Genomic DNA, 230,686 nt, shown 5'->3' with positions numbered 1-230,686 from the left:
ATGGAACCTTCACACCAAGCGCACACGCGGTCAGCGGGATATTTTTGCAGAGTTTGCATCATTTTTTCGCCTTCTTCAGCATATACAGACTCATGCCCAAATCTATAGATTCCGGCAATTGCACTCACGTTCTCCCCCCTTTTCTTTTCCGATACTTGATAATACTTCAGACGCCCAGCGCCCGAACTTACGGGCCAATAAATGGGACCGGAACCCTTGGCTTGGGCGCTGATAGCTTTGGAGCTGTGCGATCAGCCGGTTCCGTTCCTCAAAGCTATGTGCCAGTCTGTTTTCCAGTGATTGAATTCGTCGATCACTCACGATCTGTGCCATATCCATCCTTGCCGGGTTGTGAGGTGCAGTATGACAGGTTGCATTTGTCATGAATTCTTTGTTATCTGCATCCCGATCTTCCAGCATCCGATAATCTGCCTTCCATTCAAAGCCACTTTGTTGGAGGAACTGGTGTGTACGCCGACTCAACAGCTCTACATCCGGGTCATCCTCAAAGCGGACTCCAGTCATCTGCTCAGCCTGTTCCAGCGCTTCTCCGTAACCAAGCTGCCTAAACAAGCGAGCTCCAATACTTCTGCAATACAGTTCAATTTCCATTGTACTCAATAGATATTGCCAACTATGTACCGAATTCTGATGCGCCTGTTCATGCTCCATGACAAACGGATCACCCGCTCCCATGCTATAAAAAAGATTGGATTGGGGCGTATCCGCAAAGTTCCCGTACCTTTCCATCCCAGGCTCATAATAGATCTCCAGAAAATGACACAGCTTCTCAATCTCCATCCTTGGATTGGCTACGAGCTGTTCATACATCAGCGGGTATGCAAGTGGATGAGGTGTGGCAAAATAATGAGCGTACCGGAACAAACCAACCGTAATATCTGTCATTTTCATATTAAAATGCGGACTTCCCAGTTCCTTCAGCAGGTGAAAGTTCCCATTTCGGAGCTGATTGACCTTTTTAAACGAGGCCACGATGGACAAAGGATTGCGGATAAGCCACACTCGACGGGCAGCCGGGAACAAACGGTCTACAAATTCAAGCACTGTATAGTAACGCGGTGATTTGTCGATAAGCATATCAGCGGTCGTCCCTTGAAGCAGGCCATTATATATTTCAAGTGCATACGAACGAGCGGCCTGCTCCAATACATGTGGAGGGACCATACCTTTAAAAAATTGCCGGAGTATTCCTGTTCCTCCATATGGCCGTGCATGTGACTGAGGAAGATCATATAAACTGAGCAGAAACCACATTTCCTGCGTGGCAAACAGACGGGAATGGTTTTGCAAAATGGCAGTTAGCAGCGAGCTTCCACTTCGAGGGACACTCAACAGAAATACTAGCTTTCCGCCCTGCTTTTCAATCAAGCACACTCCTCCTCTACCTCTGCTCAAGACGTTTTAATAGATACATATCGTATTTTTATTATAATTTATGATACATAATGTATCTTGTCAATCCCTTTGATGGATAAATTCTGTGCTGCACGCTCATGTTAAACCTTATGTAGATGTAGAAATGCTGCCAGTTGTCTGTAAATAATGATCTTGCTGCATGTTAACCAAAGGAGCATAGCACTATGGGACGAGCTGTTAAAGGTACGATTACGATTGAAGGTCATGAAATTGCGATCACAAACCCGGATAAACCGCTGTGGCCCGAAGCAGGTGTAACTAAGGCGCTATATCTTCGCAAGCTTGCGGTATTGGCCCCCTACCTGCTCAAATATTGTCATCAGCGTCTATTGACTGTCATCCGTTGGCCACATGGTATTCATGGGGATTTTTTTTATCAGAAAAATGCCCCACATCCTCGGCCAGACTATATTGAAACCGCTCTGCATGATGGCATTGAGTATATCGTGCTTGGCAAGCTGCCCCAACTACTCTGGCTCGGTAATCAAGCTGCGTTGGAATTTCATCCCTCTCTGCACAGAACAGGAAGCCAACTGCCCTGTGAATGGATGATTGATCTAGATCCATCCAGAGAAGTCGAGCCACGTATTATGGAGGCCGCCTCCATTGTAGGCGAAGTATTGGCTTCGCTTGGGTTGGACTCTGTCCCCAAAACCTCCGGGGCCACAGGTGTACAAATTATCGTCCCGATCCGTACAGGCATCACCTTTGACGAGCTACGCAGCATCGGACTGTTGGTTGGACAATTTGTGACGGAAAAGCACCCGCATCTGTTCACACTGGAACGGTTAAAGAAGGATCGTGGAACAGCCATCTATTTTGATTACTTGCAGCATTATCAGGGAAAAACCCTAGCCGCTCCTTATACTCCTCGGGCACGTCCCGGTGCTACGGTCTCGACTCCGCTAACCTGGGAAGAGGTACGGCAAGATGTGTCACCACTTGATTACCATTTGCTAAATATTGAGGAACGGTTAAACCAGGTAGGCGACTTGATCGACAAGGTGCCTCCCCAGCCCGTAGAGGACCTCCTCAAACATATGCGCTCCAAAACACACCCAACCTGATCCATGCTTTGAAGCACAAAAAAGGGGACGAACCCCGCAGCCATAGGCTGAGAAATTGTCCCCTTGCGCTAGTGTATTCCTTTTTTCTTAAAACGTCCGCCCTTCACATCGTGAATATTACCAATTGCAATGAAGGCGTGCGGGTCCCAATCCTCAACGATGCTCTTGAGCTTCGCTTCCTCCAGTCGGGTAATGACGACGAAAATCACTTTTTTGCTCTCGCCTGTAAAGCCGCCTTCACCTTCCAGGTAAGTTACCCCCCGTCCAAGACGGTCCGTCAGGGCATCTCCGATATCACGGTATTTATCACTAATAATCCAGACCGATTTGGACTGATCCAGACCCTCAATTGTAATATCAATCATTTTCATAGCAATATAATAAGCAATCATGGAATACAGGGCATTCGGCCAACCGAATACAAAACCCGCACTTCCCAGAATGAAAATATTAACGAACAATACGATCTCACCGACCGAAAAAGGAGTTTTTTCGCTGACGAGAATAGCCACGATCTCTGTCCCATCCAGCGAGCCGCCGGACCGAATCACAAGACCCACTCCCACGCCGAGAATGACACCCCCGAAGATAGCGCCAAGCAGCGGTTCCCCAGGCGTCAATGCACTTACATTGTGAAGTAACGCAGTTCCGATGGACATAACGACGATGCCGAATAATGTGGATAAAGCGAAGGTTTTACCGATTTGTTTGTAGCCGATAAGTAAAAATGGAAGGTTCAACAGGGTCAGGAAAATACCGAGCGGATAACCAGTAATCTTGGAGGCCATAATGGAAATACCTGTAACGCCGCCGTCAATAACGCCGTTAGGAACTAGGAATATTTCCAATCCCACGGCCATCAGCGCTGCACCAACCACGATCATGGCTGCACGCTGCAATAAGCGTTTTACTTTGTTCTTTGGATTAGCTGGAATTTTGCTGATCTTGGTCAACTCTCCGGTTACATCTGTGATCTCAGACAGATTTTGGACTTCCTTGCTCACTACACTCATATATAAATCCCCCCGTTACAGTATGGTATATTGGACCGAAAAAGGGGCTGCTCTCCGCAGTCCCCTCTCCTTTACGGCGCTTAGTTATGTGATTAGTATATCATAAAACTGTGATTTTGCGCAAAAAAGTTAGCAAAGAGCACATAAATCACAATAAAGCGGGATTATATTGATAAAAACGGCGAAAACCGCCTCTAAAGGAGGGGAGAGAGCATGCGAGTTAGAATTTCAGCTATTTTTTGAGATCGAGGGCGTCTGCGGAACACGTTCAAATCTATTTTGGAAGAGTTGGAAATGTCCTCTACAAAATCTGCCGATAGCCGTTCCAACGCCGAAGTTGCAAAAAGTACAGCGGTCAACTCAAAATTATAGAAAAAGCTACGCATGTCCATATTGGCGGTCCCAACCGAGCCGAGCAAATCGTCCACAATCACCACTTTAGCGTGAATAAATCCTTTTCGATATTGGTAGAACTCCACTCCTGCCTCCAGCAGTTCTTGCACATAGGACAGTGACGCCAGGTGGACCAGTTTCGAATCTGATTGGTAGGGAATAATAATTTTCACATCTATGCCGCTGACGGCCGCCAGCTTCAGTGCCTCATAAATCCCCGGATCGGGAATAAAATACGGCGTCGTTATCCAAATCCGCTTTTTGGCAACCGTAAGCGCTCCAAAGCACAATTCCTGAATCGTATCCCATACCTGATCGGGCCCACTGCTCAAAATCTGTACTTCCTCATCCCCTGTGCAGGTATGTGGAGGAAATAAATTCACGTCCATTAGCCTCTCCCCCGAAGCCAGCTTCCAATCGCTAAGAAACACATTTTGCAGAAAATAAACGCCATCTCCTTCAATCTGCAAATGCGTATCCCTCCAAAATCCCACTTTGGGGTACTTTCCGAGATAATCGTCGCCTACATTGATTCCCCCCACAAATCCGATCGTGCCATCCACCACCACGATTTTCCGGTGATTGCGATAGTTAATCCGGCGGTCCAGCGTGGCGAAAAACGGCGGTAGAAAATAATGAAATTCGACCCCAGCCTCATTACAGGTGCGAATAAATGAATAGGGTAAATGGTAGCTCCCTACGCCGTCCACAATGAATCGTACCTTAACTCCCTCGCGTGCCTTACGGATCATGACCTCCTGAAATTTTTTCCCGATTTCGTCTGCCCGAAATATGTAAAACTCCACATGGATATGATGTTGTGCCTGTTCCATCGCTTTCAGCATGGCGTCGAAAGTCTCTTCCCCGTTCGTCAGCACACGTGTACGGTTGCAGCCAGTCAACGGGTTTTCCGACATACGAATCAACTGGTTAAACAGACGCTCCTGATGCTTGAAATGGGGATTGTGCATTTGCTCTACATTTTCAATCACCTTGGTTTGCGCCCACAGATGTTCACGGAATTCACGAAATAGCTGCGATCCTGCTTTACGAACCACTTTACGCTTCTGGTAATCCTGAGCAACAAAATAGTACACCACAAAACCAATAAGCGGGAAGCAAAACAAAATAAAGAGCCAGGCTACCGCTTTGGACGGCTTGCGAAATTCAAAGAGCAGAATCGTCCCGGTCTGAAAAATAAAAATAATTAAAACCAACAGCAACCACAGCATGTCTAAGCCTCCTTATATATCTACGTTTTATACAAAGCTCCAATTTTTTTGACATGTTTGCCTCTTAAGCTGAATAGATAGTAACCAAGCACTATAGGAGCGATGTCCGGAAAGGAGCGATTATGAAAAAAGGAAGCCTAAATCGCCGGATGACCCTGCTTGTCATTCGGGATGCACAGCAACCGCCCAAGCAGCTACAATGCTCCGCAGCCGCTGTCATTCTCGTCCCGACCCTTGTGATCGCATCAATCTCTACGCTCGTGATCGGGCTGCAAATCCGTTCTTCCCATATTATTTCCCAAATGGAAACCAATCTTGCTGTCCAGAGTTTGCAGATGGAGGTCACGGTAGCAGACAAAGACGCAGCCATTGGGCGACTGCGGCAGGAAGTCATGGAGCTGACGAATCAAGCCACCAGTATTCGTGAACGTCTCCAACGTGTAACTGAGCTGGAACAACAAATGCAGCAATTCATTCGTAAACACGGAAATTCCTCCAGCGCAAGCAGCAATAAATCAACCATCACTCCCCTCTCCTGGGATGCTTCCGGCCATACCGGCGGTGAATTGATCGCAGTGCATGAAAATACAGCTCTTCTAGCCCGCCAGGCCATGGATGATTTTCAGGAAATCGAAGCTCTGCTGGACACAGTGGAGCGCACGGTTCCGCGCTCTATTCAACAGGCAAACGCCGTACAGCAGAACCTGGAGCGCCAACAAGCCGCGCAGCTGCTCCAGACCCGAAGACTGGCACTTGCTGAACAAGGCAGGCCCTCCATTTGGCCTGTTGGTTCGCGGCGCATGACCTCCAGTTTCGGCTATCGCAGCGACCCATTTACAGGGAAATCCGCTTTTCACTCAGGCGTGGACATTGCCGGTCAATCCGGTGATCCTGTCTATGCAGCAGGGGCAGGCACTGTGCTGGAGGCCGCTTCCAGCGGAGCTCGCGGCAAGTGCATCATCATTCAGCATCCAGACGGACTTCAAAGCTGGTATATGCACCTAAGCGGTATGCAGGTGGCTCCGGGGGACCGTGTTCACAAAGGACAGACCATTGGCCTGCTGGGAAGTACCGGGAGAAGCACAGGACCTCATCTTCATTTTCAGATCGTCAAGCATAACCAACCTGTTGATCCATTGCTGTATGTACAATAAGGGTTTTGCAAAATACCGACAATAAAGGATTGGAGGAAAACGATCATGTTCAAGGAATCCAAAAAAAAGCTCTCCACCCCGGCGACGACGGATACACTGCTCGCGAACGGCACCAGCTTTGAAGGTACGATTGAGGCAGAGGCCAACATTCGCATTGATGGTCATTTTCAGGGCGATATCTACAGCACTCGCACTGTCGTCATTGGAGAATCAGCAGTTGTACGTTCGGACATCATTGCACGGGACGTCATTCTTGCCGGCAAGGTATTCGGCAGCATCACCACAGAAGGACGGCTGACCATTACATCAACAGGCGAACTGTACGGAAATACGGCGACCCCTACATTGGTCATTTCTGAAGGCGGCGTACTGAACGGCACAAGTCAAATGAACCAAACTATGGATGCAGAGTCGCCAGCTGCTATAGATAAATCAGAGGATGAAAATCAATCCAGTTTCAGCCAAGACATAGAGGACAGCCAAGCCTCCCTACAACCTGAAGCGGGATAGGGCCGGCTTATACTCCTATATATCCAGTACATCCTCCAATCACTCCATAATATCCTCCACTCTGCGTTCCAAAAATAAATGGTACACCTTGCGTATGACGATTTTGCCGCACATATATAATGGAATAACCAAAATGATACCCAAGATCCCGAGCAGGTCGCCACCAACTAGCAATAAAATGACGACAGTCAACGGATGAATGTCCAGCTGCTTGCCAAAGACAATCGGCGACAGCCAATTATCCTGAATTTGCTGTGCAACGATCACCACCACCAGCGACCAGAGCGCCATGGAAGGCGATTCGAGAAATCCAATGATAACCACTGGTATAGAAGCAGCTACTGCCCCCACATAGGGAATAAAATTAAGGAAAATCGAAATAACGGCAAGCAGCAAGGCATAAGGCAAACCAATAATCAAAAATCCAAGGAACATCATCAAGCCCAACGCGACATTGATCAGCACTCGACTGACGATAAAGCTGCTGAGCGCACTATCAATATCCTCCATAACTTCCAGCGCGTCCTTGTGATATTTTTTAGGAAAGAAGTTAAGCATTTTGGGGCCAAACTTGCTTCCTTCCTTCAACATGTAATACAGCAATATGGGAAAGGTAGCCAATACGATAAAAAAGTAGGACACGAACGATACCAGCTTTACCGAATAATCTGACAGCGTTGAAAAAGCTTCGTTTAACGTATCTGACAGTTGTGACAGCGGGTCTTCACCCGGAGGCAGTACTTGTCTCAAGGATTGATTATGCCGCCATTGGCTCAATTGATCAACCAGACTTTTAATAAGCTTCGGCGCGTTCTCAAATAAATTGGTTACCTGATCACGGAGCGTAGGCCACACTCCCCATGAGAAGAGGAACAGTAACACGCCAATAACCAAATAAATCAGCAATATGGAAATTGAGCGTTTGATTTTTCTCCGTTCCATGACATCTACAATCGGTCTCAATAAATAATAGAGGAAAAAAGATAGCATCAACGGTACAACCAGCAAGCTGACCAAGGATACAAGAGGACTGAATATAAAGCTTACTTTGGTGCCCAAGTAAATGATAAGCAATATCATGACGATTCCTGAAGTCAGACGAAAAAAACGATTATTTTGCAGCATATCATACGCCCCCCTGTTCTGTTTCTCTCTACTTCTTTAAACGCAAACCGACCCTATTGATTGATTCTTGCTGAAAATAGATTACAATATACCCACACTTACAGAATATGTAGCAAAAATGACATAGATACTGAATAAAACAGTGCCAACATAGCAAAAAAGGAAGTCCAAATGGCTAGGCATTGGACTTCCTTTTTGTGATCTCAGCATTTTGCCAAAATCCTCGTGTCATTCAATCACACATGCTAAGAGATACGTGTTTAGGTGGAGACATCGCGTTTTACAAAAACCACCCAGGCAATCGCGATAAAAACCACATAATAAGCGGCCAGCACAGCGAGCGAAAAGGTTAGATTGGAACTTACTGTACCCGGCGGCATATCTAGATATTTTTTCAGATCCATATGCGTAAAGAGTACGTATTTGGTCCATTCAAAACGATCTGTGCTGAACAAGCCAATAGAGTTATACACCGTTTTGGTGAACATCATAAACAAGGACAAACCAATCGCCAAAGCGCTCGAACGAAACACCGCGGATAACATAAATGCAAAAGCCATGGTCACGAATAAGGCGATATAGCTATACAAGAAGTTCAGCGTTACGTAAGATATCGGATCACTGAACAGCGGAACAGAGCCCGCTGGTGCGTCCTTCGATAACATCAGCCAGGAGGATAGCGTAACCATCAAGACCAAAACGATTGTTCCAAGCAAGCTGAACAAAATCACCGATATATACTTGGACAACAAAATTTTGCTGCGAGTCCAAGGGCGAATGAGCAGCAACTTAATCGTTCCCCATGTAAATTCGCCAGCCACCGAATCAGCAGCTACAATGACCGTAAACGTCGTATTGAGGAAAAATGTAAACAACGTTGTCAATGCGATGCCATCCCACACACTAACCTGATCAGAAACTAGAGAAATCAGCATCGGAATCACAGCGGTGATGACCGCCAGCAGCCCCAGCATGATCCATGTGCGCACACGCAAGTAGATTTTAAGATTTTCATTATGTACCAGCTTGAAGAAATCAGCCAATGGCCCCGCCTCCCGTCACTTCCAAAAATTGATCTTCCAACGTACGGGCAACCGGGCGAATCGCATACACCTTGACTCCATTTGCAGCCAGCAGACTGTTCATCTCTGCAATCTGTTCCCGCTCCAGGTGAAGCAGTAGTTGATTGCCTTCGACGCGCCCTGCTCCAGCAAGCGTATAAGCTTGCTCAGCATCATTGACTTCAAAAGCAATTTCCGCCGTCTGCACTTCTCCCTCTGTATTCTTCAACTGCTTAATATCAACCAATCGCCCGCTCTGAATAATGGCCACGCGATCGCACATCAGCTCCATTTCGGACAACAAATGGCTTGATACAAACACGGTAATTCCTTCGGTACGGGTCAATTGACGCAAATAATCCCGCAGTTCACGAATACCCTGCGGGTCCAAGCCATTGGTCGGCTCATCCAGCACAAGCAGCTTCGGTCGATGTAAAATCGCCTGAGCTACCCCGAGTCGCTGCCGCATCCCGAGCGAGTAGGTTTTGACTTTATCATGAATTCGGTTTCCGAGTCCCACCAGACGAATCGCTTCGTCTATACGCTCTTGGCTCACCCCGGGAGACATTCGCGCAAAATGCTGCAAATTTTGATAGCCTGTCAAAAACTTGTACATCTCCGGGTTCTCAACAATCGCACCGACATGGGAAACAGCCTTTTCGAAATCGGTATTAATGCTGTCTCCGCAAATATGAATATCACCCTTGCTGATCGAAATCAGGCCAACCATCATACGAATGGTGGTCGTTTTTCCTGCACCGTTCGGTCCGAGGAAACCAAATACCTGTCCTGCCGGAACCTCCAGTGTCAGATTGTCCACGATCGCTTTTGAGGAAATGATTTTACTCACACCCTCCATCCGTATGACGGGAACCTGCCCTGTCGCTTGCTGCATGCTATGAAACTCCTTCCACCCGGAGTGAAGCTGTCATCCAATTTACTGTACATTTCCGGTTTTGGAAGTATTGTACCATATTTATCCTGTCAGAAACACCTTTGGGAGCACCTTATCACGTCTGTTCCTTCTCCTTGTATATCCAAAGCACTCTCCACTCCTCATCTTCCTGCGTCACATAACAAGGCTGTACGATATCAAAAGTACCGAATCGGGTCTTGTAGTGCTGAGTGACCGTAATGCGGTAGACCTTCCCTAAATCTTCCCCATTCGAATCGGTACGAATGTCATATTCAGCCTGCGGCTCCCCCAGTTCAAACGTAAACGTATCTGTCCCCATATCCTGCATAAAAACGTGCGCACGCTGCTGCACATACGTGGACTTCTCGAATTTCTTCTTCATTTGGGAATGAAAAAGCTCCCATGAGCCGCCAAAATTCCCCGATTGCTCCATCGTGTAGAACTCGTTCAGCGCTTCTACGGCTTGATCCCCTTCCCCCGTAGACATCACCCCACGCAGACCCATCCACAGCAGCCATAGCAATCCACATATAATTACAAAATACATTAGCTTACGGACGAACGCCGAAGCCGCTCTCCTTCTAAGCAGCACACCTGTCCCTCCCTCTGTCGGACTATACCGAATACTCTACAGATGTATGTGGGACAAGGTGAGTTTAGAAGAGAATAACGGGTCTTGCTGAGGACACCTGTCTGCTTAAGGTCATGTCTAAGGTGATGCGGGAGTGGTGAGCAAATGCTTCTCCAGCACTCCATGGATACGTTGGCGTTCCTGCTCATCTACGATGTAATAATACACACCTTTGATTTTGCTCCCATGTCCCTTTATCTCAACAGTATCCGTCTGCTTAAGAGACGGGCCGATCCGGGTCAGAAAGGTCTTCATATCGTCAAAGCTAATGTCTGTGCAAATCTGCTCGCCCGCTGCCTCCAGTATCGGTTTCACTCGCAATAGCCCTTCCTTGCTGATGGACTGGGCAAGAATTTGCTTGAGCAGCTCTCGCTGGCGAGCGTTTCTCCCGAGGTCCCCACGCGGATCATCAAATCGCATACGGGCATAGGACAATGCTTCAGTTCCGTTCAAGTTCAAATTCCCCTGCGCAAAATGATGCCCCTCATACTGAAAATCAAGTGGATTGTAGACCTCTACTCCTCCCACAAGGTCCACCATTTTCGCAAACCCTTCCATATTCATTTGTACATAGTAATCTATCGGGTGATTCAAAAAATGCTCTACCGTACGGATCGACATATCAACGCCCCCAAAAGCAAACGCGTGATTGATTTTGTCCTCACGCCCTCTACCGACCAACTCTGTTCGCGTATCACGCGGAATGTTGAACATCAACATCGAACCATTGGCGGGATTCACAGATAGAACGATCATCGTATCCGATCGTCCTGGATCGTGCGGTCGCCGATCAACACCCAGCACCAGCACGGTGAACGGCTTGAACTGAGAGATGGCTGCCGGATTGGGTGTACTTGATCCAGTGTCTGTACCTACGGAGCGCCCTGCTCCGCCCGTTGCAAGGGTAGAGACCGCTCCGGGCTGCACGATGCTGCGCGGATGATACATCGCATTTGCCGCTGTTTTAAAGGAATGATACACATAGACGGTATAGGCGGCACCTCCTACAACCAATAACGCCACAGCCCCCAATGTCACCTTCAGCCATCGTTTCATACGCAGCCTCCCTTTACGGATTCACTACAGACTGATGACGATCTATATCCAGATTGTTCATCTGTGGCCTGCCGACAGAATAGTATGCAAAGGCAGATTGTCTGATTTGTTCTTCGCTGTACACATTGCGCCCGTCAATCATAATGGGATACTTCATCAGCTCGTTCAGCTCACCCAGTCCGACCTCACCAAACTCCTCCCATTCCGTCAAGAGACATAATGCATCGCATCCTTCTGCTGCTTCTCGTGCGCTATCGGCCCACTTTATTTCCGAGCTGTCCAGTAATCGGCGGAAGTTAGCGGTAGCGATCGGGTCATATGCACGAATGTGTGCCCCTGCCTCCAGCAGCGACTGTATGATATCCAGCGCCGGGGCATCTCTTACGTCATCTGTATTTGGTTTAAAGGCCAGCCCCCATATGCCAATCGTAGCCCCTTCCAGCTCACCCAGTGCCTCTTTCAGCTTGCGAATCACGTTAAAACGTTGTCCCTGATTCACCTCTACCACGGATTTCAGCAGCTTAAATTCATAATCCACGTTGCCTGCAATTTGAATTAAAGCCTGCGTATCCTTGGGAAAACACGAACCACCATAGCCGATACCAGCAGACAAAAAGGAGGAACCGATCCGCTGATCCAGTCCCATACCGTGTGCCACGCGTGTAACGTCTGCACCCACCTTTTCACAAATATTCGCAATCTCATTAATGAACGAAATTTTGGTCGCCAAAAAAGCATTCGACGCATACTTAATCATCTCGGCCGAATGGATATCCGTGGTTAAAATATTCGTTGTCAGCGGCTCATGCAGAGTAGTTAGCACTGCGGATACATGCGGATCGGAAGCTCCAATGACGATTCGATCAGGCTGTAGGGTGTCCATGACCGCCGAGCCTTCTCGTAAAAATTCAGGAACCGAAGCGACACCAAAAGGATAGTTCGTGCGGCTAGCGATCCAATTTTGAATACGCTCGTTCGTTCCGACAGGCACCGTGCTTTTGGTAACTATGATCTTGTAGCCATTCATGGCAGCTGCCACCTCGCACGCTGCTTCTTCAATATAAGACAAGTTGGCTTCGCCGCTCGGCAATGAAGGCGTACCCACCGCCAAAATAACAATTTCAGCTGCCTGCACTGAAGCTGCGGTATCTGTTGTAAAGCTTAGCCGGCCCTGCTCGACATTATCTTTAATTAGAGCCTTTAAGCCTGGTTCATAAATCGGTACTCCGCCTGCACGTAGCTGACGAATTTTGTCTTCATTCTGATCGATACAGACGACGTTATTGCCAAGCGCGGCAAAACAGACCCCTGACACCAGTCCGACATACCCGGCACCTATAACACATAGTTTCAAACCAATTCCCCCTTTTACATGCTGTCTCATTTCACTGTACTTTTGCCCTGCTTCACTTCTCTACGCCTCTCCCTGTATGCCGATTATGATAGAGCGTGAGCCTTTTATTATGCCGATAGGATTTGAGAAAACGATAGATATACATTGGATTGTTATAGGCATACCTCTTCCATAAACGCTTTGGCTCACAGAGCAGACGGTACAGCCACTCCAGTCCCAACCTTTGTATCATTAGCGGCGGTCTGCGAACCTTGCCTGTAATATAGTCAAAGGCAGCCCCTACTCCAACCATCACGCCACGGATACGATCCTTGTTGCGATGCATCCAGATTTCCTGCTTCGGACAGCCCAGACTGACGAATATGAGATGCGCACCTGAAGCATTGATTTCCTCAATGATCCGCTTCTCCTCCTCTGGCTGAAGTTCACGAAATGGCGGTGAAAAGCTGCCCGCGATACGAATTCCAGGGTAATCCTGTCCTACCCTGTCTTTTAAGCTATCCAGCGTATCCGGCGTACTGCCGTAAAAATATACGCTCACCTCCGTTTGTGGCGCACGTTCGCACAACTTGAGCATCAAACTGGGACCATCTACTCGATCCTGACGCTCGAACCCGTACAGCTTGAGTGCCCATACCAGTGGCATACCGTCTGGAGTACACAAATCAGCCTGAGTGAGCGCTTCGTGGAACTCGAGATGATTCCCGGCTGTGACAATGGAATGGGTGTTGCAAATACATACATAGCTGTCCTTTCGTCCGACTGCCCATTGTTCCAGCGTATGTACCGTCTCCTGAAACGTCAGCGCTGCAACATCTGTGCTCGCAATCCTTCCGACTCTATACTGGGGCAGCTGCTTCATCATCACATTCCTCCATGGCCTCGCTATATATCGCCAGCAGTTGCTTCACATTCACTTCTTCCGTATAGTGTGCTGCATAGTTTTCCGCCACCTTCTGTCTCATAGCTGCATAGTTCTCATAGGCTACTGCACGGCGAATCACGGTCTTTATATTTTCCAGATCATCATGTTGAAAATGGAAACCCGTCACTCCGTCCTCCACGATTTCCTCCAATGCGCCGATTCGGCTGCACAATACCGGCGTTCCCACGGAATAGGACTCTACAATCGTCATCGGAAAACCTTCATACCAAATGGAAGGCACCATCACATACATGGCTCGGCTCATACAATCCAGCACCGTGTCTCCATCCTGCTTGCCGAGAAACCGAATGTCTTCCTGCGAATAAGCAGCAGCCAGTTCAGCCTTTTGCGGACCATCGCCAATGATGACCAGTCTCAATCCACCTCGATCTTCCAGCTGTGACCAGGCTTGCAACAGATTGCGAACCCCTTTTTCAGCTGAAATCCGGCCCACGAACAACAAATAACGATCATTGGGGTCATACTTGGCTTTGACTGTTTGATGATGGATAAAATTCGGTTTTACTGCGATGCGATCCAGCGGAATGCCGCTTTCAGCAAATTTGTCCCGTGCAAACTCCGTCAGCGCAATATAGCGACTTACCTTGTGCTGCCATGTGCCGATCAGCTCATTGAACTTAATCATCGCCGCCACCGGAATCGTCTGCAGCTGTGAGCCTCGGTAACATCCATGACGGATGGAGTGCAGCAGCGTGCCGTGCAGGCATTTTTCACAAACTTCATTCCCTCGCATAAAAGTTGCCGCCGGACAAATCAGCCTGTAATTATGCAGTGTCTGGACAACCGGAACCCCCAGCCGTTCACAGGCATGATAGACCGATGGGGATATGACCGGGAAAAAATTATGCACATGTACCACATCCGGTTTCACTCGCAAAAGCAGCTCTTTGATTCTTTTGAATTCTGGGAAGGACCAGGCTGCCTCTACCGCCAGCTTTGCCATGTTGGCCAATCCTTTGCTTTGAATGCTGTCGTTATGCACATAGTAATGCTCCGTCTCTATTCCTCTGGAACGCAGCATAGCCGATTCCTGCTCGACAACCTTGTCTTCTCCCCCACTTTGCTGGTAAAAGTTATGGATGATCAGTACTTTGCTTACAGGCGGGGTCATTCGTCTGCTAACCTGTTGACTCACGTGGCCGCCCCACTTTCCTGTGTTGATTGCATAGCGTGATTGGAGCTTATGGGTTTGATCCGCTGCTGGCTTATGATTTCATCCGCAATCCGATCCCACGACATACGCTCGAGCGTAAGAAACGCTTTCTCGGCCAGACTTCGTCTAAGCCCAGCATCATCCAGCAATGTGCCTATACGACCAGCCCATTCCTCCTCCGAAAAGCTTCTCAGCATCACTCCGCTCACTCCGTCCTCAATCAAGGTAACCGAGCCACCGTTCATCGAAGAAATAATCGGGACACGGAACAGCATGCTTTCCAGCAGCACCATGCCAAAAATATCGTATTGGGTCGGAAACAGCATCACATCCGCTGCTCCGTAAATCTGCCACAGATGACGTTGCTCCACTCTTGGAAAATGTATAATACTATCCGTCAACCCCAGTTGCTCAGCATAAGCCCAATAACGATCCGTATCTATCTTTCGTCCATCCCCAACCATTAACAAAAGGCAGCCGGGATGCTTTTGGAGTACTCTTTTGAACGTATTCAGCATAAAACGTATATTTCTCCGTTCCTCCAGCACACCGACATACAGCAACACCGGGCGATTACCGATCCGACGCAGTTCATTCGCAACCTCACGGTTTTCCTCACGCTCTCCGCTTTGGTCGTCACTGTTGAATCCTTTCTCTACATTGCTGCGGTCCAGTCCGACCCCAATCGTTATCACGTTGTCAAAGCCTTTATTCTCCAGATAGCGCTTGGCAAGATCGGATTTGACATAGGTTCGGCGTAGAGACTTTGTCACCTTAGGCAGCAGCATAACATCGTACAGTTTGCGGATCAGCGCATGCGTATTATCCCGGTATGGACCGTGATACAGCGCCAGCTTATCGGGACATTTGCGGGAAAGCAGGTAGGTCATGATCTGGTTGTATTCTGTAGTAATAACCAGATCATAAGCTGCCAGAAAAGAATCTTTGAGAACATCTCTGTAGATGCTGTTGCTTAAAAACTTGAAACCGTGCAGCCAGATAATGCGCAAGGTGCAGCCTGCGTGACGATAGACTTGTTCCAGATGGGTCTCCTTACGATCGTTGTAGTAAACAATATCGCAATCGTAACCTTTACGGACGAGCGCTTTGCCCAAGCCGACTTCCTGCAAATTGTATGAGGCTCCATTCACCTTGCTGGCAAAGTTGCGAAGATACAATATTTTTGGAATCATCATCAGTACTCCTGCCATTTCATATTGGGTGAGTTATGGCACGCGGGGGTTAGAGTCCGCTACGCGGATGGATCATTCTTCCGATCGCTGTTATCCCCGGATTTCATCTGATTTATATAAACCCTTTAAAGGGTAAAATCCGGGGATAAAGGCGAACGCTATCGCTTCTTCAGAACGATTCCATCCACTCCGCTGCTGACCGCCGTTTCCATAAAGTCACCCCATCTTAAAAAAGGGAATGCTGTGCATGAAGTGCCATCGCTGCGGATATACGCGTGCGAATGCATGCAGGGCGTTGACTTCGTCAAACGACTTGTAAGCTTGGCACGTTATGGCACGCTCACAAGCAAGCATGGCTATACTACTGCTAGGCTGACCAAGATGCCCTAACTAGGCTTGATTTTGCATGCCGTAAGCACTTATTCATCAAACTCTTTCAGCTTGAGAGAGGACTATACAGAGCATTAATACACCGGCATACATGCCCGGCGTGAAGTTCGCTGCGATAGGGCGAAGCTATTGCCAGGCGGCTCTTACCCTCCCCCACCTTATAGGCTGGGGGAAAATCTTTTTTGGCGGCGGTGGGTAGCGGAGGGTAAGGATTTGAAGCTGGAGAATCGTCAGCGTTCGCCTCAAAGCTTTCCGAAGGAAAGCTCGCTTCGAAAGCATATTCCCCGTGGGATTCCGCTCTCTATAGGGCTTTATTCAACCTAAGGAATCCCTCGTCAACAGCGATCGGAAGATCAAATCCTTCCCGTAGCGGCCTTTCCCCTCCAACTTGAATGTTCCCCCTGCCGTTGTCTTTCCTCCATCATCTGCATATTAAAATGGTCTGCCCCTTTAAGCTGGGCGGCTGCCATATCCGCCACCAAGCTCACGCTCGATTCCATCGGTACAAAGCGATATTTGTAGGCTGTAAGCCGATGATCCGTTTCGTGAAATAAAATGTCCTGGGCATAATTTCCCCATCGGTCTTTAGGCATCAAATCAATCGTCATACCTGCATGTGCAGAAGGCAGCAGCATATTGGAGCCATGAATACCAATGACTAATCGGCTGGCTGCGTATACCTCGCATACCCGCTTTTCACTATCCCGATCGAAGCGTGAGACGCGCTCGTCAGCAATCCATGCTGGGAAGCTTCCCGTGCGCCCAAGTCCCGCAACTGTAAAGCAATGATCAGGGAAGCTTTCTCTCAGTCTGCGGAATAGTCCAATGATTTTGCTGCGTTGATGATAAATTAGCGGTTTTAGGCCACGTTTGAGTTGTGGAAATTTTTGCACTGCTCTGGCAATATGATGGCTGCCGCTCCACAAGCGGTCTTCCCTCCATACAAAGGTAATGCGTGGGTCCGACTCACGTTCCTCGTCATAACGAGTGACACCTGTAAATTGCTCAATTTCAAACTGGCTGGGATGTGAATATGCCGGGCTGACATACACCTCATCAAAACGTATCAATTCCTCAATCATCCGATGATGTAGCAGAGGATAAAAGTTTCGCGCCTTGTTGAACGGGACATCGACCGTCCAAATTTCAGACACATATGCCGGCACCATCCACTCCAGCGATTTTTGCACAATAACGATGATCCCCATTTCCGGTGATTGCTCGTATTCGCGCTGAACATTCAGCAGCTTGAGCAACGCATGACCATATAAATAATCTATAGTGTTGATGATGATCACCCGCGAAGAAGCTTTCATTTTATGCACGGTCATACCAACTGCCAAATCATAGGATGGATTCATCAACGATTGCCGCAGAGGCTCTCCGAGCCATTTTCTTGACTTCGCATTACCGGTCAGGATATAGTCAGGCATTTCTACACGATAAGGTGAATACGTCGCATGACCAACCCTCATGTCCTCGAGATATTCACGTCCGCAACCCTCACACTTAGTACTGACACATACGTGGATTCCCTGCCACAGCACCTCTCCAGCACGTAACGTGTCTCCACAATGCGGGCACTGTTCCTCATGCCGAACAAATGGTTTAATCGGTATCATGATTGTTCTCTCCAACTCTCGGTACTGTAATATGAACATGCCAGAAGGTCAGGATTGACTTCATCATCCAACCCAAATTGGCTTTGACTTCCTTAAACAACAAATCCAATAGAAATACAGATATCGTAAAGGACAAAATCGTCGCCACTAAAGACCCTCGGACACCAAGCCATGGGATCAGCGCGTAATTGAAAGCTATATTCGTAACCGCACCTATTATCGAGGTCAGCAGCGTGTATTTGAACAAATTTTCATTGGTGATAAACAAGCTTTTGGCGACACTAAAGTTGGTGAAAAATAGACGAATCGCAAACAGTGACAACAGCGAGCCTGCTTCAGCAAACTCTCTCCCATACAGCACAACGACTACCCATTGGGATAGAAAAAATAAGGGGACTGAGGTCACAAGAAAGCATATAAACATCAGCCGATACACGTTAGATAACGTCCGTCTGTATTCGTCGCTTCCTTTCTGCTTGGAACGCGTCACCACCGGGGCATAAGCTGTCGTTAGCACGACCGGGATAAAGCCCAACACCTCGATGAGTCGGAGTGCAACGGAGTATTGCCCGACAGCCTCGTTTCCCAACAATTCTCCGATAATGACCTGATCAATTCGTGCCTGTACATATACAGCAGAGGAGGACAAAATAAGCGGCCAGCTGTGATCCATGATTCGCCGAGCAGTTGCGATGCGGAACGTCCACTTGTTCACACGCCGCCCTTCCTTATGGAAGAAATACAGCAGTAGCAGGCTTCCCAGCAGAAACTCTCCATGAGCACACAACGCCACTGCCCAAACTGGAATACCGGACAATAATAGAATGATTTTGACGGTGGAACCGAGGACAAAGGCGGTATTCTTGGCAACAACCGTATATTTGGACAACATCTGCGCACGGAACCAGTAGTCGATAATATCAAACAACTGAAATACCGAGGCCGTAGCCAGGATCAGATTGATTAGCCGTACTGAACTGTCTTCCGGTCTGAGCAGTGAAATAAAGGAATAAGACAGTACAATCGCTACCAGAGTACCTAACAACTTCAACAGAACTGCCGTACCCAATAGCTCGTGCTCATCTTTGGGGTGTTTGACAAGATCGCGTACTAATATAGAATCAAAGCCAAGGGTCGTGAAAATCAGGAACATCCCGAAAAAGGATTCCGCATAATTCCATTTTCCCAGTTCCTCTGGTCCCAACACTCTCGCCATGATGATACTGACTGCCAGCCCGAACACCATGCGAATCATTTTGTCACCGAACAGCCAGGAGGTATTCACCAGCAAGCTTCTGCGCGGTTTGGCACGTTTCTTGACTAATGTCATAGGTTCTACTCCATCTTGAAAAATGACCTTAAACATTGCTTTATGATCTGTTGATCTGTCATACAGCTGAAATCATGTACAACGAAGAGACCCCCCGGCCAGGCGGGCGGCCTCTCCACCTCTTACACGACGACAGAAGCTTCAACTGCAGCCTGCCTTTTTACACGCTCCAAGTCTGCATCCACCATCATACGAACGAGCTGGTCGAAGCCGACTTCCAATCGCCAGCCCAGCTTTTCTTTCGCCTTGGCACAATCGCCAAGCAATAGATCTACCTCTGCCGGTCGAACAAATTGCGGATCAATCACCACATAATCCTCGTAATTTAAACCTGCATGAGAAAAAGCAATTTGCAGCAGTTCACGCACAGAATGCATTTCTCCTGTAGAAATCACGTAATCATCTGGTCGATCCTGCTGAAGCATCAGCCACATCGCCTTTACATAATCCCCTGCAAAACCCCAGTCTCGCAGTGAATCCAAATTCCCCATGCGCAGTTCCTGCTGCAATCCCAGCTTGATACGAGCTACTGCATCCGACACTTTGCGTGTTACAAACTCCAGCCCTCGGCGAGGTGATTCGTGATTGAACAAAATACCGGAGCAAGCAAACATATCAAAGCTTTCGCGGTAGTTGACTGTAATCCAATGGCCGTACACCTTGGCTACACCATAAGGACTACGTGGGTAAAATGGGGTCGTTTCTGTCTGCGGCGTCTCCAGTACCTTACCGAACATCTCGCTGCTTGAAGCCTGATAAAAGCGTGCATCCGGCTTGGCAATTCGAACCGCCTCCAGCATATTGGTAACAGATAATGCTGTGATTTGCCCTGTAGCCAAGGGCTGCGGCCATGAGGCCGCTACAAAGGATTGAGCAGCCAAGTTATAGACCTCATCCGGGTCGGACTGACGGACGGCTTCGATCAGTGAAGCCAGATCGGTCATATCACCGGAAAGCCAGTGAATGTCATTCTGGATATGCGCTACATTTTCAAAGTTCGGCGTGCTGGTTCGTCTGCGCACCCCGTACACCTCATAATCCTTGGACAGCAGCAACTCAGCCAGATAAGACCCGTCTTGTCCGGTAATCCCAGTGATCAGCGCTTTTTTCATTCCAATTCCCCCACCGTTATTTATTGTTCAACCAGATCCAGACCTTGAAACGCCTGGTATACAGACCTTAATCCTTCTTCTAGTGAAATACGCGCCGACCAGCCCAGCCCGGAAATCCGGGATACATCTACCAACTTACGCGGCGTTCCGTCAGGAACGGATGTATTAAAAGTAATTTCGCCCTCATAGCCGATTACATTCTTGACTCGTTCAGCCAGCTCACGGATGGAAATATCCTCACCCACACCGATATTTACAATCTCATTTCCCTCATAGTTATTCATCAGAAATAGACAAGCATCAGCCAAATCATCCGAATGAAGAAATTCTCGCCGAGGCGTACCGGAGCCCCATACTTCTACAGTCGGAGATTGATTCAGCTTTGCCTCATGAAACTTGCGGATCAGCGCAGGCAGCACATGAGAGGTTTGGAGATCAAAATTGTCGCCCGGACCATATAAATTCGTAGGCATCACCGAAATAAAACGGGTTCCATACTGACGGTTGTAGGACTGACACATTGTAATCCCGGCAATTTTAGCAACCGCATAGGCCTCATTGGTAGGCTCAAGCTCACCTGTAAGCAGATATTCTTCTCGCAACGGCTGTGGAGCAAATTTGGGATAGATGCAGGTAGAGCCTAGAAATAACAGCTTGCTTACATTCTTCCGGTATGCCGCATCAATCACATTTGTTTGTATAAGCAAATTGTCACGGATAAAATCGGCCGGATATTCGTTATTTGCCAAAATCCCGCCCACCTTGGCTGCTGCCAGAAATACATAATCCACGGGCTCTGTATCAAAAAAATGATCTACGGCCTCTTTATTGCGCAGATCCAGCTCACGGCTTGTGCGAGTAATAATATGACGATATCCCGCTTTCTGAAGCGCTCGGACAATAGCGGAACCCACCAGTCCATTGTGCCCTGCCACATAAATGTTGGAATGAAGCTCCATCCTTCTCTCCTACCCCTCTTTATTAAAATTGACTTTAATAAGCATCCTTGGAGCCCAGCAGCACACGAAATGTTTTCAGCATGATGATCATATCCGTGCGGAAACTGCATCTAGATATGTACTCCAAATCCAGTTCTACCATCTGGTCAAAGCTTAGATGATTGCGACCGCTGATCTGCCATAGTCCGGTGCAGCCCGGTGTAACCGTCAGACGCAGCTTATCCCTCATGGTGTAATCATGGACTTCTCTTGGCAATGGGGGTCTGGGTCCTACAAGGCTCATATGCCCACGCAGTACATTGAAGAGTTGCGGTAGTTCGTCGATGCTCGTTCTGCGAAGAAAGCGACCCACACGGGTAATTCGGGGATCGTCCCGCATTTTGAACATCGCACCCTCAATTTCATTTTCCACCAGCAATGCAGACAATCTGGCTTCGGCATCAGACACCATGGAACGAAATTTGATCATGCGAAACGGTCGCTCATGTTTACCAATACGTATTTGATAAAATAATGCACTTCCTTTGGGGTCCTCCAGCTTGATCAACAAAATGACGAGCAGAAATACCGGGCACAGTACGATGATTCCAATAAAAGACAGTATAATGTCCATACTTCGCTTCACGAACGGATATACGCTCCATCCTTGTCGTCGTTCAAGCCCATGAGCGACCGAATATACATCTACTGACGCGCCCAGCACTTTGGCCTCGTTCGAGCGGGAAGAAGACACGTCTCATCACCTCACTCCTTATTGATAAATATTATATATTCATTGTTAAGAGAATTTTATATACTTTTATTTTCCCCGATTTTTCATGTCAGATTGCGTTCCTCCATACCACGCTCGGCGCGGCGCTTCACGTTATTGAGCACTACACCTAGAATGCGCGCCTTAACTCTTTCTAAATTTGCCTTCGCCTTCTTAACGACATCCTTTTTGACCTTCCCTGCCTGTACTACCAAAATGACACCATCACACATAGCACTTACAATGAGGCCATCCGGAAAAGGCAGCAGGGGTGGCGTATCCATCAGAATCACGTCATAATGTTCTTTTAGCTCAACTAGTAGAGCCTTCATTCTACGGGAACTGAGCATCTCGGACGGATTGGGTGGATTCGGTCCAGCTGTGATTGCATGCAGATGATCAATCCCGGTTTCCTGAACCACATCCTGCCATGTCTGTTGATTGGCAAGTACCCGTGTCAGCCCTGTATGATTGCGCAAACCAAACATATGATGCAAGGAGGACCGACGCAGATCCATATCCATAACCAGCACCTTTTTTCCCTCTTGCGCATAGGTTACAGCCAAATTGCTAATCGTGACTGTTCTGCCTTCACCCGCCTGAGCGGACGCCACCATCATCACCTCAATCGGCTCGTCTATAGAAGAAAACTGGATGTTAGTGCGAAGCATGCGGTACTCCTCCGACACGGAAGACTGAGCATGCAAGGATGTAACGAGCTGATTATTGATTAATCGCGGCATATTGTCCCTCACCTACCTGTTTAGGAGTTGTAGTAGAGCTGTCAGAGCGTCTATCTTCTTTTTTCATTTTTGTAATCAGGGATAGGGTAGGCAGGCCGAGTTCTTTTTCAATATCCTCCTCATTTTTAAATGTATCATCCAATACCTCCAGCAAAAACGCCAAGCCTATGCCCAGTAATAAAGAAATGGTAAAAGCAATAAAAATTTGTATGGCGGGATTATTGTTCACGGGAACTGCTGGGTCATTCAGACTGGCTTCGCTTAGGATGGTGACATTGTCCATTTTCATGATAGAGGGGATTTGCCGTTTAAATACTTTGGCTACCGCATTGACGGTTTTCACAGCCTTCGTATACGATAAGTCGCGGACTGTAACATCCATGACCTGTGAATCACCTGCGGTGTTTACTCTTAATTTTTGCGCCAAAGCTGACGGAGTAACCTTAAGATCGGGGAAGCTGGCGACCACCTGATCCATAATCGCCGAGGAGATCATAATTTGCTTATAGGAGTTCGTTAGAGCTATATTGGTTTGCACCACACTGTAATCGACGACACCTGCACGGTCCGGTCGTGGCGTCTGATTAATAATGAGCTTGGCGGTAGCTTCATAAACCTGCGGGGTAAAATATACATTTTTTATGCCTACTACAGTACACACCAGCAGTACAATGCTACCAATCAACCACATTCTTTTGCGGATCAAACGGATGTACTCTTTCAACTGCACAAGACCAGTCCTCCCTGCTTGACTTGTTTTCGATGAATAACGCTTGTACTGATCCTCTGCATGACGGGGAAAAGAACGATGCATGACCCTCTAATCTATAGTAAAATGTTGTATAATAGCGCATAGAGGGTCTAGCCAGCGAATAAGCACACAATGCTCAATCATCGTTGGCCTCTTAAGGGTATATAAATGAAGATATAAGTGAAAACTATGAAATAAGGATACGTTATGTAACTTACATAATTAATTTATGATACAAATTGTATCTTGTCAAGCGCAAAATTGCTTTTCTTACCTTTCTTAACCTTGCCTTCAGGAGGAAAAACAGATGAATTATGGAACCCGCATCGCTGAATTACGAGAACATAAGGGATTAAAACAAGAGGAATTAGCGCAATCCCTCGGAATTACGCGGGCGGCTCTTTCTCACTATGAAAAAAATAGACGCAAGCCAGACTTTGAGACCCTGACCAAGCTCGCTGATATTTTCGAGGTAACCATCGATTATTTGGTGGGACGTACGAGCCACCCGACAGCCATATTGGATTCAGATGTGAGGGAATTTGTGGATCAGCTTGAACTGTCAGACGAGGATATCCTGCAACGTTTTAACCTGACGATTGACGGACGCACCTTGTCTGAGGAAGAAGCCAAACGTTTTATCGCGTTTGTTCGAATGGAACGAATGATGGAATAAAGAAAGCGCCGCTGCTTGATGTTTGGCTTAAGTAGGACCAGCCACTGAAATTACACGCGCTTGTCCTTCTGGCACTTAGTTCTATCAGCGTCTCCCTCCATCCATTCTGGTGTCGTGATACCACATTGGAGCAAAATGTTCCGGATGTCCAAGTGGATGGCTGCTTTGCCTGCTTTCCGTGCGTTGTCTCGAAGAAGAGGGCCATTCCCCCCTAATTCTGTTTCCTTGTTCATTCAGCACTAACCTCACTTTATTAGTCTTGGTCGCCGGAAAGAAAGAGATTCCCTACAAACCATGTATGTATAGTCATGAACAAAACTATTATATATGAATACATACCTGCAATGTTGTCGTCTTATGACGAGAATATTAAAGGATTTTCTTATTTTTTTCTCCATTATACGTAAAGTATTGGCAATTCAGAACGATTTACAAATAAAAAAGAACCTGTCAGGTCCTATTTTCTCCTGATAGGTTCTTTTTTGCTTTCTTTCGGAATGGTGTTAGATATTCATTAGGTAAGGTCCTACATGCATTCCGGTGTAACTAAGCGACCTCGGCTGCCTGAGAAACCTGAGTACCTCCGGTCGCTCGGACTTTGTAGACGTAATGACTTCCAGCTTTTACAGTGCGGTCCGTATACGTGCTTCCTTCTACTTGCGAGGCAATCACCTGATAGGCACCATCTGTCCGATCAGCACGCAGCACATCATAGGAAGATATGCCTTCTGCTTGAAGCCAATTAATCTTTACCACCCCATCCTGAATAGAGGCTGCTTTCACCTCAGTTGGGGCAGAGGCCGTGGTTTGATCTGTACTTTTTAATTCCAAAATATATTGTACCGATTCGCCAGGGCCCAGCTTTTCTTCAAAATCAAGGGCAGGAGAAGCCTTCAGCCCTGATATGGAACGCTGCGCCTGACTGTAGGTGGAACCCGCCCCAAAACGTTCCCCCGTGTACAAGCCAGCTTTCGGCATCGTCACCCGTACACGAACGGTCTGCGTAGTGGATTCGAAATTCACTAGGTTCACCAGCAATTTGTTCGAGGTAGCGCCGCTACCTGCCAGCGGTTTAAGCTTGGACGTATCCACCGCGCGAACATAGACCATCTTGTCCTTGGTCTCCTCTGGATTCAACATTGTATAAGTCAGTGGTTTACCATGCGTGGCATAGGCTAGACTCAAGCGTCTCATAATCTTAACGCGAGTGTCCTGTCCTTGCCCAAACGGATAAATTTCCGTGTTAGCCGGGTTGTGACTTTGCAGATCAAAACCCGTTTTAAACAGTGTGTAATCCTTATAAAAAGCAGCGTGCTGGATAAACATATCGGCAAACCCGATTTGCGATCGCATAATCCGATCGAATGCAGCTGCTTGTGGCTGACTAGCCCCGTAATCAGGATTGTCTCGATGCGTATCGTTAGTACCGAACTCTGTGTTTAGCATCTTTTTCGCCAGTCCGTTGCTCGAACCACCGAAGGTTTTCAAATTCTGAACGAAGCTGCCCCCGCCCTCTTCATTATACGATTCACCGTAGGCGTGTCCGTTGGTCAGGTCGGTGACTTCCTCTAGCTGTTTACGCTGCGCTGGGTCCCGTTCCCATCCATCCGGATCACCGCATTTTTGCGTGCCTCCGGTTTGATTTTTGCACGCCTTGGTAGAGTATGTCGGCCAGTAGGCCCAGCCCGGCGCTACGGTTTTGAGATGCGGTGCCAATTGCTTGCCTTCCGTATTCAACCATTTAGCCACAGCCAGGTCTACCGCCTTGGAGCGATTAAACAATCCAGGTTCGTTATCTACTTCATAATATTGAAGGTATGAACCGTATTTTTTTACATAATCACGCAACTTTTGCTTGGCCGTCTCTGGCAGAGTACCATCTTTTTGTAGCTTAATATCACCTGTGTATAGATACAATGCAGACGATTGCATATTATACTGCTTTAACGTTTGATAGTAATCATCCACGTCTGTGCATGCCTTCCCTACATTACTGGCACAGGTTACCCTCATGACGTTGCCGCTATAGGCAATTCCCAGCCATTTGAGAACGTATGGTAGATGCTTAACTGCACCCTGATCATAATAAAATTCTTTATTATTCACATTCGTACCAGTCAGTATATATTTCCCATGTACCGGTTCGGCCGCAGGGGAAGCTAACGTCTCCAAGCTCAAGTCATCCCAAGTCCACCACACATTTTTATCTTCCGCAGAGGAGCAGTATAGGCAGCGCGCTGTCTTTAGCTTGAGTACGTTAACACCGCTTTGCAATTGTTCTTTGGGGATGTACAGCTCGTAGTTGTTTTTGAAATTATAGGTACTCCCAGTACCGGATACCCCGGCAATCTGAATGATTCCGGACAACTGATGATTTGAGAAGACAGCCATCTGCGGCACAGCTTTGCCCGCATCCAAAATCCGAACACGGAATATCATACCATTGGGAGGAACCTGATTCAGCTTATATTGAAGTGTTAGTTCTGGATTCGTGGATGCATTCAAACCGGGAGGAATATCTCCACTGCTGAGCAATACCGGAACTGTTGTACTCTCTGCTTCCGACAACGCCGAAAATGCTGCTTTAGCAGATGATTCGGAAGAAGCTGATGCTGCAGAAATATCGATATTATCCCTACCGACCACTCCTTTAAATTCCGCTGAGGAGTCATCCCTCTGACCCAGCTTCCATACTGGACTGGCCGCCGCTACCTTATCTGTCTGCAATTCTACACTTTTTGAAGGCGTGTATATAAACCAAGCGATCATGGCTAGAGTTGCGACCCCTAGTAATCCGGATAATACGACCGTATACCTATGGGTCAACCATTTTTTCATCATATGATACACCCTCTCTCCTCAAAATTTTTGACCGGGAAAGAGTATCTATCAAGGAAGAAACAAAGCGTTTCCGGGAACCACCGCTTTCGCTTCATGCTGACTTTCCCACATCAGACGTGCCATCGCATCGCCTTTTTCATCATAGTATTCCACTTTTAGATCTACCATTTTACCTGCTTCCAAAGCAATACTGCCTTTTCGCTCTGTCCAGCTTTGTTTGAACCAACTATCGATCACTAACTTGCCGTCTACCCATACACGAATACCATCATCGGATATGGTTGTGAACGTATAGGTCTCGCAGTATTGTGGCTTGATTTTACCCGTCCAGCGAACCGAGAACTGGTCGGCATTTACCTTTGGATCAGCAGCAATGGCGCGCCAGTTGTAGTCCAGCTTGCTGTCTGTACGGATCAAAACAGGACTGCCGCTCAAATTCATATTGTTGAAATATTCGCCCCGCAGCCCGTTCACATATACTACATCAGGAACGGAAGGAGGAGTCGGAGCTGGAGGAGCAATCACTACTGGTGGAGCTGGGAGAGGCTCACTTTGTCCCTCATCCGGTAAGGTCGGTACATCTGTTCCGGGTTGTTGGATGGCCTCCAGCCCATTTTTCACATCATCCCGTGTCAAACTCTTCGCATCGTTCATATAATCCTGTATTTGAGTGGTTGTGTTATTCTCGGTCAGCATCTTGCCCCAAGTCATGGAATACACCCATTTTGGCTGAGCCTGCAACACCTCAGAACTAGGTATCTCACCGTGCTCGCCAATGGCAATCGGCTTATTCCGTGCCAACTCGAGCAGTCCTTCATAATGACTTTGCTTAAAATCATTGTTGTAGATGTCTACTGCCAAAATATCCACTTTGTCATCCCCCGGATATTTTGGGGTATACGGGACAGTGTAGGAATTGGGAGCATTGGGACTCCACACCCACAGCAGATTGTTCAATTGATGCGTGTTAACAAAACGGTCGTACATGATATTCCATAGCTGATTGAAATTGTTTTTGTTTCCCCACCAGAACCAGTCACCATTCATTTCGTGGTAAGGTCTCCACAATACCGGAACCCCTGCATCACGAAGTTGCTTTAACGATACAGCGACCTTATCCAGATCGGCAATGAGGAGGTTATACTGCGTAGTGCCTGGCGTGACGTATTTATTGAACTCCGCCTGACTTACTTTGGCCTGCACATTGGCCCAAGTCAGCGGTCTACCCGGCAGCGCTTCATGAAAAGTCATCGTCACAATGCCACCTGCTCTGCTCCAACGAATAGCGCTATCGACGACATTTTTACGTTGTGCTGCTTCTGTAGCGTCAGATTGACCAGAGATGGCTCCCATCTCATAGCCGTGCAGACCCACATACGCCTGGCTGATTTTTTGGACCTTGTTGCTTAATTCATCTGGACTTTCCAAATAATCATGCTGACCAGTGACTGTTTTCTTTCCAGAGATGCTGAGTAAATAATTGTATAGTTCACGGGCCTGAGTACAAGCGTCCGAATTAACAGGTTGTAATGAAGCGGCATTCACCACAGACAGAGAATCACCAAATCCGACGGGAAACAAAGAAAAAATTATAACTACGGGGAGTACATGACGTATCAGTCGATACAGAGGAATAAAATTGAATCTCACTTTTGCTCTTCCTTTCGGTAGCCAGGCTGCCATCCTTACGGGAAGGCCCTTTAGCTTTGCGTACCTGCCTTTCGACAGGGCTGCGTTTATCGTTGGAAGGAGTTTGGATTCCTTCTTAACCTAAGTATCGACTTTTTTTTACCAAAATTTAATAGGTCATGTTCATGAATTTACAGGTTTTCGCCCAATTTCGACAGTTTGGGCTATAAATTTTCATCAAATCTTCTTTATTTCGTTTTTACGAAAACGATTATGAGATAAATTGATGACGGGCAATTTCATTCCAATCCATGCAAAAGCGTACAATATCCTCTTCAACCAACTCAGAGCCAGTCTGCACCTCTATAAAATCCACATCGGTTACAGCCAAAATACTATGCTTGGTTCCTTCAGGGATACGGACTACGTCACCGGCCTTCACTTTGTGCAGCTTCTCATTCAAAATAATTTCCGCTTCGCCGCTAATAATGGTCCAGATTTCGCTTCGTTTGAAGTGAAGCTGGTAGCTGATATTTTTACCTTTGTGTACGCGGATTCGTTTGGTCAGTACCTCATTACCCTCGTCATACTTTACATAGTCTACAACTCGATACTGCCCCCAACGACGTTCTTCATACATTGGACGCTGATCATGAGCCTTGAGCACTTCCTTGATGCGTGGGCTTTCTGCCTTATTGGTCACAAGAATACCATCTGGGCTAGCGGCTACAATCAGATCATTCGTTCCAATGATCGCTACCGGAATGTCCAGCTCATTAATAAGGCTTGTATTAACACAATCCTCCGTTACTACACCTCTGCCCACTTGCTGATTAGACATTTCTTCTGTGAGCGTATTCCAGGTGCCCAAATCCTTCCAAAAACCATCATAGGGAAGAACAACAATGTCTTTTTCCTTCTCGACTACTTCGTAGTCAAAGCTGATTTTTTCCAGAGACGCATATTGCTTTTGCATTTCTTCATAATTCAGCGGCAAACCCTTGGATGCCAGGATATCCAGCAAATAGCTTAATTTGAATGCAAAAACCCCGCAGTTCCATAGAGCATTGCGTTCAATCAGACGCTCCGCCTGCTCCCGGTCGGGTTTCTCTTGAAAATGGCTCACTTCGCGGTAGCCTGTGCTACCTTGAGTGGCATCGTTTTTCGGAATAATATAACCGTATTTCTCTGAAGGATAGGAAGGGACAACCCCGATTAATGCAAGCTTGCCTTCGCTCTCCTGAAGTGTATGTTCCAGTTGGGCAACGGAAGCAAAGAAAGCATCCTCTACATAAGGATCTACAGGCAATATAGCTATAATTTCATCAGGCGAAACACCCGCAATGGAATATAGATAAGTCGCTGTCAGCGCAATCGCAGGAAAGGTATCTCTGCGTTCCGGCTCAACTATGATGCGCGTATTCGGTCCGACCTGACTCTGGATCATTTCAACCTGCGCTCTCCCTGTCGCAATAAACGAGGATTCGGATAATCCGTTGTCTCCCAATTGTCTCCATACCCGCTGCACCATGGATTCCGAAATCCCTTCCGGGCTCTCCAGTACCTTCAAAAATTGTTTGGAACGGGAATCGTTGGATAACGGCCATAATCTTTTACCGGAACCACCAGACAAAAGTACGAGCTTCATAACTCTCCACTTCCTCTCTATTATGTGTGGGTGATCGTTCTGATGATGAGTTGCTACCCGCTACGGTATGGATTTGATCTTACGATCGCTGTTGCCGTGGGATTCTTCGGATTGTGTAAGACATTTATATGTAAGAATCCCACGTCAAAGGCGAACGCTCCGCTTCTCCAGATTCAAATCCATTCCTGCGCTACTCAAAAATGCATCATATCGATCATACCTTGTGGTGCAAAAGGCACGACCGGACATTATTAAGTCTGGTCAGCCTGTTAAAATCTCACACTTTCGGGGCTTGCAAGCTTCTAGTAATCGAGGTTTCGTAACGCCTTGCCAAGATTGCTGCGACAACCGCAATGGCGTCTTTGCTCTACAGGGGGCGCCGCGGTATAGCGCATGGCGCCTTAATCGGAAGGAGCGGCTTCAACTATGCCGCTCCTTCTGATACGCCCTTCTACTCCCATCCCATAAGGTGGGAGATTAAACATCGTGACTTGGTGCGGCAAAAGCAGCGGAGCGGGCAGAATTGTTCTGAAGAAGCGTCAGCGTTTGCCTTTATCCCCGGATTTTAACCTTTGAATGTTTAATACAATCCAGAAAATCCGGGGATAACAGCAATCGGAAGAACAATCTGCACGCGCAGCGCCTTCAGCGCCTCCCACACTGCCACAGCCACTTTTTATTCGGTCACTTCTGTCACTTTTTAAACTTCCACTTTATCTCTGTTCCATCCACTCATCCGCGGACGACCCACGGAGTAGTATTCCAGTCCAGAGCCTTGAATCTGTTCCTCGGTGAATACGTTACGACCGTCAATCAGAACTGGCTTGTGTAGAATAGAGCCCAGTTGCACGAGATCAACTTCTTTGAACTCTTCCCAATCCGTCAGCAGGCACACAGCATCGCTTCTTTCGGCGGCTTGCTGCGGGGAGGAGCACCATAAAATATTCGGGTGATCCACGCGCTCCTTGAATTTATCCATCGCAATGGGATCATACAGCTTGACAATAGCACCTGCCTGAATGAGCGTTTCTACGATTTCCAGTGCTGGAGCTTCGCGGATGTCATCTGTATTAGGCTTGAAGGCGAGGCCCCAAATGCCAATCGATACGCCGTTTAGCTGACCCAGCGATTCACGCAGCTTGGATACAATCATAAAGCGCTGGTCAGTGTTCACCTCGACCACCGATTTTAACAACTTAAATTCATAGTCTACATTACCCGCAATTTGGATGAGCGCATTCGTATCTTTCGGGAAGCAAGAGCCCCCGTATCCGATCCCTGCTTGCAGGAAAGAGGAACCGATCCGTTTGTCCATGCCCATACCTTCTGCCACACAGGTAACGTCCGCGCCAACCTTTTCGCAAATATTAGCAATCTCGTTAATAAACGAAATTTTAGTTGCCAAGAACGCATTGGAGGCATATTTGATCATTTCAGCACTGCGGATATCGGTCACATAGATTTTATCCGTGAATACCTGATGCAGAGTGACCATTGTTTCACGCAAACCTGTATTGTCCAAACCAATAATGATGCGATCTGGATGAAGCGTATCATTGATGGCTGAGCCTTCTCTCAGGAACTCCGGCGCGGATACAATATCAAAAGACAAACTCGTATGTCGAGCCACTACATCCTTAATCTTTTCGTTCGTTCCGACAGGTACGGTACTCTTGGTCATAATAATCTTGTACCCGTTCATGGCTTTGCCGACATCGGCAGCCGCCTGTTCAATGTAAGACAAATTCGCCTCGCCGTTAGCCAGTGAAGGCGTACCTACCGCTAAAATAACGATATCCGAGCGACGTACCGCATCGGCCAAATCGGAGGTAAACTCCAAACGGCCAGCTTCCAGATTCAACGCGATCAATTCCTCAATACCCGGTTCATAGATCGGAGATTCTGCCCGGTTCAACATGTCGATTTTGTACTGCTCCAGATCGACACAAATCACCTCATTACCTTTTTGCGCAAAACACACACCCGAGACGAGTCCAACGTATCCAGTACCGATTACAGCCAGCTTCATTCCGTTCATCCTCCTTTTAGAAAGTTCACATAGGCTTGTTCTACATACTTTTTCAATTGATCCTTGAAGTTATCTTCATCAAATTTGCGGGCATGGGTAATGATATCGTCCACATTCCATGCATGTTGCTCGACCTTTGCGACGGCCTCCAGCACATCGTCTACTTGATGCTTGCGGAAAAATACGCCGTTCACATGAGGAACAATCGTATCCAGCGCTCCCCCGCCCTGAAAAGCGATAACTGGCCGTCCAGCCGCATTCGCCTCCAAAGGCGTAATACCGAAGTCCTCTTCCCCCGGAAAGACAAGCGCCCGGCATTCGGCCATCAGCTTGTTAACCTCTTCGTCCTCAAGCCTGCCGAGGAACTCAATGTTCGGGCCAGCCATGGCTTCGAGTCGTTTACGATCTGGTCCTTCGCCAACGATGCGCAGCTTGAGACCGTTACGTTTGAATGCCTCGATCGCGAGATCAATACGCTTGTAAGACACCAATCGGGATACGATCAGATAATAGTCACCGATGCTTGTAGCACGTTTAAAACGGGATGTATTGATAGGAGGGAAAATAACATCTGCCTCCCGTTGGTAATAGTGCAGAATTCTCCGTTTGACGACGGAAGAATTGGCGATAAACTGGTCTACGTTGCGAGAAGTTTTGGCATCCCATGTTTTCAGCCTGTTCATGTACAGCTTTAGCATATTTTTGAGCAGGTTGGATTTGGACTGCCGGGCCATATATGTATCGTAATCCCAGGCAAACCGCATCGGTGTGTGACAGTAACAAATGTGAAACGTATGTTTGGGTACCTGGATGCTTTTCATAAATGCGCTGCTGGAGCTTAAAACAATGTCGAAATCCCTAAAATCAAAATCACGGATAGCGATGGGATACAGCGGCAGCACTCCTTTGAAATTGGTCTTCACTCCTGGGACGTTTTGTAGCCAAGTGGCTCTAATGTCCGCATCCTTCAAGTTGCGCGACAGGCGCTCGTCGCTGAACACCGTTGTGAAGATGGGAGCCTCCGGATACATATCATGGAATACCTCTACTACCCTTTCCGCTCCGCCCATTTGGATTAAGTAATCATGTGCTATCGCTATTTTCATCTGAATCATCCTTTAACGCGAATGTCGGTCAGACTCCTGCCAACAAACCCTTATAGTAATGAACTATATCCTTAACAGTGTTCTCGATGACAAAATGCTTCTTGACCCGTTCCATCCCTCTCTCACCCATCTGCTGACGTTCCTGTGGATGCTCCAGCATCCAGCGGATGGCTTCTTCCAGCTTGGCCGGGTCTCCCGGTTCAATGAGCAGCCCGGTTTCATTAGGTACCACCGTTTCCTTGGGACCACCTTCGTTTGAAGCGATCACTGGCAAACCTGCAGCCATGCCCTCAATAATGACTTGACCGAATGGCTCCGGTGTAATGGAAGTATGAATTAGCAGGTCACAGCGCTGCATCAGTCCCTGAATGTCATCGACGTGTCCCATCAGATTGACGTTGGTCAACCCATATTCGCGCATCGTGGATTCCAATCGTTGTTTGTATTCCTCTTCTCCGAACAACGCATCTCCAGCCAGCCAGAATTTCACACGCTGATCTGGTAAAAAAGAACGTGCCGCTTCCAATAAAATATGTTGTCCCTTCCATTCCGCCAATCTGCCGACCAATACGACGTTAAACGAGTCATCGCCACGCAAATGCGCAGCCGAATCACGAGCCGTAATTGCTTTGGCAAAAGCGGAGTAGACGACGAGCGTCTTTTTGTCCGGGGGTAATTCCAATGCACTCAGCGTGGATTTGGAATTGGCAATCACACCGTTAGGCAAAAAGCGGGACATCAGCCGAATCCCTTTGGCTACAATCGGCTTCAGATACGGCGGACCGATGTGGTCACGGATATGCCAGATCAACGGCAGCTTCGCCGATTTGGCGGCTACTGCACCATACAGTGCAGACTTGAGTGAGTTTGTGTGCACACACACGACTTTTTCCTCACGCAGCAACGGCGCGAGTTTTCTGCCGTAAGCCAGCAACCGAAAGGCTGCTGCAGGCGCACCCAGATTAACAGCATTTCGTCCTCGATTGCGAATCGAATCATCTAGTGGAACGATGCGTACATCAATATCACGCTGCCGAAGCCGATCCGCCAAATCGCCCTCCTCCGCCAAAATAACGAGCGGGTCGATATGTTCCCCAATATTCGTCAGGATGTTATACAAAGCGACTTCGCCGCCGCTCCATCTTGCCGTATGGTCAATATAAGCTACTCTCATCATTTCGCCGCCGCCTTTCTGTCAAGGACCTGTCGGAACACCTCTTCTACCTGCTCCGCTACATGTCCCCATGTGTATCTGCTCAGGACATGGTCCCGGCATTCCCGTGCATTCGGTAGAAGTTCACGATGATCCAGCACACGCAGCAGCCCAGCAGCAATGGCTTCACTGTCCGTCCCCTGGAACAAAAGCTCAGGACGGAATCCTCTTAAGATTTCCTTGTTGCCGCCTACAGGAGTGGCCAGCACCGGTAGTCCCGAGGCCATCGCCTCGACTGTAATCAGACCGAAACCCTCTAGTGCCTGTGTTGGCACAACGAACAGGTTCGAGGCTTGATGGTACAGGGGCAGCTCCTCATCCGACACATAACCAAGCAATCTTACGTGATTATGAAGATTGTATTCCGCCACCTTGGAAGCCAATTCCTCCATCAAGGGGCCCTTCCCACCAATCAGCAACAGATGATCAGGGTGTCGCTCGGTTACTCGCCGCCATGCTTCGAGCAGCTGTAGCAGTCCCATGCGATTAACAAGACGACGAACGGTTAGCACAATCGTCGCATTTTGCGGCAAATTCAGCCGCTTCCGTACGGCCTCCTGATCCTCTGCCGGATGGAACCTTTCTACATTCGCCGCACCAGGAATAATATGAATTTTACTAAGTGGAACTTTATAATGCTCGTGTAAAATATCCCGAAAAGTCTCGCTTAGCACTATAAATTTATCCGCCAGACCATAAGCCTTCATTTCAATGGATTTGGCCAACGTCGTTTTAAGAAAATGCTTAATTCCCTGTCCTTCAATCTTCATTTCCTCCGTCCACGGTCCGTGGAAGGTGGTAACGACCGGGATTCCTCTTTTTTTCGCCTCCAGTGCCGGTCCGACACTATAGGGAGCAAAGTGGGAATACAGCACATCTATCGGTTGCTTGTCGAACAGTTCTGCTGCATATTTTTGCATCAGCTCTCGACGCTTCCAGATGGATTGCTGCTTGCTACCAATTGAATGAATACGAATACGTTCAGGCGCCTGAGGCTGCTCATCACTACAGATTAAAGCATCCAGCGTATTGCGCTCTAGCGTAAGCTGCTCACAGATGGATTTGAAATATGTGTTGAGACCTCCTGGCTGCAAGGACGGCCAGCTCAGCCCGGTTGCCGCAATACGAAATCCGTTATTGTACGACATAGCTGGTTTCTCCTTTCTGCTCGGTTTGTCCGCCATCCACAACTTCAATCTTTTTTCGCCGCTTGGTTAACTCATAATGCTTGAAGCAGACGAGAAACTCATACATCACCCAGAAAACGGCTACGGCAAAACCCGCCAACCCCTTGCGGTATAAGCCTTGAACAAAATACTTCTGTACAAAGCGGGCAGGCGGTCTCCACAACAGTCTGGTAATCCGAAAGGATCTTCCTTTGTTAAATGCCGTCTCTGCTTCCAGATCCGTATATTTGTTAAAACGGGTCATATGATCGCTGATGCTGCGGAAGCCATAGTGCCATAACACGCCCTCCAGATTGATGATCTGGGAAGAGGCTACATCCGGCATTTCATGAACAAGACTATTCGTAATGCCATAAATTCGCCGATTGTACAAACGAACCAAATACTCGCCTTTGTTCATCCATTTGCCGAGAAAATCGCCAATGCGAAATACAGAATAGGCTTTGGCCGGATCGTGGAGCGTTTCCTTTACTTTCAATAAGTCACCAAGCAACTCTGCATCCACTACTTCGTCTGTATCAATCAGGAAAATCCAATCAAATTCCGCTTTATCAACACCAAACATGCGCTGTTTGGCATAACCAGGCCATGGGTTGGAAAACACCCGACAGCCCAATGATTCAGCTACCTGAATCGTATTGTCTTTGCTCCCTCCGTCAATGACGACGATATCGTCCGCAAAGGGCTGACAGGATTTAATGGCGGCTGTAATTCGAGTGCCATCATCCTGAGCGATAATAACTACGGATATCCGGTTGTCCGCGGGAACGCTAGACATGTGGTTCATTAGCGGGTGCCTCCTTCTTTATCTAACCGTTAACTGGCTTTTTCCGGATGTAGTGTGACATCGTTGATCGGAGCCATTGAAAATCTTGTTTGGAAATAAGCAGTCTTGGAATTTTCATTTTTAGAACGAACTTAACATTACATAAAATGAAAACGAACCGTAAAATCCCCGAAGACAGCATTGCTATCCCTGCACCCGTCAATCCATATCTCGGCACGAGTATGGACAGCAATGGAATGACGAGCGCCAATCCGACACCCTGTAGAATGGTAACCAGTTTGGGCTTACCCAGCGCCATAAATTGTTGTGCCAGCACCATGGTACCTCCACTGATAGCAACCTCAAGCACCAGAAACCGAAATACCGTAAGCGCTTGTTTAAACTCTTGACCATATAACAATGTAAATACGAACGGAGCAACCAGCATTAACATCACCGCAGCCAAAAAGGTTGCCGTTGAAGTCACTCTAAATGCCCGGAATGTTATGGCCACTGCCTCTTCCTTATCCAGACCAGAGGCTTTGGGAAACAACACGACAATGATCGAGGTTGAAAATACATTCACCATCCGGGCCAGGCTGACCGCTACCGCATATAAACCGAGATCAGCAGGTCTGAGCAGACCTGCAATCAAAATCTGGTCAATGTAAGTGGAAACCTGCCCCATGAGATCATTCCCGTATGAACCCATACCGTAGGTAAAGAGATTTTTAAATTGCGTCCAGCTGTTCTTCACCTTTGGTTTGTACAGCCGAATCATTCGTATCGTGACACCGATATAGATCGGCAAGCCTGGCAGTAAGTAAGCCAATGCTGAGGTGTACGGATTCATCGTCCCCGTCAGGATCAGAATCGCCAGACCCAGCAGTGTACTTAGTGGTACCAGGTACCGGAATAAATTGTATTGTTTATATTCTGAGCGAACTTGAAGCAATGCATTATTGATCTGTGAAATCGCTATGAGCGGACACATCATCATAGAACACTGCGCGAAAAGTATGACCGATGAAGAAAAAGAGCGCAGCCAATAAGGAATTAGAAATACTCCGACGAGTGTCGCCATTCCCCCGAATACCGTAGCCAGCAGCAAGGCCAGACCATACAGCTTACCCGTTTCCTCAGGTTTCCTTTTGGCATTGTAAATCAATGCAGATGGAACACCGAAGCTCATGCAGAAGGCAAGAAATTGGGACCAGTTCACCATCGCTGTCTGTTCTCCTCGTCCAGTAGGACCCAAGAATCGTGCCGTCAGCACACCAGTCAGCATATTCACGACGAGAATCAGCATACTGAATATCATCGTTTTTACTGCTGCAGAGCTGTTATCCTTGCTTTTGGCAAACCGAATCACCGTGGACCATAGTGTCCGGACAGGTGCGGATAATGCTTGTAAGTTTTGCACAGCCTTTACCTTCTTTCCGCGATGACATCTTTTGCCCATAGTCCTATTCCGATCATCATCCAGATCAAATAGCCGCGCATACCGGGGAAACCATTATCCGATATGAGACTGGCTACAGCTCCGGCCCATGTAGCCAACGCCAGTCTGATATAAGGCTGACTGGAATTCCGTTCGGCAATACGGACGAGAAGGCGCTTGATGATAACGAACAGACCACCGAAGAAAAAGAATGCTCCGCAAATACCGAAGGTGAGGAAAATGGCAATATAACCATTATCCATAATCCCAAGTTCACCGAGATCGCCGCCGTTATCAAGCTTGGTTCCGATACCTACACTCCCGATCCCCTGCCCGACCGGATTGCTAGTAATCGCCGGAAGCATTGTATGCAGTAGATCCAAACGTTCATTGTACGAATGATCCTGTTGAATATCTGTCAACGTCTGCATGCGAGCCACCAAACCTTCTGCCCCCGGAAGTTTTGGAACGATGATATAGAGAAGAAGGCCGACGATAGCAAGTTGAAACAGGGTCTTCCACTTTCCTTTGGAGGATGAGCTGAGAATGTAAGCCAGCAACATGACGAATGCAATCAGCCATGCTGAACGTACGAGCGTGACCAAGAGACAAACGACTGTTAGCAGGACTCCAATCCATCCCAAAGTGCCTCGCCACCGTTTCTCCATCAGCATTGGTACAAGTGCCATTGCCAGGAAAATAGCGCATGGGCCAGGCGAGTTCATGGAAGAAAACACTCTAATTTGAAGCGGTTCTGGCACGCCAATGGAATTCATTTCCACATGATTCATCCAAAATGCATCCCAAGGAGGCACCGTCAAGTACTGAATAATGCCGTATATCGCTACTAGAACAGCAATGTTGGCGTATGAATACAGCAGTCGGTCCAGCTCCTTGGCTTTCATAGGCTTAATCGCAAGATAAGGCAATAGAAGCAATGGAACCACATAATTGGCCAAATCATAAGCAAAAACAATACCATTTTTGAATAACCCGACCACACTTCCGTAGGCCAACTCTATGCCGAAAAATACAGCAATCCGGGTTAATGGCTTTTCCGCCAGATGAATACCCCGCAGCACAGGAATGATCAGCATGCTGCTTACCAGCAGCGGCGCCACGCTCAATAAGGAAACCGAGTGATACGTTCCCTCCAACCAATCTGCAATGCGGCGGATTTCCGGGCCTACTGCCCACACCACCAATGTGTAAGAAATCAATAGCCGTGATTGCAAGATCGCCAGCAGGAAGGCTGGAAAAACGATCGCCAGCAATATGGCTCCCTGCTGGCTCGTGGTGGGATTCATCTTGGCGCTGACAAATCCGATGGCGAGTGGTAGCATACAAGCCAGCACCCCCATGCCGATCATGCCGATTCCACGCCGACTTCCTAGCCAGAAGGAAATCTGCTGATCTGCCAACCGACTCATGTTTCTCACCCCTGGCCTCCCTTCATCCGCTTCCGCTTGAACATCTCTTTAAACAGCAGAACGAGGAACTGGGAATCCTCAATCAAATATCTTTTCCACAATCGTTTAGGCTCCTGAGACAACCTCCAAAACCATTCAAATCCTGTCTTCTGCATCAGCTCCGGTGCTCTCTTTACATTTCCCGACAGGAAATCAAAGGTCGCTCCCACCCCAATCGAAACTGGAGCGCGGTAAGTCCCATAATATCTGTAAATCCATTTTTCCTGCTTCGGTGCTCCTACACCTACAAAAACGATGTCTGGGCGAGCCTCTTGAAGCAACTGGATAATGTATCTGTTCTCCTCTTCGTTTTTCTCAAAACCATAAGAAGGAGAATAGCAGCCTACTACATTCATGTTTGGATAGGATTCCTGGAGATTAAGCATAGCCTTCTCAGGAATACCGTCAGCTGCACCCAGAAAAAACAAGCGATAGCCCCGATCCTCAAAAGCCTCTCCCAGCCGGGTGAACAAATCGGACCCTGACACTTTTTGTTTGAGGGGCTTTTTCAGCAACTTAGACGCCCAAATGATAGGCATTCCATCGGCCACTACAGCTCCGGCATCCGAATATACCTTGCGGAATTCATCATCCTTACGAAGCTTGATCACATGATCGACATTACAGGTCAAAATGTAGGAATGACGCTGATGCTCAATAGAAGTATCTATAAATTCGAGTAGATCATTAAAATCGTAATTATCAAAGTTGACATCGAACATGTTCACTCTGCTCATCGTATCACTTCTCTTTGCGAAAATCGGTTTGAGTAGATGTCTGGTATAATGCGTTCAAATACCAGCAAAACGGAATAATCATCTGAACCGTCGACAACGTATTATCTGAAAACGAGTAGATCAAAAAACCTGCAATTAAAGTTGCAAAATAAGGTTTGATAGACTTGGCAAGTGACCGGTAAATGAGAGCGAACACGATCAGTAATGAAAGCATTAATAGCCCGCAACCGATATATCCGGTATCAAAATAAAATCGTATATACTCGTTATGCGGTACAACAAAACCATTGAATAACGTCCCGTCGTTCGCAACCGTTACCGCGCCAAGGCCTCTGCCTGACCAAGGGTAATCATGTACTCTGTTCAAAAAATATTCCCATGCCTCCGAGCGTCCCGATAGGTCAATGCCTGTGTCGGTCTCCCGTTCGAAGGAGCGTTTTTTTAAATTGTTCCATTGTAGGGCCACCGCCCCCAGAGCAACCAAAAACGATCCGGCCAGCGGTAGCAAATAATTGACTTTTCCCTTGAGGTACTGACGGGCAATATCAAACAGATACACAGCAAACATTAATAACAATGCCAGAATCGGCCCACGTGTACCGGTGGCGATCAGGATTAGAAAGTTCAGGGCCAACACCGTGTAATAAAAAGCAGCTTGCCTAGGTTTGCGCTTGACCTCAATCAGAGAGACGGCAATTCCGAGAAAGGAGAGCATTGCCAAATGCGGCGGTATGTTCGCTCCTTGTACTCTGACTGCGCCCGTAAATTCCACATCCGTAAATGAGTGCAATCCTAAAACCTGCAAGCCTAATCCAATGACCACACTAATAATCGGCAACAGGCTAATCAGTCGAATATGCTTTTCCGCCACATCCTTTTTCCACTGGATCAGTAAAAAAAAGAAGGGCAGTGATAGTCCCACGAACGCCTTGACGGCAATCGAGGTCGTTAACAAAGGCAGCCATGCTGAAAATCCAAATGTAATCCCCAGCATGATCACCAATGCCCAAACTGGATAACTGAACTTGAGACGAATGCCATACACGAGCATGCAGGGCACTAGCAGAGCCAAAATGCCCAATTTGTACAATGACAATATCTCAATGCCGAACACGCCACCCTGATACAGAGAATCGACCGAGACCGCTGTGCTTAGCAAAACCGCATAGCTAATGCGCTCTGGATGATGGATAGAGACAGCCAACAAAAGCAGTAAGCATACCGCCGCAATACTGACCACAGGTTGATAGGTAGCTGCAATTCCTACAGCAAGAGCGCCTAGTAGAAAAATAAAAACATGCTGTATCGTGTTTATTCTGGAAGTCCAAGGATAGTTACTCATGTTCAATCTTTCACCCCGCAGCTGACTCGCTTTTCCGGTTGCGCAGTGTATCCAGCGTTCCGCGGATATTTTCAAGCCTGCACCGGTTTAACAGCTTCCTGCCCTCAGTACGTGCCAGCAGGGAATCCACCGTGATGTATAACACTTTGGCTGCCACTTTTGCCATCAGCACCGCGTTGCCGCGCAGACCTGCAGCCTGAGCAGCATTAGACATGCCCTGACAATAGTAGCGATTCAAAATCCATTCTCTCGTTAAGCGTGAAGCCGGAACAAAATGTTCTACCGCCATGTGCGGATGATACATAATCGTTCCACCATTTTTACGGATTTGCTCGAATACCCACGATTCTTCACCAGATAGTAGGATATCTCCCTTTCTGCCCAAGTGAAGCGGGAACATGACGGCGGCGAAAGCCGTTTTGCGCATAGCCATATTCGCTCCAAATGGATTCAGGCCCGCTGGATATTCCCGAACGGATTTCCCCAGATCAATAATCGTGTAAGGCAGTTCAAGCGGCCCTGTCAACCAGTTCGGGCGTTCCGTCTCAAACTTAGGATCAATCTTCCCACCCATAGCCGTCAGCTCGGGATTGTTCCCAAAGGCCGACATAATCGTTTGCAGCCATGTAACACACGGAATTGCATCATCATCCAGAAAAGCAATGACGTCTGCTTTTGATAACGTAATGCCAGCATTACGAGCGGCAGACAGTCCTTGTTCGCGCTCATAATGATACCGAAGATGAATATGCTGACCATGCGCAACGGTGAATCTTTTGATCGTCGCTGCTGTATGATCGGTGGATCGGTTATCGACCACAATGATCTCAGCCAGTGCAAGGTCTTCCAGCTTCAGTAGAGACATTAACGTTTTCTCCAGCAGGTCCGCCCGGTTATAGGTGCAAATAACGACGGACACTGCGGGACATCGCTTAAATGCATCCATCAGTAAGCATCCTTGGAGAACAGCATTTTAACGCCTGTTTTCATGATGATTTTCAGATCAAGCCACGTATTGCGAACATGAATATACTTCAAATCCATTTGCACCATTTCTTCGAAGCCTACACTGTTACGTGCGCTCACCTGCCAGTAACCCGTACATCCCGGTGTTACAATCAGGCGCTGCTTGTCATAATCGGAGTATTGCTCAACCTCACTGGGCAATGGCGGACGCGGACCGACTAAAGTCATGTCTCCAACCAACACATTCCACAGCTGCGGAATCTCATCAATACTCGTCTTGCGCAGAAAACTGCCAATTTTCGTGATCCGAGGATCGTTTTTAATTTTGAACATGGCGCCGCTCACTTCATTCAGCTCCATCAGGTCCTTTTTCAGTTCCTCGGCATTGGACACCATTGAACGGAATTTATACATATCGAATAACTTCTCATTCTTGCCCACCCGAGTTTGCTTGAAAAACACACTTCCCTTTGGGTCTTCGAGCTTAATCAGAATGGCCACCACTGCAAACAATGGAAGCAAGACAATTAAGCCCACGAAAGACAGCAGCATATCAAGGAGGCGTTTTGTGACCAGGTAGGACGTTTTATCCTGAATTTGTGTATTTCCGTATGGCATGTAAAACGCTTTACCTGACATGACAGCCTCGCCATCCTCCGGTAAATTTTCCATGCTCATGCTGACGTACCTCCTCTCAACCCGCTGTGGTTGCTTTCTCGGTTTTTTTCAGCCATTCATTCATGGCCTCCATAACCGGATACTTCAAATCATCGCTGGCAAGTGCAAATTCAAGAGTGGTTAAAATATATCCAAGACGTTCACCTACGTCATAACGCGTGCCTTCAAAGTCGTAGGCGTAAACACGTTCACTCTGATTTAGCTTTTGGATCGCATCCGTCAACTGAATTTCGCCGCCAGCTCCTTTTTCCTGAAGATCAAGATATTTGAAAATTTTCGGCGAGAACACATAGCGACCCATAATAGCCAAATCGGATGGGGCTGTGCCTGGAGCCGGTTTTTCAATAAAATTATTCACTCGGTACAATCGTCCGTCCTGTTGGTCCGGTTCAATGATGCCATACCGGTTTGTGAATTCCTGTGGTACCCGCTGCACACCGATCACAGAGTTTTGCGTTTCCTCATATTGATCCATCAGCTGGCGCAGGCAAGGTTTTTGACCTGTTACGATATCGTCGCCCAGCAGCACACCAAATGGCTCGTCCCCGATAAAGCGTCTTGCGCACCATACCGCATGTCCAAGACCTTTGGGTTCTTTCTGGCGAATGTAATGAATTTCCACACCTGAAGAACGCTGTACTTCCTCCAGAAGCTTCAGCTTACCGTCCTCGAGCAGTTTGGATTCCAGCTCAAATGCGTTGTCAAAGTGGTCCTCAATGGCACGTTTACCTTTACCCGTAACGATAATGATGTCCTCGATACCAGAAGCAATCGCTTCTTCCACGATATATTGAATCGTAGGCTTATTGATAATCGGGAGCATTTCCTTAGGCATTGCTTTGGTGGCAGGGAGGAAGCGCGTTCCCAATCCTGCTGCTGGAATAATGGCCTTTTTCACTTTTTTCATCATCGCACTCATTCTCCTTGCTTCATCGAATTTTGGTGTTGCTTACTTCACCTGATTCATCACAATTCCAACCAGCGTCGCGCTAGCCTGCTCCATGAGTTGCTTCGTTTTGCGTAGATCTTCCCGTTTGGTCCGGCCATGTTTGGCAACGAGAATCACACCATCCGTCAAGCCTGCAATCAGGCGAGCATCCGTATAATTCAGCGCTGGCGCCGAATCGAGTAATATGATGTCATATTCACGTTTGAGCTCTTCCAACAGCTCTGCCATACGTTCGCTACCGAGCAGATCTGCTGCGTTATACAGACTGTCCCCACCAGGAACAACTGATAGTTCCAGTCCACCATGCCTAACGATAGATTTGGAAGAAGCCCCACCGCGCAAATAAGCCGATAGACCTCCGGTATTCTCCATTCCGAATATCTCGTGCAGCGCTGGTTTATGCAGATTGCAATCCACCAGAGCCACCTTCTTGCCTTCTTGAGCAAAGGAAACTCCGATGTTGGCGATCATTGTTGTTTTCCCCGCTCCGCTTTCCGGCGAGGTTAACAAAAGAACCGTCCCACGGTCCTTTTGCCCGACCACCTGCTGCCGGATGTATGTACGGAGGGATCGAAATGATTCCGAGATATACGATGATGGATTACTTTCTGTAATCAACATGTCATTCAATCGCAGCATATTTACGCTCCCCTACCCGTTCTTTGGAATTTCCGGCCACTCCATCGATGTCCTTCTTGCGAATGACGGGAATCGATGCAATTACCGGAATGCCGATGTCTGCATCCGCTTCTTTTTCCGTGCGCAGCGTGCCGTTAATGCTTTCCAGGAACACAATCGTGCCCAGCGCAATCATCAGCGATACGAGAAAACTAATCGCAATATTCATGAGCGGATTCCCATTAATCGGGTCAGGATTGGCTTGCGGGTCCGCTTCATTTAAAATTTTCACATTATTTAATTCCATCAATCCCGGAACCGTCTGCACGAATTTCTGGGTTACTGCGTTTACAACCGCTGCGGCCTGGGGATAATTCCCTGCCTCAAACGTCAAGCCGATTACCTGACTTTTATCCGAGGATTTAATTTGCAGCTTCTCTGCCAACTTTTGCGACGTCAAATTGAACTCAGGATGAGTCGCTACCACAGCGTCCATAATTTTAGGTGAAGTGAGAATTTGCTTGTAGCTTTCCACCAAATTAAGACTTGTGTTGACGTCATTCAGATTGTTACTCCCCTGCTTGGCGGAAATATGATTAACCAGCAGTTGGCTTGAAGCGGAGTAGACTGGCTTTACGACATTGTCGCTCACAATGTAAGTCGTTACACATGAGAGAATGACAAAAATCGCAATCAGCCACAATCTTTTTTTGATCAGGACTAGATAATCCAAAATGGTTTTCTCCACAAAAATCCTCCCTCCCATACAATTTCTCTTCTTATTTTAAGTATGATCTAATTGTAACAATCCGTTGTATTAACGACATGGAACCGAACGGCACTTTCTCCCTCACTACAGAGGAAGGGGGATGTATACTTTTGGACACGGCATGGTATACTTTTGTACCATACTTTGTCGATTATGGTAAATACACAAGAAAAAATCCTCAAAACCACCAAAGTTGGTGATTTTGAGGATTTCTCTATACCACTCGCATATTGAAACTACTGCGTAGCTTATGGGGTTAGCGCATCATCATATTGGTTGGCTCGTACTTCGCTAGACCAATCGCATTGGCATATAATGCTGCCTGCGTACGATCTGCCAGTCGCAGCTTGGCCAAGATCTGACTGACATGCTTTTTGACGGTGAACTCACTGATAAATAACCGGGATGCTATTTCACGATTGCAAGCCCCTTGTCCCAGCTCGACCAGCACTTCCTTTTCCTTGGGTGTCAGGTCGTCCGTGAGATTGCCAGCATCTTCACGCAGCTTATTTTCGAGAATAGCCGGATCATAATATTTGCGTCCTTTGTTGACAAGATGAATCGCGTAAATTAGTTCCTCAGGCAAAGCCTCCTTAAGCACGTAACCGTCCACAGAGGCTTCCTCCGCTTTCAGAAAATCTTCACGTGTTGCAGAAGAGGTCAGCAAAATAAATTTGCTTCTGAACCCGCGTCCGCGCGCTATCTTGATAATATCCAGACCTGATTCATCAGCTAATTTCAAATCCAGCAGCACCAAATCCGGATCCGTTTCCTCGATCACCGCAAGTGCTTCCTGTTGATTCTGGGCCTCTCCCGCGAACTGAACATTGGGCTGCATGGATATAACCGCAGCGAGTCCTTTCCGTACTAAAGGATGATCATCGACAATGACAATTTTCATGATTCGGCCTCCTGTCTACAGTTCAGGATTTGCATAATCCCTATGTATCCGATTGTTACCGCAGATTTTGTATTGCAGAATGTTCACACATTGTATTCAAGGATTTTGTAAAATCCTCATTCATAAGCATTTACCGGAATGGACAATCGGATCTGTGTTCCCTCTCCGATTCGACTTGAAATATCAAATTCGCCTCCCATCGATTGAGCTAAATATTCCATATTCATCATGCCCAGGCCCCCGCCTGCACTGACCGCCTCACCTCCTGCTACCATTCTCGCCGTCTCAAACCCTACTCCGTCGTCATGAATAGACAGTCTAATCACTTGGGGCGTCAATTTTAACTTCACATCAATTCGCTTGGCCAATCCATGACGGATTGCGTTCCCCGCCGCTTCGGAAATGATGCGGAACAAAGCCTTTTGGTACAAATACGGAAGTGAATAATGATCACCATGGATGTCAAAATCAATTTGTACATGGTTCAGCTTGGAGAGTGTATGCAGATGACTTTTCACCGTCCCCAACCAAGTTGATCCTCCGCTTTTTTTCGAGCTTAGACTATGAATTGCCCCCTTCAGCTCTCTAACCGCTTGGTTGGCCGATTGCTGAATTAATTCAATTTGTTCCTCCACCTGCTCCTTAGGCTGATGGCACCAAGTCTGCCGGAGAGAATGCGTTGCATACACAATACCAAAAAGACTTTGTGAAACATTGTCATGCATTTCATTTGCAATCCGGTTCTGCTCATTCGTCACAATCAACTGATTCTCAATACGCTCCAGCTCATAGCGTTCCAAAAACACAGCACTCAGCTCAGCTAAGAATATCAGTTGTTGCACAAGCCAGCGTCTTCCTGTCAAACTTTGATCCGGTCCCAGCTTAAGGCCAATCGTCGCTACAAAGCGGGTCGTCATCGGTACGGTGATCATGAGAAAGTCGCCCCATTCCGGTAGATGTCTGAAAAATGGTTCGCGCTCTTCCCTGAACTCCTCCCGGTAATTCTCCAGTTCCTCGAATAGCTGTTCCTCTTCCTCTACCGTCCAGCCTGTTTGGCTGCTTGCCGGCGCATCTTCCTCCTGACTATCCAGCCAGAAAAATGCACGGCTCTGCTTGGTTAACTTGACAGTGTAATCCGAGATGACCTGACCTAGATTTAATGCCTCATTATGGCTGGTCGTCTCCATGATGTGGTAAATCGACTTGATATGATCCATCGTCTCATTGGCTTGTTCTTTAGCCACCTTCAGTTCGTCCTTCATGACGCGAATAACCTGCATTGCCATAGTGGTTACGATCAATACCAGAAACAGATTAATGTTCTGCAATATAAGATCCCACAAAAAATATTGACCTGGTGTAAAAAAGATATAACAAAATGTAAGCACCAAACCGATATAAGAAAGTAGGAGCGTCCAGCTGTACCTCATAGATAGATGAGCACAAGCTACCAGCATGGGAGTAATCACATACCATTTGAACGGGCTATTGATCCCTCCGGTCGGGAATAACAGCAAAATGATCCCTGCGGTTTCTAGTGCAATACTGCATTTCAATACCATATCATGAAGTCTGTATTTACGGTAAATCCAAGTAAATGCTGTAACGGATAAAAATAGAAAAACAATCAGTAATAGCTTTTGCCATACCATTAATCTAGATGTTTCGAACAGAAAAACAAGTGATGTTAAAGATAATGATACATAACGGTATAAAAAAATCATTTTGTCTTCTGCTGACTTCTTCAACTTCATCCTGTCACCCTATTCTGTGTTTTGAAGGGACGATGGGCATATTAGGTTTGTTTGCGTACTCTAAAAAAATCATAACCAATCCAAAAATAAATAACAAGACATAAACTCTTACGTAAACGGTTACATTCCAAAAAAATTGGTACTTTTTATAACATATTTACCGTTTCAGGAAAACATTTTGGGGGTAATGTCAGAATTTATGACGTTTGTCAAGGTAATAAATCACATTTTTATCAGTCTAAAAAAAGGACTTGCTGGCACCGCCGTGACTATAACAGCGGTATTCAGCAAGTCCTTTTTAGTGAATTTGGCGGTCTGCTTTTTAGCCCCCGGTACGCGCCAACTCACGCATATTGGCTTCAAATGCTGCCAGTAGAGCTTCATCCCCGCTCAAACCGGTCGCCTCTTCTTTTTGGATCTGTTCAACCATACGCTTGTAATCCTTTGGAATCACCCGTACAAATTGCTGAATCGCAGTCTGCCATTCATCCAAAATACGTTGTCCTGCTTCACTGCCCGTGTAAGTGACATGGCGCTGAATCAAGCCGCGCAAATCCGCTGCTTCTGCAGGGTCCTCCACATCTTCCAGCAACACCATCTCCAGATTACAACGGCTCAGGAACGTTCCCTCAGGATCATAGACGTATGCAATACCTCCGGACATCCCGGCTCCAAAGTTCCGTCCGGTTCCACCCAATACAGCTACACGTCCGCCCGTCATGTATTCGCAGCCATGATCACCAACGCCCTCAACAACAATACGTGCGCCGGAATTCCGAACGGCAAAGCGCTCGCCTGCGATTCCGTTAATATAAGCTTCACCACTGGTCGCTCCATACAAGGCTGTATTTCCGATAATAATGTTCTCTTCAGCCTTAAAGGTCGCTTTGTGAGATTTCTTTACAATAACTTTACCGCCAGATAGCCCTTTACCGACATAGTCATTGCTATCGCCTTCGACGCTCAACGTGATACCTTTCGGAATAAAGGCTCCGAAGCTCTGACCTGCCGATCCAATGAAGTTAAAGCGAATCGTATCCTCAGGCAGACCTGCCGCTCCATACTTACGTGTAACCTCGCTGCCCAGAATCGTACCTACCGCCCGATTCACGTTAGTAATAGGCAAGGTACCCTCCACAGGCGTTCCGCTCTCCAGTGCTTCCGCAGCCATCGGTAAGAGCTTCTGCATATCAAGTGTTTCTTCCAGACCGTGGTTTTGGCGCTGTACGCGGTAACGTACACTTCCATCTTCCAACTCAGGAACATGCAGCAGCAAGCTCAGGTCTACGCCCTTCTTCTTCCAGTGCGAATCGGCGTTCACGGTATCCAGACAATCCGTACGGCCAATCATTTCCTGGATCGTGCGGAATCCCAGCTCCGCCATAATTTCACGGACATCTTCTGCGATGAAACGCATAAAATTCACCACATGGGCTGGATCACCCATATAATTTTTGCGCAACTCTGGATTCTGCGTAGCCACACCCACCGGACAGGTATCCATTTGGCATACCCGCATCATAATACAGCCCAACGCTACGAGCGGCGCTGTGGAGAAGCCGTATTCTTCCGCACCCAACAGGGCAGCTACGACCAAATCACGTCCAGACAGCATCTTACCGTCTGTCTCCAGTACCACGCGGTCGCGCAGGTTGTTCAGCATGAGCGTCTGATGCGTCTCAGCCAGCCCCAGCTCCCAAGGCATACCCGCATGGCGGATGGAGCCTTGCGGGGAAGCGCCTGTACCACCGTCATAACCGCTGACCAGAATAATGTCAGCACGGCCTTTGGCTACTCCTGTAGCAATCGTGCCCACACCTACCTCTGATACCAGCTTTACGTTAATATCAGCACGTGGATTGGCGTTTTTGAGATCATAGATGAGCTCTGCCAAATCCTCGATAGAATAAATATCGTGATGCGGTGGTGGCGAAATCAGGCCTACTCCTGGCGTTGAACCGCGTACCTCGGCGACCCAAGGATACACCTTGCGTCCTGGTAGTTGCCCACCTTCGCCCGGCTTCGCGCCTTGCGCCATTTTAATCTGAATTTCGTCGGCATTCACCAAGTAGTTCGACGTGACACCAAATCGGCCAGATGCCACCTGCTTGATCGAACTGCGACGTGAATCACCATTAGCATCCGGGATGAAACGCGCAGGGTTTTCCCCGCCCTCACCCGTGTTGCTCTTGCCACCGATCCGATTCATCGCAATCGCCAAATCTTCATGCGCTTCCTGGCTAATGGAGCCAAAAGACATAGCCCCTGTTTTAAAGCGACGCATAATCGATGCAGCAGATTCCACTTCATCCAGCGGCACAGGCTCACCAGCAGGCTTCAATTGAAGCATGGAGCGAATCGTCAAATGTTGTTCAGATTCACCCTGTACCAGCTTGGTATACTTCTTGTAAAGCTCGTAGTCTCCCGAGCGAACCGACTGCTGGAGTAAATGCACTGTTTGCGGGTTAAACAAGTGCTCTTCTCCATCGTTGCGCCATTGGTATTCGCCGCCCGAATCGAGCACCTTGTCATTGCCGTCCTTATCAGTGAAAGCACGGTTATGGTGGGCCAGCGCTTCCATCGTCACTTCCTCCAGACCAATACCGCCAATGCGGGAAGGCGTCCATGTGAAATAACGGTCAACGAAATCCTGCTTCAGACCTACGGCCTCGAAAATTTGCGCTCCACGGTACGACTGAATCGTGGAAATACCCATTTTGGACAATATTTTAACGACACCCTTGGTTGCCGCTTTAATATAATTTTTAACTGCTTTTTCGTGCGAGATGCCGCGCAGCAAGCCCTGTTGAATTATGACATCCAGCGTTTCAAACGCCAGATACGGATTAACCGCGCTCACACCGTAGCCCAAAAGTACCGCATAATGGTGAATATCTCTTGGCTCCCCGGATTCCAGCAAAATGCTCACACGTGTGCGTGTACCCTGCTTAATCAGATGGTGATGCAGGCTGGAAACAGCTAGCAACGCCGGAATGGCTGCATTTTCTGCGTCCACTCCACGGTCAGACAGAATCAGAATGTTATGACCTTTGTCAATGACACGGTCAGCCGCCTCAAACAGTCCTTCCAGCGCCTTGTATAAGCCCTCAGCACCTTCTTTTGCTTCAAAGAAGATCGGAATGGTCATGGATTTGAAGCCTGGACGGTGTACGTGACGAATTTTAGCAAACTCTTCATTCGACAGCACCGGCGAATCCAAACGAATCTGGCGACAGCTTTCCGGTTCTGGGTGCAGTAAATTGCGCTCTGGTCCAATCGTCGTTGCAGTTGACGTCACTATTTCTTCACGAATGGCGTCAATCGGCGGGTTGGTAACCTGAGCAAACATTTGTTTAAAGTAATTGTACAAACGTTGCGGACGGTCAGACAATACCGCCAATGGAGCATCATACCCCATTGAGCCAATCGGTTCCGCACCTGTAAGTGCCATCGGCTCCAGAAGTTTGCGTAGTTCTTCAAACGTATATCCAAAAGCGAGTTGCAACTGATTTACATTTTCATGTTTCGGCTCTGGCTGCTCCAGTGCTTCAGGCAGATCATCCAGATCAATCAAATGCTCATCCAGCCACTGCTGATAAGGTTCTTCGGATGCGATACGTTCCTTTAACTCTTCATCAGAAACGATGCGGCCTTCTTGAGTATCCACCAGGAGCATACGCCCTGGACGGAGACGATCCTTATAAAGCACATTTTCAGGAGCAATATCCAATACGCCCGCCTCAGATGACAGTGCAATCAGGTCGTCCTTGGTCACATAGTAACGTGCAGGACGCAGGCCGTTGCGATCAAGAATCGCCCCGATTTGGATACCGTCTGTAAACGCCATCGCAGCAGGTCCGTCCCACGGCTCCATCATGGTGCTATGATATTCATAAAATGCCCGCTTCTTCGGGTCCATGGTCTCATGCTTGTTCCAAGGCTCAGGTACCATCATCATGGCTACATGAGGAAGCGAACGTCCACTCAGATACAGAAATTCCAGGGTATTATCAAACATAGCTGTATCCGAGCCATCTGGGTTGATGACAGGTTTAACCTTCTTGATATCGTTGCCAAACGCTTCGCTTTCAAACTGTGCCTGACGCGCATGCATCCAGTTTACGTTGCCGCGCATGGTATTAATTTCACCGTTGTGAATCATAAAACGATAAGGATGCGCACGGTCCCAGCTCGGGAACGTATTCGTACTAAAACGGGAATGGACCAGCGCGATCGCCGATGTCACCCGCTCATCCTGCAAATCCAGATAAAATTTACCTACCTGCTCGGTTGTCAGCATTCCTTTGTATACAACCTTGCGACATGACAAACTTGGAATATAGAACGACTCACCATTCATATCCTCTTGGTTATAGCGAATAGCAAGCTCTGCACGTTTACGAATGACATACAGTTTCCGTTCAAAATCCAGTTCTTCCTTCAAATCGCTACTGCGGCCGATGAACACCTGACGTACGCCAGGTTTAGCTGCTTTTGCCGATTTACCCAGCATTTCGTCATACGTTGGTACATCGCGAAAGCCCAGACAGTTCTGGCCCTCGTCCACAATGATTTCTCTAAGCTTCTGCTCATGCAGCTCACGAACTTTTGGATCATTGGATACAAAAAGCATACCCACGCCATATTGTCCGGCCTTAGGCAATTTGAAGCCCAATCGCTCCGCTTCCTCTTGAAAAAACAGATGCGGAACCTGAATCATGATCCCTGCTCCGTCACCGGAGTTTGGTTCACTTCCCTGACCGCCCCGATGCTCCATGTTTACGAGCATGGTCAAAGCCTGACTTACAATATCGTGCGATGGTTTTCCCTTGATGTGGGCAACAAAGCCCATGCCGCAGGCGTCTTTTTCGAATTGGGGATCATATAGTCCCTGTTTGGGTGGTAAACCTGTCTGTCTCATGGAACGCAACCTTTCTGTTATAAAGTCATGCTGGCCTGAAATACAGGCGGCCGAATAGAAGACAGTGGCAACAAGAGGTAAATCAAAGAACAACTACGAGGAATGGGGGACAAAAACATAAGACGTATTCAAGGCGGTACGGTCCGCCGAATGCGCATGTTTTTCAATAATTATGCAATGGCTTGACTTGAAAAACACGTCGATTCCACTGATGAATCTAATTAGTTCTATCATTTTATCATTGACCTATTGTGTTAGCAATTCAAAGTTTTTATGGTTGTGATAATAAATCTTTTACATTACAGCTTCAACGTACCAATGCAAAAATATATCATTTTTATGTATAAATATTCATTAAAAAAGTCAGCCTTTTCTATTCCCAAGGAACAGAAAAGGCTGACAAAGGAGTTTAATATACATACGGACCATCATGTACATTCCCGCAAATCGATAAACCGTATTAAAATTCGAGACTTTCGCCTGGCTTCAATGCTTTCCCTTCAATACCTTCTTTATGAAGACGGTCACAGAAGCCGTCTCCATCCTGCTCTATGCCGGGAAAAGTATTGTAATGCACCGGTATCACGCGGCTTGCCCGTAGCCATTTCGCTGCCAGCAAAGCATCCTCCGGTCCCATTGTATAACCATCTCCGATCGGCAATACTGCGGCATCAATGGAGTTGGTTTCTCCAATGAGACGCATATCGCCAAACAAGCCGGTATCCCCTGCATGGAAAAATGTTTTGCCTCCCATAGTCAATAAAATCCCCGCAGGCTCTCCCATGTAGATGGTTTGTCCGTTCACGGTCAAAGAGGAACTGTGGAACGCCAGCGTAAATTTCACATGAAAACCGTCAAATTGGTGACCACCACCCAGATTCATACCGTGAGCTTTGGTTCCCAAGGATGCACAATATTCAGCCAGTTCCGCCACCGCAATTACAGGGCAATCATTGCGCTTGGCAATTTCAACTGCATCACCAAAATGATCGGCGTGACCGTGTGTCAACAGTACTGCATCCACCTGAATATCTTCGGCCTGTACGGTTGCTTTAGGATTCCCCGTCAAAAAAGGATCGATAATAATCCGCTTCCCCTCTGCCTCCACCAACACAACTGAATGTCCATAATATGTGATTTTCATAACATTTACGCCTCCTTTGTCACTTTTATTATTTAGGTTACTTTCCTTTACCTAATTATACCTCTTTTGCATACCTGCTTCACCTGCGCACACAAAATACGCTCACAAAGCTGAACCCTGTTGTTTAGAAAGGGCTGTTATTTGTCGCTCATGGGATTTATACCAAATGCTCATTTATAAAAGGTATGATGACCGATAGTTTTCACCTTGGTACGCGAATGATGAACCGTAAGGTCCTGGGCCAACGTAAGCGAAAGGAAAAAACAGGTGTTATCAGGCACGGCTTTATGGCCATTCAAAGCGGCCGTAACTGCACGTATGCAGTCCTGGTTAGGCTGAACACGACGAAGACGCCCGTTCGCAACCGGACTAAATTGCGCTTTTTGATAAATCACTGCCTGAATCGTATCGGGAAATGAGGCTGACCGCAGCCGGTTTAAGACAACGTTGGCAACTGCCACTTTGCCTTCGTACGGTTCGCCTTCTGCTTCTGCCATCACTATTTTTTGCAGCAGGAGCAGTTCTTTAGCGGAGACAGGATAGCTCCAGGTAGACAACGCCTTGTCATCCTGAGTGAGCATTTTTGTCTTCGTAAAGTAGATGGTTGTAGGAGGGGTTAGGATTGCGGACTTGCTATGCTGGACCTCAGGCTTTTTCTTGCCTGTAACAGCGTTATTCCGAGCTTGTTCCACCTGCTTCATCTGGGAAGCGGGTAACGGAGTCGGCATGATTTCTTTCCAGCTTGGCTGCCCATGAGCAGCGACAAAGATGGGGCTTGTCCTGTTTGACCCGTTATGGGTCCCCATCCTGTCGCCATATGTAGGAACCGAAGTGTTCCCTGACCAGCTCAGAGATTGCATAGGTGCATTTTTATGATTATTCTGTGTTTGCTGAACCTCAGCGTAGAGGCCTATCCCCAATATACAAACAAGCAGCACACTCAAAAGAGGTGCAAACCAACGATGTTCTTTAACGATTTCCATAATGTTCCTCCCGTTAACTTTAAGCACATTCCTCAGATATGTAACCCAAAATGCGCTTTTTGAATAACGCTGAAACACTATATCACTAAATTCGCTGATAGATCAAGGGTTTCACCTCATTAATGGGAATGTTTGAATTATTTGGTACATCGGTTTTTGTCCCATTCGGGTTGCATATAATACAAATTCCCCCACTTCCCAAGGCTCGCCGCTTCGGTCATCTGACTGCCACACAGACGCTGAAACAGGCTCCCCTCCTGTATATGAACGTGCTACAGTGATATGAGGTCGATAAGGTCGTTCCTCGGGTTTAAAACCCAGCGGTTCGGTAGCTCGAAGTATGGACTGGTACAGCAGATCCAGTGACTCTCGCTGCCCGGTCACTCCCCTCCATAGTACACGCGGAAAATCTTCGCGTCCAAAAAAGCCTGCTTCACCCATGCCAAGCGTGAACGGGCGATGCTCAGCTCCAGCATGAACTAGAGCCTGCTCAAGTTTTGGAATAACCGAATTCGCCACATCACCCAGAAACTGAAGTGTCACGTGGTAATCTCTGAAGTCACTCCATTTGCGGAAAGACAAATTACTCAAATCCTGCTCTACCCAATGACGTAACTTCTTCTTGTGCTGGTCCGGGAGAGCTATCGCTGTAAAGAGTCTTTGCGATTCATTTTTCATCTACCTCTTCTCCTTTCTTAACGAATATCCCGTGGATATCCCAAAAAGTAGCTGTTTGGTTGGTCCCCAATCAGGGTAAAGCCACTTGTTGTTATATATGATGACACCGCGGGCTTGTTTCTACCCTTCTTATGCAAATTTCCCGACAATCTGTTATCCTTGAAGGGATGGTTCGCCAGAATATATTGGAAACTCCAAGGAATCAAACATCGAGGAGGCTATGAATCATGGGAAGCATTTTAAGTTTACATCAATTGACGGATGATCAAAAAAAACAGGTTCGTGCAGCGGCTCCAGGCTACGAATTGATTATTGGCAAAGCCCAGGAATTGGAGACTGAACAGATCCGTGAGGCCGAGGTTATTCTAGGCTGGTCCAAGCATATTGCCGAGGAAGCATTACATCCAGACAGCAAGCTAAAGTGGATACAAACCTGGTCGGCTGGGATTGATAAGCTCCCGCTTACCGAACTGGAAAAGCGCAACATTGCACTCACGAATACAAGTGGTGTACATGCGATTCCAATTACAGAGCAGATCTTTGGAATGCTGCTATCGCATACCCGTTATTTACAGCAAGCGGCTCTCTTGCAGCGTCAGAAAACATGGCAGCCACCGGAAGGTCAACTGACGGAATTACGTGGCAAAACGCTGTTGATTACAGGCGTTGGCGAAATTGGCCGTGAAACCGCTCGGATTGCAGAAGCCTTTGGCATGCGAGTGATCGGGGTTCGCCGTTCCGGCAAGGAAGCTCCCCATGTAGAACACATGTACACAAACGAACAACTACATGAAGCATTGGGCGTTGCGGATATTGTGGTTAATATTTTGCCATTCACTGAAGAGACCCATCACTTCTTAGACGAAAACGCATTTGCAGCGATGCGTAAAGGCGCCTTCTTCATAAATGTCGGTCGCGGCAAGACTGTTCATACAGATGCGCTGGTACGCTCGCTGGAACAAAAACATATTGCTTTTGCCGGACTGGATGTATTCGAGGAAGAACCGCTACCTGCGTCACATCCACTGTGGGGTCTAGAGAATGTCCTGATTACGCCGCATATTGCAGGGGATACAGACCGATATGCTGAACGAGCGGTAGATATTTTTCTCACTAATTTGAAAGCCTATGCTACTGGTCAGAAGCTGCCACTGAATTTGGTTAACTACAAAACTCAGTATTAACAAGCTACTTACAGATCCAGATTTCCCGACTCATACCTGTCTTATAGATACGGCATTGCTCCATAACGGTCCAGCCTGACTCGGATAGCAATGTTGCCATCGGCTCCGTGCTCACAATCACTGCCCGCGCGGCCAGGCGTCTCAGACTGCGCAGCATCTTTTTTTGTTCGTCAGCAGGGAGCACGGAGCACAGGTTATAAGGCATATCCAATATAGCTGCATCATAATTACCTGTGAGCATGTTCATATCCCCCAGTTTCACCAGATCTTCTTCATATCCAAAATGGCGTAAATTCACTCGTGCCCCACGCACCGTCAACGGGTTGATATCACAGCCGCGAATATCCTTGCCCATACTCAATGCCTCAATCATTACATTGCCCATACCACAACACGGGTCCAGCAGTTTCAAGGAGTCTGACTTTCCCTTAGATGCAGTTATATCCGTTGCTGCTAAATTCACAAGTGCTCTAGCTACCAGAACGGGTAGTCCAGTAGAATAGTTTTGCGGCTTCTGACGACGCTCCTGCCACGATCTGTCGCTATACTCGCACATGCCCATCAGCCACCGTTCTCCTAATCGTATGACTCCTAGGATTACATCCGGTGTCTTCATTTGCGCCTGCCCCTGAATACGTGCACCAATCCGGCGTTCTATCTCGCGCCGCTCGTCATAATCAGCCTCATTGTCCCCTTCTTTAAGGCACAGCACCTTAAAGGTCTTTCCTTCCTCAAGCTGTAACATGGAAGCTGCCTCGCATAGCTCCTCCAGCGTGTCCGCCTCGATGATGATATCCAGACGAAGATGGATAAACGGGCTGATCCCCGGCTCCAGCCGAAGATGGGACGACAGCATGGAACTATGCACAGGCTGTTGACCGAACAAGCACTTTAGTTCCAAAAGACACAATTCACGCTCGGTCTCATGACACGCATAGGTATATATGTAGCGAGGTTTCATTTTATCTGTATCGATTTTGTATTTATTCATGTCAGTTCTCTTTTCATCTTTTCATTTGGAATCAAGACTACAATTCACAGCCTCCGCTATTAGTCGGTAGGAATGAAGCCGCTGCTCATAATCGGGAATGGGCGTGACCAACAGAAACTCATCATTATTATATTTGATCTGCAAGCTACGCAACCGTTCGGCAATAACCGATGGTGTTCCCACCAGCCAACTGGCTCGGATCGCTGGATCGCCTAATGAAATCTGAGCAGCCCATTGCTGCGCCAACTCATCTGTCGACGCACATACTGCTCCTACAGCAACCATAGTACGGGGCTTGTCCATCCGTGTGGACGGTTGAAAGCTAGAGCGGTAAATGCTTAGCATTTCTTCCGTTTGCTGTTCACTCATAAATTGGCCGAATACATAGCCCGTTGAATACTGCGCAGCATATTCGGCACTTTTTCGGTTGGTACCCAGCATCCACAGCGCTGGCGGCTGTTCTGGCATTGGACGGGCAAACACGGGGATCTGTTCATATTCATATGTGCCTTCCAACAAAGCCAATAGAGCTTCCATCTTCTGTGGCAGCTCAGTCACATGTTGAAGAAAATTGCCGCTTAGTGCCATCGAAGCATGAGGCCCCCCGCCAGGGGCCCTCCCCAGACCCAATTCGACTCTGCCTGGATATAGAGCAGCCAGCAGATGAAACCATTCGGCGACCTTGACTGGACTATAATGCGGGAGCAATATAGCCCCCGCCCCCAGTTGGATGGTCGTCGTCACCGCCCCGATATGAGACAACAGCACTTCCGGACTGGAGGAAGCCAGCCCCTCCATATCGTGATGCTCGGAGGTCCAGTAGCGTGTATATCCCCATGCTTCCGCCTGTTTCGCCAGCTTTGCCGCCCATTGAACTGCTTGCTCCGGACGATTGCCGGGCAGCAGCGGTACCATATCAAGCACACCGAGATTCAACGAGTTAGTAGCTAAAGACTGAGGTTGCATATACGCCTTCTCCTCTCCCTTCTATCCGTTCTAAACAAGTTTCTTCTACTATATAGGGTTAAATAAAAACGTTAGTCCAGGTCATAAATGGAACCTACCTTCAGGCCATATAACTCATTATAAATTTTTTCAGCAAAAGCATCAGTCATGCCTGCAATATAGTCAATGACCATATGCTCCCATGTCCAGATTGGTTTGGCCTTGGCCTGGTCTCGCTCGTAGCGCTGGAGCCAATCGGTCGGAATAATGGACTTGGATGTTTCGGGGTCCAGAAAAGCCAACCATAACCGTCTAAGCATCCATTCACTGCGTTTTTGCAGACGCTGTACGCGCAGATCGCGGATCATGGTGACCCAAGCAAAGCTTTTTAATACACTCACCGTGCGCAGCATATCCAAATCCTCGCTTCCATCCCGTACGAAGGTTACCTTTTTCCAGTTTCCATCATCAATTACACCTAAGCTGCTGACAAACAGGCTGACCCAGTATGCTTTGACCTCCCGGCGGGTGCGAGAATAATCGTGTTCACATATCGGCATCTTCCCATTCCACACCTTCAAAAATTCGCTTAGTACCGCTGCGACCTTCTGCTCAATCTCAGCCAGTTGCCAGCCTTGCCAGAAGCTATCCTCCAACGTAGTGATTTTTTCCGTGATCAGACGAATTAAATATGGGTCATATAAGAAATGCTCGTGCACCTCAATTTTCCCTGCCTTAATCCCATCCTCCAAATCATGCGCGGAATAAGCAATATCGTCGCACAGATCCATGAGCTGGGCCTCCAGCGTTTTTTTACCGTCAGGGATGCCCCAATCCTCGCGGATCGAACGTATATATTCCCACTCATGCAGGTACAACCCTTTTTTGTTCAGAATCCCTGGATACGGGTATTTGTTGATTCCGAGCAATACAGCGTCCGACAAATTCAAACCATCCACATTCTCACGCTTCTCCAAAAACATAATCAGCCGAAAATTGTGCGCATTCCCTTCAAAATGCTCATAAATTCGTCGCTCGCGTGCATAGGCCTCAAGCCCACGCTTGGACTCTGGCGTAAAGCCACCAGCAGCTGATATCTTTTCTACCTTCGTCTCAATCAGTTGATCCAAAATCCCGTCCAGCACCTCTTCTCCCTTGTGTCCGAACGGTGGATGCCCAAAGTCATGCGCGATCGAAGCACACTCCACCACCTCAGGGTCAATGATCAGTCCTGCGTTATCCGCCTGTTCCAACTCTACCTCTGGATGACGGCGCAGCAAGCTTCGTGCCGCCTCACGCGCAATTTGCGCTACCTCCAACGAATGTGTCAGCCGTGTGCGATAATAATCTCCTGTGCCTGCGCCAAATACTTGTGATTTACCCTGCAACCGGCGGAAGGTCGGTGAATGGATCAATCGAGAATAATCTCGTTCATATGCTGCCCGTGAAGCGTCGCTCCGTGTCTGCTCCGCAAATTGTCGATGCTCTCTCTTATTTTGCCATGTCATAAAGCCCACTCCCTACGTACTCAATTGGAGTGATTATACATTTTTTTCACGCCTCAGGAAAGTTCACATGACTTACGGAGAAGATTGCAAACCATAGCGGGATGAATCGAAGTACACTAAACGTAAACAAAGTCATATAAAAAGGTGTTCCCCAGCTACCAGATTCAGGGAACACCTCTTTTCTTCAATTTAAATAGAAGTATATAAGTAAAACTAAAAAATGTGCATGGAAAACGGTGTAGACGGAATGATGCTGTTTATATACCTCGCTATTTTTACCCTAACGCTTCGCTCTTGGGTCCAAAACATCCCGCAGGCCATCACCCATCAGATTAAAGCCCAATACGGTCAGCATGATAGATATCCCCGGAAAAATAACTGTCCATGGCGCATTTTGGATATATTGCCGCGAATCGGACAACATTTTGCCCCACTCGGGCTCAGGAGGTTGTGCACCCAAGCCCAGAAATCCGAGCGCTGCTGCTTCAATAATGGCCGTTCCGATCCCCAATGTTCCTTGTACGATGATCGGCGTCAGGCTATTAGGCAAAATATAACGGAGTATGATTCGCCGATTATTAGCTCCAAGCGCTCTGGCAGACGTAATATACTCCTCCGTTTTGACACTCAGCACCTTAGAGCGAACCAATCGTCCATACGTTGGCACATTGACAATGGCAATGGCGTATAACGCATTTTCCAACGAAGGCCCCAGAATGGCCACAATAGCAATTGCCAGCAAAATCCCCGGAAATGCCAGTAAAATGTCGAATAGGCGTGAGATGATCATATCAGCCCATTTTCCATAAAATCCAGCAATTAATCCTAAGGCAGTTCCTACAATCATGGAACCAATAACGGACAAGAAACCGACCCATAATGAGATTCTGGCGCCATACAGCGTACGAGTCAGCAAATCACGACCAAGATCATCGGTACCGAACCAATGCTCTGCGGAAGGAGGCTGCAAGCGGCTCACCAAATTTTGCTCTTTATAGTCAAAAGGAGCAATCCAGGGCGCGATCAAAGCAATGATGACAAAGAAGATAATAATGCTGAGACCGACGAACGCCATTTTATTGTGACGGAAAGCTCTCCACGCGTCTCTCCAAGGGCCCGACACCACAGGCAAATGCGCCAATGTATTGCGTGTTGTCGGTATGTTATTGGGTTCGATTGAAAATTGTGACATCGGACATGCTCCCCCTTGACCAATTGACGACTTGATTACTGATAACGAATACGCCGGTCGAGAACAGCGTACAGCAAATCGACAATCAGATTAATGATGACGAACAGGAACGCAATGATTAGAATTCCGCTTTGGATAACCGGATAGTCACGCGAGCTGATCGCTTCAAAAATGTACCGTCCGATGCCGGGCCAGGCAAATATGGTCTCTGTCAGTACGGCGCCTCCCAGTAACGATCCGGTCTGAAGACCGATGACAGTAAGCACAGGGATCGCAGCATTTTTAAGCGCATGTTTGTACACGACTTGAAAAGATGCCAGCCCCTTCGCCCGAGCCGTGCGGATATAGTCCGCATCCATCACCTCCAGCATGCTGGAACGGGTAATACGCGCTATGACCGCCATTGGAATCGTTCCCAGTGCGATACTGGGCAGGATCAAATGCTTGATGACGGTCCATACCTGATCCATACGTCCACCTATGACCGCATCAATCACGGCTAAATGTGTCACAGCTTCCACCGGATCACGAGAATTCATACGTCCAATGGAAGGGAGCCAATGCAGCTTATTAGCAAAGATCCACTGCTCCATCAAGCCCAGCCAAAAAATCGGCATCGATACTCCGACCAGGGCAATGACCATGCTGACATAGTCAAACCAAGAGTTACGCTTCCAGGCACTTACGATGCCTGCATTCATACCCACGACAACGGCAAAAAACATGCTTGCTACCGTCAACTCTAGCGTAGCCGCCAGATAAGGGACCATTTCCCGGGCAATCGGCTGCCGGGTACGAATGGAATCGCCCAAGTCCCCTCGTGCCAGCTCACTTAGATAGGTCCCATATTGCTGTAACCACGGCTTATTCAGCCCTAATTGCTCACGCAGCGCCTGTTTGGACTGCTCCGTGGCCTTGTCCCCCAGTATTGTTTCCGCCGGATCACCGGGAATAGCATGAATAATCGAAAACACGATAAGCGTCATCCCCAGCAATACGGGAATCAATATGGCCAGTCTTTTTACAATATATGAGTTCATATGCTATTCACCGCCTACTTGCGTTTGGGCTATTCAAAATAAATATTACCGTACGCTTCAATACCTGCCGGACAAGGTACAAAACCCTTAAGATTGGCTTTGCCTGCCATCAACGGCGTGCTGTGAACCAAGGGAATCCAAGGTGCATCTTGTTTAATAATGACTTGTGCTTGTTTATACAATTCCGCACGCTTATCTTGATCAACCTCAACCTGCGCCTTTACCAGTATTTTGTGAAGTTCCTCATTCACATAAAAACTGCGGTTATTGCCTGGGATCGTGTCCTTGTCCAGCAATGTGTAAAGGAAATTATCCGGGTCGCCATTGTCCCCGTTCCATCCCAACATATACAGATCATCCTTCTCTCCAGCTTTAAGATCATCCAGATACGTAGCCCATTCTGGAGATTGGATATTGACTTTGACTCCTATTTTTTCAAAATCAGCTTGAATGGCCTCTGCTACCTTTTTGCCGTCAGGCATGTATGGACGAGATACAGGCATTGCATAGAAGGTTAGCGGCTCTGGAAGTCCGTTAGGGAAACCCGCTTCCGCTAGCAAAGATTTAGCCTTATTTAGATCATAAGTGTAGTCCTGAATGCTTTCGTCATATCCCCATAACGTAGGCGGCATCGGATTGACTGCAGGCTTGGCCTCGCCCGCAAACAATGCATCAATAATGGCCTGTTTGTTCACTGCGTGATTCAGTGCTTGCCGTACCTTGGGATTACTAAATGTCTTTTTCTTTAAATTAAATCCAATGTATGCCACATTAAAGGAGGGACGTTCGATTTTTACCAACTCACTGTTACCTTCTAACTGCTTCGCATCATCCGGATTCAAATCTTCCATCAGGTCAATTTCCCCGTTTTGCAAAGCATTAAATCGCGCAGTGTTGTCTGGAATGGAACGAACGATGACCTTAGCCAACTTTGGCTGTCCTTCTTTCCAATAAGTAGGATTCTTTTCCAAGGTGATCGTATCGTTACGTTTCCATTCCTTAAATACAAACGGCCCTGTGCCGACCGGATTATTTTTAAAATCAGCCTTTTTCTCCTTAATAGCCTTGGGACTTGCAATACTAAAGGATGGCATAGCGATATTTTGTAAAAAAGGAGCCTGCGGCTTGTTCAGTGTAAACTGGACGGTATTCGCATCCACCGCTTTAACCTCCTTAATCACTCTGCTTCCATCAGGCCCAAACATAGAATCATAATAGTCAAACGAGTCACCCTCAAATTTGTATGGACTTTTTGGATCAACCCAGCGGTCAAAGTTAAATACAACTGCTTCTGCGTTAAAGTCACTTCCGTCATGGAATTTTACGCCCTGACGCAGCTTGAACGTATAGACAAGTCCGTCCGGTGATACTTCCCAGCTCTCTGCGAGCCCCGGCTGAATCTCCGTGGTACTTTCCTTGTATTCCAGTAGTGTATCGAACACCTGTATTCCGATTTTTAACGACTCGCTTTCAGTCACAATGGCAGGATCTAATGCCACGGAATCTCCGCCACGCCCATAGATCAACGTGTCTTGCGCGCCTTCTCCCGCTCCACCTGGCGGTTGTCCTGCTTCTGGTTTTGCTCCTTCACCTGATCCCCCACAACCGGAAAGCACCAAAACCGTTCCTAGCGCAAGTACCAGCAGTACGGCCCAGATCTTGTGTTTTACGTACTTTTTGCTCATGCAGCGAACCCCTTTCGCACCTTATATATTGTTAATTCGTTGATACCGGATGAATACCAATTCCTTTGGATTGGCATGACAAGCTTGTCCTCAAGCTGTAGTCCCAAGTTCCGAGTTCATCAAATAGGTGTAATAGTAGGGAAGGTATGTAGGTTATGGACAGGCTTTTTTTGAAGGATACAGGCACAGAAAGCATTTATAATCTAGTGGTGTTAGAGATGCAGTAGGGTAGTGGAATAGATGTAATATCATAAAAAGGAAGAGGATTGTGTTAGGTCATGGAGAATGTGTGATAAATACTCACAGGTAGTGAATATTAGTTTCATACAAAGTTGATTATTGGATACTTTACTATAAAATCTGGAAGCAGACAAGGGGTTTTTTCATACATTACCATATGTTTTTATACACCATGTTAATTAATATTACAAATCAACTCACACGTTCATATCAAATAAAAGCTCCTGCCTGTGGTCCTCAACCTTCAGGCAGGAGCATGTTTTTACCTCAAAAATGTATTCAGTACCAAACCTACAGATACGGCTTGAGCGCCTTTTACGATGGAAAAATGATCGCCAGGCACTTTATGGGTATACATTTCCCCCCTACAATACATTTCCCATCCTTTATATCCTAATTCCCAGGTATGTTCTGAAATAAACAAACATACAGGGGCTGTTACAACTCGATCTGGCCGGTAAATATGCTGCATTTTTACCCAATGATTTACGCTTTTAAAGCGTTCTAGTAATTCATTCCGTCCCAACTCATGGAATTCAGGCAGCAAGGGCAGTACACTGGCTGGAAATGCTCGCTTCCACAGCGATAAATCCAAAGTCTCTTCCATTCTTTCCAGCTCTTGAATATGACGGTCCCAGTGATCTTCCTTGCCGTACTTCAAAGGTGGCAGTGTGTCTAGAATTGCCAAGAGCTCAACACGTTCTTCCTGCTCTTCCAATTGGCGGGTCATTTCAAAAGCAATCGTTCCCCCCATACTCCACCCGGCAACATAATAAGGACCTTTCTCTTGAATACTTTTGATTTGATCTACATACCGATGTGCGGCTTCTTTCATTCCAGCTGTTTTATTTCTAGCAAGAATCGAAGCATCCATTTTTATGCCCCAATAATTCCATGTAGCCGTAAGTTCGTTTACCAATTCCATGTAGCAACTGACATCCAAGCTCCCATCATGAATGAAAAAAAGGTGCTTATCCTGCGATGTACCTGGCTTTAAAAGGACTAGCGTATCTGCTCTGGCCGGAAACTCACTTTTCGCCCTTCCATTCAATGCATCTGCCAGTTGACGAATGGTAGGGTAAGTAAATAATTTGGTAAGCGGCAGGTCGATTCCCAGCTCACGCAAAACCAATGAAACCAGCTTGGTAGCCTTGAGCGAGCTCCCTCCCAGGGTGAAGAAATTGTCCATTACCCCGATGCGATCCATGGGTAGGTTCGAGGGCAGAACCATCGACCAGATGCGAACCAGCTCCTGTTCCAGTTCATTACAAGGAGGGACATATTCATTTTCCCGCAGTGCTTCAAGATCAGGCTCCGGCAGAGCATTCCGATCCACTTTGCCATTCACATTCAGTGGCAAACGAGAAAGCCGAATCAAACAGGCAGGAATCATGTAATCCGGCAAATACGTAGCGAGCTCCAGTCGAACTTCCGCCTGTGACATTTCTACATCGGAGACAAAGTAAGCACAGAGGTATTTGATCCCATCGTTGTGTTGGCGAACAAGAACGACTGCTTCCTGAATCCCCTCGATGTGCGCAAGCCGAGCCTCAATCTCGCCAGTTTCAATACGGAAGCCCCGAATTTTGACCTGGTGGTCCATGCGACCCAAAAATTCAAGCGTTCCATCAGCCAGCCAGCGGGCGCAATCTCCGGAACGGTACATTCGCTCTTCCGGCAACCAGGGATGAGTAACAAATTTGGATGCCGTTAATTCCTCACGAGCCAAATAGCCACGTGCTAGTCCTTCACCGCCAATACACAGCTCACCCGGCACACCAATGGGCTGTAGTTGATTGGACGCGTTCAAGATATAGACCTGCGTGTTGGCGACAGGCTTGCCAATCGGCACGTTATGGTCATAGTCTTCTTGAATCGTATGAAACGACGTAAAAATTGTATTCTCCGAAGGGCCGTACGCATTCACAATCGTTAAATCCGGCTGTGCGGCACGAAGGAGCTTCATATGCTGGGGAGACAAGGCATCTCCTCCAGTCATGATCAGACGAAGTCCGGTGAAGATGGATGGTTTATCATCAATCAGCTGATTTAGAAGCGGGGCTGTAAACCATGCCATGGTGATTTGATACTGTGCCATCCTCATTCCGAGTATGTCGGCAGATAAAAGCTCTTCTTTTTCAATGAGATACAAGGTTGCTCCACTCAGCAGCGTTCCCCACAATTCATAAACCGACACATCAAAGGCCAGGGAACACGTCTGCAATATTCGATCCTCTGGCGTAATCTTCAGCGGTCCCGGCTCCAGTACCAGGCGGGCAAAGGATTGATGTTCAATCATTACGCCTTTCGGTTGTCCTGTTGACCCTGAAGTATAAATAATGTACATCACATTGCGCGCCTGATTGTTGTCCTCCAGATTACAGGACTCTCCCGTATATAGACTCGGGTCTGTGAGCAGCAGCGTTTCCGCCTGAGGAAAACGTCTGGTGCTGGCAGTTGGTAGAAGGCATATTTTCGCCTGGCTATCCTGTAAAAGGTATTGAATTCGTTCATCCGGGTAGAGCGGATCAATCGGCAAATAAGCAGCCCCCGCCTTCAAAATAGCCAATATACCGACAATCATTTCCAGCGCAGGCGTAGCTAAAATTCCAACTACATCCTCAGCCTGAACCCCCTTTTGCCGTAAAACCCGAGCTAATTGATTAGCACGTTCATTTAATTCCTCATACGTCAGTTGCTTTTCTTTCCAGTTCACAGCTGGATGGTCAGGCGTCCGTATCACTTGCTGTTCGAATAGACGATGGATGGGTACTCCATGCAATTTTTTTTCATATGCATTTTTGCTGCTGGTCTGATTAAAAGTATGAAGGAGAACAGTGCGTTCCTCTTCTGTAACCATATCAATATCTTCAATCCGAATATCGGGTTGTTCGCCAATGATCTCGACAATTCTGGCAAAATGCCGCAGCATGCGGCTGGCGCTTTCCTCCTTAAACAACGCTTTGCGATATTCCAATTCCAGCCCTATACCCTCCTGCATTTCGTATGCATACAAGGTGATATCAAATTTTGAGATTTTATGCTCAAAGCTATAAGGAGAAAACGTGACCTCTGTTGCAGGCACGACAGGCTGCGGTACATTTTCCAATACAAAGCATGCATCAAATAAGGGATTGCGGCCGCTGATTCGTTCAGGATTGACCTGCTCCACCAGCATATCAAAGGGATAGTCCTGATGATCAAAAGCAGCGAAGGTTCGGTCTGCCACTTCTTCCAGAAAAGCAGAGAACTGCTTGCTTCCCAGCGGCTTCTGGCGCAAGGCGAGCGTGTTCACGAACATGCCCACAATCCCTTCAAACTCTGAATGAGTTCTTCCAGCGACAGGTGTTCCGATGACCAAATCCTCCTGCCCGGCATATTTGGATAGAAGGATGCTGTATGCGGCGAGTAGAACCATATACAACGTAACATTGTGCTGCAAGCATAATGCCCGCAAGGAGTGAGCTGTATCAGCTTTAATAGAAAACGGTACAACCCCGCCGCTGTAATCGGATCTTAGCCCTTTTCCATCCGTAGGCAACGACAGCAGCGGGACATCTTCTGTAAATTGGTTCAACCAAAATTCACCCTGCTTCTGAATATGAATGTCGCTTAATTGATCGTTTTGCCAGATCGTATAATCAACATACTGAAACTCCAATGGAGCAAGCTCCTGCCCGTGATACAGAGCCATCAGCTCTTCAAATATAATGTTGATGGTTACCGCGTCTGCAATGATATGGTGGATATCAAACAGGAACAGGAGCTCCTCATCAGCCAAGGGTACTAGCTCAGCCCGCCATAGAGGGACTTCATGCAGGCTGAATGGACGGATAAACTCGTTAACAAGCTTATCCGTACTCTGACCCGAATGTTCTCTATAAGGGATGGATACGTCAATGGATTCATGGACGAGTTGCAAAACCTCACCGTCCTTTTGTAGGAACGATGTTCGCAAGCCTTCATGACGTTCTGTCAGCCTACACCATGCCCTGTACAATCGCTCCTGCTTCAGCGGGCCTTTAATCATTCGAATGCTGGGCATGTTATAGATGATGTTAGGTCCGAGAAGATCATCTATCAGATATAGCCGCTTTTGCGCCGAAGATGTTTCATATCCTTCATAATGCATGATGCTAAATCTCCCTCCGTCGGCGTTCTTTTTTCTCTACTTTTACCGATGACAGTGCATGCTGCTGTACAGGGACGACTTCCTTTATTAGCTTTCCAGCGCCCCGAAGTATGTTGCTAATCTCCGTTTCCTCTGTTTTAAAAAATTCAATATTTAATGGAACAGATTCATGAATCTGCTGGATAATTTCACCGTTGATCACATCAAATGTTGTCCTAAAAGCTTCATGACGCTGAATAAGCGCTTGGAAGGCTTCTTGAAGTTTGGCGATGTCCAGCTCTCCTTCCAGCATAATAGCGCCTGGTAGGTTGTAACTCAGATCCTCTGGATTCAGCTCGTGCATCATAAAAAGACGCATTTGAGCAGATGAGGCTGGATAATAGGCACTCGGAGCGGCGGCAGGAATCAAGGAACAGACCGTCTCTTCAACCTCGTGATGGTATTCAATTCTTCTGGAGCTTATGAGATCCGAAAGTTGTCGAATGGTCGGAGCTGCAAAAAGATCTTTTAAAGTCATCTCAATGGCCAACGTTTGACGCACACGCAAAATAAACTGGTGAGCCAGCAACGAGTCTCCACCGAACTCAAAGAAATGATCATCTATACCTACTGCACCTGTTTTGAAAATGTCCGCCCACAACAGGACCAGCTTCCGTTCCATTTCGTTACGTGGCGGTGTAAGCTCTTTGCCGGAAGGCAGCTCTATCCCCAAGGCATCTAACGCCTTACGGTCCAGCTTTCCGCTTGAACCAAGGGGCATGTTCTCGACCCTCATAAAACGTAAAGGGATCATATATTCCGGCAATCGTTCCAGCAAAAATGCCCTTAAATCTCGAACGGTACAGTCGCTTTGCACAACCAGATAAGCGCACAAATACTTGTTGCTCTGCTCATCTATCCAATCCAGCACGGCTGCCTGTTGAATCGCCGGATTTTGCAAAAGAGCTGTTTCAATCTCGCCCGTCTCAATTCGGTAGCCCCCGATTTTCACCATTTGATCCGACCGTCCCAAGTAAACAATCTCGCCGCTAGGCAGCATACGGGCAAGATCGCCTGTACGATAGATTCGCTCACCCGGTACAAAAGGATTGGGAATAAAACGCTCTGCCGTAAGTTCATCCAGATGTACATACCCGCGTGCCAGATGGCGCCCTCCCAGACAAAGCTCTCCTACCTGTCCCAAACCTACCAATGCCAGTTCCTGGTTTAGGATATAGGCCCGAGTATTGCCCACGGGTCGTCCGATGGAAATCGGACCTTCCGGGGATACAGATGTACACGTATAGGCTGTTGCAAACACACTGGCTTCCGTAGGTCCATACAGATTTAGTAATTTTGCCTCCGGGAACTTTAAATTAAAGTTTCGCACTTGCTCCTGGCCTAACGGTTCGCCCCCTGACATGACCCAACGCAAAGTGGCTGCCTGAAGCGTATCCTCGACTGAAAGCTCTGACAAAAACATCTGCAGCACAGTAGGAATGAAGAAAGCCACCGTAACCTGATGCAGGTGAATGGTATCCAGCATTTGACGGGTATCCGTTTCTGCACCAGCCTCCAGTAATACCAATCGCCCTCCGCCCATAAACCAGCTGAACAGTTCGACGATGGAACCATCAAACGTATAGGATGCTTTTTGCAGCACTGTGTCCTGCTCACTTAATTCAAGCTGTTGTGCTAGCCATACCACTCGTGAACTAAAGGCGTGGTGTTCCACCATTACCCCTTTGGGCTGCCCGGTTGAGCCGGAGGTAAAGATGACATAGGCCAGATGATCAGGCTGAATGGCAAGCTCTGGATTACCGCGTTCTTGCTGATCCTGACACAATAAATCAACGTCGATGACCCGCTGAATTTCTTCATCCATCCAGTTGTCATGGCAGCGCTGATGGGTCAGAATCCACTCGGCACCAGCGTCTGCCAGGATATAGCGAATCCGTTCCTTCGGATCGGCTGGATGGATGGGAAGATATGCCGCCCCTGCTTTTAACACGCCTAACAAAGCAACAATCATTTCCGGTGAGCGCTCCATAACTATAGCTACTACTTGCTCTGGCTGGGTGCCGGAGTCCAGTAAAGTATGTGCGACCAGATTCGCCCGCCGATTCATTTCCTGGTAGCTGATCTGCTGTTGACCGGAAATGAGAGCGATCTGTTCAGGGTTACGACTTGCTTGATCCTCAAAGTATTGATGCAATAGCTTTATAGATCCCATATCCATCTCTGTCTGGTTGAAATCGTGGACGAGCGTCTTCCATTCTGCCTCACTCACTGAATCCGAAAGTGCAACCGCAAGCTCATTCGTCCAGCCCTCTTCCTTATGGACACTTGCGGGCTCAAGCTCTTTCTCTTGGTAATGCTCATTCGGGTTAACAGCCACCTCTTCTATTCGAAGTTCTCCAATCTTTTGCTGTGGATTGATAAGGATCGAACGTAAAATTTGAAGATATTCCCGGCTCAAGCGTTCAACCGTCTCCTCAGTAAAGAGATCTACATCGTATTGAAGGATACATTCGATATGCTGGTCGGTCATGGCTGCGGTAAATGTTAAATCAAATTGTGCTCCTGTATATTCCACCTCATCACATGGGGTCAATTTCAGGCCAGGTAATTCCACGATGGTACGGGAAGACTCGTTCAATATTGCAAACATGGTATCGAACAGCGGATTACGGCTTGTTCGACCAGCCAAATTCAGCTTCTCAACCAGTTGCTCAAATGGATAGTCCTGATGCTCAAAAGCCTGAAGAGAATGTTCCTTGACCTGCATTAAAAATTCCTGCACCGTCATGTCCTTATTCGGCGTGTTGCGAAGGGCTAACGTATTGACGAACATACCCACCAGGGGACTCAGACTCGCATGGGTTCTGCCGGATACCGGAATACCGACGATAATATCTTCCTGCCCGCTGGCTTTGGCCAGCAATAGGTTGTAGACCGCCAATAAAACCATAAATACTGTGGCATTTTGTTGCAGGGCAAAGCGTTTTAATCTCCACGTCCATTCCTGATCCAGCTCAAAATGAACGGCTCGTCCCTCACCTCTTCTCTCATCGGGGCGTGAATAATCCGTAGGCAATTGCAGTTCTGTAATTTCCCCTTGAAAAAGCTCCAGCCAAAACTGCTCCTGCTGCCGGAATTCCGCACTGTTCATAAATTCACGTTGCCACACAGCGTAGTCTTTATACTGGATCATCAATTCCGGCAAGTTCATACCACCGTATAAACGAGCAAATTCCTCGACGATAATTTCTTGGGAAAGACCGTCCGTAATAATATGATGCATATCAATGAACAGCAAATGATGGTTTGCGGGCTGATGAATAACCTGAATGCGGAACAACGGCTTTTGTCGGAGATTAAAGGGCTTAATTAATCCGTTTTGTTCCACTACTATTCCATGTTCACGACCCGATTGAATTTCCTCGATCCATTTCGCTAACCCTTGAACCGTGCCTGCCCGGAAGAAATCACGCAGCGACAGACTTACATTCCATTCTTGATTAATAAGATAGACCAGCTTGGTTGCCAGTAAGGATTGTCCACCCAGCAGGAAAAAATCATCCTGTGTACCAATCTGCTCCCGGTGCAGGATTTCCGACCAAAGCTCAACCAGACGCTCTTCTAAAAGTGTAGCTGGCTGTACATAGGTCGTACCGACCTTGATGCTTTCATTTACCTGCGGTAAAGCATGACGATCGATTTTTCCATGGTGTGTTAACGGGATTTCATCGACTCGAACAAAGTAAGACGGAATCATATAATCAGGCAAGGTTGCCGACAGATGGGCCTTCAGTTCTGCCACCGATAACTCCTGATCCGTCACGATGTAGGCGCATAGCTCTTGCATACCTGGTAGAACTTCCTGCACCAGCACAACCCCATCCTGTATATGCGGGTGCTGGAGCAACGATTTTTCAATCTCGCCCGCTTCGATACGGTAGCCCCGTACTTTAACCTGCTGATCTTTTCTTCCTAAAAATTGAATTTGCCCATCTTCGAGGTATCTGCCCAGATCACCCGTTTTGTACATACGCTCGCCTGGTATCCATGGGTTTGCTACAAACTGCTGTTCCGTCAGTTCGGGGCGGTTCATGTAGCCGCGTGTAACCCCTCGACCTGAAATACAGATTTCACCGGGTACCCCGATAGGCATAACATCCGTACCCCTGCGATTCATGATGTATACCGCAGCATTGGCAACAGGTCGTCCGATAGGCAGCGGATGAACATCTGGAGTATCCGGCACACGATAATAGGTCGCACAGACGGTCGCTTCTGTCGGTCCGTACGTATTGTAGACCTTTGCGGAGCGCAACAACTGGGTAACATATTCACTTTTCAGCACATCCCCACCGCTAATATAAACACGAATATGCGGGAAAGGGGGCAGTTGATTCAGCTCATTCAAAATAAATGGCGAGGCACTGACCACGGTCACTTGCTGCTGGCGAATGAACTGATTGAGCAATTGGATGTCCTTCAGTTCATCCTGAGAAACCATAGCCAGCGTTCCCCCTGCTGCCAATGTAGGGTATATTTCCTCCACGGATGCATCAAAGGTAATGGCTGCCTGCTGGAGCACCACATCTTCAGCCGTTAAATGGAACTCATGCTGAAAAGCCGTGATATAATTCGTTACATTTCTGTGCTCTACCATCACACCTTTGGGCTTACCGGATGATCCCGACGTGTACAAAATATACGCCAGATGGTGAGAGGCCAGAAGCTCCTTGCCCGCCAAAGCTATATTATCCGCATCTCCGCTGTACAAGGCCGGATCACTTACATCAACGACAGCCCCTGTAAAACGAAGTGAGGTTATGCTGACACTTTCCACAGAAGTTAGGAGCACAGTTGCGCCACTGTCCTCCATCATGTAGGCCACCCGCTCCGTCGGATGTTCCGGGTCCATAGGGACATAGGCTGCTCCTGCTTTAAGTACAGCAAGCATGCTGGTCAGCATATCCAGCGAACGGGGGACCAAAATACCAACAGCTTGGTCTGGTGCCAACTGATAGGCAAGCAAGTGCCGCGCTAGCTGATTCGCTCTAGTATTCAATTGTCTGTATGTCAGTGAATGCTGCCCATAAACGGCAGCAATCCGATCAGGGTGCTGTTCAGCCTGTTCTTCAAACCACTGGTGAACCAGCTTTTCCTGCGGATAATCCACCTGGGTTTGATTCCACTCGTACAGGGATCGCTGCTTTTCTTCCGCATGATTCATGGAAATGAGGCCAATCGGGCGTGTAGCATCCGCAACGACTTCTTGTAAAAGATTTTCGTAATAAGTGGCAAGTCGACGTATGGTCTCTTCCTTGAACAATTGGGTCGCATATTCAAAGTGAAAACGCAGCCTGCCTTCATTTTCAAGCCATATGACCGTTAGATCAACTTGTACAGCCTCCATTTTAGCTTCCAACGGAGTAAAGCAAAGCCCGTCGATGCTCATCGGTTCCCCCTTAAAGTTCTGGGAAATAAACTGAACATCAAATAGCGGATTTCGGCTCCGGTCTCGCGGCACGTCAAGCTGATTCAGCAGCATTTCAAAGGGATAATCCTCATGCTTATATGCTTCAAGCGCATGTTTCTTAACCTCCTGCAAATAGGTCGAGAACGGCTTATCTTCGGATGGTACAGTCCGCAGGGCCAGTGTATTGATGAACAGCCCAATCATGTGCTGAGTCTCTTCGGATTGACGGCCTGCGCTTGGCGTGCCAATGATGATATCTTCCTGATTCGCATATTTTGCCAATAATGTACTATAAACAGCGTACAGAAGCATAAAAAGCGTAACCCCGTGCTGTACCGCTGTTTCTTTTGCCAAAGCTGTTAGTTCCTCGCTTAGCTCAAATGTATAAACATCCCCGGCATTGCTCATTTGCGCGGCCCGCGGCTCATCTGTAGGCAAATCAAGTACAGGCAGCGTTCCCTTAAATACGTCCAGCCAGTATTCCTCCTGCTTTTTCATCTCGGCACTGTCCAGACGCTGATTTTGCCAAAGTATAAAATCGGTATATTGCATAGGCAGTTGCGATAGATCATATCCCGAATAGCCCTGTATCATTTCACTTAATAAAATACCAATTGAGGCTCCATCGGCTGCAATATGGTCAACATCACACAAAAAGAGGTGAACATTCTCCTCCAGCTGGACCAGCTTTGCCTTTAAAAGCGGCGCGCAATTCAGATCAAAGGGACGGATAAATTCGTCCACATACGCCTCCAACTCGCGCCCATCCCCTTCACTATATTCCAGCGAAAAATCTACCTCTGGATACACGATCTGTACCAGTTCGTTATCCCGCAGTTCATAAGCGGTGCGCAGAGAACTGTGACGCCGAATCACCGCATATATGGCTTCCTCCAACCGATGATGATCCAGATCACCCGTGATGGTCATCGCACTGCATAGGTTGTTCAAAGTACTGTGCCCTGCCATCTGACGCATCATATAAAATCGACGCTGTGTCGATGAAGCAGGATACACCTCGCGTTGTTGCGGCGGACGAATAATCAGATTTGAGCCGGCTGATCGGGGTGAAGGCAGCTCCGTTTCTGCCAGAAGGGGCTGCTTCGCTTCTCCATCCGTATACAGGGCTAATTCGTGGACCGTCATATAATTGAAAATATCGCTGATATCCACTTTTGTAGACAAGCTCTGATTCATCTGCCCCACCATTTTACTGGCAATCAGGGAGTCTCCTCCCAGCTCATAAAAGCTGTCATAGATGTTCAGTTCATCAAGCCCCAGCACATCCGCCCATATGCTCGCGATCACCTTTTCCGATGAGCTGTATTCTCCTGTCCCTCGACCATGCAGCTGTACAGGACGACGCACAGCATCGGATGACATGACCGCATGATTATGTAGAAGCCGACGATGACGTTCCAAAATAGCGCGCATTTCATGAGATAAGCCGAAAGGAATGGCAGTAGAATCGAGTGCGGCCACCTGAGCATAGTGCAAGCCACCCACAATGACACGCGAAACGGGATGAAGCAATAATTGTTCAAGAGCGGCCAGTCCTTCTTGTGTGGACAGAGCATGGAATAAGCTCTCCTGGAAATCAACCTTGTGCTCAAAAGCCATCCCGGTTTCCTGCCAAGGAGCCCAGTTTATGGAAAGTGTGCGATGGCCGGATTGATTCCGCCACTCGGCAAAGGCATCCAGATAAGCATTGGCCGCCGTATAGTCGCTTTGTCCTGGTCCACCCGTCAGCGAAGTGACGGATGAAAAAAGAATAAAAAAGTCCAGTGTATCCGAAGCTGTAATTCGGTCAAGCACATGTGTGCCTGTTATCTTGGGAGCCAATACCTCGTTGAAGCGGTCCTGACTCTTGAGCGCCATATAACCGTCTCCTGCCACACCCGCAGCATGGATGATGCCGTGAATAGCCCCATACTTGTGGCGAAATTCATTCATGGCTTGCTTCATAGCCGCCTCGTCAGCTACATCGACAGCATAATATTCTACCTGAGCTCCCTGCCGCTCCAATTCCAGCAAGGCGGTAATCGTATTCAGCATTCTTGTATTCATATTTGGCTTTGAACTCTGCCTAAAGTTTGGACTGATGTTCGAATCTGCGTATGCAATGGTTTCCCATTGCTCTTTGGGTGGCAATGGTGTGCGACCCAGTAATCCCAGCGTGACCTTCCCTTTCGTAGCAAGCCATTGGCCGACTGCCAACCCCAGCCCGCCAGTACCACCAGTAATAACATAGACTCCCTGCGGTCTGATCGTAATCGGGTCAGCCTTACTTTCCGTCAAATCCACGGGCTCAATTTGCTCTACATAACGTTCTCCGTTACGCCAAGCGGTCAGAAATGTATCATCATTTCCGTGCCATAAGGAGTGAGTGATGTCGGAAATCCGGGTGTTCGTATCTATATCAAGACAACGGCAAGTCAAATCGGGATATTCCTGACCGATGACCCGGGCCAGTCCAAACAAGCCCGCATGTTCCGGCTTTAATTCATTTTCCAATCCGTTCACTTGATAAGCCTGCTCAGCGATCACTGTCAGTTCCTGAACAGCAGGCTTGGTCTGTGTGATTGCCTTGGCCAGATGAAATAGCTGAACCATAGACTGCCCGCTCCAGAGATATATCAGTTTCTTAGCGTTCCGGCATCGCACCTCTGTCAACAGGTGTATATGATCTTCCTCGGTACCATTAGAAAAGTAAGCATGGTCTGACAGTTTAGCGAAGCTGACTCCCCGCTTTACTTCGACCACATCATACCCTTCTTGGGCCAACTGTCCACGCAGCGTTACACCGATCGGACGGTTATCTGTGAATAATAAAATCGTTTCCAGCGGTGCGGAGAATACCGAATTATTTGTGGTTCGGGTTGCTGTGTCTGCTTCATGCCCGGCATATGCCTGTTCTTTCTTTTTCCACACAAGCTGATGATATTTATGATGTTCTGTGTACCGATTTCGTTTGAAATCCGCCTCGTGCACTCGTTTGACAGCATAGTCTTCAATTTCCACCAGTACCTGACCTTCAGCATCCAGAATGAGCACATCTACCGTTAAAATTTCTCCACTTTCTCTAACCTTGCTTTTTTTACGCAGATAGCTGTAAAAATGCTGTGGGAGTGAGTCGTAAATACGCAGCTTTTGATATGAAAATGGCAAGAACAGACCATTTCCCAAGCTCTGGCTTGCTACCCCGACTGCCACATCCAACAAAGCCGGATGGAGCACGTATTGGTTCAAGTCCATATGATAGGCTGCGGGCAGCTCCAGTCTAGCCAGCACTTGGTCTGTTCCAATTGCAATCGTCCGCAATGTCTCCCATCGCGGTCCGAATGAAAAGGCGGCGGCTGCTTCAGCATGATTTTCGCCCACTACTACTTCCTGGTCGTTACATTCAGTTCGAATATCGCCCAGACTCATAACAGGGTGGCTAGCCTGTACAAACATCGCCTGCCCCTGTGCATGCCTTACCCATTGCTGTTCCCACGGCTGAGCTGAGAGTCCCGTTCGGCTTATCACCTTAAACGAAAACGTCTCACCTTCCCGTTGCAAAATGGTGTGTACTTCTCTTTCTTCCTCTACTTCCAAAATGAGCGGAGAAATAAACTGAACGTCATACAGTTCCAGCACCTTGCCTGGACGCTTGTATTTTTCCAGCCCTGATCTAACCATTTCCAGATAAGTGGTTCCCGGTACAATACAGCTTTCCATTATCTTGTGCTCGCTTAGTACCCAATGACTCCCCACAGAGAAGCGTGTCAGATAAATATCCTGTCCCTCGGTTTCTGCCAAACAACGATCCAAAAGCGGGTGCATTTTTTCCAACTCTGTGAATTTACGAACTTGGGAAGCTTGCGAGGCTATAGCTTTTTCCTCTACTTCCACCCAGCATCGCTTAGGTTCAAAAGGATAGGTGGGAATGCTTCGTCTGTGGCAAGCTTTGCCTTCATATAACCTCTCCCATTCCACATCTGCCCCCTCAACATACATACGGCACAGAGAATTCAGGGTGTGAAATTCGATTGGAGACTGGGTCAGTTTCTCTTGGGCTGAAGCTGTCAGATTTCTGGCTTCCTCCAGCGTAAGCTCACCCGCTTCTTTTTCCTTTTGGGCAGATACCACCTTATGACGTCCAAAATATACGCCCGGTATAAGCTCTCCTTGTTGTGCTTGTCCGCTGAAGCCGAAGGCAGAGGTCTGAATCTGGGCCAGTTTTGCCCCCAGATCAGCCCAGTCTTGGCACAAAATCGCCAAACGATAGCTATGGTGCCCCCGTCCCGTATTGGCGGTGTAACAAAGATCGCGTAACGGATAGGCTTGGGGTTCTGTGACATATTGCTGATATTGCTTCACATAGGCTGCAAGCACTGTTTCATTTTTGGCGGACAACGTAAAAAGCTGAATCGTCTCTGCGGTTCCCTGTCCCAACTGACCACCGTCCTGCATATCAGCCCAAGCCGGGGCTTCCTCCAGAACGACATGACAGTTCGTACCACTCAGACCGAACGAGCTTACTCCGCAGCGTCGCGGAAAATTCTCCTTAGGCCAAGATTGCAGCTTATCGTTCACATATACAGGTGAATCAATAAAGCTGATGTCCGGGTTCGGACAGGTGAAATGTAGGCTCGCCGGGATTTCTGCATGCTTCAAAGCAAGCACTGCCTTTAAAAAGCCCGTGATTCCCGCACTGTTATCCAAGTGACCCACATTAGTTTTGACTGAGCCTATAGCACAAAATTGCTTCCGGTCGGTATACTGCCGAAAGGCTCTCCGTATACCATCAATCTCTACTGGATCACCCAGCTTGGTGCCTGTTCCGTGAGCTTCGATATATGTAATGGTATCCGGGTCAATCCCAGCATCCTTCCAGGCCCGTACAATGACATCCTCTCCGGCCAGCGAATTGGGCGCCGTAATCCCGGCGGAAGTCCCGTCATTGTTCACAGCACTTCCTTTAATGACAGCATAAATATGATCGTGATCCTGAATGGCCCGCTTCAAGGGCTTGAGCAGAACAGCAGCTACACCTTCTCCCCCGCCTGTGCCATCCGAAATGCTATCGAATGTTCTCGTCCGGTCATCCGAGGAGCCTACCCCCAGCCCCCCGCCTTTTCCCTCTTTTACAGGCACGAGTGTAACTTTTACTCCCCCAGCAATCGCCGTATCGCAATCCCCGTGCCGCAAATCCCGACAGGCTAGGTGAATAGCTACCAGAGAAGAAGAACATGCTGTATCCACCAACAGACTGGGTCCTTTTAAGTCCAATAGATAGGCAATTCGACTGGCAATCATAGAATGGATATTGCCTGGAATCGCTGAGGAAGCTAAGGAAGGCGCCATTTCTGCTACAAAACGCTTGTACTCCTCGCCAAAATCACTACTGTAGCCCACATAGACTCCCGTCCGGCTACCAGAGAGCTTGTTGCCCCCGTATCCCGCATCTTCGATCGCAGTCCAAGCAGACTCCAAAAATAACCGCTGGTTCGGGTCCATTAACCGTGCTTCTGCTGGAGAAAGTTGAAAAAAGGGATAATCAAACTTGTCGATCTCCTCCAAAAACCCACCTTCATTTAGTGCCGTTTGTTCATTCAACAGTCCGACTTGGAAGAGACTCTCCAGCTCCTTTTTGCGACTGGCAGGAAAAGGACGTATAGCGTCCTGCCCCGCCCGTAGAAGCTCCCAAAACTGAGCTACATTTTCACTTTCGGCAATTTTGCAGCTCATTCCGATGACTGCAATATCCGAATCTCGCAGCTCATTGACCGCGATCGGACCTGCATCCAGAAAATCTTGTTCACTAAATTGAAGAGCCGCCAGATTGAATCCTGTTTTGGTCATCATCGTACCCCCTTCCGTTCCTCATGTTCGCTGCAATTAGCTGACCTGAAACGCGGGAAATAATTCGCGTGTATGCGTATTGCTGAAAATTTGCTCAAACCGCTCAGCCCGTTGTTCCGCAGGCGTTAATTTAGTTTCAAAAATGGACTTTAGCTTGTCCAGAGCTTGCTGCATTTGTTCAATCGTCGGCTCGGTCCCGGTCGCGATCAATTGTTCGCGCATGTTTTGCAATTCTTTATATGGAACAACTACACCCTGCTCATATTCATCATTGTTCCAGTTCCGATTTTGGGTTGAAACAGCAATCGCGATGCAGGAGGTCACCAGCCCCAACCCATCCGGCTTGCACTCCATATCAGCATTCCGTAGTAATTCCAGACCGGAGGGATGCTCAAAGGCAAAGGATTGAGCTGTGGAAGTGATACCTGTCATTAAATTTCTCAGCACAGTTTTGGGACCGATTTCTATAAAATGATTCACGCCCTGATTCAACATGTATTGAACGCTTTTATACCATTGCACAGGCTGGGCCATCTGCGACGTTAGGTTAGATATGATATAACGACGATCCGTATAGGGTGTCGCTGTAACATTAGAGAGAACAGGCCATTGAAAACGGCCATAATCATATCTCTCCAGCTCATCCCGAAACTTGCCCGCAGCGCTCCGCATTAAATTCGTATGGAATGGAAAGCCCACCTTAAGACGAACCGTTTTGATTCCTCTACGGTTTAATTCCTCTTTGGCCTTTTCCAGCGCGGGAGTATGGCCTGAAATTACAAGCTGCTCGGAGGAATTATAATTTGCAATGCCGACCGACACACCACCTGAAGAGGCTTGCTGGCACACCTCCTCCACCTCACGCTCATGACTCCCGACTACCGCCAGCATCGCTCCTGCACCGGGAGCGACGGCTTCCTGCATCAGAATACCTCGCTGACGTACTATTTTCACCGCATCCGAAAAAGCAAGCGCCCCTGTACTGACCAATGCCGAAAATTCTCCCAGACTGTGACCCGCTACCAGGGATGGCGCAAGCTTCAATTCCTGCATCAGTACACGATAAGCAGCAATGCTCACAGTCAAAATGGCGGGCTGCGCATTAGCGGTCTGAGTCAACTCATCCATGGAACCTGTGAAACATAGGGACTTCAGATCAAAGCCTAATGCATCTTCGGCCTCTTCAAAGGTCTCTCTCGCTACTGAATATTCATCGTATAAGCTTTGACCCATGCCTACATATTGGGAGCCTTGTCCCGGGAATAAAAAACCTAATTTTTTCATCGTTCCATCCTCCTTATAGTAGGTCAGCAATCTTGTGCAGGACGTGGACATAGGCTTTCATCAATTGTTCTGCCCAAGTCTTGTTTAGTTTTCCAGCTTGATATTCGCACAGGAACCGTACCTGCTCTGCACGCACATCCATATAAATCACCCAGTCCAATTGTCGGGTCACTTCATGTCCCGCTGGCGTGTGATTCAAAAACACACAAGGGTGAAAAGCAGATGGATCGGCGTTTCCTCCCCCATTCGGCAACATGACGGGGATTGGGTAAAGATCTGTCTCTTTCGCTTTTTGGCGATGACTCGCAACCTCTTTGCACAGGACGCTAAAATCATCATTTTCCATCAATCGTACACGCAGTGGATACAAGCTCTCCCCGGTAGGCTGTACAGCCGTGTAAACAGAAGGTTCACGTTGCATTGATGGTTTATTGGGATATAGGTGTCCTTCCCCGATAAGCACTATAAGCTCAGGCTGACCTGTCATTTGTGACAATACATACGTATAAACGGCCAGTAGCAAGTCTGATAGGGCAAAATCCTGACGCCAAACGGCTTTCTGCAACACGGTCAGCAGGTCAGTAGGTAAGGTAAAAGTGAACGTAGCCTGACCATCTGCCCCTCCAGCTGCTCGCATCGCTTCATTCCACGGAATAGAAGGTAACGGTTCGACCAAATAACGACGCCAGTAGCGCTCCTGACGCTCATAGCGTTCTTGTTCTGCATCTGTCCATACTTGTTCTTTTTGCTGTTGTTCCAGAAAATCGGAAAGTCTCGCAATCGTCGGATAGGCGAAGCAGTCCGCCACATTGATTTTCCCTGGATAGATTTGCTGGAGACGAACATTCATTTGAATGAGCAAAACCGAATTGCCCCCCAGCTCAAAGAAATTATCGTGGATGCCAAGTTCGCTTCTGTGCAATACTTCTTCCCAAATCCGGCTGACCTGCAATTCCACCTCTGTAGCAGGTGACGCATATTCCACTTCGAGAAGAGGGCGGTTATGATCCGGCTTAGGCAGCATTCGACGGTTTATTTTTCCATTCGGCGTTAAAGGCATCTCCGACAACATAATAAAATGCGACGGAATCATATATTCCGGCAGTCGGGCAAGCAAATGATTACGCAGCTCACTCACCGATAAAGTCTGTTCGCCTATCCAATAGGCACAAAGAGGGCTGCTCCCCTGTTCATCCGATTTGTCCTGAATGACTGCAGCTTCCCGAACGCTGGGATGAGCCAGCAGCGCTTGTTCAATTTCCCCTAGCTCTACCCGGTAGCCGCGGACTTTGACCTGATCATCCATCCGGCCCAATACTTCAAGCTCGCCCTGATGCATCCATCGCGCCAGATCTCCAGTCTTAAACATTCGCTCACCGAATCGGAACGGATTAGCTTTGAACTTCTCCGCTGTCAGTTCAGGGCGCTTGTCATAACCGGCTGACAGCCCTTTGCCTCCAATCCAGAGATCACCCGCTACAAGATCAGGTACAGGCTGAAGCTGACCATCCAGGATATATACTTGTGTGTTCGTTATCGGCGTACCCACGGTCACTCGCTCCTGCTGGGTAAGCTCCTGCACAGTTGACCAGACTGTAGTTTCAGTTGGGCCGTACATGTTAAATATGCGTGCAGTCGTCATATCCTGTGCCTGACGTAGCAGCGACTGTGGTAAAGCCTCGCCTCCCACCATCATGATCTGCAATGTGTGCAGACCCTCTTGGGCTGCCGGGTGCATAAGCAAAAGCTGGAGCCGCGAAGGTGTCATTTGCAGCAAATGCGGGCCTGTTCGGCGAATAGCTTCCAGGAGCAGTTCAGCATTAGCCTGCTCTTCTCCCGTAGATAACACCACCCGTAGCCCCTTCGCCAAAGGCAGCAACGTTTCCAATACAAAAATATCAAACGCGGCTGTCGTTACCGAAAAGAAGGTCTGTCCTTCAGCAAACGGAATACGCTCGGTAATCCCATAGATCAGGTTAACGATAGCTTCCTGACGGATCATCACGCCTTTCGGGTTTCCAGTCGAGCCTGAGGTGAAAATCATATACGCCAAGTCATTGGGTCCCGGTTGTGTAATCTCCAGCCTTTTTCCATCCTGTCGATATATATTCTCATCATTCAATGAGATGACTTCGCCTCTAAAATCAAGTCCTTTCAGTAACGTGTCCCGACTTATAAGCCATTGCGCTCCGCTCTCTTCCAGCATGTAGGCAATGCGGGCCGCAGGATAATCGGGGTCGATCGGCAAATAGGCGGCTCCTGCCTTTAAGATCCCGAGCATCCCTATCAGCAAATCTACTGATCGTTCTAGCAGCAAGGCAACCACCGTATTCACGCCCGCTCCTTTGCTACGCAAGGTTCTCGCCATCTGATTGGACAGCATATCGAGCTCACCATAGGTTATACGGCGGTCCCCACATTCTACCGCTATGGCATCCGGTATCCGTGCAGCCTGCTCTTCAAACAGATGATGCATCAGCTTGTCAGCCGGAAGCGCAAACTCAGTCGCATTGCGAGCGACAAGAATATGCGATTGCTCCGCAGAAGTCAGCAGGCTGGCAGCATATAGAGGACGGTCTGGCTGTGAAGCCAGTTGAGCCGCCAATTCAATGAAATGCTGCGCCATCTGGCGAACAGTCTGCTCGCTGAACAGTTCCGAGCTGTATTCAAAGGTACAATGCAGACCAGCCTGTCCATCATCGCCTTCATTCTGGGCGATCGGCTCCACGACGGTCAGCATCAAATCAAATGAAGCAAAAGAGCTTTCCAGTGGATAAGGCTTTACTTGTAGCCCTGGTACCTCCCTGCTGACATCCATAAAGTTTTGCAGCCGAAACATGGTGTCAAACAGCGGATTGCGGCTTAAATCCCGTTGAAGATGCAAGCGATTGACAAGCATATCAAAGGGGTAGTCCTGATGTTCAAACGCGTTCAATGCATTGTCTCTAACCTCGTTCAAAAACTGCCGGAAGGTCTTTTCCTGTACGGGAGCATTTCGTAACGCAAGTGTATTCACAAACATACCGAGCATCCGTTCCAGCTGAACATGTGATCTTCCGGCTACTGGCGTACCGACCACGATGTCCTCCTGCCCACTGTAGCGGGACAAGAATACATTGTATGCTGCAAGCAAAACCATAAATAACGTGGCGCCACTCTCCATGGCCAGCTCTCGCAAGCTTGTTGCACTTGCTGAAGGAAGGCTAAATTCTAACGAGCCTCCAGCAAAGCTCCGCTGTTTTGGTCTTGGATAATCTCCTGGCAGATTCAGAAGCGGGACTTCCTGTCCAGTGTGCTGCTCATCGAACAATCCCACCCAGTATGCTTCCTGTTCTTTCAGATGTTCCCCGCTGAGCTGTGTATGCTGCCATGCAGTAAAATCTTTATACTGAATGCGCGGTATCTCCAGATGGCTTCCTTCCATTAGGGAGATAAACTCATCAATAAGCACTGTCGCAGATATACCATCAAAAATAATATGATGTACATCCAGCAGCAGCACGTGGCTCTGCCCCGCTAGTCGAACGAGCATTACTCGTAAAAGCGGGGGCTGTTGCAAATCAAACGGACGCAAAAACGATTGCTGAATTCGCGGCATATCAGCCGCCGCCCCTTCGGTATATTCCATTTTCCAAGCCACGTCTGAGTGAATCCGTTGTACTACCTCACCCTCCAGTAAGGTAAACCCCGTCCGAAATAACTCATGGCGGAGTAATAATGTATGAAAAATACGCTCAAGCTGCTCTCGCTGGATCACTCCCTCCAATTGCCAGGCAGTGAACACGTGATTACTCAAGCTTTCTCCTTCCAGCTGATGCAGTACATATAATCGTCTTTGAGCGGCAGAAACGGGGTAATATTCCTGCTCAGGCAACGGTTCGATAGAAGCCGCATGAACAGAGGTCTTCTGACGAAGTAAATCTGCCAGCTCACGAATCGTTTGATGGTCAAAAAGTTCTTTGAACGTCACATTCACTTGCAAGCGCTCCTGAATCCGGTAAATCATTTTTGCCATCTTGAGCGAATGTCCACCCAACGCAAAAAAGGGGTCCTGTACACCCACTTGCGCTATATCCAAAATTTCTCCCCAAATGGCGGACAATTCTTGCTCCATATCGTCTCTTGGGGGTACATATTCTGTTCCAGCGAGACTTCTTCCCTCAGGCTCCGGCATATGCTTACGGTCGATTTTACCGTGAGGGGTCAAAGGCATAGCTTCGAGCGGGACTAACAAACCGGGAACCATATAGTCTGGAAGCCGTTCCTTTAGATATTCGCGCACCTCTTCTGCCGTTATTTCGGACGACTGCAATGTGTAGTATCCAATCAATCCGGTTCCGGTTTCCTCAATATGCGCAATCACTGCTGCCTCACGAATACATGGAAGACTGACCAGCGCCTGCTCAACCTCTTTCATTTCGACGCGAAATCCACGTACCTGAACCTGGTCGTCCTTACGCCCAAAATACTGGAATTGTCCGTCCGGCGTCTGACAGCCCAAGTCTCCTGTCCGATAGAGCCGTTCTCCAGTCAACGGATGCGTAGTAAAGGCCTTGGCTGTCAAATCCGGCTTGCCCCAATATCCGCTCGCGAGTCCTGTCCCGCCGATACAAATTTCGCCTTGAACATGGTACCCAGCAAGCTGTCCGTCCTGATCCAGCACATACACACGAGTATTCGCAATCGGAAATCCCAGCGGAATACGTAATGTACCTTCATCTGGCTTGCGCTGAATGATATGCTGGGTCGCATAGATAGCCGATTCCGTCATGCCGTACAGATTGGCGATTTTAGCTGTGCAAAAAAGGGAATACCATTCCTGCACGACGTTCACCGGAAGTGCTTCGCCCCCGTTAAAAATCCACTTTAAATTGGGCAATGGATGAGCTTCTCCCGCACTGCGTACAGCACTTAAGAAAACACTCATAAGCGCGGGAACAAATTGAGTGACTGTTACCTTTTCCCGCTTCATAAATGGATATAGCTGTGCAGGGTCCTTGACGATATCAGTGGGTACAATGGTTAATTTGGCTCCCACCATCAGCGGCCAGAACCATTCCCACACCGAGTCTGTGAAGCTGGTAGACGTCTTCTGTGCGATGACATCGTCTGCCCCCAGAGCAAAGGTATCCTGCAGCCAAAATAATGTATTCAGCACAGCCTTATGGGTCATCATCACCCCTTTGGGCTGTCCCGTCGAGCCGGATGTGTACATGATATAAGCGAGATCATCCTCGCCTGGAATGTTTTCCAAACCTAGATCATGAACGGGGATGTCTTGCACCTTAACAGGAATAAATGAAGCTTCATGTCCTCGCACCTCACGCAGCCTAACGATCCACTCCGATTCTCCCCATACCGTTTCATCCAGACAAATGACGGTTTCAATGCTGGCAGGCAAATGGTTTAACATCCGCCCGAAATAGCGTGTATCCGTAACAAGCACGCGGCACGAGCTGTCGTTGAACATATACTCTATTCGTGATTGCGGATAATCGGGATCAATGGGCACATAGGCCCCGCCTGCCTTCATAATCCCCAAAATAGCGGTGAGCAATGGTACATCCCGATCTCCCATTATGGCAACCAGCGAGTTGGGGCGAACTCCATAACGGCTAAACAATTGGCCCAATTGGTTGGAACGAAGGTTCACTTCCTCATAGGTCACCGCTTTGCTACCGTCCACGACACCAACTGCATGAGGGGCACGAGCAACCTGCTCCTGGATACAGGATGTAATCGTGACTCCAGCCGGATACGTCTTCTGTGTATCATTAATGCGGTTCATTTCGGTCCGTTCCTCTACCCCGATATAGTCCATTTTCCAAACGGGCTGCTCCGGCTCCTGAATGGCACCTGCAATAATATTACGGAAGTATGCTCCAATCCTGCGCATCGTTGAAGGTGTAAATAGATCCGTTCCATAGCTGAGTGAGATGACCATTTCGTCGTTCACCGACTCGACAATCACAGTCCAGTCAAATTCATTCGCTTCCGCACCATTCCCTAGCTTGATTCGCTCCATCGGGATTCCCCCGAAGTTCTCTTCACTTTTAGACCCAGCTGCAAAATTAATCAGAACGTCAAACAGCGGAGCACGATTCAAGCGACGCGGACGGTTCAATACCTGCAATAGCTGATCAAAAGGATAGTCCTGATGGGCATATGCTCCTGCGCATTCATCTTTGACTTGCTGTAACAATTGGGAAAAAGAAATGTCACGTGAAAGTCGATTCCGAAGCACAAGCGTGTTTACAAAAAAACCGATCAGATTGCGCACCTGCTTTTGATTCCGCCCCGCCACAGGAGTACCGATAATAATGTCCTCCTGCTGAGTTAGTCGAGCCAATAACACATTCAGACTGGCCACGATCGACATAAACATGGTGGTTCCGTACCTACGATTCAACTGCTCCAAGCCCGCGCATAATTCCGCATCCAGAGTGACCTTTTCTACTGCTGCCGGAGCATTCCGGACGGTTGGACGCGGGAAATCCAGTGGTAATTGAAGACTTGGTAATTCGCCATTCAATCGGGATTTCCAGTATTGCTCCTGTGAGTTTAATTTTCCGGTAAGCACCTGCTGATTTTGCCAGTGTGCATAATCAATATACTGAATTGGCAAATCTGGCAAACGGAGGCTTGTTCCTTGCTCCAACGCCTGATAAATATGGAATAGTTCCTGGAAAAACAAATCCATAGACCAACCGTCTTCAATCATGTGATGCATACAAATATGAAAAATATAGTCATCTTCCGCCAGTTTATAGATCTGTGCCCGCCATAACGGACTTTGCTCCAGATCAAAAGGCTGATCCATCATGGTCTGTATTTCTTTTTGCACCTCTGCCCACGCTGTTTCTTCCCCTCTGTCCGACACATCCGAGACAGGCACGTTTAAGGTCATTTGCTCCAGCACCACTTGCTTCGGCACACCCTCGACCACTGTAATCACTGTACGAAGGATAAAATGCCTTTCAACGATGATATGGAGGGCCTGCTGTAAATACGCGGTATTCACGGCTTGTCTGATCCGAACGGCTACCGATTGGTTAAAGGCGCTGCTCTGAGCGTCCAGTTGGGACTGAACCCAGAACCGCTTCTGCCCATGAGACAGATCATAGGTCTGCTTCTCTCCCATGTCTAAACCTCCATCTTGTACATTATTCGAGGATAGGCTACTGCTTTTCGTATAACGTTTCATTGCACCAGACATATCGGGTTCCGTTCCACTCGGTTGCAGAACGCACATCCGGGAAAAAACCGCTGCCAAGCAGATTGGCACTGGTATTGCACAGGACTGGAATACCGCTTAATTTCTCGTACGCATGCAGCAAATCATAAATTAGCGGATTGTCCTGCCGACTTACTGTTTGCAAGCGTGCTGTGCCATCCAGATGACGGATTGCCGGAATGCGTTCCACCCATTCGTCACGCAGCATATGGTCAAACAGCATATACGGATCGCGGGTTCCTGGCGAAAAAATAGCAGGCGCATGCTCCTCTATACAGATTGGTGAGACCGGACGATAGTCCTCCCGTTGCTTAATGGCATTCAGGCGGTCTTTCATATCCGGTCGAACGGCAGCTGCCAGTATACTGCGATTCCCCAGCGCACGTGGTCCCAGTTCCGCCCGATCATTCAGCACGACAACCGGCTCATCTGTCGTATGCAGCAGCTCTGCGAGCTGTGACACCGTACAAGCACGTGATTCCCAGCCTTCCGCTGGATCATTTTGGATGACCATCGGCCCGCTGTATACAGACCAATTCAAATGGGGATGACCTGTCTGATGAATCATCTCACAACAAGCAGCACCAATGGCCGAGCCTGTGTCATTCGTAAATGGAGAAACAAACACATCATCAAATAACCCGCTTTCTCGAATCGCACTGTTCCATTTAATATTCAGAGAACAGCCTCCTATAAAGCAAAAGTTCTTTGTTTTGCGCCCATGCTTGGTCACACTCGCCTCCAGCGAGGTTACAAGAAGCTGCTCCAAATACTGATGGAAAGACGCCAAAGCGTCTGCATGCGGAATATGATGCTCATCTACATATCGCTTGATTTCCTGGGAAAAGGTCCAGTTAAACTCCATGGAGGGTGAAAAATGCCGCGCATACGTCAACTCAAACTGTTCGAGCAGCTCTGAACGTACCCGCCCCTTGGCTATATAGGCCATAACCTTGCCCGCTACCGAAAGATCATCCACACGTGGTCCTTGTCCTCCGCGAAGGAAAGGCTCAAAGTGCAGCGAAAACAGTGAATAAATGTTGCCGATGTACATGAAGAGAGGGCCCAGGTTTTCTAATCTTTCGTTCGCTGGATCAAAGTAATAAAAACGCGGGTACATACCTCCATCGTATACAAGCGCGTAAGACGGCTCCTTGTTCACCGCATAAGGGCTCGCACAATAGGTGCTGGCGATATGTGTGGTTGCATGCATATAGCTGGTATAATCGAAGGATTTCTCTCCAATAACAAGTCCACTGCCCGAATAGGCTTGGAGTGCGTCCGCTGAAAGCGATACTTCGCGGTAAGGCGCAACCGAAAGGGACAACTCCTGCCCATGAGAACGCGTATCCACCCTGCTTTCCTTCAATCCGGCCCAGCCGTCAATAACAAACCGATCCACATCTGCCGAGGTATAGCCATGCAGGTTAAGTGCTTCTTCAACAAAATCTAAATCAGGAATTTCGCTGTAGCGTTTGTTGTTATTGAATTTTTCAACTTCATAGCTGAAAATAAGCTTGTTATCCTCAATCAAGGCTACACTACCATCATGCGTTAATTTCAGTCCGCAGAATAACATGTTCCTTTCACTCCTCACCTGTTAGCCCAACACAAACCCGTTTTATTGTTCAGCCTCAGCAAAATGACGTGGTAATACCGGAATGATATCTTCCTCTTCAGAACTGCTGCGATTGGATTCATCGATCCAACTTCCCAGCCCGGCCACCGTCGGCTCCTGAAAAAAGACCTGAATCGGCACATCTATGGCCAGCTGGTCTTTGATTTTAGCAATGACACTCATCAGCATCAGTGAATCTCCATTTTCAAAAAAGTCCTGGTGTATGCTAATTTCCTCATGTCCTAGCACCTCGCCCCAAATCTGACCTAGCTTCCGTTCTGTTTCCGAATAGACCTCTCCGTCACGGCCGATCAAGGTCACTTGGATGTGAGACTGCATGTACACTCCAGTGTTCGCAAGCTGTGACTTGGGCTGTAGCGTATGAAATAGCTCTTCCTCAAAAGAAACAAATTTAGCACCCAGCTTCACATTTCGCTGAATCATATCGTTCAGAGCTTCATTAGAAGTAATGAACCGCTTCAGCTCCTGATAGGACTCCAGCAGATGGCTGTAGACTTCTGACTCTTGCTCGTTATGTCCCTGTGCTTGCTCTGTAATTTCCTTTGTTAAGTCTGGGGAAAAGTGAACCTTGAGCAGCGTCAGCACTTGAGCCAGCTTCTGGCTGCGAATGTTGGCGATGACCGCTTGGGTCAGTTTATATTGCAAAAGCCGATCAAGCAGCTTTCCATAGTCCTCGGACGAAATCGGCTGAGATAACATCCGTTGATCCATCAGTTCGTTCGGTGTATCCCCCATCTCCAGATCCGACCAGTTGATCGCCATCACTTCCATGCCGCGACGGCTCTGATAGTGGGCATACTGATCCAGAAATGCATTCGCAGCAGCATAGCTGCCCAAACCTGCGCCTCCCAGTTGCGAAGCCACTGACGAGAACAGAATGTAAAAGTCCAGCGTCTGCTCCTTGGTCACCTCGTTCAACACCCATGTTCCGGTCACCTTGGCTTCCATGGTTCGCTGAAATGCGGCGGTATCCATCTGCTCCAGACGAATTTCCTCCAAATGCATCGCGGCATTAATAACCCCATGAATTGGACCGTAACGTGCTTGTATATCCTCAACGACCTTCTTCATGGAAGCCAGGTTCGTGATATCTGCTGCGTAGTAGCTAACTTCGGAGCCAAGGCTTTCAATCTCCAACATTTGGCGGATTTTCTTCACAACCGCAGAAGTGTCCGGTCCTACAGCTCGTTCCTGCCAATTTCCCCGGTCTGGAAGCTCTGTCCGATTGACCAGCACTAGCTTTATATTGGCCTGGCGGGCAAAATAGCGGCAAGTCTCCAGTCCTACCGAACCGGCTCCCCCGGCTATCAAATAGACACCGCCCTCGCGTAGCGTAATTTTGCGGCGTGGAAGGGCTGCAAGCACCATCCGTTCCAGCTGTTGTGTATACCGCTGACCGCCACGCCATGCTGAACCTTGATCTGCTTCATCCCGATTCAATTCCAACATGATTTCCCGAGCGATGTCGGAATTCTCCCGTCCGATCGTTTCTACATCCATACAGCTACAACGGTGCTGGCTATATTCCTGTGAAACGACCTTCATCAATCCCCACAGAGGCGCTTTTTCCGGGAACACATATGTATCCTCCGCTACGACCAGCTGTGCGTAGTTCGAGACGACTTTGATTTCTAACGAGCGATGAATCGAACTTGCTTGCACTGCCTTCATTAAATAAAAAAGACTTAAAACTCCTTGCTCCTGACTTTCATTCAAGTCATCGAGTTGTCGCATGCGACTGCGAATTTCGGTACATGTCCACAGATGCACGATTCCGGTAAGCTCTGCTCCTCCTTGCGTTTCGGTCTCTGCCACGGCTGCAAGCAGCTTGGCATAATCCTCCGCAAAGCCGGGACGAATCCGATAATGTCCCGGATCTACGGCCGAAAAAGCAGATGCAGCCTCTACAATGATCGGCGTTTCTCCTTGGGCCTTCATCAACTCACCAAGTGAATCAGCTATCCCTTCTTCATCCCCAAGAATAAGCCAAGATTTCCCGGCAGAAGGCCGCTCTGGGAGGGTAGAATCCGTGAGAGGACTGGCTATCCAATTCAGTTCATAAAACCAATGATCCACCTGTTTCTCCGGTTCAGATTTCATGGCTGGAGAAGTCGCTTCGTGCTCTAGCGCATGCTCGGGAATATACTCCACCCAATGCCGCTTGCCTGAAAATGGATAGACAGGCAAAGGAACACGGCGCCTTTGCTCCAAATCATGCAGGGCAGCCCAATTGATCTCGCTACCTTGCATATATTCATCTACAACCTGCTCCAGACTGGTGTCGGGCTGCACCTTAAAGCTTTTCTCTTCACGGGTTGTCAGACGGGTATAATAAATCCTCTCTCCCGCCAAAGCTGGACGCACAGCTTCATCTGCGTTTGCAAAACGCTCTATCCCTTCTCTAAGCTCATCAAGGCTTGTAGCTACAATTGCAAGCCGATAAGCATAGTGCCCGCGTCCCTGATTGCTTGTGAAACAAATATCTGGCAGTGTATGAGTTGTACGGTCCAAAAAAGTACGGTAACGGTCAACCAAAGCATTGAAGGAAGCTTTGCTCTTGGCAGACAACGTAAATACGTACGGCACGTCTTCTACACTGGCGGACAGGCTCCGCTCATCCTGCTCATATTCTTCTAATATGACATGGCAGTTGGTCCCTGCCAGACCAAAAGCACTGACCCCCGCCCGCCGTGGTACTCCTGCCTCCGTCTCCCATGGAACCAGCTCTGTATTCACATATACAGGCGATTCGATGAAATTAATGTGCGGATTCGGCTCGTTAAAATGTAGGGTTGCCGGAATCTCCTTCTGTTGCAACAACAGCACCGTTTTGATTAGACCCGCAATACCAGCTGCGGTGTCCAAATGACCGATGTTTGTTTTTACCGCACCCAGAGCACAAAAATGCCGCTTGTCCGTGTAGCTGCGGAAGGCATTGGTAATGCCTTCGATCTCAATCGGATCACCTAGACGAGTTCCTGTACCGTGAGCCTCGATGTAGGTTACTGTTTCAGGGGGTATGCCCGCATTGCGCCAAGCTTCCTTCATCAGCTCCGTCTGAGCCAAGGCACTTGGGGCGGTAATACCGTTGGACTTTCCATCTGAATTCATGGAACTCCCTTTAATAACGGCGTAGATATGATCCCGATCCTTCTTGGCCTTTTCCAGCGTCTTCAGTACAATGACTCCAAATCCCTCGCCCCAGACAGTTCCATTCGCTGCAGCATCGAAGGTACGAGCGACAGAATCAGGAGAAGCAATGCCGATATCCACCAGCCCCTCGTCTACAGGAAACAGGGTTAGGTTTAGTCCTCCAGCTACAGCCATGTCGCAGTCTCCTGTAATCAGCCCTTTAACCGCATGATGTACAGCGGCCAAAGATGCCGAGCAAGCAGTATCAATCAGATGACTGCCGCTGGCGAGATTCAGCAGGTAGGCCACCCGACTGGCTACGACTGAAATGGTATTGCCGGGCAAAGCATAAGGCTCCATGTTCTGAATCAGCTGCAAGTAGTCGGCATCCGTATCCCCTACGTACACTCCGGTACGTGAGCCATACAATTCCTTTTCGGCGTATCCAGCATCCTCCAGTGCTTCCCAGGTAACTTCGAGGAAAATGCGCTGCAAAGGGTCCATACAACGGGCTTCCGCTGGCGTGATATTAAAATATTCTGCATCAAAACGGTCAATATGGTCCAAATACGCTCCTCTGCGATACTTAATCTCAGGGGCATATCGTTTACCTTTAAAATAATCTCGAATAGGCCGATCTACATCCGACTTGCGACTTTCCGGAAATTCTCTTACGGCATCCATGCCGTTTACGAGATTATCCCAAAATTCATCCGTTCCATTCGCCCCCGGAAAACGGCAAGCCATCCCCACAACAGCAATATCATCGACTTTTACCGTTTTGGCCTCATTTTCGAATAGCTCTTTTAGCATCGGCAGAGCTTCTGTTTTGGAGAGATATTTTGCAGCCACCTGAGCTAGCAAGTAATTCTGAACCCGTTTCATATGTTATCCCTCCTTCAGATGGTCCAGCGCCCGTATAGACTGGCTTACATCCAGTGAGCCATCTTCAATTTGATCCAGCAGGCTCATGAGATCCTGATCCAGCTGTTCGTCATCCTTGGACTGATTTTCAAAATGATTCATATACGCCGCAATCGTAGGATAGGAGAACAGCTCAGCGACCGTCGCCTTGCTGCCCAGCGCGTGTTGCATCTTACGATGCAGTCGAACAATCGAGATGGAGTTGCCGCCGATTTCAAAAAAGCTGTCATGGATGCCGACGTCCTCCGGACTTATATTTAAAATTCCGGCCCAGATTTTCGCCAGCATATGTTCTCTCTCGTTACGGGGCGCCACATATGCGGTTGAACGATGAACTCGCCGCTCCGGCTGTGGCAGATTTTTGCGATCAATCTTTCCGTTAGGAGTAAGCGGCATCTCCAGCAGTTCCATAAAAAATCCTGGAATCATATACTCAGGCAATAATTCACGCAGGTGAGTTGTCAGATCATCCACTTCAAGCCCTTTTTCCAGCGATGTAAAATAACATAAAAGATTGGTTACACCAAACTCATCAGTTTGGGCAACTACAGCCGTTTCCTTAATCCCTGGAAAGACAGATACAGCCCGTTCCACTTCTTTCAGCTCTACGCGATATCCTCGCACCTGAACCTGATCATCCTTACGTCCGCTGTACTCCAGGATGCCATCTGGTCGTAACAAGCCCAGATCTCCCGTACGATATAATCTTTCACCGGTTTTGGGATGCTGGGTAAAAGCCTTGTCGGTGGCTTCCGGCTTATTCCAGTACCCCGCCGTCAGACCAATGCCGCCGATACAGATTTCGCCTTTGACCTCAAAGGGGCACAACTGCCCCTCCTTGTCCAAAATATAGACATGCGTATTCGCAAGCGGCCTGCCCAATGGAATACTCAACTCACCTTCAGCCGGAGATGCGTCAATCAGGTAACAGGTTGCATAAATAGCTGACTCGGTCATGCCGTAAATGTTGGCAATCTTGGCTTCCTGGAACGTGCTGTACCAGTCTCGCACCCCATTGACGAGCAAAGCTTCGCCTCCATTGAATACCCACTTTAGTTCCGGCAGCGGATGGTCTGTCTCATCGGTCGGAATCGCATCCAAAAAGAGACTCATCTGGGCTGGAACAAACTGGGTAATGGTAACCTTGTCATCTCGCAGCTGTTCATAGAGCCTTTGTGGATCTTTGACCGTATCCGAACTGAAAATGGACAGCTTGGCTCCATAAATCAAGGGCCAGAAGAACTCCCATACCGAGTCGGTGAAGCTGGCGGAAGTCTTCTGCGCAATCACATCTGCTGCGGCCAGACAGAAAGTATCCTGCAACCAAAAAAGCGTGTTCAGCACAGCCTTATGCGTCATCATGACTCCTTTGGGATCTCCCGTGGAGCCTGAGGTGTAAATCAGATATGCCAGATCATTTTCACAGGCAGGACAGTGCCATGAAGCCTTTCCCTGGTGCTCCCAATCCGATCGTTGATACACAGTCAGCTTATCTGTTTGCACCTTTGTTTCGTCGAGGCAGACAGCGGTCGTCATACTCTCCGGCAAATCTTCCAGCATCGTCTGCAGTTTGGCAGACTCGGTGATCAGCACACTGCAGGCACTGTCGCGCAGCATATATTGAATCCGTTTTTTCGGATAATCCGGATCAATAGGTACATAGGCCGCCCCTGCTTTTAATACACCGAAAACAGCCACCAAAAGCTCAATTCCCCGTTCCGCTACCACCGCTACCCGCTGGTTAGGCCGCACACCTACTGCGTACAGTAGGCGGGCCATTCGGTTCGCTTGTTCCTCCAGTTCGGCATATGTGATGGAAGAACCATATTCTTCGATAGCAGTATGCTGAGGGGTTTTCGCGACCTGACGGACAAACAAATCAGGAATCGTCAGCTGTTCCTCATAAGCCTTGCTGGTCTGATTCATCTCCGCAATGACGCGTTCCTCATTTGCCGATAGAATTTCAAATGCATCAAAATCTAGATCCATAGGAGCTACTCCTGAACCGGAATTGCAGCAGATCCAGCCGATTGACCTACCAAGCTATTTGTGAAAAAGTCCACTAATCGGTCTATGCCTTCGTTGTATCGCGTTGTAGAGTAGGACAGGCGCAGCATTTTCGGCAATCCAAAATCAGAACCCGGCACTGTCGCCACTTGTTTGGCTCTCATTATTTGTTCCGCCAGCTCCAAACTTGTCTCAATGCCGTGCTCGTCCATGTATTTCTCACAATCAAGTGTGAAGTAAAAGCTACCTTGAGCAGGAATGGCACGTACGAGTGGAACCTCATTGAACCGCTCCACCGTATAATCCCGTCTTGCTCTGTACAGGCTGACCAGTTGCTCAATCTCTTCGGGATGCGCCAATGCTTCGAGCGCGCCAAACTGCACGACAGGGTCAGCTGTCAACAAGGTATGATGCTGTATGACCGTGAGCGGTGTGACCAGCTCGTCAGGAACGATACAGTAGCCAACGCGCCGACTGTACATCCGGTATCCTTTGGAGAAAGCATTCGTCGTAATAAAAGCTGATTTGGTATCCGTCAGCTCCAGTACCGAGGTGCTTCGTTCATCAAAGCAAACATTGGCATAAATCTCATCATTAATGACTACAGCCTGTCCGTCGATGATTTCATCAATGGCGTACAGTTCTTCTTTCGTTAAAATATTGCCTAACGGATTGCCAGGCGAATTAATTACCACAATTTTGGTTTTATCCGTGAAGTTTTCCCTGAAGGAATCCAGATCGAGTGCCAGCGTATCCAGATTAATATCATAGTAGCGAACGTTCGCCCCTACCAATTGAGCGCAGAAATGATACAGGGAATAATACGGACGCGGCAGCAGTACCTCATCCCCTTCTTTCGCTAATAAATAAAACAAATTCCGGAACAAGGCACTGGTGCCCACATTAATCAAGATATTGTTAGGGTTAATATCCAGATCGTAGGTTTTCTTGTATTCCTCCGCCAAAGCTTCCTTTAATTCCGGCAAGCCCGGTGGGAATACAAGCGAGCTTTTTTCAAAGGTATCTAATGCATCCTTCATCGACTGAATAATATCCTCGTGCAAAGGTAGCTCGGATTTTCCCAAGGTCATCCGAATGACCTCCTTGGAGCCGTTTTTCTCAAATTCATAAGCCATTTGATCCAGAACGAACATTAAAAACCGATTGTCGTAAAATTCAATAGATGATCTCAATTCCATTTGTAATTGCCTCCTTTGAATGAAACGCACGTTAATGGGATACTTTGGACAGGCTAGACACACTACCAGCAATGGTCTTGATTATTTTGTGATACCTCTCCAACATAGAGTGAACATAAGAAGATTCCAGCAAAGCGGTATTCCACCTCAGGGAACAGGTCAGTCCGGTTGTTAATCTCACAACAGACAGTTGCAGTGCTGCTGGTTCTGAGGGATATACACGTAATCCCACTTCCCCTATCACAGGTAAAGAGCTCGTGCAGTCCTCTTCGCAAAAGATGACGTTAAAACGGGTTGAATCCTCCGCCCCGCTCTTCAACACATTAGGGTCCAGCAGCAAATGAAACGGATATAAAACGGCTTGAAGTGCAGCTTGATGCTTGTCCTTCACTTTTTCTAGCAAAGGATTAAACGACGAAAGCCCCTCCATTGAAACTCTGACTGGCACAGGATGCTGGATGCGTAAAGGTACTCCGCTCCCCTGCACCGGATGTCCCTCGGGATGAACGACATGGATCAAAAGCTCCTCCGCTTGCGTCAATTGCCGCAGCAGCAGGAAATAACAGGCGAATAAAATGTCTGTAACACTACTATCATGACTGGAGGCAAAAGTGTGCAGAGCCTCAGTCTCCTCTGTGGCGAGGGTCAACTCGATGGAATCCCATTCAGACGTTGCAGAAGCATCTTCTCCTCGTTTGAACGGCAATCCGATTTGAGGAAGCGGATTTCGTAAAGCTTCGGTCCAGTACGCTTTTTTCGGCTCCAAATATCCTTCCTGCAACAACTGATGCTGCCAATAGGTAAAGTCAATCTGCGGTATGGGCTGAAATGTGTGGACTGCATCCACTACCGAATCCGTAACAGCGGCGGAATAGCGGATAAACAGTCGTTCCAGCCAATCTTTCATGTCCAGACATTCCATTAGTAATGGATGAACAGCCACGATCAATTGGCACCGTTCGTTGTTGTCACACCCCAAGCGAACCCGATACAGCGGCCCTTGTCGTGGCTCAAACGGGTTACGATACTCGGCAGCCACACTAGAATCCGCCCAAGAAGCTGCATCCTCCTCTATGACATCCGTGAATGTGTAATCCAACGGAAGATGTGTCTTCACCTGCTGAGTCGGCTCGGAGATCTCTTCCCTGAAGATTATTCTGAGCGTACTGTGTTCGGCTTGCAGTTCTTCCAACACCCTGACAAATAACGTCTGATCCACCTTGCCTGTCCACGCTGCACAAACGATCACATGAGGAGTTGATCCCCGATGTCGCCATAACTGCTTTTGGTAAAAAGATAAAGGATGCCACTCAGCCTCTGGTCGCGGACAAATCGGAGGAATCGCAAAAGTGGAGTCCTTTGCTCGTCGTTTCCGCTTCATGTTGTCCGCTTCCTCAGGTGAAAAAATCCGGTACTCCGCCAAAGCTTGTTCAGGCTGGTCCAGAATCTGGTCGATCAGGCTGAGCAAGTGTCGTGCAAGTGTAGTGATTGTCTGTTGGTGAAACAACCGGGAATAATACTCAAAGGTGCAATTTAGCTCTCCCTGCATCCCTTGAAAAATGTCGAGCTTCAAATCCATGGTTGAGCTGTGTTTGGCCCAGTCCACCATGTCCAGCGTCACATCTCCCATCGTAAATTGGGTCCTCTGCATCCCCTGATTATGTAAAATAAGCATGGTGTCAAAAATAGGGTTGCGTGAAAGATCACGTTTCTGATCCAGGTGCTCCACCATCTTTTCAAATGGATAATCCTGATGATCATACGCAGCTATAGTCCGATGAGCCACCTCCTTTAAAAAGTCTGTAAAGCAGCGCTCTCCTGCCGGAGTATTACGAATAGGCAAATAGTTCGTAAAAAGACCTATCGTATGCTCTACCCCCGTATAACGTCTTCCAGCAATGAGAGAACCTACAATGACATCCTCCTGCCCTGTGTATTGATACAGCAGCACATTGTATACAGCCAGAAGTGTCATATATAGCGTAGCCCCGTGTTCTTGTCCCAGGGCTCGCAAGCGGTCAGCAGCTACCTTGTCAATCGTGAACGAATACATGCCCCCTTCAAAAGTCATCACAGGCGGCCGTGGATAATCACTGGGCAGATTCAGAACCGGTAGTCCTGCCTCCCGCCCTTCCGTTAACGTCTTCAGCCAAAATTTCTCCTGTTTCAGCAACTGCTCGCTGTGCAGAAAAGCATTTTGCCATACTGCATAGTCCTTATACTGAATACGTAGCGGTGGCAAGCTCTGCCCGCTATAAAGACTGGTAAATTCCCGAATGAGGATTTCCATGGAAACACCATCTGAAACAATATGATGCATGTCAAACATCAGCAAATGCTTGTCCTCTTCATCACGCTGATCCGTTAATCGCAGCAAGCATACACGAAGTAAAGGCGCCTCTCCCAAGGAAAACGGCTGTACAAATTCTTCCATCAGCTTTTGCACATCGGCTTCTTCTGAAGCCACTCCCAGTGATATCGCAAGCTCAGCTTCCGGAAGAACACTTTGCACAATTTCATCCTCTGCGACATCAAACACTGTCCGAAAGGATTCATGACGATGAATGATCGCAGCAAATGCGTCTTTTAAGCGCTCCACGTCCAAACGCCCAGTGATCATAGCCGCTCCGGGCATGTTGTAGCTCAAATTATCTTCTGCCAGCTGCTTCAGAATAAACTGACGCCGCTGTGCGTTGGATACGGGGTAAAATGCTTGTGGAGACACTGGTTCGATAGACGGGTAATCCGTTGTTTCTCCTCCTGAAACAAGCTTGGCAAGCTCACGAATACAAGGGTGTCCAAACAAATCAACCAATGTAATTCTCGTGTGGAACACCTGACTGATGGCTGTAATCAGATCCGTAGCCAGCAGTGAGTCTCCACCCAATTCGAAGAAATCAGCATCTATAGAGAGCTCGTCAATACCCAAAATCCGTCCCCAAATGCGTGCCAGCCTGTCTTCCGTTTCCGTCGGAACATACCCATCACGAAAGGAAACACGTACTTCGTTATAGGCTGTCAACTGTTCGTTACGACCACGGCTTCGACGTTGGATCGGCGGCTCTACCCAGTAGCGCTGCTTGTCCCAGGCGTATGTAGGCAAAGGAACTTTGACACATCCGTCTGCCGAATAATCCTCCAACCAGCGTCTGTTCTCTCCGTTAACATATCGCCGGGCAATCATTCGTGCATCTGTATCCAGCGTCATTTCTGCCAGGGGCAGGGGCTCGCTATATATAGTGCAAAAAATCCCCTGTTGCTCCAGCCCTGTTCCATCCTGACAGACCAATGCGTTATAAGCCTGGCGCAGCTTTGAGCAAAGACTGATCCGATCCGAAACTGGAATTGCCAATCGATAAGCATGATGCTCTCTGCCCGTGTTCAGGACATAACAGATATTTTCCAAAGACGGAATATCGTCACTCTCCAAAAAATCAATATATCGGGCAGTCAATCTTCGCAGTGAATCCTCACTATATGCCGAAAGCGTAAATACTCGTTCCTCACTGCAAGGTACATCGGAGGACGATGATAATGAGGGCCTGCTGACCGGATACTCCTCCAGCACCACGTGACAATTTGTACCGCTTAATCCCCATGAACTGATACCCGCTCTCAGCGGAATCCCGTCCTCACTTCGCCAATCAGCTAGCTTTGTATGAATATAGACCGGAGAACTATGCAAGTTCATCAACGGATTGGGATACGCAAAATGCAGGGTAGGCGGAAGTTTTTTATGCTGTAAAGCCAGAATCATTTTAATTAGCCCTGCCATGCCCGAGACCGAATCCAGATGACCGATATTGCTTTTGACTGAGCCGATTCCACAAAATTGTCTTTTTTGCGTATACCTGCGAAAAGCATTTGTAATCCCTTTGATTTCAATCGGATCTCCAATTTTGGTCCCTGTTCCATGAGCCTCAATGTAAGAGATCGTCGACGGATCAATGCCTGCACGCTTCCAAGCCTCTACAATCACTTCTTCCTGGGCTCGGGCATTCGGGGATGCCAATCCGTTGGAAGCACCATCCTGATTGATAGCACTTGCTTTAATCACCGAGTAAATATAATCGTGATCCTTCTCAGCTTGTTCCAGTGGCTTGATTAGAACAACGCCACAACCTTCACCCCATCCCGTACCATCGGCATCAGCGTCGAAGCTGCGTGATTGTCCTTGCGACGAGGTGATCCCAAGCCCTCCCGGTTCCAATCTGGTGGGTAAAGCGCCAATGGCTACTCCGCCCACCAAAGCCATACTGCAATCTCCAGCAAGCAATCCTTCACATGCAAGATGCAAAGCGACAAGAGAGGAGGAGCAGGCGGTCGCTACACTGAGTGCAGGCCCAGATAGATTCAAGGCATAAGCCAGACGGCTTGCGATCACGGGCGGAAAATTCCCGACAAAAGCGGTGGATGAATCACTTTCGATCAGCTCCTTGTACCTCGCTTCACTATAGCCGACATATACGCCCATCCGTGAGCCACGGATACGTTCTCCGCCATAACCTGCATCCTCAATGGCCTCATAGCCGGTTTCCATAAACATACGCTGCTGTGGGTCCATATATTTGGCTTCCCCTGGAAGAATATTAAAGAATGCAGCGTCAAACGTATCTATTTCGTCTAGATAGCCTGCTGGCATATACGGCCCTTGATTGTGTTCATCCAAAAAAGGACGGATCAGTTCCAAACGTGAGCTTGGAAACGTTCGTATCCCATTCAGACCATGAACCAGATTGTTCCAATATTGCTCCTTGGTATCTGCTTGCGGGAATCGTCCAGCTACGCCGATGATGGCTATATCCCTGTTGCGGTTTATCCCCTCGTGGACTGCAGACGATGACGCAGCTTTGAGCTGAACTTGATATTGCTTGATCAGAGAATACGCATGCTCTTCAGATAATTCCTGTTTGGCTACAAGCTGCAAAATGGCTTCAACAAACGTATCCCTCATATGCTTTCATATCCTTTCATAGCCTCATCCACTGAAATAGCGTCCTCCTTTACCCGCTTGATCAGACTCCGCAAATCCTCATCCGCATGGTCAAGGTCAGAAGCTTTGACCGATGATTGCGGGCCTTCGGTTATCACTTCTCTCGTACTGGCAGCAAGCCTGCCTTCTATAAATTGCGCCAGCTGTGAAACTGTACCGTATGAGAACAGGTCTCCGGCCTCCACTTCAGGATCAACCCGTTCATTCAGAAGACTCAGCACTTTTAAAATAAGCAGGGAATCCCCACCAATTTCAAAAAAATGTTGACTCACATCAATTTCCTCGTATCCCAGCACCTCGGCCCAAATTTGAGCAATCTGCTGTTCCAATTCTGTGTAAGGTTCTGTCGATTTCCCTTTCAGACTGACCTTCACATCTGTCACCAAACGGTTAGGCTTGACGAATGACGGAGCTCCTACCTCCTTAGTGGATTGCGGTACAGCTCGATGTCGATCCGTCAGCATATCCGGTGCAAGCTGAATTTTCATCATCGGCGCCCATTCACGGAGCTTCTGTGTATCAAACTTGCCAATAGCCACTTGATCCAGCGGACAAGACAAGCTCATGTGGAAAGCAGCCAGTGCATCCGGTACAGGCATATAATCCATACAGCCTGGTCCTGTAAGTCCCTCCCATGCGTACCAGTTGATTGCCAACGTCGTTTGCCCCCGCATGTTCCGCTGTGCGCTGAAGGCATCCATAAAAGTGTTGGCAGCCGCATAATCACCACCGCCAGCTCCGCCCCATAGCGAAGCTACCGAAGAGAAGAGAACGAAGAAATCTGTCTCTTGCTCAGCAAGAAGCTTATCCAGTACTAACGTGCCATGAATTTTAGGGCAAAGTACCTTCCTAAAGTCATCCCTATTCTGAACTTCCAGCGGCCGGCTGGTATCGCCGCTAGCTGCTGCGCAATGAACCACTCCTTTAACGGGGCCAAAACGAGCTTGCACATCTTCAAAAATCAGCTGCACCTGCCTAAAATCAGACACATCTCCCGCGTAGTAATGGACCTGTGAGCCGTGTTTTTCCATATCTACAAAGGCTGACAACTTACGATAAGTTGCAGCATCAGCTTGTCTTTCCACCGGATCATTTATAATTTGTGACCAATGCTCTTTTTCCGGCAGCTCTGTCCGATTCAGAATGACCAGATGGATCGGGGCTTGCTGGGACAAATACCGGCAGACCTCAAGTCCCAAGCCTCCTGCACCACCAGTCACGATATACACCGCACCCGGACGAATGGTGACGGAACGCCGAGCTGGAATATTCGGATGATTCCGGGTATCCGGGGTGCTTACCATGTCCGATTCCAGACGAGCCATGCCTTGGATATATCGTTCCTGACGGATGACAACGAATGAGTCTGTTTTATTTTCTTGCAGCTCGGTCATGATCAGATCCGCAACTTGCTCCCTTGTGTGATGGATCGTATCAACATCCAGTCCGAAACATTGCAATTGTGGATGCTCCTGAGAAATAACCTTCACTAAACCGTGAATCGCAGATTTTTCAGGTGATATATACTGTTCATCCGAAATCCGCTGTGTAAAGTTCGAGACCACTCGCAAATCGAGCGTTTCATGTAAGCCCTGATGCAGTAATGCTTTAGTCAGAAAATAAAGGCTATAAACACCTGACTCCAAAGCAACATCAACAGTTTCAATATTGACTGGAATTAACGGGAGATCTGTGCAAGTCCAGAGATGAACGATTCCGTTCAGGTGCTGATTACGTTGTCTCAGTTCACTCATGAGTTGAAGGTAATCTGCTTCTACCCCTGCCCGGATGGTGTATTGATGATGGCTCTGTTTTTCAAACATTTGCCCCGTCTCTACGATCACCACCTGATGACCAGAATGCGCCAATCGAAGCGCCAGCTCGTCACCAATTCCCAGCTTGTCTTTAAAGATTAGCCAGTTCCCCTGAGCCAGTGCACCTTCTCTTGTCTTCTTCAGTTCTTTTGGAGTCCACCGAACACGGTACATTAAATCTTCGATTGTACTTACCTGTGCTTGTTCACTCATTCGACCGATAATCAGTGCGGTCTCCGCCTTGTCCCGGTTTGACAAACGCACAGGGAAGGTCCGTACTTCCGTGAATTGCTCTTCCTTCAACAACTGCTCCCATGTTTCCGTCGGAACCAGTGGAGAATCCTTTCGTATATCCTGATCTTCGAACAGCCACCATCCCTCTGTCATTCCCCACACGAGATTTTCCGCAGGCTCGTTCTGCACCTTTTCGATCATAAACAGGGCTCCACCAGGGGCAAGTACCTTTTTCAACTGGGACAAGGAGGTTCGCAAACGGCTCGTGGCATGAATCACATTCAGACCAATAATGATATCAAACTGTTCCGGCACAAAGCCTTGCGCCAAAGGATCCTCTTCAATATTAAAAGTCTGATATTGAACAAACGGATACGCTGCAAACTGCTTTTGTGCTTCCAAAATGATGCCTCGTCCCAAATCGGTATAGCAATACTCCACTTGGTGACCTGCTATAGCTGGAAAAAGGACCTTACCCACCGTTCCCGAGCCAGCCCCGACTTCCAGAATGCGGAGCCGTTTTCCCGCTTGTGCTAAAATATGCTGCCTTAATGCGTCCAGCGCCATCGTCTCACACAGATCGCCCAGGGTACGTCCCTGATTGGCAAAGCCCTCCAGAAATTGCGGTGTGCCATCGGGAAACAGTACACTCAAAGGCGATCTTTTCCCCGTTAATACAGCCGGATAGGCGTCCAGACAATACTTCAACACCTTGAAGGTTCCAGCAAATGCCGGATATTGCTCGATGTATTGGGTACATAACACCGACAGGTCGGGAACTGACTGATCAACGGTCAGCATTATATTTTCACCGTCCAAGCGGACGTGGCCCTGCTTCTCTACGAAACGCAGCATGAACCGGAAGAGACGCTGATATGTGGAGGTGATCCCTATCGTATGCAGCATTTCAGACTCTTTGTATACTTTTCCAGGTTCTGTGAGCGTCCCCCATTGCCTGAATAGTTCGATGATAAGCTGGGCCGCAAATTCATCAACCGCCTCTTTATATCCCTGGACTACCGCGAATCCGCTCTCCTCCAATAACCGTTCACCGAATTGAAAAACCATCTCGGTAGCCTGCCAGAAATCAGGAGCTCCCTTCTGCGTGTCAGCGATCAATTCCGCACTGGCTGGTACATCCGGTGATTGCTGAACTTTAGGTTCAACCCAGTAGCGCTTCTCTTCAAACGGGTAGCCTGGAAGAGGGACACGCACCCGGTTCTGTCCGCGATAATAGTCATCCCACTCCAGCTCACTGCCCTGCATATAAGCCTCCACCAAACGTTCCAGTGATTCCGCAGGCTGGACTCTGTACGGCGCTGGATTTCCCCCTGTTTTGCCTATCGTATTTACGTATATTCGTTCGCGATCTAGTAATATGGAAGCCACATTTTGATCGCCCTGCTCTGCAAACAGCTTGAGTTTACGCTGTAATTCTTCCTGCGAGCTGACGACGGTAGCCAAACGATAAGCATCGTTTCCACGACTGATATTGGTGCAGTAACAAATGTCTGCCAAAGCTTCGTGGTTATTTCCCAAATAAGCCGCAAACCTCTCGGCATAAGCGTAGAGCGCTTGTTCGGTCCGGGCAGACAAAGTGAACAAATATTCTTCGCCCGGAGGCGGAGCTTCTCTTTGGAGCGTATATTCCTCCAATACAACATGGCAGTTCGTTCCGCTCAGACCAAATGAGCTTACACCTGCACGACGAATCCCGCATTCAGGCATCCATTCCTGAAGTGACGGAGCGACATAAACCGGAGAATTGACAAAATCAATATGCGGGTTAGGCACTTTAAAATGAAGGGATGCTGGAATCTGGCGTTTGGTCATGGCCAGCACTGCCTTCATAAACCCAGCAATCCCTGCTGCTGAATCCAGATGCCCGATATTGCTCTTGACCGATCCTACCGCACAGAACTGTTTACGATTTGTATAGCGTCCAAAAGCCCGCGCAATGCCTTCCATTTCAATAGGATCGCCTAGCTTGGTGCCTGTTCCATGTGTCTCGATATATGAAATTGTCTGTGGATCAATCCCCGCGCGCTTCCAGGCTTCCTCAATCACATCAGCCTGCGCAGCGGCATTAGGAGCGGTCATTCCGTTGGATCGCCCATCCGAGTTAGCCGCGCTTCCTTTGATCACTGCGTAAATATAATCACCATCAGCCACGGCCTGCTCCAGTGACTTGAGTACAACAGCACCTACTCCTTCGCCACCACCTGTACCGTCCGCCGATGCGTCGTACGCTTTCGTCTTGCCATCAGGCGCGGCGATTCCCATGTTGAAGAGATTTTCATCTACCATCGACAGGTACAGATTGACACCGCCAGCCACAGCCATTTCGCAGCCACCAGACGTGATCTCCTGTACCGCATGATGCACAGCCATGAGTGAAGAGGAACAGGCCGTGTTAATGACCTCTGCCGGGCCTGTCCAATTAAAGACATAAGCAATCCTACCGGCAATCACAGCTTGTAAATTCCCCGGTATAGCAGAGGGCTCAATCTGTGGCATCAGGTCCAAATATTGCGGTGTACCTGTTCCTACAAATACTCCCGTCTTCGACCCGTACACCTCTTTTTCCGAGTATCCCGCATTCATCATTGCTTCCCAAACAACTTGTAACAGCAGGCGCTGCTGCGGGTCCATCATTCGTGCTTCATTAGGAGCTATATGAAAAAATGATGCATCGAATCCATCAATTTGCTCCAGATATGCCCCTTGCGGCAACGAGCCTAACTGTCCAGCTACATTATCTGAACCATGAACTATATCTTGTAACCGATGAGTTGGAATGTCGCGAACAGCATCCACTTCACGACACAGATTGTCCCAGAAGGCATCGCAACTGTCCGCCATGGGAAAACGACAAGCCATGCCAATCACAGCAACATCACCGTGTCTTCCCTTGGCTCCAAGCTCAGCCCTGTGGATATGTTGCCGTCTTGTATCCATTTCGCGAAGGGGTTTGATAGGTTTCTCCACACCGCCGGACTGAATGATTTTGGCCTGCATCGCGATCGTATGATGTGTAAAAAGCTGCGGAATGGTCAGCTGAGTCTTCAGTAAATGGTGGATTCTGCTTTGCAGTCGCACGATAGACAACGAGTTGCCACCTGCTTCAAAAAAACTGTCCTCCACACTAACGGCAGGCACGGACAGCAACTTCTTCCAGATATCCGCCAGTTGTTCCTCCAACTCATTACGTGGTGCCACATATGCACGAGTATGGGCTACTCCAATCCGTTGCAAAGGCAGCGCCTTTTTATCCACCTTGCCATTTGCCGTGACAGGCATGGACTCCAGACAAACTACATGTGCCGGAACCATATAGTCCGGTACATATTGCTTCAGGTACAATTGGATGTCATTGGTTCCTAACGGAGATGCTTTCGAGGTCTTCAGCCTCTTCAATGTATAAAAGGCTGCAAGTTCCTCGGTGTGCTCCCCTGATCCATGCGGGATGACCACCGCTTCTTTGATAGACGGATGACTTCTGAGAAGAGACTCAATCTCTCCCAGTTCCACACGCATTCCTCGGATTTTAACCTGATCATCCGATCTGCCGATAAATTCCAGATTATCGTCTGGCAACCATCTCACCAGATCGCCTGTTTTGTACATCCGCTCTGTTTGGATTCCAAACGGGTTCGGCACAAAACGTTCGTCCGTCAAGCGTGGATTGTATAAGTATCCTCGCGCCAATCCAGCTCCAGCGATGAACAGCTCTCCAGTCGCCCCAAAGGGCAGCAAGCGTTGCTGTGGATCTAGAACATACACCTGATAATTTAATAGCGGCTTGCCTATGGGTAGAGTTGCCCGTTGCTCTACAGGTTGGCATTCATACAAAGTCGTATTAATAGCCGCTTCTGTCGGGCCGTAAATGTTAAACAGCTTGTCTATGTTCAGCTTATCGCGTAATTGCTGTACCAGCTCGCCGCTGCAAACCTCACCTGCCATTATGATAAAAGCAAAAGGATGCTCAATATCCGGTGCCTGCTCCAATAGCACTTCCATTAGTGAAGGAACGGTATTTAACACATTAATCCGTTCCTTCCGTATCAGTCCCCAAAAGACGCTTGGGTCTGTCTTGGCTTCTTTTGGAACTAAGTACAACGTCCCTCCGGTAGCTAAAGGCAAAAAAATCTGCTGCACAGAAGGATCGAATGTGAATGGAGCCATCAAAACATGCCTCAACTCTTCATGGAAATCATAGCTATGTTTCAGCCCAGCCAATTGATTAACAATATGTTGATGCTCTATCATCACGCCTTTGGGCGTTCCAGTCGAGCCTGATGTATATATGACATACGCCATATGATCAGGTCTGCCTTGAACTGGCAGATTGGACGTCTCGCCTGTATAGAAGGCGGGATTGGACAGATCAAGCACTGTTCCTTGAAAAGGATGGGTATCCACATACTGTGACGGTGAAATCAGCAACTCCATCCGACTATCCGTAAAAAGCTGCTGTACCCGCTCTGCTGGAAATGCCGGATCTATCGGACAATACGCACCTCCTGCCTTTAGTACCGCCAGGATCGCTACGATAATCTCCACCGTCGGCTCAGTCATGATGCCGACAATATCATCTGGACCCACTCCATGACGTTGTAAAGCACGGGCAAGTTGATTGGCTCTTGCATTTAGCTCTCTGTAACTAATGCAATATTCTGCTTCGACTACAGCAGCTTGCTCAGGCGTTTGTACCACCTGTTCTTCGAACAACTGATGCAGCATATTCACATCCGTCAGTTCTACAGCCGTCTGATTTAAGCCCTTTACTAGAAGCTCTCGTTGCTGTGGAGCCAGCATATTTGCCGCATCATCCTCCAGAGAAACCGCTGATTTCTTAGGCCATTGAGCCAGAACATACAGCAAGTTGGCAGCAAAGGATTCAAGCAAGGACATCGAGTACACCTCAGGTCGATAAACGAGTTGCAGTATCCGACCTTCTTCTTCGTTCGGTACAAGCTTGATTATCAGATCGAATCGATCCAGGTCATCGACCGCCGTTTGTAATCCCTCATCCACACATGCCAGTTGCCACAGTTCTTGCAGCTCTCTCCCATGAAGAGATGTCCACTTGTCATAGAGAAGGGACAAAGAATTGGCCTGATGGTTCAATGTTCGGGAAAACTCGGCCTTCATGTCTTCGTTTAGCTCACGCCACGTTCGACTTCCTTGAACCCGAGGCTTGAGAAAAAGCAGACTCCCTGGCTCGGATTGGGCCTGTACAAGCGTCGTCGTGCCAATACATATATCTTCTGACTGCGAATAGCGATGAAGCAGCCCAGACAGCGCCGTCAAGAACAAAATAAAACGTCCCAGTTCCGAGCCTTTCGACATTTGATCCAGTTGGCGGATTGTCTCCCTGGGAATAACCCGTTCTAGCGTTTCTCTGCGTGCTCCCGGTTGATAGTTAGACTTGCTTTTGCTTACAGGCAATAATTCCCGCGGCAGATCTTGAGACCATTTTTTCATCCAATATTCTTCAATGATCCGGTCTTTCAGATGCGTACTCTTGTCCATACACACTCCCCTCTCTGTCAACCGTTCCCGGCCTTCATGAGCTGACGAATCCACATGATCTTTAATTGGTGGACTACTTGATTAATTCACTATTCAAAATACTCAGTCTCTCCTCAAAAGGAGGATGCACGTGCTTCAATTCTTTCTCCCATTCCGCCTTGCAGCTGCAATCCAGATGCTCCAGAACGCTTGGATCAAGAGTGTGATTATACTCCTTCAACGCCTCCATCACTCGATCACTGCATTGCGGGCAATTGTAAGGCACCCCGACAGGAGAAGGATAAAATTGGAACAATCCGACGATGATCTTCCCCAAATGCGCCGTCCGTTTTACCACCTCAACGATGCTCCAGAGCCATGCCGGTTTATAGGCCTCTTGATCACTTAAATACTGCACCAGTGTATAATCCTGTACGGTACAGCTTTCCAGTGAAACAGTCGTCGTACCGATCTCAAAAGCATGTTCAATCGTTTGTACGGCATGCTCGATAGCCTCTTGTTCCGTAATAAAAGGCGGCTTCAGCAACACATAGCTGCGTAAATTTAGCTCCTGAGTCACCAAGCGGGCGGCCTTGTCAAATTGTTTTAATGAAAAGCCCTTGTTTATGCATACATACCGCAAAAAATCATCAATCATTTCAAGTCCCATGGCGACTTCCACATGCTTATCCGGTAAAAGGCGCTTAATTTCCGCCATATTTTCCTGCGTTACAAACTCGGGTCTGGTTTCAATAACCAGCATTTTGATTTCGGGCTTTTCCCCAACCATGCGTATGATCTCCCACAATGCTTCAGCTGGAACTTCATTGTCGTTGAGAATGGAACCGTTATTATACAGATTGAGTAAAGGATATTTGGTAAAATCAATCCGATTGAACTCCTTCCGAAATTGCTCCAAATAATAATGGGCGGAAAGAGGGCCGTCTTTGCGCGTTTGCTTGGCTAAATGACCGCACATGGTGCAGCCGTTTCCATTTTTCAGAGCCCACTCGCATCCGTTCGACATTAAATACATGACTGCGCGTTGGTAGTTTTTCCCTTGAAAGTTTTCCTCACGAATATCCGTTTCTGTCGCTACTTTGTCCAAATGATACTGTTCATCCGGAATTTTGGCGTGAATTTCCTTCATTAAATTAGCAATGAGTCGGTAATAGTGGGCAGTTTCCTTCGTAGTCATCCATTGATAGGAATCCATTTGTTCCCAGTCCTTCGGCTTTCTCATCTTCATACACCCCTTTTCAAAGTATCCGGGCTATAATCAAATTCAATCGCCCAGACCTCTTGCAGTCCCTTTTCCATCTCCGTCAAGGAGTGAATATCCTGAATAGCACAATCTCTTTCTGTAACCATCAGCCTGAGTAAAGCGACATAACGTTCACATAAGAGTTCTATTGTCGATGTTTCATATGTTGAAGGCTGATACAACATTTGGATGGCTGTTTGCTCCATTTGATGAATACTCACTAGAAGTGAATAATCCGTTACGCTATGCCCGGCAAAGGATTCCAAGGTCAATTCACTTTGTCGATTGATCTCCAGGGGATAATTTTCAATCACGAGCAATGTATCAAATAGAGGCTCTGTGCTTCTGAAATTTCCGTAAGTTTGTATATCCACAAGCGGTGTTGTTTCGTAAGGCTGCCTCGCTATACTCGCTTGCTGAACATCGAGCAGCGCTTGTTGCAGCGTATCGCTATTCCCAGACTGCAACCGCATAGGAACTGTGTTCATCAGAAGACCTACCATTCGTTCAATTCCAGGCAAGCTGCTGGAGCGGCCAGATACTGTTGTGCCGAAAAGCACGTCTTGCCGACCGCTAACCCTTTGTAGCAGAACGCCCCAAGCCGCTGTAAAAAGGGTACCTATCGTTACCGATTCTTCCTTCGCGACAACTTCCAACTCATTCACCAGATCTGGCGGCAATATATACGATTCGCAAGCCGTATCGCTTATTTGTGGGGCAGAAGTGGTATTAAGCAGGTACAGGGGCTGAGCTTCATATCCAGCCAGATAAGCTTGCCAAAATGCCTTGCTTCCGCTCTTATTCTGCTTTCCAAGCCATTTCACGTACTCTCGGAAACGCGGCTTGCTTATCCGTTCCGGTTCTCGGCCTGCACGCAGCGTACGATATGCGTGGATAAACTCACCCAGCACAATACCATTACTCCAGCCATCCATCACAATATGATGATTGCTGACCATCATGATATGACGATCGTGCGTCAGCCTAAACACTGTAATCCGCAATAGTGGGCCCTCGGACAGGTCAAACCCTACGGCGCGATCCGCCTCTCGCAGCTCCTGCAATACCACCTCTTGCTCCATCTCTGCCATTTCTGTGAGGTCATGGAACGCGAAAGATAGTACGCGTCCTTTTAAGATAATCTGAACCGGATTCTGGATCTTTTCCCAGCGGAATACGCTTCTCAGCACTTCATGCTGTTGAATCGTCCATTTCCACGCCTCACAGCAGACAGATAGATCAAGCTGACCACGTAGCGTATAGCTGTATTGTTCAAAATAAGCTCCTGTATCCTTGTCCCGCAAATAGTGATAGAGCATTCCTTCCTGCATGGGAGTCAAACCAATAACATCCTCCACATGTGTTTTGTTCAAAGGACGGTGGGCCATGGTCGTTCCCCCTTACATTTGAATGATGGTGCCAATCCCATATGCGAACAGTCCCTCTTGCGGGTGACGAATAAACGGTTCTCGACAGCCCGTTGGGTCTACAAATTCCTGAAAGGACGGATAGCTTTGTTTCACTTCATCCCAGAAAACGCCAACATCATAACCTCTTCCCCACGTTTCAGGCCGCATGCTGATATCATGAAAAGCAATCATACCGCCCGGCGCCACCAACTCTTGATACATGCGGAAATCCGAACTCACACCACCGTAGGAATGATCTCCATCAATAAATAGCAGGTCAATCTGGCGATTTCCCAGAACCTTTTTCAAATCCTGTTTGGTCGAGCAGTGAAATGAACGATCGCGAATAAAAGAAAACTGCTGTTTCGCGCTGCCGAAACTGGAGTAAAGCTGCACCTCATTGTCATCCTGACCACCTCCATACGGTCCACCCGGATAATCAATACTGACGAGCAGGGCTTCCGGGTCGGCTAGTTGGCTCAAGCAATAAAATACGCCGCCGCTGGCTGTCCCGATCTCAACGACTGTTTTAGGCTTTTGGCGCTTCACGACCTCCAGAAAACGACGCAGCTCATAGGGATTCTGAATGGCTGGAAAAACAGGTACATGCTCAGCGACCTGCTCCAAAATAGCTCTTAACCGGATGGATTGCGGACTGGTTACGTCCTCTTTAAGATTTTCCGGGGAGAGAAGTTCAAACAACTCGGGCACGATAACCTTAGCCAAGAGTCCTTCTACATCAGGCTCATCTTCCCCGTCCACTAACCAGGCTTCCGGCAACTTAGGAAGCTTGTCCTCTGGATTCTCTCCTTTTTCAATGGCTGCTTTGAAGTGACTCGCCTGCTCCCGTGTTAGCTTCACATACCCAGGCTTCCATGCATGAATGAGCAGAAAATCACCTTTCACCTTGATATGATCCAAGCCAAACTTGTGCACCCATGGCAGATCGTTGTATCGCTTTTGCAAATAATAATTTAAGGGGCCTGTCGGAAGAATTCGTAAATGGTCCAATCTGTTACTCATGCTCTCACCTCGTCCTCGTTGAAATCCATTCCGACATTACGCAAAAATGAGCCGGTATGGGAATGCACACAGGCTGCAACCTGCTCAGGGGTTCCAGCCACCACCAGCTGTCCACCTCTGGTCCCTCCTTCGGGACCAAGATCCAACACATAATCTGCCGTTTTGATCAAATGCAGATTATGTTCAATGATGAGGACGGTATTACCTTCATCTACGAGCTGTTGAAGGATGGTTAGCAGACGCTGGATGTCGTCAGGATGCAAGCCTGTGGTCGGTTCATCCAAAATGTATAACTGGCTGCGCCCCTTTTTTAACTGACCTAGCTCCTCCACCAGCTTAATACGCTGGGCTTCCCCGCCAGATAATGTCGTTGCAGACTGACCCAGCTTCATATAACCAAGACCCAGTTGGTTCATAAGCTTCAGCTTGCTGTAAATAACAGGCTGGTCAGCAAAGAAAACTGCAGCTTCTTCAATACTCATCTCCAATACATCCGCAATATTCTTCTCTTGATATGTAATGGCCAGTATATCTTCGCTGTAGCGTCTGCCCCGGCACGTCTCGCACATCATTTCAACGTCAGACATAAACTGCATTTCAGTGACGATCACCCCGAGTCCTGAACAAACTTCACAGCGTCCACCCGGTGAATTGAAGCTAAAATGTGCATCCTTCCGTTGCAGCTGTCTGGCTCTTTCAGTCCTGGCAAACAACTTACGGATAGCGTCAAACACCCCCACATAGGTAGCCGGAGTGGATCGCGATGTTCGTCCAATTGGCTTCTGATCGATACAAATCACCTGATCAATCGACGCTTCTCCTTTCATCTCTACATCGTGCTTCAGATATGCAGGCTTACCATCCAGGTGAGCACGCAATTTTTCATATATAACGTTATGAACCAGCGTGGTTTTCCCTGATCCGGATACCCCTGTGACACAAACCAAGCAACCGAGCGGTATGCGTATGTTCAGGTTCTGTAGATTATTCTCCCTCGCTCCCAGCACCTCCAGATACTTCCCGTCACGAGCCTTTCTCCGCCTTGAGGGCAATGGAATACCTCGCCGGCCGGCCAAATATTGTCCCGTCAAAGAATTGGGATTGCTCATGACTTGTTCCACCGTCCCCTGTGCCACAATTTCACCACCGAGCGCTCCTGCACCAGGTCCAATATCCACAAGATAATCCGCTTGGGCCATAATCTCTTCATCATGTTCGACGACCAAGATGGTGTTTCCCAAATCCCGTAGCCTGTGAAGCATTGCTATCATTTTGCCGGTATCCTTCGGGTGCAATCCGACACTGGGTTCATCCAAAATGTAGATCATCCCCATCAGTCCTGAGCTTAGTTGAGTCGTTAAGCGTACGCGCTGCGATTCACCACCCGAGAGCATCGTCACCGGACGGTTCAGACTTAAATAGTCCAGTCCCATGTCGAGCAGCAACGCCAGACGAGTCTTCATTTCCCGTAAAATAGGCTGTGCGACAGCCGCAAGACTCTGGAAAAATCGGGGGGCCGCTCGCAGTAGTTCATCGCAGTATGCATGCAGCTCAACTAACGGCATATTCGAAAAATCACGGATCGTTTGATCCCCTACACGATACAGAAGACGTTCTGCCTTCAAACGGGCTCCTCCGCAGCTCGGACACACTTGTTCTATCATGACTGCCTTATCTTCCGCTTTCATGGCGCTCATTTCGTCCTTGGCATTAGCGTTGAAGCGCTCATAAATGAGATTCACAATGCCTGCAAATTTTTCATGCATTGGCTTGCCACCTGTAGCAGGATTCTCAATGGCAATCTTTTCCCCTTGAGTACCGTATAGCACAGCGTATAACGCCTCATTCGGCAGATCCTTTACCGCCGTATTCAGGTCAAAATGATACCGGGTCGCCAGTCCCTCTAAAATTTTTCGATTTTTATGAAATTTCTCTTTCTCGCATTGCCAGCCAAGCAGGTGGATCGCTCCTTCGGCCACACTTTTGGATCGATCAGGAATCACACGTTCGAGATTCACTTCATAATGTGTGCCAAGTCCTGTACATGTCGGACAAGCACCCAGAGGACTATTGGATGAAAAAGCTCCTGCCGAGATTTCACTGACCATCATTCCGCAACGGCAACACCCGGAGTTTGGAGTACATGCAGATCGTTTATCGACCATAGGTCGAATTTGCATCCATCCGTCTCCCACATCCAGCGCCTTGTCTACCAGAACTTGAATATCTTTGACTTGCTCCACGGAATTTGAAATCGTCACTTGACCAACCAGTACCTCCAGCCGGTTGTACTCTTTTCCTAGGTGTACTACCTGTGGAGACATACTGGAGAACAAAACTTCTGCTTGCTGTACATCCAGCAATTTTTGGTTCCAATTTAACTGGGTATAGCCCTTTTTTCGTATTTCCTTCAGCAACGCTACAGGCCCGCCATGTGGCATGGAAAGAATTGGCGCATATACATCAATAGATGTATCAGATGGATATTGGAGCACCTGCTCTGTGATTTTCTTTCTGCTTTGAACAGGCAATGCTTCCTGGCAATAGGGACAAACGGCCTGACTTGTTCGTGAAAACAATAACCGCACATAAGAAGAAAGCTCGGTCAATGTTCCCACCGTAGACCTTGGATTCCGGGACAACGTCTTTTGCTCCATCGCAATTGCCGGAGACAGCCCTTCGATCAAGTCCACATCCGCATCTTCCGTTTTTCGCAAGCCCATTCGCTCATATGCGGACAGCGACTCCATTAAGCGTCGCCGTCCTTCTGCATATAGTGTATTGAACACTAGTGACGATTTCCCTGAGCCGCTTACTCCCGTGAAGACGACCAATTGATCACGCGGAATCCGCAAAGAGATATTTTTCAGGTTATGCTGTCTGGCGCCTTTGACAACAATGTAGTTTTGCATGTTTAAGCCCACACTTTTTTATAAATTTTAATGGATTGGTTATGAGCCACTGACTTCAGCACTCAGTACTTCCAGCTCCTTCATCTGTCCCATTTCCATCTTCAGCAGGCGGTCTGCGGTATGAAAATAATGGTCATCATGCGTGATGGCGAACACAATTTTGCCTGCCGCCTTCATTTCAGGCAGAAGTGTATGATAAAAGAACTTTCGGAACTCTGGATCTTGATCCGCAGCCCATTCGTCAAACAAATATACAGGTCGATTCTCCAGATAACAGATCAACAGCGCAAGCCGCTTCCGCTGGCCGCCAGATAGCTTGAGCGTGCTAAAATATCCATCCTTAACCGTTACTTTATCCTCCAATCCCAGCCTTTTCAGATAAAGAACAATGTCAGATTGCTTTTCCTTATAATCAATGTCGTACAAACGCTCAAACAAATGGAAATCAGAGAACACGGTGGAGAAATACTCGCCCGAGGTACGTGGGTCAATGACTTCTCCATTGATCGTGATGTATCCCGTTTGTGGCGGGTAAAGAGCGGTCATTAGCTTGGCAAGCGTTGTTTTACCACTGCCGTTGCCGCCTGTAATAAAAATGATCTGTCCTTTAGCGGCCTCCAGCGTAATAGGTCCGACCACAAAGCTGGACTCTCCAGTCACGTTGCTGTACTCAAAGCTAAGATTGTGAAAACCAATGCGTTCCACAGCAACCTCTTCATCTACCCCATTCGCAGTATCATGTACTTCTCCACTGTCATTAGTTGGCATTTCCGCAATAAAGGTTTTAATTCTTCGCCAGGAGGTCCGAATCTGGAACAACTCCGGCACAGCCTGCAACAACCCGTTGATCGGTCCAATCAAATAAAGAAACACGACAACAAATTGAATTAATGTGTAATCCTTTATGTTCGGGAAAATCGTCGGGAACACAAAGGTTACTACACCTAAAATTAAAATCAGCAGCGTTTCGCCCAGCACCAGCGCATTGGTAAATTTAATACGGGACACCGAGCGTTTTTGCCGATACTGTTCACAGCTATCCTGAATATCGCTCCCGAACTCCGCCTTTTTGCGACCATGCATACTAAGCTCTTTAAAGCCTTTGAGCATGTGATCGATAAACCCCAAATATACGTTTTGGGTATCCCTCGCCTCTTCCCAATAACGGTTAGCCGTACCGCTGACAAGGCTATAAAATGCGGCGATCACCGCAATCACGACCAGCGAGAGAATTGTTCCCCAAAACGAAATCGTACCGAGATAAACAAAGCAGCAGATGACAGTCAGCAAGCTGGTTGCGAACCCGACCGCCACATTAGCCGAGAAGCCGACCATCTCCGTATCATTATTTAAAGTGGCTAAAATTTTGCCGTTGTCCATGCGTTCTAATTTGTCATAAGAGCTGTGCAGCACTCGTTGAATGAGTTCCATCCGTTTTCGATAAATCATGTTATAGGTGATCTTCACTAATTTGGTTTCAATCAGCTTGCGGCCGAAAATATATACTGCCAGCGCCAGCCCGAAATAATACAGCAGGTATTTGAGCGGAATCTCGCTGCCAATCGAGAAATTGACGATAAAAATGACAAAGGCATTCGCCGCACCGCTCAGCAAGCTCATCATCACCAACAAAGGAAGCGAACGTCTAGTTTCATCTGCGTTAGGGAAAAGCGTACCCAGCACCAAGTAGACAAAGCTCAAGAGCAATCCTAGGCCCAAGGCCCCAATCGCAAACGGAAAGCTAAACGGAGACCAGACAATCGCGGTTGTCCAGGAAACCCCCTGCATCGCAGTAGGAACCAGATAAACTCCATACAAAAACGGTGTACTGCAAAGTAAAAACACCAGCCATGTAAGCAGCTTTTTTGGATTCAAAGACTTATAAACACGTTGTTTGCGGATGATGTCCCGTACAACTGTAATCAGCAGAACTCCTACAGCCAGCACATAACATGCCAGCATAATCGTAATGACGGACCATGCATTATCTGTTTTCTGATCCGGCTCATACGGAGACACAGGTTGACGATCTCGTAAAATATCCATCAGGCCGTGACCCGTAATATACGTTAAAGTGGTACCGTTATTCGCCATAATCCCTACAGCGAGCTGATCTTGAGGGCGAAAAACCATATATGCAGAAAAATTCGGATTTAATCCAGCCTTCGACACCTCTCCATTTCCGCTTTGATAATCAGCCCAGCCCATAGCATAAGACGACATATCAAACTTGCTGGGAGCCACAGTGCGGTCAGGCGCATGCGTTTCCATAATTAATGGAGTCATGGGAGATTTCAGGCTGCCCAGTTGATATTTGAGCCAGGTAGCCAGGTCATTACCGTCCATCATGATATAACCAGCAGGACGATTTCCCCTAAAGACAGGGGATTGATATTCACGTGCTTGAAAAAAGCCGTTCTTGTAGCCTGTTGCCAGTGTGGGTGCGGCTTCTGTGGGGTAAAGAGTGGTCTTATGCAGACCCAATGGCTGAAAAATATGGGCCTTCATATAATCTTCGTAAGGCTGCCCCGTGACCTTTTGAATGACAGCCCCCACGATGGCATAGTTAATGGTGGCATATTCAAAGCGTTCGCCAGGACGGTTATGTAATTCTAAGCCATTCACATTCCTCACGACCTGTTCGAGTGAATCGACGCGGTTGGAGATCGGAATGTCGGTAATCGTATACCATGGAATGCCGCTGGAGTGGTGTAGCAACTGTCGCAGTGTAATCTCGACATTTTGGTGTTTGTACTTGGCTTGGAACCATGGAAAATACTTCGAAACAGGATCATCCAGCTTCAACAAACCCTGCTGCTGTAGCTGCAGTACGGCAAGTGCTGTGAATCCTTTAGAACAAGAGGCAATTTCAAAGCTTGTCTCAGGTGTAACAGCAGCTTGCTTGTCCACATTTGCATACCCAAAACTTTTGAGGTAGGCCGTTTCTTTTCCCCGAACCACCACTACTGTCATTCCGGGGATATGACCTTCCTGCATTTTCTCATGAATAAATGCTTCTAGACGTTGAGTCGTGGCTTGATCCAAACCTGCTGCGGCTTCCGCGTGATTAGGCAGAATACATGCCGCCACTAAAGCGAAAATCAGAATAACCGCTGCCATTTTTCTCATGATCATCTTTTTACATTCCATAATCGCTCCAGCTTTCTTTGTAATATGTAATCAAAGCATGCTTGACCAATATATGTAAGACTAATTATCTAGTAATTATATAAAAACACTAGGATAAATAGTATTCAAAACGAAGCATTCAATATGGCGTATAAATATGCGTAATTTTATATTTATTTTATGGATATTTAAGCAATTTATAATGAATATATATTAAATAGGAATGGGTTTATGTGACGAAAAATCGGGAGATTACCAGGTATTGATCTTAATTCGGAGAGTCAATTGCCAAAAATACGTAATAAACTAATAATTATCAATTTAATTGAATTTGTATTAACACCTTAACATTTCATCCCGTTCGGATGTAGTGAGTTAATTCACACTTTTTCGAAATTCCCTAGTAAACCTACAAAAACCTTTTAAAGGGAACTCGTATGTTTAAATTGGTATACAATTGTCGAAAATCTGTTTTATTTTCCTCATAAAAATACAATTTTTCTGCTTGATTGTTTTTATTTGGTCGGATAGCATCATTTTTATGTAGACTCTACGTTTTTCAAAATCTGCATGTATAAGGAGGCTAATGTATGTTCTATGCATTAACGCATGCTCAAAAAAGGATTTGGTATAACGAAAAAATACATGGTACGACGGCCATGCATAATCTGACCGGACTAGTACGCATTCAAAAGGAACTCGAGCTTGATGCACTGGAGAATGCGATTCAGCTCTTCATTTCCAAAACTGAAGGCCTCCGTATCCGGATCGAAGAGCAAGATGGAGAACCCGTACAATACGTTAAGCCCTATGAAAAGGAGAATATCGAATATCTCGATTTTAGTCATGAGACTGATCCTGTACAGCATTTTGAACAATGGCTGAAGGTCGTGAGCGGACAAGCGATGCCTCTGTTGAACTCCAAACTATATTCTTTTGTTATCTTTCGGCTGGGACCTGATGATGTTGGTTATTTGGGTAAATTTCATCATATTATTGCAGACGGTTGGGCTTTACATATCGTGTCGGAACGAATTTCGCAGTATTATACTCTACTAGTCAACCACCGTCCTCTCCCTGCTGATGAAGAATATTCCTACATACCTATCATTGATCAAGAACAAGCCTATCTAGCATCTGAACGTTTTATCAAAAATAAAATGTTCTGGAATGAAAAGTTTCAAACCTTACCTGATATGATACCCATCAACAAAAGTAAAGATATTTCGGCCGTTCGCTCATCCTTTGCCATCGATAGCGAAACCTCTCGCATCATCCAGAATTTTATCCAAAGCTCCAAGCTTTCTGTAAATGTGTTATTCGTATCCGCCCTTCTGCTTTACATCTACCGAACGACTCAAGAAACCGATGTAGTCATCGGGACACCTGTCCTGAACAGATCAGGAAAAAAACAAAAAAATACGTTTGGCATGTTCACCAGCACAATGCCGTTTCGTATCCAAGTGGATGAAGCTTTAGATGCCTACTCCTGGATGAAGCAGGTGGGAACAGAGCTAATGAATTTTTACTTTCATCAAAAATATCCGTATGATCTTCTGGCTGGTGGTTTGGAGCTTGCCCAAAAAGGATATAACGGTCTGTTTGATATGTGTGTTAATTATTACAATATGAAATTTAGTCCCCAATTTGATGGATGCCCCTATGAAGTTCAGGAGGTATTCAGTGGTTATCAGCCTTATGCCCTGCAGCTAGTTATACGTGATTGGGAGGGGAGCGGAAAAATTACGCTGGATTTTGACTATAGAGTGAAGACTTTCAGCGAGCTGCAGATTGCCAAAATGTTTGAGCATCTCATGCATATGATTCGCGAGATGATCGAGCAGCCATACACTCCGATTGCGGAAATTGAAATGCTGTCTACGCAGGAACACAATGAGCTAATCTATGAGCTGAATCAAACTCACTCCCCCTATCCTTCGTCCCTAACCATTACTCAGTTATTTGAACAGCAGGTCGTTGAAAAAGCTAATGAAATTGCCTGTTACTTTGAAGAGCAAACGTTAACCTATCGTGAGTTAAACGAACGAGCTAACCAACTGGCGAGGTTTTTAAAAAGTAGGGGGATTGGCCAAGAGAGTATCGTCGGAATCATGGCGGGGCATTCGTTTGAACTTATCATTTCGATCTTAGCTGTATTGAAATCAGGCGGGGCCTACCTGCCGATAGATCCACACTATCCAGCTGACCGTGTTAGCTTTATGCTGGAGGATTCCGGGGCTGCCTTGCTGCTCACCGACGCACCATTGGATGATGATATCTCTTTTTCCAGAGAAGTCTATCGTATGGATGATGCATCCCTGTACGATGGTGATGACTCCAATCTGGAGCCGAAAATCGGATCGGACCAGCTCGCTTATGTCATTTATACCTCTGGTTCTACAGGCAAACCTAAAGGAGTCGCAGTCCACCACAAGGGACTTGTGAATTACATATATTGGGCGAATAAAACCTACTTTACCGCCGCACGTGAGGTCTTTGCCTGTTATTCGTCAATAGCCTTTGACTTGACCGTCACTTCCATATTCACCCCATTAATCAGCGGTCATGCCATGAGCCTCTACAGGGATGACGATTACAGCGAATTTGTATTGTTTCGCATTCTGAAAGACCAGCGTACAACCATTGTGAAGCTTACTCCCGCCCATTTGTCCCTTCTTCAAGAGTCGAATATTCGTACATCGAACGTCCGCAAATTCATTGTAGGTGGAGAAGATTTCAAAGTCAGTCTTGCCCGGAACGTTCATGACATATTTGGTGGCAATGTTACTCTGTACAATGAGTACGGACCGACAGAAACCGTTGTAGGCTGCATGATCCATATTTATGATTCGAACCGAGATATCCGAAGATCCGTTCCTATCGGCGTACCTTCTGATAACGTGGCTATATATGTGCTGGATGCGTACTTAAAGCCTGTTCCTATGCAGGTAAAAGGAGAAATTTACATTTCCGGTCCCGGAGTGGCGAGAGGATATTTGAATAGACCTGAACTCACAAAAGAAAGATTTCTCGATAATCCTTTTGTTCCAGGAGAACGAATGTATAAAACCGGAGACTTGGGAATACGGCTGGAAAATGGCCTGATTGAATACCTTGGCCGGAAAGATCACCAAGTCAAAATCAAAGGCTTTCGTATCGAACTGGGGGAAATTGAAGGCGCGCTATCCTCATATCAAGGTATTCAGCACGTTGTTGTGAATGTAGTGGAATCGGACGAAGACAATAGCCAGCCTATGTTGTATGCCTACTATGTATCAGATGCTGCTGTCTCTCCCGAGCTTCTCAAAAATTATTTACATGCTTGTCTTCCCCATTACATGGTGCCTAGCCATATAATCCGGCTCGAGACCGTACCACTTACGTCAAATGGTAAGGTCGACAAGCGTAAACTTCCTGTACCAGACTTGTCCTCTGGATTAACGAGCATATATGAGGAAGCTCATAATGAGGTTGAAAATATTCTCGTACAGGTTTGGGGAGAGCTATTCCAGATGGCTAACATAGGTATCCATGATAATTTCTTCGCACTGGGCGGAGACTCTATTAAGGCGATCCAAATGACATCCAAATTAAATAACTATGATCTGGAGATAGGCGTACAGGATATTTTAGCGCATCCCAATATCGCGGAGCTTGCTCATTATACACGTCCAAAGCGTCAGCTATACGATTCAGCTCCAGCCAGCGGAGAAATTCTGCCCACTCCTATCTCCAGTTGGTTTATGGCGCAGACATTTCACAATCCTCATCACTATAATCAATCGATCATGCTTCTGCTGAAAAACGAAATGGATCGTTCCGCTTTGGAAAAGGCCTTTCAGAAGGTGATCGAGCATCACGATGCTTTAAGGATGAGCATGGAGCCTGATGGCAAGTTATTTTATAATCCAGAACTGGCCACCGTCTCGTTCAAGCTGGATTGTTACGATATGATGCATATTTCAGCCGAGGCCCGGCAACATGAATTCAATAACCTGGTGCATAACCTGCAATCCGGTTTCGATCTGTCCCACCGTCTTCCTATCCGCGCAGCTCTATTCGATCACGGACAGGAAACTCGGGAACTGTTCATCACTGCCCATCATCTGGTTGTAGACGGAGTTTCCTGGAGAATTATATTGGAGGATTTATTGAATGCATACCATGCTATAAAAGAAGATGAGGAGGTAAATTTCCCAAGAAAAACAGCCTCAGTTCAAGCCTTTGCTCAAGAACTCCATCACTATTCCACGACTGCGGATCTACGGAAAGAGCTAGAGTTTTGGCGCGAAATAGAGGGTGGAGTCCGCTATTTTCCAGCATCTATCACAAGCCTACCAACCGCTACCGTAAACTATGCTTCATGCGCTGTGGTTGAAGAACATCTGTCTCCTGTCCAAACGCACAAACTGCTCCATGAGATGTCTCAGGCTTACCATACCGAACCTGTAGATTTACTGCTGGCTGCCTTGGCGTTAAGTGTAAAGGAATGGACCGGATTGGACGATTTCACTTATGAGGTTGAGCATCACGGAAGGAGTCTAGATCACATAGATGTATCCAGAACGGTTGGCTGGTTTACTGCGTTATATCCCTTACGTATTCAAATGCCGGGCACAGAAATAGGCAGTATCCTTGCACATGTCAAGGACCTGCGAAGACGTGTCCCCCATCAGGGTATAGGTTATGGCATCTTAAAATATATGCTAGGGGCTATTGAAAAGCATACAGACATTCGTCCTATACGCTTCAATTATCTGGGACAATTCGATCACGAAAGTCAAAGTTCAGACTATGTATATAGGGATACTTCAGACCGTCAAAATGTAGACAACGCCAATCATCTAACAGCCGCCATCGAGGTCAATAGCCTGATTGTTAACGACCAATTGGTGATCGATATGATGTACAGCACAGAAATGTTTGAAGAGGAAAGTATAACTGAATTTATGCATATGTATGTCCAAGCAATTATTCGGATCATTGATTTTACCGTTCGTCAGCAGAATGTTCATTTCACTCCTTCGGACTTTGAAACCGCTCAGATTAGTCAGGAGGATATTGAATTACTTTTCGAGTAAAGATGCATTTTCCATTTACCTTTTTTTGGGATTCAACCTATTCAGAGGTCATAAAAAACATCACTTAACCATAAGGGCAGGCGGCTGCATTTAACCGCCTGTCTATTTAGGCTTCGCTCGTAGTTTCTTTACTCATTTCATATAAAAGTGGGATGGGCAGTGTATAAGTTCTTTCGAAGATCATTTGGCTTTTTTAAACACACCCAGACGGTTCAACACGACCAGTAAGCGATAAAAATCATAACTGCTTGGCAGCTTCGCATCCACAATCGGACTTGCCGGATTAACTGCAACGGCGGCAGCTACCGCTTCCTTGGCCCAGACCGGTACAGGCATAGCCTGACGCGCCTCCAGTTCAGCTACTCGCTGATCCACCTTTTTAATATACGCGCTCTGTTCATTTAAAGTTTGCTTGAGCACATCTTTGCTGTTTTCAAGGGCGTCTATCTGCTGCTGCAGGGCCTTAAATGCCGCTTTTTCCTCTGCTGTCATTGGCTCATCCCCCTCTTCTCCTGCAAATGCTTGGCGTAGCTCGGCCTCTGTTCCGGCATATACATTCAGATCCACAGGCCCTTGAATGCCATCAACCCGTCCACTATCGCTGTATTGCCAGAAATCCCAGCGCTTCCATGCTGTGGTATCACTAGGGAGTCGTGTACTATAACGTGCAATCCACAGATTATAACTACCCAGCGGGTCTTTAAAATGGGCAGCAAAAGCATTGCCCGTATATACCATCGGCTTGCGGCCGCTTACTCGTTCAAATTCCGTCAAAAATGCCAGCGCAATCTCATGAATCGCGGCCGAGCTAAGCTTTCCCGGATTGTTTTCATAATCCATCACCGCTGGTAAGCCGAGCGCTTTCGCGCCTCCCACCTGATCCAGTACCTCGGCGAAATGTCTGGCTTCCCCTTTGGCTGCGTTTACACTGGTTGCATCTACAAAATGGTAAGCTCCCAGCAGAAGCCCGGCTGCCTTGATCCCTTTTGCATTCATGATAAATGTTGGATCAACGTAACGCTGTCCTTGACTTGCTTTAATAAATGCAAACGATTTACCATCGGCTCGTACGCGTTTCCAATCAATCGTTCCCTGATATCGGGACACGTCAATGCCTTCGGCAGCATTAGGGATGCGATTTTGCATAAGGCGCTCCCTCCTTGTCATTCATAATGTTGTAGCACGCTGTCTCTGTTATCCATATGCTTGGACCAAGTAAACGGTCTGGGCTTTTCCATTTTTACGCCGAAAAAGGGCGAAAAGGTAGTCTTCCTTTTTTGTAATGGCGACAGTCAGCACTTTATAAAGCTTTATTTTGCTTGTCAGAAGGATCGGTTGGCTTTATTTTTTCCCCACTCGACTTGGACTCAAAAATGGCTACCGCATTTCGCAAAATATCCGGCATCGGCACTCCCATTCTGCCCACATTTTCTATAATGGACAACAGCTCGTTCGCTAAATAAAAGAAAACGACGGCATCCCGGAAATAGTGTGCATCCCCGAGAATACCGTCGATTAGATGGGCTACCGTAATGAGCAAAAACACGGTAACCTTGCGAAAAATACCGTAATATCCTTGGCGGCTTTTCAGCTCCCCATTAATCCAGGCCGCTGCCCATCCGGTGAAAAAGTCGATCACGACCATCCACCACAGCAACGTCAGCATTGTAGTCCACCCCCCGAAAAAATAACCGATCAAGGTCCCCGTGGAAAACCCCAGCCAAATCTGATCGATCTTTTCATGCATGTTTGTTCCCCCTTTTGAATCTAGGTTTAAAATGAATGCCCTCGGTTAATCCAAGGGCATTTAAAACACGCGGTGCGTGGCATTATTTAGTTGTTACTTAGCTCTGTTCTTATTCGAAAGCATACCATTGATAAGCTTGTATTTTAACATTGTTAGATATATAAACAGTTGCACTGATATTAAAATTAAACCCACCCGGTACTCCTGAATAAGAAACAGAAGCATCTGCACCTCTATAAGTGCGAATACCTGCAAGATTGCTGATATAACCGTTATAATCACTAGTACTACTGGAAATAGATATGTTAACCAATACGATGCTAGGTGTAAACGATAATCCTGAGATTGCTAAAGATAACAAAGGATTAGTAGATGTTGCGGATACCTGACCATTAAAATTCCCACTTGCAGATTTTTTGGTGGATAATCCACTTATTACCGCCGCTAACTGATCTCCGGTCATACCAGAGTTGGCATTACCGCCTTTGCCAGTGATAGCGTTAGCGATCTTTGATTTAAGATCACTGGCTTGTGTAAAAGCTTGGTCTGCCCGATTGTAAGCTTCATTCGCTCGATCATTAGCAGCTTTTACCGCACTAGGCGTAGCTGCCTGATCTGTAGCTGTACTCCCTGTGGAAGTATTAAGCTGCACAATCCCTCTCGCCTGTGTTGACGCAGAAGGCAAATCTGATGCAGGGTGACTATGCTGCTTAGGAGCTGCATATTGCTCTGTATACTTCTTGGCATTTCCCTCTGCTGCGCTCCAGGCCGCTTGTTTGGCTGCCGTAACATGGATCTCTGTATTGCTGGCATGATTGTCTAGCGCTTCCTTGGAAGCAATCCCGTTTCCAGCCGGGTCCTTTTTGATATTTTCAACCTGCGCGGCCAATTCCTGATCGTTTGCATAAAGAGTATCAATGGGGACATTCAGAACGTCCGCATGTCCTTGGTCGGTAGTAACAAATCTGCGTGGTTGTTGTATGCTCATATTTCTTCATCCTCCTTAATAAATATCATCAATTTCGAAAACAAACTCCATATCACTGTCCTTGACCTTATTAGTCATCGTACGGACAGCTGTTAATTTACCAGCCGAATCTACCAACGCAAGCTCATTAATAGTCTCACCCACCAATTCATTTTCTGCCAGTGAGCAGGTATACCGAATGGTTGCAGGAGCAATGAATTCTGAATTGGTAATATCCTTCTGAACCAATTCCTTTCTCAACACCTGTTCTGTTCCCTCCAATGGCAGTGGCTTCCCTGCTTGATCCACACCCCCACTACCAAACGCCATTTTTACCACTTTTGTCAGTGTTCCTCCTTCAGCGCGGGCACGTGCCATCTGTTCCCTTGCGTAAGCAGTTGTAACTGTCAGAACTTGTTCTGCCATACTTATCATCCCTTCTATCTTTAAGATAATTTCTTTATATATTTAAATTGAAATGACTTCCTCGGTTGAGCTTAACATCTGACTCCCATCCAGCATCATGCTGCCATCTAATGTCCAATAATGGTTTCGAATTTTCACGTTGGCTTCCTGATGATGATCCATTCGATGCTTGATGACTAGTCTCGTACGGTTGAAATATCGCATAGGTTCCTCTGTCCATCCGGACAAAGAGGCTATCCCGTCCAGTAGCTCGACACCATCTAAGTACCATGGCTTCCCACCAAAAAAGCGGGCTCTCGAACGTAATCGAATACGAGAAACCATTTCATTCTCATGAAGAAATGCAAGCCTAGTTTTGTTATTCATATAAAATGCAAGATGAGCAGGCTTAATATCCTCGATGATCTTTTTGAAATCAATCATATTTTCAGGAATACGGTTTTCAAAACTTATACCAAACTTATATTCCATCGGATGAAAGTCTACTTTCCCTTCCACACCAAAAGAGTTCATGATTTTCCGTACTAAGTCTCCTGAAAATTTACCGCTTCCACGGAGTTTCGACTCCACAACAGAACGTCGCTGTTCCAACGGCTTTTCCAAATCGACCGGGATACCTAACTCCATCTCCCAGCTTTCCAGCGCCCAAGTGGCTGTGCGAACAAAAAATTGCGCCAATGTTTCATCCAGCGCGAGATATAGAGCATCTAGTTCGCTACCCTTTGCATCCATATCTGCATACATTACGCGAGAGGTTTCGTAATAGGCTGGCAGACAGGAGAATAGCTCTTGTCCACGCGAACTGGACATTAGATCCATTCTTTCATACATACTCACTCCTCCTTTGAGTACAGGCATTTTTGCTCTGTGCTCTATACCGTCTTCTTACGGAAAATAGAGCTATACCATTTAACCGTTTCTCGCTGTGCACTAGAACCCTCCATAGATGGTAAATTCTCTACGTTATCCAATTCCAGATCAGAACGATGGGATAAAATCATTTCCAACACTTGTTTACGTTGTTGTTCATTTAAAGCATAGCTTCCAATAATAGATGCTACATGGTCTTCTCCCCGATCATAGCGGGTAATACAGGCATGAGCACAAATGCGTAACTGAGCCTCTGTTAAAACGGTCATAGTTATGACTTCACCTCTTTCAATAGGTCTTTTGAAGTTAAATAGGAGTAAGTACTTGTTTAATTTCCTGTGTTACCAAGCATGAGCTGAGTCAAAGTTAATTCAAGATCTGCTATACGCTGCTTCAATAGATCTGTCTCACTTAGCTGTTGTTCCGATTTTTGCGTCAGTTCTTTAATCGCTGCCCCACTTAATCCTTCACTCCAGAATGTCGTTGGATCTCTTCGTTCTGGGGCTGTAAATGTCTGAGCAAGATATCCCGGCTCGTCACCACGTTCATTTTCCAGCATGTTCTGCCATTCATCATGTAGCTTCTGAAATGCAGCTTGAGATTCCTTGCTGAGTTGCTCATTCATCTTCTGGGCTTCTAACAATTTTTCATCATATTCCGCTTCATGGGTTAGCCAGGATTGAATGTCAAAATGGGGCTGGTATAATCCCGGTGGAACTGGAATACCTACGATATAACCAGTAAGTTTTTTTTCCTTCATAGTCTGATTCATGGTTTCTAATGAAGCATAAAAAGGGACGACTCCCACAAAGGCATCGTCCACAAGTTCATCCTCTAGATAGAGGCCGTTTGGATTTACTTTAGGAACCGCTCTCAATTCGGTCACTCCCCTTATTTTGCACGGTATTTAAAATCAAGTATCAAATAAGAATTGTGTACTGCGTTATCGCATTGTATACTGGTCTCGCCTACATATATAGTTGAGGGATAAGGGACACTACCTTCAGCAGAAAGTGCCGCAACCTCCATAGGTCTTTCTGCCTCATAACCGGCTGGTAACATAAATATCTTTGTTCCAAAAGCAGTGACACCTCCGCGAATAAATCCCTGTACATGTACCCAGCCCTGAGAATCCTTACAGTAGCCTAATGGTCTACGAGTATTATCATAGTTAACCCATCCGTTAAGTAACGTAGGTGCTATCCATTTTAAAGTGTTTTTTTGCTCTCTCCTCTCATTTTCAACGACCGATAAAAGTGCACTATTCTGTTGAACACTATCCACCAAGTCAAGCAAAAGCGTTTTTTCGTTGGCTGTGTAAGTTCCGATAAAGGTGGCAACGGGTGAACGATCAAACATTAAGTAGGTAGTTTTATAAGACGACGATAAATCGAAATTAGCAGCTAATGTATACACTTGCTCTTTACCATAGGTGGATTGGTATTGATCTGAAACTGCAGCAGTTCTCCATGACAAATCTTTTTTACCATCTTTATAGACGGATAGGATTTTATTTACTTTATTTTTTAAAATACTCGGATCATCTGTACGACCGTTAATATAATAGGCCCCGTTTGTGTAAACAGCCTTTGACCGTTCACGTAGTATAATTCCCGTACCGATTTCAACCTGATTCTCACCCTCCATAAAGGTTAACTGTCCCTCGCTAACGATAGGTTCAACAGTAGGCGCCTCAAGCTGATAAGTGAGTTGTTGCGTTGTCCAATTTCCATACCTTGTGTATGCCAAGGAAGCTATATCTGTTGTTGGTAATGTTGTAACGAAAAACGTTGCAGATGGCGTACCGTTAGCCACATAAATTGAATCTATTGGGCACCACGCCTTGCCTGCTGCTTCGTTATTAAAGGGTTTGCTTACATCCCCTTGTCCCGCAAGATACATCTTCCAACCATTAAAATACGCCTTAATTTCGTCCGATGTCGGTATATAGCTGTCTCCCCATCCGCTATCTGCAACCGACACCCCTATTTGAAAATTATCGTACGTGCCATTATTACTCGATGAACCTATATTGAGGCTGTCAGATTGACTAGTTACAGTTGCATAATCCGATTCTTTAATAACCTTGCCGTCAAACTTGACAAATATCCCAGTACCATTTATGGCTGGTATTATTCCGTTGTTTGGTGAGCCTACCGTTTTAATCCCTATTACCGATGTGTAAAATGCATACTCCCGATTATCATCCAGCACTAGGGTTTTCCACTTCTTAGACTTAAAATATTGGCCCTCCCGCTCAAATACCGTATCAGCATTTTCGCCCGTAACAGGATCGGCATGCAGGTCTGCTTGTAATGCCAGCATGGAGTCTTCACGGGGTTTGAATGGTTTGGCAATGCTTCCGATGTTAAGCATCATTTCTGAAAAGACAAACGTACCAAAAACACCTGTGTCCGCTCCAACTATAATACGCAATCCATATGTCCCCGCAGGAGTTGTAAACGTCTGTGACAAAATATGCTCACCGTTAGCGACTGCATATGGACCAGTGTCTAAGGGTTCTCCAACGTAACTCCCGTAAGCATCTAGCGCGTGAATATTATAGTATCCACCTGCACCAATGACTCCGCCGATATTAGATACTGACACTTTCATAGATAGAGTATAAATTTTACCAGCTGTAGCAGGAAGGTTCCAAGCATACAAGCTATATCCCGCCGTACTTTTAGTGATAGTGGCGACATATGGAGCAGTAATTTTTTTTGAACCTGCAGTCACGCTGTTTTCAGCTTCATAAATGCTAGGCAATAAATTCTCGCCATACCGAATCGCATACGGATTACGCACAGGCATAATGCTGTCTACATATGGATATTTAGTAGATACTTGTTCAGGTGACATGCTATCTAGGGTAGCATATTCTGAAGCGCTGACCTCATAAAGACGAATAGCATCTGCATAAAAAGCTTGACCAGTTGCTGTTGAAATCGATGAAACTTCCAGGTTTATCGCAGTATCATTTGTCGGTGCACATTTTGTATAGATCGTTACGAATCGACTTTGATCTTTTGACTGCTTGAGGGCCTTATTACCACCTGTTGAAAAGTTTACATAGATATTGTTTGAAGCATTGATGTTTTTAACATCAGCTAGGGCGATATAGTATCTTCCACCAGTAAACTTCAATCCGGTACTATACACGTTATACACACCGGAGGCATTCTTTGCAGTAACCTTGATAGATCCTGCACCCTGCGCCTTATTAGATGTTTCAACTGCAAGATCAGCTTCCCAACCTAAAAGGCTGCCGATTCGGTCACAAGAGCCTGCCCGCCCCAACAAATTCACTAACGTACGCCCGCTCAGCCCCGTCAACGAAAATGGCGCAGCCTTTTCCGTATGAACAATCTGTACCCCAGGTTCCAAAGTTACCGCCTTACGCTCTGTTGTATTCAAACGCTTCCTAATCTCATTCACACCGTCATTCACGTCACCAGCAAAATCATCTACAGCCCCCCAGTTTTGATCCAAGTACTTCTCTAGATCAAAATACGTTGTTTTGGGCGATGTGCGGTCAATTTGATTTAAACCAAGATTCGGTGTTTTTTCGCTTGCCATGTTATGCGCCACCTCCTAAATACCTATCCTGTGTTGTAAGTTCATTTTCATAGAAGGTCATGGACTCCACTTCGGCAATGGTCAGGTAGCGTAATTTGTACTCCACTGCCATGTGAGCGGGCTTGATCTCCTCAATGGCTGCTTTCAGGTCCTCCACGTTGGGGGGAATCCCAATGGTATCCATAAATTTGACCGTAAATCCCCATTCGGTAGGGTGAAAAGTAACATCTACCGTGCCTCCGTCATACGCCTCAGCTACATTTTTGGCAAGCTTGCCTGAAAAAGTCCCTGCCCCCCGCAGCTTCGATTCCACCACTGCGCGCCGCTGATCCAACGGCTTCCCCAGATCGGTTTCGATCCCTAGCTCCGTTTCCCAGCGTTCCAGCCCCCAGGTGGCGGTACGTACGAAAAACTGTCCCACCGTTGCATCCATTGCAAGATACAAGGCGTCCAGTTCGCTTCCTTTAGCATCCATATCGGAGCGCATCACACGTGAGGTTTCATAATAGGCAGGCAAATAGGAAAGCAGCTTGCGTCCCCGCTCGCTGCTCATTTGGCTTACTGTATCTCTCGCTATTGCTACCCGGTTAGCAAAGGTGTCACCACGGTTTACACGTTTTCCCTCGTCAGGGTTATTCAAAAACTCTTCAAAACTGTCTATTCCGTTGTTACTCACTGACGCTCACCGTCCCCAGCACGGCTACCTGACCTGATCCAATCTCAATATTCTGATTGCTCTGTCCGTTGATTTTCAGCTCAGAGAAATCAATAATAATCGGAATGTCCAGCAGCACAGCAGAAATCCGGGTATACCGTACCAATGGATCTGCCTTGTAAAAAGCAAGCTGCTTCAAATACGTCCGCACACCGTTTTCGATCAGCTTTTTGATTTCATCCAGTGTGGACGGCTTCTCTTTGGTGCGCTGTACCTTGACCGAAATGTTTATTTCCACTTCTGCCGCTGGCATGATCGTCACCACAGGACCTGCTGGTGCTAACCCTTCGCCTTGCCCATCCTGGGTCGGATCGATATACTTCTGCACCTCAGCCACGATTTCCGGGCTGGCAGCGCGTTTATCCGTATCCAGCACATATAACCCCACTGTTCCTGGCCCTTTCCAGAGTGGAACAACTTCTACGCCACCCACTCCAGCAATCTCATTCGCCCACTGGGTATACTGCGCCTTGTTGCCGCTTGTACCCTGGTTCCGCACCTTGGCATAAAAACGCTCCAGCAACAGCTGGTCGCTTTCAATGTCTGTGCCGCTTTTGGTTTCCTCCGTATTGATCACGGAGGAAACCCCGCTAATCGGAGTAGCCATCACCTGAATGACACCCGCTGGCACGTTGCCGCTACGTCCAGGATTGACCGCCCGAATGGCCGCTTCCCCGCTACCCTGTTCATCCAGCGTGACTGAGGTCGCGGTCGCATACTCAATGGAGGCTTCCCCAGATACATCATCTGCCGGAGTCGCCACCAACGTTCCTGATGGAACGATTGTTCCCGCTGTGCCCTTGAACGTGACCTTACCTGATGCAGCAACGGCTTCCCGCCGTTTCACTCCATGCTCTGCTGTCCGCAAATCCAGTTCCGGCGAGCGAAAATCCGGGTTATCACTGGCTGCTGTGCTGGCAAACCCCCGACGCAGCAGCTCCTGCGCCCAGATTGCCGCTTCAGAGAGCATAAATGCTACTGGAGCCTGCGCATCCCAAATAAAAGAGCCCTCGGACTTATCTATGTCCGAAGGCACTTTTTCCAGCATTCGATTTAAAATTGACTCTTCCGTCTGGTCTACCAAATATTCCGGCAAGTCTGCCATTAGATCACCACACTTTCCACAATTTCTGTCTCATCCCGCACGTTCGTAATCTGGCAGCTAAAATAGCATGCCTCACCTTCCCAGCGAAACGTGAACTGATCCACACTAGCCGTACGTGCATCTGCTAGCAACGCCTCTGTGACCATGCGCTTAATTTCACTTTCTTGCACACCGTGCCCATAGCTGCTGCCAATCAGCTCCTCCAGCTCACTTCCATAGTCAGGCGAATAGATCACATGACGATAGCGAGGAGTGCGTATGGCTTTTTCACACCACTGTACCCAAGCTTCTTTCTCGCCTGTAGTCACGATTTTACGGCTAGGGCTCATTACAAACTCCCCAGCTTCAAAATCAAATCTCCAGCTTCGCCCAAATACAGCACGGTTATCCTCCAGTACATCCGGGTCAGTCACATCTGTGTCTGTCCAGATCATATCATCTGTTTCGGGAAACAAATTAGCCACGTCCATTCACCACCTTGCACACGACCACCACATCGTTACCACTATTCACCCGTACCGCCAGTACACGATCCCCGGGCTTAAGTCCTTTGTTCAGGCTCAGATTTACATCCTCCAGCTCATCCTCCCCGATATAAAAGGAAGTTTTCAGCTCTTTGCCCTCCCAATTTTCGGGTTCCACCGAGGTTGAGGTACCTTTGTACATATGGCGTGGTACAGATAGCAGCCCCGGCAGCTCGGCGACTAGATAATCCTGAAGCTCATGTTTAAAATCATCCAGCTTGAGTCCTGTGGAGGTGATGGTACCTAATACTGCACCTACTCCACTAAGCGCTTGCTTGGTGTGTTTATGAAATGAAGATTGCAGCGCAGTGGCTAAATGCCCGTAGGGGTCCTTATTCAAGGTAAAACCTCCTTTTTACATCGTCATACGTTCCGAGCTCCAGCGACATACTTCCAGGGTTGCCCAATTCCCTGCTTACTGAAATCACCAACAGCTTCATGGTCCCTAACATTACCGCGTCTCCTGCTCGAATCGTATTCATATCTGGTGCATTTACCGATATCGTTTGTTGTATGCCTCTCAGCTTACTTTTGGCCAACTCACGTGCCGCCGCACCCGATTTCACCTCGTCATCCTGTACGATCACCTGAAGTGTTCCATATTTGGCAATATCCTTTTCCTCAAGCGCCATCACCTTGGAAGGAACCTCTTTCCCCGTTTCACTGGCCGCCGTAGCCAGCACCTTCACTCTCGTGGCTGCGCCTTCCAATGTACGGGATTGTGTCGTATCGGTCACTTTCTCCAAAACATATACATCTTTGTTCGTGCCCAGTTCGTACAGCTCCAAGCCGGAAGAAATCATACGTGGATGATACAGCTTGCCGCCCGCCTTGGCCGTCTCCCGCAGATCGCCCAGCATCATGGAATAAATGGACTGCGTCCGGTATACGGCGCGCCCAAGCTGCTTTTTTGTGTCTGGCAAAGAAGCGATTTTCAGCTTCCAATCCCTCGCATATTTCTGAAAACGCTGGGTAGCCGTCTGCTTGGCAGGAAGTAAATATTCATCCTCCGACTTGTCCAAATATACCGTACGGTCATATAGCGTCAGCGTCATACGTTTAAGCCCGTTGTTGGAGGTTTCCACTTCCCAGATCACCGCTGGAGATAACAAAGGAACATAGTCTTTTTTACCATAAGGAATACCACTAACCCGGATTGACATCCCTGGAGAAATGACCGGCATATCGGACGTAACGACCAAATTGACCGTCCCCTGATAGGCGATTTGCTCCAGCGAATCTCTTAAATTAATGTTCTCCACAAGTGGCGAAAGATCATATTTATCCTGTAAAATGACTTTATAGCTCATGACAGCACCAGCTTTTGCCCCGGTTTAATCGCATTCGGATTTTTCCCGATGGTCTTTTTGTTAAGCTGATAAATGCGACTCCATTGCGAGCTGTCTCCCAGCTCCAGCTTGGCAATTTTGGACAAGGAATCTCCCGATTTAACCGTGTAAGTTTTCTTTTTTTCTTTCATATCCGTGCGAGGCTTTTTGTTGACTGTCACAGACTTCGAACCGGTACCAGATTTTTTGGCTACTTTCATTTCGCTCCAGGTTCGCAGTGACAAATCAAAATTCACATCCCCATATTCCCCGCCCCGAAAGGTCGAATTATGAGAAGCTACAATTACGGGTACGTTCACAGCTGTCTCCGTAATGATAAAACGTAGCGGACTCTTGGATAACAAAAAGCCATTCAACGTGTTCATGGCCTCCTGCGGATCAGGGATGTCTTCATATGTGCAATATGCTGGATTGTATTCTTTCGGAAAAAAAGAAGAGAAGGAGATTTCCTTCACCTTCTCCCCTTGTGGAAAGTCAAACTCCCCATAGGATAAAATCGTCGTTGTATCAAATCCCTTTTGTCGTGAAATCGTTACTTCCTCAGGATTTACTGGAAACTGAAACTTTTTTCCCTTACCATCCGTCAAACTAAATTCCATCTTTATCCTCCTTCCCTACTGCTACCATTTACTGCATTACATAGCTCCAGCGCCCGTTGGTTTGGTATTCTGCGTTGCACGCAAAATTTCAGCTTTGAGGCGGTAGCCAATCTGCGTAATAAGACCATCCACATCCAGCTTGTTCTCATGCACAGTGACCTGTACAGCCCCCGCAGGAAGATTAAATTGATTGGTGGTTTCGGTTTTAAAATCCTTCAAAAAGCCAGACAATGTTCCCATTTGTTCAGGACTGATCTGTACTACTTGAGGAGTGGGATTACCGTTGGCCTTACCTTTAGCTTTGGCGCCATTGTTAGCATGCGCCGCAGTATTCAACATTGGGCTTGGGTTTACCCCTTGGTTAGCGATAGCCATCGGTCCGTAAGGATTAGGAACGCCTTTGGCGCCCGGTTGTGGAGGCACGAATGCGGATGCACTATATAAAGGCGGCATAGTTGCTAAGGGCTTAAGAGACGCACCTATATTTGAATTAGGTGGGATTGAAGGTTTATGAACTTCAGGTGGCTTAGTTGGCTCTTTTTTAGGTTCGTCTTTTTTACCGAAAGAAAAGAAATCAGAAAAGCTCTTACCAAAGTCTCCAGCCTTATCTGAAAGCCAACCTTTGACCTGGGAAGCCTTTTCTCCAAGAAGTTTACCAGCGGACTTTGCCTTTTCCATCATAGCTGGACCATAATCTGAGACTAAGCCGCCAATTTTTCCTCCAACAAAATCTCCCGCCATGCTTCCAAGTTGAGAACCAACTACAGTACCAATACCCGGAAGCAAAAATGAACCTATAGCACCGCCTATTGCAGAACCAGCAGTCCCGCCTACAGTAGAACCAATAGCTTCTGCACGTTCTTTACCAGAGGTAGCCTGTGCGATGTTCATAATATCCATCCCATAGCTTAAAGGACCCAGTAGCTTTTTCGCACCGCCTTTTAAAAGGTTTTTGAACAAGCCTGATCCTGCTTCTTCTGCTGCACCAGCTACTGTGCTAGGGTTTACAAGGCTGGAAGCGGCACTAGAAGCGGCTGTGGCAGTACTACCACCACCTTTAAAGATTCCAAACATCCCCTCTCCACCTTCAAAGAGATCTGAGAATCCTCCACCTACTTTTTCCATGAAGTCCCCACTATTTTTCCCAAAAGAATAAGCCTTTTTGGCAACATCTTTAATCTTATCTCCAGTAGTTGCTCCAACAGGTCGAGTAAATAATTTTTTCCCTGCTTTCAATGCTTTTTTACCCGTTGAAGGTGCTTCAGATAAGTTTTTTATTCCCCCACCAATTTTTTTGAGATTACCAAAAAAATCCTTTGTTTTCCCCCAAACCGTCTTAGGCTCTTCTTTTTTCTCTGCAGCTGGTGTCACAGATCCCAACTTAGTACTCAAATCCGCAATAGCCTTCGTATTGGCCTCTACAGCAGTAGTATTTGCTTTCAAAACCGTACTCAGATTGTTATCAGACTTGACCGGGTCTGCTTTAGCAGTGCCGCTATTTACCTTCACATTCACATTCCCAGAGGCATTAATAATCTGAGATTTAACCCGGTTAATCTTGTTCAACAGATTATCCAAGCCTTTGGAAGCCATATCGTTCAGCACAATTTCCGGGGCCATGCGAGTGCGGCCGATTTTCAAAACACGTCCTTGAATTCGCTCAAAATAGCGTTCCATTGCGCGCAATTCTCTGTTCGCCTTAATGACGTTTTTAGGATCAATCACAAGGTTCATGCGGTAATTTAATGCTTCTGCCATCTATCATGTTCACCTCCTTGTTTATACTTTTGAAGCTGCTATGTTATCCATTTCCTGTTCGGCAAACGCCAGCAGCAGCATGCGCTCACCGCGGGGAAGCCGCCAAAAGTCTCCGGGACGAAGGTGGTGCCGGACCCACAAGTGGTACAGCATCGTCGTCATTCCCCCGGAGCCGATTAGTTTTTTAGATCAGCAATCTCAACGCCAAAACCGGACAGTTCCAGCACTTTATCTCCCACTGCATCCAGTTCACCCGCCAGCAGCATACGGCGGACAGACTGTTCGCCACCGGACAGCTTCAAGCGGCTTGTAATCCGGGGATCTCCCCAACCATTAAGGGACAGGCCCTTCACTTCCAACTTTCCGGTGGCTTCCGAAATCAACAAGGCGTTGAACGTTTCGGTATCTACCTTTTCGTCTACAGCACCCTTCACGGTTCGGCGAATCATGCAACGCTCACGAATGCTGTCCACCTTACTAGAGGTCAGTCCGTGCAGTACAATTTTCATATCGAGGCGCTTGATACGAACCGTTTCTTCCGGTAGTTTCTCAGCGGCTTCAAACAGACTGTCCAAAATTTGTTCTTCTGTCATATTCTCATTCAAACTCATAGGTCATTCTCCCTTATTGTTAATTTCAGATTTTCACAAATTCTTATTTTCATTTGGGGAACGGGACACCTGACAGCATCCCAATTCCCCGTTAACCAATTTAGTTCGCTACAATCGGATCCAGCAGCTCATAGCCTTCGAAGGTGAAGGTCGTTTCTTCCTGTACTTCCTCGCCTGCTGTCCAGTTGGCTAGCTGGATTTTGTCAGCAGTGCAACGGATGAGACGAATACTTTCATGTCCAAAAGCTTCTGGATCATCCAGCTTCGTAATAATCTCAAAACGATTAAAACCACGACGAATCATATCGGACGTAACTTTGTAGCCACTCATCGTCCCCGTCCCTTTTTTGATGCCGCGCTTATGCACCTTCCACTCATTGCCCACGAGATTCAGCTCGCGTTTTTCCATTTCCACGCTGGCTTCCAGCTTATTGATATTCGTCTGCCACACCCCATCCACATGCGCCTGACCAAACGTACCTAAAATAACTCTTGAAGCATCCAACATTTCTTTTTCCTCCTCAAAATAATTCATAATATAGTTCGGGATTCCACAAAATCCTCGTTGTTAAAAAGCTACCTTAATCCTACTGATCGCCACCGAAATGCTTAGGCGCGTAAAATGCTTATTTATTGCACGTAAAATGTGCCGAACAGCTGCTCCATCACGTCGGTGAGCTTCACATTCCATTGCAGGAACACTTGATCCGGCTCCGGTTTGATGACTGGCGCATCACCGTAGTAAGCCGGATCGAGAATGACATCGTAGCCATCCGCCTCGATCACGTTGCTCAGCGACAGCTGTGCCAGGTATTCTTTGATCGCACCGATGAGTGCCAGACGGCCTTCTACTGTGTTGTTGATTTTGCCAATGTAAGTCTCTTCGGCTGCACGCTGCAAGTCAGCGTTAATGGCATCCATGACACGGATGGAACGGATTTTCTTCCACGCATTGTTTTGTCCGGCAGACGGGTTCACCAAGCTGTTGATTCCACGCAGCGCTTTGACCTGACGGCCATCGAAGAACAGGAGGAACACCCCGTTACGGACAGCCTGTTCCTGCTCGGAACGTGTCCAGCGGCGGGTTACATCCTCAAAAGGCGTAACCGCATACGTTGCGGATTGGTTCAACCGTTGGCCTGCGATCAGTCCGGCTACATAGGCAGCCGTTTGGGCGGAGCTGTAGTCCGTACCTGCCAGACGTACGCCTGTGCCCACGTTTACGATGCCTTCATGGTTCAGTGCCAAAGAACGTGCAGAAGCCAAGCTGACAGCCGTTTTGGACACATCATCTGCCGCAGAACCGCCGAATACAGCGATGACGCCTTTGCCTTCATTCCGGACACGTTTGATCCAGGCAGCAAAGCTTTGCAGCAAAGCCAGATCGGCTGCATAATCCAGGGCCAGCACATTAAACTCCTGTCCTTCCAATGCTTCCTGCATGGCGATGTAATCGGCATTAACCAGCTTGCTATTGCCGCTATTGCCACCTGTCAGATGTACGCCGCTGACATCCGCTGGAATGCCGCCTTCGCCGACAACCTCAGCTTTCACCCATACGTTTTCGCTGTTTTCGTTCAGCGCTTTGGCAATCGAAGCAGCCGTACCGTCGCTGCCTTTGTACGTACCCAGCAGTTTGGTTCCTTCATAGAGGCGCACCTCACGAGCTTGCTCGTCGCCCAAAGTTGGCTGTACCGTTACGGCAAAACCATTACCGCGGCTACCTGTGTACAAAGCCTTCAAACGCAGCACGTCGGTCGGGGTCTCGCCACCGCTTTTTAGTGTTACAGACGCTTCAGCAGCCGTGTCATCTGCCAATCGGTAAGCGAGCAGTTTTTTCGGACCGCCCAGCAAAGCCAGATACAACGTGGAATATGCTGTCGCACCGTTCTCACTGTCGCCGGAGAAGATTTGGCTAATAGCCGTTTCGCTACCCACCTCTACAAACTCACGTACAGGGCCCCAATTCGCCTTGATGGGTACAACGACCGTACCACGTGATCCACCTTGAATCGCTGAAGCTGCTGCTGCCTGAAAATTCATATACAAACCCGGTAATACCGGTTTATTCGTGTTTTCCCATGTTCCGCCTGCCATAATTAATCCACCTTCGCTTTCATAAATTGTTCGATTTTAGTGTGTGCTTCTGCTACCGTAAATAGCTTGTCCTGTGTGCCAAAAAAGGCGCCTGCCAGCACTTCTACTTTTACAGAAAATAATTGTTCTGCGTGTTCCTTTAGTTCCTCTAGCGTATAGCGTGGGCCACTTGCTTCCTGCCCGCTATGTAGCGGGGTCTTCTCATGGCTTTCCAAGGTCACTCGGACCACCTCATTTCAAAATAGGATGAATTTCCACTCTGCGAATCAATGCCGCTTCCTCAGCCGGACGCATACGCCGCTGTACCAGCGTCAGCCGAAGCTGACCGTCTAAAATGGCATCCGCCTGCAAATCGGCTGAGGCTTCAGCCGTAGACATATAACGGCCCTTGTCCTGCTCCAGAGGAAGCTGGATTTGAGCGGCAAAGCCTTCGACCAGCGCGGAAGCTGCGCGGTTCTCTTCGGTGGTGACCGGGGCAGTGATATGCCCGATGAACCGTTTGCGGAGCTCATACATGGAGGCTCCTGCCATCCGGGTTTCACAGCCGCTCAGCCGCCATAATACCGCGTGGCTTCCCGGCTGTGCGGGCCATGCGTCGGCGTATACCGACCACAATTCGCCCAGTTGCTTCTGCGTCCAGCCGACCAGTGCTGCCAGCCATTCTTCCGGCTGTGCTGCATCAGGTGCTGAAGCGGCCGATCCACCTTCTGTTTCAGGCACATACACGCCAAAACGCAGCGTTCTATAGGCCTTGCCCGTAACCGTGTCCAGCATTTCTGCATCCCGCACGCCCAAATAGTGCGCGGTAAAAGCAGACGTGTCCTCACCTTTACCTGTCACCGATGCTCGGTGCAGTCCGGCAATCAGGGTATTCGCCCATACATCGGCCTGCGCCAGCCCCGCTTGTCCTGCGTACAGCTTGATGCGGACAACCTGCCGGTAACCGGCCCAGGAAGACTTCCAGATTTCCTCGCCCAGCACCATAACCGCATACGGCTCCTCTGCCGTCTGCGACGGGGGTTGAACATCGTATACACGCCCTTGCAGCGCCGGAATAATGTCTATGAGCTTTTGCTTAAAGGCTTGTCTCATCCTGTGGCATGCCACCCTTGCGTATCCTGTGCTCGCATGCTGTGGCTGTTTAGCCAGGCTTTTTTCCACTTCCATGCTCTCAGCCGGCGTAGCCTTGTACTCATGCATTGCAGCATCCCTTGCTTAGGCAACACGACTCCTCCTTTCTATACATCGAATTCCCGGGAAGTGACAAAGACGATGACCGCATGAAAAAACCGGCCCTATTGGCCGGCTAACGTTTGACGGTGTGTGTCTTCGGTATGTCCTCTTGTCTTGATTCCCGATGATATAATCTTACACCCTTATAACGAATGCGTTGCCGGGGAAATGGACGATAAAAGTAGAGACTAGGGATGAAGTTAGGCGGTATTTTGCGAACGTTTGTTCTTATATTAAAAATGCGTTTAATCTCATTGTTGATGTGCAAACAAAAAAATAACCGCCCTTTAAAAAGGCGGTTATTACATCGTTCAATTCAATGAATTATAAATATTTGCAGTATACCTAGTGATGGCTTCATCGTAATCTGGATACTCATACTCCAAACTTCTGGCCACAGCCTTAGCGTATTTTCTAAACAATGCATAGCAAGTAAGTAAAGACTCCCACATTTCTCGATAGCCATTTTCAGAGTAACTGGATAGTAAACTTTCCCAATCTTCATTAGGAAGGTACTGATTTATAAATTTATAGTTTTTTCCTACGCTAAAGGTGTACCCTTGCTCTGAGCCAATCTTCCAAGCCATCATTCGCAGCAAATTAGGTCGTGCTATCTCGTGCAAATGGTCAATAGCAAACAGGATTTCTTTTCTCGCCAATCCTTTTACGATATAAGTTGAAACCATCCAAAACTCATTACAGCAATCATCAAATTCCTTTGCCGTGGGCTCTTTAATCCAATATTGATGGTCATTTGCGATCACTTCCTCTTGGATCAGCACATCCTTGTCGAGCAGAACCTCAACTAAACCATCGCTATTCGTAAAATAATCCTCTACCTCGTTTATAGGGATCAGTGTCAGATCTAATTTATTTCCATCCTCAAAAAGAATGATATATGAAAATCAGTTACCTAGTTCTGATGGAAAAAGTTCCATATCCTCGGGTTTTTGCATCATAAGCCTATCCCCAAACACGTGGAGCCATTGATCACTTTCCTTGAAAGAATCCATATCTGTTACAAAGTAAGAAATATCATAATCTTGAAATGAATCAGGAGGAATATTGAAGTTTGTACGTGATCCTTCCATCGTGACCAATCGTATTCTTTTATCGTTCATAGCAAACTTTATAAGGATATTCATCATTTCTGGTTCACTTCTCAATACATCCGTCCTCCGTTCCTATTTTAATTGAGACCTATGCTTCTTATTCACCGTTGCGGTTCATACTCCTTGCTGTCTAGGTTAATAGAGCCACAGGTTGTGACCCCTATGCATTTACCTACCCCAGTCTGCGATCCGCACCCTTTTGCAAGTTTGCCAGATTCAGAACGCCTTGGTCTGCCAGCGCTAGCGCCATTTTGTAAAAAGCACGTGTGCGAAGCTTCGTATACGTATCTTTGCTGACTGGCGGGTCCAGCACATAATTGTAAACCTTGTAATCGAACACATCATCATCCTTTAAATAACGTTCACGGATCAGCAACTGTTCACGTTCATTCAAGCGGCTCACTACGGCATCCACCATTTGGCAATAGGCCAAGCGGGCGGCAGGAGCATCTACATTATATACAGCAGTCCGGGCCGTTGGGTCGCTTGTCACATTCGTGGGTCCGTTCGGGCGATCCGTATAGCCAGCAGTAATAAAGCTTTCCCGATCCATAAAGGTTATTGTTTTATAAATCCGGTATTTCTCAAATACACCCTCCAATGCATTCTGCGTTTTGCGACGGTCTAATTCGGGTAAGTTATTTCTCATGAAAAGCAACACTCCTTATATTATGCCTTTTGACAATGATGTATTTTCAAATAAAAACGCACTTGTTTACATTTTGTTCCCCTTTTGTTCGTATCTTGAGTATAACATAACATTATTTAGGATAGGTATCCATCGTGAAAAAAAGCAATATAGCCCCAAAAACAGGATATTCGCTCTACCTTTCTATGCCTTTTGGCATATTACGTGCTTTTACTATTTGCCTAATGGTATAATAAAGCTAATTCTATGATTCTATTGCAGAAAGGAGCTCCATTGTGGAACAGCCAGCATTCGGAACTTACCTAAAACAGCAGCGTGAGCACAAGCAATTGAGCATCAACCAATTAGCAGATGCCGCAGGTATTAGTAATTCACAAATTTCCCGCATCGAAAATGGGCTGCGCGGAGTGCCCAAACCCTCCACCCTCCGCAAAATAGCGGACGCGCTCAGCGTATCCTATACCGAAATGATGAAGGCCGCCGGATATTGGGCGGACGATGATTCAATAGAGCAAAACCCACACGAACTTTATCGTTCTACTGTACCAGAATGGGCAAACTCCAAAGACCGCCGGGATTTTAAAAAAATGTTGGAGGAAGACGACGAATTAATGTTTGATGGCATTCCGCTGGATGAAAAAGACCGGCAACGAATCAAGGACGTACTGACAGGCCTGTTCTGGGAAGCCAAGCAAATGAACAAACATAAAAAGCCCGCCGATCCCGGTGCGAGCAAAGATCAGGGATAGTAGGTGATCGTATGAAGGAACTCATTCACCAACTTGTCCGAAAATACCGCACTAATTGCCCCTTCGATATTGCGAAAGCCCTAGGCATCCATATCCGATACTGCGATCTGGGCTCCACAACCAAAGGGTTGTATTATCACAAGCTGCGCAGAAGATTTATCGTCATTCACAATGGCCTTACACCAGAGTGGGAACGGTTCGTCTGTGCGCATGAATTGGGACATGACCGACTGCATAAAGGTATTAGTCGCTTTTTTATGGAGGAGCATTCCTACTTTTCTCCAGGAAAATTTGAACAGCAGGCTAATCGCTTTGCCGTGCTTTTGCTGAGTGCAGGCAATCCGCCGCTGGCTGACGAAACATTGGATCACTATTTACCCCGGATCGGGCTGCCCAAAGAGACTGCCCTTTTTTTTGATCACAAAACAGAACAATAGTTCCTATTCTATGAGTTGCTGTCTATTACTGCCTCTACAATATAGGTAACTAGACGGTGTGTTTAACAACCGATATCTCAAAAAAATGTAGTGCTTTGATATAAAATAAGAGTTATTTTTACAATCATCTGATAAAATGTGGACGTAAGCGGTTTCTCTAATTCATTCATTTTATGGGAGGTTGAAGGAACAACATGAACTCATGGAAAAAACTCTCGTCGATCTTGACGACCGCCGCGCTTCTGTTCGGATGTCTCGGTACAGCAGCAGCGGACCCAGCTACTAATGCGGGAACAGCGGGAACGGGGACAACAACGACTCCAGTCAGCGGTAAACACATCACTATCCTACATACGAATGATACCCATGCTCACGTGGTCGCTAACGACAAGGAAATGGGGTTCGCCAAGCTGGCGGGAATCATCGACCAATATCGCGCCGCTAACCCTAATACATTGCTGCTGGATGACGGGGATACCGTTCATGGAACGACCTTCGCTACTCTGGTCAATGGTGAGAGTATCGTGAAAGTGATTAACAAGCTGCGCTATGATGCAATGGTTCCGGGTAACCATGAGTTTAACTACGGCTGGAAGCATCTGGTTGAGCTGAGTAAAGAGATTCAGTTCCCTGTACTGAGCGCCAACATTAAGCAAACCGACGGAACACGCTTGTTCCAACCGTATACTATTAAAGAAGTAGATGGCGTTAAAATCGGTATTATCGGCCTAACTACGCCTGAAACAGCATATAAAACCAATCCTAAAAATGTGGAGGGCATTCAATTCACCGACCCTGCGGCTGAAGCCAAAGCGGCAGTAGACGAAATCCGCAGCAAAGTAGATGTCGTCGTTGCTCTGGGTCACCTGGGACAAGATGCATCCAGCAAAGACACCAGCCTCAAGGTTGTGAAGGAAGTGCCTGGCATTGATATTTTCATCGATGGACACAGCCATACCGTGCTGGAAAAAGGCCTGGTCGGTGACAATGGCACGTTAATCGCTAGTGCAGGTGAATACACCAAGTATCTAGGTGTGGTGGATCTGTGGGTCGATGGCGGCAAGGTTATCCAAAAGCAAGCGAAGCTGATCGATTCGACTCAAGCTGCTGACGTGCAGCCCAACGCTGAAATTGCTGCATTAATCGCCTCCATTCAGAAGGAGCAAGAACCTATTCTTAAAGAGGTTGTAGCACAAACCAGTGTAGATCTGGAGGGCGCGCGCGAAAAGGTACGTGCGGGTGAAACTAATCTCGGCGACCTGCTCACTGATGCTATGCGTGACGTTTCGGGAGCAGACGTGGCTTTAACGAACGGTGGCGGCATCCGTGCTTCCATCAAAGCAGGAACGATTACCAAGGGAGACATCATCACCGTACTGCCTTTCGGCAACCAAATCGTCACCCTGAAAGTGAAAGGCTCTGACCTTCAGGCCGCACTGGAAAATGGCGCAGCCTCCTACCCGGAACCAAGCGGGGGCTTCCCTCAGGTGTCCGGTATCTCATTCAAAATAGACACCTCAGCAGCCAAAGGCAGCCGTGTTCACTCCATCCTGATCGGTGGCAAGGCCCTTGATCCTGAGGCAACATATACACTGGCTACCAATGATTTTACTGCCGTAGGTGGTGACCAATATACGATGTTCGCTAAATATCCACAGGCAGGTATGTTCGGATCGCTGGATGAAGCGTTAATCCGCTATATACAAAAGGCCGGGTCTACTAGCCTGCAAGTACAAGCGGCCGGCCGTATTCAGGAAGCCAAGGCAGACGGAAAAACTTCTGTCCCTGCCACACAAGCTGTACCGTCTGCTCCAGCCACGACGCCAGCACCTCTGCAGGAGATACCGCAATCCGATTCCACATCGGCTGCGAAACCAGCACCTGTGAAATCGACACCTGCCAAGTCTCAAACTAGCAAGCCACAGCAGGCTTCGGCTACTGCACAAGCTGCAAATAGCCACGTATATGTTGTAAAATCTGGGGATACACTGTATGACATTTCCCGCAAACACGGTACTACCTGGCAACAGCTTCAGCAGTTGAATAAGTTGAAGAATCCTCACCGCATTTATCCGGGTCAAAAGTTGGACCTCCCGGCCTAATTCAATAGCTAGCATAAACAGCATTCGGAATCCAAGTGGTTTCGGATGCTGCTATATGTCAGGATTTTTTAGATATGCGATAGTCCAAGCTCATTTGGACATCGCATATTTTTTTTGAAAGCAAGCCTTTTAACCGCTGACAAGTTGTGAACCGAGAGGTATGATGGAGAAGAGTTATTCGGGCAGAGAACATTTGTCCCGGTATCCATCGGGATCAGTTATGTGTGTGGAAGGAGTCCATTATATGCAATACATTATTTATGATCTTGAATTTACCGTTAGCCGTAACGCCAGATATTCCTCCGAAATTATTGATATCGGTGCCGTCAAAGTTATTCAGGGAGACGATGGCCTATTCGTTGCGGATACATTTCACAGTTTTGTGAGACCATCGAATCGACCTGTGATCTCTACAGATACCGTTCAATTCACGGGTATTACTCAACGAGACATTGATGCCGCTCCACTCTTTCCTGAAGCTGTGAAGCAATTTATTGCCTGGCTCGGTACAGATTCGCCCTATTATTTATGCGCATGGGGACCGGATGACCGTCAGAAGCTGGTATCCCATTGTCGTACCCATCATGTAGATCTCGGTTGGATTCATAATACAAATGATATACAGAAGCAAATTTCCCGTCTGTTTAGTTCCAATGGAAAGTATCGTCAGTTGAGCCTGTCTCAGGCGTTGGAATTGTGCAACATTGACTTTGACGGTCAACAGCATCGGGCACTGGATGATGCCGTGAACACCGCTCAGGTTTTCATGTACCATTTTGATCGTCTTACATTAGTTCATAATGCTGCCGACGATGAGGAAAGTCGCGGCTCAAAGCTCGTCTACTCCTCACCAGAAGAAGAACAGGAGCAGTACAGTCCCTTCGGCAATCTCGCCAACCTGTTTAAGGACCGTTAAGCAGATAGCTCCCCGGCCCGTTCCGGGGGATCTTCCCCCTGTTATTCTTGATTTCCTGCCTTTTTATCGAAGTAAAACGCCCCCCAGGTTCGCAGCATTTCTTGCATACGTTTGCGGTACCGTAAAGGTTCCAGAATCTCGGCCTCAGCTCCATAGGATGTGAGCCAATCCAGAAATTCACGGTCATGATTGACCGTCACCTCAAACAACAAACTTCCATCTGGCAAATCCTTGAGAAGAGGCTTGATGAACAGCTCCTCCTCTTTGACCCGATATACAGAATCGGCAGAGAAACGTACGACAAACCGAATATTTTGATTTCCTTTGGTCACCGACCAGGTGCCTTTAAAAAACATTTCCATTTCAGATGTATTTTTTTGAAACGTATACGGCAAAATCCTCATATTCCGAAAACGGCTGATCCGAAAGGTTCTCATGGCGGATTGCTTATGACAAAAACCAAGCATATAGAATCGCCGATCTTGAGGAACCAAACAATAAGGATCTACTTGCACCAATGATACATCTTCATTTTGAGGCGAGCTGTATTCCGCTTCAATTGTCTGCTGCGTAAGACTCGCCAAAACAATCAGCCTGAGCAGATAGGGCTGGTTTTCCCGATCAAGTGTCGAGCCGAGCCGGATGATATTTTTCATTTCCTGCGCGAAGCTCGTCTGGTCCATCTTTTTTTTCTGACTAGAGGCCATCACTTTCTCATAAGCACTTTCAAAGGCTGGCGGTAGAAGAGGCTTTATCGTTTCCATCATCTCTCCCAGCTTGGTAAAAGCCTCTGCCTCTTCTTCTGTCCAATTCAGAGGATACAAAGCAAAATTGCTAATAAAAATGTACCCCTTGCCATGCCCCATATTCGTAATCGGAATATGCATAGCGCTTAGCGCCTCCATATCTCGGTATATGGTACGTTCTGATGTTTCACAACGTTCGGCAAGCTCTCTTGCCAATATTCCTGGATTTGCCTGAACAATAGTAATAATCCGCATTAAACGTATCAACCGATCAGTCAAGGAAGTCTCTCCTTTACAAAAAGATAGTAAATTAGACTCACTAATTTGCACAAATAAACTAGCACAATTACCTATCTCAACCTATTATTCTTCGTAAAACGAACATCTCCTAACGATATTTCCTTATTAAAAAAGACCTTAGAACTATACGCAGTAAACGATACAAAAGACCCACTCCATTTATTGCGTATGGATAGAAGTAACTCGGCTTCCTCAAGATAATCCATGTCTTCGCTTCTAGCTGCACATATAAGCAATTCATCTGCTTGTCTCGTAAGGATGAACGCCCCTCGCTCAGGCTCCCCTTTCTCATACATACGTAATGCCTTTTTTACAATTGGGGACGTCTCATTCAGCTTTATGTATTTTTCCACCTTCGGGTTGGATGGAATGCTCAGCAGACCAAGATGGTGCGTGTAATGGATATAAAGCTGGTCTGTGCGGATCAGCGTTCGCTTTTCCTGCGATGGCTTGCGCCAGCTCCACTCGATCATTCCAATCGTATGTCTTCCGGACGCGTGAGCCGGTATAGAAAACGTTAAAATAGCTTGTCTATATTTTCCCCGTCGCACATCACCACAGTGAACCAGCATGCAATCTCCGTTTTCTGATTGTTTAAACCCGAGCCTCACCCCTTCAGCTTTTAATAGATTTACCCCGTTTTCTGGAATGAACTGAAGTTGAAGGTCACATCCCGCTGCCTTCGGTATTAGATTTCCTTTTCTTTTACGTATAGCCCCATAGCCCCATTCTATCAGTAGATTTACTTGTTTGGACCCATTCGCCGATATAGACTCTTTGTCCCATGTGTACGTTACATTGAGCATTGACTTCACCACTGGTAAATTCCCCCTAAAAGAACATGTAACTCTAAATTAACAGTGTTATCTGACACTATATTGTCAGGGAACATATGTTTGATTGTGAAAATTATACATGGTAATCTTTATGAAAGGGGACCTAATTCGGCAAATAACATTTTCATCCATTCTAATTACATAAATACGCAAAAATAGCCCGGCTTTTGCCGGGCTACATGATAGTCTGCTTCTATATTTAAAATTATGAAATCGTAGTTTCTGTTAAAGATACTTTCGTATTTGTGCAAATATCGGATATTGGAGCAAAAGTAGTGCTATCCACGATAAGCTCCTTCGATAATGGCTTGCCATTTACAGTGATTTTTAAAATTGTATAGTTTTGTTCTCTCTCATTCATCTTTCAAGATCTCCTTCTATATCTATTTTAATATTTCTAGTTCATATATTTTGTTCAAGCCCTGATCAGGTGCGGATGGTTCTTAATTCGTTTGTTGGGAAAAATGCCGGAATGTTGCCGCTTCCTTGATATACCCGTTTTAGGTTACACTTAAACTAATAATCGAGTTTTTTTGATAATCTTTTCCCGTATTTGTCGTCTATATATTCTAAAAGCTGCATCCAAATCATTATATTGTACGTAACCATGTGATATGGGTAATGATCTGTAACATCTAACATCTTGGTTTCTCAAAAGGGGGAACATCACTTGGCACGAGCAACTTATCGCTTTGCTTTGTACCGCCGCATTGTCTGCGCTGCTATAGCGCTTTTGTTTATTTTTGGAGTAACCCGTGTACCCGAAGCTCATGCTGCTTATTGGGATGATGTATATCAAGGCTTTGAGCAGTTTTCACGTTTGCCAGGCGATGTATATCAGCTCAAGGAAAGCTACCGCCAAACACAGGAAGACCTGGAAAAGGCCCGTACCAGCATCGAGACCTACCAGAAGCAAAACGCCCAACTGCTGGAGCAAAATCGCAAGCTGAACGACACCGTTACAGAACTGAAAAATCTCCAAACCCAGCGCGATCAGACTTCACACCGAAATAAAATGCTCATCATCACGGCTATCATTCTGCTGGCCGGTTATTTTATCGGTATCCGACTGTTGCGTTACGGGATGCGTCGACGCTCGGGAAGATACTAACTGCCTGAAAGGATGAAGGGTCTGAATGGACATACAAGCAGGACAACACCATGATGAAAGTGTCGGTTCGGTCGTAACGCTCGACCTGGCTGAAGGGGAAAAGCTGCACGTTCTGCATCCGCAGCAAATCATCGCCTATCGCGGACCCAGCTCAGGTCGCAGTGATAAGCTGATGAATATTAAAGGCATGTATCGCAAGCACAAACTGATTCAGGCCGATTTCACAGGCGCTTGCCGGCTAATTGCAGCACTTCCTCCTGGCTTTAGTCTGAAGATGATCAAGCTGGAAGGAAGCGACGATTTGCTATACGATTTCCGCAACCTGTTCTGGTACAGCTCCGGCATCCAAATGCGTACCAAGCTGCTAAGCATGAAAAACATGTTGTTTAGCCGTGATGTCATTAAAATGAAATTTGACGGTATCGGCCACATTGGCATTTTGACGCAGGGATTGGTATGTCAAGAACAGCTTCATCCGTCGGAGCCGATCTACGTCGATGCGAGCAGCGTCATTGCCTATCCCGAAAACGCCAAGCTGGAGTTAACCGTATATGGTAACCATTTGGCCAGCCAGCATATGAACTATCATTTTAAAATGACGGGACACGGTACCGTACTATTTCATGCTGGTGAGCATCATCGGCGACTTCAGCAGGATATGAACGACGATGGCGTGATCAAACGATTTTTAAGGGAAGTCATTCCATTTGGTGGAGTGTTTATCAAATAGCCCTGCCATGCTATAATGGCAATGCTATCAAGGAAGCTGTCTGTCCTTGTGGCAGCTGCTAATGAAGAAAATCCATGCATAACGCATGGGAGAGGTTCGCGAACTCCCTCTATAAAAAACTAACGATGCTTTGTCCTCCGCATTGAAAAATGAATTTGCGGGGCAAGGCCTGTTTTTTGTTGAAGCCGGTTCAAGAACTCTCCTTCTTCCACGTGACAAGACTCTGTGTCTTACACCATTCCAAGAAGATCGAGAGGTTTTTTTATGTTTACAAACGAAAAAGCAGTCGTCGTATTCAGCGGCGGCCAAGACAGTACAACCTGTTTATTTTGGGCAAAAAAACATTTTGCCGAAGTAGAAACTGTGACGTTCGATTACGGTCAGCGCCACAAGCAGGAAATTGAAGTTGCCGCCGGAATCGCCAGCGAGCTGGGTGTTCCGCAAACGGTACTGGATATGAGCCTGCTCAACCAACTTGCCCCGAATGCCCTCACACGCACCGACATTGACATTACTCAAGAGGAAGGCGAACTGCCTAGCACCTTTGTAGACGGTCGTAATCTATTGTTCCTAAGCTTCGCAGCGGTTCTCGCCAAGCAAAAAGGAGCGCGCCACATCATTACAGGCGTTTGCGAGACAGATTTCAGCGGCTATCCCGATTGCCGGGATTCCTTTATTAAATCGCTGAACGTCACACTGAACCTTTCGATGGACTATCCCTTTGTGATTCACACCCCGCTCATGTGGTTGAACAAGGCCGAAACCTGGCAAATGGCCGATGAGCTGAAAGCTTTTGAATTTGTAAGAACCCGTACACTAACGTGCTATAACGGCATCATTGGCGATGGCTGTGGCGAATGTCCTGCTTGCAATCTTCGTCGTGCTGGACTGGAGCAGTATCTTGCAGTTCGCGGCGCTTCGTCCCAAGGAGCTGAAGGCCATGCGTGAGCCAGGTACCTTTCGTATTGTCGACAAGCTCCAGCAGTTCGGGACAGACATTGAACGCTCTCAGTTGCGTTATCACCGCAAGCGTGTACTCGTAAGCAAACAATTTACGTTCGATGCAGCCCACCATTTGCACTGTTACGAAGGCAAATGCAAAAATCTGCACGGACATACTTATATCGTCGTATTTGGCATAAGCGGTATCCCGAGCGAGATAGGTCTAACGCTGGATTTTGGTGATATCAAAACGATCTGGAAAGAGCGAATTGAGCCTTTTCTGGACCACCGTTACTTGAATGAAACGCTCCCGCCAATGAATACAACGGCAGAAAACATGGTCGTCTGGATCTTTGAACAAATGGAGTCAGCCCTGACCTCGGATGCATACTGCAATCGTGTTGAAGGCGGACGTACCGAGTTTGTACGACTGTTCGAAACACCTACCAGCTACGCCGAATTCCGACGGGAGTGGATGTACGATGAGTAATACTGTAACTACTCACCAACCTATGGCAACCCCCGACAGGGCTAAAGCAGCCCCTATTCCTGTGCTGGAGGTGTTTGGTCCCACCGTGCAGGGCGAAGGTATGGTCATTGGTCGTAAAACGATGTTTGTTCGTACCGCAGGCTGCGATTACCATTGCTCATGGTGCGACTCCGCCTTTACCTGGGACGGCAGCGCCAAGGATCAAATCCGTCGTCTCAGTGCCACTGATATTTGGCAGGAACTACAGTCCATCGGCGGCGAACGGTTCTCGCATGTGACCCTTTCCGGAGGCAATCCCGTCCTGCTGCCACAGCTCGGGACGCTGATTACCCTGTTACGCAGTCAAGGCATTGCTACAGCTGTCGAAACACAAGGCTCCCGTTGGCAGGAATGGCTGTACGATATTGATGAGGTGACCTTATCCCCGAAGCCGCCCAGCTCTGGCATGACGACCAACTGGGACGTGCTGGATGATATCGTGGCCCGTCTGACCAACCGGAAAATGGCTGGAGCGTCCAAGTCTACAACAAACGTCTCAGTTACAACGTGCACCCAGGAATCAAATAATGAATCGGTCAGACTATATGCTGGAGCATGCAGCCTGAAGGTCGTCATCTTCGATGACACCGATCTCGCCTATGCCCGCACCGTTCATGAGCGCTATCCACACGTACCGTTGTTCCTCCAGACGGGTAATCCAGATGTGAACACGGAGAACACCGGGCAGATCGCAGAGTCTCTTTTACATCGTTATGAATGGCTTATCGACCGTATCATGGACGATTCCCAACTCAACGATGTAAGAGTACTCCCGCAGCTCCACACCCTCGTATGGGGCAACAAACGCGGCGTATAACACGTATATACAATATATTCCATGCGAGCTGTATGTGATACACAAGATACACCAAATTAGTCGAAGTACACCCTCGACGCCCAAAGCCATATAAAAAGAGAGAAACCCTCGTCCGCGAGACGGGGTTTCTCAATAAAATAACGCTCCTTAAATATAAGGAGCGAAATTTCACTTCTGCCCAACCCACATGTAAACGGGTAGGGACTTTATGGTGTTGACGGCGGTCAGCAGCGGAGCGGAGGATTTGAAGCTGGAGAAGCGTTAGCGTTCGCCTTTGAAATGGGATTCTAACCTATAGATCTTTTATCAGAAAGAATCCCATTTCAACAGCGATCGGAAGCTCAAATCCTTCGCGAAGCGTCGCCTAACCGAACCTCCCCACCATAACTCCCTCTCTCTTTTACCACTAAACCAACTTTAAGGAGCCTCACTCAATATGACCGGAAGAAAACCCGAAGAAATGACCGACGTTACCCTACTTGGCAATCAAGGCACACAATACACATTTGCCTATGATCCCGCCATTCTCGAAAGCTTTGATAATAAACACCCGTACCGCGATTATTTTGTAAAATTCAATTGTCCAGAGTTCACCAGCCTTTGCCCGATTACAGGACAGCCTGATTTTGCGACCATCTACATCAGCTACATTCCTGATATTAAAATGGTTGAAAGCAAGTCCCTTAAGCTGTACCTATTCAGCTTCCGCAACCACGGTGATTTCCATGAAGACTGCGTCAATATCATCATGAATGACTTGATTAAGCTGATGGACCCTCGCTACATTGAAGTATGGGGCAAATTTACGCCACGCGGCGGTATCTCTATCGACCCGTACACCAACTACGGCAAGCCGGGAACGAAGTATGAGCAAATCGCAGAACACCGTATGATGAACCATGATATGTATCCAGAGACGGTGGATAATCGATAGGCTGATCCCCTCAACTCATTCGCTACAAATATAAATAAGGGGCTGTCCCAATAGTCATAAAATGACTCAAGGACAGCCCCTATGTTTCTAGTCTATCAAAATAATCCATAAAAAATTTGCGCTTGTGGCGTCGTTTACACACTCAGATCAAATTTTGATTTTTTATATTCATAAGGGGTCTTACCCATAACTTCCTTAAAAGCTTTTCTAAAAGACTTCTCGTTGGGAAAGCCTGCCTCGTAAGAAATTTCTGTAAGTGACTTATTCGTTGTTTCCAATAAATCAATCGCCTTTTCCAAACAAAGAATTTGCTTGTACTCCGTAAACGTCTGACCTGTATATTCATGAAACATTCTCGACAAATAGGCCTCCGAATAGCCACATATTCGAGCTGTTTTCGCTAGGCTAATATTTTCAGCGTAATGTTCTTTAATAAAGTCCATGATCGTCTTTATCTTTTGCTGCTTTTCACTAAATACCTCCGGCTGTAGGTCTGCTGCCTCACTAAAATGATTAACAAGCAAATACTTAAGTTCAATAATTCGGCTTTGCTCTAAAATATAGTCATATTTCCCTTTGGAAATATGCAGGTTATATATATCCATAAATAACTCTCTTAATTTAGAAAGTATAGTATGTTCAACTTGTTGCTCTTGCGTGTTTAATTGGATGAATACTTGTTCATTGGCAAAAAAGGTAGCTGGAAATTGCAATACAACGACCTGGTTTTCCGTAATACTTTGGGTGGAGTGCGGTACATTGCTATTAATGAACAGTGCATCCTTTTCCATCAAAATGGTTATTTTTCCTTCATGCCACACCTTAAGACTTCCACTTGTACAGTAGATTAATTCCATATTACTGTGAAAATGCATAGGGATGACTCTTTCTGTATCTGTCGATTGAAACATAAAGAGGTTAATCATTTTTCTTCTGTCTATTTCAATATGTTCATATATTTTCTTCATACGACACCTCATCAACCAGCTATGAGTAATCAACAGTAATTATATTCAGTCATATACTCTAATACTCATACTATACCGATAGTAAAATGCCTACACAAGCTGAAATCTCTTCAGTCGACTAAGACAAAAAAAGGCAGTTCTTCTCGCAAACGGAGAAATGAACAGCCTTTCGTTGCCTGCTTGTAGCTCTCAGGTAAAAGATAAGAATAAAGTTTTAATGATTGATTATGGCATCACATTCCTGCAACTGATAAATCTCAATTTCTCCTTCATTGTCTCCTGCTTCAAGCACCATACTGCGTTGTTCCGTATCTTCCAGGAAATAACGCAGAGAAAATACTTCCTCGCCTTCGTTCACAAAGATCTCCAGACTTGAGCTTTCTATAAATATTTGCATGCCTGCAACTTGACTGGCTAACGTTGCTTTTCTGTACTCTCTCTGGTTCGTCAACCAGTTGGTTCTCCATACGGTTAAACTGTTTTCTTCCGAATCATAGGCAATTTCCACAGCATTTCTGACTATCATTTTGAAGTTCTCTGTAAGCTTCGAAAAATGAACATTGCACTCCACCTGCAGGGAAGGCAGCAGCCAAACCCTATTTTTGTGAATGTTCTCCTTGGAATGTACACCGTCCATTCTTAGCAATTGTAATTCCGGCAATGGTTTCTGGTATAGCACACCGTTAGACAATACGATTTCTCTAGGAAGAGTCAGCGCATGAATCCAGCCTTCCTGAATGGTGGGAACAGCCCTCTCTGCTTCTTCATTCATGGCGCTCATCCATCCGAACATAATGGTTCTATCATTCACCTTGAATGATTGTGGCGCGTAGAAATCAAACCCCCGATCAAGCTCTTTAAAATGGGCAAGGTTTCCGTTGAATTTTCCTGTACTCGTTAATTTCCCAACAACATATCCCGATTGGTTAGGGTTTCTATAATATTCGCCTGCTTCTGGTAAGCCCTGAGGAGAGAACACAAAAATATCATTTTCCGCAAATTGAAGTAGATCAGGGCATTCCCACATATATCCGAATTCATGATCATGGTCCAAAAATGATCCTTGGCATTCCCAATCAGACAAATCTATAGATTTGTAGATAAGCGCATCTCCAGTCAAATCCTCTCTTTGAGCGCCAACGATCAGCCACCAGTTCCCGTTCCGATCTCTCCATACTTTCGGGTCTCGGACATGTCTGGTATAGCCTTGTGGATGTTCAAACAAAGGACCCATTTTCTCGAAATGCTCCCCATCTTCCGAAATGGCTACGCATTGATAGCTTTCTCGGACTCCATCTTCCCTGATTACATTTCCTGTGTAAAACAGATACAGCTTTTCATCATGGACTATGGCGCCTCCGGAATAAATGCCGTCCTTGTCATACCATTCCGAAGGCTCAAGCGCGATGCCTTTCCTTTGCCAATGCACCAGATCGCTCGAAACTACATGGTCCCAGCATTTATTTCGATGTTCGGTTCCTTTGGGGTTCCACTGATAGAACACATGATATTGTTGATTGAAAAAGGCAAGTCCATTAGGATCGTTTAATAGCCCGTAAGGAGGAGTAATATGATATTTAAGATGATAAGCGTCGCTTTTATTCATGTTTATCCTCCGGTAACAAAGTAAAACTAAAGCTTAGCAAAATGTCCTGTGAGCTTGAACCGATATAAACCTCAAATTCACCTGGCTCACTCTTGTATTCCATTTCACGCCCATAAAATTTGAGCATGTCTTCATCAATTGAAAATTCCACAACTGTAGTCTCGCCGCTTTGTAAAAATACTTTTCTAAAGTCTTTTAATTCTTTCACTGGCCTTGCAACACTTGCAAATTTATCGTGAATATATAATTGAATCGTTTCTTTTCCATCATACGTTCCAGTGTTGGATACAGAAATACGGATATCCACTGACTCATTTGTTTTTATTTCCTTTTGGCTGACGGTTAATAGACTGTATTCAAATGAGGTATAAGATAAACCGTAGCCAAACGGATACAAGGGTTCGTTTACTTCATCTATATATCGGGACGCAAAGCGGTAAGATCCATTTTTCTTTAAATTCGGTCTCCCTGTATTCAGCTCATTGTAGTAGACCGGAATCTGACCGACGCTACGTGGAAAAGTCATTGCTAATTTCCCGGACGGATTTACTTTCCCATACAATATATTAGCCAGCGCTTCTCCGCCCATCGTTCCTGGATACCAGGCCTGAACTATAGCGTCAACCTTTTCAACAACATCGGTAAGGATCAAAGGTCTTCCACTATATACGATCAGAACGATCTTTTTGCCCAATAAGCTTAATTCATGAAGTAATCTCAATTGCGGCTCTGGCAGCGTCGGATTCGTTCGTGATCCACCTTCTCCGCTCTGATAAATACTTTCTCCCAAGGCAAGGACTATGACTTCTGCTTCATTTGCATGCCTAATGGCTTCTTGCAGTAGAGCTTCCTCGGACCTTGTTTCAACAGCCAGTTTGTCCGCATATTTATCGAAGGTTTCCCTTGCATCAAGAGGTAGCAGATAACTTCCTCTACATACCCAGAGATTGTCGGGGCCAACAAGCTGTAACAACCCCGTTTTCAAATTAATAGTGTCTGTCTGCTCTCCCTTGATCGCCCACATACCCAGGGTGGAATTTTCTTCTGCATAGGGACCCATTAAAGCTATCTTCGTTTCCTTTGACAATGGCAATACATTATTTTCGTTTTTCAGCAGCACAACGGATTCTTCTACCAAGGACAGTGCCGCTTGTTTATGTTCGTCTGACAGAATGCTGCTGGTTGAACGTTTAACGATTTCCTGTAATCCGCGGAACGGGTCCTCAAACAGCCCCAAATCATTTTTCAGCTGTAAGACACGGTATACAGCCTCATTCAGAAGCTCCAGCATATAGTCGTTACCAGATATTACATTCTTCAATTGATTAGCGTACACTGCCGTCTTCATATCCACATCCACACCCGCCAACAGTGCCAGCCTGGCGGCGGAAGTCTCATCTTCGGCATAACCATGCATGATTAACTCTTCAATAGCGGCGTAATCCGAGATCAATACACCGTCAAACTTCATTTCCTGTCTTAGTACGTCACGGTTAAGCCACTCGTTTCCAGTCGCAGGTATCCCATTCAACGTATTAAAAGCCGTCATGACAAGCTTGGCGCCCGCTTCTATTGCTGCTTGATATCCAGGTAAATAATATTCTCGCAATGCATGCTCCGATAGATCCACGGCATTGTATTCACGTCCCGCTACAGGTGCTCCATAAGCGGCAAAATGCTTGACACAAGCAGCAATTTTATTAGCTGGTACGGCTCCATCTTCCAAGTTGCTGCCCTGGATTCCCAGAACTACGCTTTGCGCATATTTCTGCGCCAGCAAGGTATCTTCTCCAGGTGATTCCATCACCCGCCCCCAGCGAGGATCTCTAACCATATCTACCATGGGGGAAAAGGTTACATGAATGCCTTCCTCGTAGCACTCCTGAGCAGCAATCGAAGCCGCATTCTCTATCCCCTCATAGTTCCAGCTACATGCTTGAGCAATCGGAATTGGGAAAATGGTTCGATAGCCATAGATAATATCCGCCATGAATAACAGTGGAATTTTATGAACTGATTTTTCCAAATAATCGGTTTGCAACCGGATTATTTTTTCCGGGTTGGTAATGTTTAATATGGAGCCCGTGTTATAAATATTATAGTCCGTGTTTAGCCCCAATTTTTTCAAAGGGCCCGTCACAACCGTATCCATGTCTCCTTCAAAAAAATCACCAGTCAGTTGGATGAGCTGGCCGATCTTCTCTTCTATTGAAAGACTGTTCAATTTCTCAAGCAATGTTTTGTTGTCCATGATTTTCTCCACCAAATTTTATTTATTCTCTATTTGTTCTCTATTTTTTCTTTAAATCCAAAGATCCACGTCAACGCAAATGCTACACCAAAACCGATTAAACAAACTAAAGCATACAGAAAAATTTGATTATTCAGATACAATAACAAGCCAGGTATAGCTGTAATCGACATGCCTGTGGCTTGAACATTAAAGATACGTGCCAAGAATCCTCCAACCGCTCCTCCAATCAAGCCCATCACGAATGGTTTACCATACCGAATGTTCACCCCAAAAATTGCCGGTTCTGTAATGCCCAGCAGTGCAGACACGGCAGAAGGATAGGCAATAGATTTGGTTTTTAATCTTTTCGATTTCAGGCCGACAGCTAACGCTGCACCTGCTTGTGCACAAATAGAGGCCGAGCTGATCGGGTTAACCATATTCCAGCCGCCATCCACCAGCATCTGTATTTCGATCAGGTTGAGCGCATGGTGCAGTCCGGTAACGACAATAATCTGATTAATGCCACCATAAATAAACCCGCCAATGCCAAATGGCAATTTCAAAATAGCTGTAACTGCCGATAATATTAAAACCTCTACTTCATGGAAGATGGGACCAATCACGAACAAGCCCAGTACCAGTGTGAGCAACAATGTCAGAAACGGTGTTAGAATCAAGTCCAATGCCTCTGGAACGGATTTTCTAATTCTTTTCTCCATCATCGCTCCCACGATCCCTATAATGAACGCCGGCAGAACGGAGCCCTGATAGCCTGCGATTTTGATGAAGCCCAAAAATAAAAGAGGTTCCTTCACATGTTGAGCGACATCCCAGGAAGTAGGTAAAGAAGGACTTACCAGCATGAGTCCGAGCAAAATTCCCAAGATCGGCGACCCGCCAAACACTCTGAATGCAGACCAGCAGACCAGCACGGGTAAAAATGCAAACGCGGTATCGGTCAGTATTTGCGTAAATAATATGAAATTCGCAGAAATATCATCCGGTGTAAGTCCAAATAACTGTAGCAGTGCAGGCTGAGTTACCAAGCCCCTAACTCCCATAAACAAGCCGGTAGCTACCAATGCAGGGATAATGGGAACGAATACATCTCCGAAAACCCGGATCATTCTTTTGAAAAAGTTATCATCTTGCGTGGAGGCCTTCTCTTTCAGCTCTGCCTTTGATGTCGCAGATACGTTCTGGCCGACCATCGCTTCGTAAACTTTGTTCACGGTACCGGTTCCAAAAATAATCTGGTATTGTCCGGAGGTAAAAAAGACCCCTTTTGCCTTATCAATATTTTCAATAAATTCATCATCAATAATATCCCTGTCTTTTACAATCAATCTCAACCGTGTAGCACAATGTGCCATAGAAATAATATTGTCTTCTCCGCCAAGCCCTTTAATGACATCCTGGGCTATTTTAACGTATTCTTTCTCAAGACTCATCAGTCTTCTTCCTTTCCTCTGTTCCTCTTAGTTAGTCTGAACCTTTAAAACTTGGACTAATATGCTTCTTAAGAATAACATGACTGCGCTTTCAAACAGTGCGATTATTTTACTACATTAAGGTCAAATTTTGACCTTTTTATACCCTTGGCTATAAATAACTCCGAAAAATAGGCTTTGTACTGGAACAAAAAATGCACCTTCAGAATGGGCACTGGATAATACTTCATGGTTTATCCGGTGTATTCCAAAGGTGCACTTTTTATTGTCCTATTTGGTTACTTCGTGACTTTCAACTGAACACGATCAGCCGTATAGACAATCTTCACTTTATAATTGCTTGGCAAACCTGCTGCTTCAATAGAAGAGAATGCCCCAGTGCGTTTGCCGTAGGTTAAAATGGTGGCACCGCTAGCTGGTACATATTTGTTAGAAAAATTCAGGCGTAATTTTCCGTTAAGTTGGGCGGTTCCCTTAATTTTGAGTACATCATTTTTACTTTGCAGATTGAGTTCAAGCTTACCCTTGGCTGTTTGTTTGTAATTGCTGCCAACAATCAGCTTTCCAGCATTGTTTTTAAGAAGAGTTCCCCCGTTATTTGTAACTGTACCACTTCCGAAAGCTGTCTCCGAATTACCTTCAAGTACGCCTTGATCGATCTGTGTACCACCGGAATACGTATTGCTACCCATAAGCCTCAACGTACCTGTTCCCTTTTTAATCAGCTTTCCAGTACCAGAAATAGGGTTGCGCCAGCGATCCAACGCATTGAAACCCCCTTTGGAAGCGTCCATTTTCACCGTAACATTATTGGCAAAAGCACCGTAGCCGTCCGCAGCGGAAAACAGGTTCAAGCGTCCCCATCCTTCGGCATCGTCAAGCACAGGATAACCGGATGGAAGGCCTGTAGTGGCCAATACCCAACGGCGTTGTGTGCTGTCAAGGTAAGGTTGACGTGTCTCCAACAGCACTTCAGCTCCCTTAGGTACTGTCATTGGCGTCGTGGTTGGGTTAATTTGATTAAATCCATACGTTAATCGTTCATTATAATTTTTTTTGTTCGCAGCATAATTGCTGAACCGATCTGGGGCTGTACCTTTTTGGGACAGCAATTGTTTATGAGCATCCTGGTAAGCTGCTTTCTTCAAGCTGCTATTGGCTGGATCAGACAGGATGGCAGCAGCCATCGCCGTTGCCATGACGCGTCCTCCCATAACATCAAGCGGGGAATGCATGCCAGCAACAACACGATTATTGCCCAGCTCCGAAGCTCGTGTCAGCAATTCCTGATAACGCTCCGGCATGGCATAGGCCATAGCTATGGAACTGAGATATGCAGCATTGGTATGACCGCTAGGAAAGCCGCCATCATTAGTAGCATCAGATTTGAGAGCAGGGATCAGACTTGGGACAACCACCGAATTATCGCTCCAACGGAACGGACGAGGATAACTAAAGTAAGATTTGGCCGGGTTCGTCGTAGAGTAGTCCCCACGCAAGGTATTGACCAGATTCACGACGTTGCCGAGACTGGAGCTTATATCCCCTGCATTTGTTCCCTCATCTTCATATTTTTTAGTTGTGGCATCGGCCGGAACGTCGTTGATTGTTGTCGTGGCACCTGCCTGCTTTCGATATATATCAGTCAGCGAACCCAGACCGTCGATTACACTGTAGCTCTGATTTCGGCGGTCGTCCAAATAAGCCGCATCGGCCTCACTGGAAGTGCGACGGGCAGCAATATCAATCACTTTTTGAATATTAGCGTCCAGTACACTGCTGTTTAGTTTGGTCCCTGTGTCCCAGGTAGCCCCAGGAGTCCAAAGCTTATTAAATTCAGAGAGCAACCCGAGAGTCGGATTGGAGCTTTCCGTCTTATTAGCAGAACTATTATTTTTGTAATGATCTACGAAATATCCCCATGACGGTTCTGTTGGAGTTACTGTTGTTGGCAGTGTTGCTGCACTCGCGTAATTTCCACCCAGAGAACCTAGAAGTAATGGTACAGATAATAATGCAACTGATAGTGGTTTTCTTAGCAATTTCATTCTCAAATCAGATCCTCTCTTCTCTTGTGCTCTTCATCCTGTTTCTACGGAGCTATTATCTATACAACAAGTTGTATGACATAAAGAATCATATCTTAAGTTTGTTAAATAAAGAGCCTAGTTTTGTTAAATTCTTCTTGCTTATTTATATGTAAGAGGAATATCAACAACATTCAACATAGAATAGTTTTTATTGTTTGTAATACTTTCACCATGTTGATATGTGCTTATGATCAATATAGTTGGTGTATTGGACCATAAAATCTAATTAAGGTAGGTTGTCTTATGAGCGAGGAAACTATTGCTTTCAAATGTGGAGCGTGTAAACAGATACCAGATAAACCCGTGTTAGAAAACAAAGATTTTGAGATTGTAGCCATCGAAGATGCTATGGACTGGGCGGATTTCAAACATCATACTCCAGATCTAAATAGTGAAATATGGGAAAGAGCATTGATACCTCCGGTAAAAGGTGATTCAAAAAAAGTACAAGTATATTTTCCTTTTCATATGACCGTTGGAGAAACTTTTTGGACTTTATTCAGACCTGCTTATTCACATTTTAATGGTTGGGAAGAGCAGCCTGATGAGATCAACTTCTCTGCGTTTATTAAATGTAGATTTGAAGACATCATATCGAAAAATGAAAAAAGAGCTTGGATCACTGTCAGAGTGGAGGAAGTCCTGTTATTGAAAAATGTATGTAATGAAATGCCACCCCGTGATGGAACAGGATATCTGGATTCATTTCATATGTTTGGAGAGGCTCAGCTATTGCAATATAAGGATTGGATTCTTCTTGATGCAAACGCACAAAGTAATCTTGGGATTTGGGCATTAATTAAAAGAGTTAAGGATGATAACCATTTGGTGGCATATGGCGAATGGGAATTTCATTCCAATTTAGTCTACTGTGGAAATCTAATAATCCCTGAAGACGAGTTGAACCAATTCATACATGTTAGAGAGTAAAATGATAAGTAAAGGATATCTTATACAGATACAATACACTCAGAGCGAGATAATCTGTTGTAAATTAAAGGACCGAGCAATAAAGAGTATCCAGCAGGATGGGCAAGCAGCGATGAGTAAATAGGGACTTTATCCCACTTTCAGCCATTTGCTGCAAATGGATTGCTTCCTATATCTTAAAATATACATACATACCCGGAGGTTGCCATGACTACTAAATCTGCTACAAAAAAAGAAACGGGCCAGTCGCTCCCCCTCCAGGGGCCGCAAGCGAAAGGTACCGTTTTTGCGATTCTGATTGCCATCAGTTTCGTCCATCTGTTCAATGACTCGATTCAATCGGTCATTCCAGCGATCTTTCCGATCCTGAAGGAATCTATGAGCCTGAGCTACACGCAGATCGGCTGGATTTCATTCGCCATCAACTTTACAGCTTCGATCATGCAGCCTGTCATTGGCTTGTTTTCGGACAAACGACCTACGCCCGCTATCCTTCCCATCGGTATGGGCTTTACGCTGACCGGCATGCTGCTGCTCGCCTATGCTGCCGATTATAAAGCGGTGCTAATCGCAGTCATCTTCGTAGGTCTGGGCTCAGCTGCCTTTCACCCGGAAGGCTCGCGCGTGTCCCATATGGCGGCAGGATCACGCCGGGGATTGGCACAATCCATTTTCCAGGTTGGCGGCAATGCAGGTCAATCGCTGGCACCGATGCTCACAAGCTGGATTTTTATCCCGTTGGGGCAATTTGGCGCCATCTGGTTCACAGGTATTGCGGCAGCCGGGATTGTAGTGCAATCATTCATTGCCCGCTGGTACGGTAACGTCCTGCGTACAGAAGGCATTGCACGCAAAAAAGTGGCGACACGCCGCATGAAGCCCGAAGTGCGCAGCCGCATTATGTTTGCCATGATTGTCCTCATTCTGCTGGTATTTGTCCGTTCGTGGTATTCGACCTCGGTGGGAAGCTACTATTCGTTTTACCTGATGGAAGTATTTAAAATGCCATTGGCGGATGCACAGCTGTACATTTTCCTGTTCCTCGGGGCTGGAGCGCTAGGTACCTTCTTTGGTGGTCCGCTGGCAGACCGTTTTGGCAAGCGCAATATGATTTTTTTGTCCATGGTATTAGCTGCACCATTGGCGCTGCTGCTGCCTTATGCCAACCAATTCTGGACGGCGATCCTGCTGGCAATTATTGGATTTATTATGTTGTCCAGCTTTTCGGTCACAGTCGTATACGCACAGATGCTCGTGCCTGGCAAAATCGGGACGGTGTCCGGTCTCATTACGGGCCTGGCCTTTGGCCTTGGCGGTGTGGGTGCACTCGTGCTCGGCAACTGGATCGACAAAGTAGGCATCACCAACATTATGTTCCTGTGCGGCTTTTTGCCACTGCTCGGCATTTTAACCTTCTTACTTCCTACAGACAAAACCCTGAATCGCTGGGCGGAGGAAAATGGAGCCGAAGTGTAATAAGCTGACATGCGGCGGCCAACTAGGCCGCTGCACACCTTTATAGCAAAGGTTTTGTAGCAAAGTAACGTAATTCCCAACTTCTACTCCACTCCATTCTCTTCTTCTGCCAAACGCATCAAAATACGGCGCTTCCGATATAGCATTTTCCCTGCTTCAGCTACGTCACTAATAGCGCTTCGATTGGCAATGGAGCCAAACAAAATGCCCGCAATCGGGACCATTTGCAGCAGCTTTTTCCATCCAAACTGATCACGATAGGTGTTAATGACCTCTTTCCAACCCTGCATCTGGGAAAAAACCTGTGCCTGACGTGAAGGATCATCGAACAAGGCCAGTTCCTCTAATACAGCTTTCTTCCCCACAATATCAGATGAAGCAAATTGCATACATTTAATAATAAAAATGCGCTCCTGCTTATCATGGGGGTTAAACCCATAGCACAAAGCGATTTCCTGAAGCACCTTGAGTGACAAGCCAAGCAAAATAGGGATATTCGCCGCAATTGTAAACACACCGCCAATTCCCGTGGTTGCTCCCTGAGCGGTGGCAAAGGTAATGCGACCCGACGTCATCTCGTCCGCAGTCTGATCCATGATCGTTAGCGGAAGCTCAGCCGCCTGCTTCAAATCCCACGTGGATTCGGCGCTATGTTCTGCATCTGCATTTTCCCCGGAATGGGGCTGATTCTCCGTATCCGAGGCGGAAGCTGCACCATTTTGCTGAATCATATATTCACGGGCCATCTTGTTCAGCTTACTCAGGACTGTTTCTTCTTTCACCAAATATTTGCCACCATTTTGAATGAAGCTACCCATCTCGTTAAGCAGCTGCTCCAGCTTGTCCTTAATGATTTTGGGCGTTAGCCGATCCAACAGCATAAAGGGCCATCTGCCAATTTTTTCCCAGAAAAAAATATCCTTCTGCTCCTTCTCCCACTTTTCAATCTGCTTCAGCTCTTGGTGCAATACATCCTGACTTTCCCGATATTCTATAAGCGGCTTCATAAGCGTAGACGTCTCCTTTTGACTATGCTAGTTTATGTATGGATAATACGTAAGTAAGGCGAGTTCAGGTTTCTTTTTTTAGCAAACGAGATGTATAGTAAGTTAAAATTTGTACAGATCGGAGTGTAATGATGAATAATGTAGGGCTTGTCCCTTACCATTGTGAGCATGATGCGATTTTACATACCTTTTATTTGCCCGAGGAGCAGAAGCAATTTACTGGAATGCCAGCTGAAATGCTGGCACTGGCCAAGGAAGATCCACACCGCCATCCTGTCGTGATTACGGCTACTGGAAGGCCGGTTGGATTTTTCATTTTATACGATGGAGATGAATTAGCAGACTATACGAATACTTCTGTGGCACTGCTACTGCGTGCATTTTCAATTAACTACGCAGATCAGGGACAAGGGTTTGCTAAACAAGGATTGCTTCTGCTACCACAGTTCATCTCTACACACTTTCCACATATTCGCGAGATTGTACTAGGCGTCAATGCCCGTAATCTTTCTGCCCAAAGTCTATATCTCAAATGCGGCTTTATCGATGAAGGTAACACTAAAATAGGACAACACGGCTTGCAGCATATTTTTAAAATGAGCCTATAACGCTGACTTCAATAGCCCTCGTAAACAAAAGCTTTCGGCACAAAATGCCGAAAGCTTTTATCATTAAATTTCGCCAATGGAAAAGCTCAATTTGTAGTTACCAAACTTCGTAAGTTCATCCAGCATGGTATTTAACTCTGACTGTGATGACATGCGCACCCGCATCCAATAACAGCCCTCCCCACTTACCCGATGGATTTCGACAACAGAGGAATGCTCCCGTGCAAAAGTCTGAAAAGCACTGTGAGTCGTTCCTGAATTCAGAAAAACCGTAATAAAGGCATGAATCGTCTGCCCAATTTTCTCCGGGTTCCAGCGTAGTGTATAGCCCTCAATAATGCCTGCATCCTGCATTTTTCGAACACGCGCCCCTACTGCTTGGCCTGTCAAATGAACTAGCTGACCGATCTCCTTATGCGTTAAAGAGCTGTCTTCAATTAAATGATGAAGAATACGCAGGTCGGTCTCATCAGGTACGAATAGTTCCATAGTTATTTTTCCTTTCATGATGAAACGAGAATGCTGGTTTTCCTTTCAGCAGGCCGTAGCCTGCATCTGCTTGCGTCAGATATGATTGTAGCAGAAACAAAGAACGGCCGAAAATACACTCGGTCAAAAAAACATTTACGATCAAAGGAGCTTCCATATATGAAAATCACACTAATCCGCAACGCAACCTTATGGATCGAATACGCTGGAGTAAAATTTCTGATTGATCCGATGCTGAGTGATGCCGGGATAAATCCGCCGGTGCCCAATACGGAAAACACTCTCCGCAATCCGCTGGTTCCCTTGCCACCACAATGGCAAACGCTTGGACAGCCTGACGTTGTCATCGTCACGCATTTGCATCTGGATCATTGGGACCCGGCAGCAGTACGCTGGCTGGACAAACAGCTTCCCGTCTTCTGCCAGCCCGGAAATGAAGAACAAATCATGGCTGACGGTTTTACACAGGTTACTCCGATTTCAGTGGCTGTTTCTGTGGGAGAAATTGAGATCAACCGTACTGCTGGACATCACGGTACCGGAGAAATCGGGGAACAGATGGGACCCGTATCCGGCTTTGTATTTCAGGCTCCAGGTGAGCCTGTCGTCTACGTGGCCGGGGATACCATTTGGTGCAGTGAAGTCGCGGAAGCACTGGATAAATACCGTCCTGACTGGACGATCGTGAACGCTGGAGGAGCGCGGTTTACAGTGGGTGATCCCATTATTATGACTGCCCAAGATGTAACAGTTGTTGCACAGCATGCCCCTTACACCCAAGTCGTTGCTGTCCATATGGAAGCCATCAACCATTGTGTACTGACTCGCTCCGAGCTTACGGAACATATCCATCGTGAAGGTCTGGAGAAGCGTGTCCATATTCCGGCAGATGGAGCGACGATTTCGACATAAGGCGATAACTCCCGATTCACCGTTTGCGCCTATTTCGAATATATTGGATTTCAAAACGCCTAAAAGAAGGGATTATTCAATGAATTGGCAATATCAGCATCCTTATTATGGTACAGAAACCCAATGTAAAGAAGTTCCGATTGCTTTTCCTCCCCAGCATCAATATAGACAGCCGGGGTTGGAATACCTGGTGGTTCCACGCCCTATCTTTGATAATCCAAAGTATATCGGTACGGGAAAGCTTCAGGATCGGGTGGCGATTATTAGCGGCGGGGACAGTGGCATTGGTCGCGCGGTTGCAGTCGCATTTGCCAAGGAAGGGGCCGATGTGGTCATTGCCTATCTCGATGAGCATCGAGATGCGATGGAGACCCGTGATGTCATTCACCGGCTTGGCCGACGTTGCTTGCTAATTCCAGGTGATCTAAGGCTTAGAAGCAACTGCTGTCTGGTTGTTCAAAAAACGATGGAAACCTTCGGTCGTATTGATATCCTCATTAATAATATGGGGATTCAGTTTGTGCGCGAATCCTATTTGGATATCAGTGAACAGCAGCTACGTGACACGTTTGATACGAATATTATTTCCTTCTTCCATATGACTACAGAAGCCTTGCCGTATATGCGGGCTGGGGCCAGCATCGTCAATACGGCATCGGTTACAGCCTATGTTGGGCAAAAAAATATGATTGACTATTCAGCTACCAAAGGAGCCATTGTCAGCTTCACGCGCGCTTTGGCTAATAATCTGGTCGATCAGGGTATTCGCGTGAATGCCATTGCTCCCGGTCCGATCTGGACTCCGCTGAATCCGGCCACACAGTCGACTGAAGTCATTCGCACCTTTGGCAGCAATACGCCGATGAAGCGTGCCGGGCAGCCTTATGAATTGGCCCCTGCCTATGTGCTGTTGGCTTCAGATGACGGCTCTTACATTACGGGCCAGACGCTGCATGTGAACGGCGGACAAATGGTGACGACTTAGTTGGGTTAGCTAATAGCCATAAAACCTAACAAAGCAAAAACCTCCAGCATCCACAGTTTCAAGTGGGACTGGAGGTTTGCTTATTTTACAATATTGAATATAAGCTTAAACTGATCTTTTGTTTTTGTTGTAAATATCGAAGGCAACCGCCAGCAGCAGTACCAAGCCCTTGATCCCTTGCTGCCAGTCAATACCGAGACCGATCAGAGACATACCGTTATTCAGTACGCCCATAACCAAGCCACCGATAATGGCTCCAAAAACCGTGCCGATTCCGCCCGACGCCGAAGCTCCACCGATAAAGCAAGCTGCGATGGCATCCAGCTCAAAGTTCGTACCTGCTCTCGGCGTAGCCGCGTTCAGACGTGCAGCAAAGATGAGACCAGAAATGGCAGCCAGTACGCCCATGTTGACAAATACCCAGAATGTTACTTTTTTCGTTTTGACACCAGACAGGCCCGCTGCCTTTTCATTTCCACCCAGCGCATACACATGGCGCCCCATAACCGTGCGGTTCATGACGAAGGAGTATACCACGATCAGGATGAACAGCAGGACGAGAATGTTCGGTATTCCCGCATAGCTCGCAAGCATGAAGGTAAACAGATTAATCACAGCAGCCACCACGATCAATTTGAGTACAAATAACACCTGTGACGGAACCTCAAATCCATATTTAAGCTGAGAGCGGCGTTCGCGAATTTCGTTCACGATAAACCATACCGTAAGTGCAATACCTACAATGATGGATACCAGGTTATAACCGGTAGATGAAAAATCGGGCAGAAAGCCTGAACTGATTTTCTGGAATCCCCCCGGAAAAGGAGAGATTGATTGGCCTTCCAGCACGATCATTGTTAATCCGCGGAAGAGCAGCATACCCGCCAAGGTAACGATAAATGCCGGAATACGTACATAAGCGACCCAGAACCCTTGCCATGCCCCAATTAACGCTCCGACCAGCAAAGCTGCAATCACAGCGACCCACGCTGGAAGCTGCCAATCGACCATCATAATGGCGGCAACCGCACCGACAAAAGCGGCTATGGAGCCGACGGACAAGTCAATATGCCCAGTGATGATAACCAGCACCATCCCGATCGCCAGCACGAGAATGTAGCTATTTTGCAGAATCAGATTGGTAATATTAATCGGCTTCAACAGCAAGCCGCCTGTCAGCACCTCAAACAAAATCATAATGACGACCAGCGCAATCATCATGCCATATTGGCGGATGTTATTTTTAAATAGTTTAGTTATGGTTTCCATGCTTCACGCCTCCTGACTTGGTCATATATCTCATCAACGTTTCCTGCGAAGCGTCCTCACGGCTAACCTCTCCGGTGATCCGCCCGGCATTCATAACATAAATCCGGTCACACAAGCCCAGTACCTCTGGCAGCTCGGACGAAATAACCAGTACCCCCTTGCCTTCAGCGGCAAGACGATGAATAATCGTATAAATTTCGTATTTTGCACCCACATCTATGCCGCGCGTCGGCTCATCCAGAATCAGAATATCCGGTCCGGCAAAAATCCATTTGCTCAGTACTACCTTCTGCTGATTGCCGCCACTCAGATTGCCCGTTTTCTGCAAAATACTTGGCGCTTTGATGTTCATGCTTTTTTTCATTTCCTCTGCAACGACGACTTCCTCCTGCTCATTAACTACAGCGCCCTTTGCCAGCTTGTTCAGACCGGTCAGCGAAATATTGCGCTTGATATCATCCATTAAAATGAGGCCGTACTCCTTGCGATCCTCCGTCACATAGGCAAAGCCGTTGTTAATTGCGTCCGTAACCGTGTTGTTCTGGATCGGCTTGCCGTCCTTAATCAGTTGACCCGAGATGTTGCGCCCGTATGACTTGCCAAAGATACTCATCGCCAGCTCGGTCCGTCCCGCCCCCATCAGCCCGGCAATGCCGACAATTTCACCACGGCGAATGTTCAAATTCACCTGATCCAGCACCTTGCGGTCCGCATGATGCTCGTGATACACTGTCCAGTCCTTTACTTCCAACACGACTTTGCCAATCTTGGCATGGCGTTCTGGATAACGGCTGGTCAAATCGCGTCCAACCATCCCGCTAATGATCCGATCCTCTGTGACCTCATCCTTTCTCATATCCAGCGTCTCAATCGTCTTCCCGTCCCGCAATATCGTAATCGAATCCGATACCTTTGCGACCTCATTCAGCTTGTGGGAGATCAGAATGCAGGAAATGCCCTGTTTTTTAAATTCCAGCATCAAATTAAGCAGATTTTCACTATCATCCTCATTCAATGCCGCTGTTGGTTCATCCAGAATAAGCAGCTTTACCTTTTTAGAGAGCGCTTTCGCAATTTCGACCAGTTGTTGCTTGCCGACCCCGATGTTCGTAACCAAGGTATTGGGGTTTTCACTCAACCCGACCTTGGACAGTAGCTCGCGTGTCCCGACAAAAGTCTCTTTCCAATCAATCACGCCACCGCTGGCGCGTTCGTTGCCCAGATAAATATTTTCTGCAATCGAGAGATACGGGATCAATGCCAGTTCCTGATGGATAATGACGATGCCCAATTCCTCGCTCTGCTTGATATCCTTGAACTCACACGTTTTGCCCTGGAAAATAATATCCCCTTCGTAGGTTCCATGTGGATATACACCACTCAGTACCTTCATCAACGTCGATTTTCCCGCCCCGTTCTCGCCACACAGCGAATGAATCTCGCCTTCCTTGACCTTGAGATTCACATTTTCCAATGCCTTTACGCCAGGAAAGGTTTTGGTAATTCCCTTCATTTCCAAAATGATTCCAGTCATGGGATACGCTCCTTTCGGTTGGATTCCTACTCTTATTTCAGTCCGATTTGTTCTTTGGTGTAATAGTGACTGCCGACAATATCCTTCTCTACATTCGTCCGATCCACCGAGATTGGATCAAGCAAGTACGCAGGAATTACCTTTTTCCCGTTGTTATAGGATTTAACGTCATTCACTTCCGCTTGCTTGCCTTGTAAAATGCTGTTGGCCATCACGACCGTTTGCTCAGCCAGCTTGCGGGTATCCTTAAATATAGTTTGGGTCTGCTCTCCAGCCACAATGGATTTGATCGAAGCCAGCTCCGCGTCCTGTCCGGTAATGATCGGCAGTGGCTTATTCGCTGATCCATATCCGACCCCTTTCAGGGATGAAATGATACCGATGCTAATGCCGTCATACGGAGAGAGCACCGCATCCAGATTGGCCCCTGAATAGTAGGCACTCAGCAGATTATCCATCCGCGACTGGGCTAACGCTCCGTCCCAGCGCAGTGTAGCGATCTGCGCCATCGTCATCTGCTTGCTGCGCACGACCAGCTTACCGGAATCGATGTATGGCTTAAGTACGGACATCGCACCATTAAAGAAGAAGTATGCATTATTGTCATCCGGCGATCCGCCGAACAGCTCGATATTGAAAGGGCCCTTGCCTTCCTTGAGTCCCAACTTTTTCTCAATATATGCCGCCTGTAGCACGCCCACCTTGAAGTTATCAAAGGTCGCATAATACGTCAGATACGGTGTGTTGCGAATCAGACGGTCGTAAGAAATGACCTGAATCCCTCGGTCGTGTGCCTTCTGAATTACATCCGTCAGCGTGTTTCCATCGACCGAAGCAATGACCATAACATTAACGCCCTTGGTGATCATGTTTTCGATTTGGGAAATTTGATTTTCCACCACGTCCTCGGCATACTGTAAATCCGTTTTATAGCCTTGCTCCTGAAACAACCGAACCATATTCTCCCCGTCCCCTACCCAACGCTCGGACGATTTGGTTGGCATGGAAATACCCACATAGCCTTTTTCCTTGCTGCCCATTCCACTCTCTGCCAGATTGCAGGCCGAAAGCATCAGGGCCAAAACCAGAAGCCAAACAACAACAGCTCCCTTTTTCATATGAAGTTCCCCTTTCCTCATGTGATGCAGGTCATTTGAAGGTAAGGATTTTGCAAAATCCTCAGGTCATTGCTGATTAAAATTGAAATGAGATAGCGCTTACATAAGCGAGGCGATGAGCACCTCTCTTTTTTTATGTGCAAACACATGGTATCATTCCAGGCCGGGGAAGGTCTTTGCAGGTTTTGAACCTTTTTTATAAAATTTTAACCTTTGTGGTGGGGGAGGTATTACTTAATGACGTTAAGCTTCGTCGACATCAATTAAGAACACCCGCTCCTGGAATCCGCCTCGGGCCTCGGCTTTGTCTGCCCGGAGCTTGTCCAGTTCGGCTACATTCGCTCCATGTACTTCTGCCAGCGCTCGGATGACTTCCAGCATATCCGCTAGTTCTTCCAGCGCGTCCCGATCTTTGTCCGCTGCAAAATACTCCTCAGTCTCTTCACGAAGCTTCGTTCGCAGTTCCTGCTTATAGTCCTCTGAGTCTAATATGCGTGTCCGACATTCCTTACCCTGAGACATAATGATATGCGGGATCTGATCCCGCACCAGCTTGTTGTATGTAGGCATTTCAAATAACACCCTTTCTGATATGAAGTTTAAAAATTCAACAATTTAATTGAACGGGTTTTCTTTAAAAATAGACGGATACCGCTTAGACGGATCAGCTACGATCCGTTGTGACAGAGACTCTAGAATAGAGTCTGTTTTATACAGCAACATATCTACTTCCTCCAGCTTCATCGTCTCCCTGGATGCTTCTTCCTCTCCGGAGACCAGATAATGCATGGTACCCATAAACAGCACCATATCTAAACACGGCTCAGCATCCGAGCGAATTAGTCTAAGCAGATCGTTCATGGATAGACTAATGGATAAAGGCATGATTTGATTTCGATGTACATAAATGGCCTTCGCCATAGAAAACATAGCGCGATCACAAAGAATGAGGCAATTTAGCCATTGATTATGATCACGCATCATCTGGGCAAGCTGCATTTGGTATTGGGCAAGCTTTTGAAAATCCATCATGCAATTCAATATGTGGTTGTCACTATACTTAGGCAATTTGAAATCAGCTTCACTATGTAGTTGGGGACTTAAGGAGTAGTGTTTCATGAGGAATCAACTCCTGAATTTAAATTTCATAAATAAGGGTTTTGCAAAATCCTGAAACAAATGTGAGCAACGTAGCATATCATTAGAGCACTAAAATGTATAATTTTCTAGCTATCGGACAAGCTTCATAATGAATATTACTATATAGTAGTTTTTAATTCAATTTACTTACTAACGCATATTAATTAGATGTAACTCTTTCTCTACACTTCTAACTATAGAGAGGTGTATTCATGTCAGAACTATTAGAATTAGTCGGTACACGTATTCGAGATATTCGAAAGTCTAAAGGGCTTTCCCAAGAAGCTTTAGCCGAAAAAGCAGGTTTCAATTCGAGTTATATTGGTTTCATTGAGCGTGCGGAGAGAAATATATCTTTGAAAAATCTGGAGAAAATAGCGAAGGCATTGAACGTGGGCGTCTATCAATTGCTTACATATGTGAAGGAAAATGATGAGCTTACCGAAGAAGATTCGAGTATAAAAGCCATTTTGTCTCTCCTAAGAACTCGTGAAACCAAAGATACTGAGCTGGCCTTAAAGATTCTTACGGATATATTTATTAGAATGGATGAACGATGAAACAAAAAAAAGGAACTGCACTCTGCAGTTCCCCACCTACCTCTTACGACAACGCCAGCATCGCTTTCATATCTTCCTCTGCGGTCGTAATTAGCTTCAAGCCAAACATCTCCACCAGTACATCCAGTACACCAGAAGAAATAAACTCAGGCGGCTTTGGCCCAATGCGAATATCCTGGATGCCAAGGCTGAACAAGCCTAGCAGGATGGCAACTGCTTTTTGCTCAAACCAGGACAGCACAATGCTGACAGGCAGCTCATTCACCGTACAACCAAAAGCATCCGCTAAAGCCAGAGCGATTTTCACAGTAGAACCGGAATTGTTGCATTGCCCCAAATCAATATAACGTGGAATGCCAGTATCTCCAACAGTGCCGTAGTCCACATCATTAAAGCGGAATTTACCACAGGACGTGGTCAAAATGACCGTGTCATTCGGCAAGGATGTCGCCAGCTCACGGTAATAGTTGCCGCCTTTGCCTGGTGCGTCACAGCCCGCGATGACGAAGAAACGGCGGATATGTCCGTCTTTGACGGCCTGAATGATCTCAGGTGCCAGCCCGATGACCGTCTCATGATGGTATCCAGTCGTAAGCACCTGCTCAGAGTCTACATCTGCGGCTGGCAGGGCCAACGCGCGTTCAATTAGTGGAGAGAAATCGTCGTTCACAATTTTGGCAACACCCTCCAGCCCGGCTACTTCATAAGAGAAGAAGCGGTCTGCATATGTGCCTTTAATCGGCATAACACAGTTGGTCGTGGCAAGAATCGCGCCCGGGAACTCCTCGAACAATCTGCGTTGATCATACCAGGCTTTACCGATATTCCCTTTGAGATGTGGATATTTCTTCAACGCCGGATAACCGTGCGCTGGCAGCATTTCCGAGTGGGTGTAGATATTGATGCCCTTTCCTTCGGTCTGCCGCAGTAATTCCTCCAGCGCGTACAGATTATGTCCGGTCACGACAATACATTGACCTTCGATTTTATTTTGGCTGACAGTAATCGGCTGTGGAATGCCAAAACGATCCGTATGGGCACGATCCAGCACATCCATGATCCGTACAGCTGCATTTCCGACCTTCATTGCCATCTCCAAATGCTCTTGTACATTAAAATTAGAATTGGTTAAGGTCATATATAACGCTTCATGCGTGATCCGATCCACCTCAGGATCGGTATATCCCAACTGACGAGCATGTGTTGCATAGGCAGCAATCCCTTTTAATGCAAAAATCATTGTATCCTGCAAGCTCGCTACTGTCTCATTTTTTCCGCACACCCCAATGACTTTACACCCGCCACTCGGCGTCTGTTCACACTGATAACAAAACATATCGTTTTCCTCCAAATATTGATAGATATTTGTTCGTTATCTACAGCGTAACAAACCCCTGAACGTGCGGGTGTGATTACACACACACTTTTTAGCACAGATTATCATGAGAGGGCGCAAGGCAATTCCGCAATCCAACATTCCTATTCCGACGAATTTTCCTGAATTCCCCCGCCCTTACGGTACTGCACAGGAGACACGCCCATGGCTTTTTTAAAAGCAGTGCTAAAATAGTGCTGACTGTCGTATCCCGTGCGTTCTGCTATATCAAGCACAGATAACGTCGTAGAGTCCAGCAGCTGCACTGCTTTGCGAATACGGGCACGCGTGACGAGGGTCACGAAGCTGTCGTTGAGCTCCTTTTTGAGCACACGGCTGAGATATACAGCCGATACCTGTAGCCGCGAGGCAAGAGCTTCCAGCGTCAGCTCGCGATCGGCATAACCTTCCTGAATAAGCTGCCGGGCCCGGCGTACGATGGGAGATAGCTGCGCTTCACCGTACACCCGATCCCGGCTCACCCGGTACGCATTGATTGCGCCTTCCAGCCCACCCGTGTTGGACTCCACATGGGTGTGAACCGCTATATTCAGGTAGCGTCCAATGGCCTGCTCTATAGAAGCGCCGATCGTCTCGGGTGCCTCCTGCCACAGGCATATGCCGATCAGCCCGTTCGCATCGCGAAACAACACATGCGATCGGTCCTCCAGCAGTTCGCCAATAATATTTTCAGCGGCGAAAAGAAACAACTGGCGGTCATTCTCACGCATAATCGTCTGCCGTGCTTCTGCTGCAGGCCACCGTACCGCGCCGATTTGTACAGGCGGCCGGGATGGAAGACGTAAAAACGCCAACTGCTCCATGACGTCTTTTCCCGTGTGCTGTCCTTCCAGCCATTCCAGGCAAAATCGCTGACGCAGCAGCGGAATATTCCGTTCAATCTGCCCGGCAGCTTGTTCTACATAGGCGGCGCGTTTGTGCTCCTCGTCCAGTCGCTGACGAAGCCGTGACAATGCAGCGTGAAGCTGATCCGCATTTACCGGCTTCAGAATATAATCTTCTACGCCAAGCCGTACAGCTTCCTGTGCATAAGCAAATTCATCATGCCCGGAAATGATCAGGCAACGGCACTCCGAGCGTCCTTCCCGCAGCCGCCGAATCAGTTCAATTCCATCCATGAATGGCATATTCATATCGACCAGCACGATGTCGATGCTAAGCTGACCAACCAGCTTCAGCGCTTCTTCACCGTCCTCTGCCTCTGCTACAACCTCCATGCCCAGAGCCGTCCAGTCTAGGCAGTCCCGAATCCCCTCACGGATGATCGGCTCATCATCTGCGATCAATACTTGATAACGTTTAGCCGTCCCTATCGTCACTTCTGGTATGGCTTGGTCAATCAGACTCGCCGTTGTCGCGTTGTCTGTTCCCTTGGATTTCGTCATCCTGACCCTCTCCTTTGTCATAAGGCTTCTTCAGTTGCGCCATATCCAGCAGCAACGGATGAGTGATTGTAACGCAGGTACCTGTCCCTTCTTTACTGTCCAATGTAATTCCATATTCCTCGCCAAAAGACAATCGGATACGCGCTTGTACATTCAACATGCCGTAGCTTCTGCCATTTGTACGAACTTCCTTTTGTTTCCGTCTTCCTTCCATCGCCTCCAGCGGTATTTCCAGCCATTCACGCAGCTCACACAGACGCTCCGCCGTCATCCCTGCACCGTCGTCACGTACCGTCAGCAGCAGCTTGCCGTCCTCGGCTTTAGCTTCTACGCAAATCGTGCCTGGACCACGTCTGGCCTTAATGCCGTGGTAAATCGCATTTTCCACCACAGGCTGAAGCATAAGCTTCAACACAAACAGATCCTTTAGCCCGTCGGGTACATTTAATTCCCAGCGAAGTCGGTCACGATAACGGGTTTGCTGGATTTGCATATAGCTTGAGATATGCTCAATCTCAGAGCGTAGCGGAATAAAGTCATCCCCTTTGCTCAGTCCAAGGCGGAACAATCTCGATAACGCCCCCACCATATCGGATACGTCGTCTGCTCCATTTTTTCGGGCCATCCAATGAATGGTATCTAGCGTATTGTATAGAAAATGCGGCTTAATATGCTCTTGAAGACTGCGTAGTTCGGCATCCCGTTTTTGTCGTTCCCTCAGTTCGCTAAGCGACATGAGACGGCGGATTTGCTCCAGCATCCGGTTAAAGCTCCGGCCCAGCATTCCGATTTCATCCCCGCGCTCACTCCATTGGCGAACCGTAAGATCCCCCGTCTCTGCCGTACGCATATAAGACATAAGCCGGAAAATTGGCTGCGCGATAGAACTGGACAATCGCAAGGATGCCGTTAAGCCAAACAGACATACAATGAAAACAAAACAGACAACGTAGAACTGAATTTGCCGCACTTCCAGTGTAGATTCGCGTGCCGGGAATACTCCCACGGTTCTCCAGCCCGTGAACTCGGAAGCCTGGAACATGAACAGCAATTCCCTGCCTCCGGCTTCACGGGTAAACATCCCGCTATCCTCTGGCCCGAACCATTGCGACGGAATGCGCTCAATCAAAGGCATATCTGGCATATATACACTGCGTCCCTTGGCATCTGTCACCATGACATACCCGCTTTTGCCCAAGGTTACATCTCTGGCAGCTTGCGACACAGCCCGCAGCTTGAGATCAATCATAATTACACCCAGTACATGTCCTGTCTCCGAATCCGTGACCGAACGGACGACAGAGACAATTTCACTGTCCTTGTACCGGACATGAGTGGTCACATTACGGTGACTTGGCTGTCCCAGCACAGTGAATATCCCTGCATGCTGCGCCGCCTGTGCGTACCAGTCTTCTTCCGTCAGACTGCGTGTGCTTCGAGCATACATTTCATTGCTGATATAATCTCCTTTTTCGTTCACGATCAGAATCCCGGCAATTTCAGGATATAACGTGGTAAAACCCTGCAAAAATTGCTTCATTTCATACAAGGTATCCTGCTCCTGTACGGAACTTACAACCTGCTTGGAGCCGGGAGCCTGGTTAAGGAGAGGTTTCTTGGCTCGCTCCCCCTGATTTTCTGGCATTACACTACTCGTATGACCCGCGTGACCATCAGCCAGCGTCCGCCCTTTCCAAAACTCCCCAATTTCAGGATTAAAGGCAATCAGATACGTCATGTTCTGTAAATTTTCCATTTTGGTATCGAGTGCTTCGTTCACCTTGCCAATTAACTGCATCGTATGGTTTTCCACCTGCCGCTCAATAATCCGTTCCACCGTCCAATTCACCAGCAGGCCTAGTCCCAGTGAAGGCACGATGCCAAACAGCAAGAACAGCACCATGAGCTGATAGCGTAAAGGCATATTGCGCAAGCGTAACCTCGGCATCATTTGATGCATCCCTAAGTGGATGCGCTTCCAATATTTATTTTGCATAATAATCATCTACATTCGCTCGGGTGACGACGGAAATCCCAGTATCCACCCGCACGGGCAGCGGGGTGTTATCTCCAGACGAAGAAGGTGCAGGAATTGTCAAATGATGATGCAGATGGAACAGATATTGGAGTGACCAATAGCCCATATTCCATGTCCCTTGCGCAATCGTTGCCGAGATGGTCCCATCACGAATCATATCCAGTGTCGCTTTATTCGTATCAAAAGAAATAATTTTTAGCGGATGACTGCCTTTTTGGCTCAGTGCCGCCTCACCCACACCTGTTCCTCCGGTGGCTTCGGTCACAAAAATACCCGCCAGTTTCGGATAAGCTTTCATCAACCTTAGCGATTCATCCCTGGACACCATCACGTCAGCACGACCATCTACCACTTCCACCACCTTCATGGCAGGATACTGCCGCTGAATGGTATCGCGAAAGCCGCGCGAGCGTTCCTCATGATTTTGCTGCCCCGGCAGTGTCAGAACAGCGACTTGGCCTTCACGTCCCAACAGCTCAGCCATTTTTTCCGCAGCGGTCACACCCGCCTTATAATTATCCGTGCCCAAAAATGTATACGCCCGGCTCCCCGGCGCTCCAGCGTCAAACAGCACGACAGGAATGTCCGCATCCAGCGCCTTATTAATGACCGGGATCAGGGAGTGTGGATCAATCGCTGATATGGCAATGCCTGCGGGTTTACGGGCAATCGCCTGCTCAATGATGGTCATCTGCTCCTGTGCATCATACCGGGTCGCCCCCCGGTACTCCACCGTTACCCCCAAGGCATCCCCAGCATCCTCGAAGCCTTTGAGCCCGCTTTTCCAATACTCCAAACCGGACTGGAACGTAATCATCATATACGTTTCTCCGATGCTGCCTCGCAGCCCTTTTTCCTCCCAAGCTCCATTCAACCGCTCGGATTGTTCATATCTGAACACATAGAGAGCAAAGGCCGCAATTAACAAAATGTACACCAGCAGCGTTTTCTTCATCCTTCCTCTCCTCTTCCTATGCGTATCCTTAAATTTGAGTTTACTTTGTTTTTATTTAGATTGTAAACGCAATCATATTAAATTGGAACCACTTCACTCTCCATACTTTCAGGTAGCGTTAATCCTGCACTAATGTTCCTACGATACAATACCTACAATTGTGCTAGGAAAAACATGTGCGAATCTTGAGGAAAAGGAGTGATATGGATGAGCAAGCCGCGTATCGCGGAGTGGACAGAACTACGGGGTCTTGCCTACCTCGCTGTCGTGCTTCAGCATTGCATTGGCGAATATATTTATCGCAGCGACATCCAACAACCGGATTCCGTTATGCTCGCGATGCTGTACCATTTGACACGTTTTGGCACACCGACGTTCGTTTTCCTGTCTGCGGCGTTGCTATTTTATAATGGTAACAAACCGATTGGCTATTCCCGTTATATTGGCAGACGGTTTCGAGATATTTATGTTCCTTTTCTCTGCTGGACGGTTGTCTATTGGGTGTGTACTCAGAACTGGTCAACCGCACAGTGGGGAAATATATCCTTTTACAAAGGCATGTTCGAGGAAATGATTATTCCCGTCAGCGGATATCATCTATGGTTTGTGGTCATGATCTTTCAGTTTTATATTTGGTTTCCTTTATTTGCAAAAGCAACCGAGCAGATTCGAACGTTTCTACGTCGTTATAGCATCAAAAAGCGCAAGCAGCTTGTTTTGGCTGTTATGCTGATTGCTGCTGCGGCTTATGCGTTGCTGTTACAATGGTCCTACTATGACATGTCTGCATGGAGCGCTTGGTTGCCGTCCTTTGGGCAGACTTTGTTAGATTACCGCACTTATAACTTTGTTATGTATTTTTTCTATTTTATGCTGGGCGCAGTGTGCGCCTATATGACGGACACCTGGCGGGGATTGGCCCAGCAGACGTTGCCATGGAATGTATTTGTTTTTATTGGTCTGTTCATGCTCATGGGTCATACGATGCTGATCCAGTCGGGCGATACGATCAATCTCAATATTTCTACCTATCTGAAGCCAAGCACCTTCGTACTGATTGTCTCGCAGTTGCTTTTGTTGTATGGGCTGCTACTTCATCTGCAAAAAGACCAGCGTTCCGAGCCGTTTCGTCGTATGCTAAACTGGATCGGACGCTATTCCTTCGGAGGATATCTGGCCCATGCGCTCGTGCTGTCCTTCATATCCTTTTACACCCGTCCGCTTGCCCTAGGGGATCATCATTTTACAGCTACGCTCATTACGTTTGTCGTCGTGGCAAGTGCTTCTCTCGGTATCAGCTGGCTCTTTGCCCATCTGCCTGGCGGCAACTGGATTGTTGGCTCCAAAGGCAGACAGCGATTGAACTGGCGGCTTCATTTTCAGTTCCTTTCCTCCAAACGTGCTTCCAAAAGCACGCAGGAGCTTGGCTAATCTTCTGCCCCAGCGTTTCAGCATAGGGATTCAAATACCGTCAAAGGCTTTTGCAGGGCTCACGTATTGAGCTCTGCTTTTTTGCTGTCTAAGTGTGATGAATCATGTTCCAAACTGATTAACATTTTATGACATGGATATGTATTTTATTTTAAAATAAGTCATTATATTGAATAATTATAAGCATTACGTGGGAGAAATCACAGTTTTGCATAATAGGAATGGGGGGATGAACTCAGCATACCATCGTCGTTGTTAAGGATCTGGTCCAAAACTTGGTGAGGCTGCTTCCTGGTCTGAAACATACGGTTGAACTGATTAATCAGTTCATCCAAAAGCATAGACTGCTCCAGTACACAGGCATGTCCTAGGCCATACTCTGCGTAAAGATCATGCATGTGTTGTCTGGCATGTTCCATTTGTTGAATTAACGTTACCTTTTCATCCTTGTTCATCCTACATACCTCCTCATGAATTTCATTTTAAGAAGGGATGTACAAATAGGCCAAGATCAATTTTGAAGCAAAAAATTACAAAATAATACAAAAAGAGACCAGCAATAAGCTGGCCAATAAAATGAGTATGAAGGTGTTTACTTTGATTACATTCCACCAACGTGTCCTTGTGTTTGGATTGTATCATGGCTTAGATTTCCAGTTTGGACTGGTACTGTGAATACCAGTAAAGAACTAATTACCACCAAGAAGAAAGCCATCCTTTTGATCATTTTTCTTCCACACCTCCTCATAAATAGATTGGAACTGTGCCTGTGTTTTAGGAGCCGCATGTGTTTTGAAGTGAGAAAATAGTCCAAAACAATTGGCAATAAGTAGTACATGGTTAATTGTAACAGCTTTTTCAAAAGCGATTAATAAACATTTGAAACCATATGGATATCTGCCTTTATTTAGGTTGTATTTAGCCATTTTGTACCAAAACCTTACGTATTCTTCTGGTAACACTTGTTGAGAATAAGTATCCGAAGATAACGGTTCCTGATAAGCTTCGATTTGGGTTTCAAAACGCCAAAAGATATGGTCAACATCTACATTATAGCGATTAGCCACTTCAAGGACGTTTAATAGCTCGGAAAAGATCTCTTTTTCGGCAGCTATATGTTCTACGTAATCTGGCAAAACGCTAATATCACCAGACATGAGCCTGTTGACGTAAGTATTAATTTTCGCCCACTGCTGATATTGCTTCTTCCAATACAAAGACTCGGGGTCTTTTTCCTTCACCCAGCCTAGATCGGCATAACGATGAATGTGTTCTAATGCCTGTCCATGATCTCCTTTTGCGTCGCAAGCACTAGCACACATTAATTCAGAGTAAGCTATGTAAGTAAAAAACGGTCTAATTGGCTTTTTTCGTGGCTCTGTTCCTTTTCGCTTGGAATTGTGAACCAGATGATATTGGAGTTGTCCTAACTGACCCATTTGATGTGCGAATTCATACACCTTATCCCACATGCTTAATGATCTATAGACATTCGCCAAATCTTTTAAAGCATCCAGTTGCTCTATCTCATCTAAGCGATCCACAAAAGGGGCGAATTCAATAGCAGCCTGAAGGTTTACTGCCCGATCCTGTCCGACTTTGATTTGGAACAAGCGATACTGGCAGATTGCCAATCGCTCTGAATGTTGCTGCTTTTCGCTTTCAGCTACCTTTTTGTATAGGTAAGCGGCTGCTTCGTTGTAACCGTCTTGGTATACATTTTCGGCGACTTCAAAGAGCGATGGCAGATAATTAGGGTTATCCAATAATAGAATTACAACTCGCTGCAAGCAGTCCAATCGCCCTAGCTCAATGCATCGGTACAGGAACGGGCTGATTTTTTTCCAGTTGAGCGGACATTCTTCAATGCATTCTTCAATATAGCGTTCGTAAAAATAATCCGGTGGTAAATTCATTCCCGCAGTAATACTATCCAGTTGGTGAACCGACATAGATCGATTGCCCGTCACAATACCACTAACTGTACCTACATTCAAATCGATCGTGTGACCAAACTCGGTCATGGTTAATCTTTTGCGTTTTAGATAGGTTTGAACTTCTGCCTGTATCGTAGGTGTGATTTCCATGGATAAACCACCCTTTCAGCATCTTCATAGATTCCCATTTCAATAATTCATATAGTTTTGAAACTAATAGTATACTTATTGTTTTTCATTCATGATAATACCATCTTTTGGAACATCGATAAATACTTTTACTTTATAGATTTTTATTTTTTTATTAGGAGATTATTGGTTGATAGATTATTATGATAAGGAGAAGGTCACTTGAAAAATACAGGTATGACACGTCCCTTGGACACGTTAGGCCGGATTGTTATTCCTAAGGAATTGCGAAACTCTATGGGAATTCAAGCTGGCGAGTCTTTGGAATTTTACTTGGATGTTGAAACAGGATTGTTAAGTATGCGGAAATATATTGGTGTCTGCTGCCATTTATGCTATTCGGTTCAGGATTTAAGCTATTTCAGAGATTCATTTTTATGTAAAAAATGCATACACGATTTGAAAGGAAACAGCGTCATTTGATTGTCATCACAACTTTGGTTGAACATCTAAGAAGCCTCATTCGTGAGCATCCCACAGCCAAGCAAGGCGAATATGCTGAATGGATTGGCGTGTCACATAGCCGTATTTCCCAGCTTAAAAGCTATTGTAGGTTTCACTTCACTCGCATCCGAGCAAAACTCAATAACCAGTCGCTGTTAATTTCAAGGTGACTGGTTATTTTTTTAATTTGAATCCATACTGACCAAAATTCAACAAGTTAGATTACCAAAACTTATTGATATTGCTGTAAAATATGGATTTAAACTCTTCAAGATGATATATTCTGACTATATGTAATCTTCCTAAAGACGCTTTTAACGGACTTAAACTAAAAAATTGTTAGTAGGTGCATAAATGAAGTCACATGTTCTAATTTATGATGGTTATGTTAGTTTTGAAATTATGCTAGCAACCTATTTTATGAAAACAAAAGGGGATATTGTTACAATTGGAGTATCCAAAGATCCTGTCATTTCCTATGAGGATTTTAAAGTTACACCTGCGGTAGCCCTTGATGAAGTGTCTGCGGAGGACATTCAACTCCTCATTATACCTGGTGGAGATAACACTCAATTAAAGACAAACAAACAACTTCTAGCTCTCATCAAAGCACTGAATAATGATCATAAAGTGATCGCGACCATTTGTTCTGCGACTGAACTATTGGAGCTAGCAGGTGTTTCTCCTAAAAATCATGTGAGTCATCCATCGGGTCTGGAGATACACAAGAATATCATATCTGCTAAACCCAATAAGTATGTAGATTTTGCAATCGAAATAGGCAAGATCATGAACATTTATACGGATGATGAAGATTTTAATGAAACCATTGATTTTTTTAAGCTTTTTAAAGATAGCTGATTCTCCTCACAACAGTCACTTTATGAAGGAAGTTGAAATATAAGGATAGGATGGGTTCTCCCCATCCTTTTTTGTCGTAAAACAATTCTTCTTCAGAAGACTAAGGCTTCAATTGAGCTTCATTTGAAGTTCCAGATTTACGGTCGAATGTAATCGGACCTTTACGGTTTACAAGCCGCTTCAAATCCACGGTCATTTCATTCTTCAATTTATCGATGAGTTGATCCTCCCGAATGCCTTTGCTTTTAGCAACGTCGGCCAACGATTTCCCTTGCCCCAGCTCTTTCTCTAACTGGACAGGGGTGATACCCAGCAGCCTAGCTACTTTCTCGTTGAGATGGTGATTCAAGCCGCCCGGCCTTTTGCCGTGTCTATGTCTATGCACATGTCCATGCCCGTGGTCATCCTGTGGATCAATATTCCACTGGTGGGCTTCTCCTTGGACAGAATCGTTGGGAGTGAGAGCTTGCAACGGATTACCCGATTCAATACCAGATGCTCCTGCACTCGCAGTACCATACATCATCACTCCTCCATATAGGATAGCAGCGGTCAATTTCCATTGTTTTTTCATGTTGTGGCCCCTCCTTTCATCCTTTTTCATCTATATTTTCTCTTTCAGCTTTTTTTATTCATTTTATATGTTTTTCACAACATTCCTTATTTAAAAATAACAAATTCTTGAAAATTGCAATCTGTTGTACAATGGCGGGTAACAACTAGAAGTCGCTACAAAAACATTTATAAGAGATGCGGGTGATGGCCATGGAGTGGTATTTTGCATACAAAGAAGAATTGGAAAAGGTATTTCGTCAAGCTGAGGAACGGACGGCCACATTTCAGGCTCCCTTTCAGCAAGAGGGGTTAGACTACCTGGCACGGTTTAATCCGTTGCGTGAAGACAGTACTCGTAATTACATATGCTATTTGCTTCCATTTTGGCTGCAGGAACTCACCGGACTGCCTCCCGAAACATGTCGCAAGCTGTCACTCGGCAACGTGTTCGTCATGGCTCATTATTTAATCCAAGACGACGTGATGGACACAGCAGCAGACAACCGTAAAACGCAACTTGCCTTAAGCCAGCTTTTCTATACCGAGTGCCAAAACATTTATCAGGATCTTTTTCCGGCAACCTCCCCTTTTTGGACATATGCCCGGACGTATGTGGACGAATGGGCCGTTAGTGTGGTATCCGAAGGAGCAGCAGACTATTTTCAAGGTGACAGAAATAAGGTCGCACTGAAAGCCAGTCCATTAAAAATGGCCGGAACGGGTGCTCTACTGCTCGCAGACCATGCTGACCTGATCGAGATCGTTACAGCGATGACGGATTTGACCCTGCTCGTGCTCCAAATGTCGGATGATTGGGCAGATTGGGCAGAGGATTTGATGGAGCATAGCTATAACTGCCTATTGTCCCATATTAGCGCCGAACGGAAGAAGCCGTATTGTGAAGGACTAGGACCACAAGAAATTCAGGAAGCGATTTATGTGCGAGGCGCACTCGCTAGCTATGTGAACATTGCGAATCAAGCCGTTCAGGAGCTAGAGACGATGGAGCCTACTATCCACGGCCTGCATAGGTTCGCACATTCCATTGCAGCAGAACTCAGCGAAGAGGCAGCAGAAATTGAAGGCGGACGCTCACATTTGCGAAGAGGCGGGCTTGATTATTGGCTCTCCAAAAATATGAAGTAATGCTAGATTTTTCTGAGTCTTACGTGGTATACTGACTAGGTAAATATAACCAATCGAATGAGAGGGTGATTTTTGATGGCTACTGAAGTTCTTCAAACACAAGTCATTCAAAAAGCTTGGGAGGATGCCAGTTTCAGAGAAAAACTGATGGCAGATCCCAAATCTGCAATTCGTGATGTGTTAGGAGTCGTGATCCCCGATCATATCCAAATCAAAACGGTAGAGGAAACGTCTGACCAGTTCTATCTAGTAATCCCTCCAAACCCTTCAGGTGTGCTTGCTACATCCCAGAAGCCTCGCTCGATGTGGTAGATTGGCACTTGTAGCTTATTTAATCTATACTTCTTAATCTCAGGCGGGTGGGCTCAGCAAGCTTCCCTCCGTTTTCTCCGAACGCAAAAAAGCCGGATGTTATCCGGCTACGGGGAAGCGGATGGTCGCTTCTGTTCCCACCCCTTTTGCACTTGTAAAAGATATTTTACCATTCATCGTTTCAATAATCCGAAATGTCACCATCATCCCCAAACCCGTGCCTTTAGTCTTATTCGAAAAATAAGGCTCACCTAGTCTGGATAAGGTCTGAGCATCCATCCCTTCACCATTATCCCGAATATGAATGACTGCTTCTCCATTGTCCACATAAGCCCATATATGAATATGTCCCTGTTCTCGCAGCGCTTCAATACTATTTTTGATAATATTGATAAATGCCTGCTTGAATTTGGAGGAATTCCCGCGCACTTTAATTTCCTGGGGAATATCCAGCGAAATTTTGCCACCTTGCAAATTTGCCATTGGACTGATAATTCCTTCAATATGCTTGAACTCATCCAATATGGTCAACGTTTTGGTATGGTCAAACTCCGGCTTGGCAAAAGTCAGAAAATCGGTAATAATCGCGGACGCTCGATCCAGCTCCTCCAGAGCGATATGCAGATAGTCTTTGTTTTTACCATCCTCCTGCTTGCTCATCAACTGAAGAAATCCACGTGTAACCTGAAGCGGATTGCGCACTTCATGAGCTACAGATGCAGCCAAATCGCTAATAATCTCCATTTTCTCTGAACGTTGAAGCTCATTATTGAACATCTCCAGTTCTCTGGAATACCGAACCACCTGCTTGTGCTTTTCCGCCAGCCTTCTGCCCAAGATCACAATCAATGCCAGGACAAAACCGAACACGCCCCATTTCCATAAAAACATATTGTAGTGTCCGTCCCGGATAAAGAACCAGCTGAGTTCTGCGATAGTGATGACTGCAAAAAATGCAAAGCCTGTCGATAAAATGATCGCTTCGTGGTCTCCCTTAAGCGCCATGCGAACCGAAGCAAATACCAAAAGTACCATCAAAGCTACGAGCAATATACCGAGGACGATTACACTAAAGAAATAATATACATCGTTGAGTCGCTCCTGTGCTCCTAAATTCACAATCATGATGATGAAGCAGAACAAAGAGTAGGCGGTTAACAATTTTCTGAATTTCCGAATCAGTAAAATAGAATTGATATTTTGCTCAAAAAAGAAGGCTAATGAAGGCAGCAGAATAAATAGCGCCACATCAAAAAGTTGTAAATACAGCTTGCCATAGCCGCGATAGAACGTATATAAAAACGGTGAATACGTTACAATCATCAGACCGATAGACAATACAATCGCACTTAGGGACAACCACATCGCCATACTTGGACGGAACAGGAAAAACGAGCAAATCAATAGCACCAGGGCGATAAAGATAAATGTACTGCCTAGTACAATATCCAAGACATCCATTCTGACCAAGTTTCCCAACAAGTCACGATAATCACCAGTCATCACATTTCCGATAATGCCCAGTCTATTTTTGCTGCTTTCCGTCCATATGTATAATGTTTTACCACTGTCTTCTGGCTTCAGCGGAATCAGAATACGATTATTCTCATAATTATAGCCACGGTACGATTCATAAAAATTGGTACCATCCTTATACAGCGTAATGTGCCTGCCATAAATATTTTCAAAAAGCACCGCTGGTGTTTCATCATTTAACGAAGGTAGCTTAATACGAATCCAGGCGGTGCCTCTATTGCCTGGCTGCTTGAGTAGCTGTGTATCATCTTCAATATGCATCCAGACCTTACTGTGATCATTTACCTCATCTAAAGAGCCATCCTCGTCTTCTGCTCCCCATCTCATATCCCAGGAGGGGATCTTATACTCCCTTTCCGGGGTCATTTTGGCCGCATAGCCAATGTGGTCCAGCGACAATAGTATCACAATGACCGCTAGCAGAGCGGCGACAGCTTTGGGCACATGCCTCATATTAAGCACCTCAAAGTTACGTAGTAGGATTTACAAATTTGTATATGTTTTAACATTTTTATCTTCCTGAAATTATATTATTCTATACGATGATGTTCATACCTTCTTCATAATAAGGGTATCATGTTCTTTTTAATCATTATTTGTAAAATCTTCATATTGATTAATGATCATTTCCTGTTCGCGTCGCTCCATCTGCTCTCTAAGCCCTATCCAAGGTTCACATTCTTCATCCTCATAGATCGTCCAAATATCGGAGAATAAATAATCGCGTATTTCTACTATTTTTCCGGCCTGTCCGCCGTCTGTCCAATATAAACCATCCGGACGCCGAATAACGGTACGCGAATAGCCTGGAGTAGACGCCTTTTGACCTACTCGGATTCGGCTAATCATCGGACCAAACATGTACCATTCCAATTCATATCCCTCCAACTCCTCTTTATCATATCACAGCAGTTACCAAAAAAACGCTAATTGAGAAAGAGCATATCTCTATTCGCATGATTTTAACTTTTTACAGACACACTAACTCTAAGTTTAGCCATTCTGCGGTTTGGGTAAGGTCGAAATAAGCAACAAAAAGTAAAGGAGCTGAGTTAGATGGCAAATCGCGACAATCAAAAGACTGAGCTACAGGATCATGATTTTGAGCCTTCCCTGCAAAATGCAGAAACAAACTGGGAGAATCTGATTGAGGGGCCGGATACTCCTCTGGAGGACGTGCCTGATGCCGATGAACTAACACCGAATAGTCCTGTTGATCCCTCTGCGCCTGCTGAATTCCTGCATGGTACAGATTTGCTGAACGGTACAGACGGGGATGAAGAAGAGCAACTGGACAGTGACGATATTCTGGATTAATTACTGCATATAATAGGATATAAGAAAGCGATTTCTCATCCTGCTATGCGGGTAATGAAGTATATACACCGAAAGGAGTTGACCAATCTCCTATGTATAAAGATCCGATGTCTCAGGCTGATATGGAGTACAAACGCTATAAAGCCTTGAATCCTGTAGAAGAGGATGACCGCAGGACTGCGGACAAGACTCATACGGATGATACCTTAGCCGAAGATAACCCACGAGGAGTCGCATCAGCGAAGCCCGAACCCAGGGATCAAGCAAGATGAAAGAACAGATAGGGAATGCAAAAACTAGAATCGGAAATCAGGGCTTGCCTTCTGCATCCACTTTGTTTAAAATAAGGTCAAATCTTTTGAATACCATGAACAAAGACATAGACGGAGACAAGTAAGCGTCATCGGATTCCCACAGAAAGGTACGTATTGCTGAGAGCGTACCGCTATCCCGCGTTGAAATTCACTCCCGAGTCGAGCCTTGAACCGACGACAGAAGGATTCATTCCTTTGACCGCAGTAGAGGTTTCCGGAAGCCCCCGTTACGGGCATCAAGCTCAGAGGTTACTGCCGTCGATTGAATGACGTTGACGACTTGCATGTATACTTCTGTAATTAGGGTGGTACCACGGCATTCGTCCCTTGCGACGAGTGCCTTTTTGTGTTATTTTCTGCAAAAAGTCCAAGGGCTGAAAGAAAAAACAATTTAAATTCGGGAAGGGTGTACTGTATGTCAACCAATGAAAATTCTTTGGAGCTGTTGCGGGAACAGCTCGATGCTACAAACTTGCAATTGCTGGAGCTGCTGTCCCAACGCGCTGAACTGGCGGGACAGCTTGGAAAATTGAAAGAAGCTCAAGGAGTGCCTGACTTTGATCCAGTGCGCGAGCAACAAATGCTGGACAAGCTGATTGCAGCTAATCGTGGACCTTTCGACGATGCTACAATTCGCCAGTTGTTCAAAAATATTTTCAAGGCTTCTCTGAACTATCAAAAAGAAGAACACAAAAAACATTTGATTGTCAGCCGCAAAAATCAGCCGGATAGCACGGTTATCAAGGTTAAAGACACACTGGTAGGTGGCAAAGCCTCCATCATGGTTGCAGGACCTTGCTCGGTGGAAAGCTATCAACAAACGCGCGAGGTAGGAGCAGCTCTCAAGGAAGCCGGTGTGCCGATTCTGCGTGGTGGTGCGTTCAAACCACGTACATCTCCGTATGATTTCCAAGGACTGGGTATTGAAGGCCTGCAAATTCTCAAACGCGTTGGCGACGAGTTCGGGCTGGCTACAATCAGTGAGATCGTCGATCCAAGACATTTGGAGGAAGCGATCCCTTACATCGATATCATTCAAATTGGCGCGCGCAACATGCACAACTTTGAATTGCTGAAAGCTGCGGGTGAAACGAGAACTCCGGTTCTGCTCAAACGCGGATTGGCTGCCACCATGGAAGAGTTCCTTCATGCTGCTGAGTACATCGTATCCCGTGGTAATACACAAGTCATGCTGATTGAACGCGGTATTCGTACGTATGAAAAATGGACACGTAACACGCTGGATATTTCCGCTGTTCCGATTTTGAAAAAGGAAAGCCATCTGCCTGTATTGGTGGACGTAACTCACTCTACAGGACGTAAAGACATCCTGGCCCCTTGTGCCAAAGCTGCCCTGGCTGCTGGTGCCGACGGCATCATGGTAGAAGTTCACCCGAACCCGGCAGTCGCTTTGTCCGATGCTCAGCAACAGCTGAACATCCCTGAATTCCACAACTTCCTGTCTGAAGTTAAAGAATCCGGTTTATTCAAAGCGTAAAACTAATTTTGTGCTAAGAATCATAAACCGCTTTCATTTTGTCAGATTATGATGTAGAATCTAATCAGGATTGTGACTGATCATGCAGGCAAAACCTAAATGTATATATGCTCGACTTTTGTTGAGACATATATATGTTTAGGTTTTTTTTATGCCTAAATCTTGAATAATAACAATACCTACATGGTTATAATCCTAAAAAATCATCATAGAAACGTTCAGAGAGGGGAACAGAAATGAGAAAAAGAAAAGGGTTAAGCATTTTTTTGTTAGCTATGATATGTATTTTAATCATCAGTGGTTGCAGTGGTAAGTCGCCAGCCGTCGTAAAGGATGAAAGCGCTGCTCCAACAGAACAACCAGCGGGAAATAAAGTGGAAAATAAAGCGACCAAGGCTAGAACGGTTATTACTACTGACGGAGAAGTAGATGATATGAACTCAGTCATACGCTTTCTTCTCTACTCTAACGAAATGGATTTGTCCGGGATTGTACTGACTAGCTCCGTATATCATTATGCAGGTGATGAAAAGGCCGGCATCAAGCCATTCAGATGGACCGGAACCCAATGGGTAACAGATATGATTGATGCCTACGGAGAGATTTACCCCAACCTAATCAAACATGCTGAAGGATATCCAAAACCAGAATATATTAAAAGCGTTACCAAGATCGGAAATATTTCAAACAAAGGTGAAATGGACAAGGAAACGGAAGGCTCGAATTTCCTGAAAACACTTTTCCTAGACGATGACCAAAGAGATCTGTATGTACAAACTTGGGGTGGAACCAATACCACAGCCAGAGCTCTAAAATCCATTGAAGACGAATATAAAAATACAGATCAATGGGAAACGATTCGGAAAAAAGTAAGTGATAAACTCGTTCTATACATCATTTTGGATCAGGACGATAGCTACAATAATTACATCGCCAAAAATTGGCCTGACATCAGAATTATCAATGACCAATCTAACTTCTGGCATTTCGCTTATGCTTGGAAAATGCACACGGAAGAAGTAAACAGCAAGTTACACGGGGAATGGAACTTCAAAAACATTAAAGACGGTCATGGCAAGCTGCTGAATATGTATGCCTTGATGGGCGACGGCAATATCATCAAAGGTGAATTGGATGAAGAACAAAGAGGCAGTGAAGCCTACTTGAAGAAAAATCCACAATACGACAAGTATGACTTTATTTCCGAAGGAGATTCTCCATCCTTCTTCTATTTAATTGATAACGGATTACGGAGCATGGAAAACCCAACCTATGGTGGCTGGGGAGGTCGTTTTGGTGTCGTTAACGATAAATTATTTAGAAATACGGTGTTAGATTATGATGTGCATACGAAAAAATTCGAAGCAGAGTACTCTCTGATGCGTTGGTTTGATGATATTCAAAATGACTTTGCTGCCCGTGCAGATTGGGCTATTGCTTCCGACTATAAAGATGCCAACCATAATCCAACATTGACCATTAAAGAAGGATTAGATCTAACGGCTAGTCCAGGGGAGAACATAACACTACATGCAGAAGGAACAGATCCTGACGGTGATGCATTGACCTATAAATGGTGGAGATATTTCGAAGCTGACACCTATAAAGATTCTAAGGTCAAACCCGCGCAAGTTAAACCTGAAATGCTGGGTGATATGCAGCTTGGGCTTCACCGAGAATTAGCTGAAGGCGAGAAAGTAAACACGATTGACCTGCAAGGTGGCGACACAAATACTGCAAGTTTTACAGTTCCGGCAGATGCGAAGTCTGGGGATACGATTCATATCATTGCAGAAGTACAGGACAATGGTAAACATTCTTTGAAACATTATCAGCGTGTGATTGTAACCGTAAAATAACAGAAGACAGCACTCAATAAATTAGGCTCATGGAATCATACTCCATGGGCCTGTTTATTTTTGCGTATCGGACCTCGGACAATCTCTATACACGTTTAATACTTTTTTCAGTCAAAGGAACATAATATCCCTTTCCATTCGGACCCATGGCGAATTTATTGCGAAGATGGATTAGATTAGGGCCGAATTTGGCCTCCAATTCTTCACGGAACTCATATAGGATTTCCATGATATAAATATCATGAATAATCACTTCCGTAATCGGCATTACAAGACCCGGGTGTAGCGTCCATGCAGCACGGCTGTCATCACCAAGTGAAAGTATGCCAGCTACAACCTCCCGGTCATCCACGCTAAGCACAATCCATCGACCACCGATTTCGGACGTAATCTCCTCACTCATATCATGGCGGTAAACAGTAGCAAAATCAAAGTTAAGATCACCATATGCTACAAGGATCACCTCAATTCCTTGCTGAGCAGCTTGCTCTAAGGCATCCCGGAACACCTCGGCATCCTCTTTCCAAATTTCCAGTAAAATTCGGTGTTTTGCTCCCTTCACGCCTTCATTAATGCGATTGATAATGGCTTCATACCCCGAAATATTCCAAATGTTCTCTCTGTTTTGAAACGATGCTGTGTACTGCTCCAAACTCTCTTGCGCCACGTTGAAAATCTGCTCTGCTTTGCGCTTTCTCTGGGCAATCAATTCATGTGGAGGAAGCGGCACATATAGAGGTGTATTTTCTTGACTTACCATGATGTCCCCACGGTTGACCATTCCCGACAAAACCTCGTAAATCTTGGATCTCGGTACTCCAGAGTTCAATGAAACGGCATATCCCGAAAGTGGTGAGCTTTCCAATAAGGTCACATAAGCCTTGGCTTCATATTCACTAAAATTCAAATCACGTAGAATTTCTAATATGTTTGGTTTTGATTTCATGACGTCTTCTCCTCAATTCATGTTCTTCCTTACTATATCACTTCCCCTTGACAAAAACTGATATACAAATTATCTTTTTAGTAGCATTTTCATAGTAGTAACTATAGTAGCTACTGTCACTATCATATTTCATAGGGGATGAACTCAGGGAGGATATAACTTGAACAAAGTCATAGCTCATCACAGCGAAAGCAACCGGATTTACTATACTTCTACGATTCTAGCCCTATTGATCTGGAGCACATCGTTTATTGCCACCAAAGCAGCCTATACGACGTTCCCTCCTCTTACCTTGGGTCTATCCAGATTTATCATAGCTTCCATCGTACTAGGTATCGTTCTGCTGATCAAAAAAGAACATGTCAAAGTAAAGCCAAAGGATTTGGCTACGATTTCGTTTAGTGGGGTTTTGGGAATCACTCTTTATTTTTCAATGGAGAATATAGGGGTTAGCCTGACGACCGCTTCCAACGCAGCATTAATTGTCGCATCGTATCCTGCAATTACATCGCTGCTTGAATTTATTTTGTATAAAGTCAAATTATCCAAATATAAAGTCTGCGGCATAGCACTGGCCATGATCGGGGTATATTTCTTAACCTCCGTTGGCGAAAGCTCGGATGGTAAGAATCAACTCATCGGAAATTTAATATTGATTGGCACCGGATTTGCGTGGGCGTTCTACACTTTCATGACGCGTAAGGTTGTGGACAAATATCCGCCGGTGACGTTATCTTTTTATCAAACCGTTGCAGGTAGTATCTTTTTCATACCGTTAGCCCTATTAGAAAAGGATAGCTGGCAGGCTCCGACAACGGGATCGTTTATGTTGCTCATGTATCTGGGTGTGTTCTGCTCCGTTATCGCATTTTTGCTTTATAATTACGGATTAATCAAGCTGTCACCGAGCAGTTCCGTTTCTTTAATGAATTTGGTTCCGATATTTGGGGTGTTGTTCTCTGTCTTACTATTGCACGAAACGATTACATGGCGCCAAATCATTGGCGGCTTGGTCGTTATTATAGGGGTCTTGATGAGTGCGCATCAAACTAACCGTACCTAAAAATATTGCAGCCCTACAATACAAGGGCGAGTGGCCTTTTTAAAAGATCTCGCCCAGTTGGTTATATCTATGCAGTCGGCTTTTTTTCTTTTATATAAAAAAGGTGGTTATATTGATTGATGAGGTTATCCATAATTACAGACTGTTTGAGCACACTGGCATGATTAAAGCCATGTTTTGCTTGTAAAATATACAGCTTTTGACGGGCATTCTCAAGCTGTTGACGCAAAATGTCGTCTCTTATCATAATATATCCCTCCCTGTCATATGATCAGTGTAAAGGGTTATGAATAATATACTAAAAATAAGGGTTTGGGATAATTATCTAATTGGCCTATCCGGCAGAATGAATATTCTGATCCGTTGCTTTATTTTGGGCTGAAATCGGGAAAACGTTTTTTCCCTTCGCCCATAGCAACAACGCTGCAACCAGCAAGATGCCACCGTTTAATACGAAGATCCAGCGAATGGGCATCCAGCTACCAAGCATGCCGCCAATCAGCGGCCCCGCCATCGTCGCGAGTTGGGTAGCTGATTGATTCAGGCTAAAGGCTCGTCCACGAAACTCCGGCTTGGTGACTTCCACAGTCATGGCATTAATCGCCGGCATGACAGACGCATAAAACAATCCATATCCAAACCGAAGCGCACCAAAACCAACAAAGTTGGTTACAAAAAACTGCAAGATGTTCCCAATCCCCGAACCGATCAGCCCAATCAGCAACACTTGGGCAAAGCCGATTTTCCCTCCAATCCGGCCCCATCGGGGAGCCATCAGCACTGCCGCGATGCCTACAGCTGAGAATACAATCCCGGAACTTAAAGACGCATGGCTACGGTCCACACCCATTTCAAGCACATACACCGTAATTAACGGTTCCAATATCATGACGGAAAAGGTACTTAATCCAGCTAGAATAAGCAAAAAGTATAATGGCCGATTAGCAATAGCCTCTTTGATATCATCCCGAACATGCGAGCGGGTAGTGGTGCCCTTGAAGCTATCCTCTCTAGCGCCAAATGTCGCGATGAACGCAGATACCAGTACAAGAGCCGCTGAGAAAAAAAAGGCATTTCGATTGCCATAATAATGGCTCACCACACCACCGATCAGCGGACCTATAATGCTGCCAGTCGCTCCAGCAGTCGCCATAATGCCAAGGGCATAGCCCGTTTTTTCTTCAGGCGAGCCCGTTCCGACCAGCGCAATCGCCGCAGGAATAAATCCGGAGAGAAGTCCTTGAAACAAGCGAACTCCTACAAATACATAGGGGTCTGTCACTAAAGCACATACCAGATATAATACAGCCAGGCTAAACCCTGAACGAATCAGCATCGGCTTACGTCCATACTTATCTGCCAGCGAGCCCCAAAACGGGGCAATCAGCGCGCTCGCTAAAAAAGTAACTCCAAAGGCAATTCCTGACCATAATTCCAGTTGATCGTTAACCCCCAATTCCGTATTCAGAAAAATAGGTAAAAACGGAATCGACACGGAATAGGCCATGCTGCAAAACAATACTCCGATCCACAAAACAATCAGGTTTCGCTTCCAATATAGATGCATGCTGCCACACGTCCCTTCTGTTCATTCCATTATTACCCTCTAAATTAGAAAAGTCTACCGTAAACCTTAGCCTTTCATCGTGGAACAACCACGAAGAAGCTGATATAATCGAATGGAATGGAGATGATGACATGGCTAAAAAGAGAAATTTGTCTTTCGCTGCTCCTGCGGCTCAGGACAAACCTGCTACCTTAAAGGATCTGTTGAGTCAGGACGTGCTGAACAAGCTTAAGGCTCAAGCCAATGAAGCGCAAGCAGAGCAAGACAAGCGTAAAGAAGACGAACGGCAACGTGCCCTTGAAGCAAAAAAAGCTGAACAAAAGAAGCTGGACAACAACTTTGAACATCTGTTGAATAACAGCAATTTGGACTGGCACAAATATAAATAAGCCAAAACCATTGCGGTTTTGGCCTATCTTTACACTTTATGTTATAGCCAGTCACGAATATGTTGTACTGAGTACAGCACCCCTACCCAAACTGGCAGACTGAACGCCATACCCCATATGAGACCTTTAGCCAGTTTTTTGTCTACCTCCATCATGATCCTGCCCCTTTCCTTGGGAATAGCAGCAGTATGGGTCAAGAATACGGCTTTCAAACCCGTATTTCCTTATCCCCAACAAAAAAGGTATGATAGTAAATGGAAAAGTGTTCTGCGCTGTCCCCAAACTATAAATTAGGATGTTACACCATCCAACCTTTCAGGAGGAATATTAATGAACCGAAAATCGATACGCCCATGGTACACATTGTGCCTGCTGGCCATCATGCTCGTGCTGGTTGCCGGATGTGGCACAAAAGCCACCGATGTGGAAGCTGCAAGCCGGACAAGCACCACAACTCCCGCTGCAACTAAAGACAAAAGCAAGGCTGTTTCACATCCAGTTGTCACGATTGTCATGAACGATGGCAAGAAAATCAAGCTTGAGCTGTATCCGGAAGTAGCACCGAACACGGTTAACAATTTCATCTCCTTGGTGCAAAAGGGAGCTTATAACGGTACCATTTTCCACCGCGTCATCCCCGGCTTTATGATTCAGGGTGGTGATCCGCAAGGTAACGGTACAGGCGGCCCCGGCTACAGTATCAAAGGGGAATTCAAGAGCAACGGCGTTAACAATACACTCAAACATACACGTGGCGTATTATCCATGGCCCGCTCAGCGGATCTGGATTCAGCCGGATCGCAATTTTTTATCATGGTTGACGATGCGGACTACCTCGACGGTCAGTATGCCGCTTTCGGTAAAGTAACGTCCGGAATGGACGTGGTCGACGCTATCGTCAACTCCAAACGGGATAGCAATGACAAACCTACCAAACCAGCTACAATGAAAAAAGTTACTGTAGATACGCTGGGTAAAAAATATCCTGAACCCGTCAAAGTAAAATAATCCGTCTTTCATAACGGGATAACCGCAACGACCTTGTGCATACGCATGAGGTCGTTTTTGCTTATCCCCTGATACTTTCTAAGGTGCTGATTCTGTGATGTAGTAAGAGTATATACACAAAAGGAAGCGTTTTCAATCATTATTTTTAGATTTTTTTACTGTTAAATGAGTCTACAGCGTTCGACAAAAAGCAGTAAAGTCGTCTAATTGGATTTGGTCTCGACTGAACGGATGCCTTCCATCTCTTGCAGCAGTGACAACAATTCCTCCACTCCCTCTGACCGAGACAGTTTTAGAAGCATATGAACCATCAACTGCTCACCGTTATTGATGCGCTCGGCGTGAAAGCTGTGAATGGTCAGTTTTTTGTTCTCCAGCAGTTCTTTAATTTGATTCAGTACACCCGGCTCATTATCAACCTGAACTACCACTTGCCGTGTGGACGGGGTAGCCATCTGATAAAAACGACTATGGAGCAAGGACTGAGCCGCCAAAATAAACAGCGTTACACCCGCGCCAAGCCCATACATTCCTGCACCGACAGCAATACCAATCCCGGCGGTAGTCCAGATGCCCGCAGCGGTAGTTAGCCCTTTGATTCTATTTTTTTGTGTAAAAATCATTCCTGCGCCGATAAAGCCAACTCCACTTATAACCTGTGCTGCTATTCTGGAAGGGTCCAGCGACAGGTTAGACCATACAGTCTGATCTTGAAAACCATATTTGGATACCACCATCATAAGCGACGCCCCGATCCCGACAATGAAATGCGTGCGAATGCCTGCCTCCTTCATCCGACTTTTGCGTTCATAGCCGATTAATGCGCCGCACAATCCGGCAAACATGACCCGAATCAGGTAATCCCAATCCCACATACCTTTTTCACTCCACTATTGTTTATGTTATGAAAAGATGTTGCCTTAATACATATAATTCATGATGCTCCGGCAAATGAGCCGTTATACAGCTGTTATTTTGTTATTACCCAAATTTTAAGGAACCTTTACTTCGTGTTCGAGAAGATTGCGATGTGCCTTTCTTCCCTTGAGCAGCCACAGCTCTGGTGTATCCTGCACACCGTCTATACGCATACTAAATGTTCTCGATGGTAAATTACGTAAACGGAGCAATAGACGGTTTCCGTCTGCTGCTGCCTCCACAAGCTCTAGCAGTGTTAGTGAATCATTCGCTAGCTTGCGGTTCACAGCGCGAGTTGAATCTGCGTTGTTCTCCCTACTCCAAATACGAAGTTCACCCACAACCGGGGCTGCAATTCGCTTACTGAAAGAAATAACCACCTCATCTTCGGCGGAACGTTCCGCCCTAAGAGGTACTGGAGGCTCATCGTACATGTAGCCTCCCAGATGGTATTCATACGCAGTCCAGGCATTGTAATCGCCCTCCAGGGCGGTAGCCCCGAATTGCCGCGTCCACTCGCGGTCCCGAAACATCCGCGCGAGCGAACCGATATCTGCCTGCACTCCGAGGGGCAAGCCCGGATAAGCGGCGCGTATGGACTGCGCGATGCGAGCATAGCCGCGAATATACTGTGGCGGCAGACGGCGGCGCATCCAGTCTGGCCAATGGGTCTGGAGTACGTGCATATCCGGGGCTACGCTCCCGATCATGGCTACCGCGTCCAGACCCTGCCATTCCCGCAGCTGACCGGGAATATCGCCACGCCCGCTCACAGCGAGCGACCATGTCGCCACGCAGATGTCCGGCCGGACATCACGCACACCGCCTGCGCCGTTCACCAGCTCACGGATGAGCCCATTCACGGCGTCCACGCGCAGATCGACCCACTGCGCGTACAGCTTCGGGACCTTCCGGTAGTAGTTCCGCGCATGCTTATCGCGGAAATTCGGAATGTCCTCACCGTAGCGCGCGCGGAAGGCACGCTGCGCATGCGGTCCAATATCCCCGTACACTCCACTGCGCAGCCCGTTCCATTCGGGGAAATAAGGCTCCGCCACCTCAAAGCCGTCAAACGGAATATCGGTGACGAGCCGGGCAGCGGCTTTCTTTTTCCATTCCACATAATCCTGGGCAAAATGCGAAAGCCGCTGAAAACCATCATTGGGCTCGCGCAGCAGCTCCATGCGCCATTCCTTCCACGCTGGCGGCAGCTGGGACACACCAAAAGAACCGTTGCCCAGCACCATCGCCCACACCGCGATGCCTCTACGCTGGAAAGCAGCAACAAGCGCTCCGTCCACTTCATTTTCACGCACGACAAAATAATGCACGGTCTGGTAGCCTGCAAGGGCGATCTCATCCGCTATGCTATCCCGCGACCGATTGGCATAATAGGGAAACAACGGATCAATTTGAATGCTGGAACCGCTCATGACCCATGGTTTCATTTTTCCAATTTGTGCTATAGCGTCTGACGATTCGGGTCGGTCATTTCTTTTATTGTCCAATTCGATTCACCTCCGTCACTCGCGTCTTCTCCGATACTTGCTCAGAATCTATATATTTGGGCTATAAGTTTCTACTGGTTCGCCTATGTTACCATATTTCGCAAATGGGGTGAAATACAGCGGCTACTGTTTCACCATCAACGTTCAGAGGTATTGGAATAACGAGTCAGGTTTAGCTTATGAACGGAATGGGAGGAATAGTCAATGGCAGAGCAGAGATTGCAAGGAAAGATAGCAGTGGTCAGCGGCGGCGGTTCAGGAATCGGTAAAGCAACCGCCATTCGTTTTGCAGAACAAGGCGCCAAGGTAGTCATGCTGGATCGGACACCTGAGCATGCAGAGGAAACCAAAGCAATCATTGAGCAGGCAGGCGGTGAAGCACTTGTGCTGGAATGTGATATTGCCAAGCCAGACATGATTCAGCAGGGGTTCGCTAAAGTCGTGGAAACATACGGAAAGCTGGATATCGTGTTCGCCAATGCAGGCATTAATGGCACCATGGCCCCTATTGAGACCATGGAGCTGGAGGAATGGGACCGCACGATGAACATTAACCTACGCGGCACCTTCGCCACCGTTAAATATGCTGTTCCATACCTGAAAGAACACGGCGGCAGCATTATCATCACCAGTTCCATCAACGGTAACCGAACCTTTTCGGGTATTGGGTTCTCAGCTTACGCCTCTACCAAGGCGGCTCAGGTTGCTTTTATGAAAATGGCAGCGCTGGAGCTGGCACGTTACAAAATACGGGTTAACGCGATATGCCCAGGAGCTATCGACACGAAAATTGATGATAACACGTACCCTACCGAAGACTTGAAGAAGGTACAAATTCCAGTCGAATTTCCGAAGGGCGGAGAGCATCCGCTGGAGGATGCTCCCGGTGAGCCAGAGCAGGTCGCCAATCTGGTCCTGTTTCTCGCCTCAGATGAATCATCTCATGTATCGGGTACAGAGATCTATGTAGACGGAGCAGAATCGCTGCTGCGTTAAGCATAAAGAGGATCGTTGTCCCCGTATAAGCTACTGCTCAGACATTCTTAGCAGCCTTATCCCAAGTCATTACTAGTGGAAAAGGCTGCTTTTGCATGGCTTTACAACTATTTATAACGCCCTGTCAGCACCATGCACAGCTCCTTTGCGAAGGCGGACATACAATCTGCCTCCTGGCAGCACATCAAACAACAGCATCAGAAGAGAAAAGAATAGCAGTGCAATGACCTCTTCTGCCAAAATATAAATAGGGTATGGCCCCAAAACATCCAATATCGATGGTGTCGACGGCTTTCCGGTCAGAAACATGTAGTTGGCACCAAACGCACGGTCTACAATCCACACCATCAACGCCAAGCCATTGAGGAATAGCATAACTCCTCCTACACTCTTCCATGTCGGTCGGAGTTCTGCGATCCAGGTCATATATAGGGCAGCCAAAATAATAGCACCATGAGCTACGAAAAAATGGATAAAACGATAGTGCGGAAAGGCATAAGCCAAATTAGGCGTAAGTACTGCTTGGAGCGCTCCTCCAATTCCGGCAAACAGGACGACCGGATATAACCAACGGCTGCGGAACATAAGCATCAGGATGGACAACAGCAGTGTCACACTGCACAATTCCAAGGGCAATGATGTCTGGACATCCCAAATATGCTGTGCCACATACCATATATTCAAAGTCACCTCTGAAAGAATGAGGACCGTAATTAATAACCAGCGAATTCCCTCACTTACAGGCTTATTTGACCGAACCCATCCCCGCGTTAGCCACAGCAGCAAAGCACATACAATGAGCCCCAGTATAGCCAAAGCATGTGACGGAGTAAAGGCTTCGAACCCTTCCGGCGCATACGCATCGAACCAAGACCCTGACCATAGCCAGTCCATAGAAAGCCCCCTTCGATTTCTTTCTCTCTTTGCATCTTCTATTTTATACCAAATAGTCGAATATGTTCTAGCCGTCTTTCTTGCTTGTTCAATACCCTAACCTTTATGATAAAAGATATTATATTCAAAGGAGAACACTCATGCCGATTAATCGCCGATTAATTACAGATCAGGATTTCAGCGAGGCACTGGAACGTCATCTTCGTGTCCGGGTATTTCAAGATGACCAATTGATTGGCTCAGGCGGGACGATAATCCGTTTTGACGATCAGACCATCGTTGTGCAGTCTAGCGTCAGTGACCTGGCTTACCATCCCAGAAAACAATGTGAATTTTTTGAAATTAAAAAATAGCCACCACACACCGGAGAACCACTTTGCTTCGTTTTCCGGTGTGTAGCAGCTACGTTTTTATGGGTATGCATCATGCCTCACATGACGTTTTTAGTTATAGTTGATTCCACGTGTTTTCATCATGAGTTTATTCGTAAGCACTTTCAAGTCCTCGGAAGAGGATGAAATTTCCTGCATAATAGCCGTCTCCTCATGAGCAGCCGTATAAATTTTGTGAGCACCTTCAGAGAACGCCCCTGACATTTGCTGGATACGATGAATCTGCTCAAAGGTTTGATCCACCCGATTCGTCTGCTCTGTTACGGCTTCTTCCATGGTGCGAATGCTTTCGACAAATTCACGTACAATAGCGTTCAAACGGTTCAGCGTCTGGTCGACAGAGCTTGTCCGTTCCGCCTCAGCACTGACTAAAGACGTTTGCTGATGCATCAACTCCACAGTCTCTACGATTTGTGACTGTACACGGCTAACGATAGCATTAATTTGCTGTACAGACTCCGTACTTTGGGCGGCCAGTGCGCGAATTTGGTGCGCCACTACAGCAAAGCCGTTCCCTTCTTCTCCCGCACGTGCCGCTTCTATAGAAGCATTCAGCGCCAACAGATGGGTCTGTTCGGCAATATCCTTCACCGTGCTTGTAATCGCTTCAATTTGTGAAGCTTCTTTTTCCAGTCGTGCAATCACCTGCTGTGAACGACTATGTGAAGCTGTCAGCTCACCCATGCCATCCATCAGGGATGAAAATACAGTCTGCGTTGAATCCACCGAATGCTCCATATGGCCTGACAGTTCAAGCATATGTCCCGATTTGCTACGCATCATTTTAAAATCGCCCAGCATTCGATCCGCTGTTTTAATAGATTGGGCAGATGCTTGCTTTTGCTGCTCCACGCCATCCAAAATATCTTCTACTACCGTAGACATGGACTCGATTTGCGCCGTAGCCTGTACAATAGCCAAGCTCAGATTTTCTGCACTTTGCGAAGTTGTTCTGGTGCTATACGAGATCTCATTGAACATATCTTTAATGTTCAACATCAGATGCCGAAATGCATCGTACAACACTTTGATTTCATCATCTGAACGACGCTCTGGAATTACGACAGACAGGTTGCCCGCCGAAGCTTCCTCTGCCGCCTTGGCCAATCTAACAATCGGCCGTGTAAGTAATTTTGAGATCAACCAGCCCAAAATGCCACTCCACAGGACACCCAATAACAAAATAATCGAGGTGTATACCCATTCCTGTGTACCATGAGCAAGCCAGTCCTTGAGTACAAAAATAAAAAAAGCGCTTGTTCCATAGGTTATTGCTGAAATCAAGACAAATGCAGTAACCATTTTCGTACCTAGTGACATCTTCATGTACTGTAGCCCACCCCAAAAAACTCAAATTTGATTCCATTTTACCATAAAATTGCTACATTTCTAGTAGTATTTTTCACAGACACCTATATTTATAAGCATAAAGATGCAGAGTCTTAAGTCCCCTGACCTAACTACAAAAACAACATGCTATTCAGGCAGCAAATTACGTCAAAAAAGCGGACGAATCGCGCTGCCGCTTAATTTGCAGGACATTCGCCACATCTGAAGCGATCTATTGCTTCGCCATGCCATTTTCCATCATTGAGAATAACTGTCATCCTTCTGTTCAACAATCACCTTTTTAACCGCTTCAATTGTGTCTATTTGGTGACTGTTTTTTTCCAGTACAGTAAACTCCCATAATCCGCTGGTCAGCTTGTCTCCTTGCTGGATATCAAAACGTTCGGAAAGCATCCAACCGCCAATCGTATATACGTCCCCGGCCTCAATATCTGTCTCCAAGCGCCGATTGACCTCATGGATAAGCGCCTGTGATTTGAGTATGTAACGATGATCATCTGTTTTTGTAATGAGTGGTGTTAGCGCTGCGGGGGTTTCGGTATCCGTATAGGAAGGAATGTCTCCAACAATTTCCTCCATAATGTCCTCTAGGGTGACAAGCCCAGACGTTCCACCATATTCATCCACCAGCACCGCTACTGGGATACGTCGTTTTTGCATCTGAATCAGCAAATCCCGAGCCTGAACCGTCTCAATCACCTGAAGCACCGGATGAATGTAAGAAGCCATCGTTGTATTTCCTGTGCTATGCCCACGGGCCAAATCATGCAGAGCTTCCTTCACACGAATCATCCCAATAATACGATCCCGGTCCCCATGTTCAGCGACAGGTAGAAAATTATAGACCTTATCCTCGATCAGCTCCATAAACTCGGCCACTGTTGCCTGGTGGGAAATGGAACGAATGTGGATGCGCGGTACCATAATTTCCTGCGCTGCACGGTCGTCAAAATCAAATACATTGTTCAAATATCGATATTCTGTCGGTGTAATTTCACCACTACGAAACCCTTCAGATAATGCCAGTCGAAGCTCAGCTTCACTGAGTGCTGCATCTTCTTCGGATACTTTTTTTAGCCCAAAAAGCCCCGTAATGACACGTGAAGAACGACTGAGCACCCAATTCAGAGGATACGTTATTTTATAGAATACCGTAATCGGACGGGCAAAAAACAATGCCATCGGTTCGGCAATTTGTATGGCGAAGGTTTTGGGTACCAGTTCCCCAACGACCACCTCGAAATAGGTCAAAATCAGAAAAGCCAGCAAAAAGGAGAGTACTCCCGTTAGTCCAGCTGGAATATGCGCCAACACAAACAGGGGATGTAGCAGCTTCTCAACTGTAGATTCCCCTAACCAGCCTAGCGCCATTGAAGTTAATGTGGTTCCAAGCTGACAAGCGGATAAATACTCGTCGAGCCGAGACAGAATATTTTTAACAGCTTTCGCATTTTTGTTGCCCTCTGAGGCCAATTGGTTGATACGAGATACCCGAACACGGATAATGGAATACTCTGAGGCCACAAAAAAAGCTGTTAAAGTGATAAGTAAAATAACTAGAATGATATTTATCGTTTCCATAGCCCTCTCTTGCTCCGTTGATGCCGAAGCAAGAAGCACCCCCTTTGACATTCATTTTTGGTTGGAACCATAACATAAGTAATGATGTCCATAATCGTGTATTACCCAAAAATGACAAGGAATAGACTATGTATGTCTTTGTTAACGAATCGCCAGCGGACTCTTTTGCACGATATCTATCCATTGATCGGCTATTAACTGGTGCCCGACCGCTGTCGGATGAACCCCGTCATGCAGCCAATAGGAAGCGTCCGCCTTGGTAGCGGCCTCGTTCAACATGCTCTGGAGCGGCACAAATACGGCCCCATATTTGTCGGCAAGTTGACGTACAATACGCTGGTAGCCCGTTATTTTTTCTTGCCAAATGTCCCAGCGCGCCTCGGTAGCTCCTGTTTTCAAAATAAACGGCTCACACAGCACCAGCCCGGTATCAGGCATCACTTCACGCGTCTCCTCCAGCAGGTGGCAATAGGCTCGTTCAAATCGGTCCGTCACCCCGGACGGCTCCTGCTCCACGATCCGCCAGGCATCGTTCACTCCGATTAGAATACTGAGCAGGTTCGGCTGTAGGCTAAACGTGTCTTCATTCCAACGAGCATACAAATCCGAAACCCGATCCCCCGAAACACCCCGGTTTACAAATTCCGGTTGTGTAGCAGTCAGTCGACTCCCGAGTGTCCCAGCGATCAGATACACATAGCTCTGACCCAGCCCATGGTTCGCGTCCTCATTCCGTCCCCTTCCTCCGTCTGTAATGGAATCTCCTTGAAAAAGAATACGTGTGTGTCCTGTACTCGGCATTTTTCCACTGTCCCCCTTCACAATTTCCAATAATACCCTTATCATACCTCGTATTCTCCGAATTGGAAAGCGGTTTCAGAATTTGAGAGAGTTATAGCCATTATGCAGGTGGATGGTGCTTCCCACCGCTATTGCTTGTGCAGCACCATTCCACCTACTCCGTTTTGATGTTAATTTTTCGATTTCAGACCGCTCGGTACTTACACACCTCGCGAAAATTACAGCCGCCGCATACTCTGCGTGAAGGCATCGGGGTAAAGAAAGACTCGGGCTTGGGTCGATTATAGTAATCATCATCGAGGCAGGACTTCATTTCCTCGATGTAACGTCCTACATTGCCAACTACCTTGTCGATATCCTCTGGTGTGGGGCGATATACTTCATGCTCTCCTGTCATCAAATACTCTACCCGTACCTCAATTTTCTCCAAAGGAAGCTGATAATGCTCCTGCACATAGGAAGCATACAAAAATAACTGGTCGGAGAAGTTGCCTTCCTTACCTGTTTTCCAATCTACAATAACCATGTCTCCGTTGTCTCTACGATAGAGCAAATCCATTTTGACATATACTTTTGTCTCATGTAGGAGCATCGTATCCCATTTTTCCACCTCAACGATTCGGGCCTGGCCCTGTTGCAGCTCACGCCAAACTGCGGTACGATACAAATTGTGTACCACCGCGTGCTGTCGCTCCTTAATCCGGGCAATCCGTTCCGGAAGCACTTCATCATCGTAGTAAATTTCGGCCAGCATGACCCGATTTTTGGGATCTTGCAGCCATAGCTCACGGTGTAAGGATTCCTTGTAGCTGTCATTCAACATGCTCTTCATAGCGGTCTCCAGAAATGCTGTGCGCGGGACAGCCCCTTTTTCCATCCACCCACGTATGACCGATTCACACATTTGGTGCGTAATATTCCCGAATAAAACATATAAGTTGCTCAGTTGCTTAAGCCGATACAACGTAACTTGTTCTTCAGTGCCCTGTGCCGAATTCCAGCCATTATGCGATCCGTAATAATGATAATAGTATTTGCGTAAGCATTCGTCGAACGTTTGGGCCCTTGATTGTGAATAGGACCAGGACGGATATATTGCCATGACAGGCCCTCCTTCATTAGAACTTCCATCTCTCTATTATAACGCATGCCTAAGCTGTATCGGCCATAAAAAGAACAAAGACTTTAACCTATAGGTTAAAGTCTTTGACTGACTAGTTAGTACACTTGCTACGAGTCCGCTCAGCATTGATCAATTCGCTTACATTAACAGCACCATCCTCACGGACGTTGACAACGAGCACTGGAGTTCCCAGCATTCCGCTGATCCACTCCTTGTAATCCTCCACATGATCATTGGGAAGAATCGTCAAGATCACACCAGCAAAGCCGCCACCATGTACCCTGCATGCGCTATCACCAATTGATTTTAAATACATTTCTGTTAAAGCCAGTGCAACCGATACATCTTGTTCCCGATCAATCCCACTTCTATAAACGTTCTGCAGCCATTTCCAGGAAGAGTTTCCAGATTCGGTGACCAGCCTTAAGAAATCAGAAAAGCGCCCTTCCTCCAGCGATTTCACCTGCTCATCCACACGCTTATTTTCTTCAAAAAAATGCAAAGCACGAAGTACTGCCCGATCCCCAGCTTTTTCCCTGACCATCTTGAGATTGGCATACAGATTCTCAGGCGATAAGTCACGGCAAACAGAAGCGCCCAAAGACTGAGCCACAGCACGCATTTCGTTCGGCACCGCTGCGTAGTCATCCGTTAAATCAGCATGATTTCCACCTGTATTTACAATAACCAGGGAGTACCCGTTTTGTTCAAAATTCCAATGGACTGGATTAATGATCGGTTCCTTGGGATTTTCAAAATCAATGGAAATCAAGCCGCCATAGGCGCAAGCCATCTGATCGAGCAGCCCCGAAGGCTTGTTCCAGTAGACATTCTCCGCATACTGACCAATTTTGGATTTAGCAACAGTATCTAATGCTCCCTCGTTATAAAAATGATTTAATATTGTGCATATCAACATTTCAAACGAAGCGGAAGAGCTTAATCCTGAAGCAGAGAATACATTACTCGATATATAAGCCTGAAATCCTCCGATGCGATACCCGAATTCAAGTAAACCAGCTGCAATGCCACGGATCAGCAGCATCGTACCATCATCCTCCGGTTTTGGTACCAAGTCGTTTAAATCAATGACGTATTTCGTTTGGTAGCCTTCAGAAAAGAAGGTAATAACAGGTTCTTCCACTCTAGCTGCTACAGCGATCGTATCAAGTGTAATACTGCCTGCCAGCACCTTCCCGTGGTTGTGGTCTGTATGATTCCCTCCAATTTCGCATCGCCCTGGAGCACTAAATAATTCAATATCCCCTACACCAAAATGCTCCTGATACGCCTGTATAAGTGATTGATATCTAGAGGTTTGCTCGGAAACTTGTTGTTGACCGTACATTCGAGCAAGCACCATCTGTCCCTCGCTGGAATTCAATAGCTCCATATCTTTCATCGTATATCCCCCTACTTGTATGTGTTTTCCACTCAGAATGATGCTTTAATTATCTCAATTTTTCCTGTGTAAAAGTATGGCACAATTTTAATCTGTAAGCGCTTATTTTAATCGCTTTTATGAGCATTTTACCAATATAACTAAAAAAGAACCAGCCCCTAATCCGGACTGGTTCCTGTATTTATACCTGATTCATTCCATGTAATAACCGTTAAGAAGAAGAAGGTGTACTTTGATTTCTTTTTAATCGCGTTTCAGTACATATTCTCCAGCATTGTTACGAGTTACAGTAGCGCCAAGTACCTCTGCAACAGATTTGAAAGGAACATACAATGTGCCATATTCATCCGTGTATGGAGCTTGTGGCAACGTCAATGTGCTTCCTTCCAGTACAGCCTGCTTGGAGCCGCTTTTCAGCTTAATCGTTTTACCAGTAATATCATCAATTACAGTTGTTTGTTTTGCAGCTGCATCCCATTTTAGTTCTGAGCTCAATTCACCTGTCAGTTCACGCAGTGGGATGAAGGCCGTACCTCCACGATTCTCCAAAACGTAGTAATCGTCTTTAGGATCGAAAATTGTTTCTACTTTTGTAATTTCCAAATCATTTTTTAAAATATTGTAGATCGGAGAATTTGCTTCAAAATTGCGCAGCGTCGCTCCTGGAGTTAATTCAGCTTGTGTATTCAAGTCAATAACGCCGTTAGAAAGATCTACTTTATCGGCCGTTACACTACCATTGACGTTCCAGGCTTGAGTCTCGGTCAGAATGGTAAAGGACTTCACCGGAAGATCGTCCACATCTGGCAACGCGACTGTCAAGTCTGTCAGCGCTTTGCGAACATTTCCTTTTTCATCAAAATACATGTCGTTTTTCAGCACCGTGTTGGCACTCAGGACTGTTTTGATTTCAGGTGCCTGTGCATACATAGTGCTGACTCCTACATCATACTGTGCCACAGCCAGGTCCAAATACTTTTTAACCTCAGTGTAAGCCTCGTTGACCAGCTTTTCTTTGTTTTCATTTAGTTCTGTTGTTACTTTATCACTACCCTCAATAGCTACGCCGGAAGCGATGGTTTTAGTCACATCAATAGCTTGGCCGATCAATTCTTTTAAGCCAGCTTCATCCTTGGCCAGATTTGTCAGGAACGGTTTTACCAATGCAACCAGTTCATCACCGCGCAGTTCTGTATGGAGACGGGTCAGTTTCACCTTGTCTTTTTCACCGTATACTTCTTCGGTTACAGATGTTGCAGAAATGGTCGAAGGGTTAGGAGCATGCTTAAGCATAAGTGCAGCGGCTGTTTTGGTCAGATCTCTCACGTCTTTGGAATATGCATAAGGATCAAACCCAGCAGGCAGACCGCTCAAACGCTCTTGCGAGTTCAGAGATATGTAATAAGGCTTTTTGGCACCTTCCAGGTGAATAGCCATACCTTGGCGATCCAAAGCAAGCTCAAATGGCAAATTATACTTATCAATGTGTAAAGTACCCTTGGCGGAAGCAACTTCCTCCGATTGTACCTTAGCTTCATCTACAGTCACCGAAATCGAATTAATCAAATCTACGATTTGTTGATCTCCTTGCGTGATTCCTTCTTTTGGAGTTAATTTAAGAGAAATTTTCTCCGTTGTCTGCTGGGATTTCACATCAAGTGTTCCCAATAAATTTTTACTTACATCAAATCCGCCTACTGCCTGGCAACCTGTCAAAGCTACCATTAACAGAATAAGAGGGACGGCAATCCATTTTTTTATATTCATATTAATCCCCTTTCAAGATATTTCCGTTATCTCTTCTATTATCTCAGTGTTAACACGCATTGTAAATGAGTAGAATAGAAAATAGAACTAGTTATTTAGGATCAATTTTCAGCCTGAAGCATCCGGTAAGCCAGGAGTGCCATCTCCAGACAGCGACGTTTGTCAGGGTCTGCCAAATTTCCCTCTACGATTTCATTAATTTTATCCAGTCGATTATAAAGAGTCTGCCTATGAATATACAAAACTCCGGCGGTATCACGCTTGGAGCCATGACATTGAAAGTAGGCATCCAGCGTATCCAGAAGCTGCATATGATGCTCACGATCATGCGCAATCAGCTCGCCCAAATGGTCCTGTACAAATTCTTGTAGAAAAGGAATGCGAGGCACTGCTTTCAACAATTGATAGATTCCGATGCTGTCGTAAAATAGCTGATCCTGCATGACCGGGACGCTTCGCGCGACTTCAATGACCTGATATGCCTCTTCAAAACTGCGGTCCGTCCCGGTCATGCGGTGCCTTACCTTACCAAAGCCTGCATGAATGCGCACTTTATCAAGCTGTCCTGCGGCATAGTTCTGAATATATTGGACCGTATGGGCCAGCACTTTTTTCATCTGCGCTTCGGAACGCAGCGTTAATTCCTCCTTGGCACAAAGGATGTAGCATTGACTTCCTTTCATCATCAACAGATTGTGCAACGCTTCTTTTTTCAACAGAGAACGAAGCAGCACTAATACATCCTGATTGATGGATTCCTTGCGCACCTGACTTGCGTCCTTGTCCTGATGCTCTACCTCGATGACTCCTGCCCAAAATAAATACCGACCCTTCGTTAACAATCGCAGTCCCATCCGGGTCTGGGCCTGTTCTTCATTGGGAAGCTGGCCGTTCAATACATCCTGAATCAGTTCATTTTGATTACGTAGCAATCGGTCTTCAAGAAACTGTGTTCTCAGTACCAATGTAGCGGCCGCCTTGGCTGTGTAATCAATGAGCAGCGACATTTCTTCCGTCGGCATTTCATTATGCAGTACCACACCTACAGCGGAAAACACCTGACCGAAGCATACAACAGGCTGAAACAAGACGGCAGTGGATTCATTTAGGTGAAACAGCAGGTGCCCTTCACGATCGGCAGTCATACTGGATTCCACTTCATTGGCATAAAAATCCGCAATATGGTCTGCCACATCCGGCTGGACGGAAGGCACGAATCGATTGGTATCAATGGAGGACATGTAGATGACCTGCCGGGCAGCGTAGTCATGGAGCACACGCAAGAGGGCATTCATATCGGTGCTGCGTAGGGTTTCCTGCTGAAGCTGACGTGAAAATCGCTCCAGATCTTTTAATAGTTCATGATGTCGGTTAATAAGTAGGGAGTGAATATCTTGTGTAATTTCAACAAAACGCACCGGCTGCTCAAATATGATGACCGGGAAGTGATGCCGTTCCGCCAGCTCCAGTATTTCAGAGGGGATCTCATGGATGCTCGTGCCCAGCTCCACACACAATCCTGCGGCTTCCGAGCGGATCAGCTGCTCCATATACTCGGCGCGCTCTTCCCCCTTCCGGATTAACCACAGGCCGGTCGTCAAAATCAGGTCATGACGGCTCACAAAGGGGGATACATTGGTGATTTCTAGCACATGAACCCAACCCACACGGCGATTTACGCCCTGTTCCCCCGCTGCCAGCTTCGCCCGCCGGAAAACAGGACGTTCCAGCACATCCGCAATGGTAAATGTTTTTTTACCTTTCATCGGCATTCTCCCTATGTGTATGTCTTTATGTCATTTTATATGACATATATTCATCAAAAAGTCGAGCCTTTAAGTCAGATAATCCGACAAAATGTATGATGCGAAGGAGTCGCACCCCTTGTAAACTGTACCTAATCTAACATGAATTGCATTTATCGGCTTGAGTCCATGTAACTAATCAGCAGGCTGCTTACAAATGATAGTGCAATTTTCTAAGCTCGTTTGGTCGCATCCAACAGTAAACCATAGCAGGGGGAGCTGCCCTAAAACACGTTCAACAAACATTGATTCTGCAGCGTAGCTGCCCTAAAAACAATTATTTGCCGTTGGATAACAATTATTTTTAGGAGAGGTGAAACGAATGAAAATTGGGATTCCAAAAGAGATTAAAAACAATGAAAATCGTGTCGCTCTGACACCTGCGGGTGCTGCTCAAATGATTCAACACGGACATCAAGTGTTTGTAGAAAGCCATGCAGGGGTTGAAAGTGGCTATACAGACGGAGATTATGCCACTGCGGGTGCGATCCTTGTTCAGCAAGCGGCAGATGTGTGGTCCCAGGCGGATATGATTATCAAAGTAAAAGAGCCGCTCCCCTCTGAATACAGGTATTTTCGACCAGGTTTGATTTTGTTCACCTATCTGCATCTGGCTGCCGAGCCCGCACTGGCCCGGGCTTTAACAGACAACGGCGTGGCCGCCATTTCCTATGAAACGCTAAATGTGGAAGGAAGCCTACCGTTGCTTACCCCCATGAGCGAGGTTGCAGGCCGAATGGCTGTACAAATCGGAGCACAGCTGTTGGAAAAACCAAAAGGCGGTAAAGGCATCCTACTGGCAGGTGTGCCAGGGGTCAAACGCGGTAAAGTAACTATTATTGGCGGAGGGGTGGTCGGCACCAATGCTGCCAAGGTCGCTATCGGTCTCGGCGCAGATGTTACATTGATCGATCTAAGCCTGCAAAGATTGCGCCAACTGGACGATATTTTTGGCAATCAGCTCCATACATTGGTGTCCACCCCTTCCAACATTGCTGAAGCCGTGGCGCAAAGTGATTTGCTGATCGGTGCTGTCCTGATCACTGGTGCCAAAGCCCCGCGGCTCGTAACAGAGGCCATGGTGCAGACAATGCAACCCGGTTCAGTGATCGTCGATGTCGCCATTGACCAAGGTGGCATTGTTGAGACGATTGACCACATCACGACACATGATCAGCCAACCTATGTAAAGCATGGCGTCATTCACTATGCAGTAGCGAACATGCCTGGCGCAGTACCACAAACCTCCACGCTCGCTCTGACGAACGCGACGCTCCCCTTTGCTCTCCAACTTGCGGATCTCGGTGTGCTAGAGGCACTTCGCAGAAGCAAGCCGCTGCTTAGCGGTACCAATGTCCTGAACGGACATATCACCTACGAAGCAGTCGCCCGTGATCTGGGGTATCCTTATGTTCCTGTGGAACAGGCATGGCAGACCAAAACCCTACAATAGAAAAGAAGCAGCACAAAGAACCATACACTTTTCCCAGTAAGGATTAAAGTGTATGGTTCTTTGTATGCTGCATCTACCAAACGTAGCCGCATTTTAGACGGCTTCTGACGAAAGGAACGTTTGGAGACGGCGATAAATATCCGTGATTTCTTCCAGCGACATGCGCACCAGTCCACTAGACGAAGGTGCCACAAATTCATGCATTTCGGGGATTAGCGGTTCAGGCTGAAATCCCCAATCCGCTTTGGATTTTTTACTATATTCGGTGTACACGCCTTTGCCGACAAAGCAAGCGACCTTCGGGCGGTATTCCATTAGCTTCGCATGCAGCTTCAGACGTCCTTCGGCGTATTCCTCACGGGTAATGTCCTCCACTCCTCTGGTAGGACGGGAGACAATGTTGGTAAAACCGAAACCCAGCTTTAGCAGCTCCCGATCTTCCGATGGATCGTATAAGCGAAGGGTCAAGCCAGCCCCCTCCAGTATGCGCCAAAAGCGGTTGCGCGGATTAGCGTAATGATGTCCTACCTCGCCGGATTTCAGACTGGGATTAAAGCCGATAAATACAACGGATAATCCATAGTCGAGATGATCATCTACCTCGTGTAGTTCTGTCTCTGGTTCTGTCATCGGGCCCCTCCTTCCTCAAACCATATCCAGCGGCTGCTTCCTCGTTGGCGGAGGAAAAGCCTCGTCTATTTGTTGAAGTTGTTCAGGGGTGAGCCGAATGCTTGCTGCCGCTGCATTTTCTCGTACATGCGATTCTTGTACCGCCTTGGGGATTGCCCACACATCACCGTCCCGTATAACCCATGCGAGTGCGATTTGCGATGGAGTTACTCCGTGGCTGGCAGCAATGTCTACCATAACGGGATGCTCCAGTAGTCCTCGTCGCAGGCGTCCACCTTGGGCAATCGGGCAATAGGCCATTACAGGCACCCCATGCGTACGGCTCCAAGGAAGCAGATCATATTCGATACCTCGCGAAGCCGCGTGATACAGCACTTGGTTGACAGCACAGGCTTTGCCATTACTCAGGCTCCAAAGCTCCTCCATATCGGATTTGTCGAGATTGGACACGCCCCAGTTGCGGATTTTGCCTTGCTCACGCAGTTTTTCCATACCTTGTATTGTCTCTTCTAGTGGAATATTCCCGCGCCAATGCAGCAGATACATGTCCACGTGTTCGGTTCCCATTCGGGTTAGGCTTGCTTCGCAGGCTTGAGCCAATCCTTGACGGTCCGCATGATGAGGGTAGGCTTTGCTGACAAGATACACATCGTCCCGGCGGCCTCGAATGGCCTCCCCGACGATCTCTTCTGCGCCGCCCTCCGCATACATTTCAGCCGTGTCTACTAGCGTCATCCCCAGCTCGAAGCCAAGTTGAAGCGCACGCACCTCCTCCTGCCGAAGCGAGGCTTTTTCGCCCATATACCACGTGCCCTGCCCGATGAGTGGTACTTCACGACCGTCCGCCCATGTAATCGCACTTCTCTTATGTTGACTCAACTACATTCCCTCCTTAGGAGCCTGGTGTCACAGGCTTGTCAAATACATGACTCTGCGTCCAGTGCTGACCACCATCCGAGGTGGTATATAGGATCGGGGCCTGCTCTGAATCCGAGAAAATAGCCCAGCCTTCCTTGGCATTGGCCATCCCGATTTGCTGACCGCCATAACCATCAAAGCCTTGTTTGCCATTGTTCCACGTCTTGCCTCCGTCATTGGTCCAACCAATCGTATTAGGCTTGTCACACGGTGCACAGTAGCCACCCATCAAAGCGGTACTGATGTTAACCGCATAGAGCATGCCTGGTGCTGTCCCTTCATTTTTGGCAACCTGATTGTCTTGCTGGCTAACACCTGGTGCAGGACCGCCGCCGGCAGTAGAATTCGCCAGTACAGTACGCCAGCTTTGTCCGCTATCAGCCGTATGCCAAAGCGAATACGACGTCTGATTCATCCCCGTATCTCCAACCAGCTCAATCCATGCGTTGCCCCGTCCTACCGATCGAATAGTTACTCCGTTCAGAGGCCCCTCGGTTGTCCGCGACATGACAGGAGTCCAATCTTGACCACCGTTAACGGTGTGCAAAATCTGGATCGAGCGATCTGTTTTCTGGGTTACTGCCCAGCCGTTTTGCCGATCATGAAAATATGGCTGTCCTACCATGTGGCTAGGCACAAGGAGCGAAGACCAGCTTTGTCCACCATCCTTGGTATATTGGTTGCCACTAAATCCTTCCTTGGATGATACAAAGTGTAAAAAGTCCGCTTGTCCTTGCTCAGGTACAGTCCCGACAGCTTCCCAATGCTTGCCGCCATCGTGAGTTGCCAGCAGTGAACCACTATCTTCCATAACAGCCCAGGCCTGCTCTCCATTCAAGGCAAAAATCTGTTGAACCGTACCTTTGCCTTGATACTGCACATTCCAAGCTGAACCGACTGAACCGGATGGAGCCGCGTCTGTTCGGGCAATCCATCCATTACCGCCGATCCAGCCAGATTGGCCGTCGATTAATCGAAGCGCGGTAATATTGTCCATGCGGACGTTCGCTATACTAGCATCTGTCTTCGTTTGCCCTCCTGTCTCCACTGCTCTGTCAGTGCTGGACGGGGATGTGCTGCTTTTGCCGTCAGAAGCAGTCTGCTGTTCCGGTGTATCTACAGTGGCTCCCGAATCATTGACTTGTGTCGATGCAGAATCCTTTGGTTTATTCTGAGCCGTTTGTCCTGTTTGTGATCCTGTTTCACAACCTGCTGCTACTATGGCTACGGCGAGTAAAAGCACCCAAACCGATGTTTTTTTCTTCATTTTTGTTCATCCCCTTAAGTTGTTGATATACTTGCTGCGCGGGTATTGTATTCACAGCAAAGCATATTCTATGTATTACCCTGCTGTATTGGTTTCACTCTTGCGGTGAATATACGATACTGACTGTATTCGAATCGTTATAGGATTACGAGTTTACAGGAACAAAGCCGCCTTTTTCAATGGCCTGAGTTCCTGCTTCGCTTTGCAGCCATTCGAGTAATCGTTGCATCGAAGCACGTGGCTTTTCGCCTTCGCGTGTAACTACAAACAGTTGGGCTGTGAATGGATATTGTTTCGAACGAATGTGTTCTTTGTCGGGCTCCACTCCATTAATAGATAAAAATTTGACCTCTTGACGATTATGCATCACATTTGCGAAATAATAAAATGAATAACCGAGCGCGTTGTGATCCTTGTCAAAATCAGCAATTGCATTAATCATCTCACCCATTATACCAATTCGGAGTTCCCGAGGCGGTTCAGCCATGTCCTGACCTTTCATCACTTTCTTCTGCATATATGTTTGGCTTCCTGAGTTTTCCTCCCGCTGATAAGCAACGATCGGCTGATTCTTGCCCCCTACTTCACGCCAGTTACGAATAGATCCTTCATATATGCTGCGCACCTGCTCCGAAGAAAGTCCGTTAACCGGATTGCCTTTATGAACGAGAAAAATAAACGCATCCCACCCGATAGGTGTAAGCTTCATTTGAATTCCCCGACTTTTCGCCAGGCGCAATTCCTCATCGGATGGACCCGCCACCAGTATCAGATCCGCCTTCTTTTCAATCAGATTGACATAAGCCTGATGTGTTGTGTTGAATCTCAGTTCGTGAGCCGCACGAACCTTGTTCATTCCGGTCAATTCATGCAGCATATCCTGTGCGAATGGAATGGCCGCTGTAGCGCCATCTACTACCGGAAAATCCCTCTCCGCAATGTACGGACGCTGAGGAAGCATGAGCGTAATCGTCAGCACAATGATGAGCGCAGCAGATATTGCAGCTACAACCCATTGCCATCTATGGTCCACCTTTCCGTGCTGGTCGGTCACCGCTGGATAGCGATCTACCCCAACACCGACTACCATGCCAGCTATGGGCAGCAGTGCGGTCAGCAGAAACCAGATTCCACCGAGCTGTGTATATGACCCCAATACTTCCAGTATAGGTTCCGCCCAAGCGTGATAGAGTGAAAAAAGCTCCCACGCTCCTCCAGATACTTCGGCAAGTTGGCCGCCAGATCCTCGTAGTCCTATAATCCACAACCACAGCCCGCATAATAAGGATGCTAGCCCAGTCAGCATCAGCAGAAGCTTATGCATATTGGACATATGCGCACTCAAAGCACCATAAGCTGCAAAAATGAGACCGACCAGCCATACATATAGCAGCAATATTACAACCACGGTTATATCCGTCACACCTTCATGCCTCAGCAAATACTGCACTTGAGGTGCTACAACCATACTCCAAATAATATTAAACATGACTGAAAACAATCCAAACATAAACGTACCGACCAGCCATGGCCAAAACCATGCTATCCGCACAGAATTGCCCTCTTTCGGCTTGCTTATAACTTCCTTTGGTTCAGACATGTACATCCCCCTATATCTTATAAATGAAATGAGTCTGTAAGCTATTGCTTCTTCATTGTACAATTATGGTAAAGATTAGTATACGAAAGGGTAGTAAAAATGACAAAAAGGCCTCCCCTACAGGATAGGCCTCTTTGGTATCGAATCTTCTCTATATCGCTCTGGCATGGATTAAAAAACGATGCTGCTTCACGTCCCAATAACCATCACGTTTAATATCCAAATACAGACTATACAGCTGTTCTATATATTTCTCTGGCTGGAAGTCTGCAATCTGCCATTCAATAACTTTTAAGTAATAGACAATCGCTCCAATATCGTAAAAGCGCTGGATCGGAAACTGTTCCCGCTGCTCTACGATTTCAAAACCATTACTTTTCAAACCTGCAATTGCTTGAGGAAGAGTCCAGTCCGCATACACGTAATCAGGTGCTCCCAAGCGGGCGTTAAGGCCTGCACAATCCAAGCCTCCTGCCTGTTGAGTCAAAAACGTACCTCCTGAACGCAAAATACGGTGCACTTCCGCTGGCGAAAATGACTCATGCTTGTTCAGCACAAGGTCGAACCCAGCATCGTCAAACGGAAGGGAATCGTCATCATGAATAGCCATCACGCGCACACCCAGCGGCTCCAATCTTTGCTTGGCGATAGGTACGTTCGGTGCATATGCCTCTGTCGCACATATGATCTCTGGAAAAGGGCGCAACTGCGACAAGAACTCTCCCCCGCCTGTTCCCATATCCAGCATCGCCTTCGAGGCATGCATCAACGCCAAAGCCTTGCTGGCATAAGACCAGTCCAAAGGCTCGCTCGCCACTCGTCCCGTGTCCGAAATGAATGAAAAATCCCATCCGGAAAATGACTGTTTATGATGATCCAACAACTGTAGAAATTCACGATCTTCTGTATATTTCATATTTTTTTGCTCCTCCACTATTGGACTGTACAATATTGAACTCTTCTCTCTGTATGTTCTACGTTGTATCACTCTGGTCTCTATTTATGTCCGTTCTAATGTGGAGGAGCTCTTGCCCGTCGATGAGGTTGTTATATGTCGTGTCCGAACCATCCCATGTTCATCTACCTCCGTCCATATTCCCTCTAAACCAGATACTGTCCCTCGTAGGAGCTTAAGGAACTGCCGGTAATGCCTTGGCAAGCTCCGGTGTCATATCGTTCGGAGTAAAATAGTAATAGCGTGTATGGGGATCTGAACTAAATAAAGGTTTGATCTTGACTTGAACCAAGTAAGTGCCTTTCGCCATATCTGGAGTATAGCTATTAGATCTACGCTTTTCCAGTACAGTGCTCCACAGCTTCGGATCTTCAATCGTTATTGCTTTGTGCTTTTGTTGAATGCTTCTAAATATTTTATAGTCTTCAATATATTGATTGGGTTGATAAGGCTCCATTTCCTGAGAAATAATAGGAACAGCCCGTATCGAAAAAATATCCTTGGAATCAATGATGACCTTATCCGCATACCCTTTTTGCTCTAGCCAATCTGTAAGCTTGTGATATGAAGCCGGCCAATTAAATGAAATTTCACGATGCCAGCTCGGTTCGTTATTGGTAGAGGATGACTCTTTATTTGTAATAGAAACATTCCCCAGAGGGTATCGATGTGATTGCATTTCGCTATAACTCATATTTAATACTTCTTCTCTGAGTACAGCTTCAAATTCACGAGTTTCTTTGGGATTGGTTAAAACCACTCGTCTTTCATTATCATCTACGGATTCGATATTGATCGTCTCTGCTTTTCCTTGCAGCTTATCCAGCTTGTATCTCACCGTTTTATAAGGCTCTGCTTCCATCACTTTAGTCAGTTCTGTCCGGAAAGGCTTCTCCGGGAATGTATAGCGGCGAGTCATGGTGGAACCATCATCCAAACGGTAGACTATGAATGCCGATTCGACGGCCAGGTTTTTGGACAACATTTTCTCGCCAGCTGCATGTGCACGTACGAGTTCTCGATGTAAATTCAGTACAGAGGCGATATAGGCCCTATCTTGGGAGTAATAAGCTTCTTTTTCTGCATCTCCCCCTAGAGGCTCCTCTTGCCCGACATAAACTTTTTCTACGGAGTGTGCTGTTGGAATCCGTCCCTCATAACCCAACCAACCTGAAATCGGGATATACAGTACCAGCCCCATGATCACACCGTAAACGACCATTTCCACCAAAGCACGAACACGCACAATTTGCCACGTCTTGCGGACGACCATTTCTACAACGATATAGCCTAAAATAGCTCCAAGTGCATACCCGAAAATCGACCAATTAGCTCCTCTTGTACCTGCATTATAAAAATAATCGCCTAGTACAAGCATGGCGCATAGTATAACCCCTGCCTTGAACAAAGGTTGAAAGAAAGAAAACGCTATAGCCTGAGTCGCCTTTTCGACCAAGCGTTTACGATACAAACCATAACTCAAGGCGACAAACAGCACAGAGATACCTAGATAGGCGAGTAGCTCCATGTAAGAAAAGGCGCGCTGTGGCAAGTTGTCCATAATGCGTACAAACGGCGATAAGTTTTCCCAAACATTATTATTGCTGCGAAACTCCGAGCCGTTAATATATTGAACAACGGTTTCTCGCACCCGCACATATCCGTATAAATTACGTTCCAGAAAACGCCCTATCATCATGAATAGAAACTGAGGCAATAGCAGCAAAACATACACTACTACGGTCTGTAGCAACGATTGTCCCACACAAATCCCTACAAACACAGTAAAAGTAAACAAGAAAATCGTAAGGACGGACACAACCAAAGCCCACGATCCAACGTCATTAATTTGAAAAATATAAGGCAGTTCGACTGACGTGTTAACCCAAGCAGTTACTCCCGCAGTCAGCCATACAGGTACAAGTAAAAGAACAAGACCGCTAATTAAATGTGACGTTAATAGATGCTCTCTACGCAAAGGTAGGCTATGATACAAATCGGATGGCCCCTGTCGCTGAACAAAACGAAGCAGCATCACACCTGCCAGCACGGGTACGGTCATTAAAATTAATTTTTGCAATTCATTACCCGAGTTTGTGCTATCGAACAAGCTTTTTAAAACCACTCGCGGTTGTTCATCACCAGTGCTCATAAACAATGGCAGCGGTACTGTAAACAGCAATCCTGCCAAGTACAATAGACCGATCCAGCCATGCTGTCTCAGGCATTGGCGAATTACGCCGCCGCTACAGAAGAATCGGTTGGATGTCATAACCTGCGTCCTCCATTTCATAAATGAAAATTTCTTCAAGCGTCAACGGCAGCAAATCGAACACATGCGGCTCATACGCTTCAATCGTTTCTGCAATCCGCTCTCGCTCACCCCGGATGATAAGCAGCAGAACACTGCCCCTCCGCTCCTTATGTACAACCGAAAGTTGGCCACAGACAGCTTCCTCATGCATGCTGTCCCGAAAGGCAACCTGCACCTTATGCGTATCGGATTTAAGGTCATCCACCTCTTTTTCCAACAGCATCCGACCTTGGTGCATAATGCCGACATGATCACACATGTCTTCAATCTCACGCAAATTATGAGATGAGATCACGACGGTCATCTCACGTGCTGCGGTTTCTTGGAACAAGAGATTTTTGATCATTCTACGCATCACGGGGTCCAGACCATCAATGGGTTCATCCAAAACCAGCAGCTCTGGCATGCAGCTCAAGGCAAGCAAAAAAGCGGCTTGGCGCTTCATCCCCTTGGAAAAACGGTGAAGTTTGCGCTTCGGGTCCAGCTTGAAAATCTCCGTAAGCTGTGTGTAGCGTTCTTCACTCCAACTTGGATAAATGGAGCGGTAAAACCGGGCCATCTGACGAATTGTCGCTTGCGGGAAAAAATAAGGGGTATCCGGCAAAAACAGAATGTGCTGCTTGGCTTCAGGCTGCTCATACACCGGCTGTCCACCGATTAGCACCTTACCAGTATCCGGCCGGTAAATCCCGGCAATGATTTTGAGCAAGGTCGTTTTCCCTGCCCCGTTCGAGCCCAGCAGTCCAAAAATGGAGCCCTTCTTTACCGTCAGGGCGAGCTGATCGACAGCCTTTTCTTCCGTAAATGTCTTTGTGACTTCCCTTAATTCAATCAAGGGACATCCCCCTTTCCTTTGTTTGCATAGCTTCCACGTATATGTCGTCCACTTCCTGCTGTGTAAAACCGAAATGGACAGCTTCGATCATCAGTTTTAACAATGCCGCCCGAATCTCATCCCGCTTTATTTGTTGCGGCTGCTGCTGGGTAGGCGTGACAAAGCTGCCTTTGCCCTGAACGGAATAAATATATCCTTCGCGTTCCAGCTCGCGATACGCTTTCTGAATCGTATTCGGATTCACCGTAAGTTGAGCGGACAATGCCCGTACAGAAGGCAATTGCTCATCCGGCTGAAGCGATCCGTACACGATCATTTCCTTAACCTTCTCCATAAGCTGTTCGTAGATCGGCTTACGGCTGCGGATATCCAGCTCGAACATGGACTTCCTCCTTTCAACACTGGCTCAAATTCATGTATACATGTTCAACTGTTCTAACTGTACTATCATTAATAGTACAGTTAGAACAGTTTGTCAATCTTTTCTTTGGACATTTCTTACAAAAAATAGCCGCGATGCAGAATGCATCACGGCTATTTCTTTTTAGCCTTCCTTTGAATCATAAGGCTGATCACGGCTTATATTCGCAAGTGTGTGCCCTTCCGGCAGTTTTAGATCCAGTTGGAACCGGAATGTTGCTCCTCTGGCCTCGTCACTATCTACACCAATGGAACCCCCCATTAGCTTGACCAGGTTTTTGCAGATGGACAAGCCAAGACCTGTCCCTCCATATTTCCGGTTCAGTGCCGGATGAAGCTGGGAAAAAGGCTGAAACAACAAATGCTGACGGTCTGCCGGGATGCCGATTCCAGTATCCGTTACACTAAACTCAATCAGGCATTTCTTTTTACGGCGGCTGTAAGCCTTTCTCTCCACAAAAATATTTACACGCCCTCGCTCCGTAAATTTGATCGCATTGCTCACCAAGTTCACCAATATCTGTCGGATACGCACATGATCACCGACTAGCATCCCTGGCATTTCCTGATCTATATGCCATTCTAGCTGGATTCCTTTTTCCATAGCCTGCGTCATAAATAGGTCAGCTACACTGCCAACCACATCCTCCAGCACAAAAGACTCATGCAGCAACGACATTTTGCCAGCTTCGATTTTGCTCAAATCCAGTATCTCATTCAATATCTGCATCAAAGCGTTGCTACTGCTGGTAATAATATCGATATAGCTACGCTGCTCCTCATCTAATTCCGTGTCTGCCAGTAATCCTGCCATGCCTATAATGCCGTTCATCGGTGTACGAAGCTCATGACTCATCACAGACAGGAATTCTGACTTGGCTCGATCGGCGCGTTCGGCAGACTCCTTGGCCCGAATAATCTCCTTTTCATTCGTCCTGTCTACAAAAACCATCACCGCTCCTTTTCGTTCGCCGTTATCCATCAAAGGGCTGATTCGATAGGAGGCCAGAAAACTGGACCCGTCTTTTTTCCAAAATACAGCTTCCTCTGCCTGATAAGAAGCGCCGCTGCGAATCGCTTGGAGAATAGAAGCCTGCTCGTCCGGAAAATGGCTGCCTATTTCGTCAGCATGGCGAATGACGTCTATACATGAACCGTTCAGCGGGTTGGCTGATCCTATGCCGAACATCTCAACAGCTGCCGGGTTCATAAAGCGGACATGTCCTTCGGTATTCAAACCCACAATTCCTTCGGATACTGCATTCAAAATAAGCGAATGTTCGTTACTGAGCTTTTCAATCTGAGCAATGTAGTTTTTAAGAGGGGTAACATTCTCTATAATCCCGTAACAGCCTACAATTTCTTCTTGCACGAAAATCGGGATATTCGTCATCTTGATGAATAGACGCTCCCCCTCCTTATGTATGAATTCCGATTCATAGGTTTGTGTCTCCCCCTGTTTGGCCATTTCGATATGTCGTTTGATTTTGTCCTGTTCCTCAGAGGAAGCCATGACAAGTATTTCAGCTCCAAGAAGCTCATCCCTCGTATAACCCGTAAGCTTCTCCAAACTCGGATTCACGCTCAAAATATGACCTTCCATATTCATGGCGCATATCCCGAGTGGATTATGCTGAAATAGTGACTTATAACGGTTTTCACTTTCACGAAGACGTTGCTCGATTTCCCGGTGCTCTGTAACATCCTGTATCATCCCGACTACTTGAACAGGCTTGCCTGCATGCTCGTCCATCTCAGCTTCCCAGATCGAGCGCAGTACCTTCTGTTCCCCATTGGGCAATACAATCCGGTAAAAGGTTTCTTCGTGAATTCCCTTTAAGATCACGTTGTTGATAATTTGCTTCATCCGTTCAGTATCTTCGGGATGAACTGCCTTCATGAAAGCGTCAATACTTGTTTCAACCGGCTTGACACGATAGCCAAATATGCTGCGAAATTCCTTGGAAAAATGCATAACATTGTTGACCAGATCCCAGTCCCATGAGCCGAACATCGCCAACTGTTGAGCTTTTGCCAGGTTCTCCTCGCTCTTCTGGCGCTCTGTGATATTTCGTCCGATGGATAGAACTCGCTTGATCTTGCCCTGTTCATCCCGAATAATACGGTACGATACTTCCAGCCACAAATAATGCCCGTCCTTATGACGTACACGCCGCTTCATGATGCCTGTTTCCTTGAACATTCCATGTACACGCATGTAATCGGCATCTTCGATATGGTAAAATTGAAGCCGTTTTTTGCCGAGCATTTCCTGCTTCGTATAGCCAAGGAGTTTTTCCACCGAAGGAGAAATATATTGAAGTATGCCGTCTGCCGTGCTGTAAGAGATGACATCCGGCGTATTTTCGGTAATCAACATGTACAAATCCTCATTGTCCGAAAGCACCTGCTCCATGTCCTTTTTCTCCGTGACATCCATTGCATACGCAATCAAATAAGATTGTTCGGTAGCCTCATCATCAAATATGGTTAATTCCAGCGATAGCCAGACAGTTGTTCCCCGTTTATGCTTCAAACGCAGCTCTGTCTTGTAGACTTGATCCGTAGCCTTTAGCCAACCTGCATAGGCCTCCCTCAGCCCTTGCTGATCCTGAGCCTCATTATACAAGAGATGGTAATATCGGATATCCAGTAATTCCTCCTGCTCATATCCGACCATTTTGCAAAAGGCGGGATTGACATAAAGACACTTCCCCTCCCTCGACAAAATCACGATTCCTGTCGGGGCATGATTATACATATGTTCCAGCAAAGGCAGTCGTTGAGCAGCAGAAAACAAATGAATCTCCTCCTCTATATGAAAGACATTAAAACATGTATGCACAAAAGATTGCCGATGCAGGTTCATCGGCAATCTCTAGATTATTTTTTTATACCACCCGGCTAAGAAAATGACGCAAAAATCGCTCAGCAGTGAGTTGCAATTGCCTTCTCTACCGAGATGTTGCTAAAAGTGGTTGTTGACCCCCACAGTAGATTAGTATTCTTTCTTCATTATACACAATTTGAATGCTTATTCCCTTGGTCATCGAATTCTTTATTTGAAGACGTTAAAAAAAGGCTACAGCAGTTGTGCCGCAGCCCTTTTTCAAACAATTATCAGTTATTCAAGTGTATATATTCACCTATTCCTAAGGCTCGATTCCCCATACCAGCTTATCGTTGTGGAACAATGTTACTTTGTTCCATTCAGCATAAGAGGTTTTGGTTGGATCGAAGGAATAGTCATTGGATTCGTTCAGATTAGACCAGTCGCTATTGTTCATGCGGATCTGAATATCACCTGTTTGCGCTCCAGCAGCAAGCGTGCCGGCAGCAGCACTGAATCCAATTTCAATATAGTTGTCTTTAATGGTACGCAGCACGTTATCATTACCTACTTGCGCCCAGTCTACCGCAGATTGCAGCTCTTGGCTGCCATCTTTCGTGAAGTAATAGCGGATTTTAAGCTCGCTCAACTTCACTGGTGTTGTCCCTTTATTTTTGAGGTTAAAGAAAGGCTTGGCAGCGTTATTCGCTGGATCCGTGTCCCCAGCACGATACATTACAACCAGATCACCTGTTGGATCTGTAGGATTCGTTGGATCTGTCGGTGTACCTTTTGGCTCAGCGCTTACCGTTGCGGAATCCTTACTTGTTCCTTTCGCATTCGTAGCACTTACAACATAGAAGTAAGTTGTTCCGTTCGTCAGCCCCTTATCCGTGTACTCTCTTTCCGTTACAAGAGGCGCAACGGTTGTAAAAGGACCTGCTTCGCTAGTCGCGCGTTTTACCGTGTAACTCTCGGCACCAGTAGACGCATTCCAAGTCAGCGTTACTTGAGCATTGCCCACAACAGCCTTTAAGCCTGACGGTACAGCTGGAGCAGTAGGCGCTGGGTCTACACCACCAGTGGAAGGCACGATTGCAGGGTACGCATTTTGTACCAGCATTACAAACTGATCATGGAACCATGCTCCTGAAATAGGTGCATTCGGCAAAGCATCTGTTAATGTGCCATCCTTGGTTGTATAGGTAGGATCACACATACGGTCAAAGCCTTTACCCTCATCGTTCGGGATGAGTGAGCTGGAACCATCGGAATCCCCTGGAGGTTTCGCCCAGACATAGGCATCGATATGACCAGCTGGAGCCGTTTGTGGCGGCGTTCCCATACCTGCTCCGCTGTTATTACACCAGTTACCACGGTGTGAGCGTTTGTCTACACGACCGGAGTTTACATAGGAGTTAATATCATTGCCGACTGCGGAAGTCGGACGGTTAGGTCCTCCCCATCCATTACGGCCTGTATCAATTAACATACCGAGTGAGCTCGGCCAGCCTGCGCTGACAAAATCTCTATGCAAGGACTCTGCAAAATCCGATTCATCGAAATTAGGATTCCATTCGTAGTACTTGGACGATTTGATAGGCTGCCCACCGATATTCAGGTTTGGATCAGGCAAATTAGGTTCTGTCAGCGGTGAAGTATTGGCTGTATTCGTGATAAAGCCATCTACACTGGACAGACCTTTGCTCGTGTCTTTGAAAATAGTTGTAAACAGGGATACCGTTGCTGAACGGTTGTTATCCCAGCCTAACCAACCAGAGTGACCGATATCTACGTATTTGTACACGTTAGGAATCTCGTTCAGCTTATTCATTGTGTATTTAACACCAGCTTCGTAAATCCCTGTGGACTTGGCTTGCGCACATTTCGGATCATCCAGATTGGTTACCAGATTTGGCAAGCTATCCGGTTCAATGATCGCAACGATACGAATATCCTTATATTTGGGATTTGCAAAAATAGAAGCTATTTTGTCAATATAATCCTTTTTATAAGTTTCCAGACCTGCCTGGGTCAGCGGCAATTCACCATTGGAAGCCAAGGCATGACAATCCCGTCCGGGCAGATCATACACAATGAACTCCGCCGTAATCGGTGTGTTGCCTTTCTTTTGCGCCAATACTTGGTCTAAATGTGCCTCCAAGCCAAGCTTGCCTCCACCGCCGTTAATAGCGGCGATACGATCAAGCCAAACGGCTGTCGGGAATGTTTTGACCGTTTGCATTTTTGCCTTCAGATTCGCATCCGTAACCTTGGCAATCGATGTGTCGACACTAGCCGCATAATCAGGGCTAACGTATTTTGTCGCCCCTTGGTAAGGATTATCGACATGGGATTCTGCATGTATTTTATCCGTAAATCCTGCACCTGGTAGAAAGCTGCTTGCGACGAGTGATAGCGCAAAAGCATACTTCATTCCTTTACGAAGCACTTGCTTTGTTTTCAATTGCTTCACCTATCTTTCCGTAGATTTTGTTGAATCTTCCTATGTCGGCACCTGATTGTTATATGATTAAATGTG

Annotated in this window: 168 protein-coding genes, 2 pseudogenes and 2 riboswitches (1 of these 172 only partly in view); of the genes and pseudogenes, 36 read left to right on the top strand and 134 right to left on the bottom strand. The window is 46.9% G+C overall.

Going from position 1 to position 230,686, the window contains the following annotated elements:
• Together ACH59B_RS06210 and ACH59B_RS06205 are read right to left on the bottom strand one after the other, a co-directional pair.
• Nucleotides 1-128: the 5' end (the start) of an asparagine synthase-related protein gene (locus ACH59B_RS06210; protein ID WP_016821223.1), read on the bottom strand. 1,798 nt of this gene lie to the left of the window's left edge; the window shows 128 of its 1,926 coding nt (coding positions 1-128); its start codon is at nucleotides 126-128; its stop codon lies off the left edge, out of view.
• Nucleotides 103-1,389 carry a sulfotransferase gene (locus ACH59B_RS06205; RefSeq protein ID WP_031463081.1) on the bottom strand — a complete coding sequence of 429 codons (1,287 nt, stop codon included), beginning with the start codon at nucleotides 1,387-1,389 and terminating at the stop codon, nucleotides 103-105. Before ACH59B_RS06205 ends, ACH59B_RS06210 begins: the two co-directional genes overlap by 26 nt.
• Nucleotides 1,390-1,601: 212 nt before the next feature.
• Between ACH59B_RS06205 and ligD the strand changes: the two genes are divergently transcribed.
• Entirely contained in the window at nucleotides 1,602-2,504 is a 903-nt protein-coding gene (ligD, locus tag ACH59B_RS06200; RefSeq protein ID WP_016821225.1) for a non-homologous end-joining DNA ligase, read from the top strand.
• A gap of 68 nt (nucleotides 2,505-2,572) precedes the next feature.
• Here the strand turns inward: ligD and ACH59B_RS06195 are convergent, their stop codons facing one another.
• Nucleotides 2,573-3,517, bottom strand: a complete 945-nt coding sequence (locus tag ACH59B_RS06195) for a YitT family protein (protein ID WP_013369852.1) — start codon at nucleotides 3,515-3,517, stop codon at nucleotides 2,573-2,575.
• Nucleotides 3,518-3,711: 194 nt separating this feature from the next.
• Complete coding sequence (gene cls, locus ACH59B_RS06190) at nucleotides 3,712-5,142, bottom strand: cardiolipin synthase (protein ID WP_019686424.1); 1,431 nt, start codon at nucleotides 5,140-5,142, stop codon at nucleotides 3,712-3,714.
• A gap of 122 nt (nucleotides 5,143-5,264) precedes the next feature.
• On the opposite strand from cls, the gene ACH59B_RS06185 reads away from it, so the two are divergent.
• The gene (locus ACH59B_RS06185) at nucleotides 5,265-6,296 is read left to right on the top strand and encodes a M23 family metallopeptidase (RefSeq protein WP_017426474.1); all 1,032 of its coding nucleotides are present in this window, start codon (nucleotides 5,265-5,267) and stop codon (nucleotides 6,294-6,296) included.
• A 45-nt stretch (nucleotides 6,297-6,341) separates the two neighbouring features.
• Nucleotides 6,342-6,806, top strand: a complete 465-nt coding sequence (locus ACH59B_RS06180) for a polymer-forming cytoskeletal protein (RefSeq protein ID WP_045244076.1) — start codon at nucleotides 6,342-6,344, stop codon at nucleotides 6,804-6,806.
• Between the two features lie 39 nt (nucleotides 6,807-6,845).
• Here ACH59B_RS06180 and ACH59B_RS06175 read toward each other — a convergent pair whose 3' ends face one another.
• From ACH59B_RS06175 to ACH59B_RS06100, 16 genes are all read right to left on the bottom strand, one after another.
• A complete protein-coding gene (locus tag ACH59B_RS06175; RefSeq protein ID WP_016821228.1) occupies nucleotides 6,846-7,931 on the bottom strand; it encodes an AI-2E family transporter in 1,086 nt (361 codons plus the stop codon).
• Between the two features lie 260 nt (nucleotides 7,932-8,191).
• Nucleotides 8,192-8,974: an ABC transporter permease gene (locus ACH59B_RS06170; RefSeq protein ID WP_016821229.1), complete on the bottom strand. Its 783-nt coding sequence runs from the start codon at nucleotides 8,972-8,974 to the stop codon at nucleotides 8,192-8,194.
• Entirely contained in the window at nucleotides 8,967-9,887 is a 921-nt protein-coding gene (locus ACH59B_RS06165; RefSeq protein WP_045244078.1) for an ABC transporter ATP-binding protein, read from the bottom strand. The genes ACH59B_RS06170 and ACH59B_RS06165 overlap by 8 nt, the downstream gene beginning before the upstream one ends.
• Nucleotides 9,888-10,002: 115 nt before the next feature.
• The gene (locus ACH59B_RS06160) at nucleotides 10,003-10,500 is read right to left on the bottom strand and encodes a hypothetical protein (RefSeq protein ID WP_045244079.1); all 498 of its coding nucleotides are present in this window, start codon (nucleotides 10,498-10,500) and stop codon (nucleotides 10,003-10,005) included.
• Between the two features lie 117 nt (nucleotides 10,501-10,617).
• Nucleotides 10,618-11,595, bottom strand: coding sequence for an LCP family protein (locus tag ACH59B_RS06155; RefSeq protein WP_045244080.1), 978 nt, complete (start codon nucleotides 11,593-11,595; stop codon nucleotides 10,618-10,620).
• A gap of 13 nt (nucleotides 11,596-11,608) precedes the next feature.
• On the bottom strand, nucleotides 11,609-12,949 hold the full coding sequence (locus tag ACH59B_RS06150) for a UDP-glucose/GDP-mannose dehydrogenase family protein (RefSeq protein ID WP_045244081.1): 1,341 nt from the start codon (nucleotides 12,947-12,949) through the stop codon (nucleotides 11,609-11,611).
• Between the two features lie 52 nt (nucleotides 12,950-13,001).
• The gene (locus ACH59B_RS06145; RefSeq protein WP_045244082.1) at nucleotides 13,002-13,814 is read right to left on the bottom strand and encodes a WecB/TagA/CpsF family glycosyltransferase; all 813 of its coding nucleotides are present in this window, start codon (nucleotides 13,812-13,814) and stop codon (nucleotides 13,002-13,004) included.
• Nucleotides 13,789-15,030 carry a glycosyltransferase family 4 protein gene (locus tag ACH59B_RS06140; protein ID WP_045244083.1) on the bottom strand — a complete coding sequence of 414 codons (1,242 nt, stop codon included), beginning with the start codon at nucleotides 15,028-15,030 and terminating at the stop codon, nucleotides 13,789-13,791. Before ACH59B_RS06140 ends, ACH59B_RS06145 begins: the two co-directional genes overlap by 26 nt.
• Nucleotides 15,027-16,241, bottom strand: coding sequence for a glycosyltransferase family 4 protein (locus ACH59B_RS06135; protein WP_045244084.1), 1,215 nt, complete (start codon nucleotides 16,239-16,241; stop codon nucleotides 15,027-15,029). Before ACH59B_RS06135 ends, ACH59B_RS06140 begins: the two co-directional genes overlap by 4 nt.
• A 743-nt stretch (nucleotides 16,242-16,984) precedes the next feature.
• The gene (locus ACH59B_RS06130; protein WP_123796886.1) at nucleotides 16,985-18,253 is read right to left on the bottom strand and encodes a zf-TFIIB domain-containing protein; all 1,269 of its coding nucleotides are present in this window, start codon (nucleotides 18,251-18,253) and stop codon (nucleotides 16,985-16,987) included.
• Nucleotides 18,240-19,583: a flippase gene (locus tag ACH59B_RS06125; RefSeq protein ID WP_318301130.1), complete on the bottom strand. Its 1,344-nt coding sequence runs from the start codon at nucleotides 19,581-19,583 to the stop codon at nucleotides 18,240-18,242. Before ACH59B_RS06125 ends, ACH59B_RS06130 begins: the two co-directional genes overlap by 14 nt.
• A gap of 122 nt (nucleotides 19,584-19,705) precedes the next feature.
• Nucleotides 19,706-20,695: a GDP-mannose 4,6-dehydratase gene (gene gmd, locus ACH59B_RS06120; RefSeq protein ID WP_016821239.1), complete on the bottom strand. Its 990-nt coding sequence runs from the start codon at nucleotides 20,693-20,695 to the stop codon at nucleotides 19,706-19,708.
• Between the two features lie 20 nt (nucleotides 20,696-20,715).
• Complete coding sequence (locus tag ACH59B_RS06115; RefSeq protein WP_318300975.1) at nucleotides 20,716-21,654, bottom strand: GDP-L-fucose synthase; 939 nt, start codon at nucleotides 21,652-21,654, stop codon at nucleotides 20,716-20,718.
• Nucleotides 21,655-21,688: 34 nt separating this feature from the next.
• Nucleotides 21,689-22,387, bottom strand: coding sequence for a sugar transferase (locus ACH59B_RS06110; RefSeq protein WP_318300974.1), 699 nt, complete (start codon nucleotides 22,385-22,387; stop codon nucleotides 21,689-21,691).
• Nucleotides 22,388-22,470: 83 nt separating this feature from the next.
• Nucleotides 22,471-23,148 carry a CpsD/CapB family tyrosine-protein kinase gene (locus ACH59B_RS06105; RefSeq protein ID WP_016821242.1) on the bottom strand — a complete coding sequence of 226 codons (678 nt, stop codon included), beginning with the start codon at nucleotides 23,146-23,148 and terminating at the stop codon, nucleotides 22,471-22,473.
• Nucleotides 23,129-23,878, bottom strand: coding sequence for a YveK family protein (locus tag ACH59B_RS06100; RefSeq protein WP_016821243.1), 750 nt, complete (start codon nucleotides 23,876-23,878; stop codon nucleotides 23,129-23,131). The genes ACH59B_RS06105 and ACH59B_RS06100 overlap by 20 nt, the downstream gene beginning before the upstream one ends.
• A gap of 328 nt (nucleotides 23,879-24,206) precedes the next feature.
• Here ACH59B_RS06100 and ACH59B_RS06095 point away from each other — a divergent pair, with 328 nt between their 5' ends.
• Complete coding sequence (locus ACH59B_RS06095; protein ID WP_016821244.1) at nucleotides 24,207-24,575, top strand: helix-turn-helix domain-containing protein; 369 nt, start codon at nucleotides 24,207-24,209, stop codon at nucleotides 24,573-24,575.
• A gap of 546 nt (nucleotides 24,576-25,121) precedes the next feature.
• Here ACH59B_RS06095 and ACH59B_RS06090 read toward each other — a convergent pair.
• The 23 genes from ACH59B_RS06090 to thpR form a co-directional block, all read right to left on the bottom strand.
• Nucleotides 25,122-27,416, bottom strand: coding sequence for a hypothetical protein (locus ACH59B_RS06090; protein ID WP_193190780.1), 2,295 nt, complete (start codon nucleotides 27,414-27,416; stop codon nucleotides 25,122-25,124).
• 48 nt (nucleotides 27,417-27,464) lie between these two features.
• Nucleotides 27,465-29,066 (bottom strand): glycosyl hydrolase, encoded by a 1,602-nt coding sequence (locus tag ACH59B_RS06085; protein WP_025364261.1) that lies wholly within the window; start codon nucleotides 29,064-29,066, stop codon nucleotides 27,465-27,467.
• A gap of 13 nt (nucleotides 29,067-29,079) precedes the next feature.
• Nucleotides 29,080-29,161, bottom strand: a riboswitch (cyclic di-GMP riboswitch).
• Between the two features lie 155 nt (nucleotides 29,162-29,316).
• Complete coding sequence (locus ACH59B_RS06080; protein WP_016821248.1) at nucleotides 29,317-30,693, bottom strand: sugar phosphate nucleotidyltransferase; 1,377 nt, start codon at nucleotides 30,691-30,693, stop codon at nucleotides 29,317-29,319.
• Between the two features lie 700 nt (nucleotides 30,694-31,393).
• Complete coding sequence (locus ACH59B_RS06075; RefSeq protein WP_153794517.1) at nucleotides 31,394-32,722, bottom strand: UDP-glucose/GDP-mannose dehydrogenase family protein; 1,329 nt, start codon at nucleotides 32,720-32,722, stop codon at nucleotides 31,394-31,396.
• A gap of 5 nt (nucleotides 32,723-32,727) precedes the next feature.
• Nucleotides 32,728-33,828 (bottom strand): glycosyltransferase, encoded by a 1,101-nt coding sequence (locus ACH59B_RS06070; RefSeq protein ID WP_025364260.1) that lies wholly within the window; start codon nucleotides 33,826-33,828, stop codon nucleotides 32,728-32,730.
• Nucleotides 33,829-33,856: 28 nt separating this feature from the next.
• Complete coding sequence (locus tag ACH59B_RS06065; protein ID WP_016821251.1) at nucleotides 33,857-35,005, bottom strand: glycosyltransferase family 4 protein; 1,149 nt, start codon at nucleotides 35,003-35,005, stop codon at nucleotides 33,857-33,859.
• On the bottom strand, nucleotides 35,002-36,189 hold the full coding sequence (locus tag ACH59B_RS06060) for a glycosyltransferase family 4 protein (RefSeq protein ID WP_013369822.1): 1,188 nt from the start codon (nucleotides 36,187-36,189) through the stop codon (nucleotides 35,002-35,004). The genes ACH59B_RS06065 and ACH59B_RS06060 overlap by 4 nt, the downstream gene beginning before the upstream one ends.
• Nucleotides 36,176-37,015, bottom strand: coding sequence for a glycosyltransferase family 2 protein (locus ACH59B_RS06055; protein WP_016821253.1), 840 nt, complete (start codon nucleotides 37,013-37,015; stop codon nucleotides 36,176-36,178). The genes ACH59B_RS06060 and ACH59B_RS06055 overlap by 14 nt, the downstream gene beginning before the upstream one ends.
• Nucleotides 37,016-37,037: 22 nt before the next feature.
• The gene (locus ACH59B_RS06050; protein ID WP_016821254.1) at nucleotides 37,038-38,417 is read right to left on the bottom strand and encodes a lipopolysaccharide biosynthesis protein; all 1,380 of its coding nucleotides are present in this window, start codon (nucleotides 38,415-38,417) and stop codon (nucleotides 37,038-37,040) included.
• 5 nt (nucleotides 38,418-38,422) lie between these two features.
• Nucleotides 38,423-39,865 carry an O-antigen ligase family protein gene (locus ACH59B_RS06045; RefSeq protein ID WP_026065389.1) on the bottom strand — a complete coding sequence of 481 codons (1,443 nt, stop codon included), beginning with the start codon at nucleotides 39,863-39,865 and terminating at the stop codon, nucleotides 38,423-38,425.
• 5 nt (nucleotides 39,866-39,870) lie between these two features.
• Nucleotides 39,871-40,641, bottom strand: a complete 771-nt coding sequence (locus ACH59B_RS06040; RefSeq protein WP_404303504.1) for a WecB/TagA/CpsF family glycosyltransferase — start codon at nucleotides 40,639-40,641, stop codon at nucleotides 39,871-39,873.
• 4 nt (nucleotides 40,642-40,645) lie between these two features.
• Entirely contained in the window at nucleotides 40,646-41,983 is a 1,338-nt protein-coding gene (locus ACH59B_RS06035; protein ID WP_013369817.1) for an O-antigen ligase, read from the bottom strand.
• A 10-nt stretch (nucleotides 41,984-41,993) separates the two neighbouring features.
• Nucleotides 41,994-42,929 carry a glycosyltransferase gene (locus tag ACH59B_RS06030; protein WP_017426453.1) on the bottom strand — a complete coding sequence of 312 codons (936 nt, stop codon included), beginning with the start codon at nucleotides 42,927-42,929 and terminating at the stop codon, nucleotides 41,994-41,996.
• Entirely contained in the window at nucleotides 42,929-43,627 is a 699-nt protein-coding gene (locus ACH59B_RS06025; RefSeq protein WP_013369815.1) for a sugar transferase, read from the bottom strand. The genes ACH59B_RS06030 and ACH59B_RS06025 overlap by 1 nt, the downstream gene beginning before the upstream one ends.
• 16 nt (nucleotides 43,628-43,643) lie before the next feature.
• The gene (gene galU / locus ACH59B_RS06020; protein ID WP_025364257.1) at nucleotides 43,644-44,534 is read right to left on the bottom strand and encodes a UTP--glucose-1-phosphate uridylyltransferase GalU; all 891 of its coding nucleotides are present in this window, start codon (nucleotides 44,532-44,534) and stop codon (nucleotides 43,644-43,646) included.
• Nucleotides 44,535-44,576: 42 nt separating this feature from the next.
• Entirely contained in the window at nucleotides 44,577-45,215 is a 639-nt protein-coding gene (locus ACH59B_RS06015) for a CpsD/CapB family tyrosine-protein kinase (RefSeq protein ID WP_016821260.1), read from the bottom strand.
• The gene (locus ACH59B_RS06010) at nucleotides 45,199-45,942 is read right to left on the bottom strand and encodes a YveK family protein (RefSeq protein ID WP_013369812.1); all 744 of its coding nucleotides are present in this window, start codon (nucleotides 45,940-45,942) and stop codon (nucleotides 45,199-45,201) included. Before ACH59B_RS06010 ends, ACH59B_RS06015 begins: the two co-directional genes overlap by 17 nt.
• Nucleotides 45,943-46,219: 277 nt before the next feature.
• Nucleotides 46,220-46,864, bottom strand: coding sequence for a response regulator transcription factor (locus ACH59B_RS06005; RefSeq protein WP_013369811.1), 645 nt, complete (start codon nucleotides 46,862-46,864; stop codon nucleotides 46,220-46,222).
• Nucleotides 46,865-46,980: 116 nt separating this feature from the next.
• Entirely contained in the window at nucleotides 46,981-48,618 is a 1,638-nt protein-coding gene (locus ACH59B_RS06000) for a sensor histidine kinase (RefSeq protein ID WP_017426452.1), read from the bottom strand.
• A 322-nt stretch (nucleotides 48,619-48,940) separates the two neighbouring features.
• Complete coding sequence (gene gltB / locus ACH59B_RS05995) at nucleotides 48,941-53,539, bottom strand: glutamate synthase large subunit (protein WP_017426451.1); 4,599 nt, start codon at nucleotides 53,537-53,539, stop codon at nucleotides 48,941-48,943.
• A 460-nt stretch (nucleotides 53,540-53,999) separates the two neighbouring features.
• Nucleotides 54,000-54,683, bottom strand: coding sequence for a metal-dependent hydrolase (locus tag ACH59B_RS05990; protein WP_017426450.1), 684 nt, complete (start codon nucleotides 54,681-54,683; stop codon nucleotides 54,000-54,002).
• Nucleotides 54,684-54,853: 170 nt separating this feature from the next.
• Nucleotides 54,854-55,666, bottom strand: coding sequence for a cell wall hydrolase (locus tag ACH59B_RS05985; protein WP_016821264.1), 813 nt, complete (start codon nucleotides 55,664-55,666; stop codon nucleotides 54,854-54,856).
• Nucleotides 55,667-55,777: 111 nt separating this feature from the next.
• On the bottom strand, nucleotides 55,778-56,344 hold the full coding sequence (thpR, locus tag ACH59B_RS05980) for an RNA 2',3'-cyclic phosphodiesterase (RefSeq protein WP_404303503.1): 567 nt from the start codon (nucleotides 56,342-56,344) through the stop codon (nucleotides 55,778-55,780).
• A gap of 227 nt (nucleotides 56,345-56,571) precedes the next feature.
• On the opposite strand from thpR, the gene ACH59B_RS05975 reads away from it, so the two are divergent.
• Complete coding sequence (locus ACH59B_RS05975) at nucleotides 56,572-57,528, top strand: D-2-hydroxyacid dehydrogenase (protein ID WP_017426448.1); 957 nt, start codon at nucleotides 56,572-56,574, stop codon at nucleotides 57,526-57,528.
• A gap of 4 nt (nucleotides 57,529-57,532) precedes the next feature.
• On the opposite strand, the gene ACH59B_RS05970 is transcribed toward ACH59B_RS05975, so the two are convergent.
• From ACH59B_RS05970 to ACH59B_RS05870, 21 genes are all read right to left on the bottom strand, one after another.
• Entirely contained in the window at nucleotides 57,533-58,519 is a 987-nt protein-coding gene (locus tag ACH59B_RS05970) for a restriction endonuclease subunit M (protein WP_017426447.1), read from the bottom strand.
• 21 nt (nucleotides 58,520-58,540) lie between these two features.
• Nucleotides 58,541-59,485 (bottom strand): MsnO8 family LLM class oxidoreductase, encoded by a 945-nt coding sequence (locus tag ACH59B_RS05965; protein WP_017426446.1) that lies wholly within the window; start codon nucleotides 59,483-59,485, stop codon nucleotides 58,541-58,543.
• A 71-nt stretch (nucleotides 59,486-59,556) separates the two neighbouring features.
• A complete protein-coding gene (locus ACH59B_RS05960; RefSeq protein WP_016821269.1) occupies nucleotides 59,557-60,972 on the bottom strand; it encodes a deoxyguanosinetriphosphate triphosphohydrolase family protein in 1,416 nt (471 codons plus the stop codon).
• A gap of 280 nt (nucleotides 60,973-61,252) precedes the next feature.
• Entirely contained in the window at nucleotides 61,253-62,164 is a 912-nt protein-coding gene (gene nikC / locus ACH59B_RS05955) for a nickel transporter permease (protein WP_019686396.1), read from the bottom strand.
• Nucleotides 62,165-62,199: 35 nt separating this feature from the next.
• Nucleotides 62,200-63,204 (bottom strand): ABC transporter permease, encoded by a 1,005-nt coding sequence (locus ACH59B_RS05950; protein WP_025364249.1) that lies wholly within the window; start codon nucleotides 63,202-63,204, stop codon nucleotides 62,200-62,202.
• Between the two features lie 29 nt (nucleotides 63,205-63,233).
• The gene (locus ACH59B_RS05945) at nucleotides 63,234-64,889 is read right to left on the bottom strand and encodes an ABC transporter substrate-binding protein (RefSeq protein WP_017426443.1); all 1,656 of its coding nucleotides are present in this window, start codon (nucleotides 64,887-64,889) and stop codon (nucleotides 63,234-63,236) included.
• Between the two features lie 502 nt (nucleotides 64,890-65,391).
• Complete coding sequence (locus ACH59B_RS05940) at nucleotides 65,392-69,261, bottom strand: amino acid adenylation domain-containing protein (RefSeq protein WP_404303502.1); 3,870 nt, start codon at nucleotides 69,259-69,261, stop codon at nucleotides 65,392-65,394.
• 4 nt (nucleotides 69,262-69,265) lie between these two features.
• On the bottom strand, nucleotides 69,266-80,581 hold the full coding sequence (locus ACH59B_RS05935; RefSeq protein ID WP_404303501.1) for an amino acid adenylation domain-containing protein: 11,316 nt from the start codon (nucleotides 80,579-80,581) through the stop codon (nucleotides 69,266-69,268).
• A gap of 33 nt (nucleotides 80,582-80,614) precedes the next feature.
• Nucleotides 80,615-81,862 (bottom strand): ACP S-malonyltransferase, encoded by a 1,248-nt coding sequence (gene fabD / locus ACH59B_RS05930; RefSeq protein ID WP_031463058.1) that lies wholly within the window; start codon nucleotides 81,860-81,862, stop codon nucleotides 80,615-80,617.
• A 13-nt stretch (nucleotides 81,863-81,875) separates the two neighbouring features.
• Nucleotides 81,876-89,003, bottom strand: a complete 7,128-nt coding sequence (locus tag ACH59B_RS05925) for a non-ribosomal peptide synthetase (RefSeq protein WP_025364244.1) — start codon at nucleotides 89,001-89,003, stop codon at nucleotides 81,876-81,878.
• Nucleotides 89,004-89,040: 37 nt separating this feature from the next.
• Entirely contained in the window at nucleotides 89,041-90,675 is a 1,635-nt protein-coding gene (locus tag ACH59B_RS05920) for a carbamoyltransferase N-terminal domain-containing protein (RefSeq protein ID WP_025364243.1), read from the bottom strand.
• A gap of 42 nt (nucleotides 90,676-90,717) precedes the next feature.
• Nucleotides 90,718-94,752: a type I polyketide synthase gene (locus tag ACH59B_RS05915; protein ID WP_404303498.1), complete on the bottom strand. Its 4,035-nt coding sequence runs from the start codon at nucleotides 94,750-94,752 to the stop codon at nucleotides 90,718-90,720.
• A 3-nt stretch (nucleotides 94,753-94,755) separates the two neighbouring features.
• Nucleotides 94,756-96,780, bottom strand: coding sequence for an amino acid adenylation domain-containing protein (locus tag ACH59B_RS05910; protein WP_404303497.1), 2,025 nt, complete (start codon nucleotides 96,778-96,780; stop codon nucleotides 94,756-94,758).
• A 5-nt stretch (nucleotides 96,781-96,785) separates the two neighbouring features.
• Complete coding sequence (locus ACH59B_RS05905; protein WP_017426436.1) at nucleotides 96,786-97,997, bottom strand: pyridoxal phosphate-dependent aminotransferase; 1,212 nt, start codon at nucleotides 97,995-97,997, stop codon at nucleotides 96,786-96,788.
• A 31-nt stretch (nucleotides 97,998-98,028) separates the two neighbouring features.
• The gene (locus tag ACH59B_RS05900) at nucleotides 98,029-102,951 is read right to left on the bottom strand and encodes a condensation domain-containing protein (protein WP_249507301.1); all 4,923 of its coding nucleotides are present in this window, start codon (nucleotides 102,949-102,951) and stop codon (nucleotides 98,029-98,031) included.
• Nucleotides 102,948-110,573, bottom strand: a complete 7,626-nt coding sequence (locus tag ACH59B_RS05895; RefSeq protein WP_017426434.1) for a non-ribosomal peptide synthetase — start codon at nucleotides 110,571-110,573, stop codon at nucleotides 102,948-102,950. Before ACH59B_RS05895 ends, ACH59B_RS05900 begins: the two co-directional genes overlap by 4 nt.
• Nucleotides 110,574-110,646: 73 nt before the next feature.
• Entirely contained in the window at nucleotides 110,647-111,795 is a 1,149-nt protein-coding gene (locus ACH59B_RS05890) for an archaeosine biosynthesis radical SAM protein RaSEA (protein ID WP_017426433.1), read from the bottom strand.
• Between the two features lie 2 nt (nucleotides 111,796-111,797).
• Nucleotides 111,798-113,204, bottom strand: a complete 1,407-nt coding sequence (locus ACH59B_RS05885) for a condensation domain-containing protein (RefSeq protein WP_017426432.1) — start codon at nucleotides 113,202-113,204, stop codon at nucleotides 111,798-111,800.
• A 12-nt stretch (nucleotides 113,205-113,216) separates the two neighbouring features.
• Entirely contained in the window at nucleotides 113,217-114,248 is a 1,032-nt protein-coding gene (locus ACH59B_RS05880) for a class I SAM-dependent methyltransferase (RefSeq protein WP_017426431.1), read from the bottom strand.
• Entirely contained in the window at nucleotides 114,245-117,160 is a 2,916-nt protein-coding gene (gene uvrA / locus ACH59B_RS05875; RefSeq protein ID WP_017426430.1) for an excinuclease ABC subunit UvrA, read from the bottom strand. Before uvrA ends, ACH59B_RS05880 begins: the two co-directional genes overlap by 4 nt.
• 39 nt (nucleotides 117,161-117,199) lie before the next feature.
• Complete coding sequence (locus ACH59B_RS05870) at nucleotides 117,200-120,295, bottom strand: cyclic peptide export ABC transporter (RefSeq protein WP_231124957.1); 3,096 nt, start codon at nucleotides 120,293-120,295, stop codon at nucleotides 117,200-117,202.
• Between the two features lie 584 nt (nucleotides 120,296-120,879).
• Here ACH59B_RS05870 and ACH59B_RS05865 point away from each other — a divergent pair.
• Nucleotides 120,880-125,370, top strand: a complete 4,491-nt coding sequence (locus tag ACH59B_RS05865) for a non-ribosomal peptide synthetase (protein WP_038978107.1) — start codon at nucleotides 120,880-120,882, stop codon at nucleotides 125,368-125,370.
• A gap of 180 nt (nucleotides 125,371-125,550) precedes the next feature.
• Here the strand turns inward: ACH59B_RS05865 and ACH59B_RS05860 are convergent, their stop codons facing one another.
• The 23 genes and pseudogenes from ACH59B_RS05860 to ACH59B_RS05750 all read right to left on the bottom strand — a co-directional run bounded on the left by ACH59B_RS05860 (nucleotide 125,551) and on the right by ACH59B_RS05750 (nucleotide 144,711).
• Nucleotides 125,551-126,516 (bottom strand): glycoside hydrolase family 25 protein, encoded by a 966-nt coding sequence (locus ACH59B_RS05860; protein ID WP_017426428.1) that lies wholly within the window; start codon nucleotides 126,514-126,516, stop codon nucleotides 125,551-125,553.
• A 154-nt stretch (nucleotides 126,517-126,670) separates the two neighbouring features.
• The gene (locus ACH59B_RS05855; RefSeq protein ID WP_016821295.1) at nucleotides 126,671-127,117 is read right to left on the bottom strand and encodes a holin family protein; all 447 of its coding nucleotides are present in this window, start codon (nucleotides 127,115-127,117) and stop codon (nucleotides 126,671-126,673) included.
• Nucleotides 127,118-127,226: 109 nt separating this feature from the next.
• The gene (locus tag ACH59B_RS05850; protein WP_045244103.1) at nucleotides 127,227-128,105 is read right to left on the bottom strand and encodes a tail fiber protein; all 879 of its coding nucleotides are present in this window, start codon (nucleotides 128,103-128,105) and stop codon (nucleotides 127,227-127,229) included.
• A gap of 15 nt (nucleotides 128,106-128,120) precedes the next feature.
• Nucleotides 128,121-128,510, bottom strand: coding sequence for a phage tail protein (locus tag ACH59B_RS05845; protein WP_017426424.1), 390 nt, complete (start codon nucleotides 128,508-128,510; stop codon nucleotides 128,121-128,123).
• A 42-nt stretch (nucleotides 128,511-128,552) separates the two neighbouring features.
• Entirely contained in the window at nucleotides 128,553-129,341 is a 789-nt protein-coding gene (locus ACH59B_RS05840) for a putative phage tail protein (protein WP_017426423.1), read from the bottom strand.
• Between the two features lie 41 nt (nucleotides 129,342-129,382).
• Complete coding sequence (locus tag ACH59B_RS05835; RefSeq protein WP_017426422.1) at nucleotides 129,383-129,649, bottom strand: hypothetical protein; 267 nt, start codon at nucleotides 129,647-129,649, stop codon at nucleotides 129,383-129,385.
• Between the two features lie 59 nt (nucleotides 129,650-129,708).
• The gene (locus tag ACH59B_RS05830; protein WP_045244105.1) at nucleotides 129,709-130,257 is read right to left on the bottom strand and encodes a hypothetical protein; all 549 of its coding nucleotides are present in this window, start codon (nucleotides 130,255-130,257) and stop codon (nucleotides 129,709-129,711) included.
• A 14-nt stretch (nucleotides 130,258-130,271) separates the two neighbouring features.
• Entirely contained in the window at nucleotides 130,272-132,959 is a 2,688-nt protein-coding gene (locus ACH59B_RS05825) for a hypothetical protein (RefSeq protein WP_123796859.1), read from the bottom strand.
• A gap of 1 nt (nucleotide 132,960) precedes the next feature.
• Entirely contained in the window at nucleotides 132,961-133,635 is a 675-nt protein-coding gene (locus ACH59B_RS05820) for a putative phage tail protein (RefSeq protein ID WP_045244107.1), read from the bottom strand.
• Entirely contained in the window at nucleotides 133,628-134,779 is a 1,152-nt protein-coding gene (locus tag ACH59B_RS05815; protein WP_404303490.1) for a baseplate J/gp47 family protein, read from the bottom strand. The genes ACH59B_RS05820 and ACH59B_RS05815 overlap by 8 nt, the downstream gene beginning before the upstream one ends.
• Nucleotides 134,779-135,249, bottom strand: coding sequence for a DUF2634 domain-containing protein (locus ACH59B_RS05810; protein WP_016821304.1), 471 nt, complete (start codon nucleotides 135,247-135,249; stop codon nucleotides 134,779-134,781). The genes ACH59B_RS05815 and ACH59B_RS05810 overlap by 1 nt, the downstream gene beginning before the upstream one ends.
• Nucleotides 135,236-135,643 carry a hypothetical protein gene (locus tag ACH59B_RS05805; protein WP_045244109.1) on the bottom strand — a complete coding sequence of 136 codons (408 nt, stop codon included), beginning with the start codon at nucleotides 135,641-135,643 and terminating at the stop codon, nucleotides 135,236-135,238. The genes ACH59B_RS05810 and ACH59B_RS05805 overlap by 14 nt, the downstream gene beginning before the upstream one ends.
• The gene (locus ACH59B_RS05800) at nucleotides 135,636-136,613 is read right to left on the bottom strand and encodes a hypothetical protein (protein ID WP_045244110.1); all 978 of its coding nucleotides are present in this window, start codon (nucleotides 136,611-136,613) and stop codon (nucleotides 135,636-135,638) included. The genes ACH59B_RS05805 and ACH59B_RS05800 overlap by 8 nt, the downstream gene beginning before the upstream one ends.
• Complete coding sequence (locus ACH59B_RS05795; protein ID WP_025364227.1) at nucleotides 136,610-137,251, bottom strand: LysM peptidoglycan-binding domain-containing protein; 642 nt, start codon at nucleotides 137,249-137,251, stop codon at nucleotides 136,610-136,612. Before ACH59B_RS05795 ends, ACH59B_RS05800 begins: the two co-directional genes overlap by 4 nt.
• A gap of 36 nt (nucleotides 137,252-137,287) precedes the next feature.
• On the bottom strand, nucleotides 137,288-139,009 hold the full coding sequence (locus ACH59B_RS05790; protein WP_039276888.1) for a hypothetical protein: 1,722 nt from the start codon (nucleotides 139,007-139,009) through the stop codon (nucleotides 137,288-137,290).
• A 21-nt stretch (nucleotides 139,010-139,030) separates the two neighbouring features.
• Nucleotides 139,031-139,162, bottom strand: coding sequence for a hypothetical protein (locus ACH59B_RS05785; protein ID WP_016821314.1), 132 nt, complete (start codon nucleotides 139,160-139,162; stop codon nucleotides 139,031-139,033).
• Nucleotides 139,163-139,185: 23 nt separating this feature from the next.
• Complete coding sequence (locus ACH59B_RS05780) at nucleotides 139,186-139,620, bottom strand: phage tail assembly chaperone (protein ID WP_016821316.1); 435 nt, start codon at nucleotides 139,618-139,620, stop codon at nucleotides 139,186-139,188.
• Nucleotides 139,621-139,720: 100 nt separating this feature from the next.
• Entirely contained in the window at nucleotides 139,721-140,128 is a 408-nt protein-coding gene (locus ACH59B_RS05775) for a phage tail tube protein (protein WP_016821317.1), read from the bottom strand.
• Nucleotides 140,129-140,250: 122 nt separating this feature from the next.
• Nucleotides 140,251-141,717 carry a phage tail sheath family protein gene (locus ACH59B_RS05770; RefSeq protein ID WP_031463044.1) on the bottom strand — a complete coding sequence of 489 codons (1,467 nt, stop codon included), beginning with the start codon at nucleotides 141,715-141,717 and terminating at the stop codon, nucleotides 140,251-140,253.
• 2 nt (nucleotides 141,718-141,719) lie between these two features.
• Nucleotides 141,720-141,938: a hypothetical protein gene (locus tag ACH59B_RS05765; protein ID WP_016821321.1), complete on the bottom strand. Its 219-nt coding sequence runs from the start codon at nucleotides 141,936-141,938 to the stop codon at nucleotides 141,720-141,722.
• 10 nt (nucleotides 141,939-141,948) lie between these two features.
• Nucleotides 141,949-142,917: a hypothetical protein gene (locus tag ACH59B_RS05760; RefSeq protein WP_017426411.1), complete on the bottom strand. Its 969-nt coding sequence runs from the start codon at nucleotides 142,915-142,917 to the stop codon at nucleotides 141,949-141,951.
• Nucleotides 142,918-143,261: 344 nt separating this feature from the next.
• Nucleotides 143,262-144,116: pseudogene (gene ant(6), locus ACH59B_RS05755) on the bottom strand (aminoglycoside 6-adenylyltransferase).
• Nucleotides 144,117-144,234: 118 nt separating this feature from the next.
• Nucleotides 144,235-144,711: an ArpU family phage packaging/lysis transcriptional regulator gene (locus tag ACH59B_RS05750; RefSeq protein ID WP_017426408.1), complete on the bottom strand. Its 477-nt coding sequence runs from the start codon at nucleotides 144,709-144,711 to the stop codon at nucleotides 144,235-144,237.
• Nucleotides 144,712-144,986: 275 nt separating this feature from the next.
• Here ACH59B_RS05750 and ACH59B_RS05745 point away from each other — a divergent pair, with 275 nt between their 5' ends.
• The 4 genes from ACH59B_RS05745 to ACH59B_RS05730 all read left to right on the top strand — a co-directional run bounded on the left by ACH59B_RS05745 (nucleotide 144,987) and on the right by ACH59B_RS05730 (nucleotide 148,915).
• Entirely contained in the window at nucleotides 144,987-145,460 is a 474-nt protein-coding gene (locus tag ACH59B_RS05745; RefSeq protein WP_013369769.1) for a helix-turn-helix domain-containing protein, read from the top strand.
• Nucleotides 145,461-145,471: 11 nt separating this feature from the next.
• Nucleotides 145,472-145,897: an ImmA/IrrE family metallo-endopeptidase gene (locus ACH59B_RS05740; protein ID WP_017426406.1), complete on the top strand. Its 426-nt coding sequence runs from the start codon at nucleotides 145,472-145,474 to the stop codon at nucleotides 145,895-145,897.
• Nucleotides 145,898-146,091: 194 nt separating this feature from the next.
• The gene (locus ACH59B_RS05735) at nucleotides 146,092-147,999 is read left to right on the top strand and encodes a 5'-nucleotidase C-terminal domain-containing protein (protein WP_031463043.1); all 1,908 of its coding nucleotides are present in this window, start codon (nucleotides 146,092-146,094) and stop codon (nucleotides 147,997-147,999) included.
• Nucleotides 148,000-148,243: 244 nt separating this feature from the next.
• Nucleotides 148,244-148,915, top strand: coding sequence for a 3'-5' exonuclease (locus ACH59B_RS05730; RefSeq protein WP_016821326.1), 672 nt, complete (start codon nucleotides 148,244-148,246; stop codon nucleotides 148,913-148,915).
• Nucleotides 148,916-148,956: 41 nt separating this feature from the next.
• On the opposite strand, the gene ACH59B_RS05725 is transcribed toward ACH59B_RS05730, so the two are convergent.
• The 3 genes from ACH59B_RS05725 to ACH59B_RS05715 all read right to left on the bottom strand — a co-directional run bounded on the left by ACH59B_RS05725 (nucleotide 148,957) and on the right by ACH59B_RS05715 (nucleotide 151,158).
• Nucleotides 148,957-149,940, bottom strand: a complete 984-nt coding sequence (locus ACH59B_RS05725) for a YafY family protein (protein WP_016821327.1) — start codon at nucleotides 149,938-149,940, stop codon at nucleotides 148,957-148,959.
• A 71-nt stretch (nucleotides 149,941-150,011) separates the two neighbouring features.
• Nucleotides 150,012-150,779 carry a hypothetical protein gene (locus ACH59B_RS05720; RefSeq protein ID WP_016821328.1) on the bottom strand — a complete coding sequence of 256 codons (768 nt, stop codon included), beginning with the start codon at nucleotides 150,777-150,779 and terminating at the stop codon, nucleotides 150,012-150,014.
• Between the two features lie 223 nt (nucleotides 150,780-151,002).
• The gene (locus ACH59B_RS05715) at nucleotides 151,003-151,158 is read right to left on the bottom strand and encodes a hypothetical protein (RefSeq protein WP_016821329.1); all 156 of its coding nucleotides are present in this window, start codon (nucleotides 151,156-151,158) and stop codon (nucleotides 151,003-151,005) included.
• 309 nt (nucleotides 151,159-151,467) lie between these two features.
• On the opposite strand from ACH59B_RS05715, the gene ACH59B_RS05710 reads away from it, so the two are divergent.
• From ACH59B_RS05710 to queF, 6 genes are all read left to right on the top strand, one after another.
• Nucleotides 151,468-151,908, top strand: a complete 441-nt coding sequence (locus ACH59B_RS05710) for a hypothetical protein (protein WP_016821330.1) — start codon at nucleotides 151,468-151,470, stop codon at nucleotides 151,906-151,908.
• Nucleotides 151,909-151,933: 25 nt separating this feature from the next.
• Entirely contained in the window at nucleotides 151,934-152,638 is a 705-nt protein-coding gene (locus ACH59B_RS05705; RefSeq protein WP_016821331.1) for an AIM24 family protein, read from the top strand.
• Between the two features lie 85 nt (nucleotides 152,639-152,723).
• A riboswitch (PreQ1 riboswitch) is annotated at nucleotides 152,724-152,767 on the top strand.
• A 135-nt stretch (nucleotides 152,768-152,902) separates the two neighbouring features.
• Nucleotides 152,903-153,586, top strand: a complete 684-nt coding sequence (queC, locus tag ACH59B_RS05700; protein ID WP_016821332.1) for a 7-cyano-7-deazaguanine synthase QueC — start codon at nucleotides 152,903-152,905, stop codon at nucleotides 153,584-153,586.
• Nucleotides 153,579-154,070 carry a 6-carboxytetrahydropterin synthase QueD gene (gene queD / locus ACH59B_RS05695; protein ID WP_016821333.1) on the top strand — a complete coding sequence of 164 codons (492 nt, stop codon included), beginning with the start codon at nucleotides 153,579-153,581 and terminating at the stop codon, nucleotides 154,068-154,070. The genes queC and queD overlap by 8 nt, the downstream gene beginning before the upstream one ends.
• The gene (queE, locus tag ACH59B_RS05690) at nucleotides 154,063-154,926 is read left to right on the top strand and encodes a 7-carboxy-7-deazaguanine synthase QueE (RefSeq protein ID WP_404303481.1); all 864 of its coding nucleotides are present in this window, start codon (nucleotides 154,063-154,065) and stop codon (nucleotides 154,924-154,926) included. The genes queD and queE overlap by 8 nt, the downstream gene beginning before the upstream one ends.
• Before the next feature lie 436 nt (nucleotides 154,927-155,362).
• On the top strand, nucleotides 155,363-155,860 hold the full coding sequence (queF, locus tag ACH59B_RS05685; RefSeq protein WP_017426398.1) for a preQ(1) synthase: 498 nt from the start codon (nucleotides 155,363-155,365) through the stop codon (nucleotides 155,858-155,860).
• Between the two features lie 134 nt (nucleotides 155,861-155,994).
• Here queF and ACH59B_RS05680 read toward each other — a convergent pair whose 3' ends face one another.
• The 5 genes from ACH59B_RS05680 to ACH59B_RS05660 form a co-directional block, all read right to left on the bottom strand.
• On the bottom strand, nucleotides 155,995-156,828 hold the full coding sequence (locus ACH59B_RS05680) for an AraC family transcriptional regulator (protein ID WP_016821336.1): 834 nt from the start codon (nucleotides 156,826-156,828) through the stop codon (nucleotides 155,995-155,997).
• 214 nt (nucleotides 156,829-157,042) lie between these two features.
• On the bottom strand, nucleotides 157,043-158,434 hold the full coding sequence (locus ACH59B_RS05675) for a glycoside hydrolase family 32 protein (protein ID WP_016821337.1): 1,392 nt from the start codon (nucleotides 158,432-158,434) through the stop codon (nucleotides 157,043-157,045).
• A complete protein-coding gene (gene bglX, locus ACH59B_RS05670; RefSeq protein ID WP_016821338.1) occupies nucleotides 158,427-160,685 on the bottom strand; it encodes a beta-glucosidase BglX in 2,259 nt (752 codons plus the stop codon). Before bglX ends, ACH59B_RS05675 begins: the two co-directional genes overlap by 8 nt.
• A gap of 29 nt (nucleotides 160,686-160,714) precedes the next feature.
• On the bottom strand, nucleotides 160,715-162,121 hold the full coding sequence (locus ACH59B_RS05665) for a sucrose-specific PTS transporter subunit IIBC (protein ID WP_016821339.1): 1,407 nt from the start codon (nucleotides 162,119-162,121) through the stop codon (nucleotides 160,715-160,717).
• A 278-nt stretch (nucleotides 162,122-162,399) separates the two neighbouring features.
• Nucleotides 162,400-164,169 carry a phosphatase PAP2 family protein gene (locus ACH59B_RS05660; RefSeq protein ID WP_103042260.1) on the bottom strand — a complete coding sequence of 590 codons (1,770 nt, stop codon included), beginning with the start codon at nucleotides 164,167-164,169 and terminating at the stop codon, nucleotides 162,400-162,402.
• A 285-nt stretch (nucleotides 164,170-164,454) separates the two neighbouring features.
• Between ACH59B_RS05660 and ACH59B_RS05655 the strand changes: the two genes are divergently transcribed.
• Together ACH59B_RS05655 and ACH59B_RS05650 are read left to right on the top strand one after the other, a co-directional pair.
• Nucleotides 164,455-165,141, top strand: coding sequence for a hypothetical protein (locus tag ACH59B_RS05655; RefSeq protein WP_186290453.1), 687 nt, complete (start codon nucleotides 164,455-164,457; stop codon nucleotides 165,139-165,141).
• A gap of 207 nt (nucleotides 165,142-165,348) precedes the next feature.
• Entirely contained in the window at nucleotides 165,349-166,617 is a 1,269-nt protein-coding gene (locus ACH59B_RS05650) for an MFS transporter (protein ID WP_123796854.1), read from the top strand.
• Nucleotides 166,618-166,700: 83 nt separating this feature from the next.
• Here ACH59B_RS05650 and ACH59B_RS05645 read toward each other — a convergent pair whose 3' ends face one another.
• Nucleotides 166,701-167,624, bottom strand: coding sequence for an EcsC family protein (locus ACH59B_RS05645; RefSeq protein ID WP_404303476.1), 924 nt, complete (start codon nucleotides 167,622-167,624; stop codon nucleotides 166,701-166,703).
• A 131-nt stretch (nucleotides 167,625-167,755) separates the two neighbouring features.
• Here ACH59B_RS05645 and ACH59B_RS05640 point away from each other — a divergent pair, with 131 nt between their 5' ends.
• Nucleotides 167,756-168,232 carry a GNAT family N-acetyltransferase gene (locus ACH59B_RS05640; RefSeq protein WP_080724257.1) on the top strand — a complete coding sequence of 159 codons (477 nt, stop codon included), beginning with the start codon at nucleotides 167,756-167,758 and terminating at the stop codon, nucleotides 168,230-168,232.
• A gap of 63 nt (nucleotides 168,233-168,295) precedes the next feature.
• On the opposite strand, the gene ACH59B_RS05635 is transcribed toward ACH59B_RS05640, so the two are convergent.
• Nucleotides 168,296-168,721 (bottom strand): Lrp/AsnC family transcriptional regulator, encoded by a 426-nt coding sequence (locus ACH59B_RS05635; protein ID WP_031463034.1) that lies wholly within the window; start codon nucleotides 168,719-168,721, stop codon nucleotides 168,296-168,298.
• A 159-nt stretch (nucleotides 168,722-168,880) separates the two neighbouring features.
• Between ACH59B_RS05635 and ACH59B_RS05630 the strand changes: the two genes are divergently transcribed.
• Entirely contained in the window at nucleotides 168,881-169,633 is a 753-nt protein-coding gene (locus tag ACH59B_RS05630) for an MBL fold metallo-hydrolase (protein WP_031463033.1), read from the top strand.
• Between the two features lie 79 nt (nucleotides 169,634-169,712).
• Nucleotides 169,713-170,618, top strand: coding sequence for a glucose 1-dehydrogenase (locus ACH59B_RS05625; protein WP_016821348.1), 906 nt, complete (start codon nucleotides 169,713-169,715; stop codon nucleotides 170,616-170,618).
• A 105-nt stretch (nucleotides 170,619-170,723) separates the two neighbouring features.
• Here the strand turns inward: ACH59B_RS05625 and mmsB are convergent, their stop codons facing one another.
• The 5 genes from mmsB to ACH59B_RS05600 all read right to left on the bottom strand — a co-directional run bounded on the left by mmsB (nucleotide 170,724) and on the right by ACH59B_RS05600 (nucleotide 175,658).
• Entirely contained in the window at nucleotides 170,724-171,887 is a 1,164-nt protein-coding gene (mmsB, locus tag ACH59B_RS05620) for a multiple monosaccharide ABC transporter permease (protein WP_016821349.1), read from the bottom strand.
• Complete coding sequence (gene mmsA / locus ACH59B_RS05615) at nucleotides 171,871-173,421, bottom strand: multiple monosaccharide ABC transporter ATP-binding protein (protein ID WP_031463032.1); 1,551 nt, start codon at nucleotides 173,419-173,421, stop codon at nucleotides 171,871-171,873. The genes mmsB and mmsA overlap by 17 nt, the downstream gene beginning before the upstream one ends.
• A gap of 32 nt (nucleotides 173,422-173,453) precedes the next feature.
• Nucleotides 173,454-174,539, bottom strand: coding sequence for a multiple monosaccharide ABC transporter substrate-binding protein (chvE, locus tag ACH59B_RS05610; RefSeq protein ID WP_031463031.1), 1,086 nt, complete (start codon nucleotides 174,537-174,539; stop codon nucleotides 173,454-173,456).
• Nucleotides 174,540-174,782: 243 nt separating this feature from the next.
• Complete coding sequence (locus ACH59B_RS05605; RefSeq protein WP_016821352.1) at nucleotides 174,783-175,109, bottom strand: nucleoside triphosphate pyrophosphohydrolase; 327 nt, start codon at nucleotides 175,107-175,109, stop codon at nucleotides 174,783-174,785.
• A gap of 45 nt (nucleotides 175,110-175,154) precedes the next feature.
• A complete protein-coding gene (locus ACH59B_RS05600; RefSeq protein WP_016821353.1) occupies nucleotides 175,155-175,658 on the bottom strand; it encodes a hypothetical protein in 504 nt (167 codons plus the stop codon).
• Between the two features lie 233 nt (nucleotides 175,659-175,891).
• Here ACH59B_RS05600 and ACH59B_RS05595 point away from each other — a divergent pair, with 233 nt between their 5' ends.
• Nucleotides 175,892-176,239: a helix-turn-helix domain-containing protein gene (locus ACH59B_RS05595; protein WP_016821354.1), complete on the top strand. Its 348-nt coding sequence runs from the start codon at nucleotides 175,892-175,894 to the stop codon at nucleotides 176,237-176,239.
• A gap of 43 nt (nucleotides 176,240-176,282) precedes the next feature.
• On the opposite strand, the gene hcp is transcribed toward ACH59B_RS05595, so the two are convergent.
• The 4 genes from hcp to ACH59B_RS05575 form a co-directional block, all read right to left on the bottom strand.
• Entirely contained in the window at nucleotides 176,283-177,575 is a 1,293-nt protein-coding gene (gene hcp, locus ACH59B_RS05590; protein WP_016821355.1) for a hydroxylamine reductase, read from the bottom strand.
• A gap of 143 nt (nucleotides 177,576-177,718) precedes the next feature.
• Nucleotides 177,719-179,020: a response regulator gene (locus ACH59B_RS05585; protein ID WP_016821356.1), complete on the bottom strand. Its 1,302-nt coding sequence runs from the start codon at nucleotides 179,018-179,020 to the stop codon at nucleotides 177,719-177,721.
• Nucleotides 178,971-180,971 carry a sensor histidine kinase gene (locus ACH59B_RS05580; protein WP_029514407.1) on the bottom strand — a complete coding sequence of 667 codons (2,001 nt, stop codon included), beginning with the start codon at nucleotides 180,969-180,971 and terminating at the stop codon, nucleotides 178,971-178,973. Before ACH59B_RS05580 ends, ACH59B_RS05585 begins: the two co-directional genes overlap by 50 nt.
• A 34-nt stretch (nucleotides 180,972-181,005) precedes the next feature.
• Nucleotides 181,006-182,013 carry a substrate-binding domain-containing protein gene (locus ACH59B_RS05575; RefSeq protein WP_016821358.1) on the bottom strand — a complete coding sequence of 336 codons (1,008 nt, stop codon included), beginning with the start codon at nucleotides 182,011-182,013 and terminating at the stop codon, nucleotides 181,006-181,008.
• 207 nt (nucleotides 182,014-182,220) lie between these two features.
• Here ACH59B_RS05575 and ACH59B_RS05570 point away from each other — a divergent pair, with 207 nt between their 5' ends.
• The gene (locus ACH59B_RS05570; protein ID WP_016821359.1) at nucleotides 182,221-183,444 is read left to right on the top strand and encodes an acyltransferase; all 1,224 of its coding nucleotides are present in this window, start codon (nucleotides 182,221-182,223) and stop codon (nucleotides 183,442-183,444) included.
• Between the two features lie 200 nt (nucleotides 183,445-183,644).
• Here ACH59B_RS05570 and ACH59B_RS05565 read toward each other — a convergent pair whose 3' ends face one another.
• Nucleotides 183,645-183,899, bottom strand: coding sequence for an aspartyl-phosphate phosphatase Spo0E family protein (locus ACH59B_RS05565; RefSeq protein WP_016821360.1), 255 nt, complete (start codon nucleotides 183,897-183,899; stop codon nucleotides 183,645-183,647).
• Between the two features lie 234 nt (nucleotides 183,900-184,133).
• A complete protein-coding gene (locus ACH59B_RS05560; protein ID WP_039276883.1) occupies nucleotides 184,134-185,531 on the bottom strand; it encodes a helix-turn-helix domain-containing protein in 1,398 nt (465 codons plus the stop codon).
• Nucleotides 185,532-185,732: 201 nt separating this feature from the next.
• Here ACH59B_RS05560 and ACH59B_RS05555 point away from each other — a divergent pair.
• Nucleotides 185,733-186,184, top strand: a pseudogene (locus ACH59B_RS05555) (AbrB/MazE/SpoVT family DNA-binding domain-containing protein).
• A 184-nt stretch (nucleotides 186,185-186,368) separates the two neighbouring features.
• Nucleotides 186,369-186,875 carry a DJ-1/PfpI family protein gene (locus tag ACH59B_RS05550; RefSeq protein ID WP_025364198.1) on the top strand — a complete coding sequence of 169 codons (507 nt, stop codon included), beginning with the start codon at nucleotides 186,369-186,371 and terminating at the stop codon, nucleotides 186,873-186,875.
• A gap of 100 nt (nucleotides 186,876-186,975) precedes the next feature.
• On the opposite strand, the gene ACH59B_RS05545 is transcribed toward ACH59B_RS05550, so the two are convergent.
• The gene (locus ACH59B_RS05545) at nucleotides 186,976-187,449 is read right to left on the bottom strand and encodes a hypothetical protein (RefSeq protein WP_019686332.1); all 474 of its coding nucleotides are present in this window, start codon (nucleotides 187,447-187,449) and stop codon (nucleotides 186,976-186,978) included.
• 191 nt (nucleotides 187,450-187,640) lie between these two features.
• On the opposite strand from ACH59B_RS05545, the gene ACH59B_RS05540 reads away from it, so the two are divergent.
• Nucleotides 187,641-188,576 (top strand): hypothetical protein, encoded by a 936-nt coding sequence (locus ACH59B_RS05540; protein ID WP_029514872.1) that lies wholly within the window; start codon nucleotides 187,641-187,643, stop codon nucleotides 188,574-188,576.
• Between the two features lie 75 nt (nucleotides 188,577-188,651).
• Complete coding sequence (locus tag ACH59B_RS05535) at nucleotides 188,652-188,888, top strand: NHLP leader peptide family RiPP precursor (RefSeq protein WP_016821365.1); 237 nt, start codon at nucleotides 188,652-188,654, stop codon at nucleotides 188,886-188,888.
• Nucleotides 188,889-188,987: 99 nt separating this feature from the next.
• On the opposite strand, the gene ACH59B_RS05530 is transcribed toward ACH59B_RS05535, so the two are convergent.
• On the bottom strand, nucleotides 188,988-190,877 hold the full coding sequence (locus tag ACH59B_RS05530) for a sensor histidine kinase (protein ID WP_263561024.1): 1,890 nt from the start codon (nucleotides 190,875-190,877) through the stop codon (nucleotides 188,988-188,990).
• A 132-nt stretch (nucleotides 190,878-191,009) separates the two neighbouring features.
• The gene (locus tag ACH59B_RS05525) at nucleotides 191,010-191,297 is read right to left on the bottom strand and encodes a hypothetical protein (RefSeq protein ID WP_016821367.1); all 288 of its coding nucleotides are present in this window, start codon (nucleotides 191,295-191,297) and stop codon (nucleotides 191,010-191,012) included.
• A gap of 183 nt (nucleotides 191,298-191,480) precedes the next feature.
• Here ACH59B_RS05525 and ACH59B_RS05520 point away from each other — a divergent pair, with 183 nt between their 5' ends.
• From ACH59B_RS05520 to ACH59B_RS05510, 3 genes are all read left to right on the top strand, one after another.
• Nucleotides 191,481-191,741, top strand: a complete 261-nt coding sequence (locus ACH59B_RS05520; protein WP_013369720.1) for a hypothetical protein — start codon at nucleotides 191,481-191,483, stop codon at nucleotides 191,739-191,741.
• 729 nt (nucleotides 191,742-192,470) lie between these two features.
• Nucleotides 192,471-193,553 (top strand): bifunctional 3-deoxy-7-phosphoheptulonate synthase/chorismate mutase, encoded by a 1,083-nt coding sequence (locus ACH59B_RS05515; RefSeq protein WP_013369718.1) that lies wholly within the window; start codon nucleotides 192,471-192,473, stop codon nucleotides 193,551-193,553.
• A gap of 236 nt (nucleotides 193,554-193,789) precedes the next feature.
• Nucleotides 193,790-195,412, top strand: a complete 1,623-nt coding sequence (locus tag ACH59B_RS05510) for a nucleoside hydrolase-like domain-containing protein (RefSeq protein WP_404303467.1) — start codon at nucleotides 193,790-193,792, stop codon at nucleotides 195,410-195,412.
• An 85-nt stretch (nucleotides 195,413-195,497) separates the two neighbouring features.
• On the opposite strand, the gene ACH59B_RS05505 is transcribed toward ACH59B_RS05510, so the two are convergent.
• Nucleotides 195,498-196,358, bottom strand: coding sequence for a TrmB family transcriptional regulator (locus ACH59B_RS05505; RefSeq protein WP_013369717.1), 861 nt, complete (start codon nucleotides 196,356-196,358; stop codon nucleotides 195,498-195,500).
• 160 nt (nucleotides 196,359-196,518) lie between these two features.
• Between ACH59B_RS05505 and ACH59B_RS05500 the strand changes: the two genes are divergently transcribed.
• Nucleotides 196,519-197,421 carry a DMT family transporter gene (locus ACH59B_RS05500; RefSeq protein ID WP_016821372.1) on the top strand — a complete coding sequence of 301 codons (903 nt, stop codon included), beginning with the start codon at nucleotides 196,519-196,521 and terminating at the stop codon, nucleotides 197,419-197,421.
• A gap of 67 nt (nucleotides 197,422-197,488) precedes the next feature.
• On the opposite strand, the gene ACH59B_RS05495 is transcribed toward ACH59B_RS05500, so the two are convergent.
• Together ACH59B_RS05495 and ACH59B_RS05490 are read right to left on the bottom strand one after the other, a co-directional pair.
• Nucleotides 197,489-197,668: an aspartyl-phosphate phosphatase Spo0E family protein gene (locus ACH59B_RS05495; protein ID WP_013369715.1), complete on the bottom strand. Its 180-nt coding sequence runs from the start codon at nucleotides 197,666-197,668 to the stop codon at nucleotides 197,489-197,491.
• Nucleotides 197,669-197,755: 87 nt separating this feature from the next.
• Nucleotides 197,756-198,988, bottom strand: coding sequence for an MFS transporter (locus tag ACH59B_RS05490; RefSeq protein ID WP_044786421.1), 1,233 nt, complete (start codon nucleotides 198,986-198,988; stop codon nucleotides 197,756-197,758).
• 131 nt (nucleotides 198,989-199,119) lie between these two features.
• Between ACH59B_RS05490 and ACH59B_RS05485 the strand changes: the two genes are divergently transcribed.
• Both ACH59B_RS05485 and ACH59B_RS05480 read left to right on the top strand, forming a co-directional pair.
• The gene (locus ACH59B_RS05485; RefSeq protein ID WP_044786420.1) at nucleotides 199,120-199,377 is read left to right on the top strand and encodes a YqkE family protein; all 258 of its coding nucleotides are present in this window, start codon (nucleotides 199,120-199,122) and stop codon (nucleotides 199,375-199,377) included.
• A 330-nt stretch (nucleotides 199,378-199,707) separates the two neighbouring features.
• The gene (locus tag ACH59B_RS05480; RefSeq protein ID WP_017426371.1) at nucleotides 199,708-200,385 is read left to right on the top strand and encodes a peptidylprolyl isomerase; all 678 of its coding nucleotides are present in this window, start codon (nucleotides 199,708-199,710) and stop codon (nucleotides 200,383-200,385) included.
• Between the two features lie 203 nt (nucleotides 200,386-200,588).
• On the opposite strand, the gene ACH59B_RS05475 is transcribed toward ACH59B_RS05480, so the two are convergent.
• Together ACH59B_RS05475 and ACH59B_RS05470 are read right to left on the bottom strand one after the other, a co-directional pair.
• Entirely contained in the window at nucleotides 200,589-201,260 is a 672-nt protein-coding gene (locus ACH59B_RS05475; protein WP_016821376.1) for an MgtC/SapB family protein, read from the bottom strand.
• A 117-nt stretch (nucleotides 201,261-201,377) separates the two neighbouring features.
• A complete protein-coding gene (locus ACH59B_RS05470; RefSeq protein WP_044786419.1) occupies nucleotides 201,378-202,811 on the bottom strand; it encodes a hypothetical protein in 1,434 nt (477 codons plus the stop codon).
• 204 nt (nucleotides 202,812-203,015) lie between these two features.
• Here ACH59B_RS05470 and ACH59B_RS05465 point away from each other — a divergent pair, with 204 nt between their 5' ends.
• On the top strand, nucleotides 203,016-203,807 hold the full coding sequence (locus ACH59B_RS05465) for an SDR family NAD(P)-dependent oxidoreductase (RefSeq protein ID WP_025364190.1): 792 nt from the start codon (nucleotides 203,016-203,018) through the stop codon (nucleotides 203,805-203,807).
• A 111-nt stretch (nucleotides 203,808-203,918) separates the two neighbouring features.
• Here the strand turns inward: ACH59B_RS05465 and ACH59B_RS05460 are convergent, their stop codons facing one another.
• Nucleotides 203,919-204,701, bottom strand: a complete 783-nt coding sequence (locus ACH59B_RS05460) for a TIGR02206 family membrane protein (protein WP_103042252.1) — start codon at nucleotides 204,699-204,701, stop codon at nucleotides 203,919-203,921.
• A 140-nt stretch (nucleotides 204,702-204,841) separates the two neighbouring features.
• On the opposite strand from ACH59B_RS05460, the gene ACH59B_RS05455 reads away from it, so the two are divergent.
• Nucleotides 204,842-205,054, top strand: a complete 213-nt coding sequence (locus ACH59B_RS05455; RefSeq protein WP_016821380.1) for a hypothetical protein — start codon at nucleotides 204,842-204,844, stop codon at nucleotides 205,052-205,054.
• Between the two features lie 90 nt (nucleotides 205,055-205,144).
• Here ACH59B_RS05455 and ACH59B_RS05450 read toward each other — a convergent pair whose 3' ends face one another.
• The 7 genes from ACH59B_RS05450 to ACH59B_RS05420 form a co-directional block, all read right to left on the bottom strand.
• Nucleotides 205,145-206,419, bottom strand: a complete 1,275-nt coding sequence (locus ACH59B_RS05450) for a methyl-accepting chemotaxis protein (RefSeq protein ID WP_016821381.1) — start codon at nucleotides 206,417-206,419, stop codon at nucleotides 205,145-205,147.
• Nucleotides 206,420-206,680: 261 nt separating this feature from the next.
• Entirely contained in the window at nucleotides 206,681-208,024 is a 1,344-nt protein-coding gene (locus ACH59B_RS05445; RefSeq protein WP_103042251.1) for a hemolysin family protein, read from the bottom strand.
• A gap of 141 nt (nucleotides 208,025-208,165) precedes the next feature.
• Nucleotides 208,166-208,870, bottom strand: coding sequence for an SGNH/GDSL hydrolase family protein (locus ACH59B_RS05440; protein WP_404303461.1), 705 nt, complete (start codon nucleotides 208,868-208,870; stop codon nucleotides 208,166-208,168).
• Between the two features lie 139 nt (nucleotides 208,871-209,009).
• Entirely contained in the window at nucleotides 209,010-209,927 is a 918-nt protein-coding gene (locus ACH59B_RS05435) for a PD-(D/E)XK nuclease family protein (protein WP_045244130.1), read from the bottom strand.
• Nucleotides 209,928-210,039: 112 nt separating this feature from the next.
• Nucleotides 210,040-211,350: a galactokinase family protein gene (locus ACH59B_RS05430; protein WP_045244131.1), complete on the bottom strand. Its 1,311-nt coding sequence runs from the start codon at nucleotides 211,348-211,350 to the stop codon at nucleotides 210,040-210,042.
• Nucleotides 211,351-211,593: 243 nt separating this feature from the next.
• Nucleotides 211,594-213,117, bottom strand: coding sequence for a copper amine oxidase N-terminal domain-containing protein (locus ACH59B_RS05425; RefSeq protein WP_017426363.1), 1,524 nt, complete (start codon nucleotides 213,115-213,117; stop codon nucleotides 211,594-211,596).
• A gap of 101 nt (nucleotides 213,118-213,218) precedes the next feature.
• The gene (locus ACH59B_RS05420; protein WP_017426362.1) at nucleotides 213,219-214,883 is read right to left on the bottom strand and encodes a PucR family transcriptional regulator; all 1,665 of its coding nucleotides are present in this window, start codon (nucleotides 214,881-214,883) and stop codon (nucleotides 213,219-213,221) included.
• A gap of 361 nt (nucleotides 214,884-215,244) precedes the next feature.
• Here ACH59B_RS05420 and ald point away from each other — a divergent pair, with 361 nt between their 5' ends.
• Nucleotides 215,245-216,375 carry an alanine dehydrogenase gene (gene ald, locus ACH59B_RS05415; RefSeq protein WP_031463018.1) on the top strand — a complete coding sequence of 377 codons (1,131 nt, stop codon included), beginning with the start codon at nucleotides 215,245-215,247 and terminating at the stop codon, nucleotides 216,373-216,375.
• Nucleotides 216,376-216,468: 93 nt separating this feature from the next.
• Here ald and ACH59B_RS05410 read toward each other — a convergent pair whose 3' ends face one another.
• The 10 genes from ACH59B_RS05410 to ACH59B_RS05365 form a co-directional block, all read right to left on the bottom strand.
• Nucleotides 216,469-217,005 carry a mismatch-specific DNA-glycosylase gene (locus ACH59B_RS05410; protein WP_017426360.1) on the bottom strand — a complete coding sequence of 179 codons (537 nt, stop codon included), beginning with the start codon at nucleotides 217,003-217,005 and terminating at the stop codon, nucleotides 216,469-216,471.
• A gap of 15 nt (nucleotides 217,006-217,020) precedes the next feature.
• Nucleotides 217,021-217,884, bottom strand: coding sequence for an aldo/keto reductase (locus ACH59B_RS05405; RefSeq protein ID WP_017426359.1), 864 nt, complete (start codon nucleotides 217,882-217,884; stop codon nucleotides 217,021-217,023).
• 13 nt (nucleotides 217,885-217,897) lie between these two features.
• Nucleotides 217,898-219,190: a hypothetical protein gene (locus tag ACH59B_RS05400; protein WP_017426358.1), complete on the bottom strand. Its 1,293-nt coding sequence runs from the start codon at nucleotides 219,188-219,190 to the stop codon at nucleotides 217,898-217,900.
• A gap of 145 nt (nucleotides 219,191-219,335) precedes the next feature.
• On the bottom strand, nucleotides 219,336-220,790 hold the full coding sequence (locus ACH59B_RS05395; protein WP_017426357.1) for a PstS family phosphate ABC transporter substrate-binding protein: 1,455 nt from the start codon (nucleotides 220,788-220,790) through the stop codon (nucleotides 219,336-219,338).
• A gap of 151 nt (nucleotides 220,791-220,941) precedes the next feature.
• Nucleotides 220,942-221,706, bottom strand: a complete 765-nt coding sequence (locus tag ACH59B_RS05390; RefSeq protein WP_016821393.1) for a class I SAM-dependent methyltransferase — start codon at nucleotides 221,704-221,706, stop codon at nucleotides 220,942-220,944.
• Between the two features lie 214 nt (nucleotides 221,707-221,920).
• Complete coding sequence (locus tag ACH59B_RS05385) at nucleotides 221,921-224,017, bottom strand: DUF6449 domain-containing protein (protein WP_017426356.1); 2,097 nt, start codon at nucleotides 224,015-224,017, stop codon at nucleotides 221,921-221,923.
• Complete coding sequence (locus ACH59B_RS05380) at nucleotides 223,992-224,894, bottom strand: ABC transporter ATP-binding protein (RefSeq protein WP_016821395.1); 903 nt, start codon at nucleotides 224,892-224,894, stop codon at nucleotides 223,992-223,994. The genes ACH59B_RS05385 and ACH59B_RS05380 overlap by 26 nt, the downstream gene beginning before the upstream one ends.
• The gene (locus tag ACH59B_RS05375) at nucleotides 224,887-225,276 is read right to left on the bottom strand and encodes a GntR family transcriptional regulator (protein ID WP_016821396.1); all 390 of its coding nucleotides are present in this window, start codon (nucleotides 225,274-225,276) and stop codon (nucleotides 224,887-224,889) included. Before ACH59B_RS05375 ends, ACH59B_RS05380 begins: the two co-directional genes overlap by 8 nt.
• A 162-nt stretch (nucleotides 225,277-225,438) precedes the next feature.
• A complete protein-coding gene (locus tag ACH59B_RS05370) occupies nucleotides 225,439-228,114 on the bottom strand; it encodes a PAS domain S-box protein (RefSeq protein ID WP_016821397.1) in 2,676 nt (891 codons plus the stop codon).
• A 352-nt stretch (nucleotides 228,115-228,466) separates the two neighbouring features.
• Nucleotides 228,467-230,620, bottom strand: coding sequence for a glycoside hydrolase family 6 protein (locus ACH59B_RS05365; RefSeq protein WP_016821398.1), 2,154 nt, complete (start codon nucleotides 230,618-230,620; stop codon nucleotides 228,467-228,469).
• Between the last annotated feature and the right edge of the window lie 66 nt (nucleotides 230,621-230,686).

It is taken from the genome of Paenibacillus sp. DP01, from assembly GCF_044784315.1.
GTDB lineage: Bacteria > Bacillota > Bacilli > Paenibacillales > Paenibacillaceae > Paenibacillus > Paenibacillus polymyxa.
The sequence above is the reverse complement of the archived record's forward strand: the minus strand, read 5'-3'. Positions and strand labels throughout refer to the sequence as shown.

Coding starts and splice junctions, on each gene's coding strand:
- cls (WP_019686424.1), bottom strand. CDS start 5,142: ATGCTGTGGTTGCTGTTGGTTTTAATTATTTTTATTTTTCAGACCGGG.
- ACH59B_RS05975 (WP_017426448.1), top strand. CDS start 56,572: ATGGGAAGCATTTTAAGTTTACATCAATTGACGGATGATCAAAAAAAA.
- ACH59B_RS05515 (WP_013369718.1), top strand. CDS start 192,471: ATGTCAACCAATGAAAATTCTTTGGAGCTGTTGCGGGAACAGCTCGAT.
- ACH59B_RS05840 (WP_017426423.1), bottom strand. CDS start 129,341: ATGTATGAAAGAATGGATCTAATGTCCAGTTCGCGTGGACAAGAGCTA.
- ACH59B_RS06075 (WP_153794517.1), bottom strand. CDS start 32,722: ATGAAGCTGGCTGTAATCGGTACTGGATACGTTGGACTCGTCTCGGGT.
- ACH59B_RS05740 (WP_017426406.1), top strand. CDS start 145,472: ATGAAGGAACTCATTCACCAACTTGTCCGAAAATACCGCACTAATTGC.
- ACH59B_RS06000 (WP_017426452.1), bottom strand. CDS start 48,618: ATGAAGTTGAAGAAGTCAGCAGAAGACAAAATGATTTTTTTATACCGT.
- ACH59B_RS06175 (WP_016821228.1), bottom strand. CDS start 7,931: ATGCTGCAAAATAATCGTTTTTTTCGTCTGACTTCAGGAATCGTCATG.
- ACH59B_RS06090 (WP_193190780.1), bottom strand. CDS start 27,416: ATGATGAAAAAATGGTTGACCCATAGGTATACGGTCGTATTATCCGGA.
- nikC (WP_019686396.1), bottom strand. CDS start 62,164: ATGTCACAATTTTCAATCGAACCCAATAACATACCGACAACACGCAAT.
- chvE (WP_031463031.1), bottom strand. CDS start 174,539: ATGAAAAAGGGAGCTGTTGTTGTTTGGCTTCTGGTTTTGGCCCTGATG.
- ACH59B_RS05845 (WP_017426424.1), bottom strand. CDS start 128,510: ATGGCAGAACAAGTTCTGACAGTTACAACTGCTTACGCAAGGGAACAG.
- hcp (WP_016821355.1), bottom strand. CDS start 177,575: ATGTTTTGTTATCAGTGTGAACAGACGCCGAGTGGCGGGTGTAAAGTC.
- ACH59B_RS05795 (WP_025364227.1), bottom strand. CDS start 137,251: ATGGAATTTAGTTTGACGGATGGTAAGGGAAAAAAGTTTCAGTTTCCA.
- ACH59B_RS06135 (WP_045244084.1), bottom strand. CDS start 16,241: ATGATTCCAAAAATATTGTATCTTCGCAACTTTGCCAGCAAGGTGAAT.
- ACH59B_RS05925 (WP_025364244.1), bottom strand. CDS start 89,003: ATGGGAGAGAAGCAGACCTATGATCTGTCTCATGGGCAGAAGCGGTTC.
- ACH59B_RS05675 (WP_016821337.1), bottom strand. CDS start 158,434: ATGAATAAAAGCGACGCTTATCATCTTAAATATCATATTACTCCTCCT.
- ACH59B_RS05505 (WP_013369717.1), bottom strand. CDS start 196,358: ATGAAATCAAAACCAAACATATTAGAAATTCTACGTGATTTGAATTTT.
- ACH59B_RS05825 (WP_123796859.1), bottom strand. CDS start 132,959: ATGGCAAGCGAAAAAACACCGAATCTTGGTTTAAATCAAATTGACCGC.
- ACH59B_RS05810 (WP_016821304.1), bottom strand. CDS start 135,249: ATGGACGTGGCTAATTTGTTTCCCGAAACAGATGATATGATCTGGACA.
- ACH59B_RS06145 (WP_045244082.1), bottom strand. CDS start 13,814: ATGATGAAGCAGCTGCCCCAGTATAGAGTCGGAAGGATTGCGAGCACA.
- ACH59B_RS05940 (WP_404303502.1), bottom strand. CDS start 69,261: ATGCATTATGAAGGATATGAAACATCTTCGGCGCAAAAGCGGCTATAT.
- ACH59B_RS05495 (WP_013369715.1), bottom strand. CDS start 197,668: ATGATAAGAGACGACATTTTGCGTCAACAGCTTGAGAATGCCCGTCAA.
- queF (WP_017426398.1), top strand. CDS start 155,363: ATGACCGGAAGAAAACCCGAAGAAATGACCGACGTTACCCTACTTGGC.
- ACH59B_RS05660 (WP_103042260.1), bottom strand. CDS start 164,169: ATGAAATTGCTAAGAAAACCACTATCAGTTGCATTATTATCTGTACCA.
- ACH59B_RS05915 (WP_404303498.1), bottom strand. CDS start 94,752: ATGAAACGGGTTCAGAATTACTTGCTAGCTCAGGTGGCTGCAAAATAT.
- ACH59B_RS05895 (WP_017426434.1), bottom strand. CDS start 110,573: ATGGACAAGAGTACGCATCTGAAAGACCGGATCATTGAAGAATATTGG.
- ACH59B_RS05420 (WP_017426362.1), bottom strand. CDS start 214,883: ATGAAAGGTAAAAAAACATTTACCATTGCGGATGTGCTGGAACGTCCT.
- ACH59B_RS05780 (WP_016821316.1), bottom strand. CDS start 139,620: ATGAGTTTGAATGAGAATATGACAGAAGAACAAATTTTGGACAGTCTG.
- ACH59B_RS05410 (WP_017426360.1), bottom strand. CDS start 217,005: ATGACAGAACCAGAGACAGAACTACACGAGGTAGATGATCATCTCGAC.
- ACH59B_RS05490 (WP_044786421.1), bottom strand. CDS start 198,988: ATGCATCTATATTGGAAGCGAAACCTGATTGTTTTGTGGATCGGAGTA.
- thpR (WP_404303503.1), bottom strand. CDS start 56,344: ATGAAAAATGAATCGCAAAGACTCTTTACAGCGATAGCTCTCCCGGAC.
- ACH59B_RS05970 (WP_017426447.1), bottom strand. CDS start 58,519: ATGAATAAATACAAAATCGATACAGATAAAATGAAACCTCGCTACATA.
- ACH59B_RS05835 (WP_017426422.1), bottom strand. CDS start 129,649: ATGACCGTTTTAACAGAGGCTCAGTTACGCATTTGTGCTCATGCCTGT.
- ACH59B_RS05715 (WP_016821329.1), bottom strand. CDS start 151,158: ATGAATGAGAGAGAACAAAACTATACAATTTTAAAAATCACTGTAAAT.
- ACH59B_RS05775 (WP_016821317.1), bottom strand. CDS start 140,128: ATGTTGGATGCTTCAAGAGTTATTTTAGGTACGTTTGGTCAGGCGCAT.
- ACH59B_RS05435 (WP_045244130.1), bottom strand. CDS start 209,927: ATGGCAATATATCCGTCCTGGTCCTATTCACAATCAAGGGCCCAAACG.
- ACH59B_RS06115 (WP_318300975.1), bottom strand. CDS start 21,654: ATGGAGCTTCATTCCAACATTTATGTGGCAGGGCACAATGGACTGGTG.
- ACH59B_RS05585 (WP_016821356.1), bottom strand. CDS start 179,020: ATGACGAAATCCAAGGGAACAGACAACGCGACAACGGCGAGTCTGATT.
- ACH59B_RS06005 (WP_013369811.1), bottom strand. CDS start 46,864: ATGAAAATTGTCATTGTCGATGATCATCCTTTAGTACGGAAAGGACTC.
- ACH59B_RS05890 (WP_017426433.1), bottom strand. CDS start 111,795: ATGAGAAAGCCGAAGGACTGGGAACAAATGGATTCCTATCAATGGATG.
- ACH59B_RS05935 (WP_404303501.1), bottom strand. CDS start 80,581: ATGATGACCAAAACAGGATTCAATCTGGCGGCTCTTCAATTTAGTGAA.
- ACH59B_RS05450 (WP_016821381.1), bottom strand. CDS start 206,419: ATGAAGATGTCACTAGGTACGAAAATGGTTACTGCATTTGTCTTGATT.
- ACH59B_RS05390 (WP_016821393.1), bottom strand. CDS start 221,706: ATGAAATATACAGAAGATCGTGAATTTCTACAGTTGTTGGATCATCAT.
- ACH59B_RS05440 (WP_404303461.1), bottom strand. CDS start 208,870: ATGATAAGGGTATTATTGGAAATTGTGAAGGGGGACAGTGGAAAAATG.
- ACH59B_RS06065 (WP_016821251.1), bottom strand. CDS start 35,005: ATGATGAGAGTAGCTTATATTGACCATACGGCAAGATGGAGCGGCGGC.
- ACH59B_RS05395 (WP_017426357.1), bottom strand. CDS start 220,790: ATGTCTGAACCAAAGGAAGTTATAAGCAAGCCGAAAGAGGGCAATTCT.
- uvrA (WP_017426430.1), bottom strand. CDS start 117,160: ATGCAAAACTACATTGTTGTCAAAGGCGCCAGACAGCATAACCTGAAA.
- ACH59B_RS05545 (WP_019686332.1), bottom strand. CDS start 187,449: ATGAAAAAACAATGGAAATTGACCGCTGCTATCCTATATGGAGGAGTG.
- ACH59B_RS05595 (WP_016821354.1), top strand. CDS start 175,892: ATGTCAGAACTATTAGAATTAGTCGGTACACGTATTCGAGATATTCGA.
- ACH59B_RS05880 (WP_017426431.1), bottom strand. CDS start 114,248: ATGAGTAACAGATTGGACCATTTACGAATTCTTCCGACAGGCCCCTTA.
- ACH59B_RS05885 (WP_017426432.1), bottom strand. CDS start 113,204: ATGGCCCACCGTCCTTTGAACAAAACACATGTGGAGGATGTTATTGGT.
- ACH59B_RS06030 (WP_017426453.1), bottom strand. CDS start 42,929: ATGGATGCATTTAAGCGATGTCCCGCAGTGTCCGTCGTTATTTGCACC.
- ACH59B_RS06080 (WP_016821248.1), bottom strand. CDS start 30,693: ATGAAGCTCGTACTTTTGTCTGGTGGTTCCGGTAAAAGATTATGGCCG.
- ACH59B_RS05540 (WP_029514872.1), top strand. CDS start 187,641: ATGGAGTGGTATTTTGCATACAAAGAAGAATTGGAAAAGGTATTTCGT.
- ACH59B_RS06105 (WP_016821242.1), bottom strand. CDS start 23,148: ATGCCGCGATTAATCAATAATCAGCTCGTTACATCCTTGCATGCTCAG.
- ACH59B_RS05750 (WP_017426408.1), bottom strand. CDS start 144,711: ATGAGAAATAACTTACCCGAATTAGACCGTCGCAAAACGCAGAATGCA.
- ACH59B_RS05580 (WP_029514407.1), bottom strand. CDS start 180,971: ATGATGCCGAGGTTACGCTTGCGCAATATGCCTTTACGCTATCAGCTC.
- bglX (WP_016821338.1), bottom strand. CDS start 160,685: ATGGACAACAAAACATTGCTTGAGAAATTGAACAGTCTTTCAATAGAA.
- ACH59B_RS05645 (WP_404303476.1), bottom strand. CDS start 167,624: ATGAAGCCGCTTATAGAATATCGGGAAAGTCAGGATGTATTGCACCAA.
- ACH59B_RS05785 (WP_016821314.1), bottom strand. CDS start 139,162: ATGCTGTACCACTTGTGGGTCCGGCACCACCTTCGTCCCGGAGACTTT.
- ACH59B_RS05400 (WP_017426358.1), bottom strand. CDS start 219,190: ATGAAGAAAAAAACATCGGTTTGGGTGCTTTTACTCGCCGTAGCCATA.
- ACH59B_RS05455 (WP_016821380.1), top strand. CDS start 204,842: ATGCCGATTAATCGCCGATTAATTACAGATCAGGATTTCAGCGAGGCA.
- ACH59B_RS06040 (WP_404303504.1), bottom strand. CDS start 40,641: ATGAGCAGAGTGAACATGTTCGATGTCAACTTTGATAATTACGATTTT.
- ACH59B_RS05445 (WP_103042251.1), bottom strand. CDS start 208,024: ATGGAAACGATAAATATCATTCTAGTTATTTTACTTATCACTTTAACA.
- gltB (WP_017426451.1), bottom strand. CDS start 53,539: ATGAGACAGACAGGTTTACCACCCAAACAGGGACTATATGATCCCCAA.
- queE (WP_404303481.1), top strand. CDS start 154,063: ATGAGTAATACTGTAACTACTCACCAACCTATGGCAACCCCCGACAGG.
- ACH59B_RS05640 (WP_080724257.1), top strand. CDS start 167,756: ATGAATAATGTAGGGCTTGTCCCTTACCATTGTGAGCATGATGCGATT.
- ACH59B_RS05570 (WP_016821359.1), top strand. CDS start 182,221: ATGAGCAAGCCGCGTATCGCGGAGTGGACAGAACTACGGGGTCTTGCC.
- ACH59B_RS05865 (WP_038978107.1), top strand. CDS start 120,880: ATGTTCTATGCATTAACGCATGCTCAAAAAAGGATTTGGTATAACGAA.
- ACH59B_RS05910 (WP_404303497.1), bottom strand. CDS start 96,780: ATGGATCTAGATTTTGATGCATTTGAAATTCTATCGGCAAATGAGGAA.
- gmd (WP_016821239.1), bottom strand. CDS start 20,695: ATGAAAAAAGCGCTGATCACTGGGATTACCGGACAAGACGGGTCTTAT.
- mmsA (WP_031463032.1), bottom strand. CDS start 173,421: ATGACTGGAATCATTTTGGAAATGAAGGGAATTACCAAAACCTTTCCT.
- ACH59B_RS05510 (WP_404303467.1), top strand. CDS start 193,790: ATGAGAAAAAGAAAAGGGTTAAGCATTTTTTTGTTAGCTATGATATGT.
- ACH59B_RS05520 (WP_013369720.1), top strand. CDS start 191,481: ATGGCAAATCGCGACAATCAAAAGACTGAGCTACAGGATCATGATTTT.
- ACH59B_RS05460 (WP_103042252.1), bottom strand. CDS start 204,701: ATGGACTGGCTATGGTCAGGGTCTTGGTTCGATGCGTATGCGCCGGAA.
- ligD (WP_016821225.1), top strand. CDS start 1,602: ATGGGACGAGCTGTTAAAGGTACGATTACGATTGAAGGTCATGAAATT.
- ACH59B_RS05625 (WP_016821348.1), top strand. CDS start 169,713: ATGAATTGGCAATATCAGCATCCTTATTATGGTACAGAAACCCAATGT.
- ACH59B_RS05855 (WP_016821295.1), bottom strand. CDS start 127,117: ATGCATGAAAAGATCGATCAGATTTGGCTGGGGTTTTCCACGGGGACC.
- ACH59B_RS05950 (WP_025364249.1), bottom strand. CDS start 63,204: ATGAACTCATATATTGTAAAAAGACTGGCCATATTGATTCCCGTATTG.
- ACH59B_RS06180 (WP_045244076.1), top strand. CDS start 6,342: ATGTTCAAGGAATCCAAAAAAAAGCTCTCCACCCCGGCGACGACGGAT.
- ACH59B_RS05905 (WP_017426436.1), bottom strand. CDS start 97,997: ATGGAATTGAGATCATCTATTGAATTTTACGACAATCGGTTTTTAATG.
- queC (WP_016821332.1), top strand. CDS start 152,903: ATGTTTACAAACGAAAAAGCAGTCGTCGTATTCAGCGGCGGCCAAGAC.
- galU (WP_025364257.1), bottom strand. CDS start 44,534: ATGAAAAAAGTGAAAAAGGCCATTATTCCAGCAGCAGGATTGGGAACG.
- ACH59B_RS05480 (WP_017426371.1), top strand. CDS start 199,708: ATGAACCGAAAATCGATACGCCCATGGTACACATTGTGCCTGCTGGCC.
- ACH59B_RS05535 (WP_016821365.1), top strand. CDS start 188,652: ATGGCTACTGAAGTTCTTCAAACACAAGTCATTCAAAAAGCTTGGGAG.
- ACH59B_RS05600 (WP_016821353.1), bottom strand. CDS start 175,658: ATGAAACACTACTCCTTAAGTCCCCAACTACATAGTGAAGCTGATTTC.
- ACH59B_RS06095 (WP_016821244.1), top strand. CDS start 24,207: ATGAATTATGGAACCCGCATCGCTGAATTACGAGAACATAAGGGATTA.
- ACH59B_RS05900 (WP_249507301.1), bottom strand. CDS start 102,951: ATGAGGGATACGTTTGTTGAAGCCATTTTGCAGCTTGTAGCCAAACAG.
- ACH59B_RS05635 (WP_031463034.1), bottom strand. CDS start 168,721: ATGGAACTATTCGTACCTGATGAGACCGACCTGCGTATTCTTCATCAT.
- ACH59B_RS05385 (WP_017426356.1), bottom strand. CDS start 224,017: ATGACATCCAACCGATTCTTCTGTAGCGGCGGCGTAATTCGCCAATGC.
- ACH59B_RS05990 (WP_017426450.1), bottom strand. CDS start 54,683: ATGAAAATCACATATTATGGACATTCAGTTGTGTTGGTGGAGGCAGAG.
- ACH59B_RS06155 (WP_045244080.1), bottom strand. CDS start 11,595: ATGAAACGATGGCTGAAGGTGACATTGGGGGCTGTGGCGTTATTGGTT.
- ACH59B_RS05475 (WP_016821376.1), bottom strand. CDS start 201,260: ATGTGGGATTGGGATTACCTGATTCGGGTCATGTTTGCCGGATTGTGC.
- ACH59B_RS06195 (WP_013369852.1), bottom strand. CDS start 3,517: ATGAGTGTAGTGAGCAAGGAAGTCCAAAATCTGTCTGAGATCACAGAT.
- ACH59B_RS05850 (WP_045244103.1), bottom strand. CDS start 128,105: ATGAGCATACAACAACCACGCAGATTTGTTACTACCGACCAAGGACAT.
- ACH59B_RS05530 (WP_263561024.1), bottom strand. CDS start 190,877: ATGAGGCATGTGCCCAAAGCTGTCGCCGCTCTGCTAGCGGTCATTGTG.
- ACH59B_RS05730 (WP_016821326.1), top strand. CDS start 148,244: ATGCAATACATTATTTATGATCTTGAATTTACCGTTAGCCGTAACGCC.
- ACH59B_RS06165 (WP_045244078.1), bottom strand. CDS start 9,887: ATGCAGCAAGCGACAGGGCAGGTTCCCGTCATACGGATGGAGGGTGTG.
- ACH59B_RS05860 (WP_017426428.1), bottom strand. CDS start 126,516: ATGCAAAATCGCATCCCTAATGCTGCCGAAGGCATTGACGTGTCCCGA.
- ACH59B_RS06025 (WP_013369815.1), bottom strand. CDS start 43,627: ATGAGCATGGAAAATTTACCGGAGGATGGCGAGGCTGTCATGTCAGGT.
- ACH59B_RS05920 (WP_025364243.1), bottom strand. CDS start 90,675: ATGTTATTCTGCGGACTGAAATTAACGCATGATGGTAGTGTAGCCTTG.
- ACH59B_RS05965 (WP_017426446.1), bottom strand. CDS start 59,485: ATGCAACCTCAGTCTTTAGCTACTAACTCGTTGAATCTCGGTGTGCTT.
- ACH59B_RS05465 (WP_025364190.1), top strand. CDS start 203,016: ATGGCAGAGCAGAGATTGCAAGGAAAGATAGCAGTGGTCAGCGGCGGC.
- ACH59B_RS05770 (WP_031463044.1), bottom strand. CDS start 141,717: ATGGCAGGCGGAACATGGGAAAACACGAATAAACCGGTATTACCGGGT.
- ACH59B_RS05605 (WP_016821352.1), bottom strand. CDS start 175,109: ATGCCTACATACAACAAGCTGGTGCGGGATCAGATCCCGCATATCATT.
- ACH59B_RS06130 (WP_123796886.1), bottom strand. CDS start 18,253: ATGATACCGATTAAACCATTTGTTCGGCATGAGGAACAGTGCCCGCAT.
- ACH59B_RS05560 (WP_039276883.1), bottom strand. CDS start 185,531: ATGGAAATCACACCTACGATACAGGCAGAAGTTCAAACCTATCTAAAA.
- ACH59B_RS05425 (WP_017426363.1), bottom strand. CDS start 213,117: ATGAATATAAAAAAATGGATTGCCGTCCCTCTTATTCTGTTAATGGTA.
- ald (WP_031463018.1), top strand. CDS start 215,245: ATGAAAATTGGGATTCCAAAAGAGATTAAAAACAATGAAAATCGTGTC.
- ACH59B_RS05550 (WP_025364198.1), top strand. CDS start 186,369: ATGAAGTCACATGTTCTAATTTATGATGGTTATGTTAGTTTTGAAATT.
- ACH59B_RS05985 (WP_016821264.1), bottom strand. CDS start 55,666: ATGGAAATCGTTAAAGAACATCGTTGGTTTGCACCTCTTTTGAGTGTG.
- ACH59B_RS05815 (WP_404303490.1), bottom strand. CDS start 134,779: ATGGCAGACTTGCCGGAATATTTGGTAGACCAGACGGAAGAGTCAATT.
- ACH59B_RS06035 (WP_013369817.1), bottom strand. CDS start 41,983: ATGAGTAACTATCCTTGGACTTCCAGAATAAACACGATACAGCATGTT.
- ACH59B_RS05680 (WP_016821336.1), bottom strand. CDS start 156,828: ATGAAGAAAATATATGAACATATTGAAATAGACAGAAGAAAAATGATT.
- ACH59B_RS05760 (WP_017426411.1), bottom strand. CDS start 142,917: ATGCATGAGTACAAGGCTACGCCGGCTGAGAGCATGGAAGTGGAAAAA.
- ACH59B_RS05870 (WP_231124957.1), bottom strand. CDS start 120,295: ATGATCATGAGAAAAATGGCAGCGGTTATTCTGATTTTCGCTTTAGTG.
- ACH59B_RS05630 (WP_031463033.1), top strand. CDS start 168,881: ATGAAAATCACACTAATCCGCAACGCAACCTTATGGATCGAATACGCT.
- fabD (WP_031463058.1), bottom strand. CDS start 81,862: ATGAAAAAATTAGGTTTTTTATTCCCGGGACAAGGCTCCCAATATGTA.
- ACH59B_RS05575 (WP_016821358.1), bottom strand. CDS start 182,013: ATGAAGAAAACGCTGCTGGTGTACATTTTGTTAATTGCGGCCTTTGCT.
- ACH59B_RS06045 (WP_026065389.1), bottom strand. CDS start 39,865: ATGAGTCGGTTGGCAGATCAGCAGATTTCCTTCTGGCTAGGAAGTCGG.
- ACH59B_RS06125 (WP_318301130.1), bottom strand. CDS start 19,583: ATGACATTAGTCAAGAAACGTGCCAAACCGCGCAGAAGCTTGCTGGTG.
- ACH59B_RS05650 (WP_123796854.1), top strand. CDS start 165,349: ATGACTACTAAATCTGCTACAAAAAAAGAAACGGGCCAGTCGCTCCCC.
- ACH59B_RS05375 (WP_016821396.1), bottom strand. CDS start 225,276: ATGTTCGAGCTGGATATCCGCAGCCGTAAGCCGATCTACGAACAGCTT.
- ACH59B_RS06185 (WP_017426474.1), top strand. CDS start 5,265: ATGAAAAAAGGAAGCCTAAATCGCCGGATGACCCTGCTTGTCATTCGG.
- ACH59B_RS05665 (WP_016821339.1), bottom strand. CDS start 162,121: ATGAGTCTTGAGAAAGAATACGTTAAAATAGCCCAGGATGTCATTAAA.
- ACH59B_RS05485 (WP_044786420.1), top strand. CDS start 199,120: ATGGCTAAAAAGAGAAATTTGTCTTTCGCTGCTCCTGCGGCTCAGGAC.
- ACH59B_RS05945 (WP_017426443.1), bottom strand. CDS start 64,889: ATGAGCAAAAAGTACGTAAAACACAAGATCTGGGCCGTACTGCTGGTA.
- ACH59B_RS05430 (WP_045244131.1), bottom strand. CDS start 211,350: ATGAAAGATATGGAGCTATTGAATTCCAGCGAGGGACAGATGGTGCTT.
- ACH59B_RS06060 (WP_013369822.1), bottom strand. CDS start 36,189: ATGTCGTACAATAACGGATTTCGTATTGCGGCAACCGGGCTGAGCTGG.
- ACH59B_RS05790 (WP_039276888.1), bottom strand. CDS start 139,009: ATGGCAGAAGCATTAAATTACCGCATGAACCTTGTGATTGATCCTAAA.
- ACH59B_RS06055 (WP_016821253.1), bottom strand. CDS start 37,015: ATGAACCACATGTCTAGCGTTCCCGCGGACAACCGGATATCCGTAGTT.
- ACH59B_RS06015 (WP_016821260.1), bottom strand. CDS start 45,215: ATGCTGCGATTGAATGACATGTTGATTACAGAAAGTAATCCATCATCG.
- queD (WP_016821333.1), top strand. CDS start 153,579: ATGCGTGAGCCAGGTACCTTTCGTATTGTCGACAAGCTCCAGCAGTTC.
- ACH59B_RS05705 (WP_016821331.1), top strand. CDS start 151,934: ATGGACATACAAGCAGGACAACACCATGATGAAAGTGTCGGTTCGGTC.
- ACH59B_RS05735 (WP_031463043.1), top strand. CDS start 146,092: ATGAACTCATGGAAAAAACTCTCGTCGATCTTGACGACCGCCGCGCTT.
- ACH59B_RS06070 (WP_025364260.1), bottom strand. CDS start 33,828: ATGAAAATAGCGATAGCACATGATTACTTAATCCAAATGGGCGGAGCG.
- ACH59B_RS05960 (WP_016821269.1), bottom strand. CDS start 60,972: ATGACATGGCAAAATAAGAGAGAGCATCGACAATTTGCGGAGCAGACA.
- ACH59B_RS05655 (WP_186290453.1), top strand. CDS start 164,455: ATGAGCGAGGAAACTATTGCTTTCAAATGTGGAGCGTGTAAACAGATA.
- ACH59B_RS05800 (WP_045244110.1), bottom strand. CDS start 136,613: ATGAGCTATAAAGTCATTTTACAGGATAAATATGATCTTTCGCCACTT.
- mmsB (WP_016821349.1), bottom strand. CDS start 171,887: ATGGAAACCATAACTAAACTATTTAAAAATAACATCCGCCAATATGGC.
- ACH59B_RS05565 (WP_016821360.1), bottom strand. CDS start 183,899: ATGAACAAGGATGAAAAGGTAACGTTAATTCAACAAATGGAACATGCC.